The organism is Streptomyces vastus (assembly GCF_039532825.1).
Taxonomy (GTDB): domain Bacteria; phylum Actinomycetota; class Actinomycetes; order Streptomycetales; family Streptomycetaceae; genus Streptomyces; species Streptomyces vastus.
In genome coordinates this window covers 1-229,691 of record NZ_BAAASJ010000032.1, presented here as the reverse complement: position 1 = coordinate 229,691, position 229,691 = coordinate 1, and the positions used below count along the sequence as shown (strand labels likewise).

Below are 229,691 nucleotides of genomic sequence, written 5' to 3'. Positions count from 1 at the left end.
CACTTGGACTTGAGATAGGCGGGGGCCGTGACGGTGGTCCGGTCCAGCTTGCCCTTCTCTTCCCATTCGAAACCGACGCTGGTGCCGGCGCTGTCGAGTTCCCAGTCGGCGGGCACGTCGAACTCGGTGCCGAACCGCGGGTTCACCACGACCTTCCAGCCGGGAACGGTCGGCTTCTCGCTCTCGGTGCCGCGCGGATTGTCCCCACCGCCGGATGCGGACGCGCTCGGCTTCTTCGACGCGGGGGCCGTAGTGGCCGGGCCCTTCTTGTCGGGGTCGTTCGCCGTGTCGTCCTTGTCGCCGCCCAGGACCAGAAATCCGGTGACGACGGCCGCGACTACGACGGCGGCGGCCGCGACGATCGCGACGACCTTCGTCTTGTTGTTGCCGCCGCCGCCCTGCGGCGGCTGGGGAGCCCCCAGCGGATCCACGGGCGTACCCCAGCCCGGCTGACCGGGCTGCTGTGCATAGGGGTTCGGCTGCTGCTGATATTCGGGCTGCTGATACGGATTCGGCTGCTGGTACCCCGGCTGCTGATACGGATTCTGATTCGGGTCCTGCGGGTTCTGCTCGCCCCCGGGCGGCTGCTGTCCTGGCCACATGGGCGCCCACCCTAGCGGCGCGGGGACACGTTTTTGTCACTGACTCTCGTCAGCGGTGTACCGGTCAGGACCCCGACAGGTCCGCGTACAGCCGCACGGTGCTGAGGATTTTCTTCACCGTCGCGTCCGGTACTTCCCCGGCTACACCCTTTGCGCCGTGGAACGACCACGAGACCAAGCCGCCCGGCGTTCTCGAGGGCGAATACGGTCGACTTGCCGTCTCCGTCACACTTCCCCGACTTCTTCACGCCCGTCGACCACGCGGAGGTTCGGTCCACCTCCGGCGGCTGCTCTCCCGGCCGCATGGGCGGTAACGATCCTGCGATCACATCCTCCGCATCTGGCCGCGAAGGCTACTCGCGGGTAACGTGGCGGTCATGAGCGCAGACCAGATGTCGATCGGCGAGATGCTCGCCGCCACGGTGCCGATGGTCCGGACCCTGAAACTCGAGTACCTCGAGACCACGCCGGAGAAGGCCGTCCTCGCCCTGCCCGACCAGGCCGAGTACCACAACCACGTCGGCGGGCCGCACGCCGGAGCGATGTTCACGCTGGGCGAGTCGGCGAGCGGGGCGGTCGTCCTCGCCGCCTTCGGGGACCAGCTCTCGCGCGCCGTACCGCTCGCCGTCAGCGCGGAGATCGCGTACAAGAAGCTTGCGCGCGGATCCGTCACGGCCACTGCGACGCTCGGCCGTCCCATCGCCGACGTCATCGCCGAGCTCGACGACGGCAAGCGCCCCGAGTTCCCGGTGGCCGTCGCCATCCAGCGGGAGGACGGTGCCGTTACCGGAGAGATGACGGTCGTCTGGACGCTGCGCCCGAACAACTGAGCCCGTTCGCGGCCTGGTTGCCGAGTCCCGGCAGGTTCCCGGTTACGAAACTGCCGACGGTGCGCGGCGATTCGTGCCGGAGGAGCCCGCACGATGGGAAGCTCGGAGGGTTCGCGCTTCCGGGCCTCGGGAACACGAGGCCGGTGGCGAACGGAGGTTGCGATGGTGCTCGTGGTGATCGTCGGGGTCGGTCTGCTCGGCCTCGTCGCCTGGGCGGCGACCGTGCTGATTCGGCGGGAGCGCCGGCGCCCCGAAACAACCGCCGACGCCCACCGGATCGAGTCGGCCGCCACGCAGGGAATCCGCGACGCCCGCCGCCGGGCCCGCGCACTCGACCGGATCGGCGGCGCCGGCGGGATCAGCCGCCTGGACGTGCGTGAGTAGAAATGTCCCACCGTTCCCGGACCATTGGTACCCACCCTCACCGTGGCTGCCCCTCACTCCTTACGAGGAACTGACGCCGCAGCCAGCGCTGTTGCCTCTCCGGTCACACAGACCACTATGGTTCTTCACGTCACCGGCTCATCGGTGACGAGGCCCGGGACCGGGCGTGAGCCAGTAGGGACGGCTCGCGAGCGAAGGTTGCCAGGGCCACCGGCTTGCCTCTTTCGCCCCTCCGGCGACGAGGCCGGCATCGCCGCGGTGTAAGAAAGCGGCCATCGCGGCGCTGGGCGGGCGCCCCGGGTTCTATCCGGGGCGCCCCGCACGGTGGCCTCCCGCGGGACGCCGAGCCCGTGCTCGCCCCGCCCCGCGTATGCGCGGGAAACCAGCCAATGATCAGCGAAACATGGGCAGTTGGTGGCCCGTGAACTTACCCGCGTCGAGCCGTGAGGAATAACGTGGGCGCCACGGCTGGTATTCGCCTATGCGCCTATTCAACGGGGTGCGGTCCCCGCACCGACTACTCACAGGAGCGTCCATGACTGATGAGCCGAACATCTCCGACCCGGAGACGCTCTCCAAGATCGACACTACTGTGCCGCAGTCGGCCCGGATCTGGAACTACTGGCTGGGCGGTAAGGACAACTACGAGGTCGACCGCGTAGCCGGCGACGCGTTCCGCGAGATCTTTCCCGGGATCGAGACCGGAGCCCGTGCCGCCCGGTACTTCCTGGCCCGCGCCGTCCGGCATCTGGCCGCGGAGGAGGGCATCCGGCAGTTCCTGGACATCGGCACCGGGCTGCCCAACGTGGACAACACGCATGAGATCGCCCAACGGGTCGCCCCTGAGTGCAAGATCGTTTACGTGGACAACGACCCCCTGGTGCTCGCACACGCCCGCGCGCTGCTCACCAGCACGCCCGAAGGCGTCACCAACTATGTGGACGCCGACCTGCGCGAGCCGGCCACCATCGTGCGGGAGGCCGGGAAGACGCTGGACTTCGATCAGCCGATCGCTCTCATGCTGATGGGCATCCTGGGTCACATCGAGGACTACGACGAGGCCCGCTCGATCGTGCGGCAACTGGTGGACGCCCTGCCCCCGGGCAGTTACCTGGTCCAGTACGACAGCACCAACACCAGCGAGGAGTACGTCACGGCCATCCAGCAGTACAACGAGGGCGGTTCGATCCCGTACATCCTGCGCAGCCCCGAGCAGATCGCGCGCTACTTCGACGGTCTGGAACTGCTCGAACCTGGCGTCGCGTCATGCTCGCGCTGGCGCCCCGACACCAGCGCCTGGGGCCTCCCGGCGGAGGTGCACCAGTACGGCGGCGTAGCCCTCAAGCACTGAAGCCCACCGGCTGCGCGGCCTGACGAAGCGCGTCCGGCGGTCAGGTCTCCTGGAGGATCCGGTGCAGGATCGTGGGAGTCGCCTCCGGTGACTGGGCCTGCACCACCAGGCGGTTCATGACGCCCCAGTAGTACTCGATCTCGGCCGGCTTGTCGGGGTAGAGGGCACTGGCGAGTTGCTCGAGGTAGACCACGTCGGGCAACTGGCCGCCGGGCAGCCGCAGGATGGTGACCGGGCCGCCGGACGCGGCATGCCCGCCGGCGCGGAACGGCATGATCTGGAGGGTGACCCGCGGGAGTTGGGAGACCTCGATGAGGTGCCGGAGCTGGGCGCGCATCGTGCTGGTGCCGCCCACCGCACGCCGCAGCGCCGCCTCGTCGATCACGGCCCAGAGCTTAGGCGGCTGCTGCCGGCCCAGGATCCGCTGGCGGGTCATCCGCAGGGTGACCCGCCGGTCCAGCTCGTCCGCGGAGGCGTCCGGTTGGTCGAGGCGGAGGGCGGCGCGGGCGTAGTCGGGGGTCTGGAGCAGGCCGGGAACACGCTGCACCTCGAAGCAGCGGATGAGCGTGGCTGCCTGCTCGACTCCCAGGTAGGCCTGCATCCAGTTGGGCACCACGTCGTTGTAGGCCTGCCACCAGCCGGGGGTGTTGGCCTCTTTGGCCAGAGCCAGCAAGGTGGAGCGCTCGGCCTCGTCCGTGACTCCGTACAGCGTGAGGAGATCGGCCACGTCCCGCAGTTTGCAGCCGTGACGGCCGGTCTCCAGCCGACTGATCTTGGACTGTGAGGCGCGGATGACGTGGCCCGCTGTCTCACGGGAGATGCGCTGCTCCTCCCGCAGCCGGCGCAGACGTGCGCCCAGTACGAGGCGCGGCACCATGGGCCCCGCCGACCCGGCCGACGTGCCGTCCAGGAATTCGCTGTCGGACGGTGAATGTGCGGCCTCTGTGGTGCCCATGGGCATGCTCCCTGCGGTGAACGCAACTCTGCACGCGTGAAAGCGCTGCGCCCAGCCAGCATAAGGGCTGACCGGTACATGATCTTCAACTTGACGCAACCCAACGGATCAACGACCCAGGGGAGCCCCTCGGTTCCATATGACCAGTTTTCTTGTCCTCGGCGGGGGCATCGGTGAGCATGGGTGAATGAGCGTTTTGTTCACCATGCGATCCGTACGGACCACCCCGGAGGGCTTCCTGTGGGAGCCCAGCGAACGCTGGGTCCGTGGCCGCAAGGGCGATGTCACCGTCGTCGACAGCCGCCACCCCGTACTCGTATGGGAACCGGACCGGCCCGTCCCTCTGTACGCGTTCCCCCGCGACGAGGTCCGCGAGGACCTGCTCCGGCCGGCGAAGAACCCGCGGACGGGCAAACACTCCGGATCGCAGATCTTCTACGACCTCGAAGTCGACGGCGAACTGCTGGAGAACGCTGCCTGGACCTACCCCACCGACGACCTGGCCGGCCACATAGCCTTCGAGTGGTCCGAGCGGAGCGGCCGGGGGCTCGACCTCTGGTACGAGGAGGAGGAAGAGATCTTCATCCACCCCAAGGACCCGCACCACCGGGTGGACGCCCTCGCCAGCAGCCGCCACATCCAGGTCGAGATCGACGGCACGGTCGTCGCCGACACCCGCCGCCCCGTTCTGCTCTTCGAGACCGGCCTGCCGGTGCGGTACTACATCCCGCGCGAGGACGTCCGCCTCGACCTCTTCGGCTCCACCGGCCACAGCACGGGCTGCCCCTACAAGGGCACCGCCGAGTACTGGTCATTGCGGGGCGACTTCGACGTCCCCGGGAACATCGTCTGGAGCTACCCGGACCCCGTGCCGACGGCGGCCGCCATCAAGGGACTCCTCGCCTTCTACAACGAAGCGGTCGACATCACCGTGGACGGCGAACGCCTCGAGCGCCCTGTCACTCCCTTCACCGAGACGCTCTCGCCGCGACCGTCGAGCTGACCTCCGACGCTCCGGTCGTGAGCAGCGGTGTGAGCAGTGGTACGCCGTTGCCGTCCCCGTCAGCGGGTACGCTGCCCCGGCGTGCGCTCATTCCGGAGCGCACGCCGGGAACGCGTGTTCAGTGACCAGGGGAGGAAGAGGCGTTGCACGTCCAGGAATGGCTCGAGACCGTGCCGGCGGTCAGTATCTACGTCCTGGTGGGCGTGGTCATCGGTCTGGAAAGCCTGGGCATTCCGCTGCCCGGCGAGATCATCCTGGTCTCCTCGGCGCTGCTCGCCTCCCAGCATGGCGAGATCGACCCCCTCATCCTCGGCACCTGCGCGAGCGCGGGCGCCATCATCGGTGACTCCATCGGCTATGCCATCGGCCGCAAGGGCGGACGCCCGATGCTGGCCTGGCTCGGCGGCAAGTTCCCCAAGCACTTCAGCGAGGGCCATATCGCCACCGCGGAACGGTCCTTCGAGAAGTGGGGCATGTGGGCCGTCTTCTTCGGCCGCTTCGTCGCCCTGCTGCGGATCTTCGCGGGCCCTCTGGCGGGCGTACTGCACATGCCGTACTGGAAGTTCCTCATCGCCAACGTCTTCGGCGGCATCCTCTGGGCAGGCGGCACCACGGCGGTCATCTACTACGTCGGAGTGGTCGCCGAGTCGTGGCTCAAGCGGTTCTCCTGGCTGGGCCTGGTGGTGGCGCTGCTCATCGGCCTCGTGTCGATGCTGGTCGTCAAGCGCAAGGCCAAGCAGATGTCAGCAGAGGCGGAGGCGCCTGCGGCAGCTGAGCAGGAGCCGGTGGCTGCCGTCGAGTAATAGCCTGCGGGTCCGGTGTGGCTGGTCGCTCCCCCACCCTCGGCTTCGCTCGAGCGGGGTACCCCCATCGCGGTGGAGCCGCACACAATGTCACAGCCCCGCGCCCCTCAAGGGGCGCGGTACCGCACCGGACTTCGGCAAGTCCGCTCAGCCCTCGTGCGCTTCCCGGTGAGTCTTGGCCAGCTCCACGTACACCGAGCTGTTCAGCGAGATCCCGTCCCGCTCCTCCGCCGTCAGCTCCCGCCGCACCTTCGCCGGTACGCCCGCGACCAACGACCCCGGCGGCACCCGCATCCCCTGCGGCACCAAGGCCTGCGCGGCGACCAAGGACCCCGCCCCGATCACGGCGCCGTTCAACACAGTGGCGCCCATCCCGATCAAGCAGTCGTCCTCAATCGTGGCCCCATGCACCACGGCGTTGTGCCCGATCGAGACGCGCTCGCCGATGGTGGCGGGGAAGCCCGGGTCGACGTGGAGCGTGCAGTTGTCCTGGACGTTGCTGCCCGTACCGATGACGATCGGCTCGAACTCGGCACGCAGCACCGCGCCGTACCAGACGCTCGCGCCCGCGTGCAGCGTCACATCGCCGAGCACCACGGACGTGGGGGCGGCGAACGCCTCCTGATCCACCTTCGGATCTTTGCCGCCCACGCTCGCGATCAGCGCCTTGTGCGTCATCGTCAACTCCTCGTCTCGTCGCTACCGGCACCGTAAGCCATCGGTCCGGATGGCCGGGTGGGGCGAAGATCACAGGCGTACGGCCTCTTGGGCGCGGCGCCCGCTGAGTACGGTGAGCGGGTGCCCAGGAGCAGGAACACGTTCTCGTCATGGCGGCGCCGCCTCGTCCAGCGCGCCGTGCATGCGGGCTGGGCCTGGGTGCAGCGCACGGGATCTGTGAGCGCCGAGAGCCCGGGGCGGTTCCGCTTCGGCGCGATGGGAACAGGTACCAGGCTGGCCTTCCCGCTCGGCACAGTCTTCGGTGAGCCGTGGATCCATCTCGGCGCCCACTGCATCGTTGCCGAACAGGTCACGCTGACCGCCGGGTTGATGCCTGATCTGGACCTCGGGCCAGATCCCATACTGCGCATCGGTGATGGTGTCGTACTGGGCCGCGGCAGCCACGTCATCGCCGACACGACGGTCACGATCGGCAGCGACTGCTATTTCGGGCCCTACGTGTATGTGACCTCTACAAACCACTCGTACGACGATCCCCACGAGCCGATCGGCAAGCAGTGGCCGCGGATGGAGGCGGTGGAGATCGGCTCCGGGTGCTGGATCGGGACGGGTGCGGTGATCCTGCCCGGTGCGCGGATCGGTCGGAACGTCGTGGTGGCGGCCGGTGCGGTGGTCCGGGGAGTGGTGCCCGACCACGCGGTGGTGGCCGGGGCCCCGGCGCGTGTCGTACGGCGCTGGTCGCCGGGCGACGGCTGGCAGCCACCCCTGCGTACGCCGGCGCCGGTGCCGATCCCCGAAGGAGTCACCCCGGACCAGCTGCTGGCCCTGACCGAGCTCGACGCCGAGAGCGCGGCCCGCCTCGCCGCGCTGGGCGCAGAGGGCGCCGTCGACGACGTACGCGCCGAGTCCTAACCGGTCGCGAGCAGTACGGTGCCGACTAGGGCCAGGCCCGCGCCCGCCGCCTGGACGCCGCGCAGCCGTTCGCTGAGGATGCCGCGTGCGGCCAGGGCCGTGACCACCGGGTAGAGCGAGGCGAGTACGGCCGCCACCGTGACCGGGCCTGTCTGGGCGGCCAGTGAGTATGTGCCGTTGGCCGCGACATCGGCGAGGCCTACGAAGGCGAGGGCCGGGAGCGCGGCCGGCGAGACCCTCGGGGGAGCCTCGGTGCCGCGGCGGACGGCGGCGTACAGGGCTGTACCGCCCGCGACGACGTTCGTCACGCGCTGGACGAACAGGGCGAGGAAGAGGCCGGTGAGGCTGGTCGATGCCTCGGCGATCAGGGCCATCACCGCGCCGAAGCCGAACGCCGCGAGCAGGGTGAGCAGGACGGCCTGCCGCTGCACGGGGGCGCCCTTGAACTGCGGGCCCCCGGCGAGCACGACGCCCACGACGGCGACCGCGATCCCCGCGAACTGCAACAGCCCCGGCCGCTCGCCGAGGACGAGACCCACGCCCACCGGGACGGCGACGCCGAGCGAGCCGAGCGGCGAGACGACGCCCATAGGGCCCAGGGCGAGCGCCTTGTAGAAGGCGAGCATCGCGACCGGCCCGACGAGCCCGGCCGCCACCGCGAACCACAGCTGCGGACCCATCTCGCTCCAGGCGCCCGTCGCCACGACGATCGCGCCGAGCACGACGGTGGCGATCGACTGCGAGACGACCACCACGGTCAGCGCCGGCATGCGTCGTGTCAGCAGTCCGCCGCCGAAGTCGGCCAGCCCCCACAGGAGGCTGGTGGCCAGGGCGAAGAGTGCTGTCACGGGATGCCTCGCAGTACAGTGAAGTGAACGAACAGGTGCACCACACCGTAGTGCAAAGCGTTGAACTAGGTCATTCAGAATATTGGACGTGATGTGTCGGACCTCAACCTGCTGACCCAGTCCCTGGCGCGCAACGTCAAGCGCTGGCGCAGCGAGCGCGGCTTCACCCTGGAGACGCTCGCCGCTCGCGCCGGGGTCAGCCGCGGCATGCTCATCCAGATCGAGCAGGCGCGCACCAACCCCAGCCTCGGCACCGTCGTCAAGATCGGCGACGCCCTCGGCGTCAGCATCACCACGCTGCTCGACTACGAGCAGGGCCCGAAGGTCCGGATCGTCCCGGCCGAGCAGGCCGTACGGCTCTGGCACACCGACGCCGGCAGCTACAACCGGCTCCTCGCGGGCACCGAGGCGCCCGGCCCGCTGGAGATGTGGGACTGGCTGCTGATGCCGGACGAGGGCAGCTCCTCGGACGCGCACCCGGCCGGCACGGTCGAGCTCATCCATGTCACGGCGGGCGAGCTGACGCTCACCGTCGACGGCACGGAGTACCGGGTCCCCGCGGGCGCGAGCGCCTCCTTCGAGGCCAACGTCCCCCATACGTACGCCAATTCGGGCGACGTACCCCTGGAGATGGTCATGACGGTGTCGGTGCCGGGCGTGCGCTGAGACACCCGTCGAAGGCCGCCGGTCCTCCTGTTAGCGTGCGGTCATGCGTGCACCGATCGGACACTTCGACAACGCCACGCCCGCGCCCGGCTGCCTCGACGAGCTGACCGGCCCGGTCGCCGACGCCGTACGCCACTGGCGCGGCAACGTCCCCGCCGAGCAGATCGTGTACGTCGACACCGAGCCGGAGTGGGCCGACACCGCCACATTCCTCGAGCACTACGGTCCGGAACTCCTCGACCAGTCGGCGAACTGCGTGGTCGTCGCGGGCAAGCGCGGCGGGGAGAGCACGCTCGCCGCGTGCGTCGTACTCTCCGGCACCCGAGTCGATGTGAACGGCGTGGTCCGGCGCCAACTCGGCGCGCGCAAGGCGTCGTTCGCGCCGACGGACACGGCCACCGGCGAGACCGGGATGGAGTACGGCGGGATCACGCCGATCGGGCTGCCCGCCGACTGGCCGGTGCTCGTGGACTCGACGGTGGTCGATCTGCCGTACGTCCTGGTCGGCAGCGGCCGCCGGCGCGGGAAGCTGCTGGTGCCGGGGAAGGCGTTCGCGGAGTTGCCGAACGCTGTCGTGCTGGAGGGTCTCGGCGTCGCCTGACCCGGTCGGTCACGCCGTGTGGTGGGCCAGGGCCAGGTGGGGATCCGTCTCGCCGGGTGCGGGTGACGGGTCGGCGTGGACCAGGGCCGCGGTGAGCCCGGGAACGGCGTGCAGCAGGGCGTGCTCCGCCTCGACGGCCACGCGGTGCGCCTGGCGTACGGTCACGTCACCGTCCACGACCACCGCCACCTCGGCCCGCAGCCGGTGGCCGATCCAGCGCAGCCGCAGCTCGCCGACGGCCTGCACGCCCGGCACCTCCCGCAGTGCCCGCTCGGCCCGGTCCACCAGCGCCGGGTCGATCGCGTCCAGCACCCGGCGGAAGACTTCGCGTGCGGCGTCGCGCAGTACCAGCAGCAGGGCCGCCGTGATCGCCAACCCGACGATGGGGTCGGCCAGTTGCCAGCCGAGCGCCGCGCCGCCCGCACTCAGCAGGACGGCGAGCGAGGTGAAGCCGTCCGTGCGCGCGTGCAGACCGTCCGCGACGAGCGCGGCCGAGCCGATCGCGCGGCCGACGCGGATGCGGTAGCGGGCCACCCACTCGTTGCCCGCGAAGCCGATGAGGGCCGCGGCGGCGACCACCGGAAGGTGCTCGACCGGGCGCGGATCGAGCAGCCGGTCGACCGCCGTCCAGCCCGCGAAGACCGCGGACCCGGCGATCGTCAGCACGATCACGAGGCCCGCCAGGTCCTCGGCCCGGCCGTAGCCGTATGTGAACCGCCGCGTGGCCGCGCGCCGGCCCAGCACGAAGGCGATCCCGAGGGGTACGGCGGTGAGCGCGTCCGCAGCGTTGTGCACGGTGTCGCCGAGCAGCGCGACCGAACCGGAGACCACGACGACGCCCGCCTGCGCCGCGGCGGTCACACCAAGCACGGCCAGTGAGATCCACAGGGCCCGGATGCCGCGGGCGGAGGACTCCAGGGCGGCGTCGACCTTGTCGGCGGTCTCGTGGGAGTGGGGGGTGAGGAGGTGGCTCAGCCGGTGGAGGGGACGGGAGAGGCGCGAGCGATGCCCGTCGCCGTCATGACCGTGACCATGCTCGTGGCTGTGACCGTGTTCGTGTCCGTGCTCATTCTGGTGGTGGGCGTGCCCATGGTGCTCGGCGCTCACAAGCGACCCCTTTCCGTGCCCGGGAGTGGAACTCCACGCGGGAGTGGACTCGGCAAGGCCCACGGAGCCATTATGTGCGTATGAGCGCACGCATGCACCTATCACCTGCGCAGGATGCGCATCCGCGCACCCCCGGCGAGGAGCAGTTCGCCCTCGCCGCCGAAGTCCTGGCCCTCCTCGGCGACCGCACCCGGCTCGCGCTGCTGCACGCCCTGGCCGACGACGAGGCCGACGTCACGACGCTCACGGAGCGGTGTGGCGCCGCGCGCCCGGCGGTCAGCCAGCATCTGGCGCGACTGCGTCTCGCTGGCCTGGTGAACACCCGCAAGGAGGGCCGCCGGGTGATCTACTCCCTGCGGGACGGCCATCTGCGCCGGGTCGTGGACGAGGCGCTCGCGCTCCGCTGGGTGAGGCGGTATTAAATCTGCAGGTCCGTCGGGGCTGGTCGCGCAGTTCCCCGCGCCCCCAAGGCGCTACCGCGCCTAAGGGTCCGGTAGGGCACCGGACTTCGGCAGTGCGTTGGAGGGCCTGCCCGGCCCGTCAGTCCTCCAGCGGCTCCTCTTCGTGCACGTCTCGCTGCTCCAGAGCGTGCGTCGCCGGCCCCTGCACCACCCGGCCGTCCGTGTCGAAGCGTGAGCCGTGGCAGGGGCACTCCCAGGCGCGCTCCGCCGCGTTGAACGCGACCAGGCACCCCATGTGCGTACACCTCGCGGACACGGAGTGCAGGCGCCCGTCCTCGTCGCGATAGACCGCGCAGCGCTGTCCGCCGTGCCGGACGACGGCGCCGGTGCCGGGCGCGATGTCGGCCAGGGAGTCGGCGTGCGACGGCGGGATGCGGTCGCCCACGAAGTGCCGGGCCACCTTCGCCTGGTGCCTGAGGAAGGCCGGGGCCTCACGGAGTACGGAACGCAGGCGCCGCGGATCGTACAGCTCGGCCCACGGCGGGCGGTCGCCGACGATGAGCCCGGCCAGCAGCCGGCCGGCCATGATGCCGCCGCTGAGCCCCCAGCCGCCGAAGCCCGTCGCCACGTACGCGTGGCGGGACATCGGGGGCAGCGGGCCGACGAGCGGTACGGTGTCGGTGGAGTCGTTGTCCTGCGTGGCCCATCGGTAGGTGGGCGTGATGTCCGGGAAGTGTTCCTCGGCCCAGTCGGTGAGGCGGGCGAACCGTTTGTCGGTGTCGCCGGTTCCGGGGGTGAAGTGCTCGCCGGTTACGATCAGCAGTCGCCGGCCGTCCTCGTACGGGGCGGTGCGGACCGAGCGGGTGTCCTCCTCGGGCGTGATGTACATGCCGTCCGGGTCCCGGTCCGCCGCGAGCGGTGCGGCCACGACGAGCTCGCGTCGCGGGGAGAGCCGGGTGAACAGCAGCGCCCGGTCGAAGACCGGATAGTGCGTGGCGATCACAACCGCGCCGGCGGTCACCCGCGCCCCGGTCTCCGCCGTCAGACGGCAGGCGTCGCCCGTTTCGAGGCCGACGACCCGGGTGCGCTCGTGGATGAGGGCGCCCCGGGCCCGTAGATCCTCGGCTAGGGCGAGGAGGTACTTGCGCGGGTGGAACTGGGCCTGGTGCGCGACACGGACCGCACCGGCCACGGAGTACGGGAGACCGGTCTCGGTCACGAACTCCGCGTCCAGGCCGGCCCCGCGGGCGGCCTCCGCCTCGGCGCGGAACTCGGCGGCCCGGCGCTCGTCCCGGATGTAGGTGAACGCGCTCCTGCGCTCCCAGTCGCAGTCGATGCCCAGTTCGTCGACGAGGGCCGCGGCGTGCTCGATCGCCTCGGTCTGCGAGCGTGCGTACAGGTGCGCCGCCTCCGGGCCACGGGTCCGGCGCAGCCGGTCGTAGATCAGCGTGTGCTGGGCGGACAGCTTCGCGGTGGTGTGGCCGGTGACGCCCGCGGCGACGCGGTCGGCCTCCAGGACCGCGACACCACGCCCGGCGCGGGCGAGCTCCCAGGCCGTGCTGAGGCCGGCGATGCCCGCGCCGACCACGGCCACGTCGACGGTCACATCCGTGTCGAGCGGCGGATACGTCTCACCGGGCGCCGTGTCGATCCAGTACGAGCCCCGGATGTCTGCCTTCTCGGTCATGAGCCCCGAGTCCCCCCGAACCGGGGGCCGATGCGTGCCCTCCGCCCGGGCGCGGAACACGCCCCCGTTTCGAACGCTGGCGCCGGGTACTCGCAGTCACGAACGGAGGACGTAGGAGGTGCCCTCGTGGAAACCGGCACCAGCACAGACATCGAGTCGTCCGGCGTCAAGCCGGAGATCACGGACCGCGGGCCCCAACAGGGTGCGCGCGCTGTTCCTTCCGCGAGCGGGGGCGGCAGGGACGATCGGGGTGAACAGGAGCCCGTGGACCTGCAGAGCAGCATCATCCTGGGGGAGGACTGATCGCTCCGCGCGGCACGGGTCAGCCGAGGTCCGGCTGGTTCAAGGGCCCGGTCGGGGGTACCCAGGGCGGCGCAGACCACTCCCCGACAGCTGGAAGTGCGATGAGCGACAAGAACCCGCTGAAGACCGCCGCGGACAAGGCCGCCGACGTACTGCGCGAAGACGGTCCGACGGACGGCGTCCCCGGCAAGCCGGCGGCGCGGACGCCGTCGGTCGCCGAACCGACCGAACCCCACGCACCGCTCCCGCCCAAACCCGACCAGACCGCACCCGAGACGGTCAGTCCGACGGGACGCCGCACGGGCGCGGACCAGTCCACCAACGCCCAGGGTGACGTCTACCTGAGCACGGCTCAGGGAGCCAGGCTCTACGACACCGACCACTCGCTGAAGGCCGGTGAGCGTGGGCCGGTTCTGCTGCAGGACCACCATCTGCGGGAGAAGATCACCCACTTCGACCACGAGCGCATCCCCGAGCGGGTCGTGCACGCGCGCGGTGCCGCCGCACACGGTGTCTTCCGGAGCTACGGCACCGCTGCGAAGGTCACCAAGGCGGCCTTCCTGACCGGCGAGGCCGAGACCCCGGTGTTCGTACGGTTCTCCACGGTGCTCGGCTCGCGCGGCTCCTCGGACACGGTGCGCGACACGCGGGGCTTCGCGACGAAGTTCTACACCGGCGAGGGCACCTTCGACCTGGTCGGGAACAACATCCCGGTCTTCTTCATCCAGGACGCGGTCAAGTTCCCGGACATCATCCACGCCGGAAAGCCGCACCCCGACCGGGAGATCCCCCAGGCACAGAGCGCCCACGACACGTTCTGGGACTTCGTCACGCTGCACACCGAGGCCACCCACCACACGCTGTGGAACATGTCCGACCGGGCCATCCCGCGCTCGTTCCGCACGATGGAGGGCTTCGGCGTCCACACCTTCCGGCTGGTCAACGCCGAGGGCGCCACCACGCTGGTGAAGTTCCACTGGAAGCCGAAGCTCGGCGTGCACTCCCTGGTGTGGGAGGAGGCGCAGCTCATCAACGGCATCGACCCGGACTTCCACCGCCGCGACCTCGCCGACGCCATCGAGGCGGGCGCCTACCCGCAGTGGGAGCTGGGCATCCAGACCTTCCCGGACACGGCCGAGCAGACCTTCGAGGGCATCGACCTGCTCGACCCGACGAAGATCGTCCCGGAGGAACTGGCTCCCGTGCAGCCCGTGGGCATGCTGACGCTGAACGCCAACCCGTCGAACTTCTTCGCCGAGACCGAGCAGGTCGCCTTCCACCCCGGCCACCTCGTGCCCGGCATCGACATCACCGACGACCCGCTGCTGGCCGGCCGGCTCTTCTCCTACCTGGACACCCAGATCTCCCGCCTGGGCGGGCCGAACTTCGCGCAGCTCCCCGTCAACCGCCCCCACACCCCGGTCAACGACATGCACCGGGACGGCATGCACCAGACGGCCGTCCACACCGGAGCGGCGCCCTACCGGCCCAACTCCCTCGACGGAGGCTGCCCGTTCCTCGCGGGCGCCGACACCGGCGCGTACATCGAGACACCGGTGGAGGTGCCGACGGCCAGGAAGCAGCGTGAGGCCCCGGCCTCCTTCTCGGACCACTTCAGCCAGCCCCGGCTCTTCTGGCGCAGCATGTCCCCGGTGGAGCGCGAGCACATCATCGCGGCGTACACCTTCGAGCTGGGCAAGTGCTACGAGCAGGCCGTCAAGGAGCGAGGGCTCCGGGTGCTCGCCAACATCGATCCCGAACTGTGCGAGCAGGTCGCCACCGGTCTCGGCCTGCCCGCACCCGAGGCCACCGTTCCCCTGACGGCCGTCGACCCCAGCCCCGCCCTCTCACAGCTGGGCCACACCTGGCCGCTGGACGGGCGCGTCATCGGCATCGTCACCGACGAGCGCGGCGACCTCGACGGCGTACGCACCGTGCGCCGGGCGGTCCTGGACGCGGGCATGGTTCCGCTGGTGATCGCCCCGGCCGGCGGCAAGCTCGACGCGGAGGGCGAGCCGGTCCAGGTGCAGCGCACCTTCGCCACGGCCCGGTCGGTCGAGTACGACGCCGTCCTGCTGGCGGGCGCCCCGGGACCCGGGAGTGACGCCTACGGAGCGCGGGACGCCAAGGCGGGGGATGCTGATACGGAAGCAACCACGGACCCGCGGGTGCTTCTGATGCTGTCGGAGGCCTACCGGCACGGGAAGGCCATCGGCGGCTGGGCGGGTGCCGAAACCGCCCTCGATGCCGCGGGCGTCCCGGCCGGTGCGCCAGGCGTCGTGACCGCGAACAGCGGCACGAGCGCCCTGGAACAGATCACCCGGCTGCTGGGCGAGCACCGCGTCTGGGAGCGATTCGGCACCGGCTGAGCACACCGGTCAGGAAGCCAGGACGGTACTGCCATGAACCGTGACACCACAGTTCAAGACGAAGTCATCTCCAGTCAGTCGGTGTTCGGCGCCCCATGCTGGGTCAGCCTGACGGCACGCGACGAAGCCGCCGCGGAGGACTACTACCACGCGGTGTTCGGCTGGAAGTTCCGCTCGGTCCCGCTGGGCGACCGCTTCCGGATCGCGTACGCCAACGATGTGCCGGTCGCGGGCATCGCGGCCGTGGCCTCCATGTGGCAGATGGCCGTCGCCTGGACCCCCTACTTCGCCGTGTCCAGCGCCGACGACGCCGTCGCCCGGGGGCAGGAACGCGGCGGCACGACAGCGGTCGGCCCGATCGCGTTCCCGCCCGGCCGGGCCGCTCTCCTCGCGGACCGCGACGGAGCGGTCTTCGGCATCTGGGAGGGCCGGCTCATCTCCGGCTGGGAGTCGTGGCGCCGGGCCGCCCCCGCCTTCGTACGACTGCACACCCGCGACGCCTTCGACGCCGCCATATTTTACGGCGAGGTCCTCGAGTGGGCGTCCAAGCGACCCGGCTGCTGCGAGGTCCGCTACGAGGCGGACGAGGTCGTCCTGCGCAGTGAGAACGAGATCGTGGCCCGGATCCACTCCGGCGCCGTGGAGGCGGCGCCCGATCCCACGATCCGGCCGCACTGGCAGATCCACTTCGCGGTCCCCGACGTCGAGGCCTGCGTCCCCGCCGCGCTGGCCCACGGCGGCACCGTCGTCCGGGTCGGCACCTCGCACAAGGAGGTGCCCCCGACGGAGGCGGTGCTCCGGGATCCCGACGGGGCGCAGTTCACGGTGACGTCGCGCAGGAACCGCTGAGGACGGGCAGCCGGCGGTCGCGGACTCAGCCGAGCTGCGGGATCTCGATGGCCGGGCAGCGGTCCATGACCATGTCGAGGCCCGCCGCACGCGTCCGTTCGTACGCAGCCTCGTCGATGACGCCCAGCTGGAACCAGACGGCCTTCGCGCCGATGGCGGCGGCTTCATCGGCGACAGGGCCGGCCAGGTCACTGTTGACGAACACATCGACCACGTCCACGTCGAAGGGGATGTCCGACAGGGACGCGTACCCCTTCTCCCCGTGCACCGTCTCGGCCTTCGGATGCACCGGCACGATGCGCTTGCCGTAGCGCTGCAGGACGGCGGTGACTCCGTAGGCCGCCCGGCGCTCGTTCGTCGACAGTCCGACGACCGCCCAGGTGTCACCGAGCTCGGTGAGGATCTTGCGGACCGTTGCTGAGTCGCCGTACACGATCGGCCTCCTTGGGGTTTCCTGCGGTGCCTGCTCTGGCAGGCAACAGCGGGCGGGCAGCCGTGATTCCCGCCCGCTCGGCAGGTCCGAGTCCGGCCTCGGAGTCCGGCTTCACTTGGGAGGCAGGCCCGCCGCGAATGCGTACCCCTCGTCGATCCAGGCGCCGAGCGCTTCGTCCTCCGCGAGCGCGGAGGCGGCGACCAGGATCCAGCCGCGCATCGGGCGCCCGGTCATGTCGAAGACCCGCGTTCCCGGCCGGGCGAGGGCCGCGTCGGTGGCGTCCGGGCCGACCCGGACCATCAGGTCGTCGTCGCTGACGCCCACGGCCATGTTGCCGCGGTACATGAAGGCGAGCCCGCCGAACATGCGCTTCTCCGTGATGCCGGGATCCGCACCCAGATGCTCACGAATCCGCTCGGCCAGTCCTTCGTCGTACGCCATGGAAGGCCCTCATTCCTGTTCGGTGAGCCGGTGTTCGAGGCTGCGCAGGTCCTTGGTGATCGAAGAGCGGACCTGGCGGGACAGGAGCGGTGCGGCCAGCCGGTAGAAGCCGCCTTCGCCGCCCCGGACGCGGATGCGGGCGAGGGTTCCGCGTGGGTGGGGCTCGAAGGCGTAGGTGACGTGCATGGGGAACGGACCGGCCACCGAGACCATGTCCAGCAGCCGTCCGGGCTCGTATGCGGCCACCCGCAGCACATAGTCGATGCGCCGCCCCAGGAAATAGGCGGTACGGGTGACCTCGGCGCCCGCACCGAACCCGCCCCCCTCCGCCTCCCGGGTCAGCTCCGCCGTGCGGATGCCCCGGGTCCACTCGGCGTCGTGGCGCCAGTCCGTCGCGTACGCGGCCACCCGATCGGGAGGCAGTGGGAGGACTCTCTGCGCCGTCACGTCGATGGTCATGGGTCCAGAATCCCCGGCATCGGCGGTGGACGCACCGTCCGGACGTACGGCCCGGACATCGCATACTGGCCGTATGGCGGCTGCGTCGGTGCGGGACGGTGAGGCGTTGCGGGAGTTCGTGCGGGGAACGCCCGGGCTTGCGGGCATGGTCGTGTCCGCGGTGGGTTACCGCACCCGTGGGCTGACTCCGGCCCTGCACAGGGGGCTGCCCTCGCCGTACCTGACCTTGATCTTCTCGCTGGACGGGCCCGTGACCAGTGGACTCACTCCCGAGCAGGCGCGCGGCGCCGATGCGGTACGCACCGACATCGTGATGGGCGGGTTGCATCAGCGCCCGGCGTACGTGATCCAGCCGGAGCACGAGGCAGGCATCCAGCTGGCCCTGCATCCGCTGGCGGCGCGCAGGCTGCTCGGGCTGCCGGCCGGTGCGCTCGCGGACCAGATCGTCGCATCGGGGACGGATGTGCTGGGCCGGCGCGTGACGGAGATTCATGAGCGGCTGCAGGAGCAGACGGAATGGGAGGCGCGGTTCGCCCTGCTCGCCTCGTATCTGCGAGGGCGTGCGGCCCAGGAGGACCGAGCCGGACGGGTGAGGCCCGAGGTGGGTGAGGCCTGGGCCTGGCTGGCCCGGCATCGCGGGGCCGGCACCCTGGACGGGCTCGCCGAGCACGTGGCGCTCAGTCCCCGCCGGCTCACCACGCTCTTCCGGGCCGAGACGGGACTGAGCCCCAAGCAGGCCGCCCGGCTGATGCGCTTCGAGCACGCCAAGAGCACCGTGGTCCGTGAGCTCACCGCGGGAGCCTCGCCGAACCTGGCGCAGATCGCGGCCGACTGCGGCTACTACGACCACTCCCACCTGGTGCGGGACTTCCGCCAGTACACCGACGTCAGCCCCACAGCCTGGCTCGCCGAAGAGTGCCGGAATATCCAAGCGGGCGGCCACCGCAACGGCGAACAGTGAGAGGCATGAACACGAACACCACAGCAACCCAGCAACGTGTCCCCGGCGTCTGGCCGACGCTCCAAGCCCATGACGCGCCGGGCCTGATCGACTTCCTCGTCGACACCGTCGGATTCCTGCGCACCGCCGTGTACGAGGACGGCGACCGCGTGGCCCACGCCCAGCTCGACTGGCCCGAGGGCGGCGGCATCATGCTCGGCTCGTACAACCCGGACAGCAAGCCATGGTCCCTGCAACCGGGCACCTTCGGCGCCTACGTCGTCACCGACCGGGTCGACGACCTCTACGAGCGGCTGAGCGGAGCCGGAGTGAAGATCATCCGCGCGATCGAGGACCAGCCGTACGGCAGCCGCGAGTTCGCGATCGCCGACCCCGAGGGCAACAAGTGGTCCTTCGGTACGTACCGGGGTGAGCCGAGCCCGGCCGGCACCGTGGACGACAGGACCTGAGACGCCAGGAACTGATCACTGGAAACCGTGCGCGGCGGCGCTCCGCCGCGCATTCCGTGAGGCAGCCACTGCCCGATCTCGCGCGGAGTGTCGTCGAGCTCCGCGTCAGGACCGGGCGAGGACGCAGAACTCGTGGCCCTCCGGGTCGGCCAGACACGTCCACGGGACGTCGCCCTGGCCGACGTCGAGATCGGTGGCGCCGAGGGCCCGCAGCCGGGCCACCTCCGCAGCTTTGTCGTCACCGGGGTCCGGCACCAGGTCAAGATGGACGCGGTCCGGCACGGTCTTCACGCCGGGCGTGCGGAGGAACTCGAGATACGGGCCGACACCCTTGGCGGAGCGCCACACCGCATGATCGTCGGTCACCTCGTGCAGGGTCCAGTCCATCGCCTCGTCCCAGAACCGGGCCATGGCCCGTGGATCGGCGCAGTCGACCACCACCGCGGCGATCGGCCCGGTGTCCCGGTAGATCTCCCGAGGCTCCAGCACGCAGAACTCGTTGCCCTCCGGGTCGGCGAGGACCGTCCACGGCACTTTGCCCTGGCCCACGTGGGCGGGCGTCGCACCGAGAGCCTTCAGGCGCGCGACCAGCTCCGCCTGATGGGCTGCGGAGGTGGTGGCGAGATCGAGGTGCACACGGTTCTTTGTTGTCGTCTTGGGTTCCGGGACGGCAATGACGTCGACGCAGACGGTGACCGGGTCCAGCCAATCGAAGCCGACGGGCTGAGCGGCGGTCGCACCGGGTTCCTGGCTGGTAACACGCCAGCCGAGCGCCTCCGCCCAGAACCGGCCGACCACCGAGTCATCAAGAGCCTTTATGTTCACCAGGACAGGTCGCAGCGTCATGCCGGCGATCCTATGCACCGCTCCGCAAAGACATCCGCAAGTACCGTCGCCGAACAGAAAACCGCGGGCGTCCGCCGGGACGCAGGCGGTACGTTCCCCAAATGCATGATGAGGACGGCTACTTCGGGGAAAAGGTGGCGGCCGGCTACGACGAGTCGTCGGCGGACATGTTCCGCCCGGAGGCGGTGGATCCGGCGGTCGACCTGTTGGCCGGGCTCGCCGGCGACGGCCGGGCGCTCGAACTCGGCGTCGGCACCGGCCGGATCGCACTGCCGCTGGCCCGGCGCGGGATCCTGGTCCATGGCATCGACATGTCGCGGGCCATGGTGGCCCGGCTGCGCGCCAAGCCCGGCGGGGACAGCGTCGGGGTGACGATCGGCGACTTCGCCACGACGCGGGTGGAGGGCACGTTCGCGGTCGCCTATCTCGTCTTCAACACGATCAACAATCTGACGTCGCAGGACGCCCAGGTGGCCTGCTTCCAGAACGCCGCCGCGCATTTGCGGCCCGGTGGCTGCTTCGTCATCGAGGTGGGGGTGCCGGAGCTGCGCCGGCTGCCGCCCGGGCAGAACGCCGTGCCATTCAACATCAGCCCGACACAGTGGGCGTTCGACATCTACGACGTCGCCACCCAGGCGATGAGTTCGAACTACGTCACGATCGTCGACGGGCGTGCCGAGCACGAGTACTACCCGTTCCGGTACGTGTGGCCGTCGGAACTCGATCTGATGGCGCGGCTTGCCGGAATGCGGCTGCGCGACCGGTGGGAGGACTGGACACGGGCGCCGTTCACCAGCGAGAGCCGTCGGCATGTCTCGGTCTGGGAGAAGCCCGCCGGCTGACGGCCGGCTTCAGTGAGCGCTGCGCGGCGCCGACAGGCCCCGGCACAGGCACTCGGTGAGGCGGGCGGCGATGCTGCCGTCGCGGTCGAGGCGGGGGTTGAAGATCGTGACGTCGAAGCCGACGGCTCGCTCGCCGGCCAGGGCCGTGCGCAGCACGCTCTCGAGCTCCGGCCAGGTCAGCCCGCCCGGGATGCGGTAGTCGACGGCGGGCATCACCGCGTCGTCCAGTACGTCGACGTCGAGATGGACCCAGTACCCGCTGCTCCCGCCCCTGTTGAGCCGTTCGACCGCCTGGTGCGCGGCGTTGTCGGCGCCGAGAGCCCGTACCGCATCGAGGTCCAGCGCGTGCAGCCCCGGTGGCAGCGGCTGCATCCCGGCCGCGGTGGACTCCTCGGTGTCGCGGAAGCCGAGGGCTACGACGTCCTCGTCCCTCAGCAGCGAACCACGGCCCTCCAGGTCGGTCAGCAGGCTGGGCCCGCGGCCCGTGACCAGGGCGAGTTCCATCGAGGCAACCTCCCCCGTCGGCTCCGCGGACGGCTGGTAGAAGTCGGTGTGGCCGTCGAGGAACAGCAGGCCGTAACGCCCCCGGCGGCGCAGGGCGAGGAGATTGCCGAGCAGGATGCTGCAGTCACCGCCGAGGAGCACGGGGAAGCCGCCCCGGTCCAGTACGCCGCCCACGGCGTCGGCCAGCGCGACGGAGTGCCGCGCGATGCCGACCGGGTTGAGCACCCCGGTCTCGGCGTCGCGCCTCGGGTCGTACGCCGCCGCCTCGACCCTCCCCCACTCTCGGCTTCGCTCGAGCGGGGGGACCCCCATGGCCACCGCCGCCCCGAGGCGGTCGAGCAGCCCGGCGTCGCGCAGGGCACCCGGCAGATCCTGCACCCCGGACGGCCGCAGTCCGAGCACGGAGGGCGCCTCGACGACCATCAACTCACGCACGCCCGAACTCCTTTGTCCGCCGATATGCCCCCTGGGTGCCGGCTGTTCGAGTACCGCCGCCACAGGACCATAGTGCCGCATAACGGACACTCCCTCCTGGGCCGCCGCCGACCGGATGCGGCACGGATCGACCGCGTGCGGCCCCGTCCACCACCGCGCGGCTCCCGAATGACGCGCGTCCCCCTGCGCCAGGCCGCCCACGGGCCTACGCTCACCCCGTGCTCCGTATCACCGACGCCCGAACCGGCGAACCCGCCGACGCCGCCCCCGCCCGCCGGGGCCTGACCCGCGTCGAGGCCCATGTGCCGCGCGCCGACACCACCGGCCTGCGGGTGCTCCTGGTCGCCGACATACTCGTACGCGCCCTGGAACTCAACGGGACGCCCGTCTGGACGGTGCTGACCGCCCCGGAAGGGCCAGCGGAACTCCGGGAACGCGCCTCGGCCCTCGGCATCCGGCCGTTCGAGGACCACCGGATCGGCGAACCGGCGCTGGGCGAGGCACAGGTGCTCCGTGTTGTCGCGGCTTCGGAAGGCCCGGGCGGCGGCGAGGACGACGAGGCGCCGCCCGGCGTACGAGTCGAGGTCGCCCCCGTGCACGACGAGGCCCCGGCCGATGACGAGAGCGTTCCGGTTCATGAGGCCGGAGAGGGGAGCGAGGAGCCCGAGCCCTCCGCTCTGCGTCTCGCCCTGCTCGCGCGGCCCCGCCGCGAACCCCTCCGGCTCGACCCGGCCGGCCTGGCCGACGCCGAGAAGGTCCTCAGCCACTGGCGGGGAGCCGTCGCCACCTGGGCCACTCATCCGTCCAGTCCCATCCCCGATCCCGTACGCCAGCAGCTGCGCGCCGCCTGGGAGGACGACCTGGACGTGCCCGCCGTACTCGACGTACTGCGCAGGGTGGCGACGTCCCAGACCGTTCCGGACGGCGCCCGCTTCGAGACGTACGCCTACGCCGACCGCCTCCTCGGGCTCGAACTCACCCGTGACATCGGCCGCGGGACCCCGTCATGAACGCGCCCGCCGGAGCGCCCCCGCGGCGCCGCCTTGTCGTCCTGCGGCACGCCAAGTCGGCCTGGCCGGACGGCGTCGCCGACCACGAAAGGCCGCTCGCACCGCGTGGCCGCCGTGACGCCCCGGCCGCCGGCCGCGCGCTCGCTGCCGCCGACTGGCGGCCCGACCTAGCGCTCTGCTCCACCGCGGTGCGCGCCCGCCAGACCTGGGAACTGGCCGCGGCCGAATGGGCCACACCTCCTCCCGTACGCCACGATCCGCGGCTGTACGCCGCCGACGTACCCGAATTGCTGGCAGTGGTGCGCGAAGTGCCCGACGAGGTCAGGACGTTGCTGCTGATCGGGCACAACCCCGGCCTTGAGGAACTGGTGCTCACCCTGGCCGGGGACAGCCTCAACGACGCGCTGGACGAGGTCCGCACGAAGTTCCCCACGTCGGCGATCGCGGTCCTCACCTGGTACGGCGACACCTGGCGGTCCCTCGGCCCCGGCATGGCGCTGCTCACCGACATGACCGTGCCGCGCGGCAAGAAGCCGGGCAGGCAGGGCTGACCTCTGCACCTGACTTCCGCACCGGGCGGCCCGACGGGAGGCACGCGCGCGTGCGGAACGTTTCGCGTGCGGCACATACGCTGGCCCGATGCAGGACGAGTACCGCACGGTGCCCCGCGCAGGCGTGCACGAGACCGAAGTCAACCGCTCCCGCTTCCTGTGCGCGCTCGCCCCGGCGGCCACCGAACAGGAGGCCCAGGAGTTCATCGCGGCCGTACGGAAGGAGCACGCGGACGCCACGCACAACTGCTTCGCGTACGTCATCGGCGCCGACGCCTCCGTGCAGAAGGCGAGCGACGACGGCGAACCGGGCGGCACGGCCGGCGTCCCGATGCTGCAGATGCTGCTGCGCCGCGACCTGCGGTACGTCGTCGCCGTCGTCACCCGCTACTACGGCGGCGTCAAGCTCGGCGCGGGCGGACTCATCCGCGCGTACGGGGGAGCGGTGGGCGAGGCCTTGGACACCCTCGGCACCATCACACGTAAACGTTTCCGTCTCGCCACCGTCACCGTCGACCACCAGCGGGCCGGCAAGGTGCAGAACGACCTGCGGTCGACCGGGCGCGAGGTACGCGACGTCCGGTACGGAGAGGCCGTCACCCTCGAGATCGCCCTCCCGGACGCGGACGTGGAGGCGTTCCGGGCGTGGCTGGCCGATGCCACGGCGGGGACGGCGGGGTTCGAGCTGGGTGGAGAGGCGTACGGGGACGCGGGCTCATGACGGTGAGGGTTCCGGGGTGAGCTCCTCCTCGCCGATCTGGGTGTCCGCGTTGTAGATGGTCACGACCCCGTCGTGGATCACATAGCGGTACGGGTCGTTGTAGGCCTCGTACCCGTCGGACGTCTCCTCGGCGTTCATGGCGATGCCCTTCTCACGCTGGTCGCTGAACTCGCCGAAGTAGTACAGCGAACCGTCCGTGGTGCGGCACAGCGTGATCTGCTTGTTCGAGGTGCGGAAGGCATCGACCAGCTCGGCGCCGTCGCCGCCGGGGAGTTCCGCCGCGATGCGGCCGGGGCAGGCGGGCGCGGTGCTGGCCGGGGTGGAGCCGTCGTCCGGTGAGCCGTCGGAGTCGAAGGCGTTCGCGCACCCCTTGGCCAGCATCCCCAGCACGCCCCAGATGAGGATGGCCCCGATGCAGCCGCCCAGCCAGTTGGACTTCTTCGCAGGCAACGGCCGTACGGGGCGCGGCGGGGGCATGGGGCGCGGGGTGTACGTCGGCCCCGGACTCGGGACGGTCGGGGCGACGGAGGGGGCCGTGGGCGGTCGGTAGCCCGTGGTGGCCGGCGGAGGGAAGAAGACTCCGTCCGTTCGCGCGCCGGAGGAGGCGCTCGGGCGGGTGCTCCCGGAGCGGGGACGGGTGCCGCCGGCCGACGTGCCGGCACCCGAGGGTCTCGGAGGCGTCCGGTCCGGGGGCGTCGAGGCGGCGGGCCGCGTCCTCTTCGGCGTGGGTTTCCTGGGCGCCGTCTTGCGCGGGGCGGTCGCCTTCCTGGCTCCGGACTCCCCGGACGACGGTGTCTTCGGCGCGGTCTTCTTGGTGGCCGACTTCCAACCCGTGCCGCAGGCGATGCAGGAGAGGTCCGTCCGCGCGTTGTTGGTGTCGCACTCCGCGCAGCGCCAGTCGGCCGACGGCCGCGCCGTTCCGGGCCGCTTGGCGGCGGGACGGGAGCCACCCGCGCGGGACGACGCGGACTTCGGTGTGGCCGGGCCCCCGCCGGAGGACACGGACTTCGCCGGTTTCGAGTCGGTGCGTTTCGCCGTGGGCTTCGGAGTTGTCGAGTCCGTGCGTTTGGCCGTGGACTTCGGGGTGGTCGAGCTCGCGCGGGGCGCGGCAGTACGCCGGGCCCCTCCGCAGATCGTGCAGGACGTCTCCGCGGGCTCGTTGTACGTGTCGCAGTCCGCGCAACGCCAGTTGGCCGATGCCGCCACCCCTTGCCCTCCTCCTGTTGATCCGTCCGGGAATGGGACGACCGTGAACCTCCGCCGGGCGCCACGAGGTTCAGCCGGGGTCGTCGGCGACCCGGGCCATCACGTCCTGGAACAGTTCTTCGGACGCCGCGCCCGCGGGCGCGACGATCCACTGCTGCGAGTCCACCGGGGTCCGCTCCAGCGGCGTGTCCTCGCCGGCGTCGTCCTGGCGCTCCGGAACCCCGTAGTGCCGCCGCAGCACCTCGGTGTACTCGTCCGCCTCGTTCACCCGGTCCTGCGGAACGTCCACCCGGATCACGAGGAGCCCAGGAGTCGGACGCTCCTGGGCCCGCAACTGGAAGATCCACTGGTGGGCTCCGTCCGGGCCCTGCGGCACCAGCCTGATCGAAGCGCAGCGGCGCACGTTGAAGCCGATCCGGCAGAACCCGTGCCAGTCGAAGATCAGGCGGCCGTCAGCCGTGCACTCCAGCTCGAAGTCCGGCCAGTCCAGCTTCACAGGCTGTTCGCGATCGTCTCGATGATCTCGTCCATCTCGAACTCCTCCAGTCCCTGGCCCGCCTTGGAGGCGAAGTGAAGGGTGAGGTCCCACTCCTCGGCGATCGGGTCCGACCAGGGAGTCTCGTCCGGCGCGAACAGCACCAGTCGCTTCGCCGACTGCTCCATGACCGCGGTCTGACTGCGGGCGTAACCCCACTGCTCGAAGAGCTCGTCGATGCCGCGCGGGATGCCCGCGGGATACGTCGGGGCGGATGTGCCGACGGTGCCCAGCGGATGGGCGGGCGCGTCGGTGAACATCACGATCACATGGCGACGGCGGTCCAGCCCCGTCTCCCAGGGGGAGTTGATCGCCAGAGCGAGCGCCTCAAGACCCGACTCGGGGATGTCACCACCGCCGGATGCGTCGATACCGCGGACGAACTCCTCGAAGTCCTTGGCCTGCGACGGCAGATGGAGGAACTCGGTCTGCTGGATGGCGTTCGAGGCGTCGTCGCCGAAGTCACGGAAGGCGATGGCCTTCAGCCGCAGCTGGCTGATCGCCTTGCCCTTCTTGGCCATCACGTCGTTCAGCCGGTCGTGGAACTGCAGGGCGCTCGACTTCACGTTGTCGAGGACGGGGAACATGCTGCCCGTGGCGTCGACGCACAGCACGATGTCGACGGCGTACTGCAGATTTCCCTGGTACTGCTCGATGTTCGCGCTCATTACGGGCCTCCTGGTAGCGGGCGGATGGGGCGGGGGTCACGCGGAGCCGCGGCCCGGGTCGCGATCGCGGTTGCCCAGATTGATCCGGACTCGGGACCGCGGAGCGGGAGCGCCCTCGGACGGCGGTGTGGGTGCGGGAGGCACTGCCTCGGTCGCGGGCGGTGGAACAGGCTTCGACGGCGACGACGGCGACGACGGCGACGACGGCGATCGTTCGGCCGGCCGGCTGCCGCCCGGCCGTCCCGTCGACTTGAGATTGGTCTTGATACGGCTCGTCCGCGGGCCGGAGTCCGGCGGCCCGTCCGCCCCGGACTCGGCGGACCTGCCGGTGGCGTCCCCCGCCGGCCCCTTGGCGGTGGCCGTGCCGGGGCGCCGGTGCTGCAGAGCGCACACCTTCGGATCGGCGAGTGTCTTCAGGAACGTCGCCATCCGGGGGCGGCTTCTGGGGATCCGAGTGGTCATGGCGCGCAGCAGACCCAGCATGGTGTCCGACAGCCGGGTGTCCAGGTCGAGTTGCTCACCCGCGTTGACCGCGTCGGCCGGCGAGCCGTATCGCCTGTCGTGGTGCGGCAGTTCGCCCGTCAGATAGAGGTGGGTCATCAGGCCGAGCGCGAACACGTCCACCGCGCAGGTCAGATGCTCGGGGCCGGCCGAGTCGTCGCGCTGCATGTACCGGCGCCACTCGGGCGCGCCGTAGACCGAATCGCCCGCGATGTCGTCGGGGTCCGGCGGATTCCCCGAGACATACGAGTCGTCGAAGTCGATCAGCTTCGCCGTGTGGAACGCGGCGCCGTCCCGCTTCTGCACGAGGACGTTGAGCGGTTTGAGGTCCCCGTGCACGATGTCGATGTCGTGGAGTTGCTTCAGACTCATGCCCAGCGTCTTCAACAGCACCATTTTCTGGCGGGGTTCAAGGGCCTGCGGCTTCTCCAGACTGGAGGTGTCGATCCGCTCCGTGACCTTGTAGTACGTGCTGCCCTCGTGGAAGAAGTCCGTCGCGAGCACCAGGTTTCCGCCGCCACGCGCGTCCGGGCGCAGCCGCTTCATGATCGTCCGGTGCCGCTCCTCGAACTCGCGGGCGAGCTGGCGGCGGATCCGCAGACTTGGTGTGTCACGTGTGTCGTCGTCGCGAGGCCGCTTGGGCTCCAGGAACCTCTTGACGAAGTAATGGGAGCCGCCCTTCTCGGCGAACGCCCATATGCATTTGCCTCCGTTGGCGTTCGTGGGCTCGCTCGTGATGCGGTAACCCCCGATGACATCGCCCTGCTTCATGCGCGCTCCTCGGGTGCGGGCGGCAGATGGATCTCGTAGCCGGCCCGGTAGGCCTGCCACGTGGTGTCCTGCCAGAGGCGGACGCGCGCCGGAAGCCCCGCGGGATCCTCGGGCGCCGGTTTCGCGACCGCTTCGGACGCGGCAGGTGTGCGGTCCAGGCCGCGCGGACGGCTGCGTACGTAGCGATCGGCCAACTCCTGGTAGCGGGGCGCGAACCGGTCGCGGAGCTCCTGGAACGTGGGGTAGCCGAGGGCCAGTACGGCGAGCGAGGCGTCGTCCGCCGTGTAACTCTGCACCTCGCGACGGATCTGGTCGGCCCATTCGCCCTCGGTGTGGGCCTGTTGCAGCGTGCGCAGCAGCATGCACTCGAAGTCGGGCGGGGTGTGCACGTAGCCGAAGAATCCGTCGGTCGCGACCACCAGGACGCACGGCATCCGATACCTCAGCCGCTGGCTGTCGATTGTGAACTCCCGGTCCGCGCATACCAGGTTGGTCATCGGCGGATCCGTGCGCAGGAGTTCCAGGGCGTCGCTCTCCCGGGTGTGGTCCCGGGTCAGCACCTGCAGGCCGGCGTCCTCGCGCAGGACGTACGCGCGTGAGTCCCCGGCCCACAGGGGCTGCAGTTCCAGGCCGCCTTGGGCGTCGAGTACGCGGTAGTGCACGGCGGCAAGCGTGGTGGGCAGCTGGCGGCGCATGGTTCCGCTGATCTTGCTGCGGCGCTGCGGGGCGGACGCCAAGAAGTACTTGAGGTACTCGTGGAGTGTCTCCGGCGTGGCCGTTTCGCCGCCCGACACCTCGCGGAACCAGATGTCGGTCGCCAGTCGCGCCACGCGCGCGCCGACCCACGCGCTGGTACGGGACGTGCCGTCCGCGGCCTGCCACACGGGTGCGGCGCCGGCGCCGCCGGACCCGTCGAACACCGAGAGCAGGCCCTGCCCGCTGGGCGAGTGATGGGCGACGAAGGGTTCGGCGTCCTCGCCGCGGCCCGGAACCCGCTCGGTCCACACGGACAGGGCCTGCAGCAGGTGGTGACTCTCATACCAGATCCGTTGCGGCGGCGACCGGTCCGCGGAGGGCCGGTCCACGAGCCCGTCGGGGCTCGACCCGCGCTGCTCCTCCCGCACAACCGGACGCTCGCCCGCGCCGGACCGGTCCGCCGGCGTCTCGGAGGCGCGCGGCGGCTGGGGCGACATCGCCCACCAGGCGGGCGGCGGACCCGAGGGGTACGGCTGTCGAGCGTCCGGCGGCGGCGAGGCGGCCGGCGCGCAGGCCGGGGCCGTGGCTGGGCGCCGGTCCGAGCGGTCGTGTTCGGTCATCGGTGCTCCCCGTCGTGCCCGGTGGTGCCGGAGGTTCCCCCGCGGGGGCGTTTGGCGGTTCCGCGCACCCTGCTCACCCTGGGGGCCGCAGGTGCGGAGGACGTGTCGTCCGGATCGGTGGCCGGGCCGGAGCGGGTGTGCTTCGCGTCCGCGGGCCCGCCGTCGGAGGAGCGGCGCGCGGCGGACGTGTCCTCGGAACGTTCCGCCCGCCCGGCGTCCTTCGCGCTCGGTGCCTCGGGCGGTCGCCGGGCCGGGCCCGTACCGCTCGCGTCCGGCAGCGGTTCGTCGGCGGGCGGCCCCGAGACGCGGGAGGACCCCGAGACGCGGCTCGCGCCGGTCTCGCGTCCGTCCCGGAATCCCCGCGACCGGCGGGTGGTCTCACCGCCCTCCCGTCCGCTGTCCGTGCCGCCACGTGAGGAGGGACGGCCGGCGTCCTCGTCGTACGGGCCGCGCAGCACCTCGCCCTTCAGCGGCTCGCGTGCGAGCTCGGCGTCGTCGGAGCCGGGTGTCTCCTCCGGCCCCGCGTCCAGGGCGCGGGCCAGGCTGCCGCGGAGCCGCCCGCGGCGCGTGGCGGCTTCGAACAGTCCGTCTCCGTCGCGGAGCACCTCGTCGAGGACGGCCCGCTCCAACTCTGCCTGTTCGAAGGGTTCGCGGTCGGCGTCGCCGCGCTCCAGGACCATGCGCATGACCTCGCGGCGGACCTCCCGCTTTTCCGCCTCGTTCTTCTCGATCCAGGCTAGGGCGGCGCGCGGGCCCTCCTTCTCCATGATCCCGGCGATCAGCCCGTCCACGCCCTCCTCGCGGATCATGTCCAGGTGCCGCCTGCGGCGCATGCCCTCGAGCCGTGTCTCGCGCACGACGTCACGGAACTCCCGCCCGCTGGCGGCGATCTCGTCCTCGTCGACGAGCAACTCGATCTGGATGTTGCGCAGCCGGATGGCGTCATCGCCGGTGAAGGTGGCCAGGGCGGCGTTGAGGGCCATCTCCGCCTCGTGGAACTCCGCGATGTCGTAGTCCCGGGCGACCGTGCGCAGCGTCTGACGCAGAACGCCGTACAGCGCGCCGCTCATGTCCCGGATGCCGCGCTGGACGACCTTCGCGGGGTCGGCCACCCGGCACACCAGGTCGACCCGGCTGCGGAAGGAGAACGTGGGGTCACGGCTGATCAGAGGGATGTCCAGGATGAGCCGGTGCTCCGTCATGTCGACGGTGAACACGCTTTGGTACGTCCCGAACCGCGACGAGGGGATCTCCTCACCGCTGCGGATCGTCAGCGACGAGCCGCTGTCCCGGACGAGGACCAGGGCGCGGCCGGGGGCCGGCGGCCGCAGCGGATTCGTCAGCCGCCACTTGGGCAGTTCCTCACTGCCCAGCACCGGGTCGTAGGTCTGTTCCTCCAAGGTTCCTCCCCTCCCTCTTCCTTCTCTGGTTCATCTGCTGTCCGCTGCCGCGCCGGACCTCGAAGGCCCAGCGGCGCCACACTCCGGGCCGGTCACGACGCACGTTCCACCGCCCGCCGCAGCCGAGCGGCGTTGGCGGACGGGCGGTCGCGGTCGGCAGCCCACTTCTCCAGCCACCACAGCAGCCGGTCACGGTGCCGTCCGCGCCTGCGGGCGATGGCGACGAGGAGCCTGGCGAGCTCGTCGAGGGCACCGGATTTCTCACCCGTGTACGCGCTGAATTCGCCGTTCTCGTCGATCCACTCGCGCAGCGCCTCCAGCGCGGCGTCCTGCACCGGCCGCCGGGCCAGCGCCCGCGCCCACAGCTCCGCGAGCCGGTCGCCGTGCCGCGGCAGGCCGCTCAGCAGCGCGGGCACGCCGGGGACGTACGCATGGTCGGCGTCGTCCGCGTCGACGGCGGGCTCCTCGTACGGCCGGGACACGGCGAACACGAAGGCGGAGAGGGTCTTCACGACCATGGGTGACAGGTCCTGGGGCTCGGACCAGTCCAGGTAGCCGTCCAGGAGCACACGGGCCTGTCCCTGGTGGATGAGGTGAACTCCGCCCCAGGCCACAGAGGGCAGCGTCCCCCAGTCGTCCTCGCGGTCCAGCGCGCTGCGCAGCACGTCCACCGCCCGGTCCGGGGAACTCCGGCCCAGCAGTCCGCCCACCGCGTTGGCCGCCGTACCGGCCAGTCGTCGCTGGTACGCAGAGGCATCACCGCGGGCCCAGCGGTGCAGCAGCTCCCAGACCGCGTCGGCGGTCTCCGGACGGCTGCCCGCCACGCCCAGCGCGGTGGCGGCGGCCTGCCGCAGGGGCCAGGAGGTGCTGCCCGCCCAGGCGGTGAGGTACCGGTGCACGGCGTAGTGCGGATCGGCGAGGGCGAGGACACCGGCCGCGACGGCCGCCCGGGCGCGCACCTCCAGGTCGGCGTGGTTCAGCAGCCGGCGCAGCCATTCGAGGACGGCGTCGCGGCGGCCGTCGAGCGCGTTCCACGCGTAGGCGAGGATGACCTGCCCGAGCAGCCCGTTGCGGAAGCGGACCCGGGGCGGACCGGTGCCGAACGCCCCGTCCTCGGGAAAGTCCAGCCGGATCCACTGCTGTTCGTGGCCGAGCCGGTCGCCGAACCGCAGATCGGGCGGGGCTTCGTCGGGCGGTGCGAGAGCGGCGCGCAGCTTCACCGCGGCGTCCGCGACGGTGAGGTAGCCGCTTTCCTCCAGTACGGCGGCGGCCAGGGCGAAGGCGACCGCCTCGGGCTCGCGGTACCGGTTGAACCAGGCCCGGACCTGGTCGCTCGGGTCGCGCAGCGCCGCCACCGCCGCGGCCACGTCGCCTCCGGCACTGATCACGGAGGCCAGCCGGACGGCGTTGTGGGCCGCGGGCTGTTCCCGCAGCGCGCCGATCGCGCCTGTGCTCTCCAGCAGCGTCTGGAGATCCGTGTGCGCGTCCGCAGTGCCGCCGTGGCCCAGGACGCGCCGCTCGACGACGGCCAGGGGGTCGACCGGTACGAGCGTATGCCGGGCAATGTGCTCGCCGCCGGGCCCGGCCGCGAGCACGTCGAGATCGTGCCCGCCGGTGAGCACCAGATGGCAGTCCGCGGCACGCAGGGCGGCGACGACGGCCGCCAGGCGGTGCACTCCGTCGCCGGACTCGCCCCGCAGCGGGGGGCTCGTCGACGCCAGCGCGCCCCTCACACCGAACGCGCCCGCGAACTCCCGTACCCCGGCCGGACCGTCCGCCAGCACCGCCAGGTAGCCGGCGTTCTTGACCGGGGGTTCCCAGCCCGGCTCCAGTACGGCCGAGGGAGTCAGCAGCCGGTGGCAGCCACCCTCGCCGCCGCCCAGGGCCAGGGACTCGGCGAGCAGGTTCACGGCCGTGGCCTCTCGCCCGCTGCCGGGCGGCCCGGTCAGCACCAGCAGCCGTCGCTCGCGCAGGGCGTCCAGGGCCTCGTCGTACCCGTCGGGCTGCGCGAACAGCTCGATGTGCTCGGCGAGTTCGGCCGCCTCCAGAGACAGTACGGACACCCCGCCCGGACGCGTCCGAGCCGCGTGTGCGTCACCGGTGTGGAATCCCCCGCCGAAGCTCACGGTCTCGTTGAACAGAGCCAGGGTGCCGATACGGGTTCCGGAGGCGTCGGCGTTCAGTCGCTGGGCGATGAGGTCGGCGATGGCTCCGGCCCGCAGTGCCTCGGACCGCTCGGCCTCGTCGTGCCCGCTGCCCTCCGTGAGGGAGCGAAGGGCGTCCGACTCACTGACCGGTCCGTCCTGCTCCTCCGCGTGCGGACGACGCTCGGGAGGGGCTGCCTCCTCCTTGACGTCCGGCGACCCGGCCTCTGCGGAGTCCCTCCTGCGGTCCTTCGGGTCTTTCGGGTCCTTCGTTTCCCTTGTCTCCCGGGGGGAATCGGTCCGTTTCTCGGCGGTCCCAGCCCCGGCACGGGGGCTCTCGGAGGCGGTGTCCTCGCTCATCGCTCCTGGTCTTCGGCCTCGGCTCTGGTGACGGGCGGGCGGTGCGTTCGCCGGGCTGCGGCCCAGGCGAGCGGATGCGTTACGGGTCGGATGTCGTCGAGGCGAGGGCAGACTCGCGCTCCGCGCGGCGGCTGTGACTCAAGGCCGGACAGGCTCCGGCGGCGATGTCCGACCGCCTGCGCACCCGTCCGCGCCGTGGTGACACGGCGGCCTTACGACGTCTTCCAGTCCCCCTGCACTTCGACCTTGCCGTTGAACACCTGGGCGTTCTTGATCAGCGCCGCGTTGATCTGGGCGCCGTCCCTGCCCTGTGCGGCGACGGCTTCGTCGACCAGTCGCCGGATTTCGGTCTCGAACTCCGGGTCCAGCAACATGTGGGCCGCGAGGAGCCGTTCCAGGGTCTGATGGGCGCTTTCGTCATCCGGGGCACCGGTCACGCGGTCCAGGGCCTCCTCCGCGTCCGCGTCGCCGCGAAACCGCGCGCGTATCCGCTCGACGAGCCGTGCACCGCCGCTCCAGCCGACGCGGCCGGCCTCCTGGCCTGCCGATTCGAGTGCTCCCTTGACCACGAGCGCGACACCAGCGGCCGCGGCGGCCGTAACCGGATCCATGTTTGATTCCCCCGATTTTCCGCTTTCCATGCAAAGAGCGGAGCCAATCTAGGGGGGCGGGTGTGTGGCGGTATGGGCTTCCTGCAAGTTTGGCTGAAAGTAGCTGAACGGTCGCCAGGAGTGTCAGGTGTGCACGGTCGGGGGCGGGGATCGGCGCGAGAAATCAAGATCGAGAAATAGATGAATCCAGCGGGGAAGTTGGCTCAAACATGACCTTGCCGACTGCCATCCACCTCTGCAACACCACGCTGGGAGGCGACCGTTGAGGAAATGCTGCGAGCTGCACCGGGACCGGTGCGGCCGTGCGCACGTCGGCGGGAGAGGCTGTGCGCGGGGCCGATACGGCAGTAGCCGCCCGTGATGTCCGACCCGGCCGTTAGTCTCGGGGATCATGAGGCTGCTGCACACTTCCGACTGGCATCTCGGCCGGGCGTTCCACCGGGTGAACATGCTCGGTGCCCAGTCCGAGTTCATCGGCCACCTGGTCACGACCGTGCGCGAGCGCGGGGTGGACGCGGTGGTCGTGTCGGGGGACGTGTACGACCGGGCGGTGCCACCGCTGGCCGCGGTCGAGCTCTTCGACGACGCCCTGCACCGGCTGGCCGACCTCGGTGTGCCGACGGTGATGATCTCCGGGAACCATGACTCGGCGCGCAGGCTGGGGGTGGGAGCCGGGCTGATCGACCGCGCGGGCATCCATCTGCGGACCGATCCTTCGGCGTGCGGTACGCCCGTGGTGCTGGCCGACGCCCACGGCGACGTGGCCTTCTACGGACTGCCGTATCTCGAACCCGCCCTGGTGAAGGACGAGTTCGGAGTCGAGAAGCCCGGCCATGAGGCGGTGCTCGCCGCGGCGATGGACCGGGTCCGCGCCGACCTCGCCACGCGCGCACGGGGCACCCGCTGCGTCGTCCTCGCACACGCCTTCGTCACCGGGGGCGAGGCCAGCGACAGTGAGCGGGACATCACGGTGGGCGGGGTCGCCGCCGTACCGGCCGGGGTCTTCGACGGGGTCGATTACGCGGCGCTCGGTCATCTGCACGGCAGCCAGATCATCACCGAGCGCGTGCGCTACTCCGGCTCCCCGTTGCCGTACTCCTTCTCGGAGGCCGAGCACCGCAAGAGCATGTGGCTGGTCGATCTGGGAGCGGACGGTTCGCTCGACGCCGAGCGGATCGACTGCCCCGTACCGCGCGCTCTCGCCCGTGTCCGGGGGCGGTTGGAGGACCTGCTGGCCGACCCGGAGCTGGCCCGGCACGAAGAAGCGTGGGTCGAGGCGACCCTCACCGACCCGGTGCGTCCCGCCGACCCGATGGCACGGCTCAGCGACCGCTTCCCGCACACGCTGAGCCTCGTCTTCGATCCCGAGCGGGCCCCCGACGACCCGGACGTCTCGTACGCCCGGCGGCTGGCCGGACGCAGCGACCAGGAGATCGCGGAGGACTTCGTGGCCCATGTGCGCGGAGCCGGCCCGGACGTGCGCGAACAGGCCGTGCTCCGGGACGCGTTCGACGCCGTACGCGCCGACGAGGCCGTCCACGAGGTGGCCCGATGAGGCTGCACCGGCTGCACATCACCGCGTTCGGGCCCTTCGGCGGGGCCCAGGCGGTCGACTTCGACGAGCTGTCGGCCGCCGGGATCTTCCTGCTGCATGGGCCGACCGGCGCAGGCAAGACCTCGGTTCTTGACGCGGTGTGCTACGCCCTGTACGCCGCGGTGCCGGGCGCCCGGCAGAGCGGCCAGGGCATGACGCTGCGCAGCGACCACGCCGAGCCCGGCAGCCGTACCGAGGTCCGGCTCGAACTCACCGTCGCCGGGCGGCGATTGGAGATCACCCGGCAGCCGCCCTGGGAGCGTCCCAAGAAAGGGAACCGGCCGGGCACAACCGTCGACAAGGCGCAGAGCTGGCTGCGCGAGTACGACGCGTCGGCGGGCTCCTGGAAGGACCTCAGCCGCTCCCACCAGGAGATCGGTGAGGAGATCAAGCAGCTGCTCGGCATGAACCGCGAGCAGTTCTGCCAGGTCGTACTGCTGCCCCAGGGCGACTTCGCGCGCTTCCTGCGGGCCGACGCCGAGGCCCGCGGCAAGCTCCTCGGCCGACTCTTCGACACCCGCCGTTTCGCGGCCGTCGAGCAGCGCCTGGCCGAGCTGCGGCGCGCCGCGGAGGCCCAAGTACGCGAAGGAGACGCCGAGTTACTCGCTGACGCGCACCGTATGCAGCAGGCCGCCGGGGACATCGTGGAGCTCCCGCTGCCCGATGTGGCCCCCGGAGACCCGGGGCTCGCCGAGTCCGTGCTGTCCTGGGCCGCGATCGCCCGCAGTACCGCACGCGAACGGTTCACCGTTGCACGCTGCGCCCAGAAAGCCGCCGAGTCGGCGCAGTCGGAGGCGGATCGCGTTCTCGACGACGTACGCGAAGTGGCGCGGTTGCAGCAGCGGTTCACCGAGGCGCGGGAGCGGGCCGCGCGCCTGGAGGAGCACTCCGGTGCGCACCGGGAGGCCCGGGCGCGGATGGAGCGTGCCCGCAAGGCCGAGGCCGTGGCGCCCGCGCTGTCCCTGCGCGACGCCGCGGAGGCCGAGCACCGGCGGGCGGCTGCCGACGAGACTCGCGCGCGTGCGCTGCTCCCGGAGACCTTCGCCGACGCCGGCGCCAGTGGACTCGCGGCTGCCGCACGCAAGGCCGCTGAGGAGCTGGGCGGCCTGGAGTCGGCCCGCCGGGCCGAGCACCGGCTGTCCGAACTCGCCACCGAGCGCGAGGCGTTGGACCGCCAGGAGCGCGCCGACGAGGACGTGCTCCAGGACGCGGAGAGCTGGCTCGCCTCCTGGGAGAGCACCTGTGCCGGACACCAGGCGCGCATCGAGTCGGCGCAGGAGGCCGCCACTCGCGCCGAGCAACTCGCCGTCCAGCGCGAGCCCGCCCGGGCGCGGCTCGAGGCGGCACGGCTGCGGGACCAGCTCGCCAGGGACACGGACGACGCCCACGCGCGCGTGCTCGCCGCGCGGGAGCACGCCGCGGACGCCCGCGCCCACTGGCTCGACCTCAAGGAACAGCGCCTGAAGGGCATCGCCGCGGAACTCGCCGCCGCTCTCGTGGAGGGCGAACCCTGCGCCGTCTGCGGTGGCACCGAACACCCGGCGCCCGCCCGGAAGATCGCCGGACACATCGATCAGCAAGCCGAGGAGGCTGCGCTCGTCGCCCATCAGGAGGCCGACGAGCAGCGCGCGGAGGCCGAGCGGCGGCTCGGCGTCGTACGCGAGGCGCTGGCCGCGGCCACCGCCGAAGCGGGCGACGCTCCCACCGAGCAACTCGCCGAGCAGGCCGAGGAGTTGGCGCGGCAACACGCCGAAGCGCGCGGAGCCGCCTCCGGTCTGCACGCGGCGAGTGAGGCCCTGAGACAGGCCGAGCACGAGCACGAGCGGCGGCTCGCCGCCCATCAGGAAGCCGCGCTGCGCGCCGCCTCACGCGCCGCGCGCAGGGAGACCCTCGACCGCGAAGGGGCAGGGTTGGCGGAGGAGTTGGCGCAGGCCAGGGGCGCCGCAGGCAGCGTTTCCGCGCGGGCGGCGCAACTGGAGCGGCAGGCGGCGCAGTTCACCGAGGCCGCGGACGCCGTACGCCTCGCGGCGGACACCGCGCAGCGGCTCAAGGACGCCGACGCCCGACTCGCCGACGCGGCCTTCCGCGCCGGGTTCGACACGCCGCAGGCCGCGGCGGCCGCGCTCCTCGACGACGCGGCTCACCGTGACCTCCAACGGCGACTCGACGCCAGGCAACAGGAGGAGGCAGCCGTACGGGCCGTACTCGCCGAGGCCGACACCGCCGAGGCCGCCCAGCAGCCGCCCGCCGACCTCGCCGCCGCGGAACAGGCCGCCGCCGACGCCGCCCGCCGGGCCCGCGAGGCCGCTTCCGCCCGCGACGCCGCCGCCCGGCGCTGCACGGAACTCGATCAACTGACCCGCCAGGCAACCGCATCCGTGCGCCGACTCGGTCCGCTGCGCGAGGAGTACGACCGCGTGGCCCGTCTCGCCACCCTCGCCGCGGGCACCTCCGCGGACAACGAACGCAAGATGCGCCTGGAGTCCTACGTCCTCGCCGCGCGCCTGGAACAGGTCGCCGCCGCCGCGACCGCACGCCTCCAGCGCATGTCCTCCGGCCGCTACACCCTCGTCCACTCCGACGACCGCGCCGGGCGTGGCCGCAGCGGCCTGGGACTGCACGTCGTCGACGCCTGGACCGGCCGCGAACGCGACACGGCGACACTCTCCGGCGGCGAGACCTTCTTCGCCTCCCTCGCCCTGGCGCTGGGCCTCGCGGACGTCGTCACCGACGAGGCTGGCGGTGTCCGCCTCGACACCCTCTTCATCGACGAGGGCTTCGGCAGCCTCGACGACCAGACCCTCGACGAGGTACTCGACGTCCTCGACTCGCTGAGGGAGCGGGACCGCAGCGTCGGCATCGTCAGCCACGTACCGGATCTGCGGCGCCGCATCCACGCCCAACTGGAGGTTGTGAAGGGGCGGCAGGGGTCGGTCGTACGGCAGAGGGGGGGCAGTGACCGGTCGGGCGGCGCGGTGACGGGGGCGCGACCGTGAAGTGGCACGGCAGCGGGATCAGTGGCCGATGGGACGCCGGGGCAGCGGTGACGAGTACACGACGCTCGTGGTCCGGACAGCTCGGCGGCGATGGTGAACGCGGCCTCGGCGGGACGGGCAGGCCCAGCCGGGTCATCTCCGCGAGGTTCGCGCCCTTGCCGCCCAGCAGCAGTCCAGAACGCGTGTGCCGTCGTCGAGGCAGAAGATGTCCTCGGCGAGCAGGTCTCCGTGGCCGTCGACCACCCGCCCCTGCTCGATGCGCCTGTCGAACAAGGGCTCGCGGCCGGCGAGGTAGCGGCGCACCAAGCGCTCGATCTCCTCCACCCCGTCGGGCACGGTGCCGTCGTCGGACAGGGGCGCGGACCTGGGCGAAGCTCGCTTCCCAGCGTGAGGACAGTGCGTCGCGTGTCCCCTGCTCGGTCACCTCCCGGCTGTGAGGTGCGCTCGCGTGGTGGGCGGAGAGCAGCCGGGCGACGGCCCGAAGGGCGTCGTCGACGGCCGCTCCTTCCCGTACCAGTCGGGAGAGGCGGCGCTCGGTGGCCATGCGGCGCATCACCACGACGGGTTCCGGTACGTCGGTGTCCGGGCTCCGGAATTCGCCGACGCCGAGGTAGACGTCGGGGGCGAAACGGCGGTAGAGGACGGCCTCTCTCGCACGCGGCCTTCCGGGCGGCCACCGTGGTGTAGTCCAGGAATGTCAGGTCGACTGGTTTCTTCACCTTGTAGGCACGGTCCCTGATGAAGAGGACCACGGCGGTGTGTGTCTCGCGCACCTCGGCGCGCGAGAGCGACGGGGCTCTGGGGACGTCGTCCCGCCGCGCCGACGCCATCGGCTCGCCGGGGTGGTTCGGCTCAGTCATGGGGGACGACGGCGACAGGGCAGCGCGCGTGGTGTGCGGCGGCTTGGGCCACGGGGCCCAGGCGTGGTGCCAGGGGAGGGTGGTGTTTGCGTCGGCCGACACCAGCAACTCGGCGCCGGCGGCGGCTGCTATGACGGCCCTGGCGGGGCTGTCGCGGCGGATGGCCTCAGCTACGACCACGCGCCCGGGAACTTCTCGCGCCAGGCCCAGAAGGGCCTGGCTCAGGCCCTTCTGGGCCTCCTGCGTGACCTCGTGGGTCACGGTGTGGTCCACGCCCCAGGGGGCGTACGCGTGGATCGGCACGCTGCGGCCATGGACGGTGCGGAGCGGCACGCCCCGCACCGCGGCGGTGGTGAAGGCGAATTCGAGCAGGTCGTCGCACGGTCCGTGCAGTTTCAGTGCCACCACCACTCCGCCTGCCAGACCTGATTCGGGCGCGCGACCTTCCTCCCCCCGCTCGGCGCGCACCAGGACCATGGGCCGCTCGGCGCGCACCAGGACCATGGGCCGCTCGGCGCGTGCCACCACGGACATGCTGATGTCGCCGAGGAAGTAGTTTTCCACGGGAGTCAGGCCCCGCGAACCGAGCACGAGCATCTCGGATTCCGACGATGCCTGGAGCAGTGCGTTCTGTGCGTCGTCGGCGACCAGATTGCCGACGACGGTGAGGCCCGGGTGGCGCGCCTGGAGTTCCGCCTGGGCGTTGTGCATGAGCCGCTTCGCCCAGTAGTTCTGATCGATTTCCGCAGGGATGCGGGTCGGCTCCGGGACCAGCAGCGGCCACGCGTGCAGCAGGCGCAGGGTGAGATTGCGTCGCTCGGCTTCGTCGGCGGCCCAGCGGGCGGCGGCGAGGCTCTCGGGTGAGCCGTCGAGGCCGACGGTGAGGGCTTGTCCCATGGCGACTGCCTCCGTCTCGTACGAAGCTGGAAGGACGGTGAGTGCGGTCACCGCCCGGACGGCTGCCGCCCCCGTGCGTCGGTGGCCGTGCAGGCCGGCCGTGGGGCGTGCTCGACGCGACGCACGAGCGTTGGCGCCGACCCGACAGAGCACGGTGCTGCTGCATCGAGGACTACCCCAGATCTCCTCGCGGCGCATGTGGTCTCCGGCGAGGCGGCGATCGTACGGGCGTGAAGTCCGGAACAAGGGAGGTGGGAGCGGTGGTGCTTCCCCTGGTGGTCGGCATCGACGGGTCCGAGGCGAGCCTTGAGGCGGTGGAGTGGGCCGCGGACGAGGCGGTCCGGCACGAGGTGCCGCTCCATCTCGTGCACGCGGCGGTAACAGACCACGAGACGCCCGACCTGGTGGCTGTCGCCTCGGAGCGAGCCGGCAAGAGCGCGCCGACGGTACGGCTGTCCAGTGAGGCAGTGCACGAGGACGCGGCGTCCGCCCTGGTCGGCAAAGGGCGCAACGCCTTCGCACTGGTCTCGGATCCCGAGGGCTCGGAGATCTCGCCGGACTGCTCCTGGGCTCGGTCAGCTTGGCCGTGGCCGCTCATGCCGACTTATCTGCTCGTCGTCGGGGCCCGCAGGCGACATGGGCACGTGGGTCTGCAGTTGGGCCTGGTCAACCACGCGGTGCTGCATCACGCGCCGTGTCCGATCGCGGTCGTACCGCAGGTATGACCCCGTGACGAGCAGGGTCGAGCGGCCGTTCAGCAGGGACCTTCGGCCCCGTGATCGGACGCTGCCGCCGTTGGAGGGTGGTGAGGGAGTCAGACGTGGCGGGGGGACGCACCAGCAACAGCTGGAGGACAGACCATGAGCGCACAGGATCCGCCGCACGCATCCGGTCCCCACCGACCGCACAAGGAGCAGCCCCCGCCGGGGGGCGCGAACCCACTGAGGCGTACGTCCGATCGGGTCGAAGCCTGGTGCTCCGGTTTCCTGCTGGCAGTGCTCGTCCTCGGCCTGCCCGCGGCTTCGGTGAGCGCGGGGCTCGCGGTCCACGAGTCGACGATGCGCACCGTTCAAGCCCAGTCCGCGGAGCGGTTCCAGGTAACCGCTCGGGTGACCTCGGCCCAGAAGGCAGCATCGGGCGGTGCTGCGGACGAGAAGCAGAAGGTTCAGGTCAGGTGGACCGATAAGGACGGCCGGCAGCAGACGGGAAGCGCCCCTGTACCACTGGACAAGACCGCAGGCTCGACCGTGCGGATCTGGGTGGACCGGGAAGGAACCGTGAAGAACCCGCCGCTGTCCGCGAGCAACGCGAAGGCCGGCGGCTGGCTTATGGGCGGCATGACGGCGGTCGTCGTGTACGCCGGCTTCTTCGCTGCGCGCAAAGGTATGCGCCTGGCGTTGGACCGCAGAAGGTACGCACAGTGGGACGCCGAATGGGACCGGGTGGAACCCCTCTGGTCCGCGCGGTTCCACAGGTGACAGGCCGGGGCCCGGAGCGTGGTCCAGGAGGTGACGCAGATGTCCGATGCGACGACCACTGACGTCTACGGAATGGGAGGAGATCTCCCGGCGGTTGCGGGTGCCGTTCCACCAGGGAGTCATCAGCCGGTTCGACGGCTACGGCGATCTCGCCGAGCTGGACTGGGACGCTTACCGAGCCCGCTACGACAGCATCCGGCGGCTGGACCGGATCCTCGAGGCCGAGGGCTACACCGTCAACCGCTACCAAGCCTCCCAGCAGGCCGACGTACTGATGCTCGGTTACCTCTTCTCGGCCGCCGAGCTGCGGGACCTGTTCCGCCGCCTCGGCTACGACGTGGACGACGAGATCTGGCGCAGGACCGTCGGTTACTACCTCAAGCGCACCAGTCACGGCTCCACTCTCAGCGGCCTCGTCCTCGCCTGGGTCCTCGCGCGTGCCAGACAGGCCGAGGCGTGGACGTATGGCAAGGAAGCCCTGGAACAGGACGTCGCCGACCTTCAGGGCGGCACAACCGGTGAAGGCATCCACCTCGGTGCCATGGCCGGCACCCTGGACCTGGTGCAGCGTGGCCTGACCGGGCTGGAGACCCGCGAGGACGCCCTCCGGCTGGACCCAGTGCCGCTACCGGCACTGTCGGAGTACGGATTCTCACTGCGCTGCCGCGGCCACCGGGGAGTCCGCGTCCGGCTGCGCAGCGGACTGTTGGGAATCGGTGTGCCCGACTCGGAGTAATCCCCGATCCGTGTGGTCCTGCCCGACCGGGCCGTCACCGTTGCACCGGGAGAGACCTGCACGCTTGTGCTGCCGGTGAACTGATCCGCGTGGCGGACCGGGAACGACGTGACGGCTGGTCAGAATTCCGGAAGCGCGGCGATTCGGAGCCTCGCGGCGACGCCGTCAGCCTAGGGTCCGGACGCAGGGTCCGCTGCAGGCGACATGCTCGTGGGAGACGTGGATGAAGTGGCTGGTCTCGCTGGTCGGCGCGGGGCTGGTCATGGTCACCCTGCGAGACCTGTTCCACACCCTCTGGCACCCCACCCGCCACGGCGGCTTGAGCCGCCTGGTCATGACGGCGCTGTGGCGACTGGCCCGGCGCTTCCGTGCGCGCAGGCGTGTGGTCGGGCTCGTCGGGCCGCTCGCCATGGTGACGGTGGTGGGCATGTGGGCCGGCACCGTCGTCCTCGGCTGGGCCATCGTCTACTGGCCCCACATGCCCGGGGCGTTCACCTTCTCGCCCGGTTCCAAGGCGGCGCAGGAGCCGGCGCTGCTCGACTCCCTGTACCTGTCGCTCGTCACGGTGGCCACCTTGGGGCTGGGTGACATCGCACCCGGCGAGGCCTGGCTCCGCCTGGTCTCACCGTTGGAGGCCCTCGTTGGCTTCGCGCTTCTCACGGCCACGGTCTCCTGGGTACTGGAGATCTACCCGACGCTGACCCGCCGGAGGGTCCTGGCCATCCGGCTGGCGCTGCTGCGCGACTCGGACCCGGCGACCCAGCAGATCGACTGCACTGCGGGGGCGTTGCTGCTGGACAGCCTGGCCACCGAGGTCGTACGCGTCCGCATCGACTTCACCCAGTACGCCGAGGCGTACTACTTCCACGACGGGGAGGATCACGCGTCGCTGGCGGCCATGGTCGGCTACGCCGATGCCCTTGCCCAGCGCGGACAAGCGGGGCGACGACCGGAGGTGCGACTGGCCGGTGACCTGCTCGCCGGTGCGCTGAAAGACCTGGCCGCCATCCTCGACCAGCGTTTCCTCCATACGGGCGGAACACCGACGGAAGTGCTCGCCGCGTACGCCGCCGACCACGGCCGCAGCCGCGCGCAGCCCTGAGCAAGGGGCTCCGGCCGACGCGGCGGACTGTGGCTGCTGAGCGCTTCCGTGTCACCCGGGGCGTGTAGCTTCTCCCGCATGGTGAGTCACGCGGATCAGGGTGCGGTCGAGTGGGTGGAGTCCGGCGGTGGGCCCCTCATAGCGATCCCGGAGGTGGTGTTGCCGTTCTGGACGGGGGCGGACGGCGTCGAGTTGGCGTCCGACTACGACCGGGCCTGTGACGTGGACGGCTACATCGGTCTGCTTCCGGTCGGCAACACCACGGCCCTCGTCCTCGGCGACGATCCCGCCTCGACCGCCTATCTGCCCGAGCACGGCACCTTTGTACGGTGGTGTGCCGCGGAGTCGGAGAGACAGTTGCTGGCCGGTGTTCCGGCGGCCCTCGACGCGGCGGTGTGGCAGCGGGAGGTCCACTGGGACATCCCCGGAGCCGTGGTCCTGTTCGACGCGGCGTGGCCCGGCAACGACGCCGAGAAGGCGGGGCATCTGCGGATCGCGCTGGAACCGGGGCGGTACGCGGTCCGGGCGGCGTATGCGGAGCCCGGGCCCGAGACATGGCTGGGGCTGGTCCAACTGCGGAGGATCGCGGGCTAGGCGCCAGGCGCTCCGCTGGGGATGCGGTTGGAAGCTGCGGGTTCGTCGTGGCTGGTCGCGCCCGCGTGGCGGAGCCGCAAAATTGATACAGCCCCGCGCCCCTTAGAGGCCTGTGGCCTCCTTAGGGGCGCGTACCGCACCGGATTTTACAAAGTCCGCACGGTGATCCGAGGCCGGCCGTGGAAAAACATGTGCGGCCCAAGCGCCCGCCCCACCATCATGGTCCGCCATGCCCCAACTCCCGCACCCCACCGCCGAATCGCTGCGCCGCGATCCCTTGCCGCTGCGCGGCCGTACCGCCCTCGTCACCGGCGCCAGCAGACGCGGAGGCATCGGCTACGCCGTGGCCCGGCGGCTTGCCGCGTACGGCGCGAGCGTGTATCTGCACCACCACGTGCCCCACGACGCCGCCATGCCCTGGGGCGCGGACCGTCCTGAGAACGTGATCGCCGCGGTGCGCGAGGCGTGCGCCGATCCCGAGGCGCGGGTCGTCGAAGGGCCCGGGGACCTCTCCGATCCCAAGGCCCCGGCCGAGTTGATCGCCTCGGCCGCGGAGGCGCTCGGCGGGCGCATCGACATTCTCGTCGCCAACCACGCGCTGAGCGGCTCCGACGGCACCCTCGACGCGATCGACGCCGCGATGCTCGACGCGCACTGGGCCGTCGACACGCGCTCGGTACTCCTCCTCGTGCAGGCGTACGCCCGGCTGCGGGCCGCGCTGCCACCGCGCACGCCGGGCGGGCGGGTCGTGATGATGACCTCCGGTCAGGACATCGCGGGCGGCATGCCGGGCGAGATCGCGTACGCCCTCCAGAAGGGCGCCCTCGCCTCGATCACCCGCTCCCTGTCGACCACCCTCGCCGAGAACGCGATCACGGTGAACACCGTCAACCCGGGGCCCGTGGACACGGACTACATGACCGGCGACGCGTACGCGACCATCGCGGCGATGTTCCCCGGCGGCCGCTGGGGCATGCCCGACGACCCCGCCCGTCTCATCACGTGGCTCGCGACGGACGAGGCGGAGTGGGTCACCGGGCAGGTCATCGACTCCGAGGGCGGGTTCCGGCGCTGAGGCCGGGCACCCCACGTGCGAGCGGTCAGAGCCGCGACAGCTCGTCCACCAGATCGTCAAGACCCAGCGAGCCCTGCGACAGCGCCGCCATGTGCCAGGCCTTGGCGTCGAAGGCGTCGCCGTGGCGGCGGCGTGCGTTCTCGCGGCCCAACAGCCAGGCGCGTTCGCCGAGTTTGTAGCCGATGGCCTGGCCGGGGATGCAGAGATAGCGGGTGAGCTCGCTCTCCACGAAGTCCGCGGGGCGGCTGCTGTGCGCGCCGAAGAACTCCTGGGCCAGCCCGGGCGTCCAGTGTTCGCCCGGGTGGAAGGGCGAGTCCGCCGGAATCTCCAGCTCCAGGTGCATGCCGATGTCGACGATGACGCGGGCCGCGCGCATCATCTGGGCGTCCAGGTAGCCGAGCCGCTGCTCGGCGTCGGTGAGGAAGCCGAGCTCGTCCATGAGCCGCTCCGCGTACAGCGCCCAGCCCTCGCAGTTGGCGCTCACGCCGCCCACGGTGGCCTGGTAGCGAGAGAGGTTCCCGGCCACGTGCACCCACTGCGCCAGCTGGAGGTGATGGCCGGGGACGCCCTCGTGGTACCAGGTCGACACCAGGTCGTACACCGGGAAGCGGGTCTGCCCCATCGTCGGCAGCCATGTACAGCCGGGGCGTGAGAAGTCCTCGGACGGAGGCGTGTAGTACGGGGCCGCCGCGCTGCCCGGCGGGGCGATGCGGGACTCCACCTTCCGTACCCGCTCGGCGAGTTCGAAGTGTGTGCCGTCGAGTGCCTCGATCGCCTGGTCCATCAGGCCCTGCAGCCACTCGCGAACCTCGTCGACGCCCTCGATGTGGCGGCCGTGCTCGTCGAGGTGCGCGAGCGCCACCCACGGTGTCTCGGCGCCGGGCAGGACCTTCTCGGCCTCCAGTTTCATCTCGGCGAGCAGGCGGTGGTACTCGGACCAGCCGTACGCATACGCCTCGTCGAGGTCCAGATCCGTACCGTTGAAGTAGCGCGACCAGCGCGCGTACCGCTCGCGGCCCACCGTGTTCGGCGCGCCCTCGATCGTGGACGCGTACACATCGCGCATCCAGTCGCGCAGTTCGATGACGGCCGCCGTCGCCGAGCGGGCGGCCTCGTCCAGTTCCGTACGCAGGGAGTCGGGACCTGCCGACGCGAAGTCCTCGAACCAGCCGCGGCCCGAACCGTCCGTGTCCGACCACTCGGTGAGCTGGCCTATGAAGGTCGCGGTGGGGCGGGGGCCGGCGTACAGCTTGCGCTCCAGGCCGAGGGCGAGGGATTCGCGGTAGCCGGCCAGCGCGGTTGGCACGGCGCGCAGCCGCTGGGCGATCGCGGCCCAGTCCTCGTCCGTCTGGGCCGGAGTCACGGTGAACACCTCGCGCACCGAATGCGCGACCGTGGCCAGGTTGCCGACGGACCGCAGCCCCTCGTCGGCCTCGTGCACGGCGAGTTCGGCGGTCAGCCGCTCGCGCAGCAGACGTCCGCAGCGGCGCTCGATGTCGCTGTCCGCGCCCGGCTGCCGCTCCGCCTCGTCGAGCCTCGCGAGCGTCGCCCGCGCCAGCTCGGCGAGCGCCTCCTGACCGGCGGGCGAGGTGTCGGGCAACCTGCGGGAACTCTCCTTCACGCCGAGATACGTACCGGTGACCGGGTCGAGGGCGATGAGGTCGTCGACGTATGCGTCGGCGACCTCGCGGGGCAGCGGGCTCTTCGTCTCTGACATGCGGACATCCTCATACGGGGAGACGGTGCGCGTCAGCCGGTTATACGGGAGCCGTGCGCGTCAGCCCGGTTGCACGCCGGTCGTGCGCGGGGCGGGCGGCAGCAGCGGCCCGCACTCCCACTGCTGGAAGATCAACCGCGTCTCGACCCGGGCCACTTCGCGCCGCGAGGTGAACTCGTCGATGACCAGCCGCTGCAGATCCCCCATGTCCGCCACCGCGACATGGACGAGATAGTCGTCGGGGCCGGTGAGATGGAAGACGGTACGGGACTCCGGCAATGCCCGGATCCGCTCCACGAACGGCCCCACCAGCTCCCGCCGATGCGGCCTGACCTGCACGGACAGCAGTGCCTCAAGGCCCCGCCCCAGCTTGGCCGGGTCGAGCCGCAGCTGATGGCCGAGGATGACGCCCGCCCGGCGCAGCCGCGTCACCCGGTCCAGGCAGGTCGAGGGGGCGACGCCGATCTGCGCGGCGAGGTCGCGGTAGGTGGTCCGTGCGTCGTTCTGCAGCAGCCGCAGAAGATGGAGGTCCACCGGATCGAGTACGACGGATTCGGCCATCGCCCGAACGTAGCACGGGATTTTGCGCCCGTACTCCGGCCACTGTTCAGGCTGCTGGTCATGGACGCTTTTGACGACGCGTACGACGTGATGGCCGGCGCAACGGACGTGATGGACGATGTGCGGGCCCTGGCCACCGAGGCCGTGCACGCCGGGCGGGACGACCTCGCCCGGCAGGGGCTGCACGCCCCGCCCATCGACCTGTCGACGACCTATCCGTCGTACGACAGTCGCGCCGAGGCTGCCCGGATCGACGCCTTCGCCGCGAACGGCGCCGTCTTGGAGGGACCGCCGGTCTACGGCCGGCTCGGCAATCCGACCGTCGCCCGGTTCGAGACGGCCCTTGCCCGGCTGGAAGGCACCGAGAGCGCGGTGGCGTTCGCGAGCGGCATGGCCGCGTTGAGTGCCGTGCTGCTCGTACGCAACGCGATGGGCCTGCGGCATGTCGTGGCCGTACGTCCCCTCTACGGGTGCAGCGACCACCTGCTCACGGCCGGGCTGCTCGGCACCGAGGTGACCTGGGTCGACCCGGCCGGCATCGCGGACGCGCTGCGGCCGGACACGGGTCTGGTGATGGTCGAGTCACCGGCCAACCCGACGCTCGCGGAACTCGATCTGCGGGCGATCGCGCACGCCTGCGGGACCGTGCCGTTGCTCGCGGACAACACCTTCGCCACACCGGTGCTCCAGCGGCCCGCCGAACAGGGGGCGCGACTCGTGCTGCACAGCGCCACCAAGTACCTGGGCGGACACGGTGACGTGATGGCCGGGGTGGTGGCCTGCGACGAGGAGTTCGCCCGCCGCCTGCGCCAGGTCCGGTTCGCGACCGGCGGTGTGCTGCACCCGCTCGCCGGTTATCTGCTGCTCCGCGGTCTGGCCACGCTGCCCGTACGCGTCCGTGCGGCGTCCGCGAACGCCGCGGAACTGGCCCGCCGCCTCGCCGCCGACCCGCGCGTCACCCGCGTTCACTATCCCCGGCTCGGCGGCGCCATGATCGCCTTCGAGGTCTCCGGCGACCCCCACGAAGTCATCGCCGGGGTCCGCCTCGTCACGCCCGCGGTCAGCCTCGGCAGCGTCGACACACTCATCCAGCACCCCGCCTCGATCAGCCACCGCATCGTCGACGCGGAGGACCGCCGCACATCCGGGGTCAGCGACCGGTTGCTGCGGCTGTCGGTGGGACTGGAGGACGTGGAGGATCTGTGGCGGGACCTGGAGCGGGCGTTGGGGCCGGGGCGGGGGAGTGGGCCGGCCCGGCGCGTTGCGCCCGGCCGGCCCAACCGCTCGGTGTCCACCGAGGGTTAGTCCGGGCTAGTCCCCTACGGGCTGCTCATGGTCGTACGGCAGTCGTGAACTCACCGGAGTCACGTCCAACCGCGCCGTGATGACCAGCGTGCCCTCCTCGATCTGGTAGTCGAGGGGAAGGCCGAGGCCCCGCATCGCAGCCACCATGCCCGTGTTGGACGACTGCGTGACGGCGTACACGCTGTCGCAGCCGGCCTCGGCGGCCATGGTCACCAGGCGGCCGAGCAGCTCGCTGCCTATGCCGCGCCGCTGCCACGCGTCCTCGACGAGCAGCGCGACTTCCGTCTCGTCGCCGTCCCAGAGGAGATGGCCGAGCCCGACGAGGCGACCCGAGGCGGTCTCCACGGCGAGCGTCCGCCCGAAGCGGGGGCTGAGGAGGTGGTTGAGGTAGCGGTCGGCGTCTCCGATCGGCCCGTGGTACCGCAGGCCGAGCGTGCGCTGAGAGCACCGCTCGTGCATGGCCTTCGCGGCATCGATGTCATGGGGGCCGGCGCGGCGCACGGTGATGGCGTTGCCCTGAGGCAGCGTCAGTACGTCCTGCCTGCGCGGCAGGCGCGGACCGAGCTGGGCGTCCAGCTCGACCAGCGCACGGGCCCGCGCGAACTCGGTGGGCGTGAACGGCAGATACGGCCGTTCCACGGTGATCACTCCGCCTTCGGGTGCGCGCAGCCGCATCAGGGTGTTCTCGGGCGCCCCTTCGGCATGAGCCAGAGCCCCCTCGACGGGCACCTCCATGTCCGCGCCGTCCACGCCCACGGCCCCGGCGGGCAGCGACCGGATGCTGCATCGGCCCAGCAACTGCCGCAAGGCCAGGGGCAGTTCGGCCGAGTCCAGCGCCGTGCGCGTCGCCAGGCCCAGGATGCGTGTGGGCGCGTCCACCAGGTCGTGCGCGTCGGCCCGCTCGATCCAGGTACCGGCACCACCGGCCTGCGCGACCGCGCGGGTGACCGCGTTCGCGTCCACCTCCGCGGGGGCCCGCAGCAGGAACTCGTCCACTGTGCCCTCTGCCAGGGGATGCGTCTGCAGGCTCAGGATGTCGACCCGCCGGCCCGCGAGTGCTGTGCACAGCGCGGCCAGCGAACCCGGCTCGTCCCGCACGGTGGTCCGCATCCGCCACAGGACGGCCTCCGGCAGGGCAGGGGCCGCCTCGGAGGGCCCGGCCTCCCGCACGTCGGCGGGCGGCCGGGCGCCGGTATCACCCTTCGGAGGGGCGTGATCGTGGGTGCGTCGCTCCCACCAGCTGCGGAGCAGCGCCACGGGGCCGCGGCTCCTGTGCTGTTCCGGACGGTCGTTCTTCGTACGTACTGCGTCAGTCATGTCTGAAGTCATGCAACCACTGTGCAGGAAGGGTGTTGCGTGATCACGAACGCTTTGTGACTGAGCGATTAAGACACTCTCTGTCCTATTTAGAACTATATTTGCTGGCTTACTGTCCGACCCGGCCCGGCTGGAGCACCTTCGTGTACAGCACGGTCCCGTCCTGCTCACGCAGTCGAACCGTCAGCTCCCCGCTGCCGCCGTCGATGTCGACCTCGCCGAAGAACTGGTAACCACCGGCGGGCGAGACATTCGCGACAGTGGGCGCCTTCACAAACACCCGCTCCGGACCGAACGTGTCGTCCAGGGCGTTCGCCGGGAAGGCACCCGCGTTCAGCGGGCCCGAGACGAACTCCCAGAACGGCTCGAAGTCGGTGAACGCGGCCCGCGACGGCTGGTAGTGCTGAGCCGAGGTGTAGTGCACGTCCGCCGTCAGCCACACCGTGCCCGTGATCCGCCGGTGCTTGATGAACCGCAGCAGCTCGGCGATCTGCAACTCGCGGCCGAGCGGCGTGCCAGGGTCGCCCTGGGCCACGGCCTCGATGTTCGGCTTGCCGTCCCCGGTGTCCGGTACGACCAGGCCGAGCGGCATGTCGGAGGCGATCACCTTCCACACCGCGCGCGACCGCGACAGCTCCCGCTTGAGCCATTCCAGTTGCTCGGCGCCGAGGATGCCCACCGGGTCGGTGGTCTGCGTACCGGGGGAGTTGGCGTTGCGGTACGTCCGCATGTCCAGCACGAACACGTCCAGCAGCGGACCGTGGCGCAGCACCCGGTGCACTCGGCCCTCCTTGGCGCCAGGCCGCAGGGTCGAGATCGGGAAGTACTCGCCGAACGCCTGCCGTGCCCGGGACGCCAGCAGGTCGACGTTCTTCTCCGTGTACCGGGTGTCGGTGAGGGTCTCGCCCGGATACCAGTTGTTGGTGACCTCGTGGTCGTCCCACTGGACGATCGACGGCACCTGCGCGTTGAACGCCTTGAGGTGCTCGTCCAGCAGGTTGTAGCGGAAGTTGCCGCGGAACTCGGCCAGGGTCTCGGCGACCTTGGACTTCTCCTCGGTGGTGATGTTCCGCCAGGTGCTGCCGTCGGGCAGGGACACGGTCGCGGATATCGGTCCGTCGGCGTATATCGTGTCGCCGCTGTGGAGGAAGAAGTCCGGGTCGAGCCCGGCCATCGCCTTGAAGATGGTGTAGCCGCCGAAGTCCGGGTTGATGCCCCATCCCTGGCCCGCCAGGTCGCCCGACCACAGGAAGCGCACCCCGTTGCGCCGTCCCAGGGGCGCCGTACGGAAGGTGCCGGTCACCGGCTCGCCGGTGCGGCGCGGGTCATCCGGGTCGGCGAGCAGGACGCGGTAGTGGATCTGCTCGCCCGCGGGCAGTCCGCGCAGCCGGGTGGCGCCGGTGAAGTCCGTGCCGGGACCCAGGAGGGGGCCGTGCCATCTGTGCGCCTTACGGAACGACTCGGTCGCCGAGGTCTCCACGACCATCCGCGCCGGCCGGTCCGAACGCACCCACACCAGGCCGGAGTGTGCGCTCACGTCGCCGCTCTGCACACCCCACCCGGCCTTCGGCCGCCCCGACAGTGTGAAGGCCGGCGCCACACCGACGGTGGCCGGCACAGCGAGCGCCGCCGACGCGGCGAGCGAACCCCGGAGAACGCTGCGGCGCGCGGGGAGCGGGCTCGACGGGCTGTCTGACATGGAACGCCTCCTGGGACGGGGTTGGACCACTGTGCAGGGCCACAACTACTGGTGCACCACAGCGCGCATCTGAACCACAAGTGAACAACTGCCGCGGCGACTTGGGAACCGCGGCGAAGAAGCGTCCACTAAACACCGACGGCCTCAGCCATCAGCCGCACCCCCTCCCTGATACGCGCCGGAGACACATGCGCATACCCCAACACCAGCCGCACCACCACCCCCTCCTCCCCGGCCGGCGTCTGCGCGTAATCGGTCAGAGGGCGGACCGCGACGCCGGCCGCGGTTGCCCGTGCCAGGAAGCGTGACGGCGGCCCGTACCGGAGGGGCATCGTGGCGATCGCGTGCAGCCCGGCCGCGATCCCGGACACCCCTGTGCCGGGAAAGTGCTCCTCCAGAGCACTCACAAGGACGTCGCGCCGTTCCTTGTACGCGCGTTGGCAGCGCCGCAGTTGCCGGTCGTAGTCGCCGCGCTCCATGAAGCGGGCGAGGAGCGCCTGGTCGACGACCGGATTGCCGAGATCCATTGTGCGCTTGCGCTCGACGATCTCCTCGGCCAGCGACGCCGGCACCAGCAGCCAGCCGAGCCGCAGCCCCGGCGCCAGCGACTTGCTGACGGACCCCGTGTACGCGACGTGCTCCGGATCGAGCCCCTGAAGGGCACCGACCGGCGCGCGGTCGTAGCGGAAGTCCCCGTCGTAGTCGTCCTCGACGACGAGCCCGTCCACGGAGTGCGCCCAGTCGAGGAGTTCGGCCCGACGCCGCGCGGAGTACGCGATCCCCGAGGGGAACTGGTGCGCGGGTGTCGTCACCACCACCCGTACGCCCGACTGCCGCAGCGGCCCCATGGCCAGCCCTTCGTCGTCCAGTGGCAGCGGTACGGTGCGGACGCCGGCCGAGGTGTACAGCGCGCCGTGCTCGGGTGTGCCGGGGTCCTCGACGCCAACGGCGCGTACCCCGCGCGCGTGCAGCACGAATCCGAGCAGCGTCGTCGCCTGCGCCACGCCCGAGACGACCAGCACCTGCTCCGGGTCCGCGACCACGCCCCGGCGCCGCGCCAGCAACTCCGCGAGGGCCGTACGCAGCCGGGGCAGCCCGCGCGGATCGGGATAACCCAGCGCGTGGTGCGGCAGTTCGGCCAGTACCCCGCGCTGAGCGGCTGCCCAGGCTGCGCGCGGGAAGAGCGACAGATCCGGGGTGCCGGGCAGGAAGTCGACGCGGGCACCGGGGGAGCGGGGCGCAAGATCACGCGCGCGGGGGTGGGCGGCCCGGACGGCGCCGCCCACCCATGTTCCGGCTCCCCGGTCGCTGCGCAGATAGCCCTCCGCGGTCAACTGCTCGTACGCCTCGGTGACCAGCCCCCGGGACACCCCGAGATCGGAGGCGAGTTCGCGGCTGGAGGGCAGCCGGGTGCCGGGCGCGAGCCGCCCCGAACGGACCGCCTCCCGCAACGCGGCCTGCAAGGACCGTCCTCGCGCGCGTGCCGGTGCCGAGGCGGCCGGCAGAAGCAGCTCCCATGCGGCGGCCCAGGCCGCCGATCCGGACGTATCTGATGATCCGGACGTGCCTGATGATCCGGACGTGCCCGAATCTGGTCCCGGCGTACCCGGAGGACGACCCGCATTGGTCCCCGATGGCGTCATGAAAGTGGACCTTAAACCGGACCAGTGGGGTCCATAGCGTCGCCTCCATGAACGCCACCACCCGCGGCTCCCTGCTCGCCGCCCTGGCCGGCCTCCTCGTAGGAGGCTCCTTCACCGCCAACAGCGTCCTCGGCGAATACCCATACGCGGGCGGCCAGTTCCTGCGCTACGGCCTCGCCTGTCTGCTGCTCCTGCCCCTGGTCGGCGGCGGCACAGCGCGCCTGCGCGGGCTGACCGCACGGCAGTGGATACGGCTCGCGCTGCTCGCGGCCGTCGGCATGGTCGGCTTCAACCTGGCCGTGCTCGCCGCCGAACGCTCCGCGGAACCGGCGGTCCCAGGAGTCTTCGTGGGCTGCGCCCCGGTGGTCGTGGCCGTACTCATGCCTCTCCTGGATGGCCGTGGGCCCCAACGCTCCGTTCTGTGCGGCGCGTTGCTCGTGGCGTTCGGCGCCTTCACCGTCCAGGGCTGGGGACACACCGACGGCGCGGGAATCGCCTTTTCCGTGTGCGCGCTCGTCGGCGAAGTCGGCTTCGCGGTCCTCGCCGTGCCCGTGCTGCGACCGCTCGGTCCACGGCTGCTGGCCGCCACGGTGTGCGGTCTCGCGGCGGTCGAGTCGGCGCTGGCCGGACTGATCGTCGAGGGCCGCGCGTGGCTGCGTACGCCCGACACCATCGAACTCGCCGCGCTGCTGTGGCAGGCGGTGATCGTCACGGTCATCGGCTTCGTCTGCTGGTACATGGGCATGCAGCGCATCGGCGCGGAGCGCGCCACTCTCTTCTCCGGCCTCATCCCCGTCGCCGCCGCCTTCACCGCACCGCTCGTCGGCACGGGTTCCTACGGTCCGGCCCAGGCCGTGGGCAGTGCCCTGGTGGGTGCCGGAGTCGCCCTGGGGTCGGGGGCGTTGAGGCGTCGGGCGCGGAGGCCGGCGGCTGCAGTGTCAGCGGCTGCCGTCGAGGATGACGCGGGCGACGAGCGCCGGGTCGTCGTTCATCGGGACGTGTCCGCATCCGGGCAGCCGCACCAGCCGGGCACGCGGGATGACGTACTTGGCGCGGACCCCCTGGCGCCGCACCAGAAGCCGGTCCCGGGTTCCCCACGCCACCGTGACGGGCAGCCCCGGGATGTCCTCGGTGAACTGGACGGAAGTGCCGGCCCGGAGCGTCTCGGCGAATCCCGCGGCATGGGCCAGCGCGAGCGTCTCGGCGACGACCGCCTCGGGTGAACGCCGGCCGGGGCGGGCGTAGATGGTGCTCGTCAGCACGGCGCGCCCCGCCGGCGTGCGCGACAGCCGCTCCACCACCGGCAACGGCATACGGATCGCCGTCTGCCGCATCGCCTGCAGGACCCCGAAGGCGTACCGCCGCTCGAGAGGCGACCAGAAGCCCGCGGGCGACAGCGCCGTCACGGAACGTACGAGCTGCTCGCGGCCCAGCTCCAGGGCCAGCAGCCCGCCCAGCGAGTTGCCCGCCACATGCGGCCGCTCGATCTCCAGCGCCTGGCACAGCGCGCCGAGCGCGGCGTTCATCGTCGGCAGATCGTGGGCGAGCCCTTCGGCCAGTGGGGAGGACTCGCCGAAGCCGGGAAGATCCACCGCGATCACATCGCGCTCGACGGCCAGGATGTCGATGACCGGGTCCCAGGCCTGCCGGTGGTGGCCGATCCCGTGCAGCAGCAGAAGCGGCTCGCCACTGCCCACGCGCGTGTACGCGAGGGTCACGGGCAGCGGGCCGAGCGGAGAGGGGACGGAGAAGGTCACGGACCGCGGGCCGGGCGAGGACGAGGACGAGAACGAGGAAGGGACGGGGCGGCTGACCGGGGCGGACATGGAACTGCTCCTCGTCTGGGGACAGGGCGGACGCACGCAGGGCTGGCCTGCACACCCCCTACTCCTAGACAGTTTGTCAGCAACCGCTACCCGCCGGTAGTCCCCAGGCGATGCCAACCTGCCGGCCGGCCGTACGCCGCTCAACGTGTCCGGCGTGCCCCCGGGCTGACTTCCGCGTCGCCTGGACACGTTCCGAGTCGTCGGATGGGATGGTGCCGTGGCTACCGACACCGCGACCGAGGTCTTTGAAGAGCACCGTCCCGTCCTGATGGGCGTCGCCTACCGCATGCTCGGCCGGGTGGCCGACGCGGAGGACGTCGTCCAGGAGGCATGGCTGCGCTGGTCCGGCGCCGACCACGCCGAGGTGCGCGAACCGCGCGCCTACCTCGTACGCATCACCACCCGGCTCGCCATCGACCGGCTGCGCCAGATCCAGTCGCGCAACGAGGCCTACGTAGGGCCATGGCTGCCCGAGCCGTACGCCACCGACTTCGCCGACACCGTCCCGGACGCGGCCGAGCGGGCCGTGCTCGCCGACTCCGTCTCGCTCGCCGTCCTCGTCGTCCTGGAGTCCCTGTCACCCCTGGAACGCGCGGTGTTCGTCCTCCGCGAGGCCTTCGGATTTCCGTACTCCGACATCGCCACGACCCTCGACCGCAGCGAGCCCGCGGTGCGCCAGCTCGCCGGGCGGGCCCGCAAGCACGTCGACGAGAGGCGCACGCGCTACGAGGTCGACCCCGCGCTGCAACGCGAACTCACCGAACGGTTCATCGCCGCGGCGACCGAGGGCGACCTGGAAGGGCTGCTGACCCTGCTGGCCCCGGACGTACGCCTGGTCGGCGACAGCGGCGGCCGGGCCAAGGCGCCGGTCCGCGCGATCGAGTCCGCCGACAAGGTGAGCCGCTTCGTCATCGGCGCCGCCAAGCACGGCGGTGGCATTGAGGACGCGTCGTTCCGCGTCGTGGAACTCAACGGTGGCCCAGCGCTGCTCGTCCTGTCCGCGGGCAAGCCCGACAGCGTCTTCCAGCTGGACGTCGCCGACGGCCGGATCCAGTGCATCTACATCGTGCGCAACCCGGAGAAGCTGCAGTCGCTGGCCGACGTCTGAACGGCATGTGTCCAGGATTGGTCTTGACCAAGGGTGGGGGCCGTCTTATGGTCGCAGGAGTTAGTGCAAGAACCTTTAATAAACAAGGGCGTTGAAAGCCGCCGGGGCACGGCGATCGCGGAGGACACGGTGGGGACCACGCAGTTGGATACGGTGCCGGAGCCCAAGTACTGGCACCTGCGGACCGTACTGAGTGAGGCGCTGGACTCCGAGTTCTCGGTGGGCGAGATCCTGCCCAACGAACGTGATCTTGCCGCGCGGTTCGGAGTCGCCAGGGCCACGCTCCGCCAGGCCCTGGAGCAGCTCGAACTCGAAGGCCGGCTCCAGCGCCGCCGCGGTGTCGGCACGACCGTGGCTCCGCCGCGCATGGGCGTGGCCGTGGGCTCCGAGCAGCACGCCTGGCCGGGCGCGACCGGTGACGCATGGCAGCCCGTGGACTGCACGGTGGCGGTTCCCCCCACGGCGGCGGCCGACATCCTGGAGACCGGCCCCGAGGAGCAGGTGCACACGGTACGCCGCTCCCGCGTGACGCACGGCCAGCCCGTAGCCGCCGAACTGCTCTACCTTCCGGTGTCGTCGGTTCCCGACCTCTCGGCCATCGACGCGCCCTCGGGAGCGGCACGCGCGCGTGCCGTGCTCCGCGAACTCCAGCGCCTGGTCCTGGAGGGCCGGGACAGCGCTGTAGAACTCGGCTCGGCCCGCGCGGACGACGCCAAGGAACTCGACCGCCTCCCCGGCGCCCCCGTCCTCGTCGTCACCACCCGCTTCTACGCCGAGGGCCGGACCGCGGCGGCCTCGATCGCCACGTACCGGGCCGACACATGCCGCTTGACGTTCGGCGACACGGGCGGGGTAGAGATCCACCATGATCCGGAGCGGCGGGCGTCCTGAAGCAATTGCAGCCCGTCGGGGGGACCTCCCAACGGTAGCTGGGGGAGGGTAGGGCCGACGGGGGCGAAACAACCCCGCCGACACCTCACCGCCGTGCCGTAACCGTCCCCTCCACTGCGAACAACTGCTCCTCCACATGATCGAGAGCTAGCCGCAAAGCCCCCATCACCACGGCCGCCTCGCCCAGGACCGAGAGCGCCACCCGAGGCGGCCGCAGACAGTAGCGCGACAACTCCTTGCGCAGCGGCTCCAGCACGCCATCGATCCCCGCCGCCCAGCCCCCGATCACGACAAGCTCCGGGTCAAGGGCCAGCACCAGCGCCGCCACATCGTGCACCAGCCGCTGAATGAACCGCTCAACGGCCGCCCGAGCCCGCTGATCACCCTCGCGTGCCTGCGCGAAGACCCCTGCGACCGCCTGCTCGTCAAGCGGATGCAACGGCTTGCCGGTCGTGGACAGCAATGTCTCCGGAGTCGCCTCGCGTCCCAGCAGATGCAGTGCACCGATCTCCCCGGCCGCACCCCCGTACCCCCGGTGCAGCCGCCCGCCGATCAACGATCCGGCCCCCGGACTCAGCCCGGCCAGCACGAACACCATGTCGTCGGACTCTGTGCCCGCCCCCTTCCAGTGCTCGGCGACCGCCGCGGCGTTGGCGTCGTTCTCCACCAGCACCGGACACTTGAAGGAGCGACGCAACCGCTCGCCCAGATGCAGGCCCGTCCACTCCGGCAGAGCCGCGCCCAGCCGTACGGTGCCGTCCGCCTCGATGATGCCGGGCGTACCCACGCCGACGGCCCGCAGGGAACCGCGCGCGACGCCCGCGTCGCGCAGCAGCTCGGCGACGGCGGTACGCAGCCGCTCGAGCCGCTCGTCCGCCGACGCCGCCTCGGAAACGTCCTTGGCCGTCGTACCCAGGGGCCTGCCGTCCAGGTCCGCGAGGATCGCGGCCACCCGGTGCGAACCGATTTCCAGTCCCAGCAGATGACCCGCCTCCGCCCGGAACCGGTACCTCCGCGCGGGCCGCCCCTGACGCCGCGCGGCGCCCTCCTCGGCCGCGGCCTCGACAACGAGGCCGCCCGCGACGAGCCCTTCGACGACACCCTCGACGGTGGGCCGGGACAGTCCGGTCACCCGGGTGATCTCGGTGAGAGTCGCGAAGTCCGTGGCCCGCAGCGCGTGCAGCACCACCGCGGAGTTGATCCTCCGCAGCAGAGAGGGATCCCCGCCGGTCAGCTGCCCCAACGTACGTCCTCCCAGCTCGTGCGCGTGTTGGCCGGATCGTACTCGCCGCGGCTGACCCCGGCGAGTGCCTGCCACCAGGCCCGTGCCGGGAGCCCTGGATCAACCGGGTGCCACGAACCCCGACTCGTACGCCGCGATCACCGCCTGTGTCCGGTCCCGCGCCCCCAACTTCGCCAGTACGGCGCTGACATGGGACTTCACCGTCTCGGTGCCGACCACCAGCCGCTCGGCGATCTCCGCGTTCGACAACCCGCGGGTCATCAGCCGCAGCACCTCCGCCTCGCGCTCGGTCAGCGAGGCCTGCTCCAGCGCCGCCCGGGCCGCGGGATTCCCGCCTCCATCCCCGTACTCGGCGGCCAGCTGCCGCACCGACGCGGGGAACAGCAGCGACTCGCCCTCGGCGACCAGCCGCACCGCGTGCACGATCTCCGCCGGCCGCGCCCGCTTCAGCAGGAAACCGTCGGCGCCCGCGCGCAGCGCCTCGTACACGTACTCGTCGTTCTCGAAGGTCGTCACCACGAGGATCTTCGGCGGCCGGTCCACCGTCCGCAGCACAGCTCGCGTGGCCTCGATGCCGTCCATGAGCGGCATACGCACGTCCATGGCGACGACGTCCGGACACAGCTGCCGCACCAGAGGGATCACGGCAGCGCCGTCGGCGGCCTCACCGACCACCTCGATGTCGGGCTGTGCCGACAGCACGGCACGCAGTCCCGCTCGTACGAGAGGTTCGTCGTCGACGAGCAGAACGGTGACCGGCATCCGGCCAGCGTAGATCAGCGCAGCGGCAGCTCGGCGTGCACCTGCCAGTCGCCGTCGTCCGGGCCGGTCCGCGCGTCGCCGCCGAGCAGCGCCGCACGCTCCCGTATGCCCCGCAAGCCGCTGCCGCCGCGCCCGGATATCTCCGCCGTCAACGGATTGCGCACCTCCAGAGACAGGGCTTGTTCCTCGACGGCGATCCGAACCCGGACGGGCACCGCCCCAGCGTGCCGCAGCACATTGGTGAGCGACTCCTGGAGGATGCGATAGCCCTCGCGCGAGACCGGGCCTGGAACCGTCTCCAAGCGCCCCGTCACCTCGGCGTCGACCTTCGCCCCGGAGGCGCGCGCCGACTCCAGGAGCCGGTCGGCCTCCGCCAGCGTCGGGCGGCTGCTCGCCGGCCGATCCGACTCGCGCAGCACGCCGAGCACCCGCTCCAGGTCCTCGAGGGCGGCTCGGCCCGTGTCCTCGATGGCGCCGAGGGCCCGGTCGGTGAACGCGGGGTCGCCCGCCGCCCGTGCGGCACCCGCCTGTACCACGGCCACGGTCAACGCGTGGCCGATCGAGTCGTGCAGCTCGCGGGCGATGCGCGTGCGCTCCAGAAGCCGTTCGGTGCGCTCCTCCAGGGCGGCGACCCGCTCGGCCGCGGACGGTCCGAGGAGACGGCGCGCGATGGCTGTGATCAGCTCGCCGAGACCGACCACGGCCGTGTAGAGGACGATCAGCGGCAACGGAACGAGCAGCGCGTACGCCCAGTGGGACCCCGAAACCGGCAGGAGCGGATTGTCGTCGGGTACATAACCGAACGAGAGCCGGGCCAGGTCCACGGCGAGGACCGGCAGCCAGACAGTGATCCCCATCGCCACCACGCCGAGGGCCATGCGTGCCTCCAGCCACACCACCGTCCGCAGCCGGTCCCGCCACGTGGCCGACGGCGCGACCGTGATCGCCGCGTCCGGGGCGCCCCGCTCGCCCGGTGTCAGCAGTAACTGTGCCTGCACACCCTCGCCCAGGCGCACGGCCGGGATCAGCCCCAGCGGAAGAAGCAACACCGCGGGCACCCACGGCTTGGACATGTCGATGAACAGCCACACGCTGACGAACAGCATGGGAACCCACAGATGCAGCAGGCGGGTGTACGTCGTCCCGCGGATCAGCGGGCGCAGCAGGCGGGCCATCCCGTCATGGTGGCAGCCGCCACTGACAACGAGCCTCCCCCGAGCGGGGGAGACGCTCTCCACGGGTGGGGGAGGCCCGGACCCCGGCCCGACCGCCAGCCTTGAGCCATGACCAGCATCGACGTCCAAGACCTCACCAAGGAGTACGGCGCCACACGCGCCGTGGACCAGCTGACCTTCAGCGTCGCGCCGGGCCGGGTCACCGGCTTCCTCGGCCCCAACGGCGCCGGGAAGTCCACCACCATGCGGCTCGTGCTCGGCCTGGACCGGCCGACGTCCGGCACCGCCACGATCGGCGGCCGCGCCTACGCGACGCTCGACGAGCCGCTCCGCCACGTCGGTGCCCTGCTCGACGCGCAGGCCGCGCACGGCGCGCGCGCCGCACGGGACCATCTGCGCGTGCTCGCAGCGAGCAACCGCCTCCCGGAGCGCCGCGCGGACGAGGTCCTGGAAGAAGCGGGGCTCGGCTCGGTCGCCCGCCGCCGCGTCAGGACGTACTCACTCGGCATGCGTCAGCGCCTTGGCATCGCCGCCGCGCTCCTGGGCGACCCGCCCGTGGTCCTGCTCGATGAGCCGTCGAACGGGCTCGACCCCGAAGGCATCATCTGGATCCGGGAGTTGATGCGCCGACTCGCCCGCGAGGGCCGCACCGTGCTCGTCTCCAGCCATCTGATGAACGAGACCGCGTCCTTCGCCGACCACCTCGTCGTCCTGGGCCGCGGGCGCCTGCTCGCCGACATGCCGATGCGGGAGTTCATCGACGCGCGCGTGCAGCCACGCGTACGCGTGCGCACCACCGACGGTGCGGCACTTCGGGAACTGCTCGCCCGGCACGGATACGACGCCGTGGAGGGTGAGGACGAACGGTGGATCGTGCACCACGCGCGCGTGGACGACATCGGCCGCCTCACCTCGGGCACGGGCGTGCCCATCCTGGAGCTCGCGGCAGAGGAGGGCACGTTGGAGCAGGCGTACCTCGATCTGACCGCCACGGAGGCCGAGTTCACCGCCCAGTCCCCGACGCACCCGCAGGAGGCCTGACCATGCCGTTCGCACCCGTACTCCACTCCGAGTGGCTCAAGATCCGTACGCTGCGGTCCCTCCTCACCGGACTGGCCGCCGTCGTAGTCGTCACCGCGGCCTTCTCCGCGATCGCCGGGCTCGACGCCTCCTCGGACGAGGACTTCGACCCCTTGTTCTCGGCGTTCTTCGGCGTCAGTTTCGGGCAGATCGCGGCGATCACGTTCGGCGCGCAGGCCGTCTCGTCGGAGTTCCAGGGCGGTGCGCTGCGAGTCTCACTGGCCGCGGTGCCCCATCGGGGGCGGTGGTTCGCGGCCAAGGCGGTCGCTGTCGGCGTACCGGCCCTGGCCGTCGGGCTGGTCACCGGGCTCGTGAGCCTGGCCGTGGGAAAGGCAGTCCTCGGCGACCAGGGGAGTGGCCTGAGCTGGGGCGATGGACTGCGGGGTGTCGTCGGTTGCGGGCTCTACCTCGCGCTGATGGCCCTCTTCGCGGCCGGCCTGACCGCGCTGCTGCGCAGCGGAGTCGCCACCCTGAGCATCCTGATCCCGTTCCTGCTCATCGTGTCGTTCGTCGTCGGGGGAGTGTCCGGCGGAGTTGCCGACTTCCTGCCGGACAAGGCCGGCCAGGTCGTTCTCCACGAGACGTCCGGCGGCGCGCTCGGCCCTTGGAGCGGGCTGGCGGTGACCGCGCTGTGGGCCGCGGCCGCGCTGGCGGCAGGGGCGTGGAGCGTACGGCGCAGGGACGCGTGACCAGCGGCGGCTTGTGGCTGACGGGGCGCCAATTGTCAGTGGGGACCGGTTTACTGGACCTCATGCACACTGCCCGGCACATCGCCCTGATCGACGAGCTGTGCTTCCGCCCCTTTCCCGTGGAGCACGGCCGGTCTCACGTCGTCGAGTTAGAGCGCAGCCACGGGCTGCGGGGCGGTGACCCAGCGGAGCGCGCGGTGACGGTCGGCCAGTACGAGAAGTACCGGGACACCATCTACGAACGCCTCGCACCACGCTGGGGGCAGACCGACTCCTGGAACCTGCAGACCGTCCTCCTGCGCACCGAGCGAGAGGAGATACCCGAGCCGTGGGCCTCGCTCAGCGCACGCGCACGCGTGGCCTACCTGTGGGAGGCGGAGGGGACCGGCCGCTGGGTCGCCGTGGCCGTCGCCGACCGGGACGAGACGGACGAAGTCCAACTCCTGGCGGTCGTCACGGAGACGCACCCGGTATGACCCGTCAGGCCTCCGCCGCCGCCCGCAGGCGCCCGAACTCCTCCGCCATCGTCTGCGCGGTCCAGTGCGCGTTGAGCCCGCTCGGATTGGGCAGCACCCACACACGGGTGTCACCGATCGTCCGCTCCTGCGGCCCCACTTGAGCCCTGCGGTCGTCGAAGGCCGCCCGATACGCGGTGACGCCCACCACCGCAAGCCAGCGCGGACGCAGACGCGCCACCTTCAGACTCAGCAGCTGCCCGCCTTGCCGGTACTCCTCCGCGCTCAGCTCGTCGGCGCGCGCCGACGCCCGCGCCACCACGTTCGTGATGCCGAGCCCGTACGAGAGCAACTCGCCCTGTTCCGAAGGCTTCAGCAGCCGGGGTGTGAAGCCGGAGAGGTGCAGGACCGGCCAGAAGCGGTTGCCCGGGCGGGCGAAATGGTGGCCCGTCGCGGCCGTCATGAGGCCGGGGTTGATGCCGCAGAACAGAACGCGGAGGCCCTCCGCGACGACATCCGGCACAAGCCGGTCGCGGGCGGCCTCCAGGTCCGCAGAGGTGAAGCGGGTCAGAGGATCGCTCCAGGCGTGTAACCCGCCGCCTCCGGGTGCTGCTTGACGATCTCCTCGATCCGGCCGACGACGGCGGAAACCTGGTCGGCGGCGGCACCCGTGAAGGACAGCTTGTCGGCCATCAGCGCGTCGAGGTCCGCACGGTCCAGCGGAAGGCGGCCGTCGGCGGCCAGCTTGTCGAGCAGTTCGTTGCGCTCGGCGCCCTGTTCGCGCATCGCGAGAGCGGAGGCGACGGCGTTCTCCTTGATGGCCTCGTGGGCGACCTCGCGGCCGACGCCGGCGCGTACGGCGCCCATCAGGACCTTCGTCGTCGCGAGGAACGGCAGATAGCGGTCCAGCTCGCGCGCGACGACCGCGGGGAAGGCGCCGAACTCGTCGAGCACGGTGAGGAACGTCTCCAGCAGGCCGTCCAGCGCGAAGAAGGCGTCGGGCAGCGCGACGCGGCGTACGACCGAGCAGGAGACGTCGCCCTCGTTCCACTGGTCGCCCGCGAGTTCGCCGGTCATCGAGGCGTATCCGCGCAGGATGACCATCAGGCCGTTGACGCGCTCGCAGGAGCGGGTGTTCATCTTGTGCGGCATAGCCGAGGAGCCGACCTGACCGGGCTTGAAGCCCTCGGTCACCAGCTCGTGCCCGGCCATCAGGCGGATCGTCTTCGCGAGCGAGGACGGGGCCGCGGCCAGCTGCACCAGGGCGGTGACGACCTCGTAGTCGAGCGAGCGCGGGTAGACCTGGCCGACGGAGGTGAAGGCCTGCGAGAAGCCGAGGTGCCCGGCGATGCGCTGCTCCAGCTCGGCGAGCTTCGCCGCGTCGCCGCCGAGGAGGTCGAGCATGTCCTGGGCCGTGCCCACCGGGCCTTTGATGCCGCGCAACGGGTAACGGGCGAGCAGCTCCTCGACCCGGCCGTACGCGACGAGCAGCTCGTCGGCGGCGGTCGCGAAGCGCTTGCCGAGGGTGGTGGCCTGCGCGGCGACGTTGTGCGAGCGGCCCGCCATGACCAGCTCGCCGTACTCACCGGCCAGCTTCCCGAGCCGTGCCAGGACCGCCACCGTACGGTCGCGCATCAGCTCCAGCGAGAGCCGTACCTGGAGCTGCTCGACGTTCTCCGTGAGGTCACGCGAGGTCATGCCCTTGTGGACGTGCTCGTGCCCGGCGAGGTCGTTGAACTCCTCGATCCGCGCCTTCACATCGTGCCGCGTGACCTTCTCGCGCTCGGCGATCGAGGCCAGGTCGACCTGGTCGAGAACACGCTCGTAGTCGGCGAGGGCGGCGTCCGGCACCTCGATCCCCAGATCCCTCTGGGCCCGCAGCACAGCGAGCCAGAGCTGACGCTCCAGCTTCACCTTCTGCTCGGGGGACCACAGGACGGCGAGCTCGGCGGAGGCGTAGCGGCCGGCGAGGACGTTCGGGATACGGGGCTTTGCGGGCGCGGGAGTCACGTGGCCTGATTCTACTGGCGGTTCCCGCAGGCCAGCGCCACGGGGTTGTTCGTCGGAAGCTACAAGCGTGGTCCGAGGCCACTCAGGACGCGTCGGCGAGCTCCGCCAGGATGTCGGCGTGGCACAGCTCCGGTCGGCACCAGCAGGCCAGCGTCTTGTCGCGCAGTTCGGGCACCAGGTCGAGGAGGTCGGGGCGTTCGAGGAGGTACGCCCGGTACTTGGCCATGACCTCGGCACGGGTGCCGTCGTGCTTCTTCTTGGCTGTGTCGGGGACGAACGGGTTGTTGAGCGGGTGTTCGGGAAGGTCCCAGCCGCCCCTGGTCCAGCGGCGGCCGACGTAGACGAGGTCCGCGGGGGCCTTCTCCAGCCGGGGCCCGTATTCCTGGATATGGCCCTTGAGGTTGATCACGGTGGTGGTCACGCGAGGCTCCCTTCGCGCCGCCGGCGACGCCTCCGATCATCCGACGCGCAGGCGACCCGCGCCACCGCCACTTCGTACGCCTGCGCCGCCACCCGGTCGTACGCCCCTGGCAGCGGCCCTTCGTGCCCCTACGCCGCCGGTCCGTCGAACGGCAGCAATTCGGGCCTCTTTGCCGGTCGGCCGTCGCCCGAGGAGCGCCCCGTAAGCCGCCGTCCGATCCACGGCAGCAGGTACTGCCGGGCGAACCGGACGTCGGCGGTCCGGCGGGCGGCCCAACCCGGCGGTGCGCTCGTGGGCATCGGGGTGCGCCACTCGGCGTCCTGCGCCTCGTGGCCGAGTGTCTGCCACACCGCCTCCGCGACGCGGCGGTGTCCCTCGGCCGTCAGGTGCAGCCGGTCCACGTCCCACATACGGGGGTCGGCGAGTGAAGGGGCGCCGTAGAGGTCGACCACGAGTGCGCCGTGCCGGGCCGCGAGGTCGTCCACGCAGGCGAACAGCTCCTCCATGCGCGGACGGAACCGTTCCAGCACCGGGCCCTGGCGTCCGGGGCTGCGCATCAGCACGAGCTGCTTGCAGGACGGGGCGAGCCGCTCGACGGCCTCCTCCAGGAGCCCGCGTACCCGGCCCATGTCGCACTTGGGTCGCAGCGTGTCGTTCAGCCCGCCCACCAGCGTGATCAGGTCCGGCTGCATGGCCGCCGCCACGCCCACCTGGTCGGCCACGATCTGCCCGATCAGCTTGCCGCGCACGGCGAGATTGGCGTACCGGAAGCCCGGCGTCCGAGCGGCCAACCGGCCGGCCAGCAGGTCGGCCCAGCCGCGATACGAGCCGTCGGGCAACCGGTCCGACATGCCCTCGGTGAAGGAGTCGCCGACGGCGACAAAACTGGTGTAGGTGGCATTCGTCTCCATGGCGGAAGCGATGGTATCCGGTGCACATACCGATCGGTCGGCCGCCTACCGGAACCTTCGGCTCCCGGCGGTCCGGCCATTCACCGGAACCTTCGGCTCCCGGCGGTCAGCCGATGGCGGCTCCACCACGGCCATGCCTGCCGGCCGTGCACCAGGCACCCGCCAGTTCGCCGGCCACCGGCCAACCGGCGAGGTCCGTCGGCCACCGGCACCCGCCGGCCAGCCGCCACCGGCACCGCCGGTAAGCCGATCACCTGCCCCACTCCGGCCCCGACCCCTCATGGCCGTGGGCCCGCCAACTCGCACGTCACGCCGGCCGCCCGAACAACTCCCGCAGCACGTCCTCCATCGTGACCACCCCCGCCAGCAGCCCGTCCCCGCCGATCACCGCCGCCAGATGCGTACGACTGCGCCGCATCGCCGTGAGCACGTCGTCCAGCGGCGTCCTCTCCCGGACGCGTGCGATCGAGCGCATGTCCGTGACCCGGAACGGGAGATCGCGCGGCATGGCGTCCAGCGCGTCCTTCACGTGGAGGTAGCCGACGATGCGGCGACCGTCGTCCACGACGGGGAAGCGGGAGAAGCCGGACTCCGCCGACAGGGCCTCCAACTGTTCGGGCGTGACGCCCACGCGCGCGTAGACGACGCGTACCAGCGGGAGGACGACGTCCCGCACAGGGCGGCGGCCCAGCTCCAGGGCGTCGTGCAGCCGTTCTTGGGCCCGGTCGTCGATCAGGCCCGCGGCGCTGGAGTCCTGGACGAGGCGGGCGAGCTCGTCGTCCGAGAACGTGGCGGTCACCTCGTCCCGCGCTTCCACGCGCATCAGCTTCAGCAGGCCGTTCGCGAAGGCGTTGATGGTGAAGATCACCGGTCGCAGCGCCCGGGAGAGTGCGACCAGCGGCGGGCCGAGCAGCAGTGCCGTGCTCACCGGTTCGGCGAGCGCGATGTTCTTCGGCACCATCTCGCCGAGGAGCATGTGCAGATACGTCGCCAGGGCCAGCGCGATCACGAACGAGATCACGTGCCCCGCGCCCTCCGGCACGCCCACCGCGTGGAACACCGGCTCCAGGAGATGCTCGATCGCGGGCTCCGCGACCACACCCAGGACCAGCGTGCACAGCGTGATGCCGAGCTGCGCGGCGGCCATCAGCGCGGAGACGTGCTGCAAACCCCACAGCACGCTCCGCGCCCGCCGGTCGCCCTGTTCGGCGTAAGGCTCGATCTGGCTGCGGCGTACGGAGATCAGCGCGAACTCGGCGCCCACGAAGAAGGCGTTCACGACGAGCGTCGCCAGACCGATCAGCAGCTGTACGGCGGTCACAGCGTCCCCTCCTCCTCGATGAGCGGCAGCGGAGCGTGCAGCAGCACCCGCGCGGCCCGGTGCCCCGACGCGTCCGTCACCTCGAGCCGCCAGCCGACGACGTCCACCGTGTCGCCGACGGCGGGAATGTGGCCGAGTTCGGACGCGACGAGCCCGGCCAGCGTCTCGTACGGCCCCTCGGGCACCCGCAGCCCGACCCGCGCGAGCTGGTCGGTGCGGGCCGCGCCGTCGGCGGAGTACAGCACCCGGCCGTCGTCGTCCTTGCCGGCCTGGGCCAGGTCGGGCACTTCGTGCGGATCGTGCTCGTCCCGCACCTCGCCGACGACCTCCTCGACGATGTCCTCCAGGGTGGCGACCCCGGCGGTGCCGCCGTACTCGTCGATGACGACGGCCATCGTCCGCTTCCCGGACATCCGGTCCAGGAGCCGGTCGACGGTCAGTGACTCTGGTACGAGAAGGGGTTCGCGCATCAGCTGCGCGACGGAGCTGCGGCTACGGCGCTCGGCGGGCACCGCCAGTACGTCCTTGATGTGCGCGACACCCACGACCGAGTCGAGGTTGCCGCGGTAGACGGGGAAGCGCGAAAGGCCCGTCGCGCGCGTCGCGTTCGCCACGTCCTCGCAGGTCGCCTGCACATCCAGGGCGATGACCTGTACGCGCGGCGTCATCACGTTCTCCGCGGTCAGGTCGGCGAGGTTCAGCGTGCGGACGAACAGCTCGGCCGTGTCCGCCTCCAGCGCGCCCTCCTTCGCGGAGTGCCGGGCCAGGGCCATCAACTCCTGCGGCCCACGGGCCGAGGCCAACTCCTCGGTGGGCTCGACACCGAAGCGGCGTACGACACGATTCGCGGTGTTGTTGAGATGGGTGATGAACGGCCGGAACAGCGTGCTGAACCAGCGCTGCGGCGTCGCCACCTTCTTGGCCACCGACAGCGGCGAGGAGATCGCCCAGTTCTTGGGCACGAGCTCGCCGACGACCATCAGGAACACCGTCGACAGCGCCGTACCGATGACCAGCGCGGTCGAAGAGGCCACCGACGGGCCCATGCCGACCGCCTCCAGCGGGCCGGCGATCAGCTTGGCGATGGACGGCTCGGCGAGCATGCCGACGATCAAGTTGGTGACGGTGATGCCGAGTTGCGCGCCGGACAGCTGGAAGGTCAGATTCCGTACGGCCTTGAGGGCGCCCGAGGCGCCGACCTCGCCGCGCTCGACGGCCCGCTCCAGCTCGCTGCGCTCGACCGTGGTCAGCGAGAACTCCGCCGCGACGAAGGCGCCGCAGGCCAGGGAGAGAAGAACGGCCACCGCGAGGAGGAGCACTTCGGTCATCGGGTCACCTCCGTCCCATGGTCGGACAGAGGAGTGGGGATCGCATGATGCCCGCACGGCGCGAGACCGCGCGGGCTGCCGGGACTGGGAGGCTCGCCCATGGGCGGACGCTCACACCTTTCCTACGAAGAAGAACCAGATCCTCATATAGTAAAGGGTCAGCAAAGTCGCCCGTACGCCGGTCACGCGCCGAGCGGCTTCACCCACCGCCGCCAATGCTCCTCGGGTGTGTACCCTGCCGCCCGCCACGCATGTTGCGCGGTCTCGTTGCGCTGCAGCACCATCGCGTCCCCTCGCCGCCCACCGAGCCGTACGAACCGCTCCTCCGCGGCGGCGAGCAGCGCCGAGCCGATGCCGAGGCGGCGGCGGTCCGGATGCACCGCGAGCCGGTACAGATGGCAGCGCCAGCCGTCGAAGCCGGCGATGACCGTGCCCACCAGCTCGCTCTCGTTCCCCCACTCTCGACTTCGCTCGAGCGGGGGGACCCCCATGGCGAGGATGAGGGCCTCGGCATCACGGGCGACGAGCCGCTCCACGCCCTCCCGGTCGTCACTGATGCTCGTGCCCTCGGCGGCCACCTTCCAGAAGGCGAGGACGGCGTCGAGGTCGGAGAGGGTGGCACAGCGGATGTGAAGATCGCTCATGGGGCGAGCCAAGCAGAGCGCCGGCCTGTCTGGCGAACGGTTTCCGTGCCGAGGGCGCTGAGGGGGCGCAAAGCCCCGGGGCCCTGGCCCGTCTGCCGGTCAACCGTCGTGACGTCCCGTGCCTGCGCCGGTGAGAACGCGGATCTCCGTCTTCGTGTAGTCGGCCCCGCCCGGCTGGCGCCGGTCGAGTACCGAGCCGGCCCAGGCGAGGAGGAATCCCACGGGTATGGAGATGAGACCGGGGTTCCGCAAGGGGAACAACGCGAAGTCCATGTCCGGCAGCAGCGCGGTCGGGTTCCCCGAGACCGCCCGGGACAGCGCCGTCAGCAGGATGGACAGTGAGACCGAAACGGACAGGACCTGCCCCGAAACGATGCGCTCAGGTCACCGACCGAGCCGTGTCGGCCCCATCCGGCGTCCTCGCTTCATCGGCGCCAGCCGTGCCGCAGTGATCACTGGGCACTCGAGGGCAGAACGCGAGCCCATCACTCGTGCGCGATCGCCGCCAGCACGTTCATCCGCGAGGCACGCAACGCCGGCAGCAGCGCCGCCACGATGCCCACGATCGCCGAGCCCACCACGACCGCGACGATGGTGACCCACGGGATCGCCAGCGCCGTCATGCCCTGGAGCGCCAGGACCTGCTGCACGCACACGCCCCACACAAGCCCCAGCGCGAGTCCGAGAACCGCGCCGAACACGGCGATCACCACCGACTCCAGCCGGATCATCCGCCGCAACTGCCGCCGGGCGAGGCCGATCGCGCGCAGCAGCCCGATCTCGCGCGTGCGCTCCACGACCGACAGGGCAAGGGTGTTGACCACACCGAGCACCGCGATGACGATCGCCAGGCCCAACAGGGCGTAGACCAGATAGAGCAGTACGGCGATCTGGTCGCGGACCAGCTGCTTGTAGTCGGCCTGGTCGCGCACCTGCACCTGCGGATACGGGTCGAGCGTCTGCTCCAGGCGCGAGCGCAGCGTGTCGACGGACGTTCCCGAGGCGGCGTTCACGTACAACGTCGAGTCCTGACCGCCCGGCACGTACTGCTCGAGTGTCTCCAGCCCGAAGTACATCGCTCCCTGCGCGCCGAAGCCCTCGCCGCCCTCCTGGTCGGTGAGCGCGGCCACCCGCAGTTCGGTCTGCCGGCCGGCCGGGAACTCGATGGGGATCACGCTGCCGATGCGTACGTCGTGGTCCTCGGCGTAGTCGACATCCATGGCCATGTTCCCGGGCGCCAGCGCCGCCGAGGTGTCGCCCTGCGCGTACGTGATGTTCGCGACCTCGTCGAGCTGGTCGCCATAACCCGCCGCGGCCGTCTCGACGCGGTCGCCGTCCGGCAGGGTGGCCGCGATGGGCGCGAACCGCTGGCGTACGACGATTCCGACGCCGTCCGTGTCGTCCACCTTTTCGGTGATCTCCTGCGGGAACGGCTGGAAGTTGTTGTTCTGCACCACGAAGTCGGCGCCCAGTGTCTTGTCGATCTGCTGGTCGAAGGACTCCGTCATGGACGCGCTGGCCACGGACATCCCGCCGACCAGGGCGAGGCCGACCATCAGGGCTGCCGCGGTGGCACCCGTTCGACGCGGATTGCGCAGCGCGTTGCGCTGGCTCATCCGCCCGATCGAGCCGAACAGGGCCGGGAACGCTCCGCCGAGGACGCGGATCACGGGCCGTACGAGGAGCGGCCCGGCGATGACGGTCGCGATGAGGGTCAGGACCACACCGAGTCCCAGCAGGGAAGCGGCGGATGCCGTCTCCGTCGCGGTCACACACCCGACGAGCGCGGCGGCGCCGAGTGCTCCGACGACCGTCCCCACCACGGCCCGTACCCGCAACGGCCGTCCCACACCGGCGATTTCGGCGTCCGCGAGCGCGGCCATCGGCGACACCCCGGCGGCCCGTCGCGCCGGCAGATACGCGGCGACGAAGGTGACTCCGACCCCGACCGCGTATGCCGAGACGGGGGTCACCCAGCCGATGACCATCTCGGTGGACTTGAGGTTCATGCCGAGCAGGCCCATGAGCTCGATCAGTCCGAACGCGAGCCCGATCCCCGTGGCCAGGCCGAGCGTGGAGCCCACCAGGCCCAGCAGGGTCGCCTCCAGGAGCACGGACCGGCGCACCTGCTTCCGATCGGCGCCAAGGGCTCGCAACAGGCCCAGTTCGCGGGTGCGTTGGGCGATCAGCATGGAGAAGGTGTTGACGATCAGGAACACGCCGACCAGTACGGCGATTCCGGCGAAGCCGAGCATCACGTACTTGATCACGTCGAGGAAGCCGCCGAGTTCGGCGGCGGCGGACTCGGCCTGCTCGTCGGCGGTCTCCACCTCGTAGCTCTCGGTGCCGATCTCGCGCGCGACGCGCTGCTTGAGAGCGGCGTCGCTCACGCCCTCCTCCGCGTCCACCGCGATGCTGGTGGCGACGCCGCTCTTGCCCAGCAGTTCGGTCTGCGCGGCAGCGGTGTCGAGGAAGACGAGCGCCGCACCGGGGTTGGTGGTGGTGAAGGTCGCGATGCCGACGATCTCCACCTTGAACGAACCCGGCTGTGCGATCACGGTGAGCGTGTCACCGATGCGTACGTCCTTGTTGTCGGCCGTGTCCGCGTCGATCAGCGCCTCGCCGGGCCCGCGCGGCTCATGGCCGGAGGTCAGCTCGACGGGGCTGCGCTCGGTGACGTACCAGCCGGTGGCGATGGTGGGCGCGCCGGTGGTCGGGCCCACGGACTCGTTCTCGCTGTCGACGACGGTGACGCCCTCGACGGAGACGTCCAGATGCGTGTCGGCGACTCCGTCGACCCGGGCGATACGGTCCTCGATGCTCGCGTCCACGGTCTGGACGGCCCCGGAGGGCAGCTGGGAGTCGAGGTCCTCGCGCGGCAGCACGGTCACGTCGGCCGACGTGGATGCGAAGAGCCGGTCGAAGGTACGGGTGACCGTGTCCGAGAAGATCAGGCTGCCCGCGACGAACGCCACGGACAGCAGGACGGCCAGCGCCGAGAGCAGCAGCCGCCCCTTGTGCGCGAGGAAACTCCTCAGTGTCGCCTTCAGCACTACGGCCTGCCTCAGTCCTGGTTGCGGGCGATGCCCTGGTCGGGAGCGATGCCTTGGTCGGGAGCGACGCCCTTGTCGAGTGCGACGCCCTGATCGGGGGCGATGCCCTGGTCGGGGGCGGCGCCGTCCTCGAACGTGCCGCGGATGGTGTCGAACCTCTTCATGCGTTCCAGCACCGCCTCCGCCGAGGGCCGCGCCATCTGGTCCACGATCCGGCCGTCCCCGAGGAAGAGCACCAGGTCGGCGTGGGCCGCCGCGCCCGGGTCGTGCGTGACCATGACGACGGTCTGGCCCAGCTCGTCGACGGCGTTCCGCAGAAAGCCGAGGACTTCGAGACCGGCCCGTGAGTCGAGATTGCCCGTCGGCTCGTCGGCGAAGATCAGCTCGGGGCGGGAGGCCAGCGCGCGGGCGCAGGCGACGCGCTGCTGCTGCCCGCCGGACAGCTGAGCCGGCCGGTGCTTCAGCCGGTCGCGCAGGCCGAGCGTGTCGATGACCTGGTTCAGCCACTTCTCGTCCGGCTTCTTGCCCGCGATGTCCATGGGCAGCGTGATGTTCTCGATCGCGTTCAGCGTCGGGATCAGGTTGAACGACTGGAACATGAAGCCGATCCGGTCCCGGCGCAGCCGCGTCAGCTCGCGCTCCTTCAGCCCGGTGATCTCGGTGTCGCCCAGCCACACCTGTCCGGCCGACACGGTGTCGAGCCCCGCCAGACAGTGCATCAGCGTGGATTTCCCCGAACCCGAGGGGCCCATGACCGCCGTGAAGCGACCGCGCGCGATGTCCACGTCGACCGAGTCGAGGGCGAGCACGGTCGTCTCGCCCGTGCCGTACGCCTTGGTGAGACCACGGGCGCGGGCCGCGATCTCCTCGGCGTCCGTGCGCCCGAGGGCGTGCTCCGCAGCTGCAGTGGACAAGGCCGCCTCCTAGGTCGGTTCGGTGCCCGCAGGCGAGCCTAGTGTGATCCCGCGCACACCCGGTATCCACCCGAAGTCCGAGCCGCTCTCGTGCGCAGGTCGGTGTCCCTGATTTTGATGTAAGGGGCACCCTTAGTGGATTCCTGAGGGGCGCCCCCTTGTCCCTGCTAGCATCCAGGCGCTAGCTTCGAAGCATGGCGAAGACCCAACTGAACGTACGCGTGGACGAGGGCACCGCCCGCGCCGCGCGCGAGCGAGCCCTGGCCCGCGGCATGAGCGTCAACCGCTATATCGAAGAGCTGGTCAGACAGGACACCGGGGAAGTGGGCCACACCTTCGTCGAGGCCGCCGCCGACTTCATGAAGCAGTACGAGTCCGTGTTCGCCGAGGAGTTCGGCCCGGAGCGAGAAGGCCGTCGCTGAACCCTTGAACGTCCACGTCGACCTTGCCTGGCTGCTCATGGTCGCCGAACAGAAGACTCCCGGAGATCCCCAGGTCACCGACTGGGGAGCCCTCGTCGCCGCCGTCAGCCGGCACGAGGCGGAGATCTTCGGCGTCCCCGTCTACGACAGTCCGCACGCCCGCGCCGCCGCACTGCTCCAGCTCCTGCTGCACATCCCCGCACTCGAACGCTCCAACGCGATGTTCGCCACCGCCGTCGCATACGCCTATCTCGTCGCCAGCGGCCTGAAGGTCGTCACCTCACCAGAGCAGGTCCGCGACCTGGCCCGCCTGGTCAAGACAGGTGAGGCGACGGTGCAGGACATCACCCAGGAGCTGCGCGGGTGGAGTCTCGAACCGTGAGCAGTCCCCGGCCCAGCACGTCCCTTAGCGGACTCGTCGGACTCCGGGTGCGTCATCGCGCGCCTAAGGAGGCCGCAGGCCTCCCAGGGGCGCGGGGCTGTGTCATTTTGCGGCTCCGCCGCGTGGGCGCGACCAGCCACAACGAACCCGCACTTTCAAACGGCCTGACCCGCGGAGCGAGCCGTGCCGAGCACGCAGTACGAGCTCGGCATGCGCAGCCCCTTCTCCGGCACCAACAGCCGCCGGTACGGGCCCAGTTCGTACCCCGCGTCCCGTAGCGCGCCGAGGACGTCCCGGCTCACATGGCAGCCGCCGAACAGCGGCGGCCACACGGTACGGTCCAGGACACGCTGGGTGACGCCCATTGCCGCGCCGCCGCCCTTGCCGTGCTCGAAGAACCGCAGCTCACCGCCGGGACGCAGGACGCGGCGGATCTCGGCCAGGGCCCTCGGCACATCTCGTACGCTGCACAGCACCAGCGACAGGACCGCCGCGTCGAACGCCTCGCTCTTGACCGGCAGGCCCTCTGCGACGCCCGGCACCACGTCGACGGGCACGTCGGAGCGCAGGGCCGCGGTCACGGCCAACTGCCGCAGGCTGCGCTCGGGTTCGATGGCAACGACCTCCGAGACGGTGCTCGGATAGTGGGCGAAGTTCAGTCCGTTGCCGGCTCCGATCTCGATGACCCGGCCGGAGAGCCCGGCGAGCAGTTCGTCGCGGTGCGGGCCGATGGTGGGCTCGGAGGCGACACTGATTTTGGCGTAGAAGCGGGCGAACACCGGGTGGTGCACGGGTGCCGGGGCCATCCGGCCGGACTTGGTGGTCCGGGAACCGCGTGGTCGCATGGAGACCTCCCCTGGGCGACTTGCGCTACGGCGATTGTCCCCCCGCACGTGCCCGCTGACCCCTCGGTGAGTCACGATGCGGTGCCCTGTGCCGACCCGCCCCGCGCCTACTCCGCCGCCTGCCTCACAGCGAACGCGTCCGCATCCCACGTCCCGCCCAGCGGCCGGGCGAGCCAACTCGGTGCGGCAGCACGGAAGTCGGCGGGTCGCAGCCGCCCCACCCCCTCGGGAACCGCCCCCAGCAGCGGAGCCCCCGCCGCCACCGGGAGATCGGCGAGATTGCAGCGCGAGGCGAGGTCCGGATCGTTCGGCCAGCTGCCCACGACGATGCCGAGCAGGGCGAGCTGCCGGGCACGCAGTTCGCGGGCGGTGAGTTCCGTCGTGTTGAGGGTGCCGAGGCCGGCGGAGGCCACCACCAGCACGGGTGCGTCCAGCAGGCGGGCCGCGTCCGCCAGTGTGCCGCCCGCGTCGTCGAAACGTACGAGCAGCCCGCCCGCCCCTTCGATCAGCACGACGTCGTGTTCGGCGGCCAGCTTGCCCGCCGCCTCCGCCACCTCGGGCGCCCGCACCGGCGGGAGGCCGGCTCTGCGGGCAGCCGTCGCGGGCGCCAACGGCTCGGGATAACGGGCGAGTTCGAGCGCGGTCACCGGGCCCGCGAGCCGGGCCACCTCATCGGCGTCGCCTCGCTCGTCCGGCCGCACGCCCGTCTGTGCGGGCTTGAGCACGGCCACGGACCGCCCGGCGGCGACGGCAGCCGCCGCGACCGCCGCGGTCGTGATCGTCTTGCCGACCTCCGTGCCCGTCCCCGTGATCACCAGTACCGGCATGTCACCTCCCCGAGCATCTCTCCGCGCATCTCCCCGCTCACGCTCCCTGCTCACCCTTCCCGCGCCGCCGCGCACACCGCGCGCGCGATCCGCGCCACGTCCGCGTCGCCCGTCACGTACGGGGGCATCGTGTAGACGAGGTCGCGGAACGGCCGCAGCCACACGCCCTCGCGCACCGCCGCCCGTGTCGCCGCCGCCATGTCGACGTCGTGATCCAACTGCACGACACCGATGGCACCGAGGACGCGTACGTCCCGGACGCCCGGCAGCTCCGAAGCCGGTGCCAGCCCCTCTCGCAGCCCCGTCTCGATGCGCTTGATCTCCGTCCGCCAGTCCTGGCCGAGGAGGAGGTCGATGGAAGCGCAGGCCACGGCGGCGGCAAGCGGATTGCCCATGTAGGTGGGGCCATGGGCGAGCACCGGGACCTCGCCCCGCGAGATCCCCTCGGCGACCCGTGACGTACACAGCGTCGCCGCCATCGTCATATAGCCGCCGGTCAGGGCTTTGCCCACGCACATCACATCCGGCGTCACACCGGCATGGTCCGCCGCGAACAGCGCACCCGTACGCCCGAACCCGGTCGCTATCTCGTCGAACACGAGCAGTACGCCGTGTGCGTCGCACGCCTCGCGCAGCACCCGCAGGTAGCCGGGGGAGTGGAACCGCATCCCGCCCGCGCCCTGGACCACCGGCTCCACGATCACCGCGGCCAGTTCATCGGCGTGGCGCTCGATCAGCGAGCGCAGATGGTCGGCGTACGACTCCTCGTACGCGACCGGAGGCGGATCCGCGAACACCTGCCGGGGCAGCACGCCCTGCCACAGCTCGTGCATCCCGCCCTCGGGATCGCACACCGACATCGGCTGCCAGGTGTCGCCGTGATAGCCGCCGCGCCAGGTCAGCAGGCGCTGCTTGGCCGGCCGGCCGAGCGAACGCCAGTACTGCAGGCACATCTTGACCGCCACCTCGACCGAGACCGAGCCGGAGTCGGCGAGGAAGACATGCTCCAACTCTTCGGGCGACATATCGACAAGACGTTTTGCCAGCCGCACCGCGGGCTCGTGTGTGAGCCCGCCGAACATGACGTGGCTCATCCGCCCGAGTTGCTCGCGCACGGCGTCGTTGAGCACGGGGTGGTTGTAGCCGTGGATGGCGGACCACCAGGACGACATGCCGTCCACCAGCTCGTCCGGCTCACCGGCGATCGTCAGCCGCACACCGCTCGCCGACTCCACGACGAGCGGTTCCTGACGGCCGGGCATCGGACCGTACGGATGCCAGACGTGGCGTCGGTCGAGCTCGAGCAGCTCGCTCACGGGCAGGTCAGGCATTGGGTGCGAGATCCGTTCCGGCACCCCGGCGGCGTACCGCGACAAGATCCTTACGCGCCTCGGGGGTCGCGTCCGAATCGGCGGAACCGCACACGCCCCCCGAGCCGCACCCACCAGACCCCCGGTGCTCCGGCAGCGTCACCTCGTCCGTGCCCTCCACCTCGAAGCCGGCGTCCGCGATCATGTCCAGGTCCGCCTTGCCCGCCTGGCCCTCGCTGGTGAGGTAGTCGCCGAGGAAGATCGAGTTGGCGAGGTGCAGCGCGAGCGGCTGCATCGTACGGAGATGGACCTCACGGCCGCCCGCGATGCGCACCTCCACGTCGGGGCAGACGAAGCGGACCATCGCGAGGATGCGCAGACAGCGCTGCGGGGTGAGATTCCACTCCTTGGCGAGCGGGGTGCCCTCGAAGGGGATCAGGAAGTTCACCGGGACCGAGTCCGGGTCCAGCTCACGCAGCGCGTAGACGACGTCGACCAGGTCCTCGTCGCTCTCGCCCATGCCTGCGATCAGGCCGGAGCAGGCGGACAGGCCCGCAGCGTGCGCCTTGTGGACCGTGTCCACACGGTCGGCGTACGTATGGGTGGTCGTGATGTCCCCGTACGTACTCTCGGACGTGTTGAGGTTGTGGTTGTAGGCGTCCGCACCCGCCGCCCGCAGCCGCTCGGCCTGGCCGTCGGAGAGAAGGCCGAGGCAGGCGCACACCTCGACCCCCTCGTTCTGGTCCTTGATCGCCTTGATGGTGTCCGAGACCCGGTCGACGTCACGGTCCGTCGGCCCGCGTCCGCTCGCCACCAGACAGACCCGCTTGGCGCCGCCCGCGAGCCCGGCAGCCGCCGCCTCGGAGGCCTGGTCGGGCTTCAGCCAGGTGTACTTGAGGATCTCCGCCTTGGAGCCGAGGCGTTGGGAGCAGTAGGAGCAATCCTCGGGGCACAGGCCCGACTTGAGGTTGACCAGATAGTTGAGTTTCACCCGTCGGCCGAACCACTGCCGCCTTACCTTGCCGGCCGCGGCCACCACATCGAGGAGTTCGTCGTCGGAGGTGGCCAGCACGGCCAAAGCCTCGTCGCGGGTCGGCAGCTCGCGCCGAAGCCCCTTGTCCACCAGCGTGTTCAGCAGGTCCATGGGGTCAGATCCTGGCCTATGCGAGCGGGCGGGGCCAAGGAGAGTTCGTACAAGACAGCCCGTTCGAGGTGTGGTCTTTTGCACATCATGGGTGACGGGCCGGGCGGCTAGGGTCTGTGCACTGCCTACAAAGCACCGTTTGCAAGAGGCACCCCCAAGCAAGACCTTCAAGACCCTCAAGGCCCGGAGGACACATGGCCGGATCGCCGTTCGCGTGGATCGACGAACAGGCGCGTACGCGGCGCCGGGCCGGACTCGTCCGCACGCTGCGCCCACGCCCTGCCGAATCCCCGCTGCTCGATCTTGCGAGCAACGACTACCTTGGCCTGGCCCGGCACCCCGAGATCACCGCGGCCGCCGCGCACGCCGCGCGGGTGTGGGGCGGTGGCGCCACCGGCTCCCGGCTCGTCACCGGCTCCACGGAACTGCACGCCGAACTCGAGCGTGAGCTGGCCGAGTTCTGCGGCTTCGAGTCCTCGCTCGTCTTCTCCTCGGGATATGCCGCCAACCTCGCCGCCGTCACCGCGCTGGCGCCGCACGGCTCCCTCGTCGTGTCGGACGCGGGCAACCACGCCTCGCTGATCGACGGCTGCCGTCTCGCGCGGGGCACCACGCAGGTCGTCGCGCACGCCGACCCCGACGCCGTACGCAAGGTGCTGGGCACGCACTCCGCACCCGCCGTCGTCGTGTCCGACACGGTCTTCTCGGTGGACGGCGACGCGGCTCCGCTCGCCGAACTCGCGGACGTCTGCCGGGAGTTCGGCGCCGGTCTGGTCGTCGACGACGCACACGGGCTCGGCGTGCTCGGTGACGGTGGCCGGGGCGCACCGCATGCGACAGGACTCGCGGGAGCGGCGGACGTCGTCACGACGGTCACCCTGTCGAAGTCGTTCGGCAGCCAGGGCGGCGCCGTCCTCGGCCCTGCTCACGTGATCGACCACATGGTCAACGCAGCCCGCACCTTCATCTTCGACACCGGTCTGGCCCCGGCCGCCGCGGGCGCCGCCCTCGCGGCCCTGCGCCTGCTGCGCCGGGAACCGGAACGGGCGGCACGCGCGCGTGCCGTGGCCACGACCCTGCACTCCCGCCTGACCGCCGAGGGTCTCGAAGCGGTGAGGCCGGACGCCGCCGTCGTCTCCGTGCGCGCATCCTCGCCGGAGCAGGCCGTGCGCTGGGCGGCGGACTGCCGCGAGGCGGGACTGGCCGTCGGCTGCTTCCGTCCCCCGTCGGTGCCGGACGGCATCTCACGGCTGCGGCTCACCGCCCGCGCGGACCTCACCGACGGGCAACTCGACCGTGCCGTACGGGTGATCAGCGCAGCGCGTCGATAAAGCCCTCCCAGGCCGAGGGGGCGAAGAGCAGGGCGGGACCCGAAGTGTTCTTCGAGTCGCGCACCGCGAGACGTCCGGCCCACGGGCCGGAGGCCGGACAGGCCGTCTCGACGCAGTTGTTCATTCCTGTGCTGCGGCTGCTGCGCTGCCACCGCACGCCGTGCAGACGGGTGCTGGAAGGTACGGACCGAGGCAGGGGGGTGGACATGGTGCCTCCTTACTCGCCGTCAGCCAGACCGGCGATGAAATCCAACGAGTCCTCGGGCGAAAGGGCGTGGATCTGAAGGGAGTTGAAGGCCTCGGTGTAGGCCTGAACGTCCTCTTCCCTTTCGAGATAGAGGCTACTCGTCAAGTGGTCGAGAACAACCACATCCAGATCAGAAGTGGTCGAAAATGAAAAGATAACGAAAGGCCCGGTCGCCCCGACATGGGCCCCAACTCCGAACGGCAGCACCTGAATCCGCACGTGAGGCAGTCGGGCAGCGTCCCGCAGACGCCTCAACTGCCGTGCCATCACCTCCGGTCCGCCGACCGACCGCCGCAGCACTCCCTCGTCCAGGACCGCGCTCAGCCGCAGCGGCGTGTCCGAGCACAGCACCTCCTGGCGGGCGAGGCGCACCTCTACCAGCGCGTCGACCTTGCCGTCCGGCAGCCCGTCCAGGGCGGCCCGCGTCACCTCGCGGGCGTACTCCGGTGTCTGCAACAGCCCGGGAACCACGGAGTTCTCCAGGGTGCGCATCGCGCAGGCCTGCGACTCCAGGCTGATGAAGTCGCGGTACGTGGGTGGCAGCAGACCCCGGTAGGCATTCCACCAGCGGTGCCGGCCGTCGCCGTCGGCGCCCGCGAGTACGACGAGCAACTCGAGCAGTTCCGGGTCCCGGACGTCGTACGCGTCGAGGAGTCGCCGTAGGTCCGCCGCCTTGACCCCGCTGCGGCCGGTCTCGATCCTGCTCACCTTCGACTGGTGCCAGCCGACGCGCCCGGCGGCCTCGCCGCTCGTGAGACCCGCGCGGGTGCGCAGGGCGCGCAGCTGGGCGCCGAGTTTGCGGCGGCGTACTGCGGGACCGTGTTGCATGGTCGTCTCCCTCCGACCGTCGCGCCGACGCTATAGCGTCGGGCGTCGCGGCGACGGCAGAAGACGACCCGGTCACCCGTCCGAATGACCACCCTGGGCTACGCCCAAATACGGTCGGTCGTCGGAGAGTTCACCGCTTCGAGCGACAGATATATGCATATCTTGGTGGATCGGCACCGAGACCGGCCCGGTAGTGGCAGTCTGGCGCGCAGCACCAGTCCGGGACCGTACTCGAACCTCCGCTCCGTGTCGGACTCCGGTCCCGTGGGAAAGGGACGACCTCGCCATGGCAGACCACCTGGAAGCATCCGTCACTCTGCCGAGCGATCCCGCCTCGGTCTCCGCCGCTCGCAGCTACGTCGCCAACGTCCTTGCCGAATGGGGCCTTCCGTCCGACACGGAAGCCGCCGACACCGTCCGTCTCATCGTCTCCGAACTCGCCACCAACGCCGTCCAGCACACCTTCGGCCAGTCACCGACCTTCACGGTGGACCTCACACTCGACCGTGACGAGCAACTGCGCATCGGTGTGACCGACAGCCATCCACGCTTCCCGAAGAGACTCCCCGCGGCCGTCCAGCAGGACAACGGCCGAGGGATGGTGATCATCCGTTTCCTGACCGCCGAGTGCGGGGGGAAGTTGACGGTCCGGCCCACCCGTGAGGGCGGCAAGACGGTTTCGATCATGCTGCCCTGGACGACTCCGGTTCAGCCGGTTACTGCCGACTGAGGGGCTGCGGGGATTGCGAGTTGTCGGCTGCGGACCCTCAAGGGGCGCTGATCGTCAGGTCTGTTGGGACGCGCGGCCGAAAGCGCCGCGGAGCAGCGCGCGGAAGGCGTCGGCCGCGGGTGCCTGCTCGTCGGTGCGGTAGGCGACGGAGATCGTCCTGCGCAGGTCGCCCGGCTCCAGGAGACGCATACTCACCGGGGTGGCGGCGGTTCTGGCGACCATCTCCGGGACCACCGCGACGCCGAGGCCCGCGCTGACCAGGGCGCACACCAGGGCGTAGCCGGGAGTCGCGACGAGGACCGAGGGTGTGGCGCCCGCGCGGGCGAGCGCGGCCTCCACGCCCTGCCGGGGCGGGTGGTCCGGGGCCATACTGATCAGCTGCCGGCCCGCAAGACCCGTCAGCGGCAGCCGCGACGAGCCGCTGGTCAGGGCGTGCCCGGGAGCGGTCACGAGTACCAACTCCTCGACCAGGACCGGCTCCGTGGACACCGCGGCGGGCAGCGGGAGTGGCTCCGCGGGCTCGTAGCCGTGCGTCAGCGCCAGATCCACCTCGCCCGCGGCCACCGCGGCGATGCCGGCGGGCGGCTCGTAGTCCGCCACGGTCAGCTCCACATCAGGATGGGCCCGGCGGAACGCGCTCAGCACCGGCGGCAGCAGATGGATCCCGGCCGTCTGGAAAGTGCCGAGCCGCAGCATGCCGCCGGACAGCCCGATCAGGCGTGCCAGCTCGATCCGCGCCCGGTCCATCTCGTCGAGCACCCGGCGTGCCCGGGCCACGAGTAGTTCGCCCGCGCCCGTCAAGCGGGCGCCGCGGTGGTGGCGTACGAGAAGCGCCGTGCCCGCCTCCCGCTCCAGCTTGGCCAGTTGCTGGGACAGCGCCGGCGTGGTGTAGCCGAGGCGCTCGGCGGCGCGGGTGATCGAGCCGGCCTCGGCGACCGCCACCAGCGCCGCGAGACGCGTGGGGTCGTACATGCGAAGCTCCCGGCTGAAGGGAAGGACGGACGAGAAGGCTAAAGAACTGTTTAAGGCTCACCCAGGATATTGCACATACCTGCTGAAGGCTCGGAGCGGGCACGCTGGTGCTCATGGACGGACAGCTCATCGCCTTCACCGGAGTCGCCGCAGGCCTCGTCGCCATGCCCGGTGCCGACTTCACCGTCGTGGTCCGCAACGCCCTGGCCTCCCGCCGGGCCGGTATCGCGTGCGCGCTCGGCATCGCGGCGGCGCTGCTCGTCCACACGGCACTCGCCGTCGTCGGGGTGGCCGCGGTGCTGACCGCCGTGCCCCCGCTGTTCCGCGCGCTCCAGCTGCTGGGCGGTGCCTACGTCCTCTATCTCGGCGTACGGACGCTGCAGTCGGTGCGCGGCAGGCGTACGACGGAGGCCGAGCACCCGCCGGTCGTGTCCGGGGCCGGAGCCCTGCGGCAGGGCTTCGTCACCAACGCGCTCAACCCGAAGGCGACGGTCACCTTTCTGAGTCTGCTGCCGCAGTTCGTACCGGACGGAAGTCCCGCGATGCCTCGGACGCTGGTCCTCGCGCTGATCGTAGTCCCGCTCGCCCTGGTCTGGTTCCCGGCGGTCGCGCTGCTCGTGGACCGGCTCGGCCGGTGGCTGCGCAGGCCGCGGACGGTACGGGCCATCGAGGCCGTCACCGGAACCGCTCTTACGGTTCTGGGACTGGGGCTCGTTCTCGAGACGGTGCTGACCTGACCCGTGGGCCGGCCGGCAGGCCTCAGGAATCGTCCGGGCTCCTGCCGCCGGCCCGTTTCATCAAGAGCGGCACGAGCCCCCACAGGCCGAAGCAGATCACCATGGTGGCCGCGCCGGCCAGAATCCCTTTGAGGCGGCCCGCCGTCACATCGACGACGAGCAGGACCGAGCCGGTGAGCGCGAACGCCAGCACGCCCATCCCGATCTGGGCGAGGTGTGAGGAGACCGCCACGATCTGCGGCTTGGCGCCCTGCTGGAACAGCCGGCGGTGCAGGGCGGCCGGTGCCGTGAGGAGCACGGAGGACAGCACCGCGAGCAGCAGCGTCGTGATGTACGTGGCGCGCTGCACCGAGTTGAGGGACGGGAAGCGCGGGGTGAACGCGAGGCTCAGCAGGAATGCGAAGAGGATCTGTACGCCCGTCTGGGTGACCCTCAGCTCCTGGAGCAGTTCGATGAAGTTGCGGTCGGCGCGCTCGAGCGGCGTCTCGCGCCGCTCCATCCGTTGGGCGTACGGACGCTCGTCGCCCGGACGTCGCTCGTCGGGCTCTCGGTCGCTGGGCGGTTGCTGGGCCATGGATCCATGAGTAACCCGTCAGCCGCCCGAATCACGCCCCGTGGGGTGGCGGCGATGACCGCCGCCACCCCACGCGCGTCACCTGACCCGGCCGTACCAGACGCTCTTCGTCCAGATCTTCTGCAGCTTCACCACGTCCCCGGTCTTCGGGGAGTGCCAGATCCGTCCCTTCCCGGCGTAGATGCCGACGTGGTACACGTTCCGGCCCGAGTGGAAGAACACCAGATCTCCCTGCTTGCGGCTCGAAGCCGAGATGTGGCGCGTCTTGTTGTACTGCTGCGCGGCCGTACGGGGCAGCTTCTTCCCCGCCTTCTTGAACGAGTAGAGAGTGAGCCCGGAGCAGTCGAAGCGCTTGGGCCCCGTGGCTCCCCACTTGTAGGGGGATCCCTTTTTGGAGGCCGCTACCTGAAGTGCCTTCTTCGCTGGGGTTACTGCTTCGGCGTCGGATGCGAGACCGGGGGCAACAACGCTGCCGCCGACAACGGCGACGGTGAGAGCCGATGCGGTACCGGCCCTGGTCAACAGCGACGGGACACGATTGAGCGCAGACATGCGCAACCCTTCGTCAGCCGCCTGTGAAGGATGACCTGTCGGATTCGGGCTGGCGAAGTTGCCCGGCCGCGGTGTGCGGCTTCACCCCAAGGACCACTCGGAAGTCTCCGGCGGCCCGTCGTGCTTGGGTCCTCCACTCCTGCCGATCCACTTCTGTCGACCCGTCATCCGGGCGGCGGCAGGACTCGGCGTCCGCCCGGACCGCCCCGCCGCTGCGGCGGGGGCTTGTCGTCGGAAGGGATCTTGACGCATGAATGTCGGAAAGTCCGAACGGAATCGGTGGTTTGTGGGCTTACTCACCACTCACCTGTTCGGGTGGACGGGGCTGCTGTCGGACGAGCGTCGAGGGGGTAGAGGACCCTCGTACCAGCACCGGAATGTCTGATTCCGGTGTTTGAGTACACGCGCTGCGCAAGTTGCACGGGCCTTTGAACGTACCTCCGTCTACTCCTTTCAGGGGTACGTCATTTGGTCCGTTTCACCTCTTGCCCGGACGCCCCGTCAGTCGCCTGTGGAGCCCCCGGGCCGCTCGGTGGGTGTCAGATGTCGGAGGTCTCCGGCGGCAAGGTGACGCGGGCCGCCCGGCGTTCACCGTCGAGGACCCGCAACGCCCGCGTCAGGGTCGGTGCGTGCAGCTCGTGCTCACCGCGTTGGTGCATCAGGTTCAGCGCATCGCGCAGCGCGGTGGTCTTGGTGACCAGTGCCTGTGCAGCGCGCAGCCCGCCATAGGTGTCGCCGCGGTTCGCCGGATTGATCCGGCCGAGGAGATCGAGCACCTCCAGATAACGGTCGACCAGTTCACCCTCCGCCCGGGTCAGTGCCGGCAGCGGGGGCAACTCGGGTGGGAGCATCCGCCGTTCACCTCGCGCCGGGTGCGGCGAGCGAGGTCTTACGGCTCGCAATGATGCGGTCGATCAGCCCGTACTCCACTGCCTGAGGTGCCTCCAGGATCTTGTCCCGCTCGATGTCCGCGCTGATCCGCTCCTGGCTCTGGCCGGTGTGCCGGGCGAGCATCTCCTCAAGCATCCTGCGCGTGCGCATCAACTCCTCGGCCTGGATGGCCAGATCGGAGGTCTGACCTTGCACCGGCTCGGGCAGTGCCGGCTGGTGGATCAGCATGCGTGCGTCCGGCAGTGCGGACCGCTTCCCCGGCGCGCCGGCCGCCAGCAGTACCGCGGCGGCGGCCCCCGCCTGCCCCAGGCAGACGGTCTCCACCTCGCAGCTGACGTATCGCATCGTGTCGTAGATCGCGGTCATCGCGCTGAACTGGCCGCCGGGGGAGTTGATGTACAGCGAGATGTCCCGGTCCGGCGACTGGTACTCGAGGTGCATGAACTGCGCCATCACGTCGTTCGCCGACGTGTCGTCGATCGGCGTCCCCAGGAAGACGATCCGCTCCTCCAGCAGCTTCGAGTACGGATCCATGGTCCGCTGCCCCGCGCTGGTGCGTTCGGTGAACTCGGGCAGGACGTAGCGGGCGGACGGTCGGGTCATGACACACGCCTCCTCCGGGTGAGGTCCTGTAAAAAATGTACAGGACGTACATGAGGTTGTGATGGGCAGCATGGCCTAGTGATCGAGAGGAAGCAACAGGTCAAAGGCGGTTTCGCTCTCAGCGTGAGGGCGGAAATATCACCTTCTCTTGGCACGAGTGCCGCGCGTCGTACAGCTGAACCCTGCGGAGACCGAGCTGCGCCATCAGCGAGTAAGCGTGCTCGCGGAGCTGGCGCGTGCTCATCGGCTGCCCGAGCGTGTCGACGAACATGTAACCCGAGTCGGTGTAATAGCCGCCCATCGCGACGCGTTCAGGCTCTTGCAGCACCTTGAAGCCGAGCAGGGCCAGCTTGACCGGCCCAGGCAGCGGCAGCGTCCGTTCTCCCGCCTCGGACTTGGCGTCCTTCTCCAGGACGCGGGCGTTCCCGATCACCGTGCGGGTGTCGGCGACCGCCAGCGTGTCCGCTTCAAAGTCGATGTCCGACCACCGCATGCCCGCCACCTCGGCCGGCCGGAGCCCCATCAACCCGAGCAGCAGCGGGGCGAAGAGGCGGTTGTCGCGGATGCCGACAACGAATTCCTTGGCGTGCACGAGGGCGTTGCGGTAGCCGACGATCGTCGACTCCTCGAGGTCGTCCGCCTTGCTCTTGAGGTACAGGTCGAGCCGTGGACCGTCGGGATCGCAACGCCCATGCTGCCTTCAGGCGGTTGGACGCCGCCTTGGATGAACTCGCCGGCACGAAGCCGCCCTGCGGGCTGCGCGAGGGCCGGAGCGGGCCGCTGCCCGCCGCGCCCGCAACGACGCCAAGGCCAAGGCCCGCCGGGCCGAGGCCGGGACAGCACCGGCTGTCTGCCCTACGTCCGAATTGCGGGAGATCCTGGACGAAGGGAAACTGAGTCTGGTGAGGCGTGGCCGGCCCGCCTCGCCGGAATCGATTCGAAGCGCGGGACGGATTCACGCACCACGCCCACGCCCTTCGGTCCGCTCGGACGTCGCGCGTCCTCATCCGTCCGCAGATCACCGGTCTTTCCATAGGGGTGTTCGATCATGGGCGGTATCAACGGAACGGTTCTCCAGACATTGCGTGAGGGACTGCGGGGACCTGTCGTGGCTCCGCAGGACACGAGCTTCGACGAGGCCCGCAGCATCTACAACGCCATGATCGACCGGCGTCCGGCCGCCATCGCGCAGTGCGTCGACGTGGCGGACGTCAGGACCACGGTCTCCTTCGCGCAGGACACCGGGGTGGAGATCGCGGTGCGTGGCGGCGGCCACAGTGGACCGGGTCTGTGCCTGCTCGACGACGGGCTTGTGCTGGACCTGTCACCGATGCGCTGGGTGCGTGTGGCCCCTGAAGCAGGCATCGCGCAGGTGGGCGGCGGCTGCCAGTTGGGCGACGTGGACCACGCGGCCCACGCCTTCGGTCTCGCCGTACCGGCAGGGATCATGTCGACCACAGGGGTGGGCGGTCTCACGCTGGGTGGCGGACACGGACATCTCACCCGTAAGTACGGGCTCACGATCGACAGCCTCCTGTCCGCCGACGTCGTCCTCGCCGACGGCTCCTTCGTCACGGCGTCGGAGAAGGATCACCCGGACCTGTTCTGGGCGCTGCGGGGCGGCGGCGGGAACTTCGGGGTGGTCACGTCGTTCACCTTCCGGCTGCATCCGGCGCACACGGTCGGTGTGGCGGTGACGGTATGGCCCATCGACCGCACCGGCGACGTGCTGCGCTGGTATCGGGAGTTCCTGCCCGCAGCGCCGGAGGACCTCAGCGGCTTCTTCGCCGTGCTGGTCGTGCCGCCCGGGCCGCCGTTCCCCGAGCCCATCCACGGGCAGAAGATGTGCGCTGTGGTCTGGTGCTACACCGGCGACCTGGAGGCCAACCGGCTTGAAGAGGTGCTGGCCGCGGTGAACGAGCCGGCGCCACCCGCCTTCCACTTCACCACGCCCATGCCCTACCCAGCTCTGCAGACCATGTTCGACGAACTGATCCCCAAGGGACTGCAGTGGTACTGGCGCGGCGACTTCTTCGACACCGTCTCCGACGCCGCGATCGAGGTGCACCAGCGGTACGGGGAGAACATCCCCACCGAGCTGTCGACGATGCACCTGTACCCGGTCGACGGGGCGGCCCACCGGGTGGGAACCGACGACACGGCCTGGGCCTACCGGGACGCCGTCTGGTCCGGCGTGATCGGCGGAATCGATCCGGACCCCGCCAACGCCGACCTGATCCGGCAGTGGTGCGTCGACTACTGGAACGACCTGCACCCGCATTCCATGGGCGGCTCCTACATCAACTTCCTGGGAGAGCAGGAGGGCCCGGAGCGGGTGCGGACCACCTACCGTGGCAACTACGACCGGCTGGCGTCGATCAAACGCTCCTACGACCCGGACAACTTCTTCCACGCCAACCAGAACATTCCGCCATCGGCCGGATGACACACGGCGCGCGCAGCAGCAAAGCAGCAGATGGTGGCCCGCGGTCGCAGGACTGCGGTCACAGCACTACGAGTCGGCCCCGCTCCTTCCCCCGGCGGACATGGGGTGGCGGATGGCCGCCTACCCGCGTTCACTTGGGAGTTTGGCGTAGCGGGGCGGCGTCGGCGTTCTTGGCTTCGAAGTGGAAGTCTTCACACTCTGCGCGGATGCCGCGCCCGGACTGCGACCGCGGATCGGCCGGGCTGGCGTGACTCCCGTCCCTTGGAGTGCTGCTCAGGCGGCCCGCACCGCGAGCAGTTCTGGCAGGGCGTACGCATGGAGGGCACACCCGAGCCGGATCGGCCCGCTGACAGCGGGAAGTAACAGGGCTGTCAGCGGCGTGTGAGGTGCCGGAGGGCGACGACGGCCTGAAGAGCGGCGGCCGGTCGCAGCAGGACGGGGCGGGGCCGCTCGGGCATGGTGCCGCGGCGCAGCGCAAGGCCGGTGACGGCGACGACGGGAAGCACCCAGGCGGCGACCGCTGCGGCTCGCAGGGTGTGGCTGGGTTCGTGGCGCAGGGTGAGCCACATCCAGTAGGCGGCATCGGCGAAGCTGTCGGCGTTCTCCCCGAAGGGGGAGGTCGTGCCCTGGTGGCGGGCGAGGCGGCCGTCGGCGAGATCGAGGCTGATCGCCAGCACCCCGGAGCCGCGGCTGGCTCCGCCGGGCAGGGCAGGGAGATTGGCGCGCATCAGCGTCAGCACGTCTGCGGTGGCCAGGCGGGTGCGGTGCTCCAGCAGCCCCAGGTGCAGGACGGCGACGACCCAGCTGATGGCCACCCAGCGCCGTCCGGGCCGTCTGCCGGCGGCCAGCGTGTACAGGACGCCGTGCAGGGCGGTGAGCTCGGCCACGGCCCGCGGGCGCCGGGCGGCCTGGCGCAGCGACCGGCGGGCTGCGTGCCCGAGGAAGCGCACGACGGCTGCCGGGGCCAGGTGCCCTTCGCGCAGTTCGGCCAGCAGCACGTTCGTGGCGGCGCGGCTGTCGGCCATTTCGGATACGGGCTCCACGCTCCTCCGTCCTTCACAGGGTGGTGGCGTTCACGGTAGGGCCGACGCGCTGGGAGAACGGTGAGCGCGCTCACTGATCACCGGGACTTCCCGGCCTACCGTCGGACGGGAGACAGGATGGACGTGTGGAGAGGTCGGGGCGATGGTGCGGATCGGTGCTCTGGGGGCGGTGACCGTGGCCGCCACGGGCGTGGCGGCCGGGTATCTGGGGCTGGTGACCGGAGCGGTGCCGCTCGATCTCGGGGTGGGCCGGCGCACGCGCCCGCTCGGTCCGCGAAGCGTTGGCATTGCCGCACCGCGCGAGACGGTCTTCGAGGTGATCGCTCAGCCCTATCTCGGCCGGGCCACGCGGGCGATGCGGGAGAAGGTACAGGTGCTGGAGCGGGGCTCCGACATGGTGCTCGCCGCGCACCGCACCCCCGTCGCGGGCGGGCGGCTGACGGCGACGACGGTGGAGACCGTGCGGTTCGCCCGGCCGGAGCGTGTCGATTTCCGCTTGGTACGCGGGCCCGTCCCGGCGGTCACCGAGACGTTCGAACTCACCGAGGAGCAGGGGGGTACGCGGCTCGTGCACCGCGGCGAGCTGGGCACCGACCTGTGGGCGCTGGGCCGATGGTGGGGCGGTGCGGTCGCCCCGCGCTGGGAGGCGGCCGTCGCGGCCACGCTGGAGGCGGTCAAGCAGGAGGCGGAGCGGCGCACGGCCCTCGGCTGAGCGGTAGACCTGCGGGCCGCCTTGCGGCCCCTGCGGGGAGGAGCGCGTCAGGCTCCGGCCGTGCCGGTCTCCGCTGCGATCGCCGCCGTGACGGTTTTCCGTAGTCCTTGTGCGTCCACGCCCTGTGCGTCCACCCCCTGCGCGGGAGCGCAGGTTCACGCCGTGCGCCAGGAGGGCCAGCATGTCGGCAGCGCACTCGGGATCTACGTCCTCACCAAACTGTCCCTGCCGCTGAGCCGAGAGGAGCGCGGTGCGCAGGGCGTCACCGCAGTCGCTGGTGCTTGCCGGTCGAGGACGGCGCGCACTGCGGGGTCGACGCCCCCGCCCACGAGCAGGACCGTGGCCGCACCGATCACTCCCGCGCCCTTGACGGCCTGCCGCCGTCGCGGGCGGTGGGCCTGCTGCCGGTTACCTGGCACCTCCCGAATCCTCGGGACGCGGGCTCGCGCGGTGGCGAACACCGCTTCGCACCTTCGATCGTGCCGGAGGCGAGGGGTGGTTCGGTGAGCGCGCTTACAGTTCTCGACCTCGCCCGCAGCCTACGGTCGGATCATGGTGCTGAGGATCGTGCTCGGGACGGTGTACACGGCGATGGCCCTGGGGCAGATCGCCTCCTTCGGGCACATGCCGCGGATTCTGTCCGCATACGGGCTGGTGACCGGGGGCGCCGCGGCGATGCTGGCCGTGGCGCTGATCGCGGGCGAGCTGGTGTGCGGGATCTGGTTTGTGGCCCGGCCGCGGTCGAAGGTCCTGGCGCCGGTGCGGGTGTACACGGGCGTGTCGGTGGTGTGGTCGCTGCTGGCGGTGCAGGCATACATCCGGGGCCTGGCGGTGGACAACTGCGGATGCTTCGGGATCTACCTGTCCCAGCGGCTGAGCTGGTTCGTTCTGCTCCAGGACGCCCTGACCCTGCTCTACGCCGCCTTGCTGGTCCGCTCTGCGCGCACGGCCCCGGCCCCCTCGCACACCGGCCGGGAGGAGGCGAGCCGCAGTGTCGGCATCCCGTGAAAGTTCCGGTCTCGGCGGCCTGACGGCGGCTCGTGGGCGCCGCACTGCTGATGGCGGTGTGCTGCGCGGGCCCCCTGCTCGTGGCCGGCGGAGCTCAGCACGGTCGGCGGGGCTCTGGCCAGTGGGTGGCTGATCACCGTCGGCGCGGTCATCCTGCTCGCCGGCGCGGGCTACGCCCTGCGCTGCCGGGCCCGTCGCCGCCGGGGCGCCGGGCCGGAGGACTGCTGCCCGACTGTCCCGGCCCCACCTGCGTCGCAATCGGGCGACATCGCAGGCCGTGACGATGCCCGGTGAGTGAAGGACCGTATCTATGGAGGAGTTCCGCGTGACCCAGGCACCCGCGCCCCGGCGCAAGGTGGACCGCGACGAGGTGTTCGTGGAGTTCACCAAGTCGATCTGCCCGATGTGCAAGACGCCCGTTGACGCGCAGGTCAACATCCGTGACAACAAGGTGTACCTGCGGAAACGCTGCCGCGATCACGGCGAATTCGAGGCGCTGGTGTACGGGGATGCCGAGGAGTACCTGGCCTCGGCCCGGTTCAACAAGCCCGGCACGATCCCGCTCACCTTCCAGACCGAGGTGAACGACGGCTGCCCGTCGGACTGCGGGCTGTGCCCGGAGCACAAGCAGCACGCATGCCTGGGGATCATCGAGGTCAACACCGGCTGCAACCTGGACTGCCCGATCTGCTTCGCCGACTCCGGCCACCAGCCGGATGGCTACTCCATCACCCATGAGCAGTGCGAGCGGATGCTCGACGCGTTCGTGGCCTCGGAGGGGGAAGCGGAGGTGGTGATGTTCTCCGGCGGGGAGCCCACCATCCACAAGCACATCCTGGACTTCATCGACCTCGCTCAGGCCCGTCCGATCAGCAACGTCAACCTCAACACCAACGGCATCCGCCTGGCGACCGACAAGAACTTCGTCGCCGAGCTCGGCAAGCGCAACCGGGTGCCGGGCCGGTCGGTGAACATCTACCTGCAGTTCGACGGCTTCGACGAACGTACCCACCGGGAAATCAGAGGCCGGGACCTGCGGACGTTCAAGCAGCGGGCCCTGGACAACTGCGCGGAGGCCGGGCTGACCGTCACCCTCGTCGCCGCGGTCGAACGCGGCCTGAACGAGCATGAACTCGGCGCGATCATCGAGTACGGCATCGACCATCCGGCCGTCCGGTCGGTGGCGTTCCAGCCGGTCACCCACTCCGGCCGGCATGTGGAGTTCGACCCGCTGAACCGGCTCACCAACCCCGACGTCATCCGGCTGATCAACGAGCAGCGGCCGGGCTGGTTCCAGAAGGGCGACTTCTTCCCGGTCCCCTGCTGCTTCCCGACCTGCCGCTCCATCACCTACCTCCTGGTGGACGGTGAGCCGGGCAGCCGCACCGTCGTGCCGATCCCGCGGCTGCTGAACGTGGAGGACTACCTCGACTACGTCACCAACCGCGTGATGCCCGACGCCGGGATCCGCGAGGCCCTGGAGAAACTGTGGTCGGCCTCCGCGTTCATGGGTACCACCACGACCGAGGAGAAGCTCCGGGCCACGGCAGAAGCCCTGGACTGCGCCGACGCCTGCGGCATCGACCTGCCCCAGGCCGTGAAGGGCCTGAGCGACAAGGCGTTCATGATCGTCGTGCAGGACTTTCAGGACCCCTACACCCTCAACGTCAAGCAGCTGATGAAGTGCTGCGTCGAGGAGATCACCCCCGACGGACGCCTCATCCCGTTCTGCGCCTACAACTCCGTCGGCTACCGCGAACAGGTCCGCGCACAGATGTCCGGCGTCCCCGTTGCCCCGGTCGCCCCGAACGCGCTGCCCCTCGCCGGTCGGCTCACGACCACCCCGTACGGCTCGAAGACCACCCGCACCGAGAGCTGAGGAGCGCCGGCCGTGACCCACGAGGAGATCAAGTCCTGCTGCGCCGACGCCTACTCCAAGGACATCGTCGCGATGCTGCTCGGCGACTCCTACCACCCCGGCGGCACTGCCCTGACGCGCCGCCTCGCCGACCGCCTCGCCCTCGCCCCCGGCATGCGGGCCCTCGACGTCGCCTCGGGCCGCGGCACCACCGCCCTCCTGCTCGCCGGCGCCTACGGGGTGAAGGCGGACGGCGTCGACTACGCGCCGGCCAACACGGCCCTCGCGCAAGGTGCCGCCGAGGCCGCCGCCCTGGGCGACCGGGCCGTTTTCACTACCGGCGACGCCGAACACCTGCCCTACGACGACGGTGTCTTCAACGCCGTAGTGTGCGAGTGCGCCCTGTGCACCTTCCCCGACAAGGCCCGGGCCGCCGCCGAGTTCGCCCGCGTCCTTCGGCCTGGCGGACGCCTCGGCCTCACCGACGTCACCGCCGATCCCGACCGGCTCCCGCCCGAACTGCGCGGGCTCACTGCCCGTATCGCCTGCGTGGCCGACGCCCGCCCCCTGGACGAATACGCCGAGATCCTGGCCGCGGCCGGGCTGCGCACCCAGGTCACCGAGCGGCACGACGAGGCGATGCTCCGCATGATCGACCAGATCCAGGCGCGGCTGGACCTGCTGCGCATCACCGCCCCTGCCCGCCTCGCCGACGCCGGCGTCGACCTGGACGCGGCCCCGGCTGTCCTGGACGCGGCCCGCGCCGCCGTCACGGAAGGCGTGCTCGGCTACGCCCTGCTGACCGCAGTGAAGTCACCCTGACAGCCCAGCGATCTACCCCCGGGTACGTAAGCGCCCTCACATACCTGCATGTGGCCTGCGGCCTAGCGTCGGCGACGAGAGCGTAAAAAAAGACACACCGCACCAGGGAGGACGATCACCATGGCCACCACCGTGCAGGCATCCCCGAAGACCGCGAAGACTGCGGCGATCCCGGTCCATGCCGTCTGGGGCGCCGCGGCCGGACTGGTCGGCGGCATCGGGATGGGCATCTGGATGTCGGTGTCCTGGCCGATGACGGACACCGCCATGATCACCATGGTCGCTGGTCTCCTCGGCTCGACCGACGCCTTCGCCGGATGGCTGATCCACCTTGCGATCGCGCTGTTCGCCGGCATCACCTTCGGCGCACTGCTCGGCCTCTTCGCCCAGCGCATCGCCCCCGCCGTCGTCCTCGGCCTGGCCTACGGCGCGGTGTGGTGGACCGTCGGCGCATTGTGGATCATGCCCGCCAACATGGGCATGCCCGTCTTCGAGTGGAACGACGTCACTTCCTCCAGCCTCGGTGCCCACCTCGTGTTCGGGCTGCTCGCCGGGGCCACGTTCGCGTGCATCGCCCAGGCGATGGGCAAGCGCACCGACCAGGTCCGAGGATGAGCCCTGCAACGCCCGCGTCAACACCCGGCCCCGACACCCCACGGCCGGGGGCCGCGCCACGCCGGATATCCATCGACGGTGAGGCGGTGCCCTACTGTCTGGCCGAGGGCGCCGCTGCGCTGGCCCGCCCGGCATGGGGCGCCGCACCCCCGCCGTGGGCCCCTGGACGACGCGAGGAGACGCACACCATGACCGACGCCGCAGCAGGCGACGAGGAGGCTGAGCGGACCTGGTGCCTGGCCGAGGTCGACATCTTCTGCGACCTTTCCGAGCAGGAGATGGAAGCCATAGCCCAAGCGGCGCCGATGAAGACGTACCACGCGGGCGAGATCCTCTACTCGCCCACCCAGCCGTCCGAGGTGCTGTTCATCCTCAAAAGGGGCCGGGTCCGCGTCTTCCGAGTCTCCGCCGACGGCCGGGCCTCACCACCGCGATCATCGCCCCGGGCACCATCTTCGGCGAAATGGTCCTGCTCGGACAGCACATGTACGACAACTACGCCGAAGCCCTCGACGACACCGTCGTGTGTGTGATGAGCCGCTCGGACGTCAACCGGCTGCTGCTGACTGACGCCCGCATCGCCGCGCGGATCACCGCGATCCTCGGCCGCCGCCTGGCCGACCTCGAACAGCGCCTGTCCGACAGCGTGTTCAAAACCGTCGCCCAACGCATTGCCACCACGCTGACCACCCTGACCAGCGCCCAGCCCCCGGCGAGCCCGTTGCGGCCGGTCGGACGTCACCCGCAGATCGCCCTCACTCACGAACAGCTCGCTGCCCTCGCCGGCACTTCCCGCGAGACCTGCACCAAGGTGCTGCGCGACTACGCCGACCACGGCCTGCTCCGCCTGGCCCGCGGGCGTATCACCGTCCTCGACCCCGAACGGCTCAAGGACGCCGCGGGCTGACGTCACCAATCCGTAAGGCTCCGGCCTGCTGCCCGCCCAAGCCGCCACGACTAGCCTCGCCATCGGTCCCGACCCACAGGAGTCCTCCTTGCGCGCCCGCACCCTCCTCCCGGCTGCCCTCGCTGCCACCCTCCTCGCTCTGACCGCATGCGGCTCGGGCGAAGACTCCGCGTCCGTCGGCGACGCGGGTGCCTCCCCGTCAAAGGCGCCGTCCCCTGCCGAGTCGCCCGTCGGCTCCGCCGAGGGCGGTAGTGGGGCGGAGGGCAGGAAGCTACCCGAGGCACTGAACTTCACCGCCACCACGGTGGACGGCAAGCCGTTCGACGCGAAGACCCTCGCGGGCAAGCCCACCGTGCTGTGGTTCTGGGCACCGTGGTGCCCCACATGCAAGGGTCAGGCAGCCGAGACCGCCAAGGTCGCCGCCGACTACCAGGGCAAGGCGAACGTCGTCGGCGTCGCGGGTCTGGACAAGAACGCCGCAATGCGTGCCTTCGTCTCCGACACGGGCACCGGCTCCTTCTCGCACCTGTCCGACGAGAAGGGCGAGGTGTGGAAGCGGTTCGAGGTCACCCAGCAGAGCCACTACGTGATCCTCGACAAGAACGGCACGACCGTCTACGAGGGCGTGCTCCCCGGCGGCAAGGGCCTGGCGGAGAAGCTCGCCGCCGTCACCGGCTGAACCGCCATGGCCGACCTGCCCCTTGCTCTCGCACTCGGCGCCGGGATGCTCGCCGCCGTCAACCCGTGCGGCTTCGCCCTGCTGCCCGCCTACCTCTCCCTGCTCGTCCTGGGCGACGACAGCCCCAGCCGCACCGTTGCCATCGGCCGGGCGCTCACCGCCACCGCGGCGATGACGGCTGGCTTCGCCGCCTTCTTCGGCGTCTTCGGACTCGTCATCCAGCCCGTCGCCGGCCAGGTCCAGCAGCACCTGCCCTGGTTCACCATCACCTTCGGCCTGCTCATCACCACTGCCGGAGCATGGCTCCTCGCCGGCCGCCAACTGCCCACCCTTGCCCCGAAACTCCGCCGCGCCCCCACCGTCACACGCTCCGTGCCCTCGATGGCACTGTTCGGCATGGCGTACGCCACCGCCTCCCTCGGCTGCACCATCGCCCCGTTCCTCGCCATCGTCGTCTCCGCCTTCCGCAGCGGCTCCACCGCGGAGGGCATTGCTCTGTTCGCGGCCTACGCTGCCGGGATGGGCCTGATCGTCGGCGCCGCCTCCCTGACCGTCGCCCTCACCCGCACCACCGCCGTCCCCCGGCTGCGCCGCCTCGGCGCGATCGCCCCCCGGCTCGGCGGCGGCCTGCTCCTCCTGGTCGGCGCGTACGTCGCCTACTACGGCTGGTACGAGATCCGCGTCCAGGGCGACCCTGCCACCACCGACCCCGTCATCGACGCGGCGGCCAGCATCCAGCGAGCCGTTGCCGCCGCCCTGGACACCGCCGGTCCAACCTTGATCGCCGTGTCCTTTGGGATTCTGCTCCTCGCGGCACTGCTGGTCCGGCGTTGCAGGCGCACACGCCCGCGCACCGGCTTCCAAGCGTGATCAGGGACCTTCCGACATACGCCGCTCGACGGATGACTTGACTCGGGAATCACCCAGCATCGCGATCCCGCATGGTCGCCGTGGTTCTCGCTGGGCTCGGTGGGCTTGGATCCCGCAGTGGCTAGCGTGGCAGCTTCGCGGTGCGCTCGGGGTGGGCGGCGGTGATGTACCGCATCGCGGTCTGGGCGCTGATGCCGGACAAGCGCATCAGGTGAAGCGGGTCGTCGACCTCGAAGGCCTCGTCGCGGATCCGGTCCTGACGCAGCGTCTGCATCGTGAAGCCCGTCAGGCGGATGGTCTTTGCGAGGGTGTCCATGCCGATGATCGAGTGGGCGGTGTCGACTGCGGTCCATCGGTTGATGAGCAGATGAGGGTTGCTGGTGACCGGCCACCGGCGGTGGCCCTCGCGGATCCAGTCGGAAGCGCAGCGGTAGGTGAGTTCGTCCAGGTAGATGATGTGCCGCTTTGCATGGCGCCTTACGACGAGCCGCTCGTGGGACAGGCCAAGGTCCGTGAGCAGCAGACGGCGGAGGTCAGTGCCGTTGAGTGCATGGACGCAGACCAGCACCATCACAGCTCGCCGGCCGCTTCCTGACCGACTACTACCGGCTCGTCGCCACCTGGGCCGACTGGGCCACCGCCCTTGTTCAGCAGTGGCCCGAGAACCCCGCAGACGCCGCCCCCGACCCCACCGAGATGGCCGAGACTCTTCGGCGGGCGAGCTGGAACTGGGTGCGAGACGACGGGGGGAGCCGCCTCTGACCTGGCTCTCAGGCACTTGTCATGTAACTCACGGACGTCATGGACGCGCCGTAAGCTGGGGAGCATGGCCTATGAGATTCCGGTGACGCAAGCCAGGGCTGAGCTCGCCGACCTGATCAACAAAGTGGTGTACGGCGGTGAGCGCGTCGTCGTGACGCGGCACGGAAAGCCCCTCGTCGCTCTTGTCTCCGCCGCTGACCTGGAACGACTCGAAGAACTTCAGGACCCGGCCGAGGAGCAGGTGATCAGCGCCGTCTCCAGCGTCCGCGAGGTCACGTCCGCTCCCCGCGAACAGCAGCGCTTCGGTATCGCGGCGGAGCACCGGGGGCCCAGCGCTTCGTAGGGCACTCCTGTGGGCGGGACGCCTGCGGATGCAAAAGACCGTGCGCCCCCGTCCGCTACAGCGGGGACGCACGGTCGCTCTGTTGTGGTGGTGGTCAGCCTGCCCGGACAGGTTCCCGCTCGGCGACGACCGTCTCGGCAGGTGCCTTGCGCCGCTGGAGCGCGCTGCCCAGGATGACCGCACCAAGGCCGAGCGCTGCCCACCAGGTGAGGGTGAGGGCGGGACCGGCCGCGGCGGCTCCGTCGAAGAACGAGACCGAGCGGAGCAGTGTGGCGCCCGCCCCCGGCGGCAGCCACTGACCGATCACACCGACCGGCTCGGGCAGCATCTCGGGTGCCGAGCCGGCGCCGGAGAACGGGTTGCCGAGCAGCATCATGACGAACGCGCCGAGTCCGATGCCCGGCGTGCCGAACAGGGCCGCGAGGCCCGCGACGGCGGCGCTCACCGCCAGCGTCGACAGGCCGAGAGCGCCCGCCTCGGCCCACCAGTTCCCGGTGAGCACGCCGAGCCAGCTGCCGGCGATCGCGGCGGCCACCGCGCCGACCAGGACAGCCACGCCGACCAGCGCACCGGCCGCACGCCAGCCACGTAGCCCCAGCAGCGTCACGGCGGCTCCCGCACCGATGCCGGCCAGCGCCATCGGCAGCACGCTCGACGTCAGGGCCGCGCCGCGCGGATCAGCGGCGGGGGCCGGCGCCACATCGACGGTCTGCACCTGGGTGCCGCCCGCCTGCTGGGTCACCGCCTGCTGGAGCAGCTGGGCGACGACCGGACTCGCGGCCGAGGCGGTGAGCAGCTTCGGCCCCTGCTCGGTGGCGACGACCGCCCCGTATACGGTCCGGTCCTCGATGGCGTCCCGGGCGGCACTCTCGTCGGCGTAACGGTGGATCTCGAACGCGCCCTCGCGCGCCTCGAGCCGCTGCTCCACCTGGGCCGTCGCGGTGGTGGGACCCGCCACGCCGAGCGGCAGGTCGTGCGGCGCGGTACGGGCCGCGGGCCAGGCGAACGCCCACAGTGCGAGGGCGACCAGGACGGGGACCAGCAGGACGACGGCGACCACGCGGCGGCCGTGGGACGGCGAGGGCGCTGTCGGCGGCGGTGGCGTGGTGGTCCTGGTGGCGGTAGCGGAGGTGGCGGACATGGGTTTCCTCTCCGATCGGGGTCGAGGTTCAAAAAGAAGGATCGTTCGTTTTAGGTTCGTTGCCACCATCCTGCGGGCACTGCGAGGTTGTCAAGAAGGAATGTTCGTTTTACGTTGCTGTCCATGGCCCGTGTAACTCAGGAACACCTCGATGCCCGTCGCCGTCAGATCCTCGACGGCGCGGCCCTCTGCTTCGCCCGCAACGGCTTCCACGCCACGTCCATGCAGGACGTACTGAAGGAAGTGGATCTCTCGGCAGGCGCCGTGTACCGCTACTTCAGCGGCAAGAACGAGCTGATCAAAGCGATCGTCACCGAGGTCCTGGCGGAGGTTCGCGAAGGCTTCGAGGCCGCCGCCCGGCAGAGCCCGCCCCCGCCGCCCGACGAACTGGTGGGGCGCGTCATGGGCTCAGTCATCGAGGGGAGGGTGGGGATGATCCACAACGGGGAGTTCGTGTACCCGCGGCTGATCATTCAGGTCTGGGCGGAGACCATGCGCAACGAAGAACTGTCGGCCGTGTTCCACGACGGCTTCGGCAGTGTGCGGGCGGCCTGGATGAAGGTCGTCCAGGGCTATCAGGACGCGGGGATGATGCGGGACGACGTACCGGCCGAAAGCGTGGCCCGGACCATGATCGCGACGGCCCAGGGTTTTGTGGCGCAGATGGCCGTCTTCGGCACCGCACCGGTGGAGGTGTTGCAGGAGGGGCTGCAGGGCCTGATGAGCATGGGAAACCCCGACGCGCGGACCTGAGCCGGCCGACGGCCGGTTAACGTCGCTGAAACGCCGCCCAATTAGCCTGCGCCTCCACGCCACCTGGGATTTTGCCCGGCGGCTGCGGAAACCGGACCCCGCACGGTCCGGAGCGAGGACTGTGAGGTGGGACGCCGTGCAACTGACCCCGCACGAGCAGGAGAGGCTGCTCATTCATGTGGCCGCCGACGTGGCCGAGAAGCGCCGGGCCCGCGGACTGAAACTGAACCACCCCGAAGCCGTCGCGCTCATCACGTCGCACATCCTCGAAGGCGCGAGGGACGGCCGCACCGTGGCCGAACTCATGGCCTCCGGGCGCAGGATCCTCACCCGCGAGGACGTCATGGAGGGCATCCCCGAGATGATCCACGACGTCCAGGTGGAGGCCACCTTCCCGGACGGCACCAAGCTCGTCACCGTCCACGACCCGATCGTCTGACGGGGGAGCGGCCACCATGATTCCCGGAGAGATCCTGTTCGCCGACGGACCCGTCGCCTTCAACGAAGGCCGCGAGGTCACCCGGCTCACCGTCCTCAACGCCGCCGACCGGCCCGTTCAGGTCGGCTCCCACTACCACTTCGCCGAGGCCAACCCCGGTCTGGACTTCGACCGCGCCGCCGCGCGCGGCAAGCGGCTCAACGTCGCCGCCGGCACTGCCGTGCGCTTCGAGCCCGGGATCCCGGTAGATGTCGAACTCGTTCCGCTCACCGGCGCCCGTGTGGTGCCCGGACTGCGCGGTGAGACCGGAGGTGCTCTCGATGGCTGAGCTCTCGCGTGCCGCGTACGCCGATCTGTTCGGCCCGACCACCGGCGACCGGATCCGGCTCGCCGACACCGATCTGCTGATCGAGATCGAGGAGGATCGTTCCGGCGGGCCCGGGCTCGCCGGTGACGAGGCGGTGTTCGGCGGCGGCAAGGTCATCCGCGAGTCCATGGGCCAGTCACGTGCTACGCGCGCAGAGGGCACGCCGGACACCGTCATCACCGGCGCCGTGATCGTCGACCACTGGGGCATCGTCAAGGCCGACGTCGGCATCCGCGACGGCAGGATCACCGGCATCGGCAAGGCGGGCAACCCGGACACGATGGACGGGGTGCACCCGGACCTGGTCATCGGACCGGAGACCGAGATCATCGCGGGCAACGGCCGCATCCTGACGGCCGGCGCCATCGACGCGCACGTCCATCTGATCTGTCCGCAGATCGCCGACGAGGCGCTCGCCTCCGGCATCACGACCCTCGTAGGCGGCGGCACCGGTCCGGCCGAGGGATCGAAGGCCACCACCGTCACGCCCGGCCCCTGGCATCTGGCACGGATGCTGGAGGCGATGGAGGAGTACCCGCTCAACTTCGGGCTGCTCGGCAAGGGGAACACCGTCTCGCACGAGGCGATGCTCTCGCAGATCCGAGGGGGTGCGCTGGGTCTGAAGATCCACGAGGACTGGGGGTCCACGCCCGCCGCCATCGATGCCGCGCTGACGGTCGCCGACCAGACGGGTATCCAGGTCGCGATCCACACGGACACCCTGAACGAAGCGGGCTTCGTGGCCGACACGCTCGCCGCGATCGCCGGGCGCGGCATCCACGCGTACCACACGGAGGGCGCGGGCGGCGGCCACGCGCCGGACATCATGACCGTGGTCTCCGAGCCGCACGTCCTGCCCAGCTCCACCAACCCGACCCGGCCCTACACCGTCAACACCGCCGAGGAACACCTCGACATGCTGATGGTGTGTCACCACCTGAACCCCGCCGTGCCCGAGGACCTGGCCTTCGCCGAGTCCCGTATCCGGCCCTCCACCATCGGGGCCGAGGACATCCTGCACGACCTCGGCGCCATCTCGATCATCTCGTCGGACTCCCAGGCGATGGGGCGGGTGGGCGAGGTCATCATGCGTACGTGGCAGACCGCGCATGTGATGAAGGGGCGGCGGGGCGCGCTGCCCGGTGACGGGCGGGCCGACAATCACCGCGTACGTCGCTATGTCGCCAAGTACACGATCAACCCGGCCCTCGCTCAGGGGCTCGCCCGCGAGGTCGGCTCCGTCGAGACCGGCAAGCTCGCCGACCTCGTGGTGTGGGAGCCCGCCTTCTTCGGGGTCAAGCCGCATCTCGTCGTCAAGGGCGGGCAGATCGCGTACGCACAGATGGGCGACGCCAACGCGTCCATTCCTACCCCCCAGCCGATTCTGCCGCGTCCGATGTACGGAGCGATCGGGCGGGCCCCCGCATCCAACTCCTTCAACTTCGTGGCACCGCTCGCGGTCGAGGACGGGCTGCCGGAGCGGCTCGGGCTCGGGAAGCGGTTCGTGCCCATCGAGTCGACGCGCGGGGTGACCAAGGCGGACATGCGGGAGAACGACGCGCGGCCTCAGGTGCGGGTCGATCCGGACAGCTTCGCCGTACACATCGACGGGGAGCTGGTCGAGGCCACGCCCGCTGCCGAACTGCCCATGGCACAGCGGTACTTCCTCTTCTAAGGACGCGTCACCATGTCCCGAGCCGCGCTTCTCGTCCTGGCCGACGGCCGGTTTCCCGCCGGTGGGCACGCGCACTCCGGCGGGGCCGAGGCGGCCGTCAAGGCCGGGCGGATCACCGGGGCGGCGAGTCTTGAGGAGTTCTGCCGTGGCCGGCTGCACACGGCGGGGCTGGTGTCTGCCTCGCTGGCCGCGGCGGGGGCGCTGGGGCTTGATCCTCTGGCACTCGACGCCGCGGCGGACGCCCGCACGCCGTCGGCCGCGCTGCGGGTTGCCGCGCGGAAGCTCGGGCGGCAGCTGATGCGGGCGGCTCGGGCGACGTGGCCGTCTGCTGAACTCGACGCGCTGGCGCGGGCGTTCCCCAAGGGGGCCCATCAGCCGGTGGTCCTCGGGGTGGCTGCTCGGACCGCGGGGCTGGGGGCGGTGGATGCCGCGTACTGCTCCGCGTACGAGAGTGTCAGTGGGGCGGCTTCCGCGACGGTGCGGTTGCTGAGCCTTGACCCCTTCGACGCCACGGGGGTGCTGGCTCGGCTGGCTCCGGACCTCGACCGTGTCGCGGACCGGGCGGCCGAGGCGGCGCGCCGTGCCGTCGAGGAGGGCGTCGATGCCCTCCCTGCGGCTTCCGCGCCGCTGCTGGAGATCAGTGCGGAGGTGCATGCCGCGTGGGCGGTTCGTCTGTTCGCGTCGTAGGAGGAGTTTCGCCCCCGGCGCGGACCCGGCGGCAGCACAACAACCACCGACCGACACGAAAGCCACAGGAGCAACCCGCATGCACCTCGACCACTCCCACCCTCACCACGGCGGAGCCGTAAGCGCGGACGCGCACCGCCCCGACGGCACCCGCCGTGCCCTCCGTATCGGACTCGGCGGCCCCGTCGGCTCCGGCAAGACCGCCACCGTCGCCGCACTCTGCCAAGAGCTTCGTGACGAACTCTCCCTCGCCGTCGTCACGAACGACATCTACACCCGCGAGGACGCCGAGTTCCTCCTCCGCGAGGCCGTGCTGCCGCCCGAGAGGATCACAGCCGTCGAGACGGGCGCGTGCCCGCACACCGCGATCCGGGACGACATCTCCGCGAATCTCGAAGCCGTCGAGGATCTGGAGGACGAGATCGGTCCGCTGGACCTGATCCTCGTCGAGTCCGGGGGCGACAACCTCACCGCGACCTTCTCCAAGGGGCTCGTCGACGCGCAGATCTTCGTGATCGACGTGGCCGGTGGTGATGACATCCCGCGCAAGGGCGGGCCCGGTGTCACCACCGCCGATCTGCTGGTCGTGAACAAAACGGACCTCGCCCCGCACGTCGGGTCGGACCTCGGGCGGATGGCCGCCGATGCCAAGACCCAGCGTGCCGAACTGCCGGTTGTCTTCCAGTCGTTGAGGGCGGAGGGCGGAGTCCGGGAGGTCGCCGAGTGGGTACGGGCTCAACTCGCCGCGTGGACGGCATGACGACCCGAGCAGCCCGAGAGGCCGGGGCAGCCGGAGAAGCCCGAGCAGCCGGCGTACGCGCCACCGCCCGCATCGCCGCCCGCCCCGACGGCCGTGGTGGCACCGCCCTTCCCACCCTGGAAGGCGAAGGCCCCCTCGCCCTGCGCCGCACCCGCGCAACCGGCTCCGAGGCACGCGTCACGCTGGTCGGGGCGATGAGCGGCCCCCTCGGCGGCGACCACTTCACCGTCGAGGCGACCGCCGCCGAGGGCGCCGAACTGCACATCGGATCCGCCGCCGCCACCATCGCCCTGCCGGGCCAGGCCAAGGGCGAGGCCCGCTACGACGTGCGCCTCACGGCCGCCGACGGCGCCGAACTGCGCTGGCTGCCCGAACAGTTGATCTCCGCGAACGGAAGTGATCTGTACGTCACCACCCGCGCCGACCTCGCGCCGGGCGCCCGTCTGACGCTGCGTGAGGAACAGGTACTCGGCCGCGCCCACGAGGAGCCCGGCCGCCTCACCAGCCGTCTCACCGTCCGTCTCGACGGGCGCCCGCTGCTCGACCAGGAACTGTCCTGCGGACCCGGCGCGCCCGGCGGCTGGGACGGCCCGGCGGTGCTGGCGGGACATCGCGCCGTGGGGCAACTCATCGTCGTACGACCGGAATTCGCCGATGCGCGGCCCGGCCCGCGGCTCCTGGGTGAGTACGCCGCGCTCACCCCGCTCGCAGGACCCGGCGTCCTCGTGACCGCACTCGCCCCGGATGCCCTGCGGCTGCGCCGCATCCTCGACGAAGCCCTGCGTACACTCGGCCTGTAACGGACAACTCCGCTCAACGGTCAGGCGGTTACCGGTTATCGGATTGGCAAAGAAGCCAAGTCACCCCTGTCCTCAGGGAGGTCACAGCAGAAAGGATCCCCGTACCGACCACAACACGTACGGGGAGGCCCACTTGACGGGTATGAGACCGCCGAAGAAGAAAGCGGCAGCGCTCGGCTCGGCCGGAGTGTTCGTCACGGCGACACTGATAGCAGGGGCCGTCGCGGCGCCGTCCGCCAGTGCGGACACCCGCCACGGCCAGGACCGCGAGGCGCGCGGTACGGCGATCGCCGCGGCACGGGCCGCCAAGGCCGGCATCAACTGGCAGGACTGCCCGGCCGATTGGGGACTTGAGAAGCCCATCCAGTGCGGCTGGGTCACCGTGCCGCTCGACTACGCGAAGCCGAACGGCAAGCAGATCAAGCTCGCCGTCGACCGCATCGGCAACACGGGCACCAAGGCGGAGCGCCAGGGAGCCCTCATCTACAACCCCGGCGGCCCCGGCGGCTCGGGCCTGCGCTTCCCGCGCCGGGTCACCACCAAAGCCCCGCTCTGGGTCAACACGGCGAAGGCGTACGACTTCGTGGGCTTCGACCCGCGCGGCGTCGGCCACTCGGCGCCCATCTCCTGCGCGGATCCTCAGGAGTTCGTGAAAGCGCCCAAGTTGGACCCGGTGCCGGACTCCGAGGCCGACAAGCTCGCCCAGCGCAAGCTCGCCGCCGAGTACGCGGCAGGCTGTGCCGAGCGCAGCGGCGAGATGCTGCCGCACATGACGACGCCCAACACCGCGCGCGACCTGGACGTCATCCGGGCCGCCCTCGGCGAGAAGAAGCTCAACTTCCTCGGCGTCTCGTACGGCACGTACGTCGCCGCCGTCTACGGCACCCTCTTCCCGACGCATGTGCGGCGCATGGTCGCCGACAGCGTCGTCAACCCGTCGCGCGAGAAGATCTGGTACCAGGCCAACCTCGACCAGGACGTCGCCTTCGAGATGCGCTGGAAGGACTGGCAGGACTGGGTCGCCAAGAACGACGCGACCTATCACCTGGGCGACACGCGGGTCGAAGTCCAGGCCCAGTGGCTGAAGTTGCGCGCCACGGCCAAGAAGAACCCGATCGGCGGGGTTGTCGGTCCTGCCGAGCTCGTCGGGTTCTTCCAGAGTGCTCCGTACTACGACTCCGCGTGGGCGCCCACCGCCCAGGTGTGGAGCAAGTACGTCGCCGGTGACACCCAGGCGCTCGTCGACGCCGCCGCTCCGGACCTGTCGGACACCGCGGGCAACGCCGCCTCGGAGAACGGCAACGCCGTCTACACCGCCGTCGAGTGCACCGACGCCAAGTGGCCCACCAGCTGGAAGAAGTGGGACCGCGACAACACCGAGCTGCACAAGAAGTACCCGTTCATGACGTGGGCCAACGCCTGGCTGAACCTGCCCTGCGCCACCTGGCCGGCCAAGCAGCAGACCCCGCTGAACGTCAAGACCGGCAAGGGCCTGCCGCCCGTGCTGATCGTGCAGGCCACGCGGGACGCCGCCACTCCGTACGAGGGCGCCGTCGAGCTGCACAAGCGGTTCAAGGGCTCCCGTCTGATCACCGAGAAGAACGCGGGCTCGCACGGTGTCACGGGGCTTGCCAACCCCTGCATCAACGAGCGGGTGGACACCTACCTGCTCACCGGCAAGGTCGACGCGGCCGACGTGACGTGCGCCCCGCACGCCACGCCCACCCCGTAGTCCGTAAGCACGACAGACACGAAGAGGGGGCGGCCGGAATCCCGGCCGCCCCCTCCGCATGCTCTCAGCTTCACATCAGCGGCATCAACTCAGCGGCATCCGCGGGAACTTGCGCCCCTTCTCGGCCGCCTTCTGCTCGGCTTCCTCGGCCTTGACGTCGGCCGCGTACCGGTCGACGTACTCCTGCTCGGAGAGGCTGAGGATGGCGTACATGATCTCGTCGGTGATGGCGCGCAGGATCGCCTTCTCGTTCTCCATGCCGGCATAGCGGGAGAAGTCGAGGGGCTTGCCGAAGCGGATCACCACGGGGTGGATGTTGGGGATCTTCTTCCCGGGCGGCTGGGCCTCGAAGGTGCCGATCATCGCGCAGGGAATGACGGGGACCTGGGCCCTGAGGGCCATCACCGCGACGCCCACCTTGCCCTTGTAGAGGCGGCCGTCGTGCGAGCGCGTGCCCTCCGGATAGATGCCGAGGAGCTCGTCCTTGCGCAGCACGCCGAGCCCTTCGCGGATGGCGGCCTGACCTGCTTCCTTGCCGGAGCGGTCCACCGGGATCTGCCCGGCACTGCGGAAGAAGTAGGCCGTCAGACGGCCCTTGATACCGGGCCCCGTGAAGTACTCCGCCTTCGCCAGGAAAGTGATCCGCCGCTTGAGGATCGCGGGCATCAGGAAATGGTCCGAGAACGACAGATGATTACCGGCGACAATGGCCGCGCCCGACTCCGGTACGTGCTCGAGCCCCTCGATCTTGGGACGGAAGACCAGTCTCAGCAAAGGTCCCAGGATCACGTACTTGAGCACGTAGTAGAACATGGGGTCGTCGCTCCTCACTCCGCCGGATCGGCTCAACCGCCGTGTTCTAGCAGGTCAATAGGTACGCGGGAGAGACGCCAGTGTATGTGCAGGCGCGGGCTTGTGTTAAGCGGGTGCGCTACGGCTTGCGGGCCACTCCGCAGAAGTGGGTCACATCGACGATCTCTTCCTGCGGACAGTCGGGTCGCCAGCGGGGGCAGGAAACGACGCCCGGCTCGAGGAGATCAAGACCGTCGAAGAGCCCCAGGAGTTCTTCGCGGGTACGCAGTGTCATCGGCGCCGATCCCTGAGTGTTCCAGTAGTGGACCGCCTGGGCCATCGCCAGGCCGTCGACCTCCGAGGTCGGGTGGGAGACGACCAGGTGGCTGCCGGAGGGCACGGCGTCCATGAGCCGCCGCACGATGGAGCGGGCCTCATCGGTGTCCAGGACGAAATTGAGGATGCCCAGCATCGTGATCCCCACGGGCCGGCTGAAGTCCAGCGTCCGGGCGGCGCCTTGCAGGATCGCGTCGGGGGCGTGGACGTCGGCGTCGATGTAGTCGGTGGCGCCCTCGGGCGTGCTGGTGAGCAGGGCGCGGGCGTGGCTCAGCACGATGGGGTCGTTGTCCACGTAGACGATCCGGCAGCCGGGATCGACGCGTTGGGCCACCTCGTGGGTGTTGTCGACGATCGGCAGGCCCGTGCCGATGTCCAGGAACTGCCGGATTCCCGCCTCACCGGCGAGAAACCGCACAGAGCGCGCCAGGAACCGCCGGTCCGCGACGGCCGAGCGGGAGAGTTCCGGCACGAAGGACAGGATGTGATCGCCGACCTGTTGATCGATCTGGTAGTTGTCCCTGCCGCCCAGCCAGTAGTTCCAGATACGCGCGGAGTGCGACACATTGGTCTTGAGCTTGGGATTCCGCATGGTGCCCTGGGTGCCTGGTGTCGAGAGTTCGGACATCCCTGTGGCTCTTTTCGCTCATCACTGACTGGGACAGTGCACAATCTAGCCCGCTTGGCCGGAACCAATCACCATAAAGGATAAAGCAGTTCCTGGTTCCGGCCCCGGTCGCGCAGGCCCCTTCTGCCCTCAGGCCCCTTCTGTCAGAACCTTCTCCAGTGTCCCGAGCGCCGAGCGGAGTTCCCCGTCGGTGATGGTCAGCGGTGGTGCCAGCCGGATCGTCGAACCGTGGGTGTCCTTGACGAGAATTCCCTCGCGCATGAGCCGTTCGCTGATCTCGCGGCCGGTGCCGATGGCGGGGTCGACGTCGACGCCCGCCCACAGCCCACGCGCACGGAAGCCGCGTACGCCCCTGCCCTCGAGGGCGGCCAGGCCCTCGCTCAGGGTCACGCCCAACTCGGCGGCCCTGCGCTGGAATTCACCGGTCCCGAGCAGCTCGACGACCGCGGACCCCACCGCCGCGGCCAGCGGATTGCCGCCGAACGTCGAGCCGTGCTCGCCGGGCCGCAGCACGCCGAGCACGTCGCGGCGCGCGACGACCGCGGAGACGGGGACGATGCCGCCGCCGAGCGCCTTGCCGAGCAGCACCATGTCCGGGACGACCGCCTCGTGCTCGACGGCCAGTGTGCGGCCCGTACGGCCGAGGCCCGACTGGATCTCGTCCGCGATGAACAGGCACCCGGCCCGCCGGGTCAGTTCGCGTACGCCGGTGAGGTAGCCGTCGTCCGGGATGACCACGCCCGCCTCGCCCTGGATCGGCTCGATCAGGACGGCCGCCGTCGTCTCGTCGACCGCCGCCTCCAACGCGGCGAGATCGTTGTAGGGGACGATGCGGAAGCCGGGCGTGAACGGCCCGAAGCCCGCGCGGGCGCTCTCGTCGGTGGAGAAGCTGACGATGGTGGTCGTACGACCGTGGAAGTTGTCGGCGGCCACCACGATCGTCGCCTGGTCCGCGGGGACGCCCTTCACCTCGTACGCCCATTTTCGGGCGACCTTGATGCCGCTCTCCACGGCCTCGGCGCCCGTGTTCATCGGCAGCACCATGTCCAGGCCGGTCAACTCGGCCAGGGACTCGGCGAATTCGGCGAGCCTGTCGTTGTGGAAGGCGCGCGAGGTGAGCGTCAGCTGGTCGAGCTGGCGGTGCGCGGCCTCGATCAGCGCCGGATGGCGGTGGCCGAAGTTGAGGGCCGAGTAGCCGGCCAGCATGTCGAGGTAGCGGCGGCCCTCGACGTCCTCGACCCAGACGCCCTCGGCGCGCGCGACGACCACGGGCAGCGGGTGGTAGTTGTGCGCGAGGACGGGCTCCTCGGCGCGGATCAGGTCTGCGGAGGTACGCGTACGCGCGGGAGCGGTCATGAACGGATCTCCTGAGTGCAGCACTTGATGCCGCCGCCGGCCTTGTGGAGCTCCGACAGGTCGACGGGGACGGGAACATAGCCGTGGCGGGTCAGCTGGTCCGCGAGCGCCTCGGCACGGGGCGAGATGAAGACATGGCGGCCGTCCGAGACGGAGTTGAGCCCGAACGCCATCGCGTCCTCACGCGTGGCGATCACCGCCTCCGGGAACAGCCGCCCGAGCACCTCGCGGCTTCCCGGGGAGAAGGCCTCGGGGTAGTACGCGATGTTCGCCTCGCCTCCGTCGCCTCCGTCGCCTCCGTCGTCGAGGACGAACAGCGCGGTGTCCATGTGGTAGAAGTACGGGTCCACCAGCTGCAGGCCGATCGTCGGGATGCCGAAGAACTCCTGCACCTCGCGGTGCGCATCCCGCGTCGTACGAAAGCCGGTGCCGGCCAGGATGTACGGGCCCACCGGGACGAGATCGCCCTCGCCCTCGCACACCGACTCGGGGTGCTGGACGTCGAAGCCCGCGTTCTTGAACCAGGTCTCGTACGCGGTCGACTCCGGCCGCCGTTGCGGCGCGTGGAACAGCGAGCCGAAGGCGCGGCCTTCCACGACCAGCGCGGAGTTCGCGGCGAAGACCATGTCCGGGAGACCGGCGACCGGCTCGACGCTGTCGACGGTGTGGCCGTGGGCGCGGTAGGCGCGGATCAGCTCCGCCCACTGGCCGCGGGCCAGATCGACGTCGATCTGTGTGTCCTCATGCATCCATGGGTTGATGGCGTACTGCACGGCGAAGTGTCTGGGTTCGCACACCAGAAAGTGCTTCGGGCGCGACACACGGCTGTTGGGCACAGAGGGGTACCTCCGCTTCCTGCGGTGACGAGGTGATGACTGGCGGTGAGTCAACGGTAGGAAGCGGGGGAGAGGGGCGACAAGCATCGACAATTGCGCGTCGGCGCAGGAACGCTGCGTCTTGAGGATGTTCGGCGCACGATCGGTGCGTGACCTGGGCCGCTCAGTCCTCCGGGGCCGGTGCGGGTTGGTTCGCGCCCGCCTCCGGGCTCTCCGGGAGCAGATGCGAGAGCACCATGTAGCTGATCGTCTTGCGGATGAACGGCTCCGTACGGATCCGCTCGAGCACCTCCTCGAAGTGGTCCACGTCCCGGGCCCGTACATGCAGCAGAGCGTCCGCGCCCCCGGTCACCGTCATCGCGGCGGTGATCTCCGGATGGTTGCGCACCACCTCCGCCAGCCGCCGCGGCGGGGCCGCGCCCTCGCAGTACACCTCCACGTACGCCTCCGTACGCCAGCCGAGCGCGTCCGGCTTCACCGTGGCCGTGAATCCGGTGACCACACCCGTCTCGCGCATCCGGTCGACACGGCGCTTGACCGCGGTGGCCGACAGGCCGACCGCCGCGCCGATCACGGCGAAGCTGGTGCGGGCGTTCGCCATCAGGGCCGTGACGATCTTGCGGTCGAGCTCGTCGAACGGCGCGGGCTTGGGGCTCATGCGCGCACTGTATCCAGCGGTGACGGCCACCCCTCACGTCTCCGCAGGCCCAGAGGTCACAGCCCCGTCTCGCACATGTGCAGACGTCCGGATTCCTCCTAGACTCCAGCCTCATGCTGCGCGCCCTCGCCGTCGACGACGAACCGCCGTCCCTCGAAGAGCTGCTCTATCTGCTGGAGGCCGATCCACGCGTGAAGAGCGTCGAGGGCGCGAGCGACGCGACCGAGGCGCTGCGCCGGATCAACCGCGCCCTGGAGTGCGGCCCGAACGGTGACGACGCGATCGACGTGATCTTCCTCGACATCCAGATGCCCGGCCTCGACGGCCTGGACATGGCGCGGCTGCTCGCGGGCCTGGCCAAACCCCCGCTCGTCGTGTTCGTCACCGCCCACGAGGGCTTTGCGGTGCAGGCCTTCGACCTCAAGGCGGTGGACTACATCCTGAAGCCGGTACGCCGGGAACGGCTGGCCGAGGCCGTCCGCCGGGCCGCCGAGCTGAAGGAGGCGGCTCCGCTGATCCCCGTGCACGAGCCCGACCCGGACCACATCCCGGTCGAGCTGGGCGGGGTCACCCGTTTCGTGGCCGTCGAGGAGATCACGCATGTCGAGGCCCAGGGCGACTACGCGCGACTGCACACCGAGCAAGGCAGCCACCTGGTGCGTATCCCGCTGTCCACGCTGGAGGAGCGCTGGCGCTCGCGCGGCTTCGTGCGCATCCACCGGCGGCATCTCGTGGCGCTCGGCCACATCAGCGAGCTCCGGCTGGACGCGGGCACCGTGAGCGTCCTGGTCGGCCCCGTCGAACTGCAGGTCAGCCGCCGGCACGCCCGCGAACTGCGCGAACTGCTGATGCGCCGGACCGCGAGCTAGGGGGCTTCAGTGGCACAGGATCCGACCGATCGCCGCGTGGTCGTCACGGGGCCGCCCCGCCGCACCCGCAGGCTGAACGGCTACCGTCCCCGCACCGAGATCGACGAGCAGACGACTCTCGGCCACACCTACGTCCGCTCGCTCATCCGCAGCCAGCTGCGCGCCGCACTCACGGTGTTCGGCGTACTCGTGCTGCTCGTGGGACCGCTGCCGCTGGTGTTCACCTCCATGAACGACAGCACGAACCTCGAATGGCTCGTCCTCGGCTTCTGCGTCTACCCGCCGCTGGTGCTGCTCGCCCGCTGGTACGTACGCCGGGCCGACCGCAACGAGAGGGACTTCGTCCGCCTCGTCGAGGACCGCTGACCCCGGATGCCGAGCCCATGAACCAGAACGAGGACCGCTGAACAGTGAACGAGAACTACGCCGTTCCCGCGGTCGCCCTCGTCGTCGTGGCGACCGTCTTCGTCGGCGCCTTCGGTCTGCGCATCTCGCGGACCACCTCGGACTTCTACGTCGCCTCGCGCACCGTCGGCCCCCGGCTGAACGCGGCGGCCATCAGCGGTGAGTACCTGTCCGCCGCCTCGTTCCTCGGCATCGCCGGCCTCGTCCTCGTCCAGGGCCCCGACATGCTGTGGTACCCGGTCGGCTACACGGCGGGCTATCTCGTCCTGCTGCTCTTCGTGGCGGCCCCGCTGCGCCGCTCCGGCGCCTACACGCTGCCCGACTTCGCGGAGGCACGGCTCGCCTCCCAGTCGGTGCGACGGCTGGCGGGTGCCTTCGTCGTCGGCGTCGGCTGGCTGTATCTGCTGCCCCAACTACAGGGCGCCGGGCTGACGTTGAACGTGCTGACCGGCGCCCCCAAGTCACTCGGCGGAATCATCGTCGCCGTCGTCGTGGTCGCGACCGTCGCCGCCGGCGGCATGCGCAGCATCACCTTCGTGCAGGCCTTCCAGTACTGGCTCAAACTCACCGCCCTGCTCGTCCCCGCACTGTTCCTCGTCCTCGCCTGGCAGGGCGACGGATCACCACGGAACGCCTTCGACGAACCGGCGACCTTCCGCGAACACCGCGTCGTCCGCGTCGACAGCGGCCTCGACCTGAAGCTCGCCGAACCACTGAACGTCACGGCGACGGGCACGGTGGACGGCGAGCGGTACGAGGACGAGAAGGTACGGCTCACCGAGGGCGTCCACCGCATCGAGCGGGGCACCGAACTGGGCTTCACCAAGGGCGACCATGTCCCCGTCGCCGACCGCGGCAGCAACGGCGGCATGTCCACCTCGCTCGCCGAGGGCCGCGAGGACCGCCCGCTCTACGCCACGTACGGACTGATCCTCGCCACCTTCCTCGGCACCATGGGCCTGCCACACGTGGTCGTCCGCTTCTACACCAGCCCGCACGGCGTCGCCGCCCGCCGCACCACGGTCGTCGTACTCGGCCTGATAGGCGCCTTCTATCTGCTGCCACCGGTCTACGGCGCGCTGGGCCGCCTGTACGCCCCCGAGCTCACCCTCACCGGGGACGCCGACGCCGCCGTACTGCTGCTGCCCGACCGAGTGATCGGCGGACTCGGCGGGGACCTGCTGGGCGCGCTGGTGGCGGGCGGTGCCTTCGCCGCGTTCCTGTCCACGGCGTCCGGGCTGACCATGGCGGTGGCGGGCGTGCTCACCCAGGACGTGCTCCCGGCACGCGGCGTACGGCACTTCCGGCTGGGCACCGTGCTCTCGATGATCGTGCCGCTGATGGCCAGCGTGGTCGTGGGCGGACTGCCCGTCGCGGACGCCGTGGGGCTCGCCTTCGCCGTCTCCGCGTCGTCGTTCTGCCCGCTCCTCGTCCTCGGCATCTGGTGGCGGCGGCTCACCCCGCCCGGCGCGGCGGCCGGGATGCTGGTCGGCGGCGGCTCGGCGCTGCTCGCGGTCGCCGCGACCATGGCGGGCTACCCGGGCACGGGCCCGCTGCACGCGCTCCTCGCCTGGCCCGCGCTGTGGTCCGTGCCGCTGGGCTTCCTCACCATGGTGCTGGTGTCACTGGCCACGCCCGGCCTTGTACCGGCGGGCACGGCCGCCATCCTCGCCCGCTTCCATCTGCCGGAGCAACTGTCGGGCGGCCAGGTGCGAACGGCTGTGAGCGCGAAGGAAGCGAAGGAAGTCGACGCATGAGCTGGATGGGCATGAGCCGGGTGGTGGAGACATGAGCGGTTTCCTGGCCGGGCTCTTGGTGGCCGTACTCCCGCTGCTGGCGGCCGGATTCTGGCTCGGCCGGCGCACCACGCGCCCACGGAGCCTCGGCGGACTCGGCACCGCGGTCGAGCACGCCACCTTCGAGACCCTGCACACCGCCTCGCTCGCCGCACCCCCACTGCGGGCGGGCCTCACCGAGGAGACGGCCCGCAAGTCGGCCGGGCGACTGCGCACCCTGCTCGGCACCGACGCCCTCTGCCTCACCGACCAGGACACGGTCCTGGCCTGGGAAGGCGTGGGCGAGCACCACAAGACGCAGATCATGGACCGGCTCGGCGGACCGCTGGAGAACGGCCGCGGCGAGGCCTTCCGCCTCGACTGCGTGGAACCGGACTGCCCGGTGCGCTGGGCCGTCGTCGCCCCGCTCACCGTCGACGACCGCGTACACGGCGCGCTCGTCGCCTGCGCACCCCGCGAGTCCGCCGTACTGGTCAGGGCCACCGGCGAGGTCGCCCGCTGGGTCTCGGTCCAGCTGGAACTCGCCGACCTCGACCAGTCACGTACGCGGCTGATCGAGGCCGAGATCAAGGCCCTGCGCGCCCAGATCTCCCCACACTTCATATTCAACTCGCTCGCCGTGATCGCCTCATTCGTCCGCACCGACCCCGAGCGCGCCCGTGAACTCCTGCTGGAATTCGCCGACTTCACCCGGTACTCGTTCCGCAGGCACGGCGACTTCACCACGCTCGCCGACGAACTCCACGCCATCGACCACTACTTGACTCTGGTCAGGGCCCGCTTCGGGGACCGCCTCTCGGTCACCCTGCAGATCGCCCCCGAAGTACTCCCGGTGACGCTGCCCTTCCTGTGTCTGCAGCCCCTTGTGGAGAACGCCGTGAAACACGGGCTGGAGGGCGGCACCGGCCAGGTCGACAAGAGCCACATCAGCATCACCGCACAGGACGCCGGGGCCGAGGCCCTCGTCGTCATCGAGGACGACGGCCCCGGCATGGACCCCGACTGGCTGCGCCGCATCCTGGCAGGCGAGGTCAGCCCCTCGGGCGGCATCGGCCTGTCGAACGTCGACGACCGGCTGCGCCAGGTCTACGGAGACGACTACGGCCTCGTCATCGAGACCGCCCTCGGCGCCGGCATGAAAATCACCGCCAGGCTGCCCAAATACCAGCCGGGCGTGCACCCGGCGGGACGGCTGTCCCGCGAATGAGAGCTCCCCGGACCGGTCGGACGAGTTGGACCGGCTGTCCGGGGAGGAGTCGCGGAGCGCATCAGGTGCTGCGTGAGGCCACCATCGCCAGCGTGATCAGGCCGAGCACGACCCAGCCGAACCACAGCCAGCCGTTGCTGCCGAGCGCCACCGTGTAGGCCGTGACCACTACCAGGCCGCCGACGGTGAGCACCCCCATGGTCTTCGTAGAACCGGGCATCGCAACACCCTCCTTATGGTTCGTCCTTCTCCATGGTGCCCCCGTCCTGCCTTTTCACAGTGCATACGACGAAATGTGTGCCTGTTTTCCAGCCGCTCTCCCCGGCCCAGGCCGCCGATTCGTAGCGGCTCGGGTCGTAGCCGTACTGGATCGGCGGCACATCCGCCGCACACGCCTCCACGGACTCCCGCTTGGCCTCTTCGAGCGATGTGTCGGGTCCGAGCCGGGTGAAACCGAGCACCCGCTGGTCGTGCGGCTCGTCGCAGGACGCCAGCCGGGCGTCCCGGTCGGACCGTTCGTCCAGGCAGTCCTGCTTCTGCATGTTGGCCGTATCGATGAACGTCAGCCCCGCCTCCCGGTGGTCCCCGAGCGGCCCGTACACCCCTCCGTTCGCCCCGAGCAGCAGACAGACGGTGCGCCGCCCGGCGGCCTCGAAGCCCGCTTCGGTGGGCAGCACGGCGTAGCCGCGTACGTCCGCGAGCTTCTTACGGGTCTTCTCGGTGCGCTCCTCGCACCGGGCGGGCGCGTTCGTACGGGCCTCCTCGACGGATCCGGCCTCGACCACCGCCAGCACCTGGCCGTCCGGTGACCCTTTGAGGCAGTCCTCGAGCTTCAGGCGCGGAGTGCCCTCGAAACGCCTCTCGGACCAGTCGGCGATGACGCAGTCGCCGTCCTTGAGCGGCTCGGCGAGCCCGATGGCCGCGCCGTACGGCCGCGCACGGCCGCCGCCCTCGTCCGCCTGCCGGCCCATCGCGTACCAGACCCCGCCGAGCGCCAGGCCCACACCGAGGAGGGCGGCGATCACGGACTGCAGGACGTTCGAGCGCTTGCGACGCCGCCTTCCGGGCGGCGGTCCGTACGTCGGCGACATGGGCGACATCGGCGGGACGGGTGTCAGCGGTGACTGCGGCGGCCCGAACCCGGGCCCCGACACAGGCACCGGCACCGGCATGGCCGATGCCTCCGTCTCGGCCTGCGCCCACTGGGGCTGCGATCCCGGATCGACATGGGTGCGCTGCGGGGACTGCGGCATGAGGATCGCGGACAGCGCCGCCTGCGTCTCCTCGGCTGTGACGCGGTGGACCGGGTCCTTGGTGAGCATGGCCGCCAGGAGCGGTTCCAGCGCGCCCGCGCGCAGCGGCGGCCGGGGCTCCTCCAGGACGACCGCGGTGAGCGCGGCCAGGTCGGTGTCGCGGTCGAAAGGGCCGCAGCCCTCGACCGCGTAGTAGAGCGTGCAGCCCAGCGAGAACAGGTCGGCGGCAGCGGTCGGCGGCCCGCCCTGGGCCCGCTCGGGCGCCAGATATCCGGCCGTGCCCACCAGCATGGACGTCATCGTCCAGCGCGGCTCCGCGGAGTCCGGCTGCACAGATATGCCGTAGTCGGTGAGCAGGACACGTGCGTACGGGGAACCCGTACGGTCCGGCGCCAGCAGAATGTTCGCGGGCTTCACATCGCGGTGCATCACGCCCCGCTCGTGCCCTGCGGTCAGCGCGTCCAGCACGGCAAGGCCGATCCGGGCGCACTCGGCGGGTGCCGTCGGGCCCCGTCGCGTGACCAGGTCGCGCAGGTCGAGGGCGCCCGCGACGTACTCCATCACGATCCACGGCAGGCCCTCGTGTTCCAGCACGTCGTGCACGGTCACCACGTGCGGATGGCCGCGCAGCCCCGCCGCGTGCCGGGCCTCCGCGCGGGCACGCGCCACCCGGGCCGCCCGTTGCCGGTCGGCCTCGGCCGGGTTGCGGAAGACGATCTCCTTGAGCGCGACCTCACAGGCGAGACGCTGGTCATGGGCTAGCCAGACGTGTCCCATGCCGCCGGTACCGAGCCGGTTCAGGAGCAGATACCGGCCCGCGATGACCCGGCCCACTCCCGACTGCGAAGTTCCTGGTGCCATCCGGTTCCTCCTGGGTGCCGTGGGTCAGACCGCGCTCGGGGCGGGGTCGCCGCTCACCGGGGCGTCGGTCGCCGGCTCGCTCGTGACGGGTGCACTGCTGGTCACAGGTGCGCTGGTCACAGGTGCGCTGGTGACGGGCTCGCTGGTAACCGGATCGCTCGTCGGTGGTGATGAGCCCGTACGAGGCGGATCGTCGCTCGGCGGGCTTGTGCTGTCCGTCGATGGAGGCGTCGAGGGCTCGGCGGGCTCCGTGCCGGTCGGCGTCGGTGGGGACGGCGTGGCAGTGAGCCGCCTGTCGGCGGGCGGCGTCGAGGGCTCCGCCGGTTCGGTCTCCGCCCGTTCGGTCTCCGTCGGATCGGTCGGAGTCGGGGTGCCGGTCGACGTCTCGGTCGGCGAGGCCGAACCCGGGTCCGGGGGAGTGCCCGGCTCCTCGGTGGCCTCTTCGCGTGCGTCGAACGTCCGGTCCTCCGCGCCGTCGGTGCCCACGGGCCGGTCGAGGCCCTTGTCCGTGTCGTCCACGTCCACGAGAGCAAGCCGGTCGAGCTTCGTGGGCGACGGTTCGACCGACACCATCGACTCCTCGCGGAAACTCGGCCACTTCTTGTTGCCGTCCTCGAACCGCACCGAGATCTTGTCGGTGTCCCCCTCGAAGTTGCCCAGCGGATTACCGCAGGAGCACTTCACGGCGGGCAGTCCCTGATCGTTCACGAGAACCGCGATTCCCGCCTCCAGCAAGGCGTCGTAGGCAACGGCCCTGCCCTTCCTGTAGTCATGGTTCTGCACGAGAGTGTCGTGACGGAGGAGGACCGGTGTGAGTCGATCGACATACTCATCGATCGCATCCGGAGGAATACCGACAACGCGCGCCCATTCCTGCGCCTTTGGGCGGTTCTTGGGATCGTTGAGGAATTCCTTGAGCCGGTCGACGTCACGGGCGCCCTGCTTACGCGAACCGCCGTACAGCCCAGGCGTGTTGCCTTGCTGCAAGCCGCCGCGAGGCCGCTTCCCACGCACCTCGGCATCCACACCGATCCCACTCTTCTCGTCGAAGAAAGGATCGAGAGCCGGAACACCGGCGGCGACGGCCTTCACGACGATCAGGCGGTCGGATTGAGTGCAGCCGCTGAGGATCAGCAAAGCGACCAGCAGAAATGCGGTCCTGCGGACCGAAGATTGAAAGCCCCTGTACATGGGCGCGCGAAATGTCATTACCGCTCCCCCCGGCGGTTCCCCCGTCACCCTGCAAAGCGGAAGCAGGGCTTGCGCGCCATGCTACTGAATGGAAAAGCCTTTCAGTCAAGGTTAATTGGAAAGAGGCATTAAGTACCGGGAGCGTCAAGAGGGACCAGAGAATCTCAGGGGCCTTATGTACGAATTGATTCTCAGCGGGTGCGCGCGTTCAACGAGGCCAGATAGGCGTTGTACGCCTCCAGCTCCTTGTCCCCGTCGCGGTCCGCGGCCCGGTCCTTGCGCCGGGCCTGCCGCTGTTCGGAGCGGTACCACTGGAAGAGGAGCGCGAGCAGCACGAGTACGGACGGGATCTCGCTGAACGCCCAGGCGATGCCGCCCGCCGCGGTCTGGTCCGAGAGCGCGTCGATGCCCAGCGACGCGGGAGGGTTCTTGTACGTCTCGACCATCGGGCCGGACGCCATCATCAGCGCGATGCCGAAGAACGCGTGGAACGGCATGCCCGCGAACAGCTCCAGCATCCGCAGCAGATAGCCGGGCCGGTGCGGACCGGGATCCACTCCCATGATCGGCCAGAAGAAGGCGAGGCCGACGGCGAGGAAGTGGCACATCATCACGGTGTGGCCCGTCTTCGAACCCATCAGGAAGTCGAAGATGGGGGTGAAGTACAGCGCGTACAGGCTCGCGATGAACAGCGGGATCGTGAACGCCGGGTGCGAGATCAGCCGCATGAACCGGCTGTGCAGCAGCGCCAGCAGCAGCTCACGCGGCCCCTTGCGGCCCCGGCGGGAAGCCACCGGCAAGGCACGCAGCGCCAGCGTGATCGGCGCGCCGAGCAGGATCAGGATCGGCGACAGCATGCTGATCACCATGTGCTGCACCATGTGCACGCTGAACATGACCATGCCGTAGTCGTTGAGGCCGGTGCACATCACGAGCAGGACGGTCAGTACGCCGGCGACGAACGCCACGGTCCGCCCGACCGGCCACTTGTCACCGCGCCGGACCAGCCGCACGACACCCCACCCGTACAGGGCGAGCCCCACCAGGCAGGCGACGAGGAAGAACGGGTCCGCGGACCACGCGAGCCCCCGCCCCAGCGTGAACGGCGGCAGATCCATGACCATGCCGTGCCCGCTGTGATCCATCCGCCGGCTCCTGATTCGTGCTGGTTGTGCTGTCTGTCCGCACCAGACTAGAACCGCCCCGGGTCACTGATGTGACCGGGGGCGGTGAAAGGCGCCCTGTCAGGGGCGCGGGGCTGTATCAATATGCGGCTCCGCCGCGATGGGGGTCCCCCCCCGCTCATGGGGGTCCCCCCGCTCGAGCGAAGCCGAGAGTGGGGGAGAAGCCGAGAGTGGGGGAGCGACCAGCCACATACAACCCGCGGCCGGGAAACAACCGGAAGTCGTACGGCGCTGCCCTCGGCTAGAGGACGCACTCCGCCTCGGCGTACCGCTCGTCCGGAACCGTCTTCAGCGTCTCGACCGCCTCCGCGAGGGACACCATCGCGATCTCGGTGCCGCGCAGCGCCGTCATCCTGCCGAACTCGCCACGATGCACCGCCTCCACCGCGTGCCACCCGAAGCGGGTCGCGAGGACGCGGTCGTACGCGGTCGGGGTGCCGCCACGCTGGACGTGCCCGAGGATCACCGGACGGGCCTCCTTGCCGAGCCGGTGCTCCAGCTCGAGCGAGAGCTGGCGGGCGATGCCCGCGAACCGCTCGTGCCCGTAGATGTCCTTGCCGCCCTCGTCGAACTCCATCGTGCCCTCGCGAGGCTTCGCGCCCTCCGCGGCCACCACGATGGCGAACTTCTTGCCCGCCGAGAAGCGCTCGCCGACCTTGGCCGCCAACTCCTCGACGTCGAAGGGGCGTTCCGGCACGACGATCGCGTGCGCGCCGGCCGCCATGCCCGAGTGCAGCGCGATCCAGCCGGTGTGGCGGCCCATGACCTCCACGATCAGCACGCGCTGATGGGACTCGGCGGTGGTCTTGAGACGGTCGAGGGCCTCGGTCGCCACGCCCACGGCCGTGTCGAAGCCGAAGGTGACGTCGGTCACCGCGATGTCGTTGTCGATGGTCTTCGGCACGCCGACGATCGGCAGGCCGCCGTCCGACAGGAGGCGTGCCGCCTTGAGCGTGCCCTCACCGCCGATCGGGATGATCGCGTCGAGCCCGAGTTCCTCGACATACCCCTTGGCCCGCTCCACGCCGTCCCTGAGCTGCTCGGGACGTACGCGGGAGGAGCCGAGGATGGTGCCGCCGCGAGCCAGGATTCCGCTCACCGCGTCGAGGTCGAGCTTGAGGTAGTCGCACTCCAGAAGGCCTTTCCAGCCGTCCCGGAAGCCGATGACCTCGTCGCCGTGGTCGACGACGGCGCGGTGCACGACGGACCGGATGACGGCGTTCAGGCCGGGGCAGTCGCCGCCGGACGTGAGGACACCAATGCGCATAGCCCGAAATACCTTCTCAACGTGGGCCGGGTACCGGACCGCGCTGTCCGGTTGGACCCGGCCAGCCTACCGGCGGCAGGGGGCGGTTCCGCATCGTGCGTCCGCCTGCTGGACGCCCCCGCACAGGTGAGCGGGCGGGCCGCCAGAAGGGCTGTGCCCGATGTCTCGGCCTGTCCCGGGCGGGCTGTGGGCTGTGTTCTCCGCGTATCCGCGTATCAACGTGTGTCAGGCAGGCTGCTGCGCGGCCGCGATGCGCTCGGCGCGCAGCGCCTCGTACCACCGGTCGTCGATCGGCGGCAGCGCGTTGACGTCCAGCGCGAGCTTGAGCAGCAGGTCCGCGATCAGCGGGTTGCGGGCGAGCACCGGCCCGTGCATGTACGTCCCGAAGACCGTGTCGTTGTACGCGCCTTCCGTGCCGTCTCCCGTGCCGTTGCCCTTGCCGAGGCGGACCTGGGCGAAGGGGCGCGCGGTGGGGCCCAGGTGGGTGATGCCCTGGTGGTTCTCGAAGCCCGTGAGCTGCGGCAGGCCGAGGGGCGAGTCGATGTCCCCGAGTACGTCCCCGACGCAGCGTTCGCCCTCACCGCGCGTGGAGACCACGTCGAGCAGGCCGAGGCCCGGCTCGCGCTGACCGAGGTCGTTGATGAACTCGTGGCCGAGGATCTGGTAGCCGGCGCACACGGAGAAGACGATCGCGCCGTTGCCGACCGCGCGGTGCAGACCGCCGTCACGGCGCAGCCGCTCGGCAGCGAGCCGCTGCGGCCGGTCCTCGCCGCCGCCGATCAGGTAGATGTCGCCGGAGGTGGGGATCGGCTGGTCGCTGCGCACGTCGAGCCGGGCCACGTCCAGGCCGCGCTGCCGGGCCCGGCGCTCCACCACGAGGGCGTTGCCCTGGTCGCCGTACGTGCTCAGCAGGTCCGGGTAGATCCACACCAGACGCAGGCTGTTGTCACTCATTGATGATCGTCCTCTGTGGTCAGTTGCCGACACGGCGGCGCAGGTCCTGGAACGCGGTGTAGTTCGCGATGACCTCGATCCGCCCCGGTGGCGCGATCTGGACGGCCTGGTCGAGGTTCTCGCAGACCTGGAAGGTCTGGTTCGCGACCTCCAGACGCACCGCGAGGTCCAGCTTCCGGTCGCCGATGACGAAGATCGGGTGCCCGCTCAGCCGCGTGTAGTCGACGTCCCACAGCCAGGAGGTGTCGGTGCCGTCGGCCCCGCGCGCGTTCACGGACAGGATGACCGGCGTCGGCGGCGGGTCGATCAGTGAGAAGGTCTCCAGCCAGCCCGCGGGGTTCTTGGCGAGCAGCAGCCGCAGGTCGCGCTGCATGAACTGCACGACGTCGTACCGTCCGGCCACCGCCTGGACCTGGTACATGCGTTCCAGGGCGACCTGCGGCGGCACACCGAAGACGGCGGCTACGGCGGCCGACGAGGCGGCGTTGGCCTTGTTGGCGCGGCCCGGCAGCTGGAGGTGGATCGGCCAGGCGGAACCGTGCGGGTCGAGGACGTGGTCGCCGTTCAGCGCCCAACTGGGCGTCGGACGGCGGAAACCGCACTCGCCGCAGAACCAGTCGTCGCCCGGCCGCTGCATCACACCGCCGCAGGACGGGCAGGACCAGGCGTCGTCCTTCCACATCTGCCCGGCGGCCACCCATACGACGTTCGGCGAGGAGGAGGCGGCCCATACGACCAGCGGGTCGTCCGCGTTGGCGATCACGACGGACTTCGACCCGGCCAGGCCCTCACGCCAGTGCTCGGCGAGCATGCGGGTCTCGGCGGCGCGGTCGAGCTGGTCGCGGGAGAGGTTGAGGAGCGCGATGGCCTTCGGGGCGGTGTCACGTGCCACACCGGCGAGGTACTTCTCGTCGACCTCGATGACCGCGTACCGCGCGTCCGAACCGCCGGCCAGCGCGGAGGTGATGCCGGCGGGCATGTTCGCGCCCAGGGCGTTCGAGACGACGGGACCCGCGGCACGCAGCGCCTCCGCGATCAGCCGCGTGGTGGTGGTCTTTCCGTTGGTGGCCGACACCAGGATGACGTCCAAGTGCTCGGCCAGCCGGGCCAGCAGGTCGGGGTCGAGTTTGAGCGCCACCCGGCCGCCGATCACCGATCCGCTGCCGCGGCCCGCGGCACGCGACGCCGCCGCGACCGCCTTGCCCGCCGTCACGGCCAGCTTGGCCCGCGGCGACAGCGGGTCCGAGTTGCCTGCCATCAGTTCTCGATCCTCCTTGCGTACGACGCCGCGCCCTGCCCTGCTCCCGGCAACGTGTGGCCCTCAGCCTATCGAGATCCACGACCGGCCCGATTCGCGGCACCACCCCGGCGCCCGCGCGACATTGAGGACCGTACCCTTGCGGCCATGCGACACGGCTCGATCCCCGGCGCCCAGGGGCGCGTTCTCACGCTGTCCCTCCTTGGCGACCCCGTGTTGCACACACCGTGCGAGGAAGTCACCGACTTCGGCCCTCAACTGGCACGTCTGGTCGAGGACATGTTCGCGACGATGTACGCGGCTCAGGGGGTCGGGCTCGCCGCGAATCAGGTCGGTCAGTCGTTGCGGGTCTTTGTGTACGACTGCCCTGATGACGAGGAGCGACGGCATGTGGGTCACCTGGTGAACCCGCGTCTGGTCGAGGCGGACGGGCTTCTGCTCCGCGGGCCCGAGGGGTGTCTGTCGTTGCCGGGGCTTGAGGCGGGAACGGAGCGGTACGACCACGCGATCGTCGAAGGTCGCACGCTGGACGGTGAGTTGGTGCGGGTGCATGGCACCGGGTTCTTCGCCCGGTGCCTTCAGCACGAGTGCGACCACCTTGACGGGGATGTCTACACCGACCGCGTCAAGGGGTGGCGCAGGCGGCGGGTTTTGCGGGCCGCCGCGCGGGCTGCTTGGAGCCGGTGAGCGGCGTTGGGGTGCGGTCCCGGATGCGGTCTGCCAGTCGTCTGTGGCTGGTCGCTCCCCCACTCTCGGCTTCTCCCCCACTCTCGGCTTCGCTCGAGCGGGGGGACCCCCATGAGCGGGGGGACCCCCATGAGCGGGGGACCCCCATCGCGGCGGAGCCGCAAATTGACACAGCCCCGCGCCCCTTACGGGGCGCTTCAGCTCACCGGAGTCAGAAGCTGGGCCCGCCCACTTTGTCGCCCGCCGCTGCCAGGCGTCCCCACAACAGGTCCGCCAAACTGCGTACCAACTCCGCGCGTGAGCACGGGCGTTCGCCGAGCCACCAGTCGCCCGCCGCGTGCATCATGCCGACGATGCCGTGGCCCCAGACTCGGGCGAGCTGTGCGCTGTCGGGGCCGAGGTCGACCCGCTCCTCGATGACCTTGCCGAGTTCCTCGCCCATACGGCGCAGCAGGGGAGCGGAGTGCAGGCCGACGTCGAAGCCCTGGTCGCTCTGCGGGCCGCCCTCCGACGGATGCATCAGGAAGCGGTACACCTGCGGACGTGCTTCGATGGCCGCGAGGTAGGTGTCGAGCGTGGCCTCGACCCGCTCGCGGCGCTCGGCCGGCGCGTCCAGCGCGGCCCGCAGCGCTTCGAGCAGGGCGTCCGTGTGGCGCTTGGCGAGAGCCGCGTACAGTCCCCCCTTGTCACCGAAGTGCCGGTACAGAATGGGCTTGGTGATGCCGGCCTCGGCGGCGATGGCGTTCATCGAGGCGCCGGGGCCGTCGCGGAGCACCACCCGGTCGGCTGCCTCCAGCAGCTCGCGCCGGCGGCGGTCGGCGGACCGCTGCTGCTCGGTCCGCTGTGTGGTGTCCATGAGCTCTCCCCACCCGTACTGGTTCGGTGACGCCTGCGCAACGTAACACCCTGCTGGGATTCTGCATCGAACGGGCTGCCGGAGGGGAACCGGGAGTTGACTTTTCCTACTGACGGGTAACAGGCTACTGTTACCGCAAGTAACACGTGAGTGCTGTAGCTGGAGGGGACATGGCCGAGTTCACCATGGAGCTCAACGACGAACAGAAGGAGGTCCAGGACTGGCTCCACGGCTTCGCCGCCGACGTGATCCGTCCCGCGGCAGCCGAATGGGACGAGCGCGAAGAGACTCCCTGGCCGGTCATCCAGGAGGCCGCGAAAGTCGGCATCTACTCCCTGGACTTCTACGCCCAGCAGTACTTCGACCCCACCGGCCTCGGCATCCCCATGGCCATGGAGGAACTGTTCTGGGGAGACGCGGGCATCGCCCTCTCCATCGTCGGCACCGGCCTCGCCGCCGTGGGCGTCCTGGCCAACGGCACCGAGGAGCAGATCGGCACCTGGATCCCCCAGATGTACGGCGACGCGGGCGACGTCAAGGTTGCGGCCTTCTGTTCCTCCGAGCCCGACGCCGGCTCCGACGTGGCCTCCATGCGCACCCGTGCCGTTTACGACGAGGCCAAGGACGAGTGGGTCCTCAACGGCACGAAGACGTGGGCGACGAACGGCGGCATCGCCAACGTCCACGTCGTGGTCGCCGTCGTCGACGCGGAGCTCGGCTCCAAGGGCCACGCGTCCTTCATCATCCCGCCGCACACGCCCGGTCTGTCCCAGGGCCAGAAGTTCAAGAAACACGGCATCCGCGCCTCGCACACCGCCGAGGTCGTCCTGGAGGACGTCCGCGTCCCCGGCTCCTGCCTGCTCGGCGGCAAGGAGAAGCTGGACGAGCGCCTGGCGCGTGCCCGGGAGAGGGCGAAGGCAGGGGGCGAGCGCGTGAAGAACGCCGCGATGGCGACGTTCGAGGCCTCGCGCCCGGCGGTGGGTGCCATGGCCGTGGGCACGGCCCGTGCCGCGTACGAGGTCGCCCTCGACTACGCCAAGACGCGCGAGCAGTTCGGCCGCCCGATCATCGACAACCAGGGTGTCGCCTTCCAGCTCGCTGATATGCGTACCTCGATCGATGCGGCCCGGCTGCTGGTGTGGCGTGCCTCCTGGATGGCGGTCAACGGGAAGCCGTTCACCGCGGCTGAGGGTTCCATGTCGAAGCTGTTCGCGAGTGAGACGGCGAAGAAGGTGACGGCGGAGGCGATCCAGATCCTCGGCGGCAATGGCTACACGCGCGAGTACCCGGTTGAGCGGATGCATCGCGATGCCGCCATCTACACGATCTTTGAGGGCACAAGCGAGATCCAGCGTCTGGTGATCGCCCGAACCCTCGCGGGTATGCCGATCCGCTGACGACACCTGAGCGGTCGGCAGGGCCGTGAGAGCCTGGGAGTACGGGAAGGCAGCGCAGTCGAGCCGAAGGAGTGCGGCGATGACGCGAACAGCCAGGGAACTGCTGGAGACCACCACCGGGAAGCTCGCCCCCGACCCGCAGGCCAACCGGCTGCTGCCCCTGATCGGCCGGGGCGCGGCACGGCGTGACACCCTCGCCACTCTCGCACTGGAACAGCGCTATGTGATCGCCGCGGACCGCCGGGCGTTCCTGCACCTGGCGGAACGGTCGGCCGCCGAGCCCGAGTGCTCCGCCTTCTTCACCATGCTCGCGGAGGGCGAGGCGCTGGCCCATGACCGGCTCGGCCCGCTGCTCGACGCCTGCGGAGCCGATGAGGCGCGGGTGGCGGCGTACGAGCCGCTGGCGGGGGCCCAGGCGTATCCCGCGTACGTCGCCTGGCTCGCCCTTAACGGCGCACCGGCCGATGTGGTGCTCGCGCTGAGCGCCAACTTCTCGGCGTGGGGCGGCTATTGCGCCACCATCGCCGAGGCCCTCCGCCGCCAGTACGGCTTTGACGACGAGGCCTGCGGGTTCTTCGACCTGTTCGCCGAACCCGCGCCCGACCTGGAGCAGAAGGCGGTGGCAGCCGTACAGGCCGGGCTGGACGCGAAGTCGATCAGCGAGGAGGCGGTCCATCGCTACGGACGCCTGCTGCAGCGCTACGAGGAGATGTTCTGGCACACGCTGTGGGAGCTGGACCGGGGCGAGGCCTAGGCGGGCCCAGGCGCTCTGTCAGTCTGTCAGTCGGCCGATGTACCACTGCTGTGGGCGATGCAGGCCACGTCGATACGGTCGGCCAGCTTGGCGAGTTCGATCGTGAGGGTCGCCACCGTGTCCTCGTCGAGGCCCTCCTGACCGGCTTCCACCAGATGCAGCCACCGGCCGCCGACCGTGCGCAGCAGCTTGCTGACATCGGCGGCCGCCACCTGCAAAGTGCCGCGGTCGTCGACGATCAGAGGGAGGGTCACTTCGCGGTTCACACAGGCGATCGTAACTGCGGAACGCTCACGCTCCGTGCCATACGGTGGTGATGTTGCAGAACTCGCGGATTCCGTGGCCGGAGAGCTCACGCCCGTAGCCGGACCGCTTGACCCCGCCGAACGGGAACGCCGGGTGGGACGCCGTCATGCCGTTGACGTAGACACCGCCCGCCTCCAAGTCGCGTACAAAGCGGTCGATGTCGGCCTCGTCGCGGGTCCAGACGTTGGAACTCAGTCCGAACGGCGAGTCGTTGGCGATCGCCACCGCCTCGTCGAGGCCGGCGGCACGATAGAGCGTGGCGACCGGGCCGAAGGTCTCCTCGCGGTGGATGCGCATGGCGGGGGTGACGTCGGCGAGGACCGTCGGCGGGTAGTACCAGCCGGGCCGGTCGGGCCGTTCGCCGCCGCACAGCACCGTCGCGCCGCTTTCCACCGCCTCGTCCACCAGCTCCACCAGACCGTCGCGGCCCTGCTCGCTGGACAGCGGGCCGACGTCCGTGTCCTCGTCCAGCGGGTCGCCGACGTTCAGTGCCTTCATGCCCGCCGTGAAGCGCTCGGCGAAGGCGTCGAACACGTCCGTGTGCACGATGAACCGCTTGGCGGCGATGCACGACTGCCCGGTGTTCTGCACTCGGGCCGTCACCGCGGTCTTCGCCGCCCGGTCGAGGTCGGCCGACGGCATCACGACGTACGGATCGCTGCCGCCCAGCTCCAGCACCGTCTTCTTGACCTCGTCACCGGCGACAGAGGCGACCGCGCGGCCCGCAGGTTCGCTGCCGGTGAGCGTCGCAGCCTTGACCCGCTCGTCACGCAGGATGCCCTCGACCTCGCCGGAGCCGATGAGCAACGTCTGGAAGCAGCCTTCCGGGAAGCCCGCCCGGTGGAACAGTTCCTCCAGGTAGAGGGCGGTCTGCGGCACGTTCGAGGCGTGCTTCAGCAGCCCCACGTTGCCGGCCATCAGCGCGGGCGCGGCGAACCGGATCACCTGCCACAGCGGGAAGTTCCAGGGCATCACCGCGAGCACCGGGCCGAGCGGCCGGTAGCGTACGAGCACCCGGGAGGCGCCGGAGTCGCGCGCCTCCGGCTCCGGGGCCTCCTCGTCGACGAGCAGTTCCTCGGCGTGGTCGGCGTACCAGCGCATCGCCTTCGCGCACTTCGCGACCTCCGCGCGGGCCTGCTTGATCGGCTTGCCCATCTCCGTGGTCATCACCCGGGCGGTGTCCTGCGAATCCTCTTCCAGCAGGTCGGCGGCCCGGCGCATCAGCCGTGCGCGCTCGGCGAACGAGGTGGTGCGATACGTACGGAACGCGGCGTCGGCGGTCGCGAGCCTGCGCTCGATATCCTCGGCGCCGAGGGCGCCGTAGGTCTTGAGTGTCTCGCCGTTTGCCGGATTCACCGTCGCGATGGGCATGACGACCTCCTGAATACAGGCACCGGAGCTTGTCGGATCCGCGTACCCACGCGCAGCCGCTTTAGCCGACGTGCTCCTCGAGGCGGTCCAGGAACTCCGCCTGGGCCTTGACGATCACGGTTCGCGCCCGGTCGAGCCCGAACCACTCCACCCGGCTCAGTTCGGGGAACTCCTTGAGTCGGCCCGAGCCCTTCGGCCACTCCATCTCGAACGTTCCCGGGACCACCGTCGCCGGGTCGAGGTCGGCCTCCATCGCCCACGCGGTGACGATCTTGCCGTTCGCCTGCCGGACCTCGCCGAGCGGCACGGCCTCGCCGTCGGGCGGCTCCAGGCCCAGCTCCTCGCGGAACTCCCGTCGGGCCGCGTCCCAGGCCGGCTCGTCGGGCTCGTACTCACCCTTCGGTACGGTCCACGCGCCGGCGTAGCGCCGTTCCCAGAAGGGGCCGCCCATATGGCCGAGCAGTACCTCCAACCCGTCGCCGGCGTGGTGGAACAGCAGCAGGCCCGCGCTGCGGCGCGAGGCTTTCACCAGGTCACCTCCGGGTGCGCGGAGAGCAGCGTCTCGACGGTGTCGGCCTCCGCCGGGGTCTTGTCCTCGCGGTAGCGGACGACGCGGGCGAAGCGGAGCGTGACGCCGGCCGGGTAGCGGGTGGACTTCTGCAGACCGTCGTAGGCGATCTCGACGACGAGTTCCGGCCGGACGGTCACCACATGCCCGCTGTCCTCGACGGCGAGCTCGCGCAGCCGCTCGGTCTGCCAGTCCAGCATGGCGTCCGTCATGCCCTTGAACGTCTTGCCCAGCATCGCGAACGAGCCGTCCGGATTCCGCGCCCCCAGATGCAGGTTGGACAGCTTGCCGGTACGCCGCCCGTGCCCCCACTCGGCGGCGAGCACCACCAGGTCCAGCGTGTGTACGGGTTTGACCTTGAGCCAGGAGGCACCGCGCCGCCCCGCGCTGTAGGGGGCGTCGAGGCCCTTCAGCACGACGCCCTCGTGGCCGCGCTTCAGCGTGTCCGCGAGGAATCGTTCCGCGGCCTCGCGTGTCTCGCCGTCCGCCGGATCCGTCACGAGCGTGCGCCGCACCCGCATCGGTTCGGGCACCAACCGGGCCAGCTCCGCGTGGCGGTCGGCGAACGGCAGGTCGAGCAGGTCGTGGCCGTCCACGGACAGTGCGTCGAAGAAGACGGGGGAGACGGGCAGGGCCCTGGCCGCCGTGCCGACGTCCACGCGGGAGCCCACCCGCCCGGCGATGTCCTGGAAGGACTTCGGCCGTCCGCCCTCGTCGAACGCGATGACCTCGCCGTCCAGAATGAACCGCTCGCCCTTCAACTCCCATGCCGCGGAAGTGAGTTCGGGCAGCCGGTCGGTGATGTCGTCCAGAGTGCGCGTGTAGAGGCGTATGTCGTCGCCGTCGCGGTGGACCTGGACGCGGATGCCGTCCAGCTTCTCCTCGACGGCGCAGGCGCCGAGCTTGTCGATCGCCTCCGTCACGGACGCGGCGCTGTGCGCCAGCATGGGCAGGACCGGGCGGCCGACGGTGAGCCGGAACTCGGCGAGGGCCTTCGGGCCGTCCGCCAGCAGGCGCTGCGCCACGGTCTGCAGCGAACCGGCCAGCATCACCGCCCGTCGTACGTCCGCGGAGGGTGCGTCGGTCGCCTCGGCCAGTCCCTCGACGGCGACGGCGTCGAGGGCGCCCTGCCGTACCTCTCCGCTGAGCAGGCCGAACAGGAACCGCTGCTCGTCCGCGGTGGCCGCCGCCATCAACTCTCCGACCAGGCGCAGGCGTTCGGCCTGCGAGCCGGGGCCGGAGACGCCGGCGAGCGTGGTCAGGCGGGCGTCCACGTCCCGGACGCTGAGCTTGGGCTCTGCGGCCGGGGCGACGGGGCGGCTGAGCACCTTCCAGCCGATGCCGATCCGTCCCTGCGGGAGGCGTCCCGCCAGGTAGGGGATCACGATCGGCGCCTCCTCGGCCTCCGCGTCCCGGAACAGCTCGGCCAGCAGGCCGATCTTCCGGGAGCGGGCCGAGGTGGCGGCGACCTCCTGCGACACATTCGCTAGCCGGGCGAAGAGCATGCAGCCATGGTCCTACGACGGAGCGCGGAGCGCTCCGCTCGCGCGAAGGGTTCGTGGGGCAGCGCCCCAGACCCCCGCCAGGGGTGGGGGGTGACGGTCGTGTCGCGGCTGCGGGTGCGTCGTGGCTGGTCGCGCCCCGCGGCGGAGCCGCTGATGTCACAGCCCCGCGCCCCTGGGTGGGTGGTGGGTGCGGGGACGTGGGCTGGTGCGTCAGCCCGTCGCAGGCCGGGCATACGGCCCGGTGTTGGTACACGGTGCGGGTGACCTGAGCAGAACCTGAGCGACGGGCATACGACGCACCGGCCCACGGCTCCTCCCGCCGGTGGACAGGTGACGGGTCCGTCGTGGCTGACGGCTCCAGGGACGCCCCTTTAAGGCCCCTTTAAGGCCCTTTAGGGGCGCGGGGAACTGCGCGACCAGCCACAACGCACCCGCACTCGCCCACGAACCGAACCCACCACCCCCGTAGGCGTCCCCGCTCAACCGCCGGAGGCTATGTCCGCGAACAGCAAGTCCCCGTTGATCATGGCCCCCGCCCGATAGCCCAACGCAGCCGCGTTGATCACCTGCTCCGAGAACCCCACCGCGTTGCCCGCCGCCCAGACGCCCGGCACGCTCGTGCGCCCCGACTCGTCCACGGCCGCGTACACGCCGAACGGCGTCTCCTTCAGGTCGGCGCCCAGCCGCTCCAGCAGCCCCGTACGCGGAACGGCCCGCGGAGCGACGAACACCACGGAGCGCTCGTGCTCGGACCCGTCCGCGAGACGCACTCCGGCGAGCCGATCGTCCGAGACGACGAGCTCCGCCACCTCGCCGGGGACCACGTGAACCCCTGCCGCGGCCAGGTGGCGCAGGTCCTCGTCCGAGAGTTCGGACTCGGCGACCGTGTGCAGGAACAAGGACACGTCCTTGGACCACTGCGTGACCATCAGCGCCTGGTGCACGCTCATGACGGACGTCGCGAGCACCCCGAACGCCTGGTCTCGGACCTCCCAGCCGTGGCAGTACGGACAGTGCAGCACATCGCGCCCGAACCGCTCCGCGACCCCGGGCACCGACGGCAACTCGTCCGCGAGCCCGGTCGCGACCACTAGCCGACGTGCGTGCACGGTACGACCGGACGCCAGCGTCACATCGAACTCCCCGGCGTCGTCACGCACGACGTCCGCCGCGCGGTCCTGGACCAGCCCGACCCCGTACCGCTGAATTTCCCGCCGCCCCTCGGCCAGGAACTCGGCGGGTGACATCCCGTCCCGCGACAGATAGCCCTGCATGTGCGCGGCAGGCGCGTTGCGCGGCTCGCCTGCGTCGACGACGAGCACCTGGCGCCGCGCGCGCCCCAGTACGAGCGCGGCGGACAGGCCGGCCGCGCCGCCTCCGACGACAACCACTTCGTAACGATCGGTCATGGTGACCACCTCCACGGACAAGGTCGCCCCACGGCTGCCGCATTGACAAACCTATTTGCCGAAACTGCAATGTACTCATGAGTGAGCACGAGACGGACCTGAATGAGCGCGACACCGACGAGGTGCTGGCGGGAGTCGGCCCCCGGCTGCGGCGGATCCGGAAGGAGCGGGGTGCGACGCTCGCCGGGTTGTCGGAGGCGACGGGTATCTCGGTGAGCACCCTGTCGCGGCTGGAGTCCGGCCTGCGCAAGCCCAGCCTGGAACTGCTGCTGCCGATCGCCCGGGCCCACGAGGTGGCTCTGGACGAGCTGGTGGGGGCTCCGCCGGTGCGGGATCCGCGGGTCCGGTCCCAGCCGATCGAGCGGCACGGGCGCACCTACTGGCCGCTCACCCGCCAGCCAGGCGGACTCCAGGCGTTCAAGGTGCTCGTACCGCAGGGGCAGGAGGAGCCGGAACCCCGTGTCCACGAGGGGTATGAATGGCTCTACGTCCTCTCCGGGCGGCTGCGGTTCGTGCTGGGCGAGCACGACGTGGTGCTCACGGCTGGGGAGGCCGCCGAGTTCGACACACGCGTGCCGCACTGGTTCGGGTCGACGGGGGAGGGGCCGGTGGAGTTCCTCAGCCTGTTCGGGCCGCAGGGGGAGCGGATGCACGTACGGGCACGGCCCAAGCGGTCGTGATGTGCGTAACGGTAGCCTGATCAGCAAGCGACCGCTTAGTATGCAAACCGACCCCGGTCAGACGACGCAGTCTCGTGTCCCGTGGAGGCCCCGCATGCAGGCATGGCAAGTGCACCAGAACGGCGAGCCGAGCGAGGTGATGCGGCTAGACGAGGTGGAGCGGCCGGTGCCCGGCGAGGGCCAGGTCCTGCTCAAGGTGCGTGCCGCGAACATCAACTTCCCGGACGCCCTGCTGTGCCGCGGGCAGTACCAGATCAGGCCGCCGCTGCCGTTCACGCCCGGCGTGGAACTCTGCGGCGAGACCGAGGACGGGCGGCGGGTCATCGGCAATCCCGCGCTGCCGTACGGCGGCTTCGCCGAGTACGCGATCACGGACGCCGCGGCCGTACTGCCCGCCCCCGAGGCGCTCGACGACGCCGAGGCCGCGGCGCTGCACATCGGCTACCAGACGGGATGGTTCGGTCTGCACCGCAGGGCGGGTCTGGAGGCCGGCGAGACGCTGCTCGTCCACGCTGCCGCAGGAGGGGTCGGCAGCGCGGCCGTGCAGCTCGGCAAGGCCGCGGGCGCCACGGTCATCGGTGTCGTGGGCGGGTCCGACAAGGTGGACGTGGCGCGGGAGCTGGGGTGCGACGTCGTCATCGACCGGCGTGCCGAGGACGTCGTCGGCGCTGTGAAGGAGGCGACCGGCGGCCGGGGCGCGGACGTGATCTACGACCCCGTCGGCGGTGAGGCGTACGCGCAGTCCGCCAAGGTCGTCGCCTTCGAGGGGCGGATCGTGGTCGTGGGCTTCGCGAGCGGGTCCATTCCCAGTCCGGCCCTGAACCACGCCCTGGTGAAGAACTACTCGATCATGGGCCTGCACTGGGGCCTCTACAACACCAAGAACCCGAAGCTGGTCCTGCGCTGCCACGAGCAGCTCACCGAACTGGCCGGCCGCGGTGCGATCAAGCCGCTGGTCAGCGAGCGTGTGGCGCTGGGCGGTGCGGCTGCCGCCGTGCAGCGTGTCGCCGACGGGGTCACCACCGGGCGCGTCGCCGTCGTCCCCGGTCTCTCTGAAGGAGGAGCGGCATGACCGACGCCGCCGAACTGCGGGATCGGACGCAGGAGTTGCTGACTGCCCACCCTCCCGCCCGTCTCTCACCACCGCCCTCAACCGAGGGCCCTGCGGGCCCGCCCCCCTCGTCTGCCACCATCGACCGCCTCGACTTCCTCAAGGCCCGCTTCGACGCCGGACTCGCCTGGGTGCACTACCCGGAGGGCCTCGGGGGACTTGGCGCGCCGCGCTCTCTCCAGGCCGTCGTGGACGCCGAGTTGGAGTCCGCGGGCGCCCCCGACAACGACCCGCGGCGCATCGGCATCGGCCTCGGCATGGCGGCGCCGACGATCCTCGGCTTCGGTACGGAGGAGCAGAAGCGCCGCTTCCTCAGGCCCCTTTGGGTGGGCGAGGAGGTCTGGTGCCAGCTGTTCAGCGAGCCGGGCGCCGGCTCCGACCTGGCCGCGCTGGGCACCCGTGCCGTACGAGAGGGCGACAGCTGGGTCGTCAACGGGCAGAAGGTGTGGACGTCCAGCGCCCATGTCGCGCGCTGGGCCATCCTCATCGCCCGTACCGACGCGGACGTGCCCAAGCACCGCGGGATCACGTACTTCATCTGTGACATGACCGACCCCGGTGTCGAGGTGCGTCCGCTGCGCCAGATCACCGGCGAGGCCGAGTTCAACGAGGTGTTCCTCACCGACGTGCGCATCCCCGACAGCCACCGGCTCGGGGAGATCGGCGACGGCTGGCGCGTCGCGCAGACGACGCTGATGAACGAGCGCGTGTCCATCGGCGGCATGCGCATCCCGCGCGAGGGCGGCATGATCGGCCCGGTCTCGAAGACCTGGCGCGAGCGCCCCGAACTGCGCACCCACGATCTCCACCAGCGGCTTCTCACCCTGTGGGTGGAAGCCGAGGTCGCCCGTCTCACCGGTGAACGGCTGCGCCAGCAGCTCGTCGCGGGCCAGCCCGGCCCCGAGGGCTCCGGGCTGAAGCTCGCGTTCGCCCGCCTCAACCAGGAGATCAGCGGCCTGGAGGTCGAACTCCTCGGCGAGGAGGGCCTGTTGTACGACGACTGGACGATGCGGCGCCCCGAGCTCGTCGACTTCACCGGGCGCGAGGCCGGTTACCGCTACCTCCGATCCAAGGGCAACAGCATCGAGGGCGGGACCAGCGAGGTCCTGCTGAACATCGTCGCCGAGCGCGTCCTTGGCCTGCCCGCCGAGCCGCGCACCGACAAGGACGTCGCCTGGAAGGACCTCGCGCGATGACTGATCTGCTGTACTCGGAGGAGGAAGAGGCGCTGCGCGCGGCCGTACGCGATCTCCTCGCCGACCACTGCGACGCGGCGGGCGTGCTCGTCCGCGTGGAGTCCGGCACGCCGTTCGACCCCGAACTGTGGAAGGCCCTCGCCGACGGCATGGGCCTTGCGGGCCTCCTCGTCCCCGAGTCGTCCGGCGGCCAGGGCGCCACGCACCGCGAAGTCGCCGTGGTACTGGAGGAGTTGGGCCGCGCGGTCGCTCCCGTGCCCTATCTGACGAGCGCGGTCGTCGCCACCGAGGCCCTGCTCGCCTGCGAGGCCGACGACCTCCTCGGCGAGCTGGCGTCCGGGCGGCGGATCGGCGCCCTCGCCGTCGCGCTGAACGTCGCTCCCGGCGCCGCCCACCAGCTCGTACGACATGAGAACGGCGCCCTGCACGGGGAGTTGACCGGCGTCGCGGACGCGGCCGTCGCCGACGTCCTGCTGGTGCCCGCGGACGACGGCGGCCTGTACGCGGTGGAGGCCACCGCCGTGACCGTCAGCCCGCAGGTGTCCCTGGACCTGACCCGGCCGGTGGCGACGGTGCTACTGGAGGGTGCGGCCGGCCGCCTGCTGGGGGATGCCGAACCCGCCGTACGACGTGGCCTGCGGGCCGGAGCCGGACTGCTCGCCTCCGAGCAACTCGGCCTCGCCGACTGGTGCTTGACCGAGACAGTCCGCTACCTGAAGGACCGCAAGCAGTTCAACCGGCCCGTCGGCGGCTTCCAGGCCCTCAAGCACCGGCTCGCCCAGCTGTGGCTGGAGGTCGTCAACACGCGTGCCGCGGCCCGCAATGCCGCCGACGCGCTGGCCGCCGGCAGTACGGACGCGGATGTGGCGGTCGCGCTCGCCCAGGCGTACGCGGCGCCCGTCGCGGTCCATGCCGCCGAGGAGGCAGTGCAGTTGCACGCCGGTATCGGTATGACGTGGGAGCACCCCGTGCACCTCTACCTGAAGCGGGCCAAGGCCGCCTCGATCGCGTACGGAACGGCGGGCCGCCACCGGGAGGCGCTGGCCGAACTGGTCGACCTCCCAGCACCCTGACGTACACCTGCTCAACACCCGTGAGAAGCCCGCCCCACCTGGGGCGGGGCCGGCGGCGCGGCCGCGGCTCGGCGCTGCCCTCACACGGCGGGGGCCTCTTTGCCCAGGAGTGCCTGAGGGGCGTACCGCAAAACGGTCTCGACCGCCTCGTCGCCCAGGCGCCGGCGCAGCCGTGGGACGAACTCCCGGCCGAGTACGTCCATTCCCGGCCCGCCGCCGTACGCGGTGAGTGAGGACTTGCGTCCGACGTCGGTCCCCAGGCAGACGTGACCCAGCTTGCCGGCCTCGGCCATGCGCTCGATCAGGTCGAGGACGACGGAGTCCGGCCGGTACTTGATCCGCCCGATCGTGTCGTAGACGAGGTGGGCGCCGCGGGCGATCAGATCGAGGTGGAGTTCCGGATCGGGGTTGCGGTCGGTGTGGGCGAGCAGAACCCGCCCGGCCGGCAGGCCGTGCTTGTCCAGGAGGTCCAGGGCGGCGTGTGCGGCGGTCCCGACCTCGGTGTGGACCGCCACGGCCACGCCGGTCTGCCGGGCCGCCGTCGCTCCCGCGGCGAACCAGCGTTCCTCGTGGCGGTCGATACGGTGGTAGGAAGCCCCGAGTTTGATGACGCCCGCCTTGTGAGGGCTGGGGACGGGGCGCGGAAAGCCCCAGTCGTGGCTGTCCATGCCGCTCCGGAGGTCGTCCAGGAGTACGTCGAGAAGCGTGGCGTCGTCGGCGTGGCGGGCCCAGTGAGCGGCCGGGTAGTGGGCGCTGCGGTGGAAGCCGGTCGCGGCCACGACATGGACGGCGCTCGTGCGGGAGACCTCGGCGAGCTGGACGGGGCGGCGTCCGAGGCCGACCGGGGTCAGGTCGACGACGGTACCGATGCCGCTCGCCGCCACCCGCAGGAGCTCGGCCACCGCCTTGCCGGTGTCGAGGAACTCGTCACCCGGGTTGACCGGGGTACGCAGGAAGACGTGCTCGTGGGCATCCACCGCGCCGAGTTCGTCAGCGGCGACAGGGCCCAGGACTGTCTCGACGACAGGCATGCTGTTCTCCTTCACGATGCCGGCCCTCCGACCGGTGTCGGGGACCCACCCCTGCTCGGGCCGGGGAGCCGGGCGCCACGACCGACAGTTGGAGCCGTGGTACTGGTTCCGGCGGTCATGACCGGTGGCCGGGACCGACCGGCCAGGCCAGTTCGGAAGCCCCTAGGCCAGTTCGATGTGGAAGACGAAACGGGAACCCGCATAGCGGGATTCGGTGAGTTCGACGGGTGTGCCGTCGCCGGTCGTGATCAGTCGGCGCTCGACGAAGATGGCCGCCCCGACGGGCAGTTCCAGAAGGGCGGCGTCGTCCTCGGTGGCGATGGCCGCTATCTGCGTTCCGGTTGCCCGGGAGGGGGCGAAACCCTGCTCGGTGAGGGCCTGGTGCAGCGAGCCATGGGCCAGGTCCTCGCGCAACAGCCAGGCACAGGACGGTGGCAGCACGACGTTCTCGATCGCCATCGGCTGCTCGTCGGCCAGCCGCAGCCGCCGTACGTGAACGACGTTGGACTGAGGAGCGATTCTGAGCGCGGTGGTCTCCTCCTGGCTGCCCACGCGCAGTTCACTCGCCAGGACGGTCGATGACACGGTCATGCCGCGCAGGGCCATTTCCTCGGTGAAGGAGCGGAGTTTGCCCATCTGGCGGTGGACCTGCGGTTCCCCCACGAAGGTGCCGACTCCGGAGATCCGGTAGATCACACCCTCGGCGACCAGACGCTGGGTCGCCTGCCGGACGGTCATCCGGCTGACTTGGAACAAGTCGCACAGTTCCGCGTCGGACTCGATCTGATCCCCGGGCTTCAGCCCCGCGATCCGGCCGCGGATGTGCCGTTCGACTGCTTCATGTCGCGGCATGGGCCGCCGAGCCACGGCTTTCCTCCCTTTGTCTGTACCGGTCGGCCCCGCTGTCTATAGCGATAGGCGCGCCGCTGCTGTCTATACCGGTATGCCCTCGCAGCATAGGCCGTCACCTCGGCGCGCGTCCACACCAGTACCGCTCGGCTGTAACCAGTGATCAGCCGGTACAGATGCTTGACGTTCTACTGGTCGCCGCTCTAGCGTCCAGAGGCGTACTGCCTGTCTAGACTTATTGAGTCGCCGGAGGTCGTTCCGCAGGAGCGCCCTGTCTCCGTGTGTCTCCGCCCTCGTACCGAGAGGTATCTGCACGTGTCATCGTGGATCCGTACCGCAGTCGGGATCGTCGAGCAGATTGCCGAGTCCCAGGCCGGCGCCGTCGAGGCCGCGGCTCAGATCGCCGCCAGGTCGATCGCCGCCGACGGCGTCGTCTACACCTTCGGCACCGGTCATTCGCGCATGCCGGTGGAGGAGATATTTCCCCGCTATGGCTCCTATCCCGGCTTCCAGCCGCTGGTGGAGCTCTCGATGACGTTCCACACCCAGGTGGTGGGGGCCAACGGACAGCGGCAGGCGATGTTCATCGAGCGCGTCGAGGGACTGGCCGACCAGATCCTGGCCAATTTCCGGCTGCGTCCTTCGGACAGCATGTTCATCTTCAGCGTCAGCGGGCTCAACGCCGTCCCCATCGAGATGGCGATGGGCGCGAAGAAGGCAGGGTTGCCGGTCATCGCTGCCACGTCGCTGCAGGAGACGAACGCCGCCGAACCGCGACATCCGAGCGGCTCCCGGCTCGCCGACCACGCCGATGTGGTGATCGACCTGGGATCGCCGGTCGGCGACGCAATCTGCCACGTCGACGGCCTGGACGTTCCCGTCGGCCCGGTGAGTACCTTCACCGCGATCGCCGTGGTGAACGAGATCAAGGTCCGGGTCGCCGAACTGCTCGCCGAGCGGGGCGCCATGCCGCCGGTCATCACCAGTTCCCGCCTGGTCGGCGCGGACCGCAGCAACGAGCTGTTCGAGGGCGCCTATCTCGAATTCGCCCGCCGCTCCGCCGCCGCTCTGCGCACCGCGGACGGCGCACCGTGAAGCGGCTGCTGGTGGCCGGCGCTCACGGCGGGATCGGTGCCGCGTGCGTCAACGCGGCGCGGGCAGCCGGTGCCGAAGTCTTCGAGGCCGACCGCGACACGTACGACATCACCGTGTCCGCGGGTGCCGACGCGGCCGTGGCGCGAGCAGCCGAGGCCCTGGACGGTCTGGACGGCATCGTGCACGCGGTGGGCATGTCCGGCCGGCGTCTCGGCGACGGGCCGGTGGACGAGTGCGGCGACGAGGCATGGCGTGAAGTGCACCGGGTCGATCTCGACTCGGTGTTCTACCTGTTGCGTGCCGGCATCCGGCGGCTGTCCGGCTCGGGCGGGTCGATCGTCGTGATCGGCTCCGCCCTGGCGAGCACGCTCGATGAGGACTTCCTCACCGCGGCCTACGCCAGCGCGAAGGGCGCCCTGGTTCCCCTGGTGCGCTCGGCCGCGTTCACCGGCGCCCCCAAGGGGGTGCGCGTCAACATCGTCGCGGCCGGCCTGGTGGACACCCCGATGGCAGCCCGTGCCATGACCGATCCCGCGATCCAGGACCGATTGCCGCGGCTGATGCCGCTCGGGGCGCGGGCCTGCAGCCCCGAAGAGATCGCCGACACCGTCATGTGGCTGCTGTCGGACTCTTCCAGCCGCACGACCGGCGCGGTCGTCCCCGTAGACGGAGGGTGGCACCTGAGGTGAACGGCACACGCGTCAACCAGGCGGAGGCCGAGCGCCATCCGCTGCTGTGGGACGGAGATGTGGTGGTCGTCGGCGGAGGCTCGGCGGGCTCCGCGGCAGCCGTCGCGGCCGCCCGACGCGGCGCCTCCACCCTGCTCGTGGAAAGCGCCGCTCACCTGGGCGGCACCGGGGCGAGCGTCCTGGACACCTTCTACGGCTTCTACGCGCCCGGCACGGGGGAGCGCGTCGTCGGCGGCGTGGGCTGGGAAGTGTGCCAGGAGCTCACCGATCGCAAGGCGGCCTTCGAACGCCCCAACACCTACGGCGCGGGCACCGGCATCACCTACGACCCCGAGACACTCAAGCTGGTCTGGGACGAACTCACCGGCAGGGCCGGTGTGCGGGTTTTGTTCCACGCGCTTGCGTCACGGGTGGTGATGGAGGGTCAGGAGGTTCTCGGGGTGGTCGTCGAAACGGTCGCCGGCCCCGGATTCGTACGGGCCGGAGTCGTCGTCGACGCCAGCGGTGATGCCGACATCGCCTGGCGCGCGGGGGCTGCGCTGGAGCGACCCGCCGAGGACCGCGTCGTGCAACCGCTCACCCAGACCTTCCGGCTCGCCGGTGTCGACGCCGAGGCGACCGGGACGGCGGAGCTGCACCGCCTGATGGCTCTGCACGCCGACTCGGGAGCGTACGAGCTGCCCAGGCGCGAAGGTTCTGTCCACCGGACCACCGAACCTGGGGTCGTCCACACCAACGTGACCCGCGTCAGCGGCGTCGACCCGACCGACCCGTGGCAGCTTTCCGGAGCCGAACAGGAGGGGCGTCGCCAGGTCGTCGAGTACACCCGGTTCCTCGTCGAGCAGGTGCCGGGGTACGAACGGGCTTTCCTCATCGCGTCCGCGCCGCGGATCGGCGTGCGGGAGAGCCGCCGTCTGATCGGCGAGTACGTCCTGGGCAAGGAGGACGTCCTGAGTGCGCGTCAGTTCGATGACGCCATCGCGCGCTGTGGTGCTCCGATCGAGGACCACGCCGCCGGGCAGCGGACGATCTGGCAGTACGTCGGCTCCGGTGACCAGACGCCCACCGGCCGCACTTACGGTGTGCCCTACCGATGCCTGCTTCCCCGTGGCGTCGACGGTCTGCTCGTCGCGGGGAGGTGCCTGTCGGCCACCCACGACGCCCATGCCTCCGTCCGCTCCATCGGACAGTGCATGGCGATGGGGCAGGCCGCCGGGACCGCGGCGGCCCTGGCGGTCTCCGCCGGATGCCGGCCCCGCGACGGGAACATCGTCGAACTGCGTGAGCAACTCGCAGCCGACGGCGCCCTGCTCGCACCCGACTGACCGTCTCTGCGTAAAGGCTAGACAGGCCGTTCGACCGTCTGCCGCTGGCTTGCCAAAGCGCTGATCGTGGCCCAATCCAACCAGTCAACGTTCCTGATTCTTTACGTCTCAACTGATTGACTGGACGATTCACGCGCCCTAGCTTCCCGTTAAGTCTATACAGGCAATACTGATCCATCAGGAGATCGCATGGTCGCGACCAGGGGCGGCCCTCGCCCCGAAGGGTCCGCCCTTGGGGTGGACATCGGGGGCACGAACATCAAGTGGGTGCACCGTGCCGGCGCGGTCGTCGTCGCGCGGGGCACGCTGCCCACGCCGGCCGCCGGTCCGGCGCAGGTCGCCGCCACCATCGCCGAACTCGTGGGCGCGCGCACCGCCGAGGCCATCGGCGTGGCGCTCCCCGGCCATCTGAGCCCGGACCTGCGCTCCACCACCACCATTCCGAACATCGACGGCGAGTGGCAGGGTTACCCGCTTGCGGACACGCTCGAACGCGCGACCGCGAAGCCCGTCCTGCTGATGAACGACGCACGCGCCCTCGCCTCGGCGGAACTCGCTCTGGGCTCCGCGCGCGGTCACACCGACGTGGTGTTCATGACCATGGGTACCGGGATAGGCGGTGCGATCGCCCTGGGCGGCAGCGTCCTGCGCGGCCCCGGCGACAGGATCGGCGAAATCGGGCATATGACCGCCGCGCCCGGCGGAAGCCGCTGTGCGTGCGGAGCCCGCGGCTGCCTGGAGACGGTGTCGGGCGGCCGGGCGCTGGCAGCCGCCTGGTCCCGCGTGCTCGCCTCGCGCGGAACCGCGAACCAGGACCGGACCGCGACACCCGAAGACCTGGTCCAGGCCGCCCAGTCGGGCGACACCACGGCCCGGGAGATCCTCGATACCGCCGCCACGGCAGTAGGTACGGTCCTGGGCAGCGTGCTGACCCAGCTCGGTCTTTCGACGGTCGTCGTCGGCGGTGGCGTGGCGCCGGCCTTCGGCGTGATGCGACCGGCCGTCGAACTGGCACTGCGTGACCGCCGGCGACTGATCGGACCGGTGACGTTCCTGGCCGCCGCACTCGGCCCGTACGCCGGCGCGATGGGGGCGGCGCTGAACGCCACGGCGCAGCCCCTCGCCGTCGCTTCGGCAGTGCCTCGGTTATCCGTGATCTGACGGCCCCTCAGCACTCGTCGGCGAGCGGCGTGACCGGCGGACCGCCCTTCCTCCGCATCGGCGGGTGTCGCGCCGGCGAACGGCGTTCCGGCCTCACCGGCGGGCATCGCGCGGGCGAATGGGCGTCGGTCCTCATCGTGGCCTCACACCCGGCGACCCCGCTTTGCCCGGCGAACGAAGCCGAACGAATCCTCGCCCGTCAGCCGTCAGCCGTCAGCCGTCAGCCGTCAGCCGTCAGCCGTCAGCCGTCAGCCGTCAGCCGTCAGCCGTCAGCCGTCAGCCGTCAGCCCCACCTGCCAACCGGCCTCCCCATCCGCATCTCATCTGCGTCCCATCCCCTCCCAACGCGCCTTCCGCGGCGCGGGATCCGGCGCCCAGTCGGCCGGCCGTCGCCCTCCCCGCTCGGCGGCCGGTTCCCATCACGCCCAGCCCAGGACGGTTTCCCGATGATCGACGCGTTCGTCGACGACGGCTCGGTACAGAACGAACCGCGCCCCTCCGAGCGGCCAGAGCACACCGCACGACAGCAGTGGTGGCGCACCGCCGTCATCTACGAGGTGTACGTCCGCAGCTTCCTCGACAGCACCGGGGACGGCATCGGCGACCTCGCCGGTGTCCGCGCGGGCCTGCCGTACCTCAAGCGACTGGGTGTCGACGGCATATGGCTCAACCCGTTCTACCCCTCGCCGCAGTACGACCACGGCTACGACGTCGCCGACTACTGCGACGTGGATCCGGTCTACGGAGACCTGGACGAGTTCGGCCACTTGGTGGACGACGCGCACCGACTCGGGTTCAAGGTGCTCATCGACATCGTCCCCAACCACTGCTCCAGCCGCCACCCGTGGTTCCTGCAGGCCCTGGCCGAAGGCCCGGACGGCGGTCCGGGCAGATCCCGCTTCCACTTCGCCGAGGGCCGGGGTGCGGGCGGCGAACTGCCGCCCAACAACTGGCACTCCATGTTCGGCGGACCCGCCTGGACCCGGGTGACCGAGCCAGACGGCACGCCGGGCCAGTGGTACCTGCACCTGTTCGGGCCGGAGCAGCCCGACTTGAACTGGCGCAACCCCGAAGTCGGCGGCTACTTCGAGCAAGTACTGCGGTTCTGGCTGGACCGCGGCGTCGACGGGTTCCGCATCGACGTGGCCACCGGCCTCTTCAAGCATCCCGCATTGCCGGACTCCCCGGACCCGGCAGCCGACGCGCGCGCCCGGGACACGGTCAACCCCCTGGCGTGGAACCAGCCCGAGACCCACGGTGTCTGGCGCACCTGGCGCGCCATCTGCGAGGAATACACCGCTCGGGACGGCATCGACCGGCTGCTCGTCGGAGAGGTGTCCGTGCGCACCCCGGCCGAGCAGGCCGCCTATGTCCGCCCGGACGAGCTCCACCAGGCGTTCTTCTTCCACATGCTGACGGCCCCTTGGGACGCCGCCACCTTCCGCCGGGTCATCCAGGACGCGCTGCGGGACATAGCCGACACCGGGTCGACCGTCACCTGGGTGCTCAACAATCACGATCAGGTCCGCACCGTCACCCGGTACGCGGCCTCCGCGCGCGCTCGCGCCGCCGCGCTGCTGATGCTCTCCCTGCCCGGCGCCGCATACATCTACCAGGGCGAGGAGCTGGGCCTGCCGGAGGTCGTCGACCTGCCGGACGAGGTGCTCACCGACCCGATCTTCCATCGCAGCGGCAGCCGCGTGGGCATCCGGGACGGCTGCCGCGTACCGCTGCCGTGGTCGGGGCACATGTCCCCGTTCGGTTTCACCTCGGGCGAAGGCGTCGCCAAGCCGTGGCTGCCGCAGCCCGAGTGGTTCGCGGAGCACACCACCGAGCGTGGCATGGCCGATCCCGATTCCTTCTGGCACCTGTACCGCGACGCGCTGCGGTTGCGCCAGAGCCTGCCGTCGCTCGGCAACGGGACGCTGCGCTGGCTGGATTCCCCGCCGCAGGTCCTGGCCTTCGTCCGCGGTGACGGGCTGGTGTGCGCCGTCAATTTCGGCGACGTCCCCTGTCCCGCCCCGGTCCACGGCACACCGCTGCTCGCGAGCGGCCCCTGCCCGCCCGGCACCCTCCCTGGCAGCACTGCCGCCTGGTGGGTGGCCGACGGCTTCACCGACTGACCCGTTGTCCGTCGCAACACGTTCCGTACGTTCTTTCACAAAGGAGTGACCCAATGAATGGCAGAGCGGCAGTACTGACGGCCGTCGCCGTCCTGGTGATCGGGGCCGCCGGGTGCGGTTCCTCGGACAAGGACGCCTCCAGCGCCCCCGCGACCACCGGTGCGGGCGACGCCTCCACGTTGGACCTGCCCAAGCTCGACGGGCAGAAGCTGCAGGTGGCCGGCGTCTGGACAGGCGCCGAGCAGAAGAACTTCCTCAAGGTACTGGCCCGCTTCGATGAGTTGACGGGGGCAAGCACCACCTTCGTGCCCACCGGCGACAACGTGTCGACCTTCGTCGGCAGCAAGATCCAGGGCGGCTCTCCGCCGGACGTGGCCCTGCTGCCCCAGCCCGGCGTGCTGCAGCAGTTCGCCAAGGAGGGCTGGCTCAAGCCGCTCCAGCCCGCCGTGACCGAGGAGCTGGACCAGAACTACAGCAAGGCCTGGCGCGACCTGAGTACGTACGAGGACAAGCAGTACGGCGTGTTCTTCAAGGTCACCAACAAGTCCTTGTTCTGGTACAACACGGCGATCTGGGAGCAGGCCGGACTGAGCACCACCCCCACCACCTGGGAGCAACTGCTCAAGGACGGTCAGACACTCTCCGACTCCGGCACCCCGCCGTTCTCCATAGGCGGCGCCGAGGGCTGGCTCGTGACCGACTGGTTCGAGAACATCTACCTCAGCCAGGCCGGCCCGGCCATGTACGACAAGTTGACGAAGCATCAGATCAAGTGGACAGATCCATCGGTGACCAAGGCGCTGACCACGCTGGGTCAGATCTTCGGCAGGCCCGATCTGATGGCCGGAGGCACGCGCGGCGCGCTGCAGACCGACTTCCCCACCTCGGTCGGCCAGGTCTTCTCCGACCCGCCCAAGGCCGCGCTGGTCTACGAGGGCGAGTTCATCGCGACCAACATCACCCAGGAGACCACGGCCAAGGTCGGCACCGACGCCAAGGTCTTCCCCTTCCCGTCCGTGGACGGCGGCAAGGCACCAGTGGTGAGCAGCGGCGACGTCGCGGTCGCGCTCAAGGACGGCGAAGGAGCGCAGGCGCTGATGCGCTTCCTCGTTTCCCCGGAGGCGGCGGAAATCGCTGTACAGCAGGGCGGTTTCCTCTCTCCGAACAAGGCGGTCGCCTTCTCCGACTACCGCGACGACACCGTACGGGGCATCGCGAAGAACCTGATCAAGGCCGGCGACAACATCCGGTTCGACATGTCCGATCAGGCACCGGCCGCGTTCGGCGGAACCAAGGGGCAGGGGGAGTGGAAGGACCTGCAGGACTTCCTCGCCAAGCCCTCCGACGTCGCGGGCGCGCAGAAGCAGCTCGAAGCGGACGCCGCGAAGGCGTTCGCCAAGGCCGGCTGAGGCAGCCGCCATGTCACAGACCCTTTCCCCTCCGTCCCCCGCCGCCCCCGCGGCGGCGGGGGCACCCGCCCGCCGCAGGAGGAGGACGCTCCGAGGCCGTAGCTGGATCGCGGTCTTCTTCCTGCTGCCCGCGCTGGTCCTGCTCGGCGCACTCGTGGTGTATCCGATCGTGTGGTCGGTGGTACGCAGTCTCTTCGGCCCCGACGGATTCACGCACTTCGTCGGGCTCTCCAACTACACCGACGTCTTCACCGACCACCAGACCCTCGTCGCCATCAAGAACAATGCGATCTGGGTCGTGGTCGCACCAGTCGCGGCCACCGGGCTGGGCCTGATCTTCGCCGTGCTCACCGATCGGATCCGCTGGGGCACGGCATTCAAGCTGGTCGTCTTCATGCCGATGGCCATCTCCATGCTGGCCGCCGGCATCATCTTCCGGCTGGTCTACGACCAGGACCCCGGCAAGGGCGTGGCCAACGCGGTGGTGACCGGCGTCCACGACACCTTCTTCAAGGCATCGGCGTACCCCGGGGCCCATCCCCGTGTGGCGGGCCCCGGCAGCGGCACTCTGGCCGGGCCGGTCGGCGGCCCCTACACCAGCGGGCCCGTCAGCGCCGACGGCGGTCCGGCCACACTGCCACTGGTCGGTGTGCAGCCCAGCACACTGACCGACGCGACGCAGGCCGCGTCGCCGAGTTCCTGCCCACAGGGCGCGTTGTGCGGCACGGTCTGGCTGGACTTCCAGCCGGGCGGCGGCACACCCGGGAAGATCGACAAGGGGGAGAAGGCACTGTCCGGCGTCCGGGTCGAGGCTGTGCGTGACGGGGACGTCATCGCCACGGCGACCGCCTCCAAGGACGGCACCTTCGCCCTGCCCGCGACCCGGCTCGGCGCCTCACCGGTTCAACTACGCCTGCCCACCACGAACTTCACCGAGCAGTACGCGGGTGTCAACTGGCTCGGCCCGACCCTGGTCACCTGGTCGGTCATCGGTGCCTACGTCTGGATGTGGACGGGCTTCGCGATGGTCCTCATCGCCGCCGGGCTGGCCGGGATTCCCCGGGAACTGCTGGAGGCCGCACGCGTCGACGGCGCGAGGGAGTGGCAGGTCTTCCGTCGCATCACGGTGCCGCTCCTGGCGCCGGTGCTGGGCGTCGTCCTGGTCACGCTGGTGATCAATGTGCTGAAGATCTTCGACCTGGTGTACGTCATCGCGCCCGGCGCCAGCCAGCAGGACGCCAACGTACTTGCCCTGCAGCTCTATCTGTCCTCCTTCGGCGGCGGCAACGACCAGGGCACCGGCAGCGCGCTCGCCGTGCTTCTGCTCGCACTGGTGGCGCCGGCCATGTTCCTCAACATCAAGCGGTTCCGAAAGGAGAGGTCACGATGACAACCCTTCAGACCGCCCAGGCCGGCCAGACCGACGCCACCGTCCCCGCTGCCTCCGGCCGCCCGGGTCCGGGACCTGCCGCCCGCGCGGCGCGTCGGCTCGTCGGCGGATCCACACGTCTGGTCCTGCTGGTGGTGGCCATGTTCTGGCTGCTGCCCACCGTCGGCCTGCTGCTCTCCTCGCTGCGCGGGCCACTGGACATCGGGTCGTCCGGCTGGTGGACCGTGCTCACCAAGCCCGCGCAGCTGACCCTGCACAACTACACCAGCCTGCTGGACGACCCGACGATCACGCATTCGTTCCTGAACAGTCTGCTGATCACTGTCCCCGCCACGCTGCTGGTGGTGATTGTCGGCTCACTCGCCGGGTACGTCTTCGCCTGGGTCGAATTCCCAGGCCGGGACTGGGTGTTCCTGCTCATCGTCGGCCTGCTCGTGGTGCCCCTGCAGGTTGCGCTGGTGCCCATCACCAGCCTGTTCGGTGATCTCGGGATCTTCGGCAGCATCGTCGGCGTCGTCCTCTTCCACGTTGCTTTCGGCCTGCCGTTCGCGATCTTCCTGCTCCGGAACTTCTTCGCGGGCATCCCGCGCGAACTGCTGGAGGCCGCCCGTCTCGACGGGGCGGGTGAGTTGTGGCTCTTCGTCCGGGTGGTGGTTCCGCTCGGCGGGCCGGCGATAGCCTCACTCGGCATCTTCCAGTTCCTGTGGGTCTGGAACGACATGCTCGTCGCGCTCATCTTCGCCGACGCGGATTCGGCCCCGCTCACCGTGGCCCTGCAACAGCAGACCCGCCAGTTCGGCACCAATATCGACGTCCTGTCCTCCGGGGCCTTCCTCTCCATGATCATCCCGCTGGTGGTCTTCTTCGCCTTCCAGCGGCAGTTCGTCAGCGGCGTCATGGCAGGAGCGCTGAAGTAAGCCGCTCGTGCTCGCGTCTCCGGGCCCGGACCGGACAACTGCCCGGTCCGGGCCCGGAGACGCGAGGCGTACCAGACCCCGCCCCAGAGGGCCGTACCGATGGGCGTTGCCGCGCCCGATGCTCCACCGAAGTGAACGCACAGCGGCAGTCCAGCCAACTCCCCGCAAGACACTGCTCCTTGGCACTCGAGGGACCCCATACTCGCTGAGGTCCCATACGGCACTCCCAGGGAGGCAGAGCATGGCCCTCACCACCCGTCGCAGAGCGCTCACCACCTTCGCCGCCGCACTCGCGGGCTCGGTCGCCGTACCCGCGTACGCCCAGGCGAGCGAGCGGAAACACGGCCCGCGCCCGCTGTGGCGTGCCCACGCGCACAACGACTACCTGCACCCCAGGCCCCTCTTCGACGCTCTGGACCACCGATTCGGCAGCCTCGAGGCCGACATCTTCCTCGTCGGCGACCAGCTCCTGGTGGCCCACGACGCGGTCGACCTCGACCCGGCCCGCACCCTCGAGTCCCTGTACCTCGACCCGCTCGCCCGCCGTGTGAAGGCCAACCACGGTTCGGTGTACCGGCGTTACCGCAAGCCGATCCAGCTCCTGATCGACCTCAAGACCGAGGGCTCCTCGACGTACCTCGAACTCGACCGCCATCTGCGCCGCTACAAGCACCTGTTCACGGCGTACGCGCATGGGCGGGTCTTCCCCGGCCCGGTCACCGCCGTGATCTCCGGCGACCGTGCGGCCCGTATACCGATGGAGGCCCAGACCGTACGGCGCGCCTTCTACGACGGCCGTCTCGCCGACCTCGGCAGCCCGGCGCCCGCCTCCTTCATCCCGCTGATCAGCGACAACTGGACACTCAACTTCACCTGGCGGGGTATTGGTCCGTTCCCGGAAGCGGAGCGCCAGAAGCTGCGGAGCATCATCGCAGCGGCCCACTCGCGCCGTCAGAAGGTCCGCTTCTGGGCCACGCCCGACCTGGCGGGCCCGGCCCGTGACGCACTCTGGGGCGAACTCCTCGCCGCCGACGTCGACTACGTCAACACCGATGATCTCGCGGGGCTGGAGAAGTTCCTGGACGCCAACGAGCGGGCGTAGCCCAGCGCTTGCACAAGCAGTCAACACACGATCGGCGGACATGTCAGCCGCCCGGACGAACCCCCCGCTACGTCACACTTGCGGCCGAAAGCCGCGATGTGGGCGTGGCGGAGGAGGTTGACGATGGCCGTTTCCATCTCTGTGGTGCTGCTGCTCGTGGTGCTGGCGGTGATCTTCATGCGCACTGGGGCGCTGAAGATCCCGCACGCATTGGTGTGCATCCTGCTCGGTTTCTATCTCGCGAGCACGAGCATGGCGCCGACCATTCACGAGGGCATCTCGGCGACAGCGGACATCGTCGGCAGCCTGAGGCCTTGAGGCCCCGGCAGGGCTCGACTCCGCCTACGGTCGGGAGAACACGCCGATCCCGTTCGGCACCGGGCGTTCGGCTCCGGCGCTGGGATGGTTGCGTACGCTCACCGCAGCCGCGCCGGGCTCCCGTGCGACCAGCGTCGTGGATCCGCCGCCGTCGAGGCTGAAGGCGTCGGCGGAGCCCAACTGCCGCATGACGGCGGCCACTTCTGCGATCGTGAGACCGGTACGGAACTCGGGTGCCCCGTCCAGCGCGAGCAGCGTCAGCCGTTTGCCGCCGTCCGAGATGCCCGCCGCGGTCCGCACCGCCGAGGTCGCGTTGTCCAGACCGGCGAGCGGCTGACCACCTCTCAGGACCGGGTAGCCGCCCACCACGAACCGGTACGGAATCCTGGACGCGGCCGCGACGAGGCGGTGCCGTACTTTGACCCGCTCGCCCAGCGACAGCTTCCGCAACTCCTGGGCGCCCGCGTCGCGGCCGACCAGGACGGTGGTGCCGTACGCGATGGGGCCGCTGCCGGGCGTGTCGGCCGAGGACACGATGCGGCCGTCCTTGACGTTCACCTCATAGGTGTCGGCGCTGCAGGGCGCGGCGCGGTCGGTGTCCGTGCCGCAGGTGGCCCGCACCCGGGAGACGGAGCCCCAGTGCGAGGTGAACGCGCCGACGGTACCGACCGGCAGCGCGTACTGGTTGAGCCCGCCGAGCGGCAGCCGTGTCTCACTCGTACGGACCGAACCGTCGAGGGCCAGGCTGTCGAGGCGGGCCCGGCGGTCGGTGCCCACGCCCAGCACGTCCTTCGTGTTCGTAGCGGGCGGCAGGGCGGGACCGAATCGCTGACCGTCCGGAACCGCCGCCTTGAGGGAGCGCCCGCTCGCGATCGCCGGGCCGACGGACGCGCCCGTCGCCTCAACCCCCGGATGCTGGACCTCGGTGATGTTGAAGAAGTCGCCGTTGACGCCCGCGACAGCGCCGCGCGCATCGGCCAGTTGGGAGACGGGGGCGCGGGCCGCCACCGCGCCGGGGTGCATGAGGTCGACACTCACCCGGGGATTGCGGAGATCGACATCGATCACATGCGCGTGCGCCATCCCCTTGGCGGCCGGAATGTCGAAATCCGTGTAGTTCACGCCCGGCGCGATCTGGACGGCGCCCTGTGCACCGCCGGCCGGTGCCGCCCCCACCAGGGAGGCACCGGCCAGCACACTCCATACCGCGAGAACCGTCAGCACGGTTCTGAACCGTCCGCGTCCCATACCGCCCCCGATGTCTCCGCCGTCTCCTCAACGAGCCCAGGACACAGGGGAGTTCACCACAGGATGGTTGCCGCGCCGATGCTACGTACCGACGAGACGCGAACGGATCAGGAAACGCACCCCTTCGGGTGCCTCCAACGAGAAGCCACTGCCCCGCCCCTCCACCACGTCGACGATGAGCCGGGTGTGACTCCACACCTCGTACTGGCTCTTCGACATCCAGAACGACACCGGCTCGTCCACGCCCTCGACGGTCAGTGAGGCCAGCAGCACATCGGAGTCACCGGTCCGGAACTCGCCCTCCGGATAACACATGGGCGCACTGCCGTCGCAACAGCCACCGGACTGATGAAACATCAGCGGACCGTGAACGGCGCGGAGACGACGCAGCAGCTCGGCAGCGGCGGACGTCAGTTCCACGCGCGGGGCGGGTGAGTTCACCGTGCATCACTCCTCAGCGCTTGCCGGTGCTGGACGGTGACTCAGCCAACCAACTGCCCCGTTGCAACAAGGTTGCACGCGGAGACGTGATCTGGCAGCGCTGTGACCAGCCACCGCCCGACCCGGAGTATTCAGACTCCTGCCATAGGTTCGGAGAGCTCGTGCTCGCAGGCATCGTCGCTGCCGTACGTGTCCCAGGCGGGGAACGGATCGATGAGCGGCGTGCTCTCGCCGTCCCTCATCAGGCAGTCGGCCAGCGCCGCCCGCAGCGACTCGGCGCGCAGCCCGGTGCCGATGAACACCAGCTCCTGGCCGGAGGGACCGTCCGCCCCGCGGGCACCGGAGGGCTCGAAGCGGGCGACGGAACCGGCCTGCGACCACAGGCCCGTCACCTGGGGCCGGCTCGCCAGCCAGAAGAAGCCCTTGGAGCGCAGGACCTGCCCGAAGCGCCCGCTGTCGAGTTCCTCGGTGACGAAGGTCCACAACCGCCCCGGGTGGAACGGCACTTGGGAGCGGAAGACTGTGGAGGAGATGCCGTACTCCTCGGTCTCCGGGACGTGGTCGCCGTTGAGCTCCATGACCCAGCCCGGTGCCTGCTGGGCGCGATCGAGGTCGAACAGCCCGGTGCCGAGTACCTCGCCGGCATTCACCCGGCCATGGGCGACGGGAACGATCCTCGCCACCGGGTTGAGGCGGGTGAGGGTCGCCCGGAGACGGGCCGCGCTCTCGTCGTCGACCAGATCGAGCTTGTTCAGCACGATGACGTCGGCGAACTCGATCTGGTCCATCAGCAGATCGCTGACGGTGCGCTCGTCGTCCTCGTACTGGTCGAGGCCCCGCTCGGCGAGCTCGTCGCCGTCCGTCAGCTCGGGCAGGAAGTTCGCGGCGTCAACGACCGTGACCATGGTGTCGAGCCGGGCGAGATCACCGAGTACGGCTCCATCGTCGCGGGCGAAGGCGAAGGTGGCAGCGACCGGCATCGGCTCGGAGATGCCGCTGGATTCGATGAGGAGATAGTCGAAGCGGCCTTCGCGGGCCAGCCGGTCGACCTCCTCCAGCAGATCGTCGCGCAGCGTGCAGCAGATGCAGCCGTTGGTCATCTCGACCAGGCGTTCCTCGGTGCGCGAGAGGGCGGCCTCGCCGCCGCGTACGAGGGCGGCGTCGATGTTGATCTCGCTCATGTCGTTGACGATGACCGCGACGCGCAGCCCCTCACGGTTGCCGAGGACATGGTTGAGCAGGGTGGTCTTGCGCGCGCCGAGAAATCCGGACAGCACGGTCACGGGCAGCCGGTCGTCCGCCATCGCGCTCAGCCCTCGGGGTGCAGCAGACCGCGCTCGTACGCCTTCACCAGCCGCTGCGGCACCTGGTGGACGGTCCCGTCGATCGTGACCGGCACGAGCTGCGGGGTGCTGGCCTTCCACTGGGCACGGCGGTGACGGGTGTTGCTGCGGGACATCTTCCGCTTGGGAACGGCCATGGGGTCCTCCTTGGTGAGCGAGCACCCCAGACGCTACATGAAAATGGATCCCATTACGAAATAGTCTGCCGCGCCGGCGGCGACGAGATCGTTTCCGTCGGCCCCCTTCGTCGCGGCGGGGTCAGGCTGAGACGAGGCGGAGGATCGCTGTGCCGTCCGGGCCCGGCACCAGTTGCAGCGCGACCGTGCCGGCCTCCTCGGCGGGCGGTTCCCCGGCCCCTCCGCACTGGGTACCGCTGCCGTTGGCGTAGAAGAACGTGGTGCAGCCGCTGCCCTCGCCGCTCGCCGTGCCGCCGGCCGAGCTGCCGTTGGTGCTGGTGCCCTGGGTGACCTTGTAGCCGACCTCGTTCTTGCCGACCTTGGTCACGGACAGCTTGGCGGGACCGGCGGGGATCTTGAAGTGGATCGTCACCGGCTTGGACACCGCGATCTCGCAGTTGCCGTCGGTGCAGGCGCCGGTGTCGGTTCCGTCCGCCGCCGTCACCTTCGGGGACGGTGACGGGGCCGGGCCGGCGGTGGAGGCTGACGGGCTCTTCGGGGCGCCGTCGGCACGGGAGTCCGGCGACTCGGCAGTGCCCGCGCCTGCCGCGGCATCCCCGGAGCCATCGCCGGAACCGCCGCAGCCCGCCACGGTCAGCAGGGCGAGCGTCGCCAGCAGGGCACTGCCCGCCAGTCGTCCCGTACGTCCTGCCGTGGTCAGCCTCGCCATGGTGTATCCATCCCTTTCGCGTCCCGTCCGAGAGCAGACGGCGAGTCTATTGAGGGGCCGGCGGGAGGGGTCCCGAACGGCCGCCTGGGCCGACTGGCCGTGACACGGGACGTTCGGCCCAGGGTGTGAGGCGTTCGCGGGCGGCAGGCTCGTAAGAGAAGGGATGGGACCTTCCGCCTCGAAGGCGAACTGCAGCGGCTCATGGGCCGGATCGCCCAACTCCTGGATTCCGACCACGACTTCCTCACCACCGGGGGCCTCGGCGGCGGCGTTCCTGTCCGCCCGCACCATCACCACTGGGCCCGCCGCGTGAGCGAGCACCTGCTGGCCGACGGAGCCGAGCAGGAAGCCGGCGACGGTGCCGTGACCGCTGGAACCCAGCACCAGCATGTCGGCCCGCTCCGCCTGCGTGAACAGCACCTCGACGGCCGTACCGGCGAACTGCTCGGCTGTGATCGGCAGATCCGGATACCGTCCGCCCAGGTTCTGCTCCGCCGCGCGCAGTACGCTCCCCCAGCCTCCGGCCGGGGCCCCCATCTCGCTTCGCTCGGCCCTCTCTCGGTAGCCGCGTACGGCGGTGTCCGGACCGTTTGTTCCCTTCCCGTACTCCGGGTGGTATGTCTGTGCCGCTGTGACCCGGGTGCCCGCGCTGCGGCCTTGATGGGTGATCTGGATCTCATCAGCGTTCTGTCAGGTAACTGTCCGGAAGGCGTCAGTCCGGTCCGCTTCCATGTGCTCATCGAGGCCTTCGGCCAGCGCGTCGCCGGTCTCCGATCCGATCCCTTCGGAGCCCCACCACCGAGGAGAGACATGGCCGACACCGTGACCGGCTGTCCCGCGCACGCGAGCGGGCCGCTTCCCGAGTATCCGATGCACCGGGCCGCGGAGTTCCCGCCTCGCCCCGCCGCCCGCCGTGGAGCCCTTGCGGGCGGAGAAAGGGATCTGCAAGGTCCGGATCTGGAACGGCGGCACCCCCTGGCTGGTGACCCGGTATGCCGACCAGCGGGCCCTGATGACCGACCCACGCGTCAGCAACGACGACTGTGAGCCCGGCTTTCCGCACGTCAACGCGCACCGGGCGCAGATCGCCCCCCCCACATTACGGACAGCGCGAACACCACGGACAGCAGAGAGGACACGGATGTCCAACCCCCACAATCCGTCCGCCGTCACACCCTTGACCTCGGAGGAACTGACCCCGGAGGAGCTGGGTTTCGACCCGGACGCCCTGCGCGAGAAGTACCGCGCCGAGCGCGACCGCCGGATCCGCCCCGACGGCAACCGGCAGTACCAGCGTCTCGTCGGCGAGTTCGCCTCGTACGCAGACGATCCGTACACCAAGTTCGTGCCGCGGGAGCCGCTGCACGACCGGGTCGAGGCGCTGGTCGTCGGCGGCGGGTTCGGCGGTCTTCTGGCCGGTGCGCGACTGCGCCAGGCGGGCGTGCGGGAGATCCGGGTCATCGAGCAGGCCGGGGACTTCGGCGGCACCTGGTACTGGAACCGGTATCCCGGAATCCACTGCGACATCGAGTCGTACGTCTACATGCCGCTGCTCGAAGAGCTCGGCTACGTCCCGAAGTGGAAGTACGCGCCAGGAGAGGAGATCCGGCAGCACGCACAGGCCATCGGGAAGCACTTCGACCTCTACGACGACGCCTGCTTCCAGACCCAGGTGACCGAACTGCGGTGGGACGAGGACGAGTTGGAGTGGATCGTCGCCACCGACCGCGGCGACCGTATGCGGGCGAGATACGTGGTCGTGTCCAGCGGGACGCTCAGCCAGGCCAAACTGCCGGGCATCCCCGGCATCGAGACGTACCGGGGGCACGCCTTCCACACCAGCCGCTGGGACTACGCGTACACCGGCGGCGACGCCAACGGGAACCTGCACAAGCTGGCCGGCAAGCATGTGGCGGTGATCGGCACCGGCGCGACCGCGATCCAGATCGTTCCGCATCTGGGACGCGACGCCCAGCACCTGTACCTGTTCCAGCGCACCCCGTCCTCCGTGGACGTACGCGGCCAGCGCCCCACGGATCCGCAGTGGGCGAAGTCGCTCACTCCCGGCTGGCAGAAGCGCCGCAGGGAGAACTTCCTCGCGCTCGTCACCGGTGGCCGGGCCGACGAGGACCTGGTGAACGACGGCTGGACCTCCACCGCGCGGCTGCAGCAGAAGCTCATCCCGAGCAACAGCTACTCGGACGTGTCTCCCGAGGAGCGGGAACGGCTGTACGAGCTCGCCGACTTCCAGAAGATGAACGAGATCCGCGCCCGCGTTGACGCGATCGTGGAGGACCCGGCCACGGCCGAGCTGCTCAAGCCCTGGTACCGCTATATGTGCAAGCGGCCCACCTTCAGCGACTACTACCTCGACACGTTCAACCGGCCCAACGTGACCCTCGTGGACACGGCCGATCACGGGGGCGTCGAGCGCATCACCGAGGACGCGGTCGTGGTCGGCGGGAACGAGTACGAGGTCGACTGCATCATCTTCGCGACCGGTTTCCAGGTCGGCGTCTCGGGGATCCTGTCCGGACTCGTCCCGGTGCACGGCCGCGGCGGTGTCAGCCTGCTGGAGACCTGGATGCAGGAGGGCCCGAAGACGCTGCACGGCTTCTACAGCCACGGTTTTCCCAACCTCTTCCAGCTCGGCCCGCTGCAGAACGCCAGCGCCGTCAATTTCGTACACGTCCTGGACGAGCAGGCCACCCATGTGGCCGCGGTCGTCGGCGAGGCCCGCAAGCGGCGGGCCCGGTACATCGAGCCGAGTGCCGGGGCGGAGGCCGCCTGGGTGGCCACGATCCGGGAGAAGGCGGCCGACCTGCACGCCTTCCAGGCCGAGTGCACACCCGGCTACTACAACAACGAGGGCAGGCCCAGGAAGCGCAGCGAGTCGTACGGCGAGGGGCCGGTCGCGTTCCACGAACTGCTCCGGCGCTGGCGCGAGGGCGGCGGCCTGCACGATGTCCTCGTCGATGCCGATGCCGATGCCGAAACCGCAGCCGATGCCGAAGCCGAATGAGTCAGGCCTGAATGACAGGGGGGAGCGAGCATGGAGCCCAGCCGTTACGACGACACCGGCCGCCGGTCCGCCACGAGCAGCCGGTGGGACATGAGACGGCTCAACCGGCCGAACCGGCTGTGGGGTTCGAACGGCGTGACCTTCGGGCCCGACGGGCGGCTGTACGTCGCGCAGTTCATCGCCGGGCAGATCAGCGCCGTGGACCCCGCCTCGGGGGACATCGACGTGGTGGTGCCGCTGGACGGTCCGGTCCAGGCGCCGGACGACCTGGCCTTCGGGGCGGACGGCTCGATGTACATCGCGGACCTGACGCCGGGCAGGGTGTGGCGCCGGAGCCCCAAGGGCGAGTACACCCTGGTCTCCGACGAGGTGAAGGTGCCCAACGGCATCACCTGCGAGGCGTGCGCCATGAGGGGCGTACCGGGGTGCGGGTGGCCGGCCGGGGACGGGCGGATTTAGTTGAGTTAGGCAAGAAGCTGGTAAAGTGATCCCTATGTCCACACCAACGCCGGCCACCACCCCCGCCTCCACGGAAGTGATCGAGATCGAGCGGGCGCTCACGCGCATCGCCTATCTCATGGGCCGAACGCGTCAGCACGACCGGCTCATGGCGCTGGTGGGAGTGCCGCTGGACCGCGCCGCCGTGGCACTTCTGCGGCAGATCGACGACTCCGAGCCGATGCGCCCCGGCGAGCTGGCGAACCGGCTGGCCGTCGAGGCCTCCCATGTGACCCGACAGGTGCAGCAGCTGGTGAAGGGCGGCTACGTCACCCGCGTACCCGACCCCGACGACCGCCGCGCCCAGCGCATCCAGATCACCAAGGCCGGCCAGGAAGCCGTCGACCGCATCCGCGACATGAGCGCCCGCGGTATGCAGATGGCCCTGTCCGACTGGTCACCCCAGGAACTCCAGCAGCTCGCCACGCTCTTCCACCGCATGGTCGACGACTTCCTCTCCTACGCCGCAGAAGTCGGTGCGGGGGAGGAAGCCGGCCCGGCGGCACGCAAGCCCTGACCCGCGTGCCGTAAGGGCGGTGCGGGGCGTAGTCGTTGACGAAGAGCAGCCGCCGCCCGGTCTCCGGGTGGGTGCGCACGACCGGGTTCTCCACGGGCGGGAAGGTGTCCTGGAACCGGGCAAGCCGCTCCCGACGGCAGCCGGGTTGATGGGAAGGCACGATGCCCTCATTCTGGGGCGTATGGAGCATGTCGCCGCTTCGGCGATCCTCGATGCACAGGGCATGGTGACGGGGTGGAGCGAGGGTGCCCGGAAGCTGACGGGATACGCGGCCGAGGAGGCCGTGGGCCGGGCGGCGGGCGCGCTGCTCGCCGAGGACATGCCGTCGGAGCTCGTCGCCGCGCTGACGGGCACGGCCGTGCTGCGGCACCGGGACGGATCCCGGCTCGCGCTGGCCCTGAGGGCGAGCCCCCTGCTGGGCGCGGACGGTGCGGCCACTGGATTCGTCGTCACCGCCGAGCGGTCCGACGGGCAGGGGCCCAGCCTCGCGGCGCAGGCCTTCGACCAGGCGTCCATGTCGATGTCGATCTTCGACACCGGACAGCACTACCTGCGGCTCAACAATGTGGCCTGCCAGGTGATGGGGGTCCCGGAGGACACCCTGGTCGGCCGGTACTACCCGGAGACCGTGGAGGACGCCGACCACAGCCGGGGCTTCCTGCAGCATCTGCAGCAGGTCGCCGAGACCGGGGAACCCGTGCACTACGAAAGCTTCACCCGGTCACCGTCCGGCACGCGGTACCACGCCTGGAACATCGAGATGTGGCCGGTACGGGACCCCTCCGGTGAGCTGGTCGGGACCGCCCTGGCGGCGTTCGACAGCAGCGAGCAGCACTGGGCTCGGCAGCGGCTGGCCCTGCTGAACGAGGCCGCCGCCTCCATCGGCACCAGTCTGGACGTGGTGCGCACCGCCGAGGAACTGGTGGGGCTCGTGGTCCCGCGCTTCGCCGACTTCGCCAGCGTCGACCTGCTCGACTGGGTCCTCGGAGCGGACGAACCGCCGACGGCACAGCACACCGATGTCGTGCTGCGTCGGGCCGCCCACCGGTCCGTCACCACGGGCACACCGGAGGCAGCCGTCGAGCTGGGCGAGGCGGACACCTATCCGCCGTTCTCGCCGCCCGCGCGAGCGCTGCTGGACGGACTGGCGGTGCTCAGCGGGGCCGGGGAGCCGGACTTCGACCGGTGGCTGAGCGGCCATGAAGCACGTGACGCCAAGGACCGTGAGTACAGCGTGCGGGTCCACTCGATGCTGGCGGTGCCGTTGCGGGCCCGTGGCACGACACTGGGTGTCGCGGTCTTCGTGCGGGCCGCCAACCCGGATGCGTACGCCGGTGACGACGTCGTTCTCGCCGAGGAACTGGCGAGCCGGGCCGCCGTCTGTGTGGACAACGCCCGCCGCTTCGGCCGTGAGCGGTCGACCGCGCTGGCCCTTCAGCACAGCCTGCTGCCGCGGGGGCTGCCCGGGCAGGCGGCCGTGGAGGTGGCCCACCGCTACCTGCCGAGCGGGGCGGTGGCCGGTATCGGCGGCGACTGGTTCGATGTGATCCCGCTGTCCGGCGGCCGGGTCGCCCTGGTCGTCGGGGACGTGGTCGGGCACGGCCTCCAGTCGTCGGCGACCATGGGGCGGCTGCGTACGGCCGTACGAACCCTTGCCGACGTGGACCTGCCGCCCGACGAACTCCTCACCCACCTCGACGACTTGGTGTCGCACCTTGCGACGGACGAGAGCACCACCGACGACGTCGCGGAGCTGGGAGCGACCTGTCTGTACGCGGTCTACGATCCCGTTTCGCGCCGGCTGACCGTGGCCGGTGCCGGGCATCCGCCGCCGGCTGTCCTGCTGCCCGACGGCACCACGCGGCTCGTCGAGATGTCCGCCGGGCCGCCGCTGGGAGTGGGCGGCCTGCCCTTCGAGGCGACCGAACTGGTGCTGCCCGAGGGCTCGTTGATCGCCCTCTACACCGACGGGCTGATCGAGGGGCGGGACCGCGACCTCGACCAGGGCACCGCCGACCTGCGCCGCGCGCTGACCGTGCCCGCCGATTCGCTGGACGCCCTGTGCGACGCGGTGCTGAAGTCCGTACTCCCGCCGCAGCCCGCCGACGACGTGGCCCTGCTGCTGGCCCGCACCCGTGCGCTCGGCGCCGACCAGGTGGCCACCTGGGACATCCCGCCGGACCCCGAAATCGTGGCCGCCACCCGGCAGTACGCCACCGAGCAGCTCACCGAGTGGGGCCTGGACGAGACCGCCTTCGTCACCGAACTGGTCGTCAGCGAACTGGTCACCAACGCGATCCGGTACGGCGAACCGCCCATCCAGCTGCGCCTGATCCGCGACCGCGCACTGATCTGCGAGGTCTCCGACGGCAGCTCCACCTCGCCGCATCTGCGCCGGGCGCACGTCTACGACGAGGGTGGCCGAGGGCTGCTGCTGGTCGCCCAGCTCACCCAGCGCTGGGGCAGCCGGCAGACCGTCAACGGCAAGACGATCTGGGCCCAGCAGCCGCTGCCGCGGGACTGACTTGGCCGCCCCCGGCGAACCGGGGGCGTGTTGTACTGGGCCGCGTCACCTTCTCAGCCGTGAAGCGACCAAGCTTGTGCGCTCGGCCGTCCACACCTCGTCGCGCTCCCGACTGCCCCCTACGATGGGGCGGTCACAGGTCGCATCCACCGCATGACAGCCGGACCGCCATGCGGTGCGTGACCGATGACAGGGCCCCACGCCAGGAAGTCCTGGCGACGTCGATCCGGTCAACACCACGTACAACCGTCTCCCCGGCCAGGCCGGTTCGTGCCTTCAAGGGCTCACGGAACGACCGAGTCATCGTACCGGAGCCGCTGCGGCACTACGCGCCGCTTGCTCGAGATCCATTCCTCCCGGTCTGAAGGCCGGGGCCTCCTGGAAGGAACAAGGTGAACTCCCACTGCTGTGCACCCGGCCGGTCCTCCGAAGCGGCACCCGCCGCGTCCGGGCCGCCGCCCGTTCCCGGCAGCGGCACGGCGCCCGGCGGCTCCAAGGTGGCGCTGCCCGGCGGCACCTTCCGTATGGGCGGTGAGGACGCGGACGCCAACCCCAGAGACGGTGAGGGCCCGGTCCGCGAGGTGACCGTCGGGCCGTTCGAGATCGACACCCGCTGTGTCACCAACGAGCGCTTCGCCGCGTTCGTGGACGCCACGGGTTACGCCACCGACGCCGAGCGGTTCGGCTGGTCGTACGTCTTCGCCCGGTTCCTGCCGGGGGAGTTGCGCAAGGGGGCACCTCGGCCGGAGGGAACGCCCTGGTGGTGCGGGGTGCAGGGCGCGTACTGGGCTGCGCCGGAAGGGCCCGGCAGCGGCCTCGACGGCCGCTGGGACCATCCGGTGGTCCATGTCTCCTGGGGGGACGCACTCGCGTTCTGCCGGTGGGAGGGCTCCCGGCTGCCGACCGAGGCCGAATGGGAGTACGCGGCCCGCGGCGGCCTCGACCAGAAGCGCTTCCCGTGGGGAGACGAGCTCACGCCCGGTGGCGAACACCGCTGCAACATCTGGCAGGGCCGCTTCCCGTTCCGCAACACCGGCGAGGACGGCCACGTCGGCACCGCCCCCGTCGACGCCTTCCCGCCCAACGGGTTCGGACTGTTCAACACCTCCGGCAACGTCTGGGAGTGGTGCGCCGACTGGTGGGGCACCGACCACGGCACCGGGCCCCACACCGACCCCACGGGACCGGAGCAGGGCACGGCCCGCGTGATGCGCGGCGGCTCCTACCTGTGCCATGACTCCTACTGCAACCGTTACCGTGTCGCGGCCCGCACCGCCAACAGCCCGGACAGCTCGGTCGGCAACACCGGTTTCCGCTGTGCACGGGACCGCGGGCACGGCTGACTCAGCCCTTGACGGCCGAGCTGGCGACGCCCTGGACGAACCAGCGCTGGAAGAAGACGAAGACGACCAGCACGGGCAGGACCAGGAGCACGCCGAAGGCGAGGATCTGGCCCCAGTCCGGGGGCAGTTGGGCCTGGAAGACGCTCATCTCCAACGGCAGCGGGCGTACCTCCGGGTCGGAGACCATCAGGACCGGCCAGAGGAACGAGCCCCACTGGATGAGGAAGGTCAGGATCGCCACGGAGGCGAAGGCCGGCTTCGACATCGGGACGATGATGGCGAAGAAGGTGCGCCAGGGGCCCGCGCCGTCGATGCGGGCGGCTTCCTCGATGCTCGGCGGGATCGTGCGGAAGAACGTGTGGAACTGGTAGACGGAGAAGGCGTTGGCGATGAACGGGAGCGCCAGAATGGGGAGCGTGTTGCGCTGGTCGTTGAACATGTAGAAGAGCGGGACCGCCACCGACTCGAACGGAATCAGCATCAGCAGCAGGATGAGGGTGAAGACGGCGTTCTGGCCGCGCCACTTCAGCCGTGAAAGCCCGTACGCAGCCATCGAGTTGACGAAGAGACCGCCCGTCACCACCACGAAGGCCAGCAGCAGCGAGATGCCCATGAAGCGCCAGAAGTAGCCGGTGCTCTCGGAGTTGAGGCTGTCGAGGACAGCTGTGTAGTTGTCGAGCGACAGGTTGGTGGGCAGGAAGCCGGACAGGCCGTTCAGGACTTCGTCGGACGGCTTGAGGCTGCCGACGAGCAGGTAGATGGCGGGCAGCGCGAAGACGAAGGCCAGGACGGACAGGACGGCGTAGTCGAGGAAGCGGCGCAGGGGAGTGCGGGTGAGGCCCGTGTTCATGCTCATGGTCAGTCCTCGTTGTCGGGCCGGACGACGCGGCGCTGGATGAGGGTCAGGACGACGACGATCAGGAAGAAGACGACGGTGATCGCGGACGCCTGGCCGATGTTGTTCTGGTCGAAGGCGGTGGTGACCGCCTGGTACATCACGGTGCGGGCCGCGTCCTCGTTGAGGCCGCCGCCTTTGACGAGGACGTACACCTGGTCGAAGACGCGGAAGGAGAGCACCGAGGTGAGCATGGCGACGAACACGAGGGTGCCGCGGATGCCGGGCAGGGTGACATGGCGGAACTGCTGCCAGCGGGAGGCGCGGTCGAGCTCGGCGGCCTCATAGAGCTCACCCGGGATGCTCTGGAGTCCGGCGAGCAGGATGACCATCTGGAAGCCGACGCCCTGCCAGATGGACAGCACGATGATCGAGGCCATCGCGGTGGCGGAGTCGCCGAGCCAGTCGAAGGCGCCCCAGTTGCCGAAGCTCACCGCATCCAGCGCGGAGTTGAGCATGCCCTGATCGCTGCGGGCGAGGATGAGCCGCCAGATCACGGCGACCAGCGCCATCGGGAAGACGACCGGCATGAAGAACAGTGACCGGAACAGGCCGATCGCCTTGAGCTTGCGGTTGAGCAGGATCGCCAGGCCGAGCGCCAGACCGGTCTGCACGGGTACGACGACCGCGGCGAAGGTCAGGTTGTTGAGCAGGGCCCTGAGGAACGGACCGGACAGATCGGGGTCGGTGAACAGCCGCCGGTAGTGCTCGATGCCGAACCAGGTCGGTTCCAGCGGGGAGCCGAGGCGGACGTTGTAGAAGGAGAGGACGACGGCGTAGCCGAACGGGATACCGACGAAGGCGATGAGTCCGACGACGGCGGGCGTGGACATGAGCAGTCCGTGCAACCAGTCGCGGTTCTTGCGCACAGAGCGCGCCGGGCGCGCGGGTTCGACGGAGGTCACGGGTGGGGCCTGCTCCCGGGCATGGGGTGCGGCGTGCGCGGGTTCGACGGATTTCACGGGCGGTCCTGTTCCCGGCGGGGCGGGCGCGACGTGCGCGGCCCGCCCCGGCCGATGGGTCCTACGGGATCTCGTAGCCGGCGTTGTCGGAGAAGTCCTGGTCGATGGCCTTGGCGGCCTTGGACAGGGCGTCCTTCGGGTCGGCGCCGCCGTAGACCGAGTTGAGGGCCTCGGCGAACTTCGCGGTGACCGTGGGGTATCCGGCGGTCAGCGGGCGGGTCACGGCGACGCAGGACTTGGCGATGTCGGTGTCGCCGCAGGGCTTGGCGAGCTGGTCGGAGAACAGCTGGAGCGGGCCGCCCTGCTTGTAGAGATCGCTCGCGGCGAGCGCGGACTTGGTGGCGGGCGGGGCGCCGTTGGCCGTCGTCATCGCGGCGACGTTCTCGTCGTTCAGGAGAGTGTCCAGGAACGTGCCGGCGGCCTTGGCGTTCTTGGAGTCGGCGCCGATGCCCCAGGCCCAGGAGCCCTGGCCGGTCTTGGGACCGTTGCCGAAGTCGGGCAGCGGCAGGACGACGAGGTCGTCACCGAGGGCCTCGCTGTACGCGGGGTACATCCAGTGGCCGACCCAGCTGATCGGGACGCGGCCCTTGGCGAAGGCGTTGCCGTCGGTGTTGGGGTCGACGTCGGACTTCCAGGACTGGAAGGTCTTCAGCGCCGACACGGTTTCCGGCGAGTCGAGTGCGCCTTCCGCCTTGCCGTCCTTGAGGAGCGAACCGCCGGCCGACCAGACGATGGGGGAGAAGCCGTAGGTGCCCCACTCGGTGGTGAGCCCGTTGTTCTCCTGGATGTCGAGGACCTTGCCGTCGGAGTCCTTGGCCTTCAGGTCCTTGAGTGCGGCGGTGAACTCGTCCGCCGTCCAGGCGTCGTCCACGCTCGTCGGGTACTTCACGCCGGCCGCGTCCAGCAGCTTCTTGTTGCCGTAGATGCCCAGGCCCGAGTCGTACTGGCCCAGGCCGTAGTGCTTGCCGTCGATCTCGCCCTGCGCCTTGATGGCGTCGGTGGCGTTGCTCAGGGTCTTGGCGGAGACGTAGTCGTCGATCGGGGCGAGCTTCTGGTTGAAGACGAAGTTCGCCATCGTCGGGCCGTCGAACTCCATCACGTCCGGCAGCTCCGAGGCGTCGGTCGTCGTGATGGTCTTGGTGTAGTCGTTGCCGGGGATCAGCTTCAGCTCGACCTTGATGTCGCTCTGCGAGGAGTTGAAGGACTTCACCGCGTTCTGTATCGCGGTGTCCTCGCTCTTCTGGCCCTGGTGGGCCCAGACGCTGATGGTGCCCTTGCCGCTGCCCGCCTCGGCGGAGGTATCGGTGGTGCCACCGCCGCCACAGGCGGCCAGCGCCGCCAGGGGCAGGACGAGAGCCAGGCCCGTACTGGCTGTGCGGCGGGCATTTCTGCTGGTCGAACTCATGGGCTGTGCCTTCCGTGCTGTGGCGAGGGTTTGCAGTGCTGACGTGCTGTCTGGGCGTGGGGGAGTGGGACTCGAAAAGTGCGGGTTATTGCGGTCCGCGCGGTCTGGGAGGGGCGGTCGTCTCGCGCAGGACGAGACGGATGGGCATCTGCACCTGCTCCGTGGGTGGTTCGGCGCCGGGTTCGTCCAGCTGACGCAGCAGCAGCCGGGCCGCCTCGGCGCCCTGGTCGGCGACCGGCTGGGCGACGGTGGTCAGGCCGACCACGTCGGCGAGTTCGTGGTCGTCGAAACCGACGACCGACACGTCTTCCGGGACCCTGAGCCGGTGGCGGCGCAGGGCGCGCAGGGCGCCCATCGCCATCTCGTCGGACTGCGCGTACACGGCGGTCGGCGGGCGGGAGACGGCCAGCAGTTCGGTCATGGCCCGCTCACCGCCCTCGACGGTGTAGTCGCCGTCCGCCTCCAGAGCCGGATCGTGCTCGATTCCGGCATCGGCCAGGACGTCCAGGTAGGCGTTGCGCCGCTCGATGGGGGTGGTCCAGTGCAGCGGCCCGCTGGCTCCGCTGATCATGCCGATGCGGCGGTGGCCGAGGTTCACCAGATGCCGTACGGCGCTCTCGGTGCCGGCCCGGTCGTCGATGCCGACGACGGTGAATCCGGGCCGGGTTCCGCCGACCGTGGTGGCCAGCGGCACGCCCAGCGAGCGCAGCGCGGCCGACTCCTCATCGTCCGGGATGAGCAGCGAGAGCACCGCGTCCACCCGCTTGCGCACCGGCAGCCTGGTGAAGAAACGCTTGCGTATCTCCGGCGAGCCCAGGTTGTACAGCAGCACGTCGTACCCGGCGGCGCTGAACACGCGCTCGGCGGCGTCCAGCACGGTGCCGAAGAACCAGCGGCCCACGTACGGAACCAGGACGCCGATGGTGAAGGTGCGGCCGCTGGCCAGACTGGCGGCGGAGCGGGACGCAGTGTAGCCGAGCTGGGCGGCGACGACCGCGATCTTGTCCCGTACCTCGTCGGAGACGCCGGTCCGGCCGCGCAGGGCGCGGGACACGGTGGACGCCGAGACGCCGGCGGCGCGGGCGACGTCGTTGATGCTGGCCGTCACGGCGCAGTTCCTCCCGTTGATTTCACGTCGGTGTGATGTGGGGGTGACGAGACCGTAAACCCGGCCTCCTTGTTGCGCAAGCGTTTGCGTTCAGATTTACTTGGGCCGATTCCAAAGTGAGTCCGTTTTTTATCGATGGTCAGCGCACGCGTTTGGGCGCTGTGAGCCGACAGGAACTGTGCATGCGATACGCGCCGCCAGGCCTCTGCGTGAACGACTTCGCCCTGCTCCGGGACGAGGACGGCACCTACACGGTGCTGCACCTTCAGGGGCCCTGGACGGCCGAGTTCGATCACATGCGGATGGAGACCTCGTACGGCCGGGCGACCTCCACCGACCTGGTGCATTGGCAGCCGCAGGGACCCGCCTTCGGCAACGGTCTGCCCGGCCGCTTCGACCAGCAGGCGGTGTGGACCATGCATCCGTTCCGGTACGGCGACGGAATGGCGATGTTCTACACGGGGGTGAGTGGCGTCATGCCCGGCGGTACGCCGCTCCAGGCTGTCGGACTCGCGTACTCCGACCGCACCGACGGCACGGGCTGGCGCCGCCATGGCACCGGGCCGGTCGTCGAGGCCGACCCGCGCTGGTACCGCACCGGCGAAGGGATGGGCTGGCGCGACCCCTTCGTCGTACGGGACGACGAGGGCGACGGCTGGGTCATGGCCGTCTGCGCGAGCGACGCCTCCCTCCCTGTGGAGGCCGGTGGCTGCGTGGCCCTGGCCACCTCCGACGACCTGGAGCACTGGACCGTCCACCCGCCGCTCCTCGCACCGGGCGACATCGACGAGTTCGAGTGCCCGGTCCTGGAACGCCTCGACGACGGCAGCTGGCTGCTGCTCGGCTCCATCGGGCAGTCCCGCTGCTTCGAGGCGTGGACGGCCCCCCGCCTGCGCGGCCCGTGGACCCGCCGCGGCCCACTGGGCCCGACCGGCGCCTACGCCCCCAGGGTGATCCCCGCCCCGGACGGCTCCCGCGTCGTCCTGCACACGACACCCCGTCAGGTCGGCCTCAGCGACGCGGGGGACCGCTGCCGCGGCATGCTGGCCCAGCCCAAGTCCCTTGTGGTGCAAGGCGATTGTGCGCCCCGTCTGGAATGGTGGCCCGGCCTGAACGCCTGGCTCGGCGAGGAGACCGACCACCCCGCCCTGCACGCCGTCGGCGACATCGGCATCACCGGGCCCGTCGAGATCGCCCTGCGCACCGACACCCCGGACGGAGACCGTTCCGCCCTCGCCGTCGGCTGCGACGGAAAGAACCTCTGGGTCACCGGCCCCGACGGGACCCGGCTCGGCGAGACCATCCTGACCGAACCCGCCGCCGCCCTGCGCATCCTCACCATCGGTGAGTACGTCGAGGTCTACGCCGACGGCGTCTTCGCCCTGACCACCTTGTGCTACTCCGGCCACCCCGCCCGTTGGACGGCCGTCACCGAAGGGCACAGCCACACCATCCCCGTCCGCCCCATACGGCTGCCCGAGCCCTACCGCGACGACGCCTCGGCCATCTGGCCCGGTGCCGTACCCCAGTGACAGCGAGACTCCGCGCCTGCTGACCGGCATCCCGCACGACCCCGGAAGGCCCAGCCATGAACGTCACCGCCGACGGCCTCCGCTTCCCCGACGGCTTCCTGTGGGGAGCCTCCACCGCCGCCCACCAGATCGAGGGCAACAACGTCAACAGCGACTGGTGGCAGATGGAACACGGCGGCGGCGCCATCGCCGAGCCGAGCCTGGACGCGGCCGACAGCTACCACCGGTGGCGCGAGGACATGGACCTGCTCGCCGAACTCGGTTTCACCGACTACCGCTTCAGCATCGAATGGGCCCGCATCGAACCCGCCCCCGGCCACTTCTCAAGGGCCGAGATCGCCCACTACCGACGTATGGTCGACGGGGCCATCGAACGTGGCCTGCGGCCCATGGTCACCCTCCACCACTTCACCGTCCCGCGCTGGTTCGCCGAGAGCGGCGGCTGGACCGCCGACGGGGCGGTGGACCTGTTCGAGCGATACGTGCGGGCGACCGCGCCGGTCATCGGCACCGGCGTACGGCACGTGTGCACCATCAACGAACCCAACATGATCGCGGTCGCCGGCGCCATCCGCGAACTGGGCACCGAAGCACCTCCCACGGTGGGACTCGTGCTGCCCGACAAGGCCACGACCGACGCCCTGATCCAGGCGCACCATCGCGCGACGGCCGCAGTCAAGGCGATCTCCGCCGACATCCAGGCCGGGTGGTCCATCGCCAACCAGGTGTACCAGGCCCTCCCCGGCGCCGAAGCCGTCACCGCGGCCTACAGCCATCCCCGCGAAGACGTGTTCATCGAAGCCGCCCGCGACGACGACTGGATCGGCGTCCAGTCCTACACCCGCACCAGGATCACCACCGACGGCCCGATCCCCGCGCCCGACGACGCCGAACGCACCCTCACCGGCTGGGAGTACTACCCGCAGGCCATCGGATACGCCCTGCGCCACACCGCCGAGATCGTCGGCGACGTCCCCCTGATCGTCACCGAGAACGGCATCGCCACCGACGACGACACACGCCGCATCGCCTACACCACCGGAGCACTCCAGGAAGTCTCCGCCGCCCTGGAGGACGGCCTCGACGTACGCGGCTACCTGCACTGGAGCGCCCTCGACAACTACGAGTGGGGTTCCTACAAGCCCACCTTCGGCCTCATCTCCGTCGACCCCGACACCTTCGAGCGCACCACCAAGCCCTCGGCGGCCTGGCTCGGCGGACTCGCCCGCACCGGAATGCTGCCGCGCGCCGGTCGCTGAGCATTCTCACCACCCCAAAAGGGCAGAAATCGTCCTCGGGCGGACCTGAGCGGCAGCGAAAATTTCGAATAGTGGAGCTCACCCGAGGGAAACATTGACCGCGCGGCAACCGGTTCCTACATTAACGACTTCATGTGGCCTCTGATCGTCTTCCTTCTGCTGTCCAAGCAGATCGTCGCCGGTGTGATGCAGGGCGCTGTCCAGGGCTGACCTCACCGCCGTAAGCCACTTGAGCCACTTGAGTCATCTGTGAAAGGACCGGCATGACCGCGGGCCACCTCCGCAACCCCGTGCTGCCCGGCTTCCACCCGGACCCGAGCATCGTGCGTGTCGGCGCGGACTACTACATCGCCACCTCGACCTTCGAGTGGTACCCGGGCGTGCCCGTGCACCGCTCGACGGATCTCGTCCACTGGGAGCCGGCCGGCCACATCCTGGACCGCCCGGACCTGCTCGACCTGCGCGGAGTCCCCGACTCGGCCGGCGTGTGGGCGCCTTCACTGTCGTACCACGACGGGCAGTTCTGGCTGGTCTACACGATCGTGCGCACCATCGGGCGCCCCTACAAGGACATCGACAACTACCTGATCACGGCCCCGTCGATCGAGGGCCCGTGGTCGGAGCCGGTCTTCCTGAACTCCTCCGGCTTCGACCCGTCGTTCTTCCACGACGAGGACGGCCGCAGCTGGCTGCTGAACATCCAGTGGGACCCGCGCGAGGGGCACCCGTCCTTCGCCGGGATCCTGCTCCAGGAGTACGACGCCGACAAGCGGGCCCTGATCGGGCAGCCCCGCACGATCCTCAGGCGCGACGAGCTGATCGAAGGCCCCAACGTCTACTTCCGCGACGGCTGGTACTACCTGATGCTCGCCGAGGGCGGCACCGGCTGGAACCACGGCATCCTCATGGCCCGCTCCCGCGAGCTGACAGGACCGTACGAACTCGACCCGCTCGGCTCGCTGTTGACCACCCGGGACGCCCCGGACTGGCCGCTTCAGAAGGCCGGTCACGGCGAGCTGGTCGAGACGCCGGAGGGGGAGTGGTTCCTCGCGCACCTGGCCTCCCGCCCCGTACGGACGCCCGAAGGGCCGCGCTGCGTTCTCGGCCGGGAGACCTGCCTGCAGAGCGTGACCTGGACGGACGACGGCTGGCTGCGGCTGGCCGACGGCGGACGGCGGCCGAGTCTGGAGGTTCTGGCACCCACGGGGGTGGAGCCGGGACAGCCGGGCCCGGCCGCCGGGTCTCCCGCCCGTGACGACTTCAACTCGCCTTCCCTGGAGGGGCATTGGAGTACGCTGCGGGCGCCCGCGACCTCCGAGTGGCTGACACTCGGCGAACGCCCAGGACATCTGCGGCTGCGCGGCCGGCACAGTCCGCACTCGCTCTTCGACCAGAGCCTTCTCGCGCGGCGCCTCACTTCGGTGCGGTGCGAGGTGACGACGGTCGTCGACTTCCGCCCCTCCCACTTCAGCCAGCGCGCGGGCCTCATCTGCTGGTACGACACGTCGACGCACTACTACCTGCGCCTCACCCATACCGAGGGCAGGGGACGCGTCCTGGGCGTGGTCCTCAGCGACGACGGGGCGTACGGGGAACTCCAGGAGTCCGAACTCGACGTCGACGACTGGCCGTTGGCGTATCTGAGGGCCCGCTTCGACGGTACGGAGCTGCGCTTCTACGCCTCGCCCGACGGGACCGACTGGCAGGCTGTGGGCCCGGTACTGGACGCGAGCAAGCTCTCCGACGACTACGGGAACCGGTTGCGGTTCACTGGTGCGTTTGTCGGGATCTGCGCGCAGGATCTGGGCGGAACGCGCGTTCCGGCCGACTTCGACTGGTTCGAGGTGCGGGATCTGGACGGAGGGGACGGCGAGGACGGCGGGCAGGAGTAGGGGTTCTCCGCCAGTCGTGCCTGGTGAACGCCTCGGCGGTCAGCGACGAAGTTACGTCTCTGACCGCCGAGTTGCGTTCCAAGGGCTTGGTTACTTGAGTGCGCCCAGGGTGACGCCGGTCCGCCAGTAGCGGCGCATCGCGACCATCATGATCGCCATCGGGATGATCGACAGCAGCGCACCGGTCAGGACGAGGCTGGTCACGTCGATGCCCGACTCCAGGCGCTTGCCGGACCAGTTGTACAGGCCCAGGTTGAGCGTCCAGTTCTCCTCGCCGCGCAACACGGTCAGCGGGAGGAAGAACGCGTTCCAGGTGTTGACGAAGGCGAGCAGGAACACCGTCGCGCCGCCCGTGGTCATCATCCGCAGCACGATGCTGAAGAAGATCCGCAGCTCGCCGGCGCCGTCGATCCGGGCCGCCTCAAGCAGTTCGAACGGGATCGTGGCCTCCGTGTAGACCTTGGCCAGGTACACGCTGAACGGGTTGATCAAGCAGGGGATCAGCATCGCCCAGGGGGTGTCGACCAGGCCGATCTCCGAGAACATCAGGTACAGCGGCAGGGTGAGCAGCGCGATCGGGATCAGGAAGGAACCCACCACGGCCGCGAACACCACGCCCCGCCCGGGGAAGTCGAAGCGGGCCAGGCCGTAGCCCGTGAGGAGGGCGATGAAGGTCCCGCCGAGGGAGCCGACCCCCGCGTACAGGAACGAGTTGGCGGTCCAGCGCAGGAAGATGCCGTCCTCGTACGTGAAGACCTGCTGCAGGTTCTCCCACAGGTGGAAGCCGGAGAACCACAGCCCGTTGCTCTGGTACAGCCCCACGCGGTCCTTGGTCGCGGCGATGATCAGCCAGTACACCGGGAACAGGCTGTAGGCGCCGGCCAGGACCAGACCGACGAGGACGAAGCGCTGGCCGCCCCGTGAACGGGCAGCGGGGTCGGGGCGGGTGCGCCGGCGGACGGCGGGCCCATTGGGTGGCACGTCAGAGGTTTCCGTGCCGTTTTCCTTGCGGTTTTCCGTCAGCGCCATCAGTCCGCCTCCCTCGAGGTCAGCCGGTAGAAGAGGAAGGATGCGACGCCGAGGATCAGGGCGAGCAGCACCGACAGTGTCGCGGCGTAGTGGTAGTTGCCGGCGTTGAACGCCTGGTTGTAGATGATCATGATGGGGGTGAAGCTGTCGCTGACCGTCTGCGGGGTCACGTTCCGGAACAGCGCGGGCTCGTTGAAGATCTGCAGCATCTGGATGATCGACAGCAGAGCGGTCAGGACGAGCGCTCCGCGCACGAACGGGATCTTGATGCTCCGCGCGATCCGCAGCTCTGAGGCACCGTCAAGGCGTGCGGCCTCGAACAGCTCGCGGGGTACGCTCTGGAGCGCCGCGTAGATGATCACCATGTTGTAGCCGATGCCGTGCCAGGTCAGCAGGTTGCCGATGGCCGGCCACACCATCGAGGGCGCGAAGAAGTTCCAGTCGAAGCCGAACAGCTCGCCGAGCGGAGTCAGCGGGCCCACCTCGGGGCTGTACAGGTTGACCCACACGATGGCCGCGACCACGCCGGGGATCATGTACGGAACCAGCAGCAGGATCCGGAACCGGCCGGCCACCTTCGAGGTGACCGCGTCCAGGAGGAGCGCCAGCACCAGGCTGATCAGCAGCATGAACGGGATCTGGACGCAGGCGAACAGCACCACCCTGAGGATGGACGTCATGAACGCCGAGTCGGTCAGGCCCTGCTGGTAGTTCTCCAGCCCGACGAACTCCCTGGTCGCGCCGCCGAGACCGAGTCCGGACTGCTTCTGCAGGAACAGCGACTGGTGGACCGCGTAGCCGATCGGAAGCAGATAGAGGAAGACGAAGCCGAGCTGGAAGGGCACCGTGAACGCGGCACCCTTCCAGCGCAGTGAGCGAATCATGAAGTGTGCCTCAGCCCTTGACGCTGATGCCGCGCTGCTTAAGGTCGTTGACCGTCCACTCCTGCATGTGCGCGAGCAGGTCGGTGACCTTCTGCTTCTTGCTGACGACCGCGGCCCACTCGTCCTGCATCTCCGTGAACATCGCGGTCCAGTTCGGGCCGAAGGCCCAGTCGGTGTTGACGGTGCCCAGGCTGTCCGTGACGACCTTCTTGGCCGACTCGTAGTTCTTGCCGAGCAGCTTCTCGGAGATCGCCTCGGAGACGTACGCATCGCTGTCGGCCAGCGCCGGCATCACACCGCTGCCGGTCTCCGGGCTCGCCATGGTCTTGACCGCGCCGGCGTCGGTCGACATCCACAGTGCCGCCTCGGCGGCCTGCTCCTTGTTCTTGCACTGCTCGGACACCAGCGTCAGGTTGCCGCTCTGGTTGGTGCCGGCCGGAGTCTTGGGCGCCTCGCCCTTGAAGGTCGGCCAGGGCGAGAGCGCCCAGTCACCGAAGGACTTGGTGAAGTTCTGCACCATTCCGGACATCTGCCAGGTGGAGATCTGCCGGGTCGCGGTGCCGCCGTTGTCGTAGTTGCGCTGCACGGCCGCGTAGTCGGCGAAGGAGAGCTTGGAGTTCAGGTCGTTGTCGATGATCTGCTGGATCACGTCGGCGGCCTTCAGGGTGCCCTCGTCCTGGAAGTTCACCACCCAGGAGTCGCCCTCGACGGAGTACCAGTGCGCTCCGGCCTGCATGGCGAGCACCTCCAGGGTGCTGGGGTCCTCACCGGCGTAGTTGGTGATCTTGATCTTGTGCTTCTTCAGTTCCTTGCCCGCGGCGATGAAGTCGTCCCAGGTGGCAGGGGGCTCCAGGTCGTACTTCTCGAAGAGGTCGGTGCGGTAGATGGTGAAGGCGGGCGCCGAAGCGGTGGGGACGCCGTAGACCTTGCCCTGGACCTGGCCGGTGGCCCACGAGCCGGGGTTGAACTTGTCCTTGTCGGCCTCGACGTACTCGGTGATGTCGGCGAGCGCGCCCTGGGAGACCCAGCTCGTCACGTACTCGCCGGTGTTCTGCATCAGGCAGGGAGCGTTGCCGGCCTTGACGGCGTTGGTCAGCTGCTTCTGCATGGTCAGCTGGTCGGTGACCTTGGAGTACTTCAGCTGGACGTCCTTGTGGGAGGCGTTGAACGCCTTCACGACGGCCTCCTGGCCGTTGGCCCAGCCCCAGAAGTCGAGGGTGACCGGACCGGAGGACTTGGCGGGCTCGTCGTCTCCGGAGCCGCCGCAGGCAGCGAGCAGACCTGTCAGGGCGACGCCCGCGACAGCGGCGCGAGCGAACCTTCTCCGGGGGTTGGTGAAGTTCATCGTACGGTCATCCTTCGAGGCGTAGACGATCGCGGAAGAGGGGTGGCTCGGTGGGGCGACGGCGAGCGGGGAAGACGTCGGCTCGTGTCTCGGAAACCCTCTGGCGGAAGCTGTAGAAAACGGTTGCTGTGAAACGTAGATCTCTCCCTCTGTTTCACGCAAGAGTCCGACGGCAAATTGTTAAGTTCGGTTGTCGCTGAGGTTGCCTGCCGTCGTCGGCGTCAGCCACCTGCACACCGATACGGATGTGCAGGTCAGCGGTGCGGAAGCGGATGCCTGTAGCGGTCTGGGAACGCCGCCCGGGGTCTTCGAGGATCTTCGAAGACGTTTACGTAACAGCCATCATTCGGGCTGCTACAACTGTCGAGCTGGGGGCACCTACCAGGCCCTCAAGGCACTGGGGGAGGCTGGACGGAGTTCCGTACGACGACATGTGTGCCCAGCACCACGTGGTCGCCGTCGCCGCCCTTGCGGCGGCCTGCGCCGTTCTCCCGCCGGTTGGCCACCGCGCGCAGCGCGACGCGGCCCATCTCCTCGTACGGCACGTGAACGGTGGTCAGTTGGGGGGTGAGCTGAGAGGCCAGCGGGATGTCGTCGTAGCCGACGATCGACACGTCCTCGGGCACCCTGAGCCCACCCGCACGCAGGGCCTGCATGGCGCCCGCGGCGACCACGTCGGTTCCCGCGAGCACCGCCGTGAAGTCCAGTCCCAGCCGCAGGCTTTCCTCGACGGCGTCGTACCCGTGCTCGTAGTCGTAGGGGCCGTGCAGCACCAGCTTCGGATCGAAGGGCACGCCGTACGCGTCGAAGGCCCGCCGGGCGCCGTTCAACCGGCCCTGGGCGGTGGTGAGTTCGGCGTGGCCCGGCAGTACCAGGACACGGCGGTGACCGGCGGACAGGAGGTGGCTGGCCATGGCATAGGCGCCGCCCTCGTTGTCGTAGTCCACCGTCGTCGCCGGTACGTCGCCCTCCAGCGGAGGCCTGCCCACCAGTACGAGGTGCGAGCCGGCCGCGTCCAGGGAACGGGCGAACCGGGCCATCCTCAGCTGGTACTCGTCGTAGTCGTACGCGCCGCCGAGCAGGATCACCGCGGTGACGCCCTGCTGGCGCATGAGGTTGACCAGCGCGAGTTCGCGTTCCGGATCGTCGCCGGTCGTGCCGACCAGCGAGAGCCAGCCGCGCAACGAGGCGGCGCCCTCGACTCCCTTGGCGACGTGGGTGAAGGCGGCACCGGTGATGTTGTTGATGAGGATGGCCACCGTCGGCGTGCCGCCACCGGCGAGGGAGCGGGCGTGGGCGTTGGTGACGTAGTCCAGGTCCTGAACCACCTTCATCACCCGGCGGCGCAGCTCTTCCGACACCGGATAGTTGCCGGACAGGACGCGCGACACGCTGGCGACCGAGACGCCCGCCCGTGCCGCCACATCCCGGATGGTGGCCCGTCCGGAGTCACCCGACGCCGTGCGCTCACTCACCGTGCGGCTCCTTCACCGTAGCGACTGCCCACCGGACGGCCGGGGCCCCTGCCCCGGGCCGGTGCTGGAACCGTATCCCATTGTTTCTCCGAGGGGACGGCTGGTGCTCCGGGCCGGGCTCAGGCGACACGGGCCAGATCCGCATGCCGCACCTCGTGGGTCAGAGGCAGGCCCGCGGAAACGCGTTCCAGCTCATCGACGACGATGCCACCGAGGCGTGCCAGCTCATTGCCGAGGGAGCCGGCGATGTGCGGCGTGAGGAAGACGTTGGGGAGCTTGTACAGCGGGGATCCGACGGGCAGCGGTTCGGGTTCGGTGACGTCCAGTACCGCGCTCAGCCGGCCGCCGACCAGCTCGTCGGCCAGTGCGTCGGGGTCGACCAGGGCTCCGCGGGAGGTGTTGATCACCACGCCGCCGTCCTTGATGAGGGCGAGCTTGTCGCGGTCGAGCATGCGGTGGGTCTCGGGGATGTCGGGGGCGTGCAGGCTGACGATGTCGCTGCGTCTGAGCAGATCCTCGAGTGACAGGAGTTCGACGCCGAGTGAGGCGGCTTCGTCGGCATCCACGTAGGGGTCGTACAGCGCGACGTCGAGGTCGAAGGGCAGCAGGAGCTCCAGCAGTCGGCGGCCCACGCGGGAGGCGCCGATGATCCCCACCCGGCGGCCGAGATTGCCCGTGTCCGCGGTCTCGGCGGTGGACGGGTAGGCGTGTGTCTCCCGGAAGCGCTCGCGGTACGCGAAGGCGTCCTTCCCGGCGAGCAGGATCATGGCGAGCGTGTACTCCGCGACCGGCAGCGCGTTGCCGGTCACCGCGCTGGAGACGGTGAGCCCGCCCTTCCACAGCGCCTCACCGACCAGCGAGCGGACCGAGCCCGCGGCGTGCAGAACGGTGCGCAGGTTCGGCGCCGCGGCGAGCACCTCCTCATCGAGGTGGGGACAGCCCCAGCCCGTGATGAGCACATCGGTCCGGGCCAGCGTCGACGCGGCGTCGGGGGCGGTGAAGTCCTGTACGACAAGCGTGGTGTCGATCTCGGCGACCTGCTGGAGCCGCGCCATGAGCGGCGGAGGAAAGAGCAGGGGGAGGTGCACCGGATCCATGGCGAACACGGCCCTCGGCGGCTGGGCGCTGGACATGACTCTCCTGAGGTGCTGGGGAAACATTTTCTGAAAGCGTCTTCTACCGTAAGTCTGACGTGAAGGAGCGGTCAATGCGTGTGGTGATCGCTGAGGCTGGTGTCCCTCGATGCTCTCGGGCTTGTACGCGAACGATTCAGCAGGTGGTGTAGCAGCTGGTGCGGGGTAACTGCCGGAGGGCAAGGTGTGGTTCGCTGTCAGCTGTCGATGGCGACGGGATCCTAAAACTCGTCGTAATCGGTTTCCCCGAGCGGGTGAGGGTGGAATCCGGCGGGGCCGCCGGCTCTGCGCCCGAACTTCCCCGCAGCTTGCGGCTGGCCTGCGGCCCTCGACCGCCCCGCAGCTCCTGACCGATCTGCGCCCTCCGGCCGACCGGGCACTCCCGGCTGCCCCACCGCCCCTCGCCAAGCCTCCTTACGTACCGCCCTTCACGCCGTCGCCCCCTTGGCCGCCACCCGGTTCAGAGCCGCCGCGAGGTCCGGCGTCTCGCTCAGGACCAGGGCTGCGCCGCCGAGTGCGCCGATCCGGGCGCCGAGGCCCGAGCCGGGTGGCACGTCTCGGCCCAACTCGGCCTGGACCACGTCGACTTCGCGGACCAGGGCGAGCGCGTAGCGGCGGATCGCCGTGCGCATCGGGGTGAGCAGCAGCTCGCCCACGCGGGACAACTCGCCGCCCACGACGATGCGTTGGGGGTTGAGGAGGTTGCACAGGTTGGCCAGGACCTGGCCGACCACGGCGCCCACGTCGGCGAGTACCCGCTCGCCCGCGCGGTCTCCGGCGACCGTGCGGTCCAGCATCTCGTCCAGGGTCATGGCGTCGCCGAAGACGGGCCGCAGCGCCGCGAGCACGGCAGGGATCCCGGCGCGCAGTACGAGGCAGCCGCGGTTGCCGCAGCGGCAGGCGGGGCCGTTGACGCTCACCGAGACATGACCCAATTCGCCCGCGGCGCCGACCGCCCCGCGGTAGAGGCGTCCGTCGAGGATCAGCCCCGAGCCGATGCCGCTCGAGAGGCCGAAGTAGAGCAGGTTCGCCACCGAGCGGCCGGCGCCCCAGCGGGCCTCGGCGACGCCTTCGAGGCGGGTGTTGTTCTCCACGGTGACCGGGAGTCCGAGCGCCCGCTCGAACTCGTCGGCGGCGTTCACGTGTGACCAGGGCTGCCCCGGCAGGGACACTCCGACCACTCCGGTGCCGCGGTGAATGGGCCCCGGGACGCCTACGCCGGCCCCGAGGACCTGTCCGAGGCCCAGACCCTCCTCGTCAAGGAGTCGCCGAAGGATCGACGCACCGGCCGCGATCCGCTCGGCCGGCCCGGTGTCGGGGTCCAGAGCCGTACCGGCGCTCGCGACCTCCCGCGCGCTGAGGTCGCCGAGATGCACCCACACGCCGTCGAACGTGTGGTTCATCCCGGCCACGACCGCCGCGCGCGGATTGACCGACAGCAGATCACCTGCCCGTCCATCGAGATCGGCAATCGGTTTCCCCTCGGCCTTGGCGACCAGGCCGCGTTCCAGCAGCTCATTGACGATCGTCGACACCGTGGTTCGGGACACGCCCGCCAGTCGCGCCAGGGCAGCCCGATGCAGGGGACCTTGATCGATCAGCAACGCCAGGAGCTGCTCCTGGTTGGTTCGCCGCAGACTCCGGAGCGACCCTCCGGCCTTCTGGCTCATGTCGCCGAGGTTACCCAGTCTTTTCGAAAGTTCGTCAAGACTCTTGACGCAGTTTCCAGACAGGAAGAAGCTCTGCCCACCCGCTCATGGCAACCGGTTGTCGAAATCCGGTCGGCTTCCGGTCGGCTCCCGTCGGCATGCCCAACTCCCCGCAAGAAGGTGAGGCGTACATGCACGCACACCCTGGTGCTCCCCCCAGCCGCCGCCGGTTCCTCGCCCTTTCGGCGGGCGGCGCCGCGGCCGGAGCGGCAGCTCTCAGCGGCTGCGCCCTGTCGACGGCGGGGGCGGCGCCCGGCGGCGGCGAGAGCATCACGATGATGGTCGAACTCGACGACGTCTCCCCGGAGCTGATCCAGCAGGCCCGGAAGGAACTCGGCATCGGGATCACCGTGGTGAAGAACGACATCACCCGGTTGATCGCGATGCTCACCAACGGCAACCCGCCGGACCTGGTCCGCGGCCTCGGCGCCCTGGACGCGCCGTACTTCGCCGCCCGGGGTGTGGCCGAGGACCTGGACCCGTACTTCGCCAAGTCGACCATCCTCAGGACGGACGACCTGGATCCGGCCAACGATGTGTGGCGGTTCGACGGCACGGCCCAGGGCAAGGGCCCCCGCTACGGCATGGCCAAGGACTTCTCCCAGGACGCGATGTTCTGGTACAACACCGCGCTCTTCGACAAGGCGGGCGTCGACTACCCCTCGGAGGCCGAGCCGATCACGTACGAGGAGTGGCTGGAGAACGCCAAGCGCCTGGTCCGGCGCAAGAACGGCCAGACCACCGTGTACGGCGGCAGCTACAACGGCGTGAACCTCACCGTCCTCCTGACGAACCTGACGGCCGCCGCCGGAGGCAGCCTCTTCTCCGAGGACTTCAGCCGGGTCGACTTCACCACCTCCGAGGCCCGCAAGGCCCTGACCTGGTACGTGGACTACGCCAAGACCAGGGTCGGGCCGAGCCTCATCCAGCCCAACCCCGACACCTGGGACGGTCCCACCTACGTCGCGAACCGCATGGCCATGTCCGGCAGCGGCTACTGGCTCGGCGGCATGATCAACGAAGATCCGAAGGTGGCGGAGGTGTCCCGCCTCGCCCCCGCTCCCGTCTTCGAGGGCGGCCCACGGCTCAGCGCCTGTCAGGCCGGCACCGGCATGTGGATGCGGAAGAAGGCACGCAAAAAGGACGCCGCCTGGCGGGTCTTCGAGTGGTTCTTCGGCGAGGCGCCGGCCAAGGGGCGCGCGGAGGGCGGCTGGGGGATACCGACGCTCAAGTCGCTGCGCCCGCTGATGCCGCAGAAGGAAGACTACCAAAAGCGGGTCTTCAAGGTCCAGGAGGCCGAGTTGGAGCACTTCTCGGTGACGCCGGTCCTGTCCGCGAGCTTCGTCATCGCCTTCACCTGGACCTGGGGCGACTTCATCGCCCCGATGCTGCTCCTGTCCAGCGACAAAACCACGCTCTCCGTCGCCATCATGACCTCCTATGTCACGGACGGCGGGCTGCCCGTCAACAACCTGCTGGCGGCGGGCTCCGTGATGTACGTCGTCCCCATCCTGCTGATCTTCCTCGTCGCCCAGCGCGGTTTCGTCGCCGGAATGTCCACCACCGGACTGAAGTAGCCCCTCTTACCGAACCTTTTGCAAGGAGTTACGCATGAACACGCCCCTGTCACGCCGGACCACCCTCCAGGCCGCCGGTGTCATCGCCGCCGCCGGCCTGGCCGGCAGCATCGCGGGAACCGCACAGGCCGCCACGGCGGATGAGACCGGCACCACCGGCGACAGCGTGGTCATCCACCCGACGCTTCCGAAGGTGCCTGTCAACAACTCCTTCACCGTCAAGGTCCGGCCGCTCGGCGGCACCTGGCAGAAGCTCGGCGTCTACCTCGCCAAGCTCGCACTGATCGACGCGAACACCGGCAGCAACAGAGCCCAGAACTCCTCCTGGGCCGCCTTCGACTTCTCCGGCACCGTCGAGGTCGAGGTCACGTACAACCCGGGCGGCGGCGAGAAGGTCCGCATCCGCCCGGACTCGTACGGCATCAAGCCCGAGGTGCTCGGCAGCACCGCGCGCTTCACCCTGGACCGGCCCCGCAACCTCGTCGTCCAGATCGACGACAAGATCTTCGACTGCCTGCACCTGTTCGCGAACCCGATCGAGCAGGACGTGCCCACCGAGGGCGACAAGAAGGTCATGTACTTCGGGCCCGGTCTGCACACCCACCCCGACAGAACCCTGAAGGTGCCAACCGGCACCACCGTCTACCTGGCCGCAGGCGCCGTCCTCACCTCCAACGTGATCTTCGAGGACGTGGAGAACTCCCGGCTGATCGGCCGTGGCGTGGTCTACGACACGACAGGCGGCGCGGTCTTCGTCCGCAAGTGCGACAACGTCACGATCGACGGCGTCACGATCCTCAACCCCCGGTACGAGAACATCAGAGTCGCCGAGTCCAACAACCTCACCATCAAGAACCTGCGCGCCTTCAGCCACCAGGGCTGGGGTGACGGCATCCAGCTCTACTGCTCCGAGAACGTCACGATCGACGGCTGCTTCCTGCGCACCTCCGACGACTGCGTCGCCCTCTACACCCACCGCTGGGACTTCTACGGCGACACCCGCAACATCACCGTCAAGAACTGCTCCCTCTGGGCCGACGTCGCCCACCCGATCAACATCGGCGTGCACGGCAACTCCGACACCCCCGAGATGCTGGAGAATCTGCGCTACGAGAACATCGACATCCTCGACCACCGCGAGCCGCAGGTGACCTACCAGGGCGCCATCGCCTTCATGGTCGGCGACAGCAACATCGTCCGGGACGTCAGATTCGACGACATCCGCGTGGAGGACTTCCGCTGGGGCCAGCTCATCCACATGCGGGTCGAGTACAACCCGAAGTACAACACCTCGGCAGGCAGCGGCATCGAGTCCGTCTACATCAAGGACCTCAGCTACAACGGCAAGAACGCCGACCTCTCGATCATCGCCGGCCTCGACGCGGAGCACGCGATCAAGGACGTCACCTTCGAGAACCTCCGCGTCAACGGCAGGGAGATCGCCGACAGCACGGGCAAGCCGAGGTGGTACCTGGCCTCGGACGGCGTGCCCATGTTCGTCAACGAGCACGTGACGAACCTGAAGTTCCTCACCACCGCCGAGGCCGAGGCGGCTGCCGCGTCATGATCCCATCTGCTCCGAGCCGCCGGACCTTCCTCGGCGGCACGGCGGCCCTGCTGCTGGTGGCGGGCGCGAGCGGACTGCTCGCGCCCGGCACCGCCCGGGCGGCCGGCCACCAGACCCGTCGCATACAGTTCACACACCCCGGCCTACTGCATACAGCCGACGACATATCGCGTATGAAGGCCGCCGTCGCCGCCAAGGAATCCCCGGTCCACGACGGCTACCTCGCCCTCGCCGCCCACGCCCGCTCGCAGGCGACGTACCCGATCCAGAACACCGGCCAGATCACCTCCTGGGGCCGCGGCCCCACCAACTTCCAGAACCAGGCCGTCGCCGACTCGGCCGCCGCTTACCAGAACGCCCTGATGTGGTGCGCCACCGGCAACCGCGCCCACGCCGACAAGGCCCGCGACATCCTCAACGCCTGGTCGGCCTCGCTCACCATGGTCACGGGCGCCGATGGCCCGCTCGGCGCCGGACTCCAGGCGTTCAAGTTCGTCAACGCCGCCGAACTCCTGCGCCACACCGGCTACGACGGATGGGCGGACGAGGACATCGCCCGCTGCGAGGAGTCCTTCCTCGGCGTCTGGTATCCGGCCGTGTCCGGCTACATGCTCTACGCCAACGGCAACTGGGACCTGACGGCCATCCAGACCATCCTGGCCATCGGCGTGTTCTGCGAGGAGCCCACCCTCTTCGAGGACGCGCTCCGCTTCGCCGTGGCGGGCGCGGGCAACGGCAGCGTCCGGGGCCGCATCGTCAACGCCGGTGGCCAGGGCCAGGAGTCCGGCCGCGACCAGGGCCACGAGCAGCTCGCCGTCGGCCTGATGGGCGACGCCGCGCAGGTCGCCTGGAACCAGGGCGTCGACCTGTGGGGCTTCGACGAGAACCGCATCCTCGCCAACGCCGAGTACGCCGCCCGCTACAACCTGGGCAACGACGTCCCCTTCACCCCGGACCTGGACCGCACCGGCAAGTACATCAAGACGACCGTCTCGGACCGCGTCCGCGGCAACATCCCCCCGATCTACGAGATGTACTACGCCCACTACGCCGGCGTCCGCGGTCTCGACACCCCGTACACCAAGTCCGCCGTCTTCCGCGGCACGGGCGGCGCCCGCGTCGTCGAGGGCAGCAACGACGACCTGCCGAGCTTCGGCACCTTCGCCTACGCCGGCACCAAGGCACCCGCGCCGACCGCGCCCACGGCTCCGGCCGGCGTCACGGCGGTGGGGGAGGGCAAGGCCGTCACCGTCGGCTGGCTGCCGTCCGCCTGGGCGAGCGAGTACACGGTCCAGCGGGCCACCCGCCCCGAGGGCCCTTATGAACCCATCGCCTCCGGCCTCGACAAGCCGGCGTACACCGACAGCGACGCCCGGGCGGGACGGACGTACTACTACAAGATCACCGCTGCCAACTCTCAGGGAAAGAGCGGCAGTTCCGGCTGGGCGTCGGCCACCGCCGGCCTTCCCGAGCCCTGGTCGACCCAGGACGTCGGGGCCGTGAAGCGCGCCGGCTCCGCCGTCTTCGACGGCGAACGGTTCGTCCTGGAGGCGAGCGGCACCGCCGACACGTACCGGGTCGCGCACCTGCCGCTGCGCGGCGACGGCACGATCACCGCGCGGATCGTGTACCCGCTCAGCTCGCAGTACTCCAAGATCGGCGTCACTCTGCGCAGCTCCCCCTCGGAGGGCGACGCCCCGCACGCCTCGATGCTCATCCAGGGGCTGCCGCTGCACACCTGGAGCGGCGTGTGGACCGTACGCCCGAAGGCCGGGGCACCGATCTCCGCCACCGGCAGCACCCCCGTGCCGCCCACCCAGCAGCAGGCCATCACCACCAGCGCGTCATTCCCGATCTCGAACCTCGGCACCCTGCCCGAGTCGGCGACCCCGCTCGAGGCCCCGTACGTCGAGGGCGCGGGCGACGGGTACCGGATGCGTATGCCGTACTGGGTGCGCGTCACCCGCAAGGGCCGCCGGTGCACCGGAGCCATCTCCCCGGACGGCATCCGCTGGACCGAAGTCGGCTCCACCGAAGTCGAGTTGGGGTCGACGGCGTACGCGGGACTCGTCCTCACCTCCTGCCTCGGCGTCGACGAGGAGTACGCCGAGACCGGCACCGGTGCCTTCGACAACGTCACCGTGACCTCCATGTCCGGTGAGGTCTGGTCCGTGCCGCGCCCCACCCGCGCCGCCGGCGACCTGCGGGCGACCGCGGGCGCCGATGCGGTGGAACTGGCCTGGACCGACCCCGACCTCTCCGCCCGGTACAAGGTGCTGCGGGCGACCGACGCCGACGGCCCCTATGTGACCGTCGCGACCGACGTCGGCCCGGTCGGCTTCGGCACCCGCATCCGGTACGCGGACGCCACCGGTCAGCCCGGCACGACGTACCACTACGCCGTCGCCAAGACCAACAGCGGTGGACGCGGGCCGCTGTCCGAGCACGCCACCGCGAAGATGCCGAGCCCCTCGGTGCCGGAACTCACCTCCGCGACCACCGCGTTCGCGAACAAGGGCGTCGCCTTCCGGCATCTGCTGCGGGCCTCGCACGAGCCCGTACGGTTCACCGCGCTCGGCCTGCCCGACGGACTGCGCGTGGACAAGCGCACGGGCTGGATCTCCGGAACACCCACCGAGACCGGCGAGTTCACCGTCACCACCACCGCGGGCAACGCCGCAGGTGACGGAACCGGCTCGGTCAAGCTCACGGTCGGCACGCCGCCGCCTGCCCCCTGGACGTACGGCGACCTCGGTGACGTGGTCCTCGACGACCGGGAGTTCGGGACGTTCGGCGTGGTGGCTGTGCGAACCCCCGGCAGCACGGCGTACGAGGACGGGACCCTCGTCGTCCGCGGTGCCGGGACCGACCTGACCGTCAACAACCAAGGAATGACAGGGCAGTTCGCACGTCGCCCGATCACAGGCGACAGCGAGATCACCGCCCGGCTCGTGTCCCGCGAAGGCGCGAGCGGCGACCGGGTCGGGCTGCTGATGGCCAAGTCGCTGTCACCGTTCGACCAGGCGGCCGGAGCGATCGTCACGGGCGTCACCGCCGCCCAGCTGATGCTCCGTACGACCGTGGCCGGACGGTCGGCGTTCACGGGCAACGGCACGGTCACCGGCCCCTGTCTGCTGCGGCTGAAGCGTGCTGGGACCGCCTTCACCGCGGCCGTCTCCACCGATGACGGCGCCACCTGGACGACTCTCGCCACAGGCGAGATCCCCGGCTTCGGTGACGCCCCCTACTACGTGGGCCTCGTGGTCTGCTCCCGCAACCCACTGGCCCGCAGCACCGCGCGATTCAGCGAGGTGAGCATCACCCCCATGTAGATCCCCCACGGGATTGGAGATGCACCACATGAGCCGCACTTCCCCCCACCAGCACCTCCACCAGCCGGAGTTGAGCCGCCGCGGTCTGCTGAAGACCGCCGGCGGTCTCACCGCCGCCCTCGCCGTCGGCGCCTCGGCCACCGCCCTCACGGGCTCGGCCGAGGCGGCGCCGGCGACCTTCACCCACCCGGGCATGCTGCACGCCTACGGTGAACTCAACCGCGCCAAAGTACGGGTGAACGACGGCGCCCAGCCGTGGCTGTCCGGCTGGCAGCGCCTGACCGCCAACGGCCACTCCGCGAGCACCTGGCAGCCCAACCCGCAGGCCACGATCATCCGCGGCGGCGACGGCCAGAACTACGGGATCCTCTACAACGACATCCACGCGGCCTACCAGAACGCGCTGCGCTGGCAGGTCGGGGGCACCCGGGACAACGCCGAGTGCGCCGTCCGGATCCTCAACGCCTGGTCGTCCACGCTCACCACGCTCACGGGCAACGCGGACCGCTTCCTGGCCGCCGGGATCTACGGCTACCAGTTCGCGAACGCCGCCGAACTCATGCGCGGCTACAGCGGGTTCGACCTCGAGCGGTTCAAGAGGATGATGCTCAACGTCTTCTACCCGCTCAACAACCAGTTCCTGAACAACCACAACGACGCCTGCATCACGAACTACTGGGCGAACTGGGATCTGTGCAACATGAACTCGATCCTCGCGATCGGGATCCTGTGCGACGACGGCGCCAAGTACGACCAGGCCGTGAGCTACTTCAAGAACGGTGCCGGCAACGGCTCCATCCGGAACGCCGTGCCGTTCCTGCATCCGGACAACCTCGGCCAGTGGCAGGAGTCGGGCCGCGACCAGGGGCACACCATGATGGGCATGGGCCAGATGGGCGCCTTCTGCGAGATGGCCTGGAACCAGGGCGAGGACCTGTACGGCTACGACAGCAACAGGTTCATGAAGGCCGCCCAGTACGTCGCGAAGTACAACCTCGGCGAGAACGTCCCCTTCACGACGTACACCTGGGGGACCGGGCAGAACTGCGCCCAGCAGTCACACACCGTGATCTCCTCCGCGAGCCGCGGCCAGGTCAGGCCCGTGTGGGACCTCATCCACTACCACTACGCACGGCGACGGGGACTGTCCGTTCCGTACATCACACGCATGGCGGAGAGCGTCCGCCCCGAGGGAGGAGGCGGCGACTACGGCTCCACCAGCGGCGGCTACGACCAGCTCGGCTTCGGCACCCTGATGTACGCCAAATAGCCGCCCACCAGCGACGCACGCCGGAATATCCGGAGGAGGTGTGGTGCTCTGAAGTGAACGACGGTTCACGAGCGTGCGAGGAGCTGGTGCTCGGATGACGGCAGACCGGACGACGCCATTGGTGAGAACCCCGTACGGGGACGTGCGCGGCAGGTACGAGGAGGGGATCGCCGTCTTCCGCGGCATCCCGTACGCCGCGCCGCCCTTCGGCCCCCGCCGGTTCCGGCCGCCCGTGCCGCCCACGCCCTGGGAGGGCGTGCGCGACGCGGGCGCGTTCGGGCCGACACCGCCGAAGCCCCCGTACTCCGAGGCCTTCGCCCGGCTGCTGTCCGACCCGGTCGTGCCGGGTGACGACTGCCTCAACCTCAATGTGTGGACGCCGGAGCCGGGCCGCGGGGCCCGGCTGCCGGTGATGGTGTGGATCCACGGCGGCGCACTGACCCGCGGCTCCTCGGCCGTGCCCGTCTACGACGGACGCGCCTTCGCCCGCGACGGCGTCGTCATGGTCTCGATCAACTACCGGCTGGGCGTGGAGGGCTACGGCCTCTTCCCGGACGCCCCGCCCAACCCTGGCCTGCGCGACCAGCTGGCCGCCCTGGAGTGGGTGCGCGAAGCGATCGCCGAGTTCGGCGGCGACCCGGACCGGGTGACCGTCTTCGGCCAGTCGGCCGGGGCGATCAGCACCGGAGCCCTGCTCACCGCCCCGCAGGCGCAAGGCCTCTTCAGACGGGCCGTCCTGCAGAGCGCGCCGCCCGAAGCCTTCGACCGCGACAAAGTACGGCGCATGGTGCGCCGGATGGCGGCCCGGCTGAAGATCTCGGCGACGGCCGAGGCCTTCGCCGCCGTCGACCGCGAGCTGCTGCTGCGCACCCAGGCCGAGGTGGGGCGGCTGAGCAGCCCGGTCCTCGGCGGGCCCTCCTTCGGCATCGTCGTCGACGGCGACCTCGTACCGCAGGACCCTATGGAGGCCCTGGTTGAAGGGGGTGCCGTGCCGGGCGTCGAACTGCTCATGGGCTGGACCCGGGACGAGTACCGGCTGTGGCTGGTGCCGGGCGGGCTCATGGAGCGTGTCGACCGGCTCGGCCCGGTCGCCCTCGCCGGTGCCATGGCCCGCTGCCACTGCGGCTCCGAGGTCCCGCGCGGCTATCGCGCCCTCCACCCGGACGCCCGCCCCGCCGAGCTCCTCGGCCAGATGGTCACCGACCACCTGCTGCGCATCCCCCTGCACCGACTGGCCGACGCCCGCCCAGGCTCCTCGTACGTGTACGAGTTCGCCTGGCCCTCGAACCTCCCCGATCTCGGTGCCTGCCACGCCCTGGAACTCGGCTTCGTCTTCGACACCGGGGACGTCCCGGAATCGGCCAAGCTCGCGGGCGAGGGGGCCCCGCAGGAGCTGGCCGACGCGATGCACTCCGCGTGGGTGCGGTTCGCCGCCGAGGGCGACCCCGGCTGGCCCGCCTGGGACGCCTCGCATCCGGTGCGCGTTTTCGGCGCTGACGGGCCGCCGGTGGTGCACGGTCCGCGCGACCGCGAGCTCGCCCTGTGGGACGCCGAACCGGCCGACGAGGTCACTCCTCGGGAATCCACACCCGCATTGCGCCCTCTTCCCGGTTTGCCCAGGCGTAGTACGGCACCGCTGTCAGCCGTACGCCGCTTCCGTCGCTCCGGCGACGTCCGCCGGCCATGACGACGGCGACCCCGCCAAGGAGCTCCGGCTCCTGAGAGACCGCCAGCTCGGAGCCGTACGGCAGTGTCACGTCGTCGAGCCGGACCCCGGGCTGCTGATCGACGCCCTCCAGACAGTGCACGAGCGGGCCCCGCTCCACGGCCACACAGCCGCGAACCGCGTCGACGCGCGGGTCGGGCCGGGTCAGCCGAGGGCTCAGGTCGAGGTCGAGGGTGAACGTGTCGCCCGCGGACCAGCGGCGGCGCACCCGCAGCCAGCCGTCGCCCGCCTCGGTCGGAGCGCTCCCATCGAGTACCGAGGCCTTGAACTCCGTGCACCAGGAGGGGATCCGCAGCGACAGCGACCAGTCACGGTCCGCCGGAGCCTCCTCGACGGTCGCGGTGATCCGGCCGTCCCACGGATACGCGGTCTCCACCCGGACGACGCCCTCCCCGGCGGTGTACACCCCCGTCGCGTACTGGTGCAGCTGTATACCCTCCGCGTCGCCGCTCGCCACATAGTGGGGGAGCGAGGCGAGCAGCCGCATCACGTTCGGCGGGCAGCAGGCGCAGCGGAACCACGGGGTGCGGCGGGCCGTCTGGTCGCCGCCGCGGTCGGCGTACTCCTCGCGGACCTGGAGCGGGTTGACGTACAGCCAGCTGTCGCCGTCGAGGCCGACGCCGGAGAGAAAGCCGTTGAAGAGGGTGCGCTCGACGAGGTCGGAGTACTTCGCCTCGCCCGTCAGCAGGGCCATCCGCCACGACCACTGGACGGACGAGATCGCCGCGCAGGTCTCGGCGTACGCCCGGTCCGGCGGCAGCTCGAACGGGTCGCCGAAGGCCTCGCCCTCGTGCCGAGAACCGACCCCGCCGGTGACATACGTCTTCGTCGCCACCATGGCGTCCCACATACGCTCCAGCGCGGCCCGCAGCTCCGGATCGCCGGTCTCCGCCACCAGGTCGGTCGCCCCCGCGAGCAGATACAGCTGCCGTACGGCATGACCCGCGACCGTGTCCGCCTCACGCACCGGAACGTGGTCCTGCCAGTAGGCCTGGCCCATGTCGCGGTCGTGGCCGCGATCGACGCCCGCGCTCAGCACGCCGTGGCCGCGCCGGTCGACGAAGTAGGCGGCGAGGTCCAGCCAGCGGCGCTCGCCGGTCTCGCGGTACAGCTCGACCAGCGCCGTCTCGATCTCGGGGTGCCCGCACACTCCGTCGATCGCCTTCTCCTTGCCGAACGTCGCGTCGATATGGGCCGCGAACCGCTCGGCCACATCCAGGAGTTCATGCCGGCCGGTCGCCCGGTGATGGGCCACAGCCGCCTGGAAGAGATGGCCCGCGCAGTACAACTCGTGGCCCCAGCCCAGCTCCTGCCAGCGCAGCTCGGGATGGGCGACCTGGTAGTACGTCTGCAGATAGCCGTCCGCGTCCTGGGCGGCAGCCAGGAGGTCGGTCAACTCATCGATATGCGCGGCAAGTTGGGTGTCCTCCGGGCTGTCGGTCAGCTGCCAGGACGCCGCCTCCAGCCACTTGTGCACGTCCGAGTCCTGGAACTGGAAGTCACCGGTGAAACCACCCTTGCCGTCGGCTGCCGTCCGCAGATTGGCGAGGTTGCCCGCCTCCTCCAGCTTCGACGGGCCCTGCGGGATGCTCACCTCGGCGTTCGTGCGCCGTCTGGCTGCCCAGAAACCGCCGGTGATCCGGGCCGCGGTCGCCGGGCGCAATGCCGTGTGCGCACCGTCGGTGAGGCGGATCGGACCGGTGTTGTTCGTTGTCACGTCAACCCTCCAGCAGGAGCTTGCGAGGAAACCCTGGCGCTTGCGTCCGGGACCAACTGCCCCGGCACCGCCGCCACCGAATCCCGCACCACCACATGCGTTCCCAGCAGGAGGTGCTCGTTCGGGGCGTCCGGGGTCCTGCCGAGGGCCGTACGGACGGCGAGGCGGCCGAGTTCCTCATAGGGGACGTGGACCGTGGTCAGCGGCGGATGCAGGTCGCGGGCGAACGGGATGTCGTCGTAGCCGACGAGGGAGACGTCGTCCGGGACGGTCAGGCCCGCCTCGTGCAGGGCGGTGAGCGCGCCCGCCGCGACCATGTCGGTGGCGGCCATCACCGCCGTGAACTCCAGCCCCTGGGACAGCGCCTGGCGGATGCGGCGGTGGCCCGAGTCACGAGTGAAGTCCCCGGCGAGGCGCAGCTGAGAGTCCGGTTCCTCGCCGCGGGCGCGGTGCGCGGCCAGATAGCCGCGCTCGCGGCCCTGGGCCGTGGTGTTCGCCGGCTTGCCCCCGAGGAACAGGATGCGCCGGTGGCCCTGGGCGAGGAGGTGGGCGCACAGCGCGTACGCCCCGCTCTCGTTGTCGTACTCGATCACCGTCACCGGAGTGCCGGGATCCAGCGGTGGCCTGCCGCACAGCACGAGCCGTGACCCCGCCGAGGCCAGGGAGTCCGCGATACGCGACATCCGCGCGCGGTACTCGGCGGTGTCCGCGGTGCCGCCGACCAGGATCACGGCGGCGGCACGCTGGGCCCGCATCGTCTCGATGAACTCCAGTTCGTGCTCGGTGTCGCCGTCCGTGCTGCACACCAGACACAGATGACCGAGCCGGGTCGCCTCGCGCTCCACACCGTGCGCCATGTGCGCGAACGACGGGCCGGTGATGTCGTCCAGCACGAAGGCGAGGGTGGGCGTGCCGACGCCCGCGATCGCCTTGGCCCGGGCGTCGGCGACATAGTCCAGCTCCCGGACCGCCCGCATCACGCGCGTACGCGTCGCCGTGCTCACCGGGTAGTCGCCGGCCAGGACGCGCGACACGGTCGAGGCGGACACCCCCGCCCGGGCCGCCACGTCCCGGATCGTGCTCCGGTTCCCGATGTCCCCGTGGCTCTTTCTCGTCATCCCCGCCCCTTCGACCGCTCAGCTCAGTCCCTCGGGAACTGCGGCAACACTTGTGGCAACCGGTTCCCGAACTGGAGGCTAGCGGTGGGGTAACCGGTTGTCACGCCTGTTGCCCGCCGCAGAACCGCTACCCGCCCCTCTCACCACGCACATCTTCGCGGTCGACAGCGATTATCCGCACCAGGACGCGGTATTCGCAGGGAAGAGCAGCTTCCTCGTACTCGCCCCGCTCACCCCGGAGCGCCCCTCATGAACGCCACGAAGCCATGAACGCCATGAACAGCACGAACGCCATGAACGTCCCGGACTTCTCGTTCGAGAGCCGGCCGATACGGGTCGTGTTCCGGCCCGGTGCCGCGACGACCGCACCGGCCGACGAGGCCGGACGACTCGGTCTGCGGCGGCTGCTGGTGGTGTGCGGCAGGCAGGGCGCACACGCCGCACGTGCGGTCGCGAACTCGCTGGGTTCCCTGTGCGCGGGGCTGCACTCCGAGGCCCGTATGCACGTCCCCGTCGAGATCGCCGACCGGGCCGTCGAAGTGGCGCACGCGGCGGGCGCCGACGGCTGTGTCGCGGTCGGTGGCGGCAGCGCGATCGGCCTCGGCAAGGCGATCGCCCTGCGCATGGGCCTGCCGCTGATCGCCGTGCCCTCCACCTACGCCGGCTCCGAGATGACGTCCGTCTGGGGCGTCACCGAGCACGGCGTCAAGCGCACCGGACGCGACCCCGCCGTCCTGCCCCGCAGCGTCGTCTACGACCCCGAGCTCACCCTGAGCCTGCCCCCGGCCCTCTCCGTGACCAGCGGTTTCAACGCCCTCGCACACGCGGCCGAGGCGCTGTACGCCCCCGACACCTCGCCCCTCGTCGCGCTGATGGCCGAGGAGGGCGTCCGCGCGATGACGTCCGCGCTCCCACGGGTGGCGGCCGACCCGGAGGCCGTCGGGCCACGAAGCCGCGCCCTCTACGGGGCCTGGCTCTGCGGCTCCTGCCTGGGCGCGACCACCATGGGCCTGCACCACAAGCTGTGCCATGTGCTGGGCGGCACCTTCGGCCTGCCGCACGCCGAGACGCACACGGTCGTGCTCCCGCACGCCCTCGCCTACAACGCACCCGCCGTCCCCGAAGCGATCAGCGCCCTCAGCCGCGCCCTCGACACGGACAACGCCCCGCACGCCCTCTGGGAGCTGGCCGGACGCCTCCGCGCACCCCGCTCCCTCGCCCAACTAGGCCTGACCGACGACGACTTGACGGTGGCAGCCGGACAGACCGCCGCCGAGGCGTACCCCAATCCGCGCACGGTCACGATGGGCGGGGCGCTGGAGGTGCTGAGGGCCGCGTACGCGGGTCGGTCCCCGCGCGCCGCGGCCATGGCGTGAAGGGCCGGGACGGGCGTGACCGGGAGGGGTCCCGGAAGCCTCGCGTAACCATGAACCCCTGGCGATCGGTTGAGCACGTCGTGTGTACGTCGGCTGATCACACGCACTGTGAGGGGAGCGGTTCGTGGCAGGGGAGCAGGAACGGGTCATCGCCGGGCGTTACCGGTTGCGGCATCGGCTGGGTTCCGGCGGGATGGGGAGCGTCTGGCGCGCCGAGGACCAGGAACTCAAGGCCCAGGTGGCGGTCAAGGAGATCGAGCTCCCGCTGCTGCCGGACGAGGCCTCCGGCGACCGTGCGTCCCGCGGGCGCAAGGAGGCGCTGAAAGCGGCCCAGCTGCGCGAGCATCCGAATGTGATCACGGTGTACGACGTGGTCGAGCACGAGGGCCTGCCGTGGATCGTGATGGAGTACCTGCCGGGCACCATGGACCTGAGTGCCGCCGTACGGGAGCGCGGCCCGCTGCCCCCTGACGAGGTGGCCCGGATCGGGGCGGCGGCCCTCGACGGACTCTCCGCCGGGCACCGGCTCGGCATCATCCACCGCGATGTGAAGCCCTCCAACATCCTGCTCGCTCCCGACCACTCCGGGATCGCCGACCGTCGTGTCCTGCTCACGGACTACGGCATCTCGCTCCGGCCGCGCGAGACCCGGCTGACCCGCAGCGGTGTGGTGATCGGCACCCCGGGCTATATGGCCCCGGAGCGGGTGCACGGCGGCGAGGCGACTCCCGCCTCCGACCTCTTCTCCCTGGGAGTCACCCTCTACTTCGCCGTCGAGGGTGCCGGCCCCTTCGACCGGGACACTCCCGAGGCGGCCCTGATGGGGTTGCTCGAGACCGAGCCCTCCCCGCCACAGCGGGCGGGCGAGCGGCTCAGCCGGGTGATCATGGGGCTGCTGGCGAAGAACCCGCTGGACCGTACGCAGGCTGCGGAGGCGGCGGACCTTCTGGCGGAGGCCGCGGCGGCCGGGGAGGGCAAGGCTGCGCCGGTGGCTGTCGCCGCTTCTGAGGAGGCCGCCGAGCCCGAGGCGCCCGCCGAGCCTGAGGAGTCCGAGGCCGTCGGCTCTGAGGCAGCCTCCCGTTCCGGTGATGGGAACGCGGGCGGGAGCGGCGACGGCGACGGTGACCGGGACATCACCCCCACCCGCCCCGGAGGAGAGGTCCCGCCCCGTACCCAGGGATGGCGGCTCCCGGCCCTGCTGGCCCTCGTCTGCGTGCTCGTGGCGGCCGGCGGCTTCGGCGTGGGTGCCGCCGTGTACAGCGACGACGGACAGCGACAGCGCCCGGATGCCAGGCAACAGCCGAAGGCAAGCGCGTCCCCCACCCCTACCCCGACGCCGACCACCACCCGCAGTCCCTTCCCGTACGGCACCCGGGTGGGCCTGAAGGACGGGCTGATGCCCGGGCAGTGTGTGGAAGCCGACTGGGAGGAGGGCGAGTTCAAGGGGCAGCCCGAGCTGGAGCTCGTCGACTGCGTCGATGGCGACCCCGAGGGCCAGGTGATCACGACCGTCGCGTCCGGCACGCAACCGGCGTCCGGTGCGACCCCGAGCTCCAGCGCCTCGTCCGCGCGGACCGAGTGCGCCGAGCGCACGGAGAAGCTGCGCAAGACCATGCCCGACCCCGTCCTGCACGTACTGCCGCCGGCCGCCGGGCAGAGCCAACCACCGGACACGGCCTGTCTGGTCTTCCTGAAGAAGGCCACCCTCGGAGGCCCGCTGGGCGAGTACCGCACGCAGGGCGAGGAGGTGTACGTGACGCAGATGGGCCCGGGCGACTGCTTCAACACCGAGGAGGAGGACGACATCTGGACCTTCTACCTGGTCAGCTGCGATGAGCCGCACCACGAACAGGCCGTCGGCTGGACGTGGTCCTCGGGCAACGACTCCATTGAAAGCGCCGACGAGCAAGACCTCTGCGAGGAGAGGTACGGCGTCAACTGGGCCCGTGGCAAGGGCCATGAGATGGACGGCTGGTCGTCCAACGAAGACGAGTGGGACGCCGGGTTCCGCTGGGTGATGTGCACGGTGATCCAGGAGGACGGCACGAAGCTTCCCGCGGGGGCGCTGAAACCCGCGTACTGACCGCACCGACCAGGCAGTACCGATGGCACATTGACGATGTACTGACGCCGTACCGACGACATGCCAGGCATCCGGGGCAGCGCAGATGGACGAGATCGAGCAGGAGCACGGGGACACCAACGTGGCGCCCCCGCGCCCGTCGGCGCCCGACGGCCAGGCATGCGGCCCCTGGACACGGGTCCTCGCCGAGCGGTACGGGCTGATCAAGCCGGTCGGCACCGGTGGCATGGGACGCGTCTGGCTGGCGTACGACCTGCGGCTGCGCCGGGAGGTCGCGGTGAAGGAGGTCGTCGTACGGACGGAGGTCGCGCCGGGGGAGGAGAGTCCGGAGGTACGGACCGCCCGGGCGCTCAGCGAGGCGTGGAGCCTCGCCGCGCTGCGCGAGGCGCCGCATGTGGTGACGGTCCATGACGTCGTCGAGGAGGACGGATTCCCGTGGATCGTGATGGAGTTCGTCCGCGGCGCAACGACACTGGAGGCGGTGGTCGAGGAGCGGCTGCGGGCGGGAGAGGGGCCGCTGCCGGTCCGTGAGACGGCGCGGATCGGCCTCGCCGTGCTCAGGGCGCTCGCCGCCGGGCATCACCTCGGGATCGTGCACCGGGATGTGAAACCGTCCAACGTGCTTCTGGCACCGGACGGTTCGGGGCACCCGCACGCGCGCGTGGTCCTCACCGACTACGGGATCGCCCACCGTATGGCGGGCGCCCAGTCCCACACCCGGCCGCAGCGGGTGATCGGCACGCCCGGCTATCTCGCCCCGGAGCAGCTGTACGGGGGTTCGGCCACACCGGCGTCCGACTTGTTCGCTCTCGGTACGACCCTGTACTTCGCCGTCGAGGGCAGAGAGCCGTTCGCCGAGGGGGCGGGCAGCGGCTACCCGCCGGCTCCCGCGCCGCCGCGTCGTGCCGGACCGCTCGGCGAGGTGCTGACGCAGCTGCTGTCCGCCTCGCCCCTGCACCGCCCGGAACACCGAGCGGTGCTGCGCCGGCTGCGCGAGCTCACCGGGGAGACCGGCGGGTCCCTTTCCTGACGCGGCTCTTTCCTGACGCACTGCCATGTGGAGCGCGTCGTTACGCCTGTGTGGGGCGAGGGGAGGCTTCGCGCAGCCGTGGGATGTGCTCTTCTGGCGGCCTGCGAGGTGGAGTAGCAAGGGCACGGCTGGCAAGCGGAAATACGGCGCGCACCGCGACACAAGCGCCACTGGAGCACAACACCCTTGGAAATCACGGTCATACGCATGCGCCTGCTGGCCGAGGCGCCGTTCCGGCTGTGGATGGCGGTCAGCGGCACGCTGGGCGGCACCACGCAACGGCAGCTGAGACAGCGGCTGCACGATCAAGTCGACGACGGACACCGGGAGTTCTTCCTCGACCTGCAGGAACTCCGCTGTGCCGAAGGGCTTTCGGACGGCGAACTGCGCGCAGTGTTCCCCAAGGATCCTGCCGCGCGCTTCCACCTCATCGGAGGCCCCGACCGCATCCGCGAGGTCGTCACCGGCGACCCGCGGTTCACCCTGTACGCCGCTCCGGAATCCGCCTGGTGTCAGTGGGTCAACGGCACTTGACCCCTGCCCTGATGCGGCTGGTACGCCCTCTTCTCACGTACGGGCCGGTTGACCCGTGTCGGCCCCGTGGTGGCGCCCCATCGGAATGACCAGGGGTGTGCCGCTGACCGGGTCCATGGTGATCTTGCAGGTCAGGTCGAAGACGTCCTCCACGGTCTCGGCGGTGATGACTTCGGCAGGCGGGCCCTCGGCGACGATCCGCCCGGACTTCATGGCTACGACGTGGTCGGCGTAGCGGCAGGCCTGGTTGAGATCGTGCAGCACCATCACGACGGTGCGCATCTCGCGCCGGTTGAGGTCGGTGATGAGGTCCAGTACGTCGATCTGGTGGGCCAGGTCCAGATACGTCGTCGGCTCGTCGAGGAGGAGTACGGGCGTGCCCTGCGCGACCGCCATGGCGATCCAGGCGCGCTGGCGCTGCCCGCCGGAGAGCTCGTCGACGGGACGGTCCGCGAGGTCGGTCATGGCGGTGGCGGCCAGCGCCTGGTGCACGGCCTGCTCGTCGGCCTTGGACCACTGCCGCCACCAGGTCTGGTGCGGGGAACGGCCGCGGTTGACCAGGTCGATGACGGTCAGTCCCTCGGGTGCGACCGGGCTCTGCGGCAGGATGCCGAGGCGCTGGGCGAGTTCGCGGGACGGTATGGACTGCAGCGCCCGGCCGTCCAGGTGGACGGCGCCCTCGCGGGGGGCGAGCAGCCGGGCCAGGGCGCGCAGCAGCGTGGACTTGCCGCAGGCGTTGGCGCCGACGATCGCGGTGATCCGGCCGGGCGGTACGGCCAGGTCGAGGCCGTCCACGACCAGGCGGTTGTCGTACGCCAGGCGCAGTCCGCTCGCCCGCAGGTCCGGGTCGGTTCCGGGCGAGGCGTCCGCCGACTTGGGTTCAACCGACATGGATCAACCTCCTGAACCCGCGCGGTTCACGCGGACGAGCAACCAGAGCAGGACCGGCGCGCCGAGCACGCCGGTGACGATTCCGACCGGCAGTTCCGTGCCGGGGACGAGCGTACGGGCGATGAGATCGCTGCCGAGGACCATCAGGGCCCCGGTCAGCGCCGAGGCGACAGGGGGCGGCCAGGCGGTGCCGGCCAGCCGCTGGGCGATCTGCGGCGCGGCGAGCGCCACGAAGGCGACGGGGCCCGCGGACGCGGTGGCGAAGGCGATCAGACCGACCCCGGTGAGCAGGATGGACAGGCGCACGAACTGCACCCGGGTACCGAGGCCGGTGGCGACGTCGTCGCCCAGCTGGAGGGTGCGCAGGAGCCGCCCGAGCAGCAGCGCCGCCGGCAGCAGCACCGCCAGCACGACGGCGAGCGGGGCGACCTGGTCCCACGTACGGCCGTTGAGGTTGCCCACCAGCCAGCCGAGGGCGGCCTGCGCCTCGAACCGTCCGCCCTTGGCCACCAGATAGTCGGTGGCGCTGGTGCAGATCCAGGCCACGCCGATGCCGATCAGGATGATCCGGTAGCCGGTGGTGCCGCGCCGCCAGGCCAGGGCGTACACGATCAGGGCGGTGGAGAGTGCGCCGAGCAGTCCGAGGGCCTGGGTGCCGAGGCCGCTGTCCCAGCCCAGCACGATGCCCGCCACAACGGCGGTGCCCGCACCCTGGGTCAGGCCGATCATGTCGGGGCTGGCCAGCGGATTGCGGGTCATGGTCTGGAACAGCGCACCGGAGACGGCGAACGCGATCCCGGCCAGCAGACCGACGAGGGAGCGCGGCAGCCGCAGCTCCTGGACGACGAGGACGGTGCCGGGGTCGCCGGTGCCGACGAGGGCGCGTACGACATCGGCGAATGCGATCGGATAGTCGCCGAAGGTCAGGCCCCAGCAGAACAGCAGGAAGGTGGCCGTGGCGAGAACCGCGCTCAGCGCCACAAGGCGGGGACGGAAGATCCCGGAGACCGGCGGAACGGCCAGCCGGAAGGTGCGATGGGAGCGGACACGTTCGGGGGCGCGTGAAGTGCCGGAGTCCAGGGGGGACTTGGCGAGGGTGGACGGTGAGTCGGCCATGGTCACACCTCCGCGAGCTGGCGTCGGCGGACCATGGCGATGAAGAACGGGCCGCCGATGAAGGCGACGACGATGCCCGCCTGAACCTCGGTCGGCCGTGCGACGACCCGTCCGGCGATGTCCGCGGCGAGCAGCAGACTCGGGGCGAGGACGGCCGACAGCGGCAGCAGCCAGCGGTGGTCGGGGCCGATCCCCGCCAACTGGGCGAGGACCCGGGCGACATGGGGGACCACCAGGCCGATGAAGACGACCGGGCCGATGACCGCGACCGCCGCACCGGTCAGCAGGGTGACCGCGGCGACGCCCTGCAGCCGGACCAGGCCCAGGCGCCGGCCCAGCGAGGCCGCCACGTCTTCGCCGAGGGCGAGGCTGTTGAGGGCCGGCGCACAGGCCAGGGCCAGTACGGCGCCCACGGCGAGGAACGGCAGGATCCGAAGCACCGTGGCACCGTCCTGCTCGGCCATGGAACCTGCGGTGAAGAAGCGGTAGCGGTCCAGCGCGTCCGGGTCGGTCAGGGCGATGGCGCTGGTGAGCGAGGTGAGCAGTGAGGTCACGGCGATACCGGCGAGCGCCAGCTTGACCGGCGTCTGGCCGGAACGGCCAAGCCCGCCGAGGAGGTAGACCACGACGCTTGCCGCGAGCGCGCCCGCAAAGGCGAACCAGACGTACCCGTAGAACGAGCCGAGCCCGAACACCCCGACCGCCATCACGATGGCGAAGGAGGCGCCCGCGCTGACCCCCAGGATCCCGGGATCCGCGAGCGGATTGCGGGTCAGTGCCTGCATGAGGGCACCGGCGAGGCCCAGAGCGGCGCCCGCCGCGAGGCCGAGCGTGGTGCGCGGCACCCGTGCCGACCAGACGATGTTGTCCACGAGCCGGCTCGGGGCGTCGCCGAACAGCGCCCGGATCACCTGGTCCGGCGGGACGCTGGCCGCGCCCAGCGCGAGCGACAGCAGACAGAGCACCATCAGAACAGCGCCGAGCAGGACCACGAGCAGTACGGGGCCAAGTCTCTTGCCCCGCTTCACCGTTCGGTCTCCACGGACCAGACTCCCTTAGGTTAGGCAGACCTTAATCCTAGTCGTGGGCTCGGGGTCCATAGCGATTGGGTCTTTTGGTTAGGTAATCCTTACCTTAGTATGACCTGCGGTCCTCCGGCAGAGCCGGTTCCGCACACCCGGGAGGCACGGTCAGCTGTGTCCGGTTTTGTAGAGCGTGTGTCAGGCATCGACGACAACGAAGTTCAGGCGTTCTGGAGTCGACGGCTCGACCCGCTCCCACAGGAGACAGCCCTCCCCGTCGACTTCCCGTATCCCCTGCGGCCCGGCGGGGAACAGGGATCGGTGAGCCGCCCGTTGGGCACCGCGGCCGACGAGGCGACGCTGCTGTCCGCGTATGTCGCGGTGCTCCACCGTTACAGCGGCGCACGGGACATCACCGTCGGGTACGGCGGCCTGCCGGTCAGGATCGCCCTGGACGGCGGCACGGAGTTCACCGAACTGGTGCGCCGGGTGGCCGAGGCCTGTGCGGAGGCCCGGGACCACCGGGTCGAACTGTCCACGCTCATCGCCCAGTTGCGTCCTGAGCCCACCCGCGGCGGCGGTCTCCTGTTCAACACGGCCTTCGGGGACACCGCCTCGGCAGGCCCGCTGGACGTCACGCTCGAGGTCATCGCCGGCGAAGTCTCCGCGGGTGAAGTCACTGCAAATGAAGTCACTGCGGACGAAGTACGCGTGACCTACCGTCAGGACCTGTTCGAGGCAGCGACCGCCGAGCGCATCGCTGACCACTACGCGACCTTGCTGGCCGACGCCCTGACCCGGCCGGGCACTCCCGTCGGTGAACTGGAACTGCTCGCCGCCGACGAGCGCCACCGCATCGTCGAGGATTGGAACGACACCGAGCACGACGTTCCGTCACGCACCTGGCCGGAGTTGTTCGCCGAGCAGGTGGGTCTGCGACCGGACGCCGTCGCCCTCGTCTTCGAGGACACCCAACTGACCTACGCCGAGGTCGACGAGCGCGCCAACCGGCTGGCCCACGCCCTCATCGCGCGCGGCGCCGGACCCGAACGGGTCGTCGCGCTCGCCGTGCCCCGCTCGGCCGAGCTGATCATCGCCGAGGTCGCCGTGCTCAAGTCCGGCGCCGCCTACCTGCCGGTGGACACCGACTACCCGGCGGACCGCATCTCCTACATGCTCACCGACGCGGCCCCCGCCTGCCTGGTCACCACCACCGAGGCCGCCGCCGACATCCCGCCGAGCGACGGCATGGACCGCCTGATCCTCGACGAGCCCGACACCGTACGGGAGTTGGGGCAGCGCCCGGCGCACGACCCCACCCCCGAAGCGCTGTCCACCGGCAACGCCGCCTACGTCATCTACACCTCCGGCTCCACCGGCCGCCCCAAGGGCGTGGTGCTCTCGCACGCGGGCGTCGCCAAGCTGGTCGCTACGCAGACCGAGCGGTTCGGCATCGGCCCGCACAGCAGAGTGCTCCAGTTCGCCTCGCCCAGCTTCGACGTGGCGTTCTGGGACCTGTGCCTCGGACTGCTCTCCGGTGGCCGGCTCGTCGTCGTACCGACCGAACGCCGGGTGCCGGGCGCACCGCTCGCCGAGTACGCGCACGCCCACGGCATCACCTTCATGATCCTCCCGCCGGCCCTGCTCGCCGCCATGCCCGAGGACATCGAACTGCCGCCCGCCACCCTCCTCGCCGGCACCGAACGCGTCTCGCCGGAGCTGGTCGGCCGCTATGCGCGCGGCCGGATGATGTTCAACGCGTACGGCCCTACCGAGGCGACCACCAACTCCACCCTCGGCCTCTGCGATCCCGACACCCCCTCCGGCACCATCGTGCCGATCGGTGTCCCCGACCCCGGGACTCGCGCCTACGTCCTCGACGCCCGGCTGAAGCCCGTCCCGGCGGGCGTGGCGGGCGAGCTCTACCTCGGCGGCGCGGGCCTGGCCCGCGGCTACCTGGGGCGGCCGGACCTGACGGCCGAACGGTTCGTCGCCGACCCGTTCGGGGCGCCCGGCGAGCGGCTGTACCGCACCGGCGACCTGGTGCGCTGGAAGGCCGACGGGCGCCTCGAGTTCCTCGGCCGGGCCGACTCCCAGGTGAAGATCCGCGGCTTCCGCATCGAACCCGGCGAGATCGAGTCCGTACTGCGCGGCCACCCTGCCGTGGACCAGGCAGCGGTCGTGGTGCGTGAGGACCGGCCCGGCGACCGCAGGCTGGCCGCTTATGTCGTTCCGTCCCTGGAGGCGGAGGCGGAGGCGGAGGCGGAGGCGGCCCGGGACGAGACCGTGCAGGTCCAGGAGTGGAAGGACCTGCATGAACTCCTCTACTCGGCGGCGGGATCCGAGGGCCACCGGGACAACTCGGTGCGCTTCCGCGAGAACTTCGCGGGCTGGAACAGCATGTACGACGGACTGCCCATCCCCGTCGACGAGATGCGGGAGTGGCGTGATGCCAGCGTCGCCCGTATCGAGGAACTGACGCCCCGCCGGGTCCTGGAGATCGGCGTCGGCAGCGGACTGATCCTCTCCCGGGTCGCGCCCGGATGCGAGGCGTACTGGGGCACCGACCTCTCCGAGGAGGCCGTACGCGCCCTGCGCACCCAGGTCGAGGCGGTGCCGGAGCTGGCCGACCGGGTCCGCCTGAGCGCCCAGCCCGCGCACGACGTCTCCGGGCTGCCGCAGGGCTACTTCGACACCGTCGTCATCAACTCCGTCGCCCAGTACTTCCCGAGCGCCGACTACCTCGCCGAGGTACTCGGCTCGGCAGCGGAACTGCTGGCGCCCGGCGGCCGGCTGTTCGTCGGCGACGTCCGCAACGCCCGTCTGCTGCGCTGCCTGCGCGCGGCCGTGGAGACCCGCCGCGCCGACGACCCGGAGGACAAGCAGGCCCTGCGCACCGCCGTGGAGCGGTCGGTGGCCTGGGAGGGGGAGCTGCTCCTCGACCCCGACTTCTTCGCCGCGCTCGACGGCTTCGACGCCGACATCCGCGTCAAGCGCGGAGCCCATCACAACGAGCTGACCCGGTACCGCTATGACGTGGTGCTCACCAAGCGTGCCGCCGCCGTGTCGGCACCGGCCGACGGCGAGGAGACCGCGTGGGGCGACCTCGACGGCCTGGACGACCTCGACGCCCGCCTGGGCGAGGGGCCGTCCATGCTGCGGGTGGTGGGCGTGCCGAACGTCCGACTCGCCGAGGACCTGGCCGTGTTGTCCGCCCTGGACGGCAGCAGCCGCACCGCCGCACCGGCCGGCGCACCGGATCCGGAAGCGTTTCATGCGCTCGGTTCCCGGCACGGGCACCGGGTCGCCGTCACCTGGAACGGCTCCGCCGACGACGGCAGCCTCGATGTGCTGTTCGCCCTCGGTGACGCCCCGTACGACGGCTGCGTGTACCGCCCGTCCGGCACGGCGGCGCACGCCAACCGCCCCGCGCCCTTCCGCGACGTGAACGCTCTCATGAGGGCGCTGCGTTCGTACGCGGCCGACCGGCTCCCGGAGTACATGGTCCCGGCCGCCGTCGTCCCCCTTGACCGCCTCCCGGTCACCCCCAGCGGCAAGCTCGACGCAGCCGCGCTGCCCACCCCCGACTACGGCGCCCTCAGCTCCGGCCGCCCGCCGCGCGGCGCCCGTGAGGAACTGCTGTGCGCGGCCTACGCCGAGGTCCTCGGCCTGCGCTCGGCCACCATCGACGACGACTTCTTCGCGCTCGGCGGCGACAGCATCACCGCCATCCAGCTCCTCGTCCACGCCCGCCGGGCCGGGTTGCGCCTCAGCTCCCGCGACGTCTTCCGGCACCGTACGGTCGCGGCGCTCGCGGAAGCCGCCGATGTACGGACCGATGCGCAGGACACCGAGCAGGACACTCCGCTACTCCGGCTCACGGAAGCCGAACTCGCCGAGCTGCAAGGTGAACACCTGGTCAGCGTCCAGGAGTTGCTGCCGCTGAGCCCGCTCCAGGAGGGCTTCTACTTCCACTCCCTCGTCGACGGCGCCGACCGGGACGCATACGTCGTCCAGCAGGCCCTCGAACTGTCCGGCCCGGTCGACGGCGAGACCCTGCGCCGGGCCGCCCAGCGCGTCCTGGAGCGGCACGCCCCGCTGCGCGCCTGCTTCCGCCCGCTCGCCGACGGCCGCCCGGTGCAGATCGTCGCCGACCGCCTTGAGCTGCCCTGGCGCGAGGTGGACCTGTCCGCGCAGGAGGCAGGGGTCCGGCCGTCGCTCGCCGACGCGGTCGCCGCCGACGAACGTGCCCGGCGCTTCGACCTCGCTCGCCCGCCGCTGCTGCGCTGCGCGCTCGTACGGCTCGGCGAGAACCGCAGCCGACTACTGCTGACGTTCCATCACATCGTCGCCGACGGCTGGTCCCTGCCGGTGCTGCACCGCGAGCTGATGGCCTGCTACGGGGACACTCCGGCCGAACTGCCCGAGGTCGCGCCGTACCACTCGTATCTGCGCCGTCTGTCCACCGCCGACCGCGACGCCGCCCGCGAGGCCTGGCGCACCGCGCTCGCCGGTTTCGACGAGCCCACGCGGCTGGTTGAGGCACCCGCCGACGGTACGCCGATCGAGCCCGCCCAGGTGCGCGTCGAGCTGTCCGAGCAGGTCACCGCCCGCCTTGCGGCCCGCGCCCGGGAACTCGGGGTGACTCTCGGCTCTCTCGTGCAGAGCGCCTGGGGTCTGCTGATCGGGCGGCTGACCGCCCGGCAGGACGTGGTGTTCGGCACCACCGTCTCCGGCCGTGATGCCGAGGTCGAGGGCATCGAGTCCATGGTCGGCCTGTTCATCAACACGCTCCCCACGCGCTTCCGTTGGGAGCCCACCGACACCCTCGCCGAGCTGCTCGGCCGGCTCCAGGACGAGCAGGCGCGGCTGCTGGACCACCAGCACCTCGGCCTCGCGGAGCTTCAGCGGGTCGCCGGGCTCGCGGGCAGCGGCGAGCTCTTCGACACCCTGGTCGTCTTCGAGAACTACCCGTCCGCGACCGGCCTCACCGACCCCTCCGGCACGATCCAGGTCACGGGCCACGAGTTCCACGACGCCGTGCACTACCCGCTCGCTTTGATCGTGAAGCCGGGCCGCCGACTCGACCTGCGCCTCAAGCACCACGCCCAGCGGCTCGACGCGGAGAGCGTGCACCGGATCGCGGACCGGCTCACCCGGATCCTGGACGCCCTCGCCGCCGACCCCGGGCAGCCGGCCGCCAACCTGGAACTGCTCTCCGCGGAGGAACTGTCCCTCGCTCACCCAGCTGGCGAACGACGGGACGTGCCCGAGACGACGCTGGCCGCCGCCTTCGAGGCCCAGGTCGCCCGCGCCCCGCGGGCCACGGCCGTGGTGTACGAGGACGAGACGCTCACGTATCGCGAACTCGACGCCCGCGCCGAGGAGTTGGCGGCACGGCTCCGTACCCGGGGCGCCCGTCCCGGCGCGGTCGTCGCGGTCGCCGTACCGCGCTCGGCGGAACTCATGGTCGCCCTGCTGGGCGTGCTCAAGTCCGGCGCCGCCTACCTCCCCATCGACGTGGACTACCCGGCCGACCGTGTGACGCACATGCTCACCGACTCGGGAGCGGCGACGGTCGTCACCACGACTGCCACCGCACCCCGACTGCCCGAAGTCCCCGGGCTCACGCCCTTGTTGCTGGACGCCCCGGCCGAGTACGTGCCTGACGTCCCGTCCGTCCTCGCGCGCCCCGACGACCCGGCCTACCTGATCTACACCTCGGGCTCAACCGGCCTTCCCAAGGGCGTAGTTGTCACCCATCGTGCGATCGTCAACCGCCTCGCCTGGATGCAGGGCGAGTACCAACTGACCGCCGACGACCGCGTGTTGCAGAAGACCCCGGCCAGCTTCGACGTCAGTGTCTGGGAGTTCTTCTGGGCACTGTGCGAGGGCGCCGCGGTCGTCCTCGCGCGTCCCGACGGGCACCGCGACCCGGCGTACCTGGCCGAGCTGATCCGCGAACAGGGCGTCACCACCCTGCACTTCGTGCCCTCGATGCTCGAAGCCTTCCTGCAGTCCGAGGAGATCACCGCCGGCCCGGCCTGGGCGGCCTCACTGCGCCGCGTCTTCAGCAGCGGCGAGGCGCTGCCCGGCGCCGCCGCGTCCCACTGGCGGGAGCTCACCGGGGTACCGCTGCACAACCTGTACGGCCCGACCGAGGCCGCCGTCGACGTCACGTACCACCCGTACGACGGCGCACCCGACACCACCGTTCCCATCGGCCGCCCGGTGTGGAACACCGGCCTGCGCGTACTGGACCCCTGCCTGCGCCCAGTGCCCGAAGGCACCCCCGGCGAGCTTTACCTGACGGGCGCTCAGCTGGCGCGCGGCTACCACGCCCGCCCTGGCCTGACCGCCGAGCGGTTCGTGGCCGATCCGTACGGCGCGCCCGGCGAGCGCATGTACCGCACGGGTGACCTGGTGCGCCGCCGCGCCGACGGGAGTGTCGAGTACCTGGGGCGCACCGACCGTCAGGTCAAGATCCGCGGCAACCGCATCGAACTCGGCGAGATCGAGGCCGCGTTGACCCGTCGGCCCGACGTCGCCCAGGCTGCCGTCACCGTCGCGGGCAGCGCACTGATCGCGTACGTCGTCCCCGCCCGCGACGCCCGGCCGGAGCCCGCCGAACTCCAGGCCGCCCTCACAGAGTCGCTGCCCGCGCCCATGGTGCCCGGCGCCTATGTCGTCCTGGACAGCTTGCCGTTGACCCCCAGCGGCAAGCTCGACCGGGCAGCACTGCCCGCGCCGCAGACCGTACGCGCCGAGGCGCGGGCCCCGCGCGACGAGCGCGAACGCGCCCTCACCGAGATCTTCGCGGCCGTGCTGAAGCTCGACGACGTCGGCATCGACGACGACTTCTTCATGCTCGGCGGCGACAGCATCACCTCGATCGGCGTCTCCAGCCGCGCTCGCAGTGCAGGCATGGAGCTCAATCCACGGGACGTCTTCGAGCACCGCACTCCCGCGGCCCTCGCCGCGGCGGCCGTCCCGGTGGCCTCGGCCCGCACGCTGACCTCCGCCTTCTCCCTCACCGCCGAGGAGACCGAGCGCGTACACCGGCTCAGCCCGTACCCCGTCGAGGACATCTGGCCGCTGGCCCCGCTCCAGGAAGGGCTGTTCTTCCACTCGACGTACGACGACAGCGCCCTGGACGTCTACACCGTCCACGAGTCCTTCGACTTCGCCACGCCCGTCGATGCGGACCGGCTGCGCACCGCGGCCCGCGTCCTGCTGGAACGCCACCCGAGCCTGCGCGCCGGGTTCACCAGCGAAGGCCTGCGCCAGCCGGTGCAGTTCATCGTCCGCGAGCCGGAGATCCCGCTCCACGAGGTCGACCTGTCCGGGCTGCCCGTCGCAGAACAGGACGTACGGCTGCGGGAGTTGATGGACGAGGAGCGCACCCGCCGCTTCGACCTGACCCGGCCGCTGCTGTTCCGGATGCTGCTCGTGCGGCTCGGCGAGGAGCGCGGCGACCGCCTGGTCGTCGGACGGCATCTGCTGCTGTGGGACGGCTGGTCGGCGTGGCTGTTCCTGGACCAGCTCTTCGCCCTGTACGAATCCGGCGGCGACGCGAGCTCCCTGCCCGCGCCCGGCTCCTACCGCGACTACCTCACCTGGCTGGAGGCCCAGGACACCGCCGTCGCCACCCGCGCCTGGCGTACGGCCCTCGCCGGTCTGGACGAGCCCACCCTGCTCGCCGCCGCCGACCAGGGCCTGGAGCCGGACATCCCGGAGAGCCTGGACACCGCCCTCCCGGCGGACCTGGGCGAGCGGCTGCGCGACACCGCACGCCGGCACGGCCTGACCCTCAACTCGGTGCTCACCGCCGCCTGGGGCCTGACCCTGGCGAGCGCGACCGGCCGTACCGACGTCGTGTTCGGCACCACCGTCGCGGGCCGGCCGAGTGAGGTGCCGGACATCGAGCACGTCATCGGCATGTTCCTCAACACCGTGCCCGCCCGGATCGCCTACGACCCCGCCGAGCCCGTGCTCGGCCTGCTGCGGCGCGTCCAGGACGAACGCCTTGCCGTGATGCCGTACGAGTACCTGGGCCTGGGCGTCCTCCAGGCCGATACCGGCCACCGCCGGCTGTTCGACACGCTCTTCGTGCTGCGCAACAGCGACACGGGGGAACGGCTCGCCGAGCTGGCGGACCGGCACGGCGCCCGAGCCGTCGCCAACGTCGACGCGACGCACTATCCCGTGAACCTGGTCGTCACACCGGGGCAGCGCATCCACGTCACGCTCACCCACCGGGCCGACGTCATCGGTGGGCGGCAGGCGCAGAACCTGCTCGACCGCTTCACGCTGCTGCTGGAGCGGCTGGCCCACGACCTGGACGCCCCCGTGGGCCGCCTTGACCCGCTGCTTCCCACCGAGCACGCCGAGTTGGAGCGCGAGCGGGCCGCGAGCCGTGTCCCCGACCCCGAGGACACCATCGCCGACCTCCTGGCCGCGCAGGCCGCCGCCACCCCTGAGGACACCGCGCTCGTCTTCGGTGACACGACGCTGTCGTACGCCGAACTCGACACCCGTATCAACCGCATGGCCCGGCTGCTGCTCGCCCGCGGTGCCGCGCCCGAGAGGGTCGTCGCCCTCGGGCTGCCCCGCTCCCTGGACATGGTCGTCGCCCTGTTCGCCGTACTGCGCACCGGAGCCGCGTATCTGCCGCTGGAACTGGACTACCCGGACGACCGGCTCAGGGTGATGCTCGACGACGCCCGGCCCGCGCTGATCCTCTCCACCGAAGCGGTCGCCGCACGACTGGAGGGGGCCGCCCCCGACAGCCCGCGCGTGCTGCTCGACGACCCGGCGGTGACGGCCGAACTCGCCGCGTACGCAGGCGACTTGACGCGCCAGGTGTTCAGCCTGGAGCACCCGGCCTACATCATCTACACCTCCGGCTCCACCGGCCGCCCCAAGGGCGTCGTCACGCCGTACCGCGGCCTGACCAACATGCAGCTCAACCACCAGCGGGAGATCTTCGAACCGGCCATCGCCTCGGCGGGCGGCCGTCGGCTGCGCATCGCGCACACGGTGTCCTTCGCCTTCGACATGTCGTGGGAGGAGCTGCTGTGGCTGGTCGAGGGGCATGAGGTGCACATCTGCGACGAGGAGCTGCGGCGCGACGCCGAAGCCCTGGTCGCGTACTGCGAAGCTCATCGCGTGGACGTCGTCAACGTCACCCCCACATACGCCCACCTCCTCATCGAGCAGGGCCTGTTGGAGGGCCACCGGCCGCCGCTGGTTCTGCTCGGCGGCGAGGCCGTCTCGGAGACGGTGTGGAACCGGCTGCGCGACACCGAGGGCACCTACGGCTACAACCTCTACGGGCCGACCGAGTACACCATCAACACCCTCGGCGGCGGCACCCTCGACAGCGCGACACCGACGGTCGGGCGTCCGATCCGCGGGACCCGCGCCCACATCCTGGACGGCTGGCTGCGACCGGTCCCGGACGGCGTGCCCGGCGAGCTCTACATCGCCGGTATCGGCCTGGCCCGCGGCTATCTCGGTCGCCCTGGACTGACCGCCGAACGCTTCGTCGCCGACCCGTTCGGCGGCGCATGGGGGTCCCCCCGGACGAAGTCTGGGGGAGAGCGCATGTACCGCACCGGCGACCTGGTACGCCGTCGCGCCGACGGCAACCTGGACTTCCTCGGCCGCACCGACGACCAGGTCAAGATCCGCGGCTACCGCGTGGAGCTCGGCGAGATCGAGACCGCGCTCGCCCAGCACCCCCGGGTGGCCCAGGCCGCCGTCCTCGTCCGCGACGACCGGCTCGTCGGTTACGTCGTCCCCGACCGCCCCACGGGCGGCGACCGGGACACCGCCGAGCGCGAACAGGTCGGCGAGTGGCAGGAGATCTACTCCGACGAGTACGAGGAGATCAGCACCGCCGTCTTCACCGAGGACTACGCCGGCTGGGACTCCTCGTACGACGGGCAGCCCATCCCCTTCGACCACATGCGGGAGTGGCGCGAGGCCACCGTCGACCGGATCAGTTCGCTGCGGCCCCGGAGGATCCTGGAGATCGGCGTCGGCTCCGGCCTGCTGCTGTCAAAGCTCGCGCCGCAGGCCGAGGCCTACTGGGCCACCGACTTCGCCGCCCCCGTCATCCGCAAGATCGGCGAGGACCTGCGCCAGGACCCGGAACTCGCCGCCAAGGTCACGCTCCGCGCCCAGCCCGCCGACGACCTCAACGGGCTGCCCGGCGACGGCTACTTCGACACGATCGTCATCAACTCCGTCATCCAGTACTTCCCGAGCATCGACTACCTCACGTCGGTGATCCAGGGCGCCATGGAGCTGCTCGCCCCCGGCGGCGCACTCTTCGTAGGCGACGTGCGCAACCTGCGGCTCGCCCGCACCTTCCAGACGGAGATCCAGCTCGCGCGCGGCGTGACCGGTGACGCTCTGGGCAGGGCCGTCGAACGCGGACTGCGCCTGGAGAAGGAACTCCTCGTCGACCCCGACTACTTCACCACCCTCGGCTACGGAGTCGACCTCCGCACCAAGCGCGCCCGCCACCACAACGAACTCAGCCGCTACCGCTATGACGCCGTGCTGTACACGGGCGATCCTGCCCTGCGGCTCGACGACGTCCCAGCCGTCGACTTCACCGGGGACCTCGGCCTGGCGGAGCTCGTCGCCACGGCCCCGCTGCGTCTCGCCGGTATCCCCGACGCCCGTATCGGAGCCGACGGGGGAGTGGACCCCCAGACGATGCACGACCTCGGCGCCGAACACGGTCGCCGCGTGCTGACCACCTGGTCCCGCGAAGTGGGCACGTACGACGCCGTGTTCCTGGCCGACGACGGCGGTGACGGCGGTGACGCCGGTGACGCTCCCGGGCTGACCGCCGGGCTGTATCGCCCCGGCGGCGGGGCGGCCCCGTACGCCAATGAGCCGACCGCCGCGCGCGACGCGAACAGCCTGGTCCGGCAGCTCCGCGAGGACCTCAAGCAGCGGCTGCCCGACTACATGGTCCCGGCCGCCTTCGTCACCCTCGGGCGGCTGCCCATGAACGACAACGGCAAGCTCGACGTGCGCGCCCTGCCCGAAGCCGAACCGGCCGTCGCGCTCGGCACCGGACGAGGGCCGCGCACTCCCGAGGAGGAGGTGCTCTGCCGACTCTTCGCGGAGGTCCTCGGCCTGCCCGAAGTCGGCGCCGAGGACGGCTTCTTCGACCTCGGCGGCCACTCCCTGCTCGCCACCCGGCTGATCAGCCGGGCCCGCACCGAACTGGGCGCCGAACTCGCGATCCGCGACCTCTTCGAGGCCCCGACCCCGGAGCTGCTCGCCGCCCGCGCCGACGGCGGACGCCCCGCCCGCCCGGCCGTCGTGCCCGTCGCCGACCGTCCCGAACGCATCCCGCTGTCGGCGGCCCAGCGCCGCCTGTGGCTGGTGGAACAGATCACGGGCAGTGGTGTCGCGTACAACTTCCCGCTGGTCTTCCGGCTCCGCGGCGAACTCGACCTGGACGCGCTGCGAGCGGCCCTGCGGGACGTGGCCGGGCGCCACGAGGCGCTGCGCACCGTGTTCCTCGAGGAGGACGGGGAGCCGTACCAGCGGATCGTCCCGGCGGCCGAGGGCGAGCCCTCGTTCACCGTCACGGACTGCGCCGAGGACGCCCTGCCCACCCTGATCGAGACGGCCCAGCGCCGCCCCTTCGACCTCAGCCGTGAACTCCCGCTGCGTTGCCAGGTGTTCCGGATCGCTCCGGCCGACCATGTCGTGGCCGTGGTCCTGCACCACATCACCACCGACGAGTGGTCCGACCGGCCGTTCCTCAACGACCTCACCGCCGCTTACCAGGCTCGTCGCGAGGGCCGCGAGCCGGAGTGGGCGCCGCTCCCGGTGCAGTACGCCGACTACACGCTCTGGCAGGACACCCTGCTCGGCGGTCGGCTCGGGGAGGAGCAACTCGCCCACTGGACCGAGGCCTTGCGCGCCCTCCCGGAGGAACTGACCCTGCCCCTCGACCGGCCCCGCCCGGCCGAGCCCACGGGCCGCGGCGGCAAGGTCCGCTTCGAACTGCCCACCGGCACAGGCCGGGAGCTGCGAGAGCTGTCCGCCGCCACGGGCACCAGCATGTTCATGCTGTTCCAGGCTGCCACCGCCGCCCTGCTGCACCGGCTCGGTGCCGGGGACGACATTCCGCTCGGCGCACCGATCGCGGGCCGTACGGATGACGCGCTCGACGATCTGGTCGGCTTCTTCGTCAACACGCTCGTCCTGCGTACCGATCTGTCCAGCGGCCCTCTGTCCGGCGGTGACCTCACCTTCCGCCAACTCCTCGGGCGCGTAAGGGAGTCGGCACTGGAGGCGTTCGAGCACCAGGACCTGCCCTTCGACCAGGTGGTCGAGGCGGTCAACCCGGCGCGCGTGGCCGGGCGCAACCCGCTCTTCCAGGTCATGCTCGGATACCACCACCGGCCCGACGGCGACCCGGACGTGCTCGGCATGCCGACCGAGTGGTTCGACATGGACACCGGCATGGCGAAGTTCGACCTCCACTTCACCTTCGTGGACGAGGCAGGCCGGAACCGTCTGGTACTGCTCCTGGAATACGCGGCCGACCTGTGCGACGCGACGACCGCCGAGCGGCTGGCCGGACGTCTGGTGCGGCTGCTGGAGCAGGTGGTGACCGATCCGGACCAGCCCGTACGGGACTTGGAGGTCCTTCAGGAGTCCGAGCGGCAGTCCGTCCTCGGCCGGTGGAACGACACGGCGCACGACGTGGAGCCGACCACCCTGCCGGAGCTTTTCCGCGCCCAGGCGGCCCGCACACCCGGCGCCCTCGCCCTCTTCCTCGGTGAACAGCGGCTGACCTACGCCGAGTTGGACGCGCGCGTCGAGCACACCGCGCGGGTGCTGGCCGGCATGGGCGTGGGCCCGGAGAGCACGGTGGCGGTCGCGCTGCCCCGATCGGTGGACCTCGTGGTGGCGCTGCTGGCGGTACATCGCGCGGGTGGGGCGTACCTGCCGCTGGACGCCGACTATCCGGAGGAGCGGCTCGCCCTCATGGTGGAGGACGCCCGTCCCGCGTGCGTGATCCGCGACGCCCTGCCTGACGGACCGGCAGGTGAACTGCCGCTGGGCTACGACCCGTTGAGTCCGGCGTATGTCATCTACACATCCGGGTCCACAGGCCGTCCCAAGGGCGTGGTGGTGCCGCACCAGGGCATCGTCAACCGTCTGCAGTGGATGCAGGCCACGTACGAACTCACCGGCGACGACCGGGTGTTGCAGAAGACGCCGTCCAGCTTCGACGTGTCCGTGTGGGAGTTCTTCTGGCCGCTGATCACCGGGGCGACTCTCGTCCTGGCCCGGCCGGAAGGCCACAAGGACCCGGCCTATCTCGCCGAGTTGATCCGGCAGCAGCAGATCACGACGGTGCACTTCGTGCCGTCGATGCTCCAACTGTTCCTCGAGGAGCCCTCCGCAGCGCGGTGCACCGGCCTGCGCCGCGTGATGTGCAGCGGCGAGGCCCTGCCCGTACCGCTGGCGAACCGCTTCCACCAGGTGCTCTCCGCCGAGCTGCACAACCTCTACGGCCCGACCGAGGCGTCCGTCGACGTCACCGCGATCGAGGTGCGACCGGAAGCGGAGAGCGTGCCGATCGGCCGCCCGGTGTGGAACACCGGCGTGTACGTCCTGGACGCCGGACTGCGTCCGGTACCTCCGGGCGTGCCCGGCGAGCTCTACCTGGCGGGCGTCCAGCTCGCCCGGGGTTACCTCGACCGTCCCGGCCTGACCGCCGAGCGGTTCGTCGCCGATCCGTACGGCGAACCCGGCGCCCGCATGTACCGCACGGGAGACCTGGCCCGCTGGACGGCAGACGGCACAGTCGAATATCTCGGCCGCACCGACGACCAGGTCAAGGTCCGCGGTTTCCGTATCGAACTCGGCGAGGTCGAGGCCGTGCTCGCCCGGCACGAGGCCGTCGCCCACGCCGTCGTCGTTCCGCATGACCAGCGGCTCGTCGCGTACATCGTCCCGGCCTCGGGCCGGGCACCTGAATCGGCCGCCTTGCGTGCCCACACCGGGGCAGCCCTGCCCGAACACATGGTCCCCGCGGCCTTCGTGGCCGTCGACGCCCTGCCGCTCACCCCCAACGGCAAGCTCGACCGCAAGGCCCTGCCCGCCCCCGACTTCACGGCGGAAACGGGCAGCGGCAAGGGTCCGCGTACCCCGCGCGAGGAGATCCTCTGCGGACTGTTCGCGGACGTGCTGGGCCTGGAACGGATCGGTGTCGACGACGACTTCTTCGCGCTCGGCGGCCACTCGCTCCTGGCGATGCGGCTGGTCAGCCGCGTACGGGCGGCCCTGGGCGTCGAGCTGGCGCTGCGTACGGTGTTCGAGGCCCCGACGGCGGCCCGGCTCGCGGAGCAAACGACGGGTGCCGCCGACGAGCCCGCGCGCCCGGTCCTGACCGCTGCCCCGGAACGGCCGGAGCGGCTGCCGCTGTCCTTCGCCCAGCAGCGGCTGTGGGTGCTGTACCGGGTGGAGGGCCCCAGTCCCACGTACAACATCCCGATCGTCTGGCGGCTTTCCGGAGCGCTCGACACGGACGCGCTCCGGCTCGCCGTCGACGATCTCGTCGCCCGGCACGAGCCGCTGCGCACCGTCTTCCCCGAACAGGACGGTCGTGCCCACCAGTTGATCCTCGATCCGGGGCAGGCCGGGATCGAGGTGGAGATCACCCGCACCAGGGAGGAGGAGCTGGACGGGCGACTCGTCGAGGCCGCCGAGTACGGCTTCGAGCTGGACCGTGAACCCCCGCTGCGTGTCCGCCTGTTTCAGGTCGCCGAGGACGAGCACGTACTGCTGCTCCTGCTCCACCACATCGCGGGCGACGAGTGGTCCGACGGGCCGCTCGCCCGGGACCTGACCGACGCCTACGAGGCGCGGGCCGCGGGCCGCACCCCGGACCGGGTGCCCCTGCCCGTCCAGTACGCCGACTACAGCCTGTGGCAGCGGGCGATGCTCGGCGACGAGAAGGACCCGGCCAGCCTGGCCTCACGTCAACTCGCCTTCTGGCAGCGGAACTTGGCGGGTCTCCCCGAGGAACTCGCGCTGCCCGCCGACCGGCCGCGTCCGCTGGAGGCCAGCTACCGCGGCGGGGCCGTGAAGATGCCGCTGGACCCGCGGTTGGCGGCGGAGCTGCGCGCACTGGCCCGGACGGGCAACGTGAGCATGTTCATGGTCGTCCAGGCCGCGGTGGCAGCGCTGCTGACCCGGCTCGGAGCCGGTACGGACATCCCGCTGGGCAGCCCGATCGCCGGTCGCACCGAGGAGGCGCTGGAGGACCTGGTCGGGTTCTTCCTCAACACGCTCGTGCTGCGCACCGACACCGCGGGCGACCCCACCTTCCGCGAACTCCTCGGCCGCGTACGGGAGACGGACCTCGCCGCCTTCGACCACCAGGACGTGCCGTTCGAGCGGGTGGTGGACGCGCTCAGTCCCGCTCGTTCGCTCGCGCGGCACCCGCTGTTCCAGGTCATGGTCGTGTACCTCGCCGCGGGCGGTGCCGAGGACGGCTTCGCCGGGCTGCGCTCGCGGCGGGAGGAGATCGGCCAGACCACCGCCAAGTTCGACCTCTCCTTCGACTTCGTGGAGCGGGCCGACGGCGAAGGCGTCGACGGAGTCCTGGAGTACAGCACCGACCTCTTCGACCATGCCACCGCCGAGGCCGTCGCCGAGCGGATGATCCGCCTGTTGCGTGCGGTGGTCGCCGCCCCCGACACCCCGATCACCCGGATCGACGTCCTCGGCGCCGCCGAACGCCGGCGGATCCTCACCGAGTGGAACCACACGCCCGCACTCGCCCCGCCCACCACCGTCCCTGCCCTCTTCGAGCGACAGGCCGAACTCTCCCCGGACGCCCCCGCCGTGGCCTCCGACGGCATCCGGCTCACCTTCGCCCAACTGAACGCCAAGGCCAACCGGCTCGCCCGGCTGCTGCTCGCGCACGGCGCCGGACCCGAGCGGATCGTCGCCCTGGCGCTGCCCCGTACCGCCCGCACCCTGCTCGCCATCCTGGCGGTGCAGAAGACCGGTGCCGCGTATCTGCCGCTCGACCCGGACGCCCCCGCGGGCCGTACCCGCGACATGCTCGACGACGCCCGCCCGGTACTCGTCCTCACCACGAAGGACCTCGCCCCGCTGCTGCCCCCGGACGGCCCGCCGGCCATGCTCCTCGACGACTCGCGGACCGCGGAACTGCTCGCGGGTGAGAGCCCCACCGACCTTCTCGACACCGACCGCACCACACCGCTGACGCCGGGCCACCCGGCCTATGTGATCTACACCTCCGGTTCCACCGGCCGCCCCAAGGGAGTTGTCGTCACCCACGAAACCGTGGGCAATCTCTTTCACAGTCACCGCGAGACGCTGCACGCACCGGCCAAGGCGGCCACAGGGCGGCGGCATCTGCGGGCCGGACACGCCTGGGCGTTCTCCTTCGACGCCTCCTGGCAACCACAGTTGTGGCTGCTCGACGGGCACTGCGTGCATGTGGTGTCGGACGAGACCCGCCGCGACCCCGAACTGCTCGCGGCGGCCGTCGTCGAGCACGGCTTCGACTTCCTGGAGGTCACGCCGTCGTTCTTCGCGCAGATGGCGGAGACGGGGCTGGTCCGCGAGGACGGCAGCTGCCCGCTCGCCGTCGTCGGCGTCGGCGGTGAGGCCGTACCGGTGGCGCTATGGGAGCGGCTCGGGCAACTGCCCGGTACCGAGGCGTTCAACCTGTACGGGCCCACCGAGTCCACCGTCGACGCCCTGGTGGCGCGCGTCCGCGACAGCGACCGGCCGCTCGTCGGCCGGCCGGTGGCGGGCACCCGGGCATACGTACTCGACGACCGGCTGCAGCCCGTACCACCCGGCGTCACGGGCGAGCTGTACCTGGCCGGCGGCGGCCTGGCCCGCGGCTACCTGGGCCGCCCCGCGCTGACCGCCGAGCGCTTCGTCGCCGACCCGTTCGGGCCGCCCGGCTCGCGGCTGTACCGGACCGGTGACCTGGCCCGGTGGACCGCCGACGGGCAGATCGACTATCTGGGCCGTGCCGACGACCAGGTGAAGATCCGCGGCTTCCGGATCGAACCCGGCGAGATCGAGTCCGTGCTCTCCTCCCACCCCGACGTCGCCCAAGCAGTGGTGACGGTACGTCAGGAGGGGCCGCGGAAACTGTTGGTGGCGTACGTCGTTCCGGTCGCCGGACGGCTCCCCGACGCCGGACGGCTGCGTGCGCACGTCGGCGGGCAGTTGCCGGACTACATGGTCCCGGCCGCCTTCGTACTCCTGGACCGGCTGCCCGCACTGGCCAACGGCAAGCTGGACCGGGCCGCCCTGCCCGCCCCGGACTTCAGCGCCTTCTCCACCGGCCGGGCTCCCAGTACGGAGCTGGAGAAGACCCTGTGCGGCGTCTTCGCCGACGTACTGGGACTGGACGAAGTCGGCGTCGACGACGACTTCTTCACCCTGGGCGGCGACAGCATCGTGGCCATGCAGCTCGTGAGCAGGGCCCGGGCGGCGGGGGTGCGGATCACCCCACGCCTGGTGTTCCGGCACCGTTCGGTCGCGGCTCTCGCCGAAGTCGCGACGGCGGCCGGACCCGAGGCCGCCGGTGCCCGCCCCGCCGATGACGGCATCGGCACCGTGCCGCTGACGCCGGTCATGCACTGGCTGCGCGAACTCGGCGGCTCCTTCAAGGGCTACCACCAGGCCGCCCTGGTCCGGACTCCCGCCGCCCTGGACCGGCCGAAGCTGGCCGCCGTGCTGCGGGCCCTCTCGGATCGGCACGCCATGCTGCGCGGCAGGCTGGTCCGTACGGGAAGCACAGGCAGTACGGGAAGCACAGGCAGTACGGGAGCCGACGACTGGACCATCGAGGTCCCGGGCCCCGACGCGGTGGACACCGAGGCATGGATCGAGCGGGTCGACGTCGCCGGGCTGGACGCCGAGGCGCTGCGGACGGTGGTCGCGGAACGCGCCCATGCCGCCCGCGCGACGCTCGACCCGGACGCCGGCACCATGGTGCGGGCCGTGTGGTTCGACGCGGGCGGTGAGCCGGGCAGGCTGCTCCTGATGGCCCACCACCTCGTCACCGACGGCGTCTCCTGGCGCGTCCTGCTGCCCGACCTGGCCGCCGCCTGGCAGGACGTGGCCGCCGGGCGCCCGGCGGAACTGCCGCCCGTCGACACCTCGTTCCGCACCTGGTCGCGCATGCTGGCGGAGCTGGCTCAGGACCCGGCCCGCGAGGCGGAACTGCCGTTCTGGACCGGTGTGTTCGAAGGCGCCGCGCCCTTCCCGCTGGACCGGCCGCTCGACCCGGACCGCGACACCGTCGGCACCGTACGGGAGCTGGCGCTGCGCCTGCCCGCCGACCAGACGGGCCCGCTGCTCTCGGCCGTGCCCGCCGCCTTCGGCGCGAACGTCAACGACGTCCTGCTCACCGGTCTCGGCCTCGCCGTGGCCGACTGGCGGCGACGTCATGGGGACGGCTCGGCGGACCCGGTCCTCGTCGACCTCGAAAGCCACGGCCGCGAGGAGGAGTTGGCGGGGGACGCCGATCTGTCGCGTACGGTCGGCTGGTTCACCAGCGTCTTCCCGGTCCGCCTGGACACCGGCTCCGCCGACCTGGACGACGCGCTCCGGAGCGGCCCGGCCGCGGACGAGGCGGTGGCCGCGGTACGACGGCATCTCGGCTCGCTGCCCGCGAACGGCGTCGGCTACGGCATGCTGCGCCACCTCAACCCCCGTACGGCACCGGTCCTCGCCGCTTTCGAGACACCGGCGATCGAGTTCAACTACCTGGGCCGGTTCGGCATCCCCGAGGAGATGGACTGGTCGTACGCCCCGGAGGAGGACGTCGCGGACATCGGCGCCGAGCCGGAGATGCGGGAGGGCCATGCCCTCGGCATCAACGTCGTGACCGAGGACCGCGCCGACGGCCCCGTCCTGGCCGCCCACTGGTCCTGGCCCGAGGCCGTACTGTCCGAGGAAGCGGTGCGCGATCTGGCCGAGACCTGGTTCCGCGCCTTGAAGGCCCTGGTCACCCGCACCCAGCACCGCCCATAGCCCCTAGCCCCAGCCCCTTGCCCTCTAGTCCCGCACCCAGGAGGATCACCGCATGAGCAGCGGCAACACCAACCCGTTCGAGAACCCCGACGGCGTCTACTCCGTGCTCGTCAACGACGAGGGCCAGCACAGCCTCTGGCCCGACTTCGTGGACGTCCCCGCGGGCTGGACCGTCGCCCACGGCCCGGGCCCGCGTCAGGAGTGCCTCGACTACATCGAGACCAACTGGACCGACATGCGACCCACGAGTCTGGCGCAGCGGATGGAGCGGACCGGCTGACCCCATGCTCAGCACCAGACTCACCAACGCGCACATCCTGACCATGGACCCGGACCACCCCGTCGCCCATGATCTGGGCATCTGGGAGGGCCGGATCGTGGGCCTGGACGAGGCGGTGACCGCGCTGCCCGCGCGCCGGGTGGTGGATCTCCAGGGCGCCACCGTGCTGCCCGGGTTCATCGACAGCCATGTGCACCTGGCGTGGACCGGTTTCAAGGCGGCCACCCCGAGCGTGGCGCCGTGCACCTCGGCCGACGAAGTGCTCGGGGTCGTCGCGGCCGCCGTGGCGGGCACGCCGCCCGGAGGCTGGGCGCAGCTGGTGGGGTACGACCAGCGGGCCCTTGGCCGCCATCTGACCGCCGCCGAGCTGGACAAGGTCAGCGAGGGGCGCAAGGTGTACCTGCTGCACGACTCCGGACACGGCTGTGTGGTCAACACCGCCGTCCTGGACCTGCTGCCCGCCCATGTACCGCACGAGGACGGCTTCCTCGCCGAGCAGGCCATGGGAGCCGCACGCGCGCTGCGACTGCCGTACTCCCAGGAGGAACTGGCGGACGCGATCGGGCGCGCGGCCCGGGTCTGTCTGGACGAGGGCGTGACGGCCTGCGCCGAGGCGGGCATCGGCGGCGCCCTCTTCGGCCACAGTCCGGTCGAGCTGGGCGCCTACCAACTCGCCCGCGAGAAAGGGAAGTTGCCGCTGCGGGTGCAGCTCATGGTGGCAGCGGACCGGCTGAACCCGGTCGCCGCACACGAGGACGACGGCATCCCGCGCGCCCTCGACCTCGGACTGCGCACCGGGTTCGGGGACGACTGGCTCTCCGTGGGCGCGCTGAAGATATACACCGACGGCGGCATGATGGCCCGTACGGCCGCACTCAGCAGCCCGTACGAAGGCCTGGACCACGCCGGCCAGTTGCAGGACGACCCCGAGGCGCTTGCGGACGCGATCGTGGCCGGTCATCTCGGCGGCTGGCAGCTCGCCGTCCACGCCATCGGCGACCGCGCGGCCGACGTCGCCCTGGACGCCCTGGAGCGGGCACATCACCTCCGGCCGCGCCCGGGCGCACGGCACCGCATCGAACACGCGGGACTGATCCGGCCCGACCAGCTGACCCGCATGGCGCGGCTCGGCGTGAGCGCCGTGGTGCAGCCGAACTTCCTGCGTTACTTCGGTGACGACTACGCCTCGATCATGGGCGAGGAGCGGGCGCCGTGGATGTACCGGGGGAGGGGATTCCTCGAGCACGGCATCACCCTGGTGGGCAGCTCCGACCGGCCCGTCGCGGACGGATCGCCGCTGCGGGCCATCCAGTTCATGGTCGAGCGCGCTTCGGAGTCGGGCCAGGTGATCGGCCCGGACGAGTCCGTCACCGTCGACGAGGCCCTGCGCGCGTACACCCTCGGCGGGGCCTTCGCCTGCCACTGGGACTCCGTCGCGGGCAGTCTCGCCCCGGGCAAGCGCGCCGACCTGGCCGTGCTGGGAGACGACCCGAGGCGGGTCGACATCTCGCACATCGGGGACATCGAGGTGGTGACGACATACGTCGCCGGCCGGGACTGCGACAAGCGCTCCGCTGGGTAAGGCGGTTCCAAGCTGCGGCGGCGGAGCCGCAAACTGACACAGACCCACGCCCCTGAAAGGAGGCCGCAGGCCTTCCTTTCAGGGGCGCGGGGAACTGGGCGACCAGCCACGACGGACCCGCAGTCGAACTCCACTTCCATCGGAGCAGCCGGCGTTCAGGACGCCGGCTGCTCCACCTTCGTGGCGGTGTCGCCGTCGACGGCGGCAGCCAGTTGTGGCACCAGACGGTCCAGCATGTACGGCAGGCTCAGGACCGTCACGAACGACACGGAGTTGCCGTAGTCACTCGTCTCCGGGACGAAGACCTCACGGTCCTGCTTCGCCACGTTCAAGTCGGCGTAGAGGGCGTTCTTGTTGAGCTTGGCCTCGTCCTTGGCCACATCGGTGACGATCCACACGAGGGCGTCCGTGTCCAGCAGATCGGTGCGCTCCTTGCTGATGTTGGCGCCGAACTCGTCGCCGATGACCTTGTCCAGATCGGTCGGCAGCTTGAAGCCGAGATCCGTGAGCAGCCGGGAGCGCGGGTCCTGGCTGCCGAAGACGAACATGCCCTCGTACGGGGTGGCCATCACGGCGGTCTTTCCGGCGAAGTCCGGGTTGTCCTCGACCGCCTTCTTGAAGTCGGCCTGGACGCCCTCGACGAGTTCCTTCGCCTTCGCCTCCTGGCCGAGCGCCTTGCCGATGGTCTCGGTCTGCTCCTGCCACGGGACGCCGTAGTCGTTGTACGCCTTCGGCTGGGCCACCACCGGCGCGAACTTCGACAGCGTCTCGTACTGCTCCTTGGTCAGCCCCCCGTAGACCGCGAGGATCAGGTCGGGCTTGAGCGCGGCGATCTTCTCCGTCTGCGGACCGGTGCCGGTGTCCTTCAGCACGGTCGGGGCCTTCGAACTGCCCAGCTTGTCGGCGGCCCAGGGGCCGATGGCGCCCTTGTAGCCGCCGAGCCACTCGGTGGTGCCGACGGGTACCTTGCCGAGAGCGAGCACGGCGTCCTGGTCGGTCAGACCGACCGTGACGATCCGCTTGGGCTCCGCCTTGATGGAGGTGCTGCCGTACTTGTGCGGGACGGACACCGGGAAGGCGCTGTTCGCGGATTCCTTGTTGTCCGCGGCAGCCTTGGAATCATCTCCCGAGCCGCAGGCCGTGGCGGTGGTGAAGAGCAGTAGCGCGGAGACGAGCGCCGCGGCGAGGCGTGTGCCTCTGAGAGAGCCGAGCATCAGTGGTCCTTCATGGTGGTTGTGTCGGGACGGTGCTGCTTCGTGGGGGGCTGATCGGCTGTGCTACGCGTGCCGGACCAGGCCTCCCACAGGGAGGCGTAGGTCCCACCCGCCGCGCACAGCTCGTCATGGGTGCCGCTCTCCACGATCCGGCCGCCGTCCATGACGACGATCCGGTCCGCGGTCGCGGCCTGGGTGAGGCGGTGTGCGACGACCAGCGCCGTGCGGCCGTCCACCGCCCGGTCGGCCGCCCGCTCCAGCAGGCGGGCTCCAGTACTGCCGGCCTCGGCGGTCGCCTCGTCGAGCACGGCCACCGGGGGATCGGCCAACACCAGCCGTGCCAGGGCGAGTTGTTGGACCTGGGCGGGCGTGAGGCGTTGTCCGCCCTCGCCCACGACCGTGTTCAGGCCCTCGGGCAGCGCTTCGACCCAGTCCAGGGCCTCCACGGTGGCCAGGGCCGTGCGCAGCTCCTCGTCGCCTGCGTCGGCGCGCGCCAGGCGCAGGTCCTCCGCGAGCGAACCGGCGAAGACGTGGGTCTCCTGCGTGACCAGGGCGACCGGCAGACCTTCGCCGTCGCCGTACGCTCCGGCGCCGGTCAGGTGCACCGAGCCGGACGTCGGGGCGTGTACGCCCGCGATGAGCTTGGCCAGGGTCGTCTTGCCCGCGCCGCTCGGGCCGACCAGGGCCACGCGTTCGCCGGCCCGGAGCGTCAGGTCCACGTCGCGCAGGACGGGGCGGCCGGGCTCGTACGCGTGGTCGATGCCGGTCACGGTGACGGTGCCGTCCGCCGCCGTGCCCGGCTCCCGCCGCTGGCGGGGTTTCGCCGTTTCCTCCGGCTCGGGGTCCGGCTGGTCGGCGACACCGACCAGCCGGGCGAGCGCGGCAGTCGCCGACTGCGCGTCGTCGAGCAGCACCAGTGCGGAGTTGATCGGGGCGAACAGACTGTGGAAGTACAGGGCCGCGGCGGTCGCGGTGCCGATGGACACCGAGTCGGCGCGCACCAGCAGGAACCCGGTGACGAGGACCGCGGCGAGGCCGGTGTACTCGGCCACGTGCAGCCGGTTGTAGAACCGCAGCACCAGCTTCACTCCGCGCAGCGTCAGCTCGACCGCCGCCGACGAACGCCGGGTCACATGCGTGGTGTGCTGCTCCTCCAGCCGGAACGCCCGTACCGTACCCGCCCCCGCGATGGAGTCGAGGAGCTGCTGCTGCTGAGCGCCCGTCGCGATGCGCTGACGGGCGTAGAGCGGCACGGCATGGCGTACGTACCAACGGGCGGTGTGCGCCTGGACCGGCACCGCGAGAAGGGCCGCGAGCAGGAAACGCCAGTCCAGCGCCGCCATGGCGCCCAGCGTCAGCACGATGGCCAGCAGGGAACGGGCCAGTTCGGGCAGGGCGTTGCGCACCGCCTCGGCCACTACCGAGACGTCCCGGGTGACCCGGGCGGTGAGGTCTCCGGCGCCCGCCTTCTCCACCTGTTCCAGCGGCAGCCGCAGCGCCTTCTCCACGAACCGCTCGCGCAGTTGGGCCAGCAGGGTCTCGCCGAGCCGCGAGACCAGCGTCAGACCCAGCGCGGTGGTGCCGCCCTGGGCGAGGGCGACCAGCACCAGGAGGATGACCGGAGTCGTCACGTCCCCGGGTGGGCGCCCCTCGGCCACCACGTCCACGATGCGGCCCAGCAGCGGCTGGACGAGCAGCCCCACACCGGTGGCCGCGACCATCACCGCGAAGCTGCCGAGGGCCAAACCGCGGCGCGGACGCACCAGTTCGCGGACGGCGGCACGGGTGCGGGCCCCGGTCGCCGTGGGCAGCAGTTCCCGGGTCTCGGGCACCTGCTCGTCCGTACTGTGGACAGGGCCAGGGCCAGGGCCAGGGCCAGGGCCGGGCTCTGCGCCAGTCATCGCTTTCTTGTTCCCGTCGTTCCCGTCGTTCCCGTTCGCCGAGGTGTCGCTCATGACAACACCGCCGCGCGGTACGCCTCGTGACGACGCACCAGGTCGGTGTGCGAGGCCGTGTCGGCGATCCGGCCGTCGTCCAGCAGCACCACCCGGTCCGTCACCGCGAGCAGCGCCGGGCTGGTCGTCACGAGCACCGTGGTGCGGCCCTTGCGGAGTTCCCTCAGGCCGGCCGCGATCCGGGCCTCGGTCACCGCGTCGACCGCGGTGGTCGGATCGTGGACCACCAGCACGGGCCGGTCGGCCGCCAACGCGCGGGCGAGAGCGACCCGTTGACGCTGCCCGCCCGAGAGCGACCGGCCACGCTCACTGACCGCCGTGTCCTCGCCGTCCGGCAGGGTCTGCGCGACCTGGGCCACCCCGGCCGCGGCCATCGCCGCCTCCGGATCGGCTGATTCAGAACCGGCGATCACGGCAGCCGTGACGTTCTCGCGGACGGTGCCCTCGAAGAGGTCCGCGTCGTGCTCGGCCACCAGCAGGCTCGTACGCAGCTCGGCGGGATCAAGGTCGCGCAGGGGCACGCCGTCCAGTTCGACCGTTCCGGCTTCGGGGTCGGTCTGCCGGGACAGACAGCGCAGCAGGTCGGCGGCGTGCGCGGGGTCGGTCGCGACCACGCCGAGGAGTTCACCGGGCGCGATGTCCAGGTCCACCTCGCGCAGCCCGCCATGGCTCAGCCCGCTCAGCCGGACCGCGCCGCGCACCTGCTGCGGCAGGCTCCGTCCGCCGGCCGTGACGGCTTGCGGCGTCGCCAGCACCTCCGCGATCCGGGCGGCCGAGGCCCGGCCCTGCGCGAACTCGGCGTTGACCCAGGCGAGCGTCTCCAGGGGCCCGAGCAGGAAGAGCGCGAGCCCGACCGCCGACACCAACTCGCCCAGAGTGATGCTGCCTTGGGCGGCCAGTCGGCCACCGACCAGTGCCACGACGGCGATCAGACAGCCCGTCAGCGCCAGGACCATGCCGTTCTGGAAGGCCTGGGCGCGAGCGGCCCGCAAGGTCGCCTGCAGGGAGTCGCGGCTGGTGGTGCGGTAGCGGGCGATGGCCGTCGACTCGCCGCCGATGCCCTTCAGGATCCGCAGTCCGGCCACCAGGTCGGCGGCCACGGCCGAGGCGTGCGCGGCCCGCTCCTGCTCGGCCTCGCTGCGGCTCTCCAGCGGCTTGCTCAGCAGATGCCCGAGCCAGAGCAGGACAGGTGTGCCGAGCAGCACCACCAGACCGAGCAGCACCGACGTACTCAGCAGGACGACGGCGCAGGTGAGCAGACCCATCAGGGCCGAAATCCCGAACATCAGCGCCAGGTTGACGGCGCCGACCCGCTTGGCGTCCTCGGTCGCGATGTTGGCCAGCGCTCCGGGCAGCCGGCCCTCCTCCTCTCCGCCGCCGGGATCCAGGACCCTTCGTACGAGGGTGATCCGCAGCGTGTGTTCGGACTGCACGGAGGCCTTTTCACCGGACCAGGCGCCGATGCGGAAGCTCAACGCCAGTCCCACATAGACCACGGCGAGGATCGCCAGCCAGAGGAACAGGGCGCCGGTGTCGGAGTCGGTGACGGCCTGGTCGATCACGATGCCGATCAGAACCGGCACCAGTGCCTCGCCGATCTGATGCCCGGAACCGAGGAGAGAGCCGAGCGCGACATTGCGTCGCTGACCCCTGACCGCGTCCCTCAGGACGTCCCGTCCCGACGGATATGAAGGACCCACCCGTACCCCTCCGGGATCGGACAAAGAGAAAAACCTAGGTGAGGCTACCCTAAGTAGAGATGCCTGCCCAGCCTGGGGCGCGCACGCGACCGCCCCGGGCGCCGGGCGACGGCACGCGCACGCGTGCCGTCGTCGTGACGATGAACTGCCCTTTCAGGCCCAGGAATTGACGGATGGACGGGCCGAGGAATCGACCCGGGGGCCGATACCCGCCTCCGCGTCGCTCGCACGATGGGTGAGCAGGGAGTCGAGGATCTCGCCGGAGCGCACGGCCGTGGTGGACAGCAGGGTCGAGGTGAGACCGTGCGTGTGCTCGGTCGCGCCCTGCAGATAGATGCCGGCGGTGACATCGGGCGCGGCCTCCACGCGATGGTCGCGGCCCACGCGTACGGCGTCGTTGTCGTCCCGCAGGCAGAGCTTCGCGGTCCTGCCCAGCAGTTGGTCGAGGTCCCGGGGCCGGTAGCCGGTCGCATGGACCAGCAGGTCGGCGGAGAGCACCTCCCGCTCACCGGTGGGGAGGAACTCGACGGTGACGTCCAGCCGGTCGTCCAGCGTGCGGACGTCCCGGATGCGGGAGACATTGCGTACGCGCAGCCGCTCGTGGCCCTGGACCTTCTCGCGGTACATGGTCGCGTACAGCGACTCGATCAAGTCCATGTCCACCACCGAGTAGTTGGTGCTGCGGTGGTAGTCGACCAGGGACTGTTTCACCTCCGGCCTGGCCTGGAAGTAGACGTCCACGGCCTCCGGGTCGAAGATCCGGTTGGCGAAGGGGCTGTCGTCGGCGGGTGTGTACCCGTACTTGGCGAAGACCGCGCAGACTTCCGCCTCGGGGAAGGAGCGGTGCAGATAGTCGACCGCCTCCGCGGCGCTCTGACCGGCTCCGAGGACCAGGATGCGGCCCATCGAAGCGGCGGAGCCGCCCAACTCGCGCACACGCGGCATCAGTTGGCTGTTGTGCCAGATACGGTCCGACAGCTCGGTGTCCGGCGGGAGATGGGGCTCCAGGCCGACGGCCACCGAGATGTTGCGGGCCCTGCGCACGACGGTGCGTTCGGGGGCGCCGGGGACGCGGCTGACCACGTCGAACCAGCGGACCTCGCCGTTCTCGGCCAGAACCGGCTCTACGGACACGACTTCGGCGCCGTAGTCGACCTGGTGCGCGATCCGGGCGGCGGCCCACTCGAAGTATTCGTGGAACTCGATCCGCAGCGGGAAGAGCGTCTTCGCGTTGAGGAAGTCCACGAGTCTGCCGCGCTCCCGCAGGAAGCACAGGAAGCTGAAGTCGCTGGTCGGATTGCGCATCGTGACAAGGTCCTTGAGGAAGGACACCTGCATCGTGGCATCGTCGATGAGCATGCCACGGTGCCATCCGAAGGACGGCTGGCGCTCCAGGAACCGGGCTCGAAGGCGCTGGTCGGGGGCGGCTCGGGAGTTGTGTTCCTCAACTGCGATGGCCAGCGCGAGATTTGACGGGCCAAAACCTACGCCGATCAGATCGTGGATGGCGTCCGGTTCGTCGTGCAGTGCGTTCACCGCAACTTTCCTTCCCTTAGGCGCCACTGATGTTAAATAAGGTTAGCCTTACCTTGCAATGGTGTGTTCTAGGAGAGGATCGAGTATGCGGGTCGTCATGTTCGGCTATCAGACCTGGGGGCACCGCACGCTCCAGGCTCTGCTGGAGTCCGACCACGAGGTGGTCCTGGCCGTGACCCACCCCAAGAGCGACCACGTATACGAGAAGATCTGGGACGATTCGGTGGCCGATCTCGCCGAAAAGCACGGCATCCCGGTGCTGCTGCGCAACCGTCCCGACGACCCCGAACTCCTCACCGCGCTACGGGAAGCGGAACCGGACCTGATCGTCGCCAACAACTGGCGGACCGTGCTGCCCTCCGAGGTGTTCGACCTCCCGCCGCACGGCACGCTCAACATCCATGACTCGCTGCTGCCGGCGTACGCGGGCTTCTCCCCGCTGATCTGGGCGCTGATCAACGGCGAGCGGGAAGTCGGCGTCACGGCGCACCGGATGAACGCCGAACTCGACGCAGGTGACGTCCTGTTGCAGCGCGCCGTTCCGGTGGGCCCCACCGACACCGTCACCGATCTGTTCCACCGCACGGTCGACCTGATCACACCGGTCGTGACCGAGTCCCTGGACCTGATCGCCTCGGGCCGCGCGCGGTGGATCCCGCAGGACCGCAGCCGGGCCAGCTTCTTCCACAAGCGGTCGCTCGAGGACAGCCGGATCGACTGGACCTGGCCGGCCGAGGACCTGGAGCGCCTGGTACGCGCCCAGTGCGACCCGTACCCCAACGCCTTCACCCACCACCGCGGTCAGCGCCTGCGCATCGTCGAGGCAGCGGTGTCTGAAGGCCGTTACGGCGGCACTCCCGGCCGCATCTTCATCCGCGAGGGCGACGGCGTGGTCATCGTCGCCGGCGCCGAGGCCCGGAACGGGCAGTTGCGCGGCCTCTGCGTGAAGCGGGTCCGCACGGAGGACGGCACGGAGCATGCGGCGACGGACTACTTCCGCACGATGGGGGGCTATCTCACGGCGCGGCCGTGACCTGGCCTGCTGGCGGCGGTTCGAAGCTGCGGGTCCATCGTGGCTGGTCGCGCAGTTCCCCGCGCCCCTGACGGGGCCTGCGGCCTCCTCAGGGGCGCGGTACCGCACCGGCATTTGCGATGAGGCAGAGTGGTGAGCCGCAGGTTCTGGATCGGTCCGAAGAAGGGCTCTCATGGTGAATACGCTCGGCATCGCCGTCGTCGGCTTCGGCTGGATGGGACGCGTGCACACACAGGCGTACGCCCGTCTGCCGCACCACTTCCCGCAGCTGCCCCTGCGGCCCGAACTGGTCACCGTCGCGGACGAGGTGCCCGGCCGGGCCGAGGAGGCGGCACGGCAGTACGGCTTCGCGTCCGCGGCCCGCGACTGGCGGGAGGTGGCAGCCGATCCGCGGGTGCGAGCCGTGAGTATCACCGCCCCGAACTTCCTGCACCGCGAGATCGGCGTGGCGATGGCCGAGGCCGGCAAGCACATCTGGATCGAGAAGCCGGTGGGCCTGACCGCCGAGGACGCCAGGTCCGTCGCCGACGCCCTGGGCAAGGCGGGCGTACAGGGCACGGTCGGCTTCAACTACCGCAACGCGCCCGCCGTCGAGGCCGCCCGCGAGCTGGTCGCCTCCGGCGAGATCGGCACGGTCACACACGTACGCATCCGGCTGTTCAGCGATTACGCGGCCCATCCCGAGGGCGCCCTTACCTGGCGGTACGAGCGAGAGCGCGGGGGTGGCGGGGTGCTGGGCGACCTCGCTTCACACGGCGTCGACCTGGCCCGCTTCCTGCTCGGGGACATCGCCTCCCTCACCGCCGACACCGCCGTCTTCATCCCCGAGCGGGCCCGACCCACCGGCGCCACCGCCGGTCACACCCGGGCCGCCGGCGGCGAACTCGGTCCGGTGGAGAACGAGGACTACGTCAACTGCCTCCTCCGTTTCGCCTCCGGCGCCCGCGGCGTCCTGGAGGCGTCCCGGGTCTCGGTCGGCGAGCAGAACAACTACGGATTCGAGATCCACGGCACCACCGGCGCGGTGTTCTGGGACTACCGCCGTATGGGAGAGCTCGCCGTCAGCCGTGGCAGCAGCTACCAGGACCAGCCCGTGAGCACCCTGTACGTCGGCCCCGGCCACGGCGAGTACGCCGCCTTCCAGCCGGGCTCGGCCAACAGCATGGGGTACGACGACCTGAAGGTCATCGAGGCGTACCACTTCGTGCGTTCGATCGCCGAGGGCGTTCCGTACGGGCCGACGCCGGCCGACGCCGTGGCGAGCGCGGTGGCGCTGGACGCCATGGCGCGCTCCGCCGAGCAGGGAACGTGGGTGGACCTGGGCTGAACGCGTCAGCCGCCGCCGTCGAGGTCGGTCCGTTGGCGGAGCACCCGTGGCTCGTGACCGAGGAACTGCATCTCGTACAGCTTCCCGCGGGCGTTCTCGAACGGCCGGTGCAGGATCATCATCAGCTCACCGTCGAATGTGCGGAACAGCATGCCGTGACCGCTGTCGTCGCGAACCAAGGGGCGGTGCTGTTCCCACGGACCTTCGATGTCGCCCGACCGGGACACGGCATAGGTCTGCACATAGCCGCCGCCGACGGTGCCGTCCTGCTTGGCCACGTTCTTTTCGTACGTCGACCACAGCATGAGCAGGGAGTCGTCAGGGGTGCGGTACAGCTGCGGGCCATCGGTGACGTAGGGCGCGAGCTGGTGCGGTACGCCGCCGGGGACCTGCTCGCTGATCCAGAACGCGTCCGAGGCCTTGAACAGGAAGACCGGGTCTCCGATCGCCCGGGTCAGATCCGGAGCCAGCCGGACCGCTTCCATGGTTCCGTCGATGGTCTGCAGCCACTCGTGGGCGTACACCATCCAGGGCTGCCCGGCCGGGTCGACGTAGAGCGTGCCGTCGAGGGTCATCAACTGCTCGGGCGGGGTGGGGCGCGCCGGGTCGATGACGGTGAAGGGCCCGAGCAGTGAGTCGGACACGGCGGTGATCGTGCCGCGCATGTGGTTCGGGAGCTGGAACGGCGTGCCCCATTGGCCGGCGGGTGGTACCGGAAGCGGCTTGTCCTCGTTGTGCAGCGTGGTGAACAGGTAGTACCTGCCGCCCCATGCGTGCACCTCCGGCGCCCATCCGCCCTCGGTCGCCCACATTCCCCGCTGCTCGGCGGCCCGGAAGACCACGACGGGAGGCAGCCAGTCCCGCAGGTCGCGACTGCGGTAGACCATCGTGCCGATGCCGTCCACGCCTGACACGGACGGGTCGTTGGACGTGTAGAGCCAGTACGTACGGGACTCGCTGTCGGTGACGATGAACGGATCGTGCAGCGGCATGTCGGGCAGCCGCATCAGCTCGGTCTCATCGGTCTCGGCCACGGCCGAAGAATACGTTGACGCTCATTGCCGGGCGGGGGCGGCTATTCCGGACCACGACGTTCCGTCGCACCGTCTTCCTGGCGCTCGGCCTGTTCGGCCAACGGCACCTGACGCCAACCGGATCGCGAGAGGCCGACGATAGGAGTGTCTCGATCTTCCCCCGGACCTCCCGCATCACGGTGACGATGCGGCGCTCATGCGTCGGTGAGGCAGGACGGACCGCCGACTTGACCGCGGGTCGGAAACTGCTGGTTCGGTTGTTGGCCGTGGCTGCCTGGCGTGTCCCTCGTCAGGGTGAACGGGGCCGGTTAGCGGGATCCCGCGTGTGCCGGGAACGCATGATCGGAGCTGGCAACCGAGTTCGTGGCGACCCGGCAGGAGGGGAGGCCAGTGGCACGTCAGCGCGGGAGGAAGCGTGCGTTGCGTACGATCGCGCCCCCGTTCACCGTGGCGGCACCCTCGGGTGCCCGGATCCGGGACAGGCTGCGTGTCGATGCCGCGGACGAGAAGGTCCTCACCCCGCTCGGGCAGCACCTCGGCCGTCATCAGCGGGCCGATCTCGCCGAACGCATCGCGATCGGCCCAGTGCCGGTGAAGGCCAACCGGCGCGCCGAGCGGAAGAGGAAGCTGACGGCGGTCTCGTCGTCGCGCTGGGCGGGGGCGATGACCCGCGCGAGCGAGGACCAGTACCAGCTCAGCATGCGTTGCCTGCATGACGAGCGCGCCGGACTGCGCCGCGCCATCGGCACGATCGCCCGTCGCCTCGCGGTGCCGTGCGCGCAACGCAAGGGAAAAACGCGCGGCTACGCCGACCAGAACGAACGCTTCCGGAAGCAACGCCGCATCCAAGGACTCAAAGCCCGTCTTGCCGTGGTGGAGCAGCGCATCACCGAGGGACGGCCGTCCGTCGTGGTGGGCGGGCGCCGTCTGGCGAAGTTGCGGCACAACCTGGCCGACGCCCAGCTCACGGCTGAGGACTGGCGCGAGCGGTGGGAGGCGGCCCGGCTGTTCCTCACCGCCGACGGCGAATCGGGGGCCCCGCACGGGAACTACACGATCTGCGTCGACCCGGTGGACGGCAGCGTGACGCTCGTGCTGCCCGAGCCGCTGCGGCACCTGGCGAACGCACCACGTGGCCGCTACCGGCTCTCGTGCACTGTTGCTTTCTCTCACCTGCGGCAGGAGTGGCTGGACCGGGTCACCACGAACCGGTCCGTGCGCTACGACATCGTGTACGACCCGGCCCGCGCCCGCTGGTACCTCGACGCCT

Annotated in this window: 197 protein-coding genes, 8 pseudogenes and 1 riboswitch (1 of these 206 running past the window's edge); of the genes and pseudogenes, 103 read left to right on the top strand and 102 right to left on the bottom strand. The window is 70.5% G+C overall.

The genetic code is table 11. The annotated features are described in order from the left end of the window. Together ABD357_RS16270 and ABD357_RS45010 are read right to left on the bottom strand one after the other, a co-directional pair. Positions 1-602: the 5' portion of a DUF8017 domain-containing protein gene (locus ABD357_RS16270; protein WP_344390810.1), read on the bottom strand. 427 nt of this gene lie to the left of the window's left edge; 602 of the gene's 1,029 nt are visible here — the first part of the coding sequence; the start codon lies at positions 600-602; the stop codon falls past the left edge of the window. Between the two features lie 64 nt (positions 603-666). Continuing rightward, positions 667-831, bottom strand: a complete 165-nt coding sequence (locus ABD357_RS45010) for a DUF8017 domain-containing protein (protein WP_486389223.1) — start codon at positions 829-831, stop codon at positions 667-669. A gap of 163 nt (positions 832-994) precedes the next feature. Between ABD357_RS45010 and ABD357_RS16265 the strand changes: the two genes are divergently transcribed. The 3 genes from ABD357_RS16265 (at position 995) to ABD357_RS16255 (ending at position 3,167) form a co-directional block, all read left to right on the top strand. Then, positions 995-1,432: a DUF4442 domain-containing protein gene (locus tag ABD357_RS16265; RefSeq protein ID WP_344390870.1), complete on the top strand. Its 438-nt coding sequence runs from the start codon at positions 995-997 to the stop codon at positions 1,430-1,432. Between the two features lie 162 nt (positions 1,433-1,594). Further along, positions 1,595-1,816 carry a hypothetical protein gene (locus ABD357_RS16260; protein ID WP_344390807.1) on the top strand — a complete coding sequence of 74 codons (222 nt, stop codon included), beginning with the start codon at positions 1,595-1,597 and terminating at the stop codon, positions 1,814-1,816. Positions 1,817-2,351: 535 nt separating this feature from the next. Then, positions 2,352-3,167, top strand: a complete 816-nt coding sequence (locus ABD357_RS16255) for an SAM-dependent methyltransferase (protein WP_344390806.1) — start codon at positions 2,352-2,354, stop codon at positions 3,165-3,167. A 40-nt stretch (positions 3,168-3,207) separates the two neighbouring features. On the opposite strand, the gene ABD357_RS16250 is transcribed toward ABD357_RS16255, so the two are convergent. Next, entirely contained in the window at positions 3,208-4,122 is a 915-nt protein-coding gene (locus ABD357_RS16250; protein WP_425584886.1) for a helix-turn-helix domain-containing protein, read from the bottom strand. Between the two features lie 187 nt (positions 4,123-4,309). Here ABD357_RS16250 and ABD357_RS16245 point away from each other — a divergent pair, with 187 nt between their 5' ends. Together ABD357_RS16245 and ABD357_RS16240 are read left to right on the top strand one after the other, a co-directional pair. Then, positions 4,310-5,125: a DUF427 domain-containing protein gene (locus ABD357_RS16245; protein ID WP_344390804.1), complete on the top strand. Its 816-nt coding sequence runs from the start codon at positions 4,310-4,312 to the stop codon at positions 5,123-5,125. A gap of 143 nt (positions 5,126-5,268) precedes the next feature. Further along, the gene (locus ABD357_RS16240) at positions 5,269-5,928 is read left to right on the top strand and encodes a DedA family protein (RefSeq protein ID WP_344390802.1); all 660 of its coding nucleotides are present in this window, start codon (positions 5,269-5,271) and stop codon (positions 5,926-5,928) included. Between the two features lie 147 nt (positions 5,929-6,075). Here ABD357_RS16240 and ABD357_RS16235 read toward each other — a convergent pair whose 3' ends face one another. After that, positions 6,076-6,606: a gamma carbonic anhydrase family protein gene (locus ABD357_RS16235; RefSeq protein ID WP_344390799.1), complete on the bottom strand. Its 531-nt coding sequence runs from the start codon at positions 6,604-6,606 to the stop codon at positions 6,076-6,078. 120 nt (positions 6,607-6,726) lie between these two features. Between ABD357_RS16235 and ABD357_RS16230 the strand changes: the two genes are divergently transcribed. Beyond that, on the top strand, positions 6,727-7,518 hold the full coding sequence (locus ABD357_RS16230; RefSeq protein ID WP_344390797.1) for an acyltransferase: 792 nt from the start codon (positions 6,727-6,729) through the stop codon (positions 7,516-7,518). Here the strand turns inward: ABD357_RS16230 and ABD357_RS16225 are convergent. After that, on the bottom strand, positions 7,515-8,366 hold the full coding sequence (locus ABD357_RS16225) for an EamA family transporter (protein WP_344390795.1): 852 nt from the start codon (positions 8,364-8,366) through the stop codon (positions 7,515-7,517). The genes ABD357_RS16230 and ABD357_RS16225 overlap by 4 nt on opposite strands. Positions 8,367-8,459: 93 nt before the next feature. On the opposite strand from ABD357_RS16225, the gene ABD357_RS16220 reads away from it, so the two are divergent. Both ABD357_RS16220 and ABD357_RS16215 read left to right on the top strand, forming a co-directional pair. Further along, positions 8,460-9,032, top strand: a complete 573-nt coding sequence (locus ABD357_RS16220) for a helix-turn-helix domain-containing protein (protein WP_344390793.1) — start codon at positions 8,460-8,462, stop codon at positions 9,030-9,032. A gap of 43 nt (positions 9,033-9,075) precedes the next feature. Next, positions 9,076-9,633: a YbaK/EbsC family protein gene (locus tag ABD357_RS16215; protein WP_344390792.1), complete on the top strand. Its 558-nt coding sequence runs from the start codon at positions 9,076-9,078 to the stop codon at positions 9,631-9,633. 9 nt (positions 9,634-9,642) lie between these two features. On the opposite strand, the gene ABD357_RS16210 is transcribed toward ABD357_RS16215, so the two are convergent. Further along, positions 9,643-10,740, bottom strand: a complete 1,098-nt coding sequence (locus tag ABD357_RS16210) for a cation diffusion facilitator family transporter (protein ID WP_344390791.1) — start codon at positions 10,738-10,740, stop codon at positions 9,643-9,645. A gap of 80 nt (positions 10,741-10,820) precedes the next feature. Here ABD357_RS16210 and ABD357_RS16205 point away from each other — a divergent pair, with 80 nt between their 5' ends. Then, the gene (locus ABD357_RS16205) at positions 10,821-11,162 is read left to right on the top strand and encodes an ArsR/SmtB family transcription factor (RefSeq protein ID WP_344390789.1); all 342 of its coding nucleotides are present in this window, start codon (positions 10,821-10,823) and stop codon (positions 11,160-11,162) included. A gap of 118 nt (positions 11,163-11,280) precedes the next feature. On the opposite strand, the gene ABD357_RS16200 is transcribed toward ABD357_RS16205, so the two are convergent. Continuing rightward, a complete protein-coding gene (locus ABD357_RS16200) occupies positions 11,281-12,828 on the bottom strand; it encodes an FAD-dependent oxidoreductase (protein WP_344390788.1) in 1,548 nt (515 codons plus the stop codon). A 126-nt stretch (positions 12,829-12,954) separates the two neighbouring features. Here ABD357_RS16200 and ABD357_RS16195 point away from each other — a divergent pair, with 126 nt between their 5' ends. The 3 genes from ABD357_RS16195 to ABD357_RS16185 all read left to right on the top strand — a co-directional run bounded on the left by ABD357_RS16195 (position 12,955) and on the right by ABD357_RS16185 (position 16,349). Further along, positions 12,955-13,131, top strand: coding sequence for a hypothetical protein (locus tag ABD357_RS16195; RefSeq protein ID WP_344390787.1), 177 nt, complete (start codon positions 12,955-12,957; stop codon positions 13,129-13,131). A gap of 101 nt (positions 13,132-13,232) precedes the next feature. After that, complete coding sequence (locus ABD357_RS16190) at positions 13,233-15,500, top strand: catalase (RefSeq protein WP_344390785.1); 2,268 nt, start codon at positions 13,233-13,235, stop codon at positions 15,498-15,500. Between the two features lie 33 nt (positions 15,501-15,533). After that, positions 15,534-16,349 (top strand): VOC family protein, encoded by an 816-nt coding sequence (locus tag ABD357_RS16185; RefSeq protein WP_344390784.1) that lies wholly within the window; start codon positions 15,534-15,536, stop codon positions 16,347-16,349. A gap of 25 nt (positions 16,350-16,374) precedes the next feature. Here ABD357_RS16185 and ABD357_RS16180 read toward each other — a convergent pair whose 3' ends face one another. The 3 genes from ABD357_RS16180 to ABD357_RS16170 form a co-directional block, all read right to left on the bottom strand. Further along, positions 16,375-16,782 (bottom strand): CoA-binding protein, encoded by a 408-nt coding sequence (locus tag ABD357_RS16180; protein ID WP_344390782.1) that lies wholly within the window; start codon positions 16,780-16,782, stop codon positions 16,375-16,377. 111 nt (positions 16,783-16,893) lie between these two features. After that, the gene (locus ABD357_RS16175) at positions 16,894-17,223 is read right to left on the bottom strand and encodes a TfoX/Sxy family protein (RefSeq protein ID WP_344390781.1); all 330 of its coding nucleotides are present in this window, start codon (positions 17,221-17,223) and stop codon (positions 16,894-16,896) included. Between the two features lie 9 nt (positions 17,224-17,232). Further along, positions 17,233-17,682 carry an SRPBCC family protein gene (locus tag ABD357_RS16170; protein ID WP_344390779.1) on the bottom strand — a complete coding sequence of 150 codons (450 nt, stop codon included), beginning with the start codon at positions 17,680-17,682 and terminating at the stop codon, positions 17,233-17,235. Between the two features lie 73 nt (positions 17,683-17,755). Here ABD357_RS16170 and ABD357_RS16165 point away from each other — a divergent pair, with 73 nt between their 5' ends. Next, entirely contained in the window at positions 17,756-18,643 is an 888-nt protein-coding gene (locus ABD357_RS16165; RefSeq protein WP_344390778.1) for an AraC family transcriptional regulator, read from the top strand. A 5-nt stretch (positions 18,644-18,648) separates the two neighbouring features. Continuing rightward, positions 18,649-19,092: a VOC family protein gene (locus tag ABD357_RS16160; protein ID WP_344390776.1), complete on the top strand. Its 444-nt coding sequence runs from the start codon at positions 18,649-18,651 to the stop codon at positions 19,090-19,092. A 105-nt stretch (positions 19,093-19,197) separates the two neighbouring features. Here the strand turns inward: ABD357_RS16160 and ABD357_RS16155 are convergent, their stop codons facing one another. Then, entirely contained in the window at positions 19,198-19,938 is a 741-nt protein-coding gene (locus ABD357_RS16155; RefSeq protein ID WP_344390775.1) for a VOC family protein, read from the bottom strand. Between the two features lie 101 nt (positions 19,939-20,039). Here ABD357_RS16155 and ABD357_RS16150 point away from each other — a divergent pair, with 101 nt between their 5' ends. Then, a complete protein-coding gene (locus ABD357_RS16150; protein ID WP_344390773.1) occupies positions 20,040-20,780 on the top strand; it encodes a class I SAM-dependent DNA methyltransferase in 741 nt (246 codons plus the stop codon). Positions 20,781-20,789: 9 nt separating this feature from the next. Here the strand turns inward: ABD357_RS16150 and ABD357_RS16145 are convergent, their stop codons facing one another. Next, a complete protein-coding gene (locus tag ABD357_RS16145; protein WP_344390772.1) occupies positions 20,790-21,719 on the bottom strand; it encodes an arginase family protein in 930 nt (309 codons plus the stop codon). Positions 21,720-21,937: 218 nt separating this feature from the next. Between ABD357_RS16145 and ABD357_RS16140 the strand changes: the two genes are divergently transcribed. The 3 genes from ABD357_RS16140 (at position 21,938) to ABD357_RS16130 (ending at position 24,001) form a co-directional block, all read left to right on the top strand. Then, entirely contained in the window at positions 21,938-22,729 is a 792-nt protein-coding gene (locus tag ABD357_RS16140; RefSeq protein ID WP_344390770.1) for a hypothetical protein, read from the top strand. Then, complete coding sequence (locus tag ABD357_RS16135) at positions 22,726-23,280, top strand: SixA phosphatase family protein (RefSeq protein ID WP_344390769.1); 555 nt, start codon at positions 22,726-22,728, stop codon at positions 23,278-23,280. The genes ABD357_RS16140 and ABD357_RS16135 overlap by 4 nt, the downstream gene beginning before the upstream one ends. 88 nt (positions 23,281-23,368) lie before the next feature. Continuing rightward, positions 23,369-24,001, top strand: a complete 633-nt coding sequence (locus tag ABD357_RS16130; RefSeq protein ID WP_344390768.1) for a YigZ family protein — start codon at positions 23,369-23,371, stop codon at positions 23,999-24,001. On the opposite strand, the gene ABD357_RS16125 is transcribed toward ABD357_RS16130, so the two are convergent. The 8 genes from ABD357_RS16125 to ABD357_RS16090 all read right to left on the bottom strand — a co-directional run bounded on the left by ABD357_RS16125 (position 23,996) and on the right by ABD357_RS16090 (position 33,513). Continuing rightward, a complete protein-coding gene (locus ABD357_RS16125; protein ID WP_344390766.1) occupies positions 23,996-25,207 on the bottom strand; it encodes a hypothetical protein in 1,212 nt (403 codons plus the stop codon). The genes ABD357_RS16130 and ABD357_RS16125 overlap by 6 nt on opposite strands. Positions 25,208-25,277: 70 nt before the next feature. Further along, entirely contained in the window at positions 25,278-25,703 is a 426-nt protein-coding gene (locus ABD357_RS16120; protein ID WP_344390765.1) for a hypothetical protein, read from the bottom strand. After that, positions 25,700-26,410 (bottom strand): vWA domain-containing protein, encoded by a 711-nt coding sequence (locus ABD357_RS16115; RefSeq protein WP_344390764.1) that lies wholly within the window; start codon positions 26,408-26,410, stop codon positions 25,700-25,702. Before ABD357_RS16115 ends, ABD357_RS16120 begins: the two co-directional genes overlap by 4 nt. 36 nt (positions 26,411-26,446) lie before the next feature. Beyond that, positions 26,447-27,682 (bottom strand): protein kinase domain-containing protein, encoded by a 1,236-nt coding sequence (locus tag ABD357_RS16110; RefSeq protein ID WP_344390762.1) that lies wholly within the window; start codon positions 27,680-27,682, stop codon positions 26,447-26,449. Beyond that, complete coding sequence (locus ABD357_RS16105; RefSeq protein WP_344390761.1) at positions 27,679-28,998, bottom strand: serine/threonine protein phosphatase; 1,320 nt, start codon at positions 28,996-28,998, stop codon at positions 27,679-27,681. Before ABD357_RS16105 ends, ABD357_RS16110 begins: the two co-directional genes overlap by 4 nt. Then, positions 28,995-30,398: a hypothetical protein gene (locus tag ABD357_RS16100; protein ID WP_344390760.1), complete on the bottom strand. Its 1,404-nt coding sequence runs from the start codon at positions 30,396-30,398 to the stop codon at positions 28,995-28,997. Before ABD357_RS16100 ends, ABD357_RS16105 begins: the two co-directional genes overlap by 4 nt. 92 nt (positions 30,399-30,490) lie before the next feature. Next, positions 30,491-32,902, bottom strand: coding sequence for a hypothetical protein (locus tag ABD357_RS16095; protein WP_344390759.1), 2,412 nt, complete (start codon positions 32,900-32,902; stop codon positions 30,491-30,493). Between the two features lie 212 nt (positions 32,903-33,114). Further along, complete coding sequence (locus ABD357_RS16090; RefSeq protein ID WP_344390758.1) at positions 33,115-33,513, bottom strand: hypothetical protein; 399 nt, start codon at positions 33,511-33,513, stop codon at positions 33,115-33,117. 391 nt (positions 33,514-33,904) lie between these two features. Here ABD357_RS16090 and ABD357_RS16085 point away from each other — a divergent pair, with 391 nt between their 5' ends. Both ABD357_RS16085 and ABD357_RS16080 read left to right on the top strand, forming a co-directional pair. Continuing rightward, positions 33,905-35,068, top strand: coding sequence for an exonuclease SbcCD subunit D (locus tag ABD357_RS16085; RefSeq protein WP_344390756.1), 1,164 nt, complete (start codon positions 33,905-33,907; stop codon positions 35,066-35,068). After that, a complete protein-coding gene (locus tag ABD357_RS16080) occupies positions 35,065-38,103 on the top strand; it encodes an AAA family ATPase (protein ID WP_344390754.1) in 3,039 nt (1,012 codons plus the stop codon). The genes ABD357_RS16085 and ABD357_RS16080 overlap by 4 nt, the downstream gene beginning before the upstream one ends. Before the next feature lie 168 nt (positions 38,104-38,271). On the opposite strand, the pseudogene ABD357_RS16075 reads toward ABD357_RS16080, so the two are convergent. Beyond that, positions 38,272-38,933 (bottom strand): annotated as a pseudogene (locus tag ABD357_RS16075) (AAA family ATPase); the annotation flags it as partial. A 22-nt stretch (positions 38,934-38,955) separates the two neighbouring features. Further along, positions 38,956-39,860, bottom strand: a pseudogene (locus ABD357_RS16070) (universal stress protein). 260 nt (positions 39,861-40,120) lie between these two features. On the opposite strand from ABD357_RS16070, the pseudogene ABD357_RS16065 reads away from it, so the two are divergent. From ABD357_RS16065 to ABD357_RS16040, 7 genes and pseudogenes are all read left to right on the top strand, one after another. Continuing rightward, positions 40,121-40,464 (top strand): annotated as a pseudogene (locus ABD357_RS16065) (universal stress protein); the annotation flags it as partial. Then, on the top strand, positions 40,457-40,585 hold the full coding sequence (locus tag ABD357_RS44720) for a universal stress protein (protein ID WP_425584885.1): 129 nt from the start codon (positions 40,457-40,459) through the stop codon (positions 40,583-40,585). The pseudogene ABD357_RS16065 and the gene ABD357_RS44720, both read left to right, overlap by 8 nt. Before the next feature lie 135 nt (positions 40,586-40,720). After that, positions 40,721-41,338: an Rv1733c family protein gene (locus ABD357_RS16060; RefSeq protein ID WP_344390753.1), complete on the top strand. Its 618-nt coding sequence runs from the start codon at positions 40,721-40,723 to the stop codon at positions 41,336-41,338. 70 nt (positions 41,339-41,408) lie between these two features. Continuing rightward, positions 41,409-42,158 (top strand): annotated as a pseudogene (locus ABD357_RS16055) (glycosyl hydrolase family 65 domain-containing protein); the annotation flags it as partial. Positions 42,159-42,297: 139 nt separating this feature from the next. Then, positions 42,298-43,176: a potassium channel family protein gene (locus ABD357_RS16050; protein WP_344390752.1), complete on the top strand. Its 879-nt coding sequence runs from the start codon at positions 42,298-42,300 to the stop codon at positions 43,174-43,176. Positions 43,177-43,254: 78 nt separating this feature from the next. Beyond that, on the top strand, positions 43,255-43,770 hold the full coding sequence (locus ABD357_RS16045; protein WP_344390751.1) for an immunity 21 family protein: 516 nt from the start codon (positions 43,255-43,257) through the stop codon (positions 43,768-43,770). 229 nt (positions 43,771-43,999) lie between these two features. Continuing rightward, positions 44,000-44,845: an SDR family oxidoreductase gene (locus tag ABD357_RS16040; RefSeq protein WP_344390748.1), complete on the top strand. Its 846-nt coding sequence runs from the start codon at positions 44,000-44,002 to the stop codon at positions 44,843-44,845. Positions 44,846-44,870: 25 nt separating this feature from the next. Here the strand turns inward: ABD357_RS16040 and ABD357_RS16035 are convergent, their stop codons facing one another. Both ABD357_RS16035 and ABD357_RS16030 read right to left on the bottom strand, forming a co-directional pair. Further along, on the bottom strand, positions 44,871-46,562 hold the full coding sequence (locus ABD357_RS16035; RefSeq protein ID WP_344390747.1) for a DUF885 domain-containing protein: 1,692 nt from the start codon (positions 46,560-46,562) through the stop codon (positions 44,871-44,873). 60 nt (positions 46,563-46,622) lie between these two features. After that, positions 46,623-47,123, bottom strand: a complete 501-nt coding sequence (locus ABD357_RS16030; protein ID WP_344390746.1) for an Lrp/AsnC family transcriptional regulator — start codon at positions 47,121-47,123, stop codon at positions 46,623-46,625. Positions 47,124-47,213: 90 nt separating this feature from the next. On the opposite strand from ABD357_RS16030, the gene ABD357_RS16025 reads away from it, so the two are divergent. Then, entirely contained in the window at positions 47,214-48,428 is a 1,215-nt protein-coding gene (locus ABD357_RS16025; RefSeq protein ID WP_344390867.1) for a trans-sulfuration enzyme family protein, read from the top strand. A 6-nt stretch (positions 48,429-48,434) separates the two neighbouring features. Here ABD357_RS16025 and ABD357_RS16020 read toward each other — a convergent pair whose 3' ends face one another. The 3 genes from ABD357_RS16020 to pdxR all read right to left on the bottom strand — a co-directional run bounded on the left by ABD357_RS16020 (position 48,435) and on the right by pdxR (position 53,087). Continuing rightward, positions 48,435-49,757, bottom strand: coding sequence for a GNAT family N-acetyltransferase (locus tag ABD357_RS16020; protein ID WP_344390744.1), 1,323 nt, complete (start codon positions 49,755-49,757; stop codon positions 48,435-48,437). 97 nt (positions 49,758-49,854) lie between these two features. Then, positions 49,855-51,444 (bottom strand): alkaline phosphatase D family protein, encoded by a 1,590-nt coding sequence (locus tag ABD357_RS16015; protein ID WP_344390743.1) that lies wholly within the window; start codon positions 51,442-51,444, stop codon positions 49,855-49,857. Between the two features lie 128 nt (positions 51,445-51,572). Further along, positions 51,573-53,087 carry a MocR-like pyridoxine biosynthesis transcription factor PdxR gene (gene pdxR, locus ABD357_RS16010; protein ID WP_344390741.1) on the bottom strand — a complete coding sequence of 505 codons (1,515 nt, stop codon included), beginning with the start codon at positions 53,085-53,087 and terminating at the stop codon, positions 51,573-51,575. A 47-nt stretch (positions 53,088-53,134) separates the two neighbouring features. On the opposite strand from pdxR, the pseudogene ABD357_RS16005 reads away from it, so the two are divergent. Then, positions 53,135-53,965, top strand: a pseudogene (locus tag ABD357_RS16005) (DMT family transporter); the annotation flags it as partial. A gap of 60 nt (positions 53,966-54,025) precedes the next feature. On the opposite strand, the gene ABD357_RS16000 reads toward ABD357_RS16005, so the two are convergent. Next, the gene (locus ABD357_RS16000; RefSeq protein ID WP_344390739.1) at positions 54,026-54,913 is read right to left on the bottom strand and encodes an alpha/beta fold hydrolase; all 888 of its coding nucleotides are present in this window, start codon (positions 54,911-54,913) and stop codon (positions 54,026-54,028) included. Between the two features lie 217 nt (positions 54,914-55,130). On the opposite strand from ABD357_RS16000, the gene ABD357_RS15995 reads away from it, so the two are divergent. Next, entirely contained in the window at positions 55,131-56,021 is an 891-nt protein-coding gene (locus ABD357_RS15995; RefSeq protein ID WP_344390737.1) for an RNA polymerase sigma-70 factor, read from the top strand. A 129-nt stretch (positions 56,022-56,150) separates the two neighbouring features. Further along, positions 56,151-56,912, top strand: a complete 762-nt coding sequence (locus tag ABD357_RS15990; RefSeq protein ID WP_344390735.1) for a GntR family transcriptional regulator — start codon at positions 56,151-56,153, stop codon at positions 56,910-56,912. 85 nt (positions 56,913-56,997) lie between these two features. Here ABD357_RS15990 and ABD357_RS15985 read toward each other — a convergent pair whose 3' ends face one another. From ABD357_RS15985 to ABD357_RS15975, 3 genes are all read right to left on the bottom strand, one after another. Beyond that, complete coding sequence (locus ABD357_RS15985; protein ID WP_344390732.1) at positions 56,998-58,155, bottom strand: ROK family transcriptional regulator; 1,158 nt, start codon at positions 58,153-58,155, stop codon at positions 56,998-57,000. A gap of 99 nt (positions 58,156-58,254) precedes the next feature. Further along, positions 58,255-58,917, bottom strand: a complete 663-nt coding sequence (locus tag ABD357_RS15980) for a response regulator transcription factor (RefSeq protein WP_344390731.1) — start codon at positions 58,915-58,917, stop codon at positions 58,255-58,257. A 14-nt stretch (positions 58,918-58,931) separates the two neighbouring features. Next, entirely contained in the window at positions 58,932-60,092 is a 1,161-nt protein-coding gene (locus ABD357_RS15975; protein ID WP_344390730.1) for a sensor histidine kinase, read from the bottom strand. A gap of 108 nt (positions 60,093-60,200) precedes the next feature. Between ABD357_RS15975 and ABD357_RS15970 the strand changes: the two genes are divergently transcribed. From ABD357_RS15970 to ABD357_RS15960, 3 genes are all read left to right on the top strand, one after another. Next, complete coding sequence (locus tag ABD357_RS15970) at positions 60,201-61,133, top strand: ABC transporter ATP-binding protein (protein WP_344390729.1); 933 nt, start codon at positions 60,201-60,203, stop codon at positions 61,131-61,133. 2 nt (positions 61,134-61,135) lie between these two features. After that, complete coding sequence (locus tag ABD357_RS15965; protein ID WP_344390728.1) at positions 61,136-61,861, top strand: ABC transporter permease subunit; 726 nt, start codon at positions 61,136-61,138, stop codon at positions 61,859-61,861. Between the two features lie 62 nt (positions 61,862-61,923). Then, positions 61,924-62,337 carry a hypothetical protein gene (locus ABD357_RS15960; protein WP_344390727.1) on the top strand — a complete coding sequence of 138 codons (414 nt, stop codon included), beginning with the start codon at positions 61,924-61,926 and terminating at the stop codon, positions 62,335-62,337. Between the two features lie 4 nt (positions 62,338-62,341). Here ABD357_RS15960 and mug read toward each other — a convergent pair whose 3' ends face one another. The 10 genes from mug to ABD357_RS15910 form a co-directional block, all read right to left on the bottom strand. Then, complete coding sequence (gene mug / locus ABD357_RS15955; RefSeq protein ID WP_344390865.1) at positions 62,342-62,887, bottom strand: G/U mismatch-specific DNA glycosylase; 546 nt, start codon at positions 62,885-62,887, stop codon at positions 62,342-62,344. Next, positions 62,884-64,326, bottom strand: coding sequence for an adenylosuccinate lyase (purB, locus tag ABD357_RS15950; RefSeq protein ID WP_344390726.1), 1,443 nt, complete (start codon positions 64,324-64,326; stop codon positions 62,884-62,886). The genes mug and purB overlap by 4 nt, the downstream gene beginning before the upstream one ends. Positions 64,327-64,408: 82 nt before the next feature. Then, a complete protein-coding gene (locus ABD357_RS15945) occupies positions 64,409-64,747 on the bottom strand; it encodes a DUF4326 domain-containing protein (RefSeq protein ID WP_344390723.1) in 339 nt (112 codons plus the stop codon). A gap of 128 nt (positions 64,748-64,875) precedes the next feature. Next, complete coding sequence (locus tag ABD357_RS15940; RefSeq protein WP_344390722.1) at positions 64,876-65,658, bottom strand: SGNH/GDSL hydrolase family protein; 783 nt, start codon at positions 65,656-65,658, stop codon at positions 64,876-64,878. Between the two features lie 307 nt (positions 65,659-65,965). After that, positions 65,966-66,979, bottom strand: a complete 1,014-nt coding sequence (locus tag ABD357_RS15935) for a hemolysin family protein (protein WP_344390721.1) — start codon at positions 66,977-66,979, stop codon at positions 65,966-65,968. Beyond that, the gene (locus ABD357_RS15930; protein WP_344390720.1) at positions 66,976-68,307 is read right to left on the bottom strand and encodes a hemolysin family protein; all 1,332 of its coding nucleotides are present in this window, start codon (positions 68,305-68,307) and stop codon (positions 66,976-66,978) included. The genes ABD357_RS15935 and ABD357_RS15930 overlap by 4 nt, the downstream gene beginning before the upstream one ends. A 182-nt stretch (positions 68,308-68,489) precedes the next feature. After that, the gene (locus tag ABD357_RS15925) at positions 68,490-68,951 is read right to left on the bottom strand and encodes a GNAT family N-acetyltransferase (protein ID WP_344390719.1); all 462 of its coding nucleotides are present in this window, start codon (positions 68,949-68,951) and stop codon (positions 68,490-68,492) included. A gap of 99 nt (positions 68,952-69,050) precedes the next feature. Further along, positions 69,051-69,224 carry a hypothetical protein gene (locus ABD357_RS15920; RefSeq protein ID WP_344390717.1) on the bottom strand — a complete coding sequence of 58 codons (174 nt, stop codon included), beginning with the start codon at positions 69,222-69,224 and terminating at the stop codon, positions 69,051-69,053. A 212-nt stretch (positions 69,225-69,436) separates the two neighbouring features. After that, positions 69,437-72,004: an FtsX-like permease family protein gene (locus ABD357_RS15915; RefSeq protein ID WP_344390715.1), complete on the bottom strand. Its 2,568-nt coding sequence runs from the start codon at positions 72,002-72,004 to the stop codon at positions 69,437-69,439. An 11-nt stretch (positions 72,005-72,015) separates the two neighbouring features. Next, positions 72,016-72,918, bottom strand: a complete 903-nt coding sequence (locus tag ABD357_RS15910) for an ABC transporter ATP-binding protein (RefSeq protein ID WP_344390714.1) — start codon at positions 72,916-72,918, stop codon at positions 72,016-72,018. A gap of 194 nt (positions 72,919-73,112) precedes the next feature. Here ABD357_RS15910 and ABD357_RS15905 point away from each other — a divergent pair, with 194 nt between their 5' ends. Both ABD357_RS15905 and ABD357_RS15900 read left to right on the top strand, forming a co-directional pair. Next, entirely contained in the window at positions 73,113-73,340 is a 228-nt protein-coding gene (locus ABD357_RS15905; protein WP_033324966.1) for a hypothetical protein, read from the top strand. A gap of 37 nt (positions 73,341-73,377) precedes the next feature. Then, positions 73,378-73,722, top strand: a complete 345-nt coding sequence (locus ABD357_RS15900) for a fic family toxin-antitoxin system, toxin component (RefSeq protein WP_344390864.1) — start codon at positions 73,378-73,380, stop codon at positions 73,720-73,722. 155 nt (positions 73,723-73,877) lie between these two features. Here the strand turns inward: ABD357_RS15900 and ABD357_RS15895 are convergent, their stop codons facing one another. The 4 genes from ABD357_RS15895 to bioB all read right to left on the bottom strand — a co-directional run bounded on the left by ABD357_RS15895 (position 73,878) and on the right by bioB (position 77,848). Further along, the gene (locus ABD357_RS15895; RefSeq protein ID WP_344390712.1) at positions 73,878-74,567 is read right to left on the bottom strand and encodes a class I SAM-dependent methyltransferase; all 690 of its coding nucleotides are present in this window, start codon (positions 74,565-74,567) and stop codon (positions 73,878-73,880) included. A gap of 107 nt (positions 74,568-74,674) precedes the next feature. Beyond that, positions 74,675-75,394 carry a dethiobiotin synthase gene (gene bioD / locus ABD357_RS15890; RefSeq protein WP_344390711.1) on the bottom strand — a complete coding sequence of 240 codons (720 nt, stop codon included), beginning with the start codon at positions 75,392-75,394 and terminating at the stop codon, positions 74,675-74,677. 50 nt (positions 75,395-75,444) lie between these two features. Beyond that, a complete protein-coding gene (locus tag ABD357_RS15885; RefSeq protein WP_344390710.1) occupies positions 75,445-76,725 on the bottom strand; it encodes an adenosylmethionine--8-amino-7-oxononanoate transaminase in 1,281 nt (426 codons plus the stop codon). Further along, the gene (bioB, locus tag ABD357_RS15880; protein WP_344390709.1) at positions 76,718-77,848 is read right to left on the bottom strand and encodes a biotin synthase BioB; all 1,131 of its coding nucleotides are present in this window, start codon (positions 77,846-77,848) and stop codon (positions 76,718-76,720) included. Before bioB ends, ABD357_RS15885 begins: the two co-directional genes overlap by 8 nt. 194 nt (positions 77,849-78,042) lie before the next feature. Between bioB and ABD357_RS15875 the strand changes: the two genes are divergently transcribed. Next, complete coding sequence (locus ABD357_RS15875) at positions 78,043-79,179, top strand: 8-amino-7-oxononanoate synthase (protein ID WP_344390708.1); 1,137 nt, start codon at positions 78,043-78,045, stop codon at positions 79,177-79,179. On the opposite strand, the gene ABD357_RS15870 is transcribed toward ABD357_RS15875, so the two are convergent. Beyond that, a complete protein-coding gene (locus ABD357_RS15870; protein WP_344390706.1) occupies positions 79,160-79,387 on the bottom strand; it encodes a DUF397 domain-containing protein in 228 nt (75 codons plus the stop codon). The two genes, ABD357_RS15875 and ABD357_RS15870, sit on opposite strands and share 20 nt — an antisense overlap. A gap of 9 nt (positions 79,388-79,396) precedes the next feature. Continuing rightward, positions 79,397-80,254, bottom strand: a complete 858-nt coding sequence (locus ABD357_RS15865) for a helix-turn-helix domain-containing protein (RefSeq protein ID WP_344390705.1) — start codon at positions 80,252-80,254, stop codon at positions 79,397-79,399. 286 nt (positions 80,255-80,540) lie between these two features. On the opposite strand from ABD357_RS15865, the gene ABD357_RS15860 reads away from it, so the two are divergent. After that, positions 80,541-80,984 (top strand): ATP-binding protein, encoded by a 444-nt coding sequence (locus ABD357_RS15860; protein WP_344390704.1) that lies wholly within the window; start codon positions 80,541-80,543, stop codon positions 80,982-80,984. A gap of 54 nt (positions 80,985-81,038) precedes the next feature. On the opposite strand, the gene ABD357_RS15855 is transcribed toward ABD357_RS15860, so the two are convergent. After that, positions 81,039-81,956 carry a LysR family transcriptional regulator gene (locus ABD357_RS15855; protein ID WP_344390703.1) on the bottom strand — a complete coding sequence of 306 codons (918 nt, stop codon included), beginning with the start codon at positions 81,954-81,956 and terminating at the stop codon, positions 81,039-81,041. Positions 81,957-82,069: 113 nt separating this feature from the next. Between ABD357_RS15855 and ABD357_RS15850 the strand changes: the two genes are divergently transcribed. Further along, a complete protein-coding gene (locus ABD357_RS15850; protein WP_344390702.1) occupies positions 82,070-82,693 on the top strand; it encodes a LysE family translocator in 624 nt (207 codons plus the stop codon). A gap of 22 nt (positions 82,694-82,715) precedes the next feature. On the opposite strand, the gene ABD357_RS15845 is transcribed toward ABD357_RS15850, so the two are convergent. The 5 genes from ABD357_RS15845 to ABD357_RS15825 form a co-directional block, all read right to left on the bottom strand. Then, positions 82,716-83,267: a DUF6328 family protein gene (locus ABD357_RS15845; protein WP_425584881.1), complete on the bottom strand. Its 552-nt coding sequence runs from the start codon at positions 83,265-83,267 to the stop codon at positions 82,716-82,718. A gap of 78 nt (positions 83,268-83,345) precedes the next feature. Further along, complete coding sequence (locus ABD357_RS15840; RefSeq protein ID WP_344390701.1) at positions 83,346-83,819, bottom strand: C40 family peptidase; 474 nt, start codon at positions 83,817-83,819, stop codon at positions 83,346-83,348. 3 nt (positions 83,820-83,822) lie between these two features. Further along, positions 83,823-83,988, bottom strand: a riboswitch (cyclic di-AMP (ydaO/yuaA leader). 370 nt (positions 83,989-84,358) lie between these two features. Beyond that, positions 84,359-84,670 (bottom strand): hypothetical protein, encoded by a 312-nt coding sequence (locus ABD357_RS15835; protein ID WP_344390699.1) that lies wholly within the window; start codon positions 84,668-84,670, stop codon positions 84,359-84,361. A 7-nt stretch (positions 84,671-84,677) separates the two neighbouring features. Further along, positions 84,678-85,313, bottom strand: coding sequence for an ATP-dependent Clp protease proteolytic subunit (locus ABD357_RS15830; RefSeq protein ID WP_344390698.1), 636 nt, complete (start codon positions 85,311-85,313; stop codon positions 84,678-84,680). Between the two features lie 118 nt (positions 85,314-85,431). Further along, a complete protein-coding gene (locus tag ABD357_RS15825) occupies positions 85,432-85,905 on the bottom strand; it encodes a tyrosine-type recombinase/integrase (RefSeq protein ID WP_344390697.1) in 474 nt (157 codons plus the stop codon). Positions 85,906-86,361: 456 nt separating this feature from the next. On the opposite strand from ABD357_RS15825, the gene ABD357_RS15820 reads away from it, so the two are divergent. Beyond that, positions 86,362-87,759, top strand: coding sequence for an FAD-binding oxidoreductase (locus ABD357_RS15820; protein WP_344390695.1), 1,398 nt, complete (start codon positions 86,362-86,364; stop codon positions 87,757-87,759). A gap of 371 nt (positions 87,760-88,130) precedes the next feature. Here the strand turns inward: ABD357_RS15820 and ABD357_RS15815 are convergent, their stop codons facing one another. Next, positions 88,131-88,802, bottom strand: coding sequence for a CDP-alcohol phosphatidyltransferase family protein (locus ABD357_RS15815; protein ID WP_344390694.1), 672 nt, complete (start codon positions 88,800-88,802; stop codon positions 88,131-88,133). Between the two features lie 142 nt (positions 88,803-88,944). Here ABD357_RS15815 and ABD357_RS15810 point away from each other — a divergent pair, with 142 nt between their 5' ends. The 9 genes from ABD357_RS15810 to ABD357_RS15770 all read left to right on the top strand — a co-directional run bounded on the left by ABD357_RS15810 (position 88,945) and on the right by ABD357_RS15770 (position 96,273). After that, entirely contained in the window at positions 88,945-89,514 is a 570-nt protein-coding gene (locus ABD357_RS15810; RefSeq protein WP_344390693.1) for an SRPBCC family protein, read from the top strand. Between the two features lie 552 nt (positions 89,515-90,066). Continuing rightward, entirely contained in the window at positions 90,067-90,522 is a 456-nt protein-coding gene (locus ABD357_RS15805) for a MauE/DoxX family redox-associated membrane protein (protein WP_344390692.1), read from the top strand. A gap of 325 nt (positions 90,523-90,847) precedes the next feature. Next, positions 90,848-92,401, top strand: coding sequence for a radical SAM protein (locus ABD357_RS15800; protein WP_344390691.1), 1,554 nt, complete (start codon positions 90,848-90,850; stop codon positions 92,399-92,401). A gap of 12 nt (positions 92,402-92,413) precedes the next feature. After that, positions 92,414-93,202: a class I SAM-dependent methyltransferase gene (locus ABD357_RS15795; RefSeq protein ID WP_344390689.1), complete on the top strand. Its 789-nt coding sequence runs from the start codon at positions 92,414-92,416 to the stop codon at positions 93,200-93,202. Positions 93,203-93,322: 120 nt separating this feature from the next. Beyond that, positions 93,323-93,817 (top strand): hypothetical protein, encoded by a 495-nt coding sequence (locus ABD357_RS15790; protein WP_344390688.1) that lies wholly within the window; start codon positions 93,323-93,325, stop codon positions 93,815-93,817. A 188-nt stretch (positions 93,818-94,005) separates the two neighbouring features. Beyond that, positions 94,006-94,350 (top strand): Crp/Fnr family transcriptional regulator, encoded by a 345-nt coding sequence (locus ABD357_RS15785; protein WP_344390687.1) that lies wholly within the window; start codon positions 94,006-94,008, stop codon positions 94,348-94,350. Beyond that, entirely contained in the window at positions 94,302-94,724 is a 423-nt protein-coding gene (locus ABD357_RS15780) for a Crp/Fnr family transcriptional regulator (RefSeq protein WP_344390686.1), read from the top strand. The genes ABD357_RS15785 and ABD357_RS15780 overlap by 49 nt, the downstream gene beginning before the upstream one ends. Before the next feature lie 88 nt (positions 94,725-94,812). Then, entirely contained in the window at positions 94,813-95,403 is a 591-nt protein-coding gene (locus ABD357_RS15775; RefSeq protein WP_344390685.1) for a redoxin domain-containing protein, read from the top strand. 6 nt (positions 95,404-95,409) lie between these two features. Next, the gene (locus tag ABD357_RS15770) at positions 95,410-96,273 is read left to right on the top strand and encodes a cytochrome c biogenesis CcdA family protein (protein ID WP_344390684.1); all 864 of its coding nucleotides are present in this window, start codon (positions 95,410-95,412) and stop codon (positions 96,271-96,273) included. A gap of 121 nt (positions 96,274-96,394) precedes the next feature. Here ABD357_RS15770 and ABD357_RS15765 read toward each other — a convergent pair whose 3' ends face one another. Then, positions 96,395-96,844: a hypothetical protein gene (locus ABD357_RS15765; RefSeq protein WP_344390683.1), complete on the bottom strand. Its 450-nt coding sequence runs from the start codon at positions 96,842-96,844 to the stop codon at positions 96,395-96,397. On the opposite strand from ABD357_RS15765, the gene ABD357_RS15760 reads away from it, so the two are divergent. Next, entirely contained in the window at positions 96,820-97,035 is a 216-nt protein-coding gene (locus tag ABD357_RS15760) for a hypothetical protein (RefSeq protein WP_344390681.1), read from the top strand. The two genes, ABD357_RS15765 and ABD357_RS15760, sit on opposite strands and share 25 nt — an antisense overlap. 64 nt (positions 97,036-97,099) lie before the next feature. Next, positions 97,100-97,378, top strand: a complete 279-nt coding sequence (locus ABD357_RS15755) for a type II toxin-antitoxin system Phd/YefM family antitoxin (RefSeq protein WP_344390680.1) — start codon at positions 97,100-97,102, stop codon at positions 97,376-97,378. 94 nt (positions 97,379-97,472) lie between these two features. On the opposite strand, the gene ABD357_RS15750 is transcribed toward ABD357_RS15755, so the two are convergent. Continuing rightward, complete coding sequence (locus ABD357_RS15750; RefSeq protein WP_344390679.1) at positions 97,473-98,519, bottom strand: ABC transporter permease; 1,047 nt, start codon at positions 98,517-98,519, stop codon at positions 97,473-97,475. Between the two features lie 123 nt (positions 98,520-98,642). On the opposite strand from ABD357_RS15750, the gene ABD357_RS15745 reads away from it, so the two are divergent. From ABD357_RS15745 to ABD357_RS15710, 8 genes are all read left to right on the top strand, one after another. Next, complete coding sequence (locus ABD357_RS15745) at positions 98,643-99,272, top strand: TetR/AcrR family transcriptional regulator (RefSeq protein WP_344390678.1); 630 nt, start codon at positions 98,643-98,645, stop codon at positions 99,270-99,272. 136 nt (positions 99,273-99,408) lie between these two features. Beyond that, positions 99,409-99,711: an urease subunit gamma gene (locus ABD357_RS15740; RefSeq protein WP_344390677.1), complete on the top strand. Its 303-nt coding sequence runs from the start codon at positions 99,409-99,411 to the stop codon at positions 99,709-99,711. Positions 99,712-99,727: 16 nt separating this feature from the next. Beyond that, positions 99,728-100,039: an urease subunit beta gene (locus ABD357_RS15735; protein ID WP_165263778.1), complete on the top strand. Its 312-nt coding sequence runs from the start codon at positions 99,728-99,730 to the stop codon at positions 100,037-100,039. Beyond that, the gene (locus ABD357_RS15730) at positions 100,032-101,753 is read left to right on the top strand and encodes an urease subunit alpha (RefSeq protein ID WP_344390676.1); all 1,722 of its coding nucleotides are present in this window, start codon (positions 100,032-100,034) and stop codon (positions 101,751-101,753) included. Before ABD357_RS15735 ends, ABD357_RS15730 begins: the two co-directional genes overlap by 8 nt. A 12-nt stretch (positions 101,754-101,765) precedes the next feature. Next, entirely contained in the window at positions 101,766-102,440 is a 675-nt protein-coding gene (locus ABD357_RS15725; protein WP_344390675.1) for an urease accessory protein UreF, read from the top strand. 79 nt (positions 102,441-102,519) lie between these two features. Beyond that, positions 102,520-103,200 carry an urease accessory protein UreG gene (gene ureG / locus ABD357_RS15720; protein ID WP_344390674.1) on the top strand — a complete coding sequence of 227 codons (681 nt, stop codon included), beginning with the start codon at positions 102,520-102,522 and terminating at the stop codon, positions 103,198-103,200. Next, positions 103,197-104,000, top strand: coding sequence for an urease accessory protein UreD (locus tag ABD357_RS15715; RefSeq protein ID WP_344390672.1), 804 nt, complete (start codon positions 103,197-103,199; stop codon positions 103,998-104,000). The genes ureG and ABD357_RS15715 overlap by 4 nt, the downstream gene beginning before the upstream one ends. 142 nt (positions 104,001-104,142) lie before the next feature. Continuing rightward, complete coding sequence (locus ABD357_RS15710; protein WP_344390860.1) at positions 104,143-105,732, top strand: alpha/beta hydrolase; 1,590 nt, start codon at positions 104,143-104,145, stop codon at positions 105,730-105,732. 84 nt (positions 105,733-105,816) lie between these two features. Here the strand turns inward: ABD357_RS15710 and ABD357_RS15705 are convergent, their stop codons facing one another. The 5 genes from ABD357_RS15705 to ABD357_RS15685 form a co-directional block, all read right to left on the bottom strand. Beyond that, complete coding sequence (locus tag ABD357_RS15705; RefSeq protein ID WP_344390671.1) at positions 105,817-106,545, bottom strand: lysophospholipid acyltransferase family protein; 729 nt, start codon at positions 106,543-106,545, stop codon at positions 105,817-105,819. A 118-nt stretch (positions 106,546-106,663) separates the two neighbouring features. After that, on the bottom strand, positions 106,664-107,488 hold the full coding sequence (locus tag ABD357_RS15700) for an SAM-dependent methyltransferase (RefSeq protein ID WP_344390670.1): 825 nt from the start codon (positions 107,486-107,488) through the stop codon (positions 106,664-106,666). A gap of 129 nt (positions 107,489-107,617) precedes the next feature. Beyond that, entirely contained in the window at positions 107,618-108,844 is a 1,227-nt protein-coding gene (gene rocD / locus ABD357_RS15695) for an ornithine--oxo-acid transaminase (RefSeq protein ID WP_344390669.1), read from the bottom strand. Then, positions 108,841-109,680: a dimethylargininase gene (gene ddaH, locus ABD357_RS15690; RefSeq protein WP_344390667.1), complete on the bottom strand. Its 840-nt coding sequence runs from the start codon at positions 109,678-109,680 to the stop codon at positions 108,841-108,843. The genes rocD and ddaH overlap by 4 nt, the downstream gene beginning before the upstream one ends. A gap of 163 nt (positions 109,681-109,843) precedes the next feature. Further along, a complete protein-coding gene (locus ABD357_RS15685) occupies positions 109,844-110,338 on the bottom strand; it encodes an Lrp/AsnC family transcriptional regulator (RefSeq protein WP_344390666.1) in 495 nt (164 codons plus the stop codon). A gap of 113 nt (positions 110,339-110,451) precedes the next feature. Between ABD357_RS15685 and ABD357_RS15680 the strand changes: the two genes are divergently transcribed. The 4 genes from ABD357_RS15680 to ABD357_RS15665 are packed head-to-tail and all read left to right on the top strand — an operon-like array spanning position 110,452 to position 114,615. Next, a complete protein-coding gene (locus tag ABD357_RS15680) occupies positions 110,452-111,207 on the top strand; it encodes a LytR/AlgR family response regulator transcription factor (protein WP_344390665.1) in 756 nt (251 codons plus the stop codon). Positions 111,208-111,216: 9 nt separating this feature from the next. Next, on the top strand, positions 111,217-111,573 hold the full coding sequence (locus ABD357_RS15675) for a hypothetical protein (RefSeq protein ID WP_165339017.1): 357 nt from the start codon (positions 111,217-111,219) through the stop codon (positions 111,571-111,573). A gap of 44 nt (positions 111,574-111,617) precedes the next feature. After that, entirely contained in the window at positions 111,618-113,369 is a 1,752-nt protein-coding gene (locus tag ABD357_RS15670; protein ID WP_344390664.1) for a sodium/solute symporter, read from the top strand. 31 nt (positions 113,370-113,400) lie between these two features. Then, positions 113,401-114,615 carry a sensor histidine kinase gene (locus ABD357_RS15665; RefSeq protein ID WP_344390662.1) on the top strand — a complete coding sequence of 405 codons (1,215 nt, stop codon included), beginning with the start codon at positions 113,401-113,403 and terminating at the stop codon, positions 114,613-114,615. Between the two features lie 61 nt (positions 114,616-114,676). On the opposite strand, the gene ABD357_RS15660 is transcribed toward ABD357_RS15665, so the two are convergent. The 7 genes from ABD357_RS15660 to ABD357_RS15630 form a co-directional block, all read right to left on the bottom strand. After that, on the bottom strand, positions 114,677-114,835 hold the full coding sequence (locus tag ABD357_RS15660) for a hypothetical protein (protein WP_033325007.1): 159 nt from the start codon (positions 114,833-114,835) through the stop codon (positions 114,677-114,679). 13 nt (positions 114,836-114,848) lie between these two features. Further along, entirely contained in the window at positions 114,849-116,729 is a 1,881-nt protein-coding gene (locus ABD357_RS15655; RefSeq protein WP_344390660.1) for a serine/threonine-protein kinase, read from the bottom strand. A 24-nt stretch (positions 116,730-116,753) separates the two neighbouring features. After that, positions 116,754-117,866, bottom strand: coding sequence for a DUF6777 domain-containing protein (locus tag ABD357_RS15650; protein WP_344390659.1), 1,113 nt, complete (start codon positions 117,864-117,866; stop codon positions 116,754-116,756). Between the two features lie 245 nt (positions 117,867-118,111). Next, positions 118,112-119,065 carry a cytochrome c oxidase assembly protein gene (locus ABD357_RS15645; RefSeq protein WP_344390656.1) on the bottom strand — a complete coding sequence of 318 codons (954 nt, stop codon included), beginning with the start codon at positions 119,063-119,065 and terminating at the stop codon, positions 118,112-118,114. 280 nt (positions 119,066-119,345) lie between these two features. Continuing rightward, the gene (locus tag ABD357_RS15640; protein ID WP_344390655.1) at positions 119,346-120,371 is read right to left on the bottom strand and encodes a 6-phosphofructokinase; all 1,026 of its coding nucleotides are present in this window, start codon (positions 120,369-120,371) and stop codon (positions 119,346-119,348) included. 225 nt (positions 120,372-120,596) lie between these two features. After that, entirely contained in the window at positions 120,597-121,325 is a 729-nt protein-coding gene (locus ABD357_RS15635) for a type 1 glutamine amidotransferase (RefSeq protein ID WP_344390653.1), read from the bottom strand. Between the two features lie 19 nt (positions 121,326-121,344). After that, positions 121,345-122,583, bottom strand: coding sequence for a MurT ligase domain-containing protein (locus tag ABD357_RS15630; protein ID WP_344390652.1), 1,239 nt, complete (start codon positions 122,581-122,583; stop codon positions 121,345-121,347). A 147-nt stretch (positions 122,584-122,730) separates the two neighbouring features. Here ABD357_RS15630 and def point away from each other — a divergent pair, with 147 nt between their 5' ends. Continuing rightward, on the top strand, positions 122,731-123,270 hold the full coding sequence (def, locus tag ABD357_RS15625; RefSeq protein WP_344390651.1) for a peptide deformylase: 540 nt from the start codon (positions 122,731-122,733) through the stop codon (positions 123,268-123,270). Positions 123,271-123,481: 211 nt separating this feature from the next. Here the strand turns inward: def and ABD357_RS15620 are convergent, their stop codons facing one another. Next, positions 123,482-124,126: a TetR/AcrR family transcriptional regulator gene (locus ABD357_RS15620; RefSeq protein ID WP_328773170.1), complete on the bottom strand. Its 645-nt coding sequence runs from the start codon at positions 124,124-124,126 to the stop codon at positions 123,482-123,484. Between the two features lie 170 nt (positions 124,127-124,296). Between ABD357_RS15620 and ABD357_RS15615 the strand changes: the two genes are divergently transcribed. Further along, complete coding sequence (locus ABD357_RS15615; RefSeq protein WP_344390650.1) at positions 124,297-125,523, top strand: acyl-CoA dehydrogenase family protein; 1,227 nt, start codon at positions 124,297-124,299, stop codon at positions 125,521-125,523. 79 nt (positions 125,524-125,602) lie between these two features. Then, a complete protein-coding gene (locus ABD357_RS15610; RefSeq protein WP_344390649.1) occupies positions 125,603-126,277 on the top strand; it encodes a transcriptional regulator in 675 nt (224 codons plus the stop codon). A 26-nt stretch (positions 126,278-126,303) separates the two neighbouring features. On the opposite strand, the gene ABD357_RS15605 is transcribed toward ABD357_RS15610, so the two are convergent. The 5 genes from ABD357_RS15605 to ABD357_RS15585 form a co-directional block, all read right to left on the bottom strand. Beyond that, positions 126,304-126,543 carry a DUF6213 family protein gene (locus ABD357_RS15605; RefSeq protein WP_344390648.1) on the bottom strand — a complete coding sequence of 80 codons (240 nt, stop codon included), beginning with the start codon at positions 126,541-126,543 and terminating at the stop codon, positions 126,304-126,306. A 25-nt stretch (positions 126,544-126,568) separates the two neighbouring features. After that, positions 126,569-127,954: an NADP-dependent succinic semialdehyde dehydrogenase gene (locus ABD357_RS15600; protein WP_344390647.1), complete on the bottom strand. Its 1,386-nt coding sequence runs from the start codon at positions 127,952-127,954 to the stop codon at positions 126,569-126,571. A 61-nt stretch (positions 127,955-128,015) separates the two neighbouring features. Further along, entirely contained in the window at positions 128,016-128,483 is a 468-nt protein-coding gene (locus tag ABD357_RS15595; protein WP_344390645.1) for an NUDIX hydrolase, read from the bottom strand. Next, entirely contained in the window at positions 128,480-130,027 is a 1,548-nt protein-coding gene (locus tag ABD357_RS15590) for an ATP-dependent DNA ligase (protein ID WP_344390643.1), read from the bottom strand. The genes ABD357_RS15595 and ABD357_RS15590 overlap by 4 nt, the downstream gene beginning before the upstream one ends. Positions 130,028-130,506: 479 nt before the next feature. Beyond that, positions 130,507-131,436 carry an NAD(P)/FAD-dependent oxidoreductase gene (locus ABD357_RS15585; protein WP_344390641.1) on the bottom strand — a complete coding sequence of 310 codons (930 nt, stop codon included), beginning with the start codon at positions 131,434-131,436 and terminating at the stop codon, positions 130,507-130,509. Positions 131,437-131,513: 77 nt separating this feature from the next. Here ABD357_RS15585 and ABD357_RS15580 point away from each other — a divergent pair, with 77 nt between their 5' ends. The 4 genes from ABD357_RS15580 to ABD357_RS15565 all read left to right on the top strand — a co-directional run bounded on the left by ABD357_RS15580 (position 131,514) and on the right by ABD357_RS15565 (position 135,496). Further along, positions 131,514-132,116, top strand: coding sequence for a helix-turn-helix domain-containing protein (locus ABD357_RS15580; RefSeq protein ID WP_344390640.1), 603 nt, complete (start codon positions 131,514-131,516; stop codon positions 132,114-132,116). A gap of 94 nt (positions 132,117-132,210) precedes the next feature. Then, complete coding sequence (locus ABD357_RS15575) at positions 132,211-133,188, top strand: NADPH:quinone oxidoreductase family protein (protein ID WP_344390639.1); 978 nt, start codon at positions 132,211-132,213, stop codon at positions 133,186-133,188. Beyond that, entirely contained in the window at positions 133,185-134,423 is a 1,239-nt protein-coding gene (locus tag ABD357_RS15570; RefSeq protein WP_344390638.1) for an acyl-CoA dehydrogenase family protein, read from the top strand. Before ABD357_RS15575 ends, ABD357_RS15570 begins: the two co-directional genes overlap by 4 nt. Beyond that, positions 134,420-135,496: an acyl-CoA dehydrogenase family protein gene (locus ABD357_RS15565; protein ID WP_344390636.1), complete on the top strand. Its 1,077-nt coding sequence runs from the start codon at positions 134,420-134,422 to the stop codon at positions 135,494-135,496. Before ABD357_RS15570 ends, ABD357_RS15565 begins: the two co-directional genes overlap by 4 nt. 80 nt (positions 135,497-135,576) lie before the next feature. Here the strand turns inward: ABD357_RS15565 and ABD357_RS15560 are convergent, their stop codons facing one another. Together ABD357_RS15560 and ABD357_RS15555 are read right to left on the bottom strand one after the other, a co-directional pair. Beyond that, complete coding sequence (locus ABD357_RS15560; protein WP_344390635.1) at positions 135,577-136,527, bottom strand: phosphotriesterase family protein; 951 nt, start codon at positions 136,525-136,527, stop codon at positions 135,577-135,579. Positions 136,528-136,689: 162 nt separating this feature from the next. Further along, positions 136,690-137,394: a GntR family transcriptional regulator gene (locus ABD357_RS15555; protein WP_344390634.1), complete on the bottom strand. Its 705-nt coding sequence runs from the start codon at positions 137,392-137,394 to the stop codon at positions 136,690-136,692. A 297-nt stretch (positions 137,395-137,691) separates the two neighbouring features. On the opposite strand from ABD357_RS15555, the gene ABD357_RS15550 reads away from it, so the two are divergent. The 10 genes from ABD357_RS15550 (at position 137,692) to ABD357_RS15505 (ending at position 148,905) form a co-directional block, all read left to right on the top strand. Further along, positions 137,692-138,471: a sugar isomerase domain-containing protein gene (locus tag ABD357_RS15550; RefSeq protein ID WP_344390632.1), complete on the top strand. Its 780-nt coding sequence runs from the start codon at positions 137,692-137,694 to the stop codon at positions 138,469-138,471. Beyond that, on the top strand, positions 138,468-139,160 hold the full coding sequence (locus tag ABD357_RS15545; RefSeq protein ID WP_344390631.1) for an SDR family oxidoreductase: 693 nt from the start codon (positions 138,468-138,470) through the stop codon (positions 139,158-139,160). The genes ABD357_RS15550 and ABD357_RS15545 overlap by 4 nt, the downstream gene beginning before the upstream one ends. Beyond that, on the top strand, positions 139,157-140,485 hold the full coding sequence (locus tag ABD357_RS15540) for an FAD-dependent oxidoreductase (RefSeq protein ID WP_344390628.1): 1,329 nt from the start codon (positions 139,157-139,159) through the stop codon (positions 140,483-140,485). The genes ABD357_RS15545 and ABD357_RS15540 overlap by 4 nt, the downstream gene beginning before the upstream one ends. A gap of 189 nt (positions 140,486-140,674) precedes the next feature. After that, positions 140,675-141,646 carry an ROK family protein gene (locus ABD357_RS15535; RefSeq protein WP_344390627.1) on the top strand — a complete coding sequence of 324 codons (972 nt, stop codon included), beginning with the start codon at positions 140,675-140,677 and terminating at the stop codon, positions 141,644-141,646. A gap of 446 nt (positions 141,647-142,092) precedes the next feature. Beyond that, the gene (locus ABD357_RS15530; protein ID WP_344390625.1) at positions 142,093-143,769 is read left to right on the top strand and encodes a glycoside hydrolase family 13 protein; all 1,677 of its coding nucleotides are present in this window, start codon (positions 142,093-142,095) and stop codon (positions 143,767-143,769) included. A 53-nt stretch (positions 143,770-143,822) separates the two neighbouring features. Continuing rightward, positions 143,823-145,178 carry an ABC transporter substrate-binding protein gene (locus tag ABD357_RS15525; RefSeq protein WP_344390624.1) on the top strand — a complete coding sequence of 452 codons (1,356 nt, stop codon included), beginning with the start codon at positions 143,823-143,825 and terminating at the stop codon, positions 145,176-145,178. Between the two features lie 10 nt (positions 145,179-145,188). Continuing rightward, complete coding sequence (locus tag ABD357_RS15520) at positions 145,189-146,568, top strand: carbohydrate ABC transporter permease (RefSeq protein ID WP_344390622.1); 1,380 nt, start codon at positions 145,189-145,191, stop codon at positions 146,566-146,568. Then, positions 146,565-147,485: a carbohydrate ABC transporter permease gene (locus ABD357_RS15515; RefSeq protein ID WP_344390621.1), complete on the top strand. Its 921-nt coding sequence runs from the start codon at positions 146,565-146,567 to the stop codon at positions 147,483-147,485. The genes ABD357_RS15520 and ABD357_RS15515 overlap by 4 nt, the downstream gene beginning before the upstream one ends. 241 nt (positions 147,486-147,726) lie before the next feature. Next, positions 147,727-148,587 (top strand): phosphatidylinositol-specific phospholipase C/glycerophosphodiester phosphodiesterase family protein, encoded by an 861-nt coding sequence (locus ABD357_RS15510; RefSeq protein ID WP_344390619.1) that lies wholly within the window; start codon positions 147,727-147,729, stop codon positions 148,585-148,587. 123 nt (positions 148,588-148,710) lie between these two features. After that, entirely contained in the window at positions 148,711-148,905 is a 195-nt protein-coding gene (locus tag ABD357_RS15505) for a hypothetical protein (RefSeq protein ID WP_344390618.1), read from the top strand. A gap of 24 nt (positions 148,906-148,929) precedes the next feature. On the opposite strand, the gene ABD357_RS15500 is transcribed toward ABD357_RS15505, so the two are convergent. From ABD357_RS15500 to ABD357_RS15480, 5 genes are all read right to left on the bottom strand, one after another. After that, positions 148,930-150,153 carry a phosphodiester glycosidase family protein gene (locus ABD357_RS15500; protein WP_344390617.1) on the bottom strand — a complete coding sequence of 408 codons (1,224 nt, stop codon included), beginning with the start codon at positions 150,151-150,153 and terminating at the stop codon, positions 148,930-148,932. Positions 150,154-150,234: 81 nt separating this feature from the next. Next, positions 150,235-150,594, bottom strand: a complete 360-nt coding sequence (locus ABD357_RS15495) for a DUF779 domain-containing protein (protein WP_344390616.1) — start codon at positions 150,592-150,594, stop codon at positions 150,235-150,237. Positions 150,595-150,725: 131 nt separating this feature from the next. Next, positions 150,726-151,898: a GTP-binding protein gene (locus tag ABD357_RS15490; RefSeq protein WP_344390614.1), complete on the bottom strand. Its 1,173-nt coding sequence runs from the start codon at positions 151,896-151,898 to the stop codon at positions 150,726-150,728. A 5-nt stretch (positions 151,899-151,903) separates the two neighbouring features. Beyond that, entirely contained in the window at positions 151,904-152,074 is a 171-nt protein-coding gene (gene rpmF, locus ABD357_RS15485; RefSeq protein ID WP_033325039.1) for a 50S ribosomal protein L32, read from the bottom strand. A 121-nt stretch (positions 152,075-152,195) separates the two neighbouring features. Beyond that, positions 152,196-153,320 carry a universal stress protein gene (locus tag ABD357_RS15480; protein ID WP_344390612.1) on the bottom strand — a complete coding sequence of 375 codons (1,125 nt, stop codon included), beginning with the start codon at positions 153,318-153,320 and terminating at the stop codon, positions 152,196-152,198. A 604-nt stretch (positions 153,321-153,924) separates the two neighbouring features. Between ABD357_RS15480 and ABD357_RS15475 the strand changes: the two genes are divergently transcribed. From ABD357_RS15475 to ABD357_RS15465, 3 genes and pseudogenes are all read left to right on the top strand, one after another. Beyond that, on the top strand, positions 153,925-155,805 hold the full coding sequence (locus tag ABD357_RS15475; RefSeq protein WP_344390611.1) for a flavin-containing monooxygenase: 1,881 nt from the start codon (positions 153,925-153,927) through the stop codon (positions 155,803-155,805). A 30-nt stretch (positions 155,806-155,835) separates the two neighbouring features. Then, positions 155,836-156,201: pseudogene (locus ABD357_RS15470) on the top strand (SMP-30/gluconolactonase/LRE family protein); the annotation flags it as partial. Between the two features lie 97 nt (positions 156,202-156,298). After that, positions 156,299-156,820, top strand: a complete 522-nt coding sequence (locus ABD357_RS15465) for a MarR family winged helix-turn-helix transcriptional regulator (protein WP_344390608.1) — start codon at positions 156,299-156,301, stop codon at positions 156,818-156,820. A gap of 34 nt (positions 156,821-156,854) precedes the next feature. Here the strand turns inward: ABD357_RS15465 and ABD357_RS15460 are convergent. Further along, a pseudogene (locus tag ABD357_RS15460) lies at positions 156,855-156,950 on the bottom strand (taurine dioxygenase); the annotation flags it as partial. 51 nt (positions 156,951-157,001) lie between these two features. Here ABD357_RS15460 and ABD357_RS15455 point away from each other — a divergent pair. After that, positions 157,002-159,344, top strand: coding sequence for a SpoIIE family protein phosphatase (locus ABD357_RS15455; RefSeq protein WP_344390606.1), 2,343 nt, complete (start codon positions 157,002-157,004; stop codon positions 159,342-159,344). A gap of 392 nt (positions 159,345-159,736) precedes the next feature. After that, positions 159,737-160,687 carry a formylglycine-generating enzyme family protein gene (locus ABD357_RS15450; RefSeq protein ID WP_425584878.1) on the top strand — a complete coding sequence of 317 codons (951 nt, stop codon included), beginning with the start codon at positions 159,737-159,739 and terminating at the stop codon, positions 160,685-160,687. Position 160,688: 1 nt separating this feature from the next. On the opposite strand, the gene ABD357_RS15445 is transcribed toward ABD357_RS15450, so the two are convergent. The 4 genes from ABD357_RS15445 to ABD357_RS15430 form a co-directional block, all read right to left on the bottom strand. Next, positions 160,689-161,543, bottom strand: coding sequence for a carbohydrate ABC transporter permease (locus ABD357_RS15445; protein WP_344390604.1), 855 nt, complete (start codon positions 161,541-161,543; stop codon positions 160,689-160,691). A 2-nt stretch (positions 161,544-161,545) separates the two neighbouring features. After that, positions 161,546-162,544 carry a carbohydrate ABC transporter permease gene (locus ABD357_RS15440; RefSeq protein WP_344390603.1) on the bottom strand — a complete coding sequence of 333 codons (999 nt, stop codon included), beginning with the start codon at positions 162,542-162,544 and terminating at the stop codon, positions 161,546-161,548. 61 nt (positions 162,545-162,605) lie between these two features. Next, a complete protein-coding gene (locus tag ABD357_RS15435; RefSeq protein WP_344390602.1) occupies positions 162,606-163,949 on the bottom strand; it encodes an ABC transporter substrate-binding protein in 1,344 nt (447 codons plus the stop codon). Positions 163,950-164,034: 85 nt separating this feature from the next. Next, on the bottom strand, positions 164,035-165,057 hold the full coding sequence (locus ABD357_RS15430; RefSeq protein WP_344390601.1) for a LacI family DNA-binding transcriptional regulator: 1,023 nt from the start codon (positions 165,055-165,057) through the stop codon (positions 164,035-164,037). A gap of 182 nt (positions 165,058-165,239) precedes the next feature. Between ABD357_RS15430 and ABD357_RS15425 the strand changes: the two genes are divergently transcribed. From ABD357_RS15425 to ABD357_RS15415, 3 genes are all read left to right on the top strand, one after another. Continuing rightward, a complete protein-coding gene (locus tag ABD357_RS15425) occupies positions 165,240-166,589 on the top strand; it encodes a glycoside hydrolase family protein (RefSeq protein ID WP_344390599.1) in 1,350 nt (449 codons plus the stop codon). Between the two features lie 56 nt (positions 166,590-166,645). Beyond that, positions 166,646-167,848 (top strand): glycoside hydrolase family 1 protein, encoded by a 1,203-nt coding sequence (locus tag ABD357_RS15420; RefSeq protein ID WP_344390598.1) that lies wholly within the window; start codon positions 166,646-166,648, stop codon positions 167,846-167,848. A gap of 263 nt (positions 167,849-168,111) precedes the next feature. Beyond that, the gene (locus tag ABD357_RS15415; RefSeq protein ID WP_344390597.1) at positions 168,112-169,740 is read left to right on the top strand and encodes a glycoside hydrolase family 43 protein; all 1,629 of its coding nucleotides are present in this window, start codon (positions 168,112-168,114) and stop codon (positions 169,738-169,740) included. A 90-nt stretch (positions 169,741-169,830) separates the two neighbouring features. Here the strand turns inward: ABD357_RS15415 and ABD357_RS15410 are convergent, their stop codons facing one another. The 6 genes from ABD357_RS15410 to ABD357_RS15385 form a co-directional block, all read right to left on the bottom strand. Further along, positions 169,831-170,769: a carbohydrate ABC transporter permease gene (locus ABD357_RS15410; protein ID WP_344390595.1), complete on the bottom strand. Its 939-nt coding sequence runs from the start codon at positions 170,767-170,769 to the stop codon at positions 169,831-169,833. Next, positions 170,769-171,653, bottom strand: a complete 885-nt coding sequence (locus tag ABD357_RS15405) for a carbohydrate ABC transporter permease (protein WP_344390593.1) — start codon at positions 171,651-171,653, stop codon at positions 170,769-170,771. Before ABD357_RS15405 ends, ABD357_RS15410 begins: the two co-directional genes overlap by 1 nt. Before the next feature lie 10 nt (positions 171,654-171,663). Beyond that, positions 171,664-172,998, bottom strand: coding sequence for an ABC transporter substrate-binding protein (locus ABD357_RS15400; protein WP_344390592.1), 1,335 nt, complete (start codon positions 172,996-172,998; stop codon positions 171,664-171,666). Positions 172,999-173,387: 389 nt separating this feature from the next. Beyond that, positions 173,388-174,473 carry a LacI family DNA-binding transcriptional regulator gene (locus tag ABD357_RS15395; protein WP_344390591.1) on the bottom strand — a complete coding sequence of 362 codons (1,086 nt, stop codon included), beginning with the start codon at positions 174,471-174,473 and terminating at the stop codon, positions 173,388-173,390. Positions 174,474-174,592: 119 nt separating this feature from the next. Beyond that, positions 174,593-175,606 carry a hydroxyacid dehydrogenase gene (locus ABD357_RS15390; protein WP_344390590.1) on the bottom strand — a complete coding sequence of 338 codons (1,014 nt, stop codon included), beginning with the start codon at positions 175,604-175,606 and terminating at the stop codon, positions 174,593-174,595. 428 nt (positions 175,607-176,034) lie between these two features. After that, positions 176,035-177,276, bottom strand: coding sequence for an ROK family protein (locus ABD357_RS15385; RefSeq protein WP_344390589.1), 1,242 nt, complete (start codon positions 177,274-177,276; stop codon positions 176,035-176,037). Between the two features lie 170 nt (positions 177,277-177,446). On the opposite strand from ABD357_RS15385, the gene ABD357_RS15380 reads away from it, so the two are divergent. From ABD357_RS15380 to ABD357_RS15360, 5 genes are all read left to right on the top strand, one after another. After that, complete coding sequence (locus tag ABD357_RS15380; protein WP_344390587.1) at positions 177,447-178,892, top strand: extracellular solute-binding protein; 1,446 nt, start codon at positions 177,447-177,449, stop codon at positions 178,890-178,892. A 34-nt stretch (positions 178,893-178,926) separates the two neighbouring features. Beyond that, positions 178,927-180,459 carry a glycosyl hydrolase family 28 protein gene (locus ABD357_RS15375; RefSeq protein ID WP_344390585.1) on the top strand — a complete coding sequence of 511 codons (1,533 nt, stop codon included), beginning with the start codon at positions 178,927-178,929 and terminating at the stop codon, positions 180,457-180,459. Further along, the gene (locus tag ABD357_RS15370) at positions 180,456-183,791 is read left to right on the top strand and encodes an alginate lyase family protein (RefSeq protein ID WP_344390583.1); all 3,336 of its coding nucleotides are present in this window, start codon (positions 180,456-180,458) and stop codon (positions 183,789-183,791) included. The genes ABD357_RS15375 and ABD357_RS15370 overlap by 4 nt, the downstream gene beginning before the upstream one ends. Before the next feature lie 28 nt (positions 183,792-183,819). Further along, positions 183,820-185,061: an alginate lyase family protein gene (locus ABD357_RS15365; RefSeq protein ID WP_344390582.1), complete on the top strand. Its 1,242-nt coding sequence runs from the start codon at positions 183,820-183,822 to the stop codon at positions 185,059-185,061. A 94-nt stretch (positions 185,062-185,155) separates the two neighbouring features. Further along, complete coding sequence (locus tag ABD357_RS15360; RefSeq protein ID WP_344390580.1) at positions 185,156-186,748, top strand: carboxylesterase/lipase family protein; 1,593 nt, start codon at positions 185,156-185,158, stop codon at positions 186,746-186,748. Here the strand turns inward: ABD357_RS15360 and ABD357_RS15355 are convergent. Continuing rightward, positions 186,630-188,504, bottom strand: a complete 1,875-nt coding sequence (locus tag ABD357_RS15355) for a glycoside hydrolase family 127 protein (RefSeq protein ID WP_344390579.1) — start codon at positions 188,502-188,504, stop codon at positions 186,630-186,632. The genes ABD357_RS15360 and ABD357_RS15355 overlap by 119 nt on opposite strands. Continuing rightward, positions 188,501-189,622: a LacI family DNA-binding transcriptional regulator gene (locus ABD357_RS15350; protein ID WP_344390578.1), complete on the bottom strand. Its 1,122-nt coding sequence runs from the start codon at positions 189,620-189,622 to the stop codon at positions 188,501-188,503. Before ABD357_RS15350 ends, ABD357_RS15355 begins: the two co-directional genes overlap by 4 nt. 275 nt (positions 189,623-189,897) lie before the next feature. On the opposite strand from ABD357_RS15350, the gene ABD357_RS15345 reads away from it, so the two are divergent. The 4 genes from ABD357_RS15345 to ABD357_RS15330 all read left to right on the top strand — a co-directional run bounded on the left by ABD357_RS15345 (position 189,898) and on the right by ABD357_RS15330 (position 194,645). Beyond that, positions 189,898-190,998 carry a maleylacetate reductase gene (locus ABD357_RS15345; RefSeq protein ID WP_344390576.1) on the top strand — a complete coding sequence of 367 codons (1,101 nt, stop codon included), beginning with the start codon at positions 189,898-189,900 and terminating at the stop codon, positions 190,996-190,998. A gap of 124 nt (positions 190,999-191,122) precedes the next feature. Continuing rightward, complete coding sequence (locus tag ABD357_RS15340; protein ID WP_344390574.1) at positions 191,123-193,081, top strand: serine/threonine-protein kinase; 1,959 nt, start codon at positions 191,123-191,125, stop codon at positions 193,079-193,081. Between the two features lie 85 nt (positions 193,082-193,166). Next, complete coding sequence (locus ABD357_RS15335) at positions 193,167-194,111, top strand: serine/threonine-protein kinase (RefSeq protein ID WP_344390573.1); 945 nt, start codon at positions 193,167-193,169, stop codon at positions 194,109-194,111. Positions 194,112-194,318: 207 nt separating this feature from the next. Then, positions 194,319-194,645, top strand: a complete 327-nt coding sequence (locus ABD357_RS15330) for a hypothetical protein (RefSeq protein WP_344390571.1) — start codon at positions 194,319-194,321, stop codon at positions 194,643-194,645. A 33-nt stretch (positions 194,646-194,678) separates the two neighbouring features. On the opposite strand, the gene ABD357_RS15325 is transcribed toward ABD357_RS15330, so the two are convergent. The 3 genes from ABD357_RS15325 to ABD357_RS15315 are packed head-to-tail and all read right to left on the bottom strand — an operon-like array spanning position 194,679 to position 197,620. Beyond that, positions 194,679-195,536 (bottom strand): ABC transporter ATP-binding protein, encoded by an 858-nt coding sequence (locus tag ABD357_RS15325; RefSeq protein WP_344390569.1) that lies wholly within the window; start codon positions 195,534-195,536, stop codon positions 194,679-194,681. Positions 195,537-195,539: 3 nt separating this feature from the next. Next, a complete protein-coding gene (locus ABD357_RS15320; RefSeq protein WP_344390567.1) occupies positions 195,540-196,652 on the bottom strand; it encodes a FecCD family ABC transporter permease in 1,113 nt (370 codons plus the stop codon). Between the two features lie 2 nt (positions 196,653-196,654). Beyond that, entirely contained in the window at positions 196,655-197,620 is a 966-nt protein-coding gene (locus ABD357_RS15315; protein ID WP_344390857.1) for a FecCD family ABC transporter permease, read from the bottom strand. 249 nt (positions 197,621-197,869) lie between these two features. Here ABD357_RS15315 and ABD357_RS15310 point away from each other — a divergent pair, with 249 nt between their 5' ends. Genes ABD357_RS15310 through ABD357_RS15300 form a run of 3 tightly spaced genes read left to right on the top strand, consistent with a single transcriptional unit; the run spans position 197,870 to position 218,622 of the window. Next, positions 197,870-216,760 carry an amino acid adenylation domain-containing protein gene (locus ABD357_RS15310; protein ID WP_425584876.1) on the top strand — a complete coding sequence of 6,297 codons (18,891 nt, stop codon included), beginning with the start codon at positions 197,870-197,872 and terminating at the stop codon, positions 216,758-216,760. Between the two features lie 52 nt (positions 216,761-216,812). Beyond that, positions 216,813-217,040 (top strand): MbtH family protein, encoded by a 228-nt coding sequence (locus ABD357_RS15305; RefSeq protein WP_344390564.1) that lies wholly within the window; start codon positions 216,813-216,815, stop codon positions 217,038-217,040. Between the two features lie 4 nt (positions 217,041-217,044). Further along, positions 217,045-218,622 carry an amidohydrolase gene (locus tag ABD357_RS15300; RefSeq protein WP_344390562.1) on the top strand — a complete coding sequence of 526 codons (1,578 nt, stop codon included), beginning with the start codon at positions 217,045-217,047 and terminating at the stop codon, positions 218,620-218,622. 155 nt (positions 218,623-218,777) lie between these two features. On the opposite strand, the gene ABD357_RS15295 is transcribed toward ABD357_RS15300, so the two are convergent. The 4 genes from ABD357_RS15295 to ABD357_RS15280 form a co-directional block, all read right to left on the bottom strand. Further along, positions 218,778-219,836, bottom strand: coding sequence for an iron-siderophore ABC transporter substrate-binding protein (locus ABD357_RS15295; RefSeq protein WP_344390560.1), 1,059 nt, complete (start codon positions 219,834-219,836; stop codon positions 218,778-218,780). Beyond that, entirely contained in the window at positions 219,836-221,737 is a 1,902-nt protein-coding gene (locus ABD357_RS15290) for an ABC transporter ATP-binding protein (protein WP_425584891.1), read from the bottom strand. Before ABD357_RS15290 ends, ABD357_RS15295 begins: the two co-directional genes overlap by 1 nt. A gap of 50 nt (positions 221,738-221,787) precedes the next feature. Further along, the gene (locus tag ABD357_RS15285; RefSeq protein WP_344390557.1) at positions 221,788-223,491 is read right to left on the bottom strand and encodes an ABC transporter ATP-binding protein; all 1,704 of its coding nucleotides are present in this window, start codon (positions 223,489-223,491) and stop codon (positions 221,788-221,790) included. 153 nt (positions 223,492-223,644) lie between these two features. Continuing rightward, positions 223,645-225,027 (bottom strand): lysine N(6)-hydroxylase/L-ornithine N(5)-oxygenase family protein, encoded by a 1,383-nt coding sequence (locus ABD357_RS15280; protein WP_344390556.1) that lies wholly within the window; start codon positions 225,025-225,027, stop codon positions 223,645-223,647. Between the two features lie 85 nt (positions 225,028-225,112). Between ABD357_RS15280 and ABD357_RS15275 the strand changes: the two genes are divergently transcribed. After that, complete coding sequence (locus tag ABD357_RS15275) at positions 225,113-226,060, top strand: methionyl-tRNA formyltransferase (protein ID WP_344390555.1); 948 nt, start codon at positions 225,113-225,115, stop codon at positions 226,058-226,060. A 172-nt stretch (positions 226,061-226,232) separates the two neighbouring features. After that, positions 226,233-227,387 (top strand): Gfo/Idh/MocA family protein, encoded by a 1,155-nt coding sequence (locus ABD357_RS15270; protein WP_344390553.1) that lies wholly within the window; start codon positions 226,233-226,235, stop codon positions 227,385-227,387. Positions 227,388-227,392: 5 nt separating this feature from the next. Here ABD357_RS15270 and ABD357_RS15265 read toward each other — a convergent pair whose 3' ends face one another. Next, positions 227,393-228,394, bottom strand: coding sequence for a glycoside hydrolase family 43 protein (locus ABD357_RS15265; RefSeq protein WP_344390856.1), 1,002 nt, complete (start codon positions 228,392-228,394; stop codon positions 227,393-227,395). Between the two features lie 447 nt (positions 228,395-228,841). On the opposite strand from ABD357_RS15265, the pseudogene ABD357_RS15260 reads away from it, so the two are divergent. Then, positions 228,842-229,691: pseudogene (locus ABD357_RS15260) on the top strand (hypothetical protein); the annotation flags it as partial.

Excerpts from the sequence above, each read along its gene's own strand:
- ABD357_RS16235 (WP_344390799.1), bottom strand. The coding sequence starts at position 6,606 with ATGACGCACAAGGCGCTGATCGCGAGCGTGGGCGGCAAAGATCCGAAG.
- ABD357_RS15295 (WP_344390560.1), bottom strand. The coding sequence starts at position 219,836 with ATGCTCGGCTCTCTCAGAGGCACACGCCTCGCCGCGGCGCTCGTCTCC.
- ABD357_RS15865 (WP_344390705.1), bottom strand. The coding sequence starts at position 80,254 with ATGCAACACGGTCCCGCAGTACGCCGCCGCAAACTCGGCGCCCAGCTG.
- ABD357_RS15980 (WP_344390731.1), bottom strand. The coding sequence starts at position 58,917 with ATGCCGGTCACCGTTCTGCTCGTCGACGACGAACCTCTCGTACGAGCG.
- ABD357_RS15475 (WP_344390611.1), top strand. The coding sequence starts at position 153,925 with ATGTCCAACCCCCACAATCCGTCCGCCGTCACACCCTTGACCTCGGAG.
- ureG (WP_344390674.1), top strand. The coding sequence starts at position 102,520 with ATGCACCTCGACCACTCCCACCCTCACCACGGCGGAGCCGTAAGCGCG.
- ABD357_RS15410 (WP_344390595.1), bottom strand. The coding sequence starts at position 170,769 with ATGGCGCTGACGGAAAACCGCAAGGAAAACGGCACGGAAACCTCTGAC.
- ABD357_RS15570 (WP_344390638.1), top strand. The coding sequence starts at position 133,185 with ATGACCGACGCCGCCGAACTGCGGGATCGGACGCAGGAGTTGCTGACT.
- ABD357_RS15765 (WP_344390683.1), bottom strand. The coding sequence starts at position 96,844 with ATGGTGCTGGTCTGCGTCCATGCACTCAACGGCACTGACCTCCGCCGT.
- ABD357_RS15755 (WP_344390680.1), top strand. The coding sequence starts at position 97,100 with ATGGCCTATGAGATTCCGGTGACGCAAGCCAGGGCTGAGCTCGCCGAC.
- ABD357_RS15975 (WP_344390730.1), bottom strand. The coding sequence starts at position 60,092 with ATGGCCCGCCTGCTGCGCCCGCTGATCCGCGGGACGACGTACACCCGC.
- ABD357_RS15850 (WP_344390702.1), top strand. The coding sequence starts at position 82,070 with ATGGACGGACAGCTCATCGCCTTCACCGGAGTCGCCGCAGGCCTCGTC.
- ABD357_RS15930 (WP_344390720.1), bottom strand. The coding sequence starts at position 68,307 with ATGACCGAAGTGCTCCTCCTCGCGGTGGCCGTTCTTCTCTCCCTGGCC.
- bioD (WP_344390711.1), bottom strand. The coding sequence starts at position 75,394 with ATGCCGGTACTGGTGATCACGGGGACGGGCACGGAGGTCGGCAAGACG.
- ABD357_RS15275 (WP_344390555.1), top strand. The coding sequence starts at position 225,113 with ATGCGGGTCGTCATGTTCGGCTATCAGACCTGGGGGCACCGCACGCTC.
- ABD357_RS15510 (WP_344390619.1), top strand. The coding sequence starts at position 147,727 with ATGGCCCTCACCACCCGTCGCAGAGCGCTCACCACCTTCGCCGCCGCA.
- ABD357_RS15515 (WP_344390621.1), top strand. The coding sequence starts at position 146,565 with ATGACAACCCTTCAGACCGCCCAGGCCGGCCAGACCGACGCCACCGTC.
- ABD357_RS16135 (WP_344390769.1), top strand. The coding sequence starts at position 22,726 with ATGAACGCGCCCGCCGGAGCGCCCCCGCGGCGCCGCCTTGTCGTCCTG.
- ABD357_RS16030 (WP_344390746.1), bottom strand. The coding sequence starts at position 47,123 with ATGGCCGAATCCGTCGTACTCGATCCGGTGGACCTCCATCTTCTGCGG.
- ABD357_RS15780 (WP_344390686.1), top strand. The coding sequence starts at position 94,302 with ATGTACGACAACTACGCCGAAGCCCTCGACGACACCGTCGTGTGTGTG.
- ABD357_RS15905 (WP_033324966.1), top strand. The coding sequence starts at position 73,113 with ATGGCGAAGACCCAACTGAACGTACGCGTGGACGAGGGCACCGCCCGC.
- ABD357_RS15730 (WP_344390676.1), top strand. The coding sequence starts at position 100,032 with ATGGCTGAGCTCTCGCGTGCCGCGTACGCCGATCTGTTCGGCCCGACC.
- ABD357_RS15725 (WP_344390675.1), top strand. The coding sequence starts at position 101,766 with ATGTCCCGAGCCGCGCTTCTCGTCCTGGCCGACGGCCGGTTTCCCGCC.
- ABD357_RS16045 (WP_344390751.1), top strand. The coding sequence starts at position 43,255 with ATGGTGAGTCACGCGGATCAGGGTGCGGTCGAGTGGGTGGAGTCCGGC.
- ABD357_RS15480 (WP_344390612.1), bottom strand. The coding sequence starts at position 153,320 with ATGGGGGCCCCGGCCGGAGGCTGGGGGAGCGTACTGCGCGCGGCGGAG.
- ABD357_RS15405 (WP_344390593.1), bottom strand. The coding sequence starts at position 171,653 with ATGATTCGCTCACTGCGCTGGAAGGGTGCCGCGTTCACGGTGCCCTTC.
- ABD357_RS15960 (WP_344390727.1), top strand. The coding sequence starts at position 61,924 with ATGCACACTGCCCGGCACATCGCCCTGATCGACGAGCTGTGCTTCCGC.
- ABD357_RS15360 (WP_344390580.1), top strand. The coding sequence starts at position 185,156 with ATGACGGCAGACCGGACGACGCCATTGGTGAGAACCCCGTACGGGGAC.
- ABD357_RS15875 (WP_344390708.1), top strand. The coding sequence starts at position 78,043 with ATGGCCGGATCGCCGTTCGCGTGGATCGACGAACAGGCGCGTACGCGG.
- ABD357_RS16025 (WP_344390867.1), top strand. The coding sequence starts at position 47,214 with ATGGCCGGCGCAACGGACGTGATGGACGATGTGCGGGCCCTGGCCACC.
- ABD357_RS15530 (WP_344390625.1), top strand. The coding sequence starts at position 142,093 with ATGATCGACGCGTTCGTCGACGACGGCTCGGTACAGAACGAACCGCGC.
- ABD357_RS16090 (WP_344390758.1), bottom strand. The coding sequence starts at position 33,513 with ATGGATCCGGTTACGGCCGCCGCGGCCGCTGGTGTCGCGCTCGTGGTC.
- ABD357_RS15665 (WP_344390662.1), top strand. The coding sequence starts at position 113,401 with ATGAGCGGTTTCCTGGCCGGGCTCTTGGTGGCCGTACTCCCGCTGCTG.
- ABD357_RS16015 (WP_344390743.1), bottom strand. The coding sequence starts at position 51,444 with ATGTCAGACAGCCCGTCGAGCCCGCTCCCCGCGCGCCGCAGCGTTCTC.
- ABD357_RS16095 (WP_344390759.1), bottom strand. The coding sequence starts at position 32,902 with ATGAGCGAGGACACCGCCTCCGAGAGCCCCCGTGCCGGGGCTGGGACC.
- ABD357_RS15735 (WP_165263778.1), top strand. The coding sequence starts at position 99,728 with ATGATTCCCGGAGAGATCCTGTTCGCCGACGGACCCGTCGCCTTCAAC.
- ABD357_RS15750 (WP_344390679.1), bottom strand. The coding sequence starts at position 98,519 with ATGTCCGCCACCTCCGCTACCGCCACCAGGACCACCACGCCACCGCCG.
- ABD357_RS15685 (WP_344390666.1), bottom strand. The coding sequence starts at position 110,338 with ATGAGCCCCAAGCCCGCGCCGTTCGACGAGCTCGACCGCAAGATCGTC.
- ABD357_RS15415 (WP_344390597.1), top strand. The coding sequence starts at position 168,112 with ATGACCGCGGGCCACCTCCGCAACCCCGTGCTGCCCGGCTTCCACCCG.
- def (WP_344390651.1), top strand. The coding sequence starts at position 122,731 with ATGCGACACGGCTCGATCCCCGGCGCCCAGGGGCGCGTTCTCACGCTG.
- ABD357_RS15560 (WP_344390635.1), bottom strand. The coding sequence starts at position 136,527 with ATGCCTGTCGTCGAGACAGTCCTGGGCCCTGTCGCCGCTGACGAACTC.
- ABD357_RS16175 (WP_344390781.1), bottom strand. The coding sequence starts at position 17,223 with ATGGCGTACGACGAAGGACTGGCCGAGCGGATTCGTGAGCATCTGGGT.
- ABD357_RS15870 (WP_344390706.1), bottom strand. The coding sequence starts at position 79,387 with ATGTCCACCCCCCTGCCTCGGTCCGTACCTTCCAGCACCCGTCTGCAC.
- ABD357_RS15630 (WP_344390652.1), bottom strand. The coding sequence starts at position 122,583 with ATGGCAGGCAACTCGGACCCGCTGTCGCCGCGGGCCAAGCTGGCCGTG.
- ABD357_RS15970 (WP_344390729.1), top strand. The coding sequence starts at position 60,201 with ATGACCAGCATCGACGTCCAAGACCTCACCAAGGAGTACGGCGCCACA.
- ABD357_RS15965 (WP_344390728.1), top strand. The coding sequence starts at position 61,136 with ATGCCGTTCGCACCCGTACTCCACTCCGAGTGGCTCAAGATCCGTACG.
- ABD357_RS15845 (WP_425584881.1), bottom strand. The coding sequence starts at position 83,267 with ATGGCCCAGCAACCGCCCAGCGACCGAGAGCCCGACGAGCGACGTCCG.
- ABD357_RS15390 (WP_344390590.1), bottom strand. The coding sequence starts at position 175,606 with ATGTCCAGCGCCCAGCCGCCGAGGGCCGTGTTCGCCATGGATCCGGTG.
- ABD357_RS16250 (WP_425584886.1), bottom strand. The coding sequence starts at position 4,122 with ATGGGCACCACAGAGGCCGCACATTCACCGTCCGACAGCGAATTCCTG.
- ABD357_RS15375 (WP_344390585.1), top strand. The coding sequence starts at position 178,927 with ATGAACACGCCCCTGTCACGCCGGACCACCCTCCAGGCCGCCGGTGTC.
- ABD357_RS16115 (WP_344390764.1), bottom strand. The coding sequence starts at position 26,410 with ATGAGCGCGAACATCGAGCAGTACCAGGGAAATCTGCAGTACGCCGTC.
- rocD (WP_344390669.1), bottom strand. The coding sequence starts at position 108,844 with ATGACCGCTCCCGCGCGTACGCGTACCTCCGCAGACCTGATCCGCGCC.
- ABD357_RS15615 (WP_344390650.1), top strand. The coding sequence starts at position 124,297 with ATGGCCGAGTTCACCATGGAGCTCAACGACGAACAGAAGGAGGTCCAG.
- ABD357_RS15400 (WP_344390592.1), bottom strand. The coding sequence starts at position 172,998 with ATGAACTTCACCAACCCCCGGAGAAGGTTCGCTCGCGCCGCTGTCGCG.
- ABD357_RS16110 (WP_344390762.1), bottom strand. The coding sequence starts at position 27,682 with ATGAAGCAGGGCGATGTCATCGGGGGTTACCGCATCACGAGCGAGCCC.
- ABD357_RS15380 (WP_344390587.1), top strand. The coding sequence starts at position 177,447 with ATGCACGCACACCCTGGTGCTCCCCCCAGCCGCCGCCGGTTCCTCGCC.
- ABD357_RS15335 (WP_344390573.1), top strand. The coding sequence starts at position 193,167 with ATGGACGAGATCGAGCAGGAGCACGGGGACACCAACGTGGCGCCCCCG.
- ABD357_RS15590 (WP_344390643.1), bottom strand. The coding sequence starts at position 130,027 with ATGCTCTTCGCCCGGCTAGCGAATGTGTCGCAGGAGGTCGCCGCCACC.
- ABD357_RS16190 (WP_344390785.1), top strand. The coding sequence starts at position 13,233 with ATGAGCGACAAGAACCCGCTGAAGACCGCCGCGGACAAGGCCGCCGAC.
- ABD357_RS15500 (WP_344390617.1), bottom strand. The coding sequence starts at position 150,153 with ATGGGACGCGGACGGTTCAGAACCGTGCTGACGGTTCTCGCGGTATGG.
- ABD357_RS15385 (WP_344390589.1), bottom strand. The coding sequence starts at position 177,276 with ATGAGCCAGAAGGCCGGAGGGTCGCTCCGGAGTCTGCGGCGAACCAAC.
- ABD357_RS16205 (WP_344390789.1), top strand. The coding sequence starts at position 10,821 with ATGAGCGCACGCATGCACCTATCACCTGCGCAGGATGCGCATCCGCGC.
- ABD357_RS16105 (WP_344390761.1), bottom strand. The coding sequence starts at position 28,998 with ATGACCGAACACGACCGCTCGGACCGGCGCCCAGCCACGGCCCCGGCC.
- ABD357_RS16155 (WP_344390775.1), bottom strand. The coding sequence starts at position 19,938 with ATGACGCTGCGACCTGTCCTGGTGAACATAAAGGCTCTTGATGACTCG.
- ABD357_RS15580 (WP_344390640.1), top strand. The coding sequence starts at position 131,514 with ATGAGTGAGCACGAGACGGACCTGAATGAGCGCGACACCGACGAGGTG.
- ABD357_RS15455 (WP_344390606.1), top strand. The coding sequence starts at position 157,002 with ATGGAGCATGTCGCCGCTTCGGCGATCCTCGATGCACAGGGCATGGTG.
- ABD357_RS15435 (WP_344390602.1), bottom strand. The coding sequence starts at position 163,949 with ATGAGTTCGACCAGCAGAAATGCCCGCCGCACAGCCAGTACGGGCCTG.
- ABD357_RS16170 (WP_344390779.1), bottom strand. The coding sequence starts at position 17,682 with ATGACCATCGACGTGACGGCGCAGAGAGTCCTCCCACTGCCTCCCGAT.
- ABD357_RS15705 (WP_344390671.1), bottom strand. The coding sequence starts at position 106,545 with ATGTTCTACTACGTGCTCAAGTACGTGATCCTGGGACCTTTGCTGAGA.
- ABD357_RS16060 (WP_344390753.1), top strand. The coding sequence starts at position 40,721 with ATGAGCGCACAGGATCCGCCGCACGCATCCGGTCCCCACCGACCGCAC.
- ABD357_RS15365 (WP_344390582.1), top strand. The coding sequence starts at position 183,820 with ATGAGCCGCACTTCCCCCCACCAGCACCTCCACCAGCCGGAGTTGAGC.
- ABD357_RS16150 (WP_344390773.1), top strand. The coding sequence starts at position 20,040 with ATGCATGATGAGGACGGCTACTTCGGGGAAAAGGTGGCGGCCGGCTAC.
- ABD357_RS16020 (WP_344390744.1), bottom strand. The coding sequence starts at position 49,757 with ATGACTTCAGACATGACTGACGCAGTACGTACGAAGAACGACCGTCCG.
- ABD357_RS15370 (WP_344390583.1), top strand. The coding sequence starts at position 180,456 with ATGATCCCATCTGCTCCGAGCCGCCGGACCTTCCTCGGCGGCACGGCG.
- ABD357_RS15620 (WP_328773170.1), bottom strand. The coding sequence starts at position 124,126 with ATGGACACCACACAGCGGACCGAGCAGCAGCGGTCCGCCGACCGCCGC.
- ABD357_RS16130 (WP_344390768.1), top strand. The coding sequence starts at position 23,369 with ATGCAGGACGAGTACCGCACGGTGCCCCGCGCAGGCGTGCACGAGACC.
- ABD357_RS15350 (WP_344390578.1), bottom strand. The coding sequence starts at position 189,622 with ATGACGAGAAAGAGCCACGGGGACATCGGGAACCGGAGCACGATCCGG.
- ABD357_RS15790 (WP_344390688.1), top strand. The coding sequence starts at position 93,323 with ATGGCCACCACCGTGCAGGCATCCCCGAAGACCGCGAAGACTGCGGCG.
- ABD357_RS16000 (WP_344390739.1), bottom strand. The coding sequence starts at position 54,913 with ATGTCCGCCCCGGTCAGCCGCCCCGTCCCTTCCTCGTTCTCGTCCTCG.
- ABD357_RS15270 (WP_344390553.1), top strand. The coding sequence starts at position 226,233 with ATGGTGAATACGCTCGGCATCGCCGTCGTCGGCTTCGGCTGGATGGGA.
- ABD357_RS16050 (WP_344390752.1), top strand. The coding sequence starts at position 42,298 with ATGAAGTGGCTGGTCTCGCTGGTCGGCGCGGGGCTGGTCATGGTCACC.
- ABD357_RS15425 (WP_344390599.1), top strand. The coding sequence starts at position 165,240 with ATGCGATACGCGCCGCCAGGCCTCTGCGTGAACGACTTCGCCCTGCTC.
- ABD357_RS44720 (WP_425584885.1), top strand. The coding sequence starts at position 40,457 with ATGCCGACTTATCTGCTCGTCGTCGGGGCCCGCAGGCGACATGGGCAC.
- ABD357_RS15505 (WP_344390618.1), top strand. The coding sequence starts at position 148,711 with ATGGCCGTTTCCATCTCTGTGGTGCTGCTGCTCGTGGTGCTGGCGGTG.
- ABD357_RS16245 (WP_344390804.1), top strand. The coding sequence starts at position 4,310 with ATGAGCGTTTTGTTCACCATGCGATCCGTACGGACCACCCCGGAGGGC.
- ABD357_RS15820 (WP_344390695.1), top strand. The coding sequence starts at position 86,362 with ATGGGCGGTATCAACGGAACGGTTCTCCAGACATTGCGTGAGGGACTG.
- ABD357_RS15920 (WP_344390717.1), bottom strand. The coding sequence starts at position 69,224 with ATGGACTTCGCGTTGTTCCCCTTGCGGAACCCCGGTCTCATCTCCATA.
- ABD357_RS15635 (WP_344390653.1), bottom strand. The coding sequence starts at position 121,325 with ATGAGTGACAACAGCCTGCGTCTGGTGTGGATCTACCCGGACCTGCTG.
- ABD357_RS15525 (WP_344390624.1), top strand. The coding sequence starts at position 143,823 with ATGAATGGCAGAGCGGCAGTACTGACGGCCGTCGCCGTCCTGGTGATC.
- ABD357_RS15320 (WP_344390567.1), bottom strand. The coding sequence starts at position 196,652 with ATGGCCGACTCACCGTCCACCCTCGCCAAGTCCCCCCTGGACTCCGGC.
- ABD357_RS15860 (WP_344390704.1), top strand. The coding sequence starts at position 80,541 with ATGGCAGACCACCTGGAAGCATCCGTCACTCTGCCGAGCGATCCCGCC.
- ABD357_RS15305 (WP_344390564.1), top strand. The coding sequence starts at position 216,813 with ATGAGCAGCGGCAACACCAACCCGTTCGAGAACCCCGACGGCGTCTAC.
- ABD357_RS15940 (WP_344390722.1), bottom strand. The coding sequence starts at position 65,658 with ATGGAGACGAATGCCACCTACACCAGTTTTGTCGCCGTCGGCGACTCC.
- ABD357_RS16085 (WP_344390756.1), top strand. The coding sequence starts at position 33,905 with ATGAGGCTGCTGCACACTTCCGACTGGCATCTCGGCCGGGCGTTCCAC.
- ABD357_RS15420 (WP_344390598.1), top strand. The coding sequence starts at position 166,646 with ATGAACGTCACCGCCGACGGCCTCCGCTTCCCCGACGGCTTCCTGTGG.
- ABD357_RS15895 (WP_344390712.1), bottom strand. The coding sequence starts at position 74,567 with ATGCGACCACGCGGTTCCCGGACCACCAAGTCCGGCCGGATGGCCCCG.
- ABD357_RS16265 (WP_344390870.1), top strand. The coding sequence starts at position 995 with ATGTCGATCGGCGAGATGCTCGCCGCCACGGTGCCGATGGTCCGGACC.
- ABD357_RS16215 (WP_344390792.1), top strand. The coding sequence starts at position 9,076 with ATGCGTGCACCGATCGGACACTTCGACAACGCCACGCCCGCGCCCGGC.
- ABD357_RS15465 (WP_344390608.1), top strand. The coding sequence starts at position 156,299 with ATGTCCACACCAACGCCGGCCACCACCCCCGCCTCCACGGAAGTGATC.
- ABD357_RS15885 (WP_344390710.1), bottom strand. The coding sequence starts at position 76,725 with ATGCCTGACCTGCCCGTGAGCGAGCTGCTCGAGCTCGACCGACGCCAC.
- ABD357_RS15770 (WP_344390684.1), top strand. The coding sequence starts at position 95,410 with ATGGCCGACCTGCCCCTTGCTCTCGCACTCGGCGCCGGGATGCTCGCC.
- ABD357_RS15600 (WP_344390647.1), bottom strand. The coding sequence starts at position 127,954 with ATGCCCATCGCGACGGTGAATCCGGCAAACGGCGAGACACTCAAGACC.
- ABD357_RS15290 (WP_425584891.1), bottom strand. The coding sequence starts at position 221,737 with ATGACTGGCGCAGAGCCCGGCCCTGGCCCTGGCCCTGGCCCTGGCCCT.
- ABD357_RS15715 (WP_344390672.1), top strand. The coding sequence starts at position 103,197 with ATGACGACCCGAGCAGCCCGAGAGGCCGGGGCAGCCGGAGAAGCCCGA.
- ABD357_RS16260 (WP_344390807.1), top strand. The coding sequence starts at position 1,595 with ATGGTGCTCGTGGTGATCGTCGGGGTCGGTCTGCTCGGCCTCGTCGCC.
- ABD357_RS15900 (WP_344390864.1), top strand. The coding sequence starts at position 73,378 with ATGGTCGCCGAACAGAAGACTCCCGGAGATCCCCAGGTCACCGACTGG.
- ABD357_RS15855 (WP_344390703.1), bottom strand. The coding sequence starts at position 81,956 with ATGTACGACCCCACGCGTCTCGCGGCGCTGGTGGCGGTCGCCGAGGCC.
- ABD357_RS15680 (WP_344390665.1), top strand. The coding sequence starts at position 110,452 with ATGCTGCGCGCCCTCGCCGTCGACGACGAACCGCCGTCCCTCGAAGAG.
- ABD357_RS15640 (WP_344390655.1), bottom strand. The coding sequence starts at position 120,371 with ATGCGCATTGGTGTCCTCACGTCCGGCGGCGACTGCCCCGGCCTGAAC.
- ABD357_RS16185 (WP_344390784.1), top strand. The coding sequence starts at position 15,534 with ATGAACCGTGACACCACAGTTCAAGACGAAGTCATCTCCAGTCAGTCG.
- ABD357_RS15610 (WP_344390649.1), top strand. The coding sequence starts at position 125,603 with ATGACGCGAACAGCCAGGGAACTGCTGGAGACCACCACCGGGAAGCTC.
- ABD357_RS15445 (WP_344390604.1), bottom strand. The coding sequence starts at position 161,543 with ATGAGCATGAACACGGGCCTCACCCGCACTCCCCTGCGCCGCTTCCTC.
- ABD357_RS15565 (WP_344390636.1), top strand. The coding sequence starts at position 134,420 with ATGACTGATCTGCTGTACTCGGAGGAGGAAGAGGCGCTGCGCGCGGCC.
- pdxR (WP_344390741.1), bottom strand. The coding sequence starts at position 53,087 with ATGACGCCATCGGGGACCAATGCGGGTCGTCCTCCGGGTACGCCGGGA.
- ABD357_RS15345 (WP_344390576.1), top strand. The coding sequence starts at position 189,898 with ATGAACAGCACGAACGCCATGAACGTCCCGGACTTCTCGTTCGAGAGC.
- ABD357_RS15700 (WP_344390670.1), bottom strand. The coding sequence starts at position 107,488 with ATGTCCGAACTCTCGACACCAGGCACCCAGGGCACCATGCGGAATCCC.
- bioB (WP_344390709.1), bottom strand. The coding sequence starts at position 77,848 with ATGGACCTGCTGAACACGCTGGTGGACAAGGGGCTTCGGCGCGAGCTG.
- ABD357_RS15300 (WP_344390562.1), top strand. The coding sequence starts at position 217,045 with ATGCTCAGCACCAGACTCACCAACGCGCACATCCTGACCATGGACCCG.
- ABD357_RS15325 (WP_344390569.1), bottom strand. The coding sequence starts at position 195,536 with ATGTCGGTTGAACCCAAGTCGGCGGACGCCTCGCCCGGAACCGACCCG.
- ABD357_RS16040 (WP_344390748.1), top strand. The coding sequence starts at position 44,000 with ATGCCCCAACTCCCGCACCCCACCGCCGAATCGCTGCGCCGCGATCCC.
- ABD357_RS15330 (WP_344390571.1), top strand. The coding sequence starts at position 194,319 with ATGCGCCTGCTGGCCGAGGCGCCGTTCCGGCTGTGGATGGCGGTCAGC.
- rpmF (WP_033325039.1), bottom strand. The coding sequence starts at position 152,074 with ATGGCCGTTCCCAAGCGGAAGATGTCCCGCAGCAACACCCGTCACCGC.
- ABD357_RS15810 (WP_344390693.1), top strand. The coding sequence starts at position 88,945 with ATGGTGCGGATCGGTGCTCTGGGGGCGGTGACCGTGGCCGCCACGGGC.
- ABD357_RS15745 (WP_344390678.1), top strand. The coding sequence starts at position 98,643 with ATGGCCCGTGTAACTCAGGAACACCTCGATGCCCGTCGCCGTCAGATC.
- ABD357_RS16200 (WP_344390788.1), bottom strand. The coding sequence starts at position 12,828 with ATGACCGAGAAGGCAGACATCCGGGGCTCGTACTGGATCGACACGGCG.
- ABD357_RS15785 (WP_344390687.1), top strand. The coding sequence starts at position 94,006 with ATGACCGACGCCGCAGCAGGCGACGAGGAGGCTGAGCGGACCTGGTGC.
- ABD357_RS15490 (WP_344390614.1), bottom strand. The coding sequence starts at position 151,898 with ATGGCGGACGACCGGCTGCCCGTGACCGTGCTGTCCGGATTTCTCGGC.
- ABD357_RS15265 (WP_344390856.1), bottom strand. The coding sequence starts at position 228,394 with ATGCGGCTGCCCGACATGCCGCTGCACGATCCGTTCATCGTCACCGAC.
- ABD357_RS15925 (WP_344390719.1), bottom strand. The coding sequence starts at position 68,951 with ATGAGCGATCTTCACATCCGCTGTGCCACCCTCTCCGACCTCGACGCC.
- ABD357_RS15315 (WP_344390857.1), bottom strand. The coding sequence starts at position 197,620 with ATGGTGCTCTGTCTGCTGTCGCTCGCGCTGGGCGCGGCCAGCGTCCCG.
- ABD357_RS15710 (WP_344390860.1), top strand. The coding sequence starts at position 104,143 with ATGAGACCGCCGAAGAAGAAAGCGGCAGCGCTCGGCTCGGCCGGAGTG.
- ABD357_RS15830 (WP_344390698.1), bottom strand. The coding sequence starts at position 85,313 with ATGACCCGACCGTCCGCCCGCTACGTCCTGCCCGAGTTCACCGAACGC.
- ABD357_RS16255 (WP_344390806.1), top strand. The coding sequence starts at position 2,352 with ATGACTGATGAGCCGAACATCTCCGACCCGGAGACGCTCTCCAAGATC.
- ABD357_RS15840 (WP_344390701.1), bottom strand. The coding sequence starts at position 83,819 with ATGTCTGCGCTCAATCGTGTCCCGTCGCTGTTGACCAGGGCCGGTACC.
- ABD357_RS15535 (WP_344390627.1), top strand. The coding sequence starts at position 140,675 with ATGGTCGCGACCAGGGGCGGCCCTCGCCCCGAAGGGTCCGCCCTTGGG.
- ABD357_RS15645 (WP_344390656.1), bottom strand. The coding sequence starts at position 119,065 with ATGGATCACAGCGGGCACGGCATGGTCATGGATCTGCCGCCGTTCACG.
- ABD357_RS15575 (WP_344390639.1), top strand. The coding sequence starts at position 132,211 with ATGCAGGCATGGCAAGTGCACCAGAACGGCGAGCCGAGCGAGGTGATG.
- ABD357_RS16160 (WP_344390776.1), top strand. The coding sequence starts at position 18,649 with ATGAACACGAACACCACAGCAACCCAGCAACGTGTCCCCGGCGTCTGG.
- ABD357_RS16165 (WP_344390778.1), top strand. The coding sequence starts at position 17,756 with ATGGCGGCTGCGTCGGTGCGGGACGGTGAGGCGTTGCGGGAGTTCGTG.
- ABD357_RS15835 (WP_344390699.1), bottom strand. The coding sequence starts at position 84,670 with ATGCTCCCACCCGAGTTGCCCCCGCTGCCGGCACTGACCCGGGCGGAG.
- ABD357_RS16035 (WP_344390747.1), bottom strand. The coding sequence starts at position 46,562 with ATGTCAGAGACGAAGAGCCCGCTGCCCCGCGAGGTCGCCGACGCATAC.
- ABD357_RS15660 (WP_033325007.1), bottom strand. The coding sequence starts at position 114,835 with ATGCCCGGTTCTACGAAGACCATGGGGGTGCTCACCGTCGGCGGCCTG.
- ABD357_RS15585 (WP_344390641.1), bottom strand. The coding sequence starts at position 131,436 with ATGACCGATCGTTACGAAGTGGTTGTCGTCGGAGGCGGCGCGGCCGGC.
- ABD357_RS16080 (WP_344390754.1), top strand. The coding sequence starts at position 35,065 with ATGAGGCTGCACCGGCTGCACATCACCGCGTTCGGGCCCTTCGGCGGG.
- ABD357_RS15655 (WP_344390660.1), bottom strand. The coding sequence starts at position 116,729 with ATGGCACCAGGAACTTCGCAGTCGGGAGTGGGCCGGGTCATCGCGGGC.
- ABD357_RS15805 (WP_344390692.1), top strand. The coding sequence starts at position 90,067 with ATGGTGCTGAGGATCGTGCTCGGGACGGTGTACACGGCGATGGCCCTG.
- ABD357_RS15520 (WP_344390622.1), top strand. The coding sequence starts at position 145,189 with ATGTCACAGACCCTTTCCCCTCCGTCCCCCGCCGCCCCCGCGGCGGCG.